The organism is Mycobacterium liflandii (assembly GCF_022354805.1).
GTDB lineage: Bacteria > Actinomycetota > Actinomycetes > Mycobacteriales > Mycobacteriaceae > Mycobacterium > Mycobacterium marinum.
In genome coordinates this window covers 1,498,392-1,729,077 of sequence record NZ_CP023138.1, presented here as the reverse complement: position 1 = coordinate 1,729,077, position 230,686 = coordinate 1,498,392, and the positions used below count along the sequence as shown (strand labels likewise).

General features: G+C 65.1%; 179 protein-coding genes, 4 tRNA genes and 28 pseudogenes (2 of these 211 only partly in view). 106 read left to right on the top strand and 105 right to left on the bottom strand.

What is annotated here, in order from left to right; genetic code table 11:
• The 4 genes from CKW46_RS07830 to CKW46_RS07815 all read right to left on the bottom strand — a co-directional run.
• Nucleotides 1–309 carry the start of an acyl-CoA dehydrogenase family protein gene (locus tag CKW46_RS07830; protein ID WP_482053036.1) on the bottom strand. The gene continues 1,320 nt to the left of window position 1, outside the view, so 309 of the gene's 1,629 nt are visible here — the first part of the coding sequence; the start codon lies at nt 307–309; its stop codon lies beyond the left edge, outside the window.
• A 61-nt stretch (nt 310–370) separates the two neighbouring features.
• Nucleotides 371–1,219 carry a CE1 family esterase gene (locus tag CKW46_RS07825; protein ID WP_015354662.1) on the bottom strand — a complete coding sequence of 283 codons (849 nt, stop codon included), beginning with the start codon at nt 1,217–1,219 and terminating at the stop codon, nt 371–373.
• A 64-nt stretch (nt 1,220–1,283) separates the two neighbouring features.
• Nucleotides 1,284–2,042, bottom strand: a complete 759-nt coding sequence (locus CKW46_RS07820; RefSeq protein WP_482053035.1) for a deoxyribonuclease IV — start codon at nt 2,040–2,042, stop codon at nt 1,284–1,286.
• A gap of 80 nt (nt 2,043–2,122) precedes the next feature.
• The gene (locus CKW46_RS07815) at nt 2,123–2,989 is read right to left on the bottom strand and encodes an alpha/beta fold hydrolase (RefSeq protein ID WP_117435733.1); all 867 of its coding nucleotides are present in this window, start codon (nt 2,987–2,989) and stop codon (nt 2,123–2,125) included.
• A 197-nt stretch (nt 2,990–3,186) separates the two neighbouring features.
• Between CKW46_RS07815 and CKW46_RS07810 the strand changes: the two genes are divergently transcribed.
• Nucleotides 3,187–5,100 (top strand): neutral ceramidase, encoded by a 1,914-nt coding sequence (locus CKW46_RS07810; protein WP_015354659.1) that lies wholly within the window; start codon nt 3,187–3,189, stop codon nt 5,098–5,100.
• Between the two features lie 49 nt (nt 5,101–5,149).
• On the opposite strand, the pseudogene CKW46_RS07805 reads toward CKW46_RS07810, so the two are convergent.
• The 7 genes and pseudogenes from CKW46_RS07805 to CKW46_RS07775 all read right to left on the bottom strand — a co-directional run.
• A pseudogene (locus CKW46_RS07805) lies at nt 5,150–5,237 on the bottom strand (PE family protein); the annotation flags it as partial.
• Nucleotides 5,238–5,415: 178 nt separating this feature from the next.
• Nucleotides 5,416–6,490: pseudogene (locus CKW46_RS07800) on the bottom strand (ISAs1-like element IS2404/ISMul1 family transposase); the annotation flags it as partial.
• A gap of 19 nt (nt 6,491–6,509) precedes the next feature.
• Nucleotides 6,510–7,712: pseudogene (locus tag CKW46_RS07795) on the bottom strand (ISAs1-like element IS2404/ISMul1 family transposase).
• Nucleotides 7,713–8,455: 743 nt separating this feature from the next.
• A complete protein-coding gene (locus CKW46_RS07790; RefSeq protein ID WP_012392907.1) occupies nt 8,456–12,406 on the bottom strand; it encodes a DNA-directed RNA polymerase subunit beta' in 3,951 nt (1,316 codons plus the stop codon).
• A gap of 52 nt (nt 12,407–12,458) precedes the next feature.
• On the bottom strand, nt 12,459–15,971 hold the full coding sequence (gene rpoB, locus CKW46_RS07785) for a DNA-directed RNA polymerase subunit beta (protein ID WP_420891806.1): 3,513 nt from the start codon (nt 15,969–15,971) through the stop codon (nt 12,459–12,461).
• Nucleotides 15,972–16,581: 610 nt separating this feature from the next.
• Nucleotides 16,582–17,568, bottom strand: a complete 987-nt coding sequence (locus CKW46_RS07780; protein ID WP_012392905.1) for an ABC transporter ATP-binding protein — start codon at nt 17,566–17,568, stop codon at nt 16,582–16,584.
• Between the two features lie 178 nt (nt 17,569–17,746).
• Nucleotides 17,747–19,240: a carotenoid oxygenase family protein gene (locus tag CKW46_RS07775; RefSeq protein WP_482053379.1), complete on the bottom strand. Its 1,494-nt coding sequence runs from the start codon at nt 19,238–19,240 to the stop codon at nt 17,747–17,749.
• 95 nt (nt 19,241–19,335) lie between these two features.
• On the opposite strand from CKW46_RS07775, the gene CKW46_RS07770 reads away from it, so the two are divergent.
• On the top strand, nt 19,336–20,076 hold the full coding sequence (locus CKW46_RS07770; protein ID WP_015354656.1) for a TetR/AcrR family transcriptional regulator: 741 nt from the start codon (nt 19,336–19,338) through the stop codon (nt 20,074–20,076).
• Nucleotides 20,077–20,139: 63 nt separating this feature from the next.
• Here CKW46_RS07770 and rplL read toward each other — a convergent pair whose 3' ends face one another.
• The 6 genes from rplL to CKW46_RS07740 form a co-directional block, all read right to left on the bottom strand.
• Entirely contained in the window at nt 20,140–20,532 is a 393-nt protein-coding gene (gene rplL, locus CKW46_RS07765; RefSeq protein WP_012392902.1) for a 50S ribosomal protein L7/L12, read from the bottom strand.
• A gap of 67 nt (nt 20,533–20,599) precedes the next feature.
• A complete protein-coding gene (rplJ, locus tag CKW46_RS07760; RefSeq protein ID WP_011739013.1) occupies nt 20,600–21,220 on the bottom strand; it encodes a 50S ribosomal protein L10 in 621 nt (206 codons plus the stop codon).
• A 374-nt stretch (nt 21,221–21,594) separates the two neighbouring features.
• Nucleotides 21,595–23,502, bottom strand: coding sequence for a PE family protein (locus CKW46_RS07755; protein ID WP_482053034.1), 1,908 nt, complete (start codon nt 23,500–23,502; stop codon nt 21,595–21,597).
• A gap of 419 nt (nt 23,503–23,921) precedes the next feature.
• Entirely contained in the window at nt 23,922–24,830 is a 909-nt protein-coding gene (locus tag CKW46_RS07750; protein WP_015354652.1) for an ROK family protein, read from the bottom strand.
• 6 nt (nt 24,831–24,836) lie between these two features.
• Nucleotides 24,837–25,454, bottom strand: coding sequence for a DUF7158 domain-containing protein (locus CKW46_RS07745; RefSeq protein WP_012392900.1), 618 nt, complete (start codon nt 25,452–25,454; stop codon nt 24,837–24,839).
• On the bottom strand, nt 25,451–29,650 hold the full coding sequence (locus tag CKW46_RS07740) for a glycoside hydrolase family 38 N-terminal domain-containing protein (protein ID WP_482053033.1): 4,200 nt from the start codon (nt 29,648–29,650) through the stop codon (nt 25,451–25,453). The genes CKW46_RS07745 and CKW46_RS07740 overlap by 4 nt, the downstream gene beginning before the upstream one ends.
• 126 nt (nt 29,651–29,776) lie before the next feature.
• Between CKW46_RS07740 and CKW46_RS07735 the strand changes: the two genes are divergently transcribed.
• The 11 genes and pseudogenes from CKW46_RS07735 to CKW46_RS07685 all read left to right on the top strand — a co-directional run bounded on the left by CKW46_RS07735 (nt 29,777) and on the right by CKW46_RS07685 (nt 42,065).
• A complete protein-coding gene (locus CKW46_RS07735; RefSeq protein WP_482053032.1) occupies nt 29,777–31,177 on the top strand; it encodes an amidase in 1,401 nt (466 codons plus the stop codon).
• A 50-nt stretch (nt 31,178–31,227) separates the two neighbouring features.
• Nucleotides 31,228–32,157, top strand: coding sequence for an alpha/beta fold hydrolase (locus tag CKW46_RS07730; protein WP_015354649.1), 930 nt, complete (start codon nt 31,228–31,230; stop codon nt 32,155–32,157).
• Nucleotides 32,158–32,276: 119 nt separating this feature from the next.
• Nucleotides 32,277–33,662: an ABC1 kinase family protein gene (locus CKW46_RS07725; protein ID WP_482053031.1), complete on the top strand. Its 1,386-nt coding sequence runs from the start codon at nt 32,277–32,279 to the stop codon at nt 33,660–33,662.
• Nucleotides 33,663–33,671: 9 nt separating this feature from the next.
• Complete coding sequence (locus CKW46_RS07720) at nt 33,672–34,616, top strand: alpha/beta fold hydrolase (RefSeq protein ID WP_015354648.1); 945 nt, start codon at nt 33,672–33,674, stop codon at nt 34,614–34,616.
• A gap of 230 nt (nt 34,617–34,846) precedes the next feature.
• Entirely contained in the window at nt 34,847–36,049 is a 1,203-nt protein-coding gene (locus CKW46_RS07715; RefSeq protein ID WP_420891833.1) for an ISAs1-like element IS2404/ISMul1 family transposase, read from the top strand.
• Between the two features lie 39 nt (nt 36,050–36,088).
• Nucleotides 36,089–36,949 carry a mycolic acid methyltransferase MmaA1 gene (gene mmaA1, locus CKW46_RS07710; RefSeq protein ID WP_015354647.1) on the top strand — a complete coding sequence of 287 codons (861 nt, stop codon included), beginning with the start codon at nt 36,089–36,091 and terminating at the stop codon, nt 36,947–36,949.
• Between the two features lie 146 nt (nt 36,950–37,095).
• Complete coding sequence (mmaA2, locus tag CKW46_RS07705; protein ID WP_117437920.1) at nt 37,096–37,962, top strand: cyclopropane mycolic acid synthase MmaA2; 867 nt, start codon at nt 37,096–37,098, stop codon at nt 37,960–37,962.
• A 133-nt stretch (nt 37,963–38,095) separates the two neighbouring features.
• Nucleotides 38,096–38,977, top strand: coding sequence for a methoxy mycolic acid synthase MmaA3 (mmaA3, locus tag CKW46_RS07700; RefSeq protein WP_012392892.1), 882 nt, complete (start codon nt 38,096–38,098; stop codon nt 38,975–38,977).
• Between the two features lie 142 nt (nt 38,978–39,119).
• On the top strand, nt 39,120–40,019 hold the full coding sequence (gene mmaA4 / locus CKW46_RS07695) for a hydroxymycolate synthase MmaA4 (protein WP_015354646.1): 900 nt from the start codon (nt 39,120–39,122) through the stop codon (nt 40,017–40,019).
• A gap of 104 nt (nt 40,020–40,123) precedes the next feature.
• Nucleotides 40,124–40,823 (top strand): annotated as a pseudogene (locus CKW46_RS07690) (YciI family protein).
• A 15-nt stretch (nt 40,824–40,838) separates the two neighbouring features.
• Nucleotides 40,839–42,065 carry an RNA polymerase sigma factor gene (locus CKW46_RS07685; protein WP_117437918.1) on the top strand — a complete coding sequence of 409 codons (1,227 nt, stop codon included), beginning with the start codon at nt 40,839–40,841 and terminating at the stop codon, nt 42,063–42,065.
• Between the two features lie 86 nt (nt 42,066–42,151).
• Here CKW46_RS07685 and rplA read toward each other — a convergent pair.
• The 12 genes and pseudogenes from rplA to CKW46_RS07625 form a co-directional block, all read right to left on the bottom strand.
• Nucleotides 42,152–42,858, bottom strand: a pseudogene (gene rplA / locus CKW46_RS07680) (50S ribosomal protein L1).
• 87 nt (nt 42,859–42,945) lie between these two features.
• A complete protein-coding gene (gene rplK / locus CKW46_RS07675; protein ID WP_011739001.1) occupies nt 42,946–43,374 on the bottom strand; it encodes a 50S ribosomal protein L11 in 429 nt (142 codons plus the stop codon).
• 46 nt (nt 43,375–43,420) lie between these two features.
• Complete coding sequence (nusG, locus tag CKW46_RS07670; protein WP_161964909.1) at nt 43,421–44,134, bottom strand: transcription termination/antitermination protein NusG; 714 nt, start codon at nt 44,132–44,134, stop codon at nt 43,421–43,423.
• Between the two features lie 31 nt (nt 44,135–44,165).
• Nucleotides 44,166–44,642 carry a preprotein translocase subunit SecE gene (gene secE / locus CKW46_RS07665; protein ID WP_117437917.1) on the bottom strand — a complete coding sequence of 159 codons (477 nt, stop codon included), beginning with the start codon at nt 44,640–44,642 and terminating at the stop codon, nt 44,166–44,168.
• A 148-nt stretch (nt 44,643–44,790) separates the two neighbouring features.
• Nucleotides 44,791–44,863 (bottom strand) — tRNA-Trp (locus CKW46_RS07660).
• Between the two features lie 146 nt (nt 44,864–45,009).
• Entirely contained in the window at nt 45,010–45,510 is a 501-nt protein-coding gene (gene hadC, locus CKW46_RS07655; protein WP_011738998.1) for a (3R)-hydroxyacyl-ACP dehydratase subunit HadC, read from the bottom strand.
• 10 nt (nt 45,511–45,520) lie between these two features.
• Nucleotides 45,521–45,949 (bottom strand): (3R)-hydroxyacyl-ACP dehydratase subunit HadB, encoded by a 429-nt coding sequence (gene hadB, locus CKW46_RS07650; RefSeq protein ID WP_011738997.1) that lies wholly within the window; start codon nt 45,947–45,949, stop codon nt 45,521–45,523.
• Entirely contained in the window at nt 45,936–46,415 is a 480-nt protein-coding gene (gene hadA, locus CKW46_RS07645) for a (3R)-hydroxyacyl-ACP dehydratase subunit HadA (protein ID WP_015354643.1), read from the bottom strand. The genes hadB and hadA overlap by 14 nt, the downstream gene beginning before the upstream one ends.
• A 50-nt stretch (nt 46,416–46,465) precedes the next feature.
• On the bottom strand, nt 46,466–46,633 hold the full coding sequence (rpmG, locus tag CKW46_RS07640) for a 50S ribosomal protein L33 (protein WP_011738995.1): 168 nt from the start codon (nt 46,631–46,633) through the stop codon (nt 46,466–46,468).
• Between the two features lie 47 nt (nt 46,634–46,680).
• Nucleotides 46,681–46,754, bottom strand: a tRNA-Met gene (locus tag CKW46_RS07635).
• A gap of 52 nt (nt 46,755–46,806) precedes the next feature.
• A tRNA-Thr gene (locus tag CKW46_RS07630) sits at nt 46,807–46,879 on the bottom strand.
• Nucleotides 46,880–47,020: 141 nt separating this feature from the next.
• Nucleotides 47,021–47,230 carry a type II toxin-antitoxin system VapB family antitoxin gene (locus CKW46_RS07625; RefSeq protein ID WP_012392884.1) on the bottom strand — a complete coding sequence of 70 codons (210 nt, stop codon included), beginning with the start codon at nt 47,228–47,230 and terminating at the stop codon, nt 47,021–47,023.
• A 123-nt stretch (nt 47,231–47,353) separates the two neighbouring features.
• Here CKW46_RS07625 and CKW46_RS07620 point away from each other — a divergent pair, with 123 nt between their 5' ends.
• The 3 genes from CKW46_RS07620 to CKW46_RS07610 all read left to right on the top strand — a co-directional run bounded on the left by CKW46_RS07620 (nt 47,354) and on the right by CKW46_RS07610 (nt 49,891).
• Nucleotides 47,354–48,070, top strand: coding sequence for an MBL fold metallo-hydrolase (locus CKW46_RS07620; protein ID WP_015354642.1), 717 nt, complete (start codon nt 47,354–47,356; stop codon nt 48,068–48,070).
• Between the two features lie 180 nt (nt 48,071–48,250).
• The gene (locus CKW46_RS07615; RefSeq protein ID WP_482053030.1) at nt 48,251–49,114 is read left to right on the top strand and encodes a DUF8453 domain-containing protein; all 864 of its coding nucleotides are present in this window, start codon (nt 48,251–48,253) and stop codon (nt 49,112–49,114) included.
• 81 nt (nt 49,115–49,195) lie between these two features.
• Entirely contained in the window at nt 49,196–49,891 is a 696-nt protein-coding gene (locus CKW46_RS07610; protein ID WP_015354640.1) for a crotonase/enoyl-CoA hydratase family protein, read from the top strand.
• 28 nt (nt 49,892–49,919) lie between these two features.
• On the opposite strand, the gene CKW46_RS07605 is transcribed toward CKW46_RS07610, so the two are convergent.
• The 3 genes from CKW46_RS07605 to CKW46_RS07595 form a co-directional block, all read right to left on the bottom strand.
• On the bottom strand, nt 49,920–50,924 hold the full coding sequence (locus tag CKW46_RS07605; protein ID WP_015354639.1) for a patatin-like phospholipase family protein: 1,005 nt from the start codon (nt 50,922–50,924) through the stop codon (nt 49,920–49,922).
• Nucleotides 50,925–50,946: 22 nt separating this feature from the next.
• Nucleotides 50,947–51,411 carry a cyanase gene (cynS, locus tag CKW46_RS07600; protein WP_443677301.1) on the bottom strand — a complete coding sequence of 155 codons (465 nt, stop codon included), beginning with the start codon at nt 51,409–51,411 and terminating at the stop codon, nt 50,947–50,949.
• Between the two features lie 85 nt (nt 51,412–51,496).
• The gene (locus CKW46_RS07595) at nt 51,497–52,012 is read right to left on the bottom strand and encodes a nitroreductase family protein (RefSeq protein WP_117437914.1); all 516 of its coding nucleotides are present in this window, start codon (nt 52,010–52,012) and stop codon (nt 51,497–51,499) included.
• A 50-nt stretch (nt 52,013–52,062) separates the two neighbouring features.
• On the opposite strand from CKW46_RS07595, the gene recC reads away from it, so the two are divergent.
• Genes recC through recD form a run of 3 tightly spaced genes read left to right on the top strand, consistent with a single transcriptional unit; the run spans nt 52,063 to nt 60,454 of the window.
• Nucleotides 52,063–55,362, top strand: a complete 3,300-nt coding sequence (gene recC / locus CKW46_RS07590; protein ID WP_117437913.1) for an exodeoxyribonuclease V subunit gamma — start codon at nt 52,063–52,065, stop codon at nt 55,360–55,362.
• Nucleotides 55,362–58,694 carry an exodeoxyribonuclease V subunit beta gene (gene recB / locus CKW46_RS07585; protein ID WP_117437912.1) on the top strand — a complete coding sequence of 1,111 codons (3,333 nt, stop codon included), beginning with the start codon at nt 55,362–55,364 and terminating at the stop codon, nt 58,692–58,694. The genes recC and recB overlap by 1 nt, the downstream gene beginning before the upstream one ends.
• Nucleotides 58,691–60,454: an exodeoxyribonuclease V subunit alpha gene (gene recD / locus CKW46_RS07580; RefSeq protein ID WP_015354635.1), complete on the top strand. Its 1,764-nt coding sequence runs from the start codon at nt 58,691–58,693 to the stop codon at nt 60,452–60,454. The genes recB and recD overlap by 4 nt, the downstream gene beginning before the upstream one ends.
• A 20-nt stretch (nt 60,455–60,474) precedes the next feature.
• Here recD and CKW46_RS07575 read toward each other — a convergent pair whose 3' ends face one another.
• A complete protein-coding gene (locus tag CKW46_RS07575) occupies nt 60,475–61,416 on the bottom strand; it encodes a class I SAM-dependent methyltransferase (protein ID WP_117437911.1) in 942 nt (313 codons plus the stop codon).
• A gap of 131 nt (nt 61,417–61,547) precedes the next feature.
• Between CKW46_RS07575 and CKW46_RS07570 the strand changes: the two genes are divergently transcribed.
• Both CKW46_RS07570 and CKW46_RS07565 read left to right on the top strand, forming a co-directional pair.
• Nucleotides 61,548–62,810 carry a metal-dependent hydrolase family protein gene (locus CKW46_RS07570; protein ID WP_011738984.1) on the top strand — a complete coding sequence of 421 codons (1,263 nt, stop codon included), beginning with the start codon at nt 61,548–61,550 and terminating at the stop codon, nt 62,808–62,810.
• Between the two features lie 496 nt (nt 62,811–63,306).
• Nucleotides 63,307–65,682 (top strand): lysylphosphatidylglycerol synthase transmembrane domain-containing protein, encoded by a 2,376-nt coding sequence (locus CKW46_RS07565; RefSeq protein ID WP_015354633.1) that lies wholly within the window; start codon nt 63,307–63,309, stop codon nt 65,680–65,682.
• A gap of 22 nt (nt 65,683–65,704) precedes the next feature.
• On the opposite strand, the pseudogene CKW46_RS07560 reads toward CKW46_RS07565, so the two are convergent.
• A pseudogene (locus CKW46_RS07560) lies at nt 65,705–68,352 on the bottom strand (GH92 family glycosyl hydrolase).
• 10 nt (nt 68,353–68,362) lie between these two features.
• On the bottom strand, nt 68,363–68,512 hold the full coding sequence (locus CKW46_RS07555) for a hypothetical protein (protein WP_012392871.1): 150 nt from the start codon (nt 68,510–68,512) through the stop codon (nt 68,363–68,365).
• 90 nt (nt 68,513–68,602) lie between these two features.
• Here CKW46_RS07555 and lpqN point away from each other — a divergent pair, with 90 nt between their 5' ends.
• The 4 genes from lpqN (at nt 68,603) to CKW46_RS07535 (ending at nt 72,975) form a co-directional block, all read left to right on the top strand.
• Entirely contained in the window at nt 68,603–69,295 is a 693-nt protein-coding gene (gene lpqN, locus CKW46_RS07550; protein ID WP_015354630.1) for an envelope biogenesis lipoprotein LpqN, read from the top strand.
• 203 nt (nt 69,296–69,498) lie between these two features.
• A complete protein-coding gene (locus CKW46_RS07545; protein ID WP_015354629.1) occupies nt 69,499–70,794 on the top strand; it encodes a haloacid dehalogenase-like hydrolase in 1,296 nt (431 codons plus the stop codon).
• 113 nt (nt 70,795–70,907) lie between these two features.
• A complete protein-coding gene (locus tag CKW46_RS07540) occupies nt 70,908–71,393 on the top strand; it encodes a hypothetical protein (RefSeq protein ID WP_117437910.1) in 486 nt (161 codons plus the stop codon).
• 91 nt (nt 71,394–71,484) lie between these two features.
• On the top strand, nt 71,485–72,975 hold the full coding sequence (locus CKW46_RS07535; RefSeq protein WP_252872701.1) for an alpha/beta fold hydrolase: 1,491 nt from the start codon (nt 71,485–71,487) through the stop codon (nt 72,973–72,975).
• On the opposite strand, the gene CKW46_RS07530 is transcribed toward CKW46_RS07535, so the two are convergent.
• A complete protein-coding gene (locus CKW46_RS07530) occupies nt 72,950–73,720 on the bottom strand; it encodes a Mut7-C RNAse domain-containing protein (protein WP_015354627.1) in 771 nt (256 codons plus the stop codon). The genes CKW46_RS07535 and CKW46_RS07530 overlap by 26 nt on opposite strands.
• Nucleotides 73,721–73,957: 237 nt before the next feature.
• Between CKW46_RS07530 and CKW46_RS07525 the strand changes: the two genes are divergently transcribed.
• Nucleotides 73,958–75,037 (top strand): hypothetical protein, encoded by a 1,080-nt coding sequence (locus CKW46_RS07525; RefSeq protein WP_482053029.1) that lies wholly within the window; start codon nt 73,958–73,960, stop codon nt 75,035–75,037.
• A 31-nt stretch (nt 75,038–75,068) separates the two neighbouring features.
• A complete protein-coding gene (locus tag CKW46_RS07520) occupies nt 75,069–76,028 on the top strand; it encodes an FUSC family protein (RefSeq protein WP_252872702.1) in 960 nt (319 codons plus the stop codon).
• A 42-nt stretch (nt 76,029–76,070) separates the two neighbouring features.
• On the opposite strand, the gene CKW46_RS07515 is transcribed toward CKW46_RS07520, so the two are convergent.
• Nucleotides 76,071–76,874, bottom strand: coding sequence for a sigma 54 modulation/S30EA ribosomal C-terminal domain-containing protein (locus CKW46_RS07515; protein ID WP_117437908.1), 804 nt, complete (start codon nt 76,872–76,874; stop codon nt 76,071–76,073).
• A 289-nt stretch (nt 76,875–77,163) separates the two neighbouring features.
• Here CKW46_RS07515 and CKW46_RS07510 point away from each other — a divergent pair, with 289 nt between their 5' ends.
• The 3 genes and pseudogenes from CKW46_RS07510 to CKW46_RS07500 all read left to right on the top strand — a co-directional run.
• Nucleotides 77,164–79,185, top strand: coding sequence for a PE family protein (locus CKW46_RS07510; protein ID WP_499018994.1), 2,022 nt, complete (start codon nt 77,164–77,166; stop codon nt 79,183–79,185).
• 93 nt (nt 79,186–79,278) lie between these two features.
• A complete protein-coding gene (locus CKW46_RS07505; protein WP_499019367.1) occupies nt 79,279–79,842 on the top strand; it encodes a hypothetical protein in 564 nt (187 codons plus the stop codon).
• Between the two features lie 206 nt (nt 79,843–80,048).
• A pseudogene (locus tag CKW46_RS07500) lies at nt 80,049–81,373 on the top strand (PE family protein); the annotation flags it as partial.
• Here the strand turns inward: CKW46_RS07500 and CKW46_RS07495 are convergent.
• The 3 genes from CKW46_RS07495 to galT are packed head-to-tail and all read right to left on the bottom strand — an operon-like array spanning nt 81,370 to nt 84,658.
• Complete coding sequence (locus tag CKW46_RS07495) at nt 81,370–82,476, bottom strand: TIGR03086 family metal-binding protein (RefSeq protein WP_482053027.1); 1,107 nt, start codon at nt 82,474–82,476, stop codon at nt 81,370–81,372. The pseudogene CKW46_RS07500 and the gene CKW46_RS07495 sit on opposite strands and share 4 nt — an antisense overlap.
• On the bottom strand, nt 82,473–83,573 hold the full coding sequence (locus tag CKW46_RS07490; RefSeq protein ID WP_482053026.1) for a galactokinase: 1,101 nt from the start codon (nt 83,571–83,573) through the stop codon (nt 82,473–82,475). Before CKW46_RS07490 ends, CKW46_RS07495 begins: the two co-directional genes overlap by 4 nt.
• On the bottom strand, nt 83,570–84,658 hold the full coding sequence (galT, locus tag CKW46_RS07485) for a galactose-1-phosphate uridylyltransferase (RefSeq protein WP_499018992.1): 1,089 nt from the start codon (nt 84,656–84,658) through the stop codon (nt 83,570–83,572). The genes CKW46_RS07490 and galT overlap by 4 nt, the downstream gene beginning before the upstream one ends.
• Before the next feature lie 100 nt (nt 84,659–84,758).
• Here galT and CKW46_RS07480 point away from each other — a divergent pair, with 100 nt between their 5' ends.
• Nucleotides 84,759–85,928, top strand: coding sequence for an FAD-binding domain (locus CKW46_RS07480; protein WP_117435600.1), 1,170 nt, complete (start codon nt 84,759–84,761; stop codon nt 85,926–85,928).
• Here the strand turns inward: CKW46_RS07480 and CKW46_RS07475 are convergent.
• The 7 genes and pseudogenes from CKW46_RS07475 to CKW46_RS07445 all read right to left on the bottom strand — a co-directional run.
• Nucleotides 85,913–87,308 (bottom strand): annotated as a pseudogene (locus CKW46_RS07475) (cytochrome P450). The gene CKW46_RS07480 and the pseudogene CKW46_RS07475 overlap by 16 nt on opposite strands.
• Before the next feature lie 198 nt (nt 87,309–87,506).
• Nucleotides 87,507–89,009 carry an amidase gene (locus CKW46_RS07470; RefSeq protein ID WP_015354619.1) on the bottom strand — a complete coding sequence of 501 codons (1,503 nt, stop codon included), beginning with the start codon at nt 89,007–89,009 and terminating at the stop codon, nt 87,507–87,509.
• Nucleotides 89,010–89,078: 69 nt separating this feature from the next.
• Nucleotides 89,079–91,421: an arylsulfatase gene (locus tag CKW46_RS07465; protein WP_482053024.1), complete on the bottom strand. Its 2,343-nt coding sequence runs from the start codon at nt 91,419–91,421 to the stop codon at nt 89,079–89,081.
• A gap of 124 nt (nt 91,422–91,545) precedes the next feature.
• Nucleotides 91,546–92,370: an adenylate/guanylate cyclase domain-containing protein gene (locus CKW46_RS07460; RefSeq protein WP_015354617.1), complete on the bottom strand. Its 825-nt coding sequence runs from the start codon at nt 92,368–92,370 to the stop codon at nt 91,546–91,548.
• A 47-nt stretch (nt 92,371–92,417) separates the two neighbouring features.
• Nucleotides 92,418–93,440 carry a methyltransferase gene (locus tag CKW46_RS07455; protein ID WP_015354616.1) on the bottom strand — a complete coding sequence of 341 codons (1,023 nt, stop codon included), beginning with the start codon at nt 93,438–93,440 and terminating at the stop codon, nt 92,418–92,420.
• A gap of 104 nt (nt 93,441–93,544) precedes the next feature.
• Entirely contained in the window at nt 93,545–93,724 is a 180-nt protein-coding gene (locus tag CKW46_RS07450) for a hypothetical protein (protein WP_020727472.1), read from the bottom strand.
• 213 nt (nt 93,725–93,937) lie between these two features.
• Nucleotides 93,938–94,471, bottom strand: a pseudogene (locus CKW46_RS07445) (PPE family protein); the annotation flags it as partial.
• Nucleotides 94,472–94,615: 144 nt separating this feature from the next.
• On the opposite strand from CKW46_RS07445, the pseudogene CKW46_RS07440 reads away from it, so the two are divergent.
• The 5 genes and pseudogenes from CKW46_RS07440 to CKW46_RS07420 all read left to right on the top strand — a co-directional run bounded on the left by CKW46_RS07440 (nt 94,616) and on the right by CKW46_RS07420 (nt 99,533).
• Nucleotides 94,616–95,819, top strand: a pseudogene (locus CKW46_RS07440) (ISAs1-like element IS2404/ISMul1 family transposase).
• Nucleotides 95,820–96,160: 341 nt separating this feature from the next.
• Nucleotides 96,161–97,165 (top strand): Rieske (2Fe-2S) protein, encoded by a 1,005-nt coding sequence (locus tag CKW46_RS07435; protein WP_482053023.1) that lies wholly within the window; start codon nt 96,161–96,163, stop codon nt 97,163–97,165.
• Entirely contained in the window at nt 97,162–97,689 is a 528-nt protein-coding gene (locus CKW46_RS07430; RefSeq protein WP_117435715.1) for a hemerythrin domain-containing protein, read from the top strand. Before CKW46_RS07435 ends, CKW46_RS07430 begins: the two co-directional genes overlap by 4 nt.
• A 351-nt stretch (nt 97,690–98,040) precedes the next feature.
• Entirely contained in the window at nt 98,041–99,144 is a 1,104-nt protein-coding gene (locus CKW46_RS07425; RefSeq protein WP_117435716.1) for a 3-keto-5-aminohexanoate cleavage protein, read from the top strand.
• A 134-nt stretch (nt 99,145–99,278) separates the two neighbouring features.
• Nucleotides 99,279–99,533 (top strand): hypothetical protein, encoded by a 255-nt coding sequence (locus CKW46_RS07420; RefSeq protein ID WP_482053022.1) that lies wholly within the window; start codon nt 99,279–99,281, stop codon nt 99,531–99,533.
• On the opposite strand, the pseudogene CKW46_RS07415 reads toward CKW46_RS07420, so the two are convergent.
• Nucleotides 99,511–99,809 (bottom strand): annotated as a pseudogene (locus CKW46_RS07415) (ATP-binding protein); the annotation flags it as partial. The gene CKW46_RS07420 and the pseudogene CKW46_RS07415 sit on opposite strands and share 23 nt — an antisense overlap.
• A 163-nt stretch (nt 99,810–99,972) precedes the next feature.
• On the opposite strand from CKW46_RS07415, the pseudogene CKW46_RS07410 reads away from it, so the two are divergent.
• Nucleotides 99,973–100,845, top strand: a pseudogene (locus CKW46_RS07410) (ISAs1 family transposase); the annotation flags it as partial.
• A gap of 19 nt (nt 100,846–100,864) precedes the next feature.
• Here the strand turns inward: CKW46_RS07410 and CKW46_RS07405 are convergent.
• The 4 genes and pseudogenes from CKW46_RS07405 to CKW46_RS07390 form a co-directional block, all read right to left on the bottom strand.
• A pseudogene (locus tag CKW46_RS07405) lies at nt 100,865–102,068 on the bottom strand (ISAs1-like element IS2404/ISMul1 family transposase).
• Nucleotides 102,069–102,273: 205 nt separating this feature from the next.
• The gene (locus CKW46_RS07400) at nt 102,274–102,474 is read right to left on the bottom strand and encodes a hypothetical protein (protein ID WP_482053021.1); all 201 of its coding nucleotides are present in this window, start codon (nt 102,472–102,474) and stop codon (nt 102,274–102,276) included.
• 28 nt (nt 102,475–102,502) lie between these two features.
• Nucleotides 102,503–102,940 (bottom strand): group III truncated hemoglobin, encoded by a 438-nt coding sequence (locus tag CKW46_RS07395; RefSeq protein ID WP_482053020.1) that lies wholly within the window; start codon nt 102,938–102,940, stop codon nt 102,503–102,505.
• The gene (locus CKW46_RS07390) at nt 102,933–103,679 is read right to left on the bottom strand and encodes a helix-turn-helix transcriptional regulator (protein WP_482053019.1); all 747 of its coding nucleotides are present in this window, start codon (nt 103,677–103,679) and stop codon (nt 102,933–102,935) included. Before CKW46_RS07390 ends, CKW46_RS07395 begins: the two co-directional genes overlap by 8 nt.
• Nucleotides 103,680–103,811: 132 nt before the next feature.
• On the opposite strand from CKW46_RS07390, the gene CKW46_RS07385 reads away from it, so the two are divergent.
• Together CKW46_RS07385 and CKW46_RS07380 are read left to right on the top strand one after the other, a co-directional pair.
• Entirely contained in the window at nt 103,812–104,852 is a 1,041-nt protein-coding gene (locus tag CKW46_RS07385; RefSeq protein ID WP_482053018.1) for an Acg family FMN-binding oxidoreductase, read from the top strand.
• Between the two features lie 217 nt (nt 104,853–105,069).
• Nucleotides 105,070–105,906: an alpha/beta fold hydrolase gene (locus CKW46_RS07380; protein WP_482053017.1), complete on the top strand. Its 837-nt coding sequence runs from the start codon at nt 105,070–105,072 to the stop codon at nt 105,904–105,906.
• 98 nt (nt 105,907–106,004) lie between these two features.
• Here the strand turns inward: CKW46_RS07380 and CKW46_RS07375 are convergent.
• Together CKW46_RS07375 and CKW46_RS07370 are read right to left on the bottom strand one after the other, a co-directional pair.
• A pseudogene (locus CKW46_RS07375) lies at nt 106,005–106,254 on the bottom strand (aminotransferase); the annotation flags it as partial.
• Nucleotides 106,255–106,539: 285 nt separating this feature from the next.
• Nucleotides 106,540–109,151: pseudogene (locus tag CKW46_RS07370) on the bottom strand ((Fe-S)-binding protein); the annotation flags it as partial.
• Between the two features lie 259 nt (nt 109,152–109,410).
• Here CKW46_RS07370 and CKW46_RS07365 point away from each other — a divergent pair.
• The 3 genes from CKW46_RS07365 to CKW46_RS07355 are packed head-to-tail and all read left to right on the top strand — an operon-like array spanning nt 109,411 to nt 113,167.
• Nucleotides 109,411–111,735, top strand: a complete 2,325-nt coding sequence (locus CKW46_RS07365) for a nitric-oxide reductase large subunit (protein ID WP_482053016.1) — start codon at nt 109,411–109,413, stop codon at nt 111,733–111,735.
• A 2-nt stretch (nt 111,736–111,737) separates the two neighbouring features.
• Nucleotides 111,738–112,364: a hypothetical protein gene (locus tag CKW46_RS07360; RefSeq protein ID WP_117438039.1), complete on the top strand. Its 627-nt coding sequence runs from the start codon at nt 111,738–111,740 to the stop codon at nt 112,362–112,364.
• Nucleotides 112,361–113,167: a slipin family protein gene (locus CKW46_RS07355; RefSeq protein ID WP_015354604.1), complete on the top strand. Its 807-nt coding sequence runs from the start codon at nt 112,361–112,363 to the stop codon at nt 113,165–113,167. Before CKW46_RS07360 ends, CKW46_RS07355 begins: the two co-directional genes overlap by 4 nt.
• A gap of 126 nt (nt 113,168–113,293) precedes the next feature.
• Here the strand turns inward: CKW46_RS07355 and CKW46_RS07350 are convergent, their stop codons facing one another.
• A complete protein-coding gene (locus CKW46_RS07350) occupies nt 113,294–113,626 on the bottom strand; it encodes a hypothetical protein (protein ID WP_083866405.1) in 333 nt (110 codons plus the stop codon).
• Nucleotides 113,627–114,701: 1,075 nt separating this feature from the next.
• Here CKW46_RS07350 and CKW46_RS07345 point away from each other — a divergent pair.
• The 3 genes from CKW46_RS07345 to CKW46_RS07335 all read left to right on the top strand — a co-directional run bounded on the left by CKW46_RS07345 (nt 114,702) and on the right by CKW46_RS07335 (nt 115,913).
• Nucleotides 114,702–115,148, top strand: a complete 447-nt coding sequence (locus tag CKW46_RS07345; protein ID WP_015354603.1) for an OsmC family peroxiredoxin — start codon at nt 114,702–114,704, stop codon at nt 115,146–115,148.
• Nucleotides 115,149–115,186: 38 nt separating this feature from the next.
• Nucleotides 115,187–115,660, top strand: coding sequence for a hemerythrin domain-containing protein (locus CKW46_RS07340; protein ID WP_117438046.1), 474 nt, complete (start codon nt 115,187–115,189; stop codon nt 115,658–115,660).
• Between the two features lie 61 nt (nt 115,661–115,721).
• On the top strand, nt 115,722–115,913 hold the full coding sequence (locus CKW46_RS07335) for a ferredoxin (protein WP_015354601.1): 192 nt from the start codon (nt 115,722–115,724) through the stop codon (nt 115,911–115,913).
• Between the two features lie 215 nt (nt 115,914–116,128).
• Here the strand turns inward: CKW46_RS07335 and CKW46_RS07330 are convergent, their stop codons facing one another.
• The gene (locus CKW46_RS07330) at nt 116,129–116,893 is read right to left on the bottom strand and encodes a DUF2249 domain-containing protein (protein WP_015354600.1); all 765 of its coding nucleotides are present in this window, start codon (nt 116,891–116,893) and stop codon (nt 116,129–116,131) included.
• 94 nt (nt 116,894–116,987) lie between these two features.
• On the opposite strand from CKW46_RS07330, the gene CKW46_RS07325 reads away from it, so the two are divergent.
• On the top strand, nt 116,988–117,707 hold the full coding sequence (locus tag CKW46_RS07325; RefSeq protein ID WP_015354599.1) for a helix-turn-helix transcriptional regulator: 720 nt from the start codon (nt 116,988–116,990) through the stop codon (nt 117,705–117,707).
• A 547-nt stretch (nt 117,708–118,254) separates the two neighbouring features.
• On the opposite strand, the gene CKW46_RS07320 is transcribed toward CKW46_RS07325, so the two are convergent.
• The 3 genes from CKW46_RS07320 to CKW46_RS07310 form a co-directional block, all read right to left on the bottom strand.
• Nucleotides 118,255–118,629 carry a DUF488 domain-containing protein gene (locus tag CKW46_RS07320; RefSeq protein ID WP_015354598.1) on the bottom strand — a complete coding sequence of 125 codons (375 nt, stop codon included), beginning with the start codon at nt 118,627–118,629 and terminating at the stop codon, nt 118,255–118,257.
• A complete protein-coding gene (locus tag CKW46_RS07315; RefSeq protein ID WP_015354597.1) occupies nt 118,626–118,790 on the bottom strand; it encodes a hypothetical protein in 165 nt (54 codons plus the stop codon). The genes CKW46_RS07320 and CKW46_RS07315 overlap by 4 nt, the downstream gene beginning before the upstream one ends.
• Nucleotides 118,791–119,158: 368 nt before the next feature.
• Entirely contained in the window at nt 119,159–119,662 is a 504-nt protein-coding gene (locus CKW46_RS07310; protein WP_499019246.1) for a MarR family winged helix-turn-helix transcriptional regulator, read from the bottom strand.
• A gap of 703 nt (nt 119,663–120,365) precedes the next feature.
• Here CKW46_RS07310 and CKW46_RS07305 point away from each other — a divergent pair.
• A pseudogene (locus CKW46_RS07305) lies at nt 120,366–121,579 on the top strand (sodium-dependent bicarbonate transport family permease).
• A gap of 453 nt (nt 121,580–122,032) precedes the next feature.
• Nucleotides 122,033–122,416, top strand: coding sequence for a DinB family protein (locus tag CKW46_RS07300; RefSeq protein WP_117438042.1), 384 nt, complete (start codon nt 122,033–122,035; stop codon nt 122,414–122,416).
• A gap of 524 nt (nt 122,417–122,940) precedes the next feature.
• On the opposite strand, the gene CKW46_RS07295 is transcribed toward CKW46_RS07300, so the two are convergent.
• The 3 genes and pseudogenes from CKW46_RS07295 to fdxA all read right to left on the bottom strand — a co-directional run bounded on the left by CKW46_RS07295 (nt 122,941) and on the right by fdxA (nt 124,398).
• Nucleotides 122,941–123,378, bottom strand: coding sequence for a hypothetical protein (locus tag CKW46_RS07295; protein WP_015354593.1), 438 nt, complete (start codon nt 123,376–123,378; stop codon nt 122,941–122,943).
• Nucleotides 123,375–124,040 (bottom strand): helix-turn-helix transcriptional regulator, encoded by a 666-nt coding sequence (locus tag CKW46_RS07290; protein ID WP_117438048.1) that lies wholly within the window; start codon nt 124,038–124,040, stop codon nt 123,375–123,377. The genes CKW46_RS07295 and CKW46_RS07290 overlap by 4 nt, the downstream gene beginning before the upstream one ends.
• Nucleotides 124,041–124,045: 5 nt before the next feature.
• Nucleotides 124,046–124,398, bottom strand: a pseudogene (gene fdxA / locus CKW46_RS07285) (ferredoxin).
• A 250-nt stretch (nt 124,399–124,648) separates the two neighbouring features.
• Between fdxA and CKW46_RS07280 the strand changes: the two are divergent.
• From CKW46_RS07280 to CKW46_RS07270, 3 genes and pseudogenes are all read left to right on the top strand, one after another.
• Nucleotides 124,649–125,251, top strand: coding sequence for a DUF2249 domain-containing protein (locus CKW46_RS07280; RefSeq protein ID WP_482053014.1), 603 nt, complete (start codon nt 124,649–124,651; stop codon nt 125,249–125,251).
• Nucleotides 125,251–126,075: a class I SAM-dependent methyltransferase gene (locus CKW46_RS07275; protein ID WP_015354590.1), complete on the top strand. Its 825-nt coding sequence runs from the start codon at nt 125,251–125,253 to the stop codon at nt 126,073–126,075. The genes CKW46_RS07280 and CKW46_RS07275 overlap by 1 nt, the downstream gene beginning before the upstream one ends.
• A 38-nt stretch (nt 126,076–126,113) precedes the next feature.
• Nucleotides 126,114–127,517, top strand: a pseudogene (locus CKW46_RS07270) (cbb3-type cytochrome c oxidase subunit I); the annotation flags it as partial.
• A 14-nt stretch (nt 127,518–127,531) separates the two neighbouring features.
• Here CKW46_RS07270 and CKW46_RS07265 read toward each other — a convergent pair.
• Nucleotides 127,532–128,735 (bottom strand): annotated as a pseudogene (locus CKW46_RS07265) (ISAs1-like element IS2404/ISMul1 family transposase).
• Between the two features lie 144 nt (nt 128,736–128,879).
• On the opposite strand from CKW46_RS07265, the pseudogene CKW46_RS07260 reads away from it, so the two are divergent.
• Nucleotides 128,880–129,221: pseudogene (locus tag CKW46_RS07260) on the top strand (cytochrome ubiquinol oxidase subunit I); the annotation flags it as partial.
• 456 nt (nt 129,222–129,677) lie between these two features.
• Here the strand turns inward: CKW46_RS07260 and CKW46_RS07255 are convergent.
• Nucleotides 129,678–130,660 (bottom strand): annotated as a pseudogene (locus tag CKW46_RS07255) (NAD(P)H-dependent flavin oxidoreductase).
• A 336-nt stretch (nt 130,661–130,996) separates the two neighbouring features.
• On the opposite strand from CKW46_RS07255, the gene CKW46_RS07250 reads away from it, so the two are divergent.
• Nucleotides 130,997–131,743 carry a helix-turn-helix transcriptional regulator gene (locus CKW46_RS07250; protein WP_499018982.1) on the top strand — a complete coding sequence of 249 codons (747 nt, stop codon included), beginning with the start codon at nt 130,997–130,999 and terminating at the stop codon, nt 131,741–131,743.
• A gap of 1 nt (nt 131,744) precedes the next feature.
• Nucleotides 131,745–132,248 carry a DUF309 domain-containing protein gene (locus tag CKW46_RS07245; protein ID WP_240274272.1) on the top strand — a complete coding sequence of 168 codons (504 nt, stop codon included), beginning with the start codon at nt 131,745–131,747 and terminating at the stop codon, nt 132,246–132,248.
• A 134-nt stretch (nt 132,249–132,382) separates the two neighbouring features.
• Here the strand turns inward: CKW46_RS07245 and CKW46_RS07240 are convergent, their stop codons facing one another.
• From CKW46_RS07240 to CKW46_RS07195, 10 genes and pseudogenes are all read right to left on the bottom strand, one after another.
• Nucleotides 132,383–133,639 carry an L-lactate permease gene (locus tag CKW46_RS07240; RefSeq protein ID WP_499018980.1) on the bottom strand — a complete coding sequence of 419 codons (1,257 nt, stop codon included), beginning with the start codon at nt 133,637–133,639 and terminating at the stop codon, nt 132,383–132,385.
• A 183-nt stretch (nt 133,640–133,822) separates the two neighbouring features.
• The gene (locus CKW46_RS07235) at nt 133,823–134,209 is read right to left on the bottom strand and encodes a VOC family protein (protein WP_117438165.1); all 387 of its coding nucleotides are present in this window, start codon (nt 134,207–134,209) and stop codon (nt 133,823–133,825) included.
• A gap of 610 nt (nt 134,210–134,819) precedes the next feature.
• Nucleotides 134,820–135,407 (bottom strand): peroxiredoxin, encoded by a 588-nt coding sequence (locus tag CKW46_RS07230; RefSeq protein WP_015354582.1) that lies wholly within the window; start codon nt 135,405–135,407, stop codon nt 134,820–134,822.
• 134 nt (nt 135,408–135,541) lie between these two features.
• Nucleotides 135,542–135,844 (bottom strand): cbb3-type cytochrome c oxidase subunit I, encoded by a 303-nt coding sequence (locus CKW46_RS07225; RefSeq protein WP_240274273.1) that lies wholly within the window; start codon nt 135,842–135,844, stop codon nt 135,542–135,544.
• Between the two features lie 1,218 nt (nt 135,845–137,062).
• Complete coding sequence (locus CKW46_RS07220) at nt 137,063–137,323, bottom strand: hypothetical protein (protein WP_499018979.1); 261 nt, start codon at nt 137,321–137,323, stop codon at nt 137,063–137,065.
• A 329-nt stretch (nt 137,324–137,652) separates the two neighbouring features.
• Nucleotides 137,653–139,370, bottom strand: a pseudogene (locus tag CKW46_RS07215) (nitrite/sulfite reductase).
• Between the two features lie 350 nt (nt 139,371–139,720).
• On the bottom strand, nt 139,721–140,923 hold the full coding sequence (locus tag CKW46_RS07210; RefSeq protein WP_482053377.1) for an ISAs1-like element IS2404/ISMul1 family transposase: 1,203 nt from the start codon (nt 140,921–140,923) through the stop codon (nt 139,721–139,723).
• Between the two features lie 119 nt (nt 140,924–141,042).
• Nucleotides 141,043–141,204: a hypothetical protein gene (locus CKW46_RS07205; protein WP_482053011.1), complete on the bottom strand. Its 162-nt coding sequence runs from the start codon at nt 141,202–141,204 to the stop codon at nt 141,043–141,045.
• Nucleotides 141,205–141,639: 435 nt separating this feature from the next.
• Nucleotides 141,640–142,518, bottom strand: a complete 879-nt coding sequence (locus tag CKW46_RS07200) for a dihydrodipicolinate synthase family protein (RefSeq protein ID WP_015354578.1) — start codon at nt 142,516–142,518, stop codon at nt 141,640–141,642.
• Between the two features lie 26 nt (nt 142,519–142,544).
• Nucleotides 142,545–143,330 carry an aldolase gene (locus CKW46_RS07195; RefSeq protein WP_015354577.1) on the bottom strand — a complete coding sequence of 262 codons (786 nt, stop codon included), beginning with the start codon at nt 143,328–143,330 and terminating at the stop codon, nt 142,545–142,547.
• Nucleotides 143,331–143,420: 90 nt separating this feature from the next.
• On the opposite strand from CKW46_RS07195, the gene CKW46_RS07190 reads away from it, so the two are divergent.
• The 3 genes and pseudogenes from CKW46_RS07190 to CKW46_RS07180 all read left to right on the top strand — a co-directional run bounded on the left by CKW46_RS07190 (nt 143,421) and on the right by CKW46_RS07180 (nt 146,049).
• Nucleotides 143,421–144,011, top strand: coding sequence for a helix-turn-helix domain-containing protein (locus CKW46_RS07190; protein ID WP_015354576.1), 591 nt, complete (start codon nt 143,421–143,423; stop codon nt 144,009–144,011).
• 175 nt (nt 144,012–144,186) lie between these two features.
• A pseudogene (locus CKW46_RS07185) lies at nt 144,187–145,100 on the top strand (transposase family protein); the annotation flags it as partial.
• 430 nt (nt 145,101–145,530) lie between these two features.
• The gene (locus tag CKW46_RS07180; RefSeq protein WP_252872580.1) at nt 145,531–146,049 is read left to right on the top strand and encodes a helix-turn-helix domain-containing protein; all 519 of its coding nucleotides are present in this window, start codon (nt 145,531–145,533) and stop codon (nt 146,047–146,049) included.
• On the opposite strand, the gene CKW46_RS07175 is transcribed toward CKW46_RS07180, so the two are convergent.
• The 3 genes from CKW46_RS07175 to CKW46_RS07165 form a co-directional block, all read right to left on the bottom strand.
• Nucleotides 146,028–146,687, bottom strand: coding sequence for a class I SAM-dependent methyltransferase (locus CKW46_RS07175; protein WP_117437207.1), 660 nt, complete (start codon nt 146,685–146,687; stop codon nt 146,028–146,030). The two genes, CKW46_RS07180 and CKW46_RS07175, sit on opposite strands and share 22 nt — an antisense overlap.
• Before the next feature lie 285 nt (nt 146,688–146,972).
• Entirely contained in the window at nt 146,973–148,448 is a 1,476-nt protein-coding gene (locus tag CKW46_RS07170; RefSeq protein ID WP_117437208.1) for a catalase, read from the bottom strand.
• Nucleotides 148,449–149,443: 995 nt separating this feature from the next.
• A complete protein-coding gene (locus CKW46_RS07165; protein WP_499018976.1) occupies nt 149,444–150,058 on the bottom strand; it encodes a cupin domain-containing protein in 615 nt (204 codons plus the stop codon).
• Nucleotides 150,059–150,613: 555 nt separating this feature from the next.
• Here CKW46_RS07165 and CKW46_RS07160 point away from each other — a divergent pair.
• Nucleotides 150,614–151,603, top strand: a complete 990-nt coding sequence (locus tag CKW46_RS07160; RefSeq protein WP_252872587.1) for a carbon-nitrogen hydrolase family protein — start codon at nt 150,614–150,616, stop codon at nt 151,601–151,603.
• Nucleotides 151,600–152,031 (top strand): hypothetical protein, encoded by a 432-nt coding sequence (locus CKW46_RS07155; protein ID WP_015354567.1) that lies wholly within the window; start codon nt 151,600–151,602, stop codon nt 152,029–152,031. The genes CKW46_RS07160 and CKW46_RS07155 overlap by 4 nt, the downstream gene beginning before the upstream one ends.
• Nucleotides 152,032–152,268: 237 nt before the next feature.
• Here CKW46_RS07155 and CKW46_RS07150 read toward each other — a convergent pair whose 3' ends face one another.
• A complete protein-coding gene (locus CKW46_RS07150; protein ID WP_252872582.1) occupies nt 152,269–153,123 on the bottom strand; it encodes a TrmB family transcriptional regulator in 855 nt (284 codons plus the stop codon).
• Between the two features lie 107 nt (nt 153,124–153,230).
• On the opposite strand from CKW46_RS07150, the gene CKW46_RS07145 reads away from it, so the two are divergent.
• The 8 genes from CKW46_RS07145 (at nt 153,231) to CKW46_RS07110 (ending at nt 162,223) form a co-directional block, all read left to right on the top strand.
• The gene (locus tag CKW46_RS07145) at nt 153,231–154,289 is read left to right on the top strand and encodes a carbon-nitrogen hydrolase family protein (protein ID WP_015354565.1); all 1,059 of its coding nucleotides are present in this window, start codon (nt 153,231–153,233) and stop codon (nt 154,287–154,289) included.
• Complete coding sequence (locus tag CKW46_RS07140) at nt 154,279–155,649, top strand: MFS transporter (RefSeq protein WP_117437212.1); 1,371 nt, start codon at nt 154,279–154,281, stop codon at nt 155,647–155,649. Before CKW46_RS07145 ends, CKW46_RS07140 begins: the two co-directional genes overlap by 11 nt.
• 83 nt (nt 155,650–155,732) lie before the next feature.
• On the top strand, nt 155,733–156,992 hold the full coding sequence (locus tag CKW46_RS07135) for a malonyl-CoA decarboxylase domain-containing protein (RefSeq protein WP_499018973.1): 1,260 nt from the start codon (nt 155,733–155,735) through the stop codon (nt 156,990–156,992).
• Nucleotides 156,989–158,506, top strand: coding sequence for an AMP-binding protein (locus tag CKW46_RS07130; RefSeq protein WP_015354562.1), 1,518 nt, complete (start codon nt 156,989–156,991; stop codon nt 158,504–158,506). The genes CKW46_RS07135 and CKW46_RS07130 overlap by 4 nt, the downstream gene beginning before the upstream one ends.
• A 229-nt stretch (nt 158,507–158,735) precedes the next feature.
• On the top strand, nt 158,736–159,770 hold the full coding sequence (locus tag CKW46_RS07125; protein WP_117437214.1) for a tyrosine-type recombinase/integrase: 1,035 nt from the start codon (nt 158,736–158,738) through the stop codon (nt 159,768–159,770).
• 490 nt (nt 159,771–160,260) lie between these two features.
• On the top strand, nt 160,261–161,280 hold the full coding sequence (locus CKW46_RS07120) for a helix-turn-helix domain-containing protein (protein WP_499018971.1): 1,020 nt from the start codon (nt 160,261–160,263) through the stop codon (nt 161,278–161,280).
• Nucleotides 161,281–161,353: 73 nt separating this feature from the next.
• Nucleotides 161,354–161,884: a hypothetical protein gene (locus tag CKW46_RS07115; protein WP_240274280.1), complete on the top strand. Its 531-nt coding sequence runs from the start codon at nt 161,354–161,356 to the stop codon at nt 161,882–161,884.
• A 180-nt stretch (nt 161,885–162,064) separates the two neighbouring features.
• Nucleotides 162,065–162,223 (top strand): hypothetical protein, encoded by a 159-nt coding sequence (locus tag CKW46_RS07110; protein ID WP_482053007.1) that lies wholly within the window; start codon nt 162,065–162,067, stop codon nt 162,221–162,223.
• A 396-nt stretch (nt 162,224–162,619) separates the two neighbouring features.
• Here CKW46_RS07110 and CKW46_RS07105 read toward each other — a convergent pair whose 3' ends face one another.
• The gene (locus CKW46_RS07105; RefSeq protein WP_142925513.1) at nt 162,620–162,802 is read right to left on the bottom strand and encodes a hypothetical protein; all 183 of its coding nucleotides are present in this window, start codon (nt 162,800–162,802) and stop codon (nt 162,620–162,622) included.
• Nucleotides 162,803–163,105: 303 nt separating this feature from the next.
• On the opposite strand from CKW46_RS07105, the gene CKW46_RS07100 reads away from it, so the two are divergent.
• The 5 genes from CKW46_RS07100 (at nt 163,106) to CKW46_RS07080 (ending at nt 165,809) form a co-directional block, all read left to right on the top strand.
• A complete protein-coding gene (locus CKW46_RS07100) occupies nt 163,106–164,131 on the top strand; it encodes a hypothetical protein (protein WP_015354556.1) in 1,026 nt (341 codons plus the stop codon).
• A gap of 242 nt (nt 164,132–164,373) precedes the next feature.
• Nucleotides 164,374–164,604, top strand: coding sequence for a FitA-like ribbon-helix-helix domain-containing protein (locus tag CKW46_RS07095; protein WP_015354555.1), 231 nt, complete (start codon nt 164,374–164,376; stop codon nt 164,602–164,604).
• Complete coding sequence (locus CKW46_RS07090; protein ID WP_015354554.1) at nt 164,601–165,014, top strand: type II toxin-antitoxin system VapC family toxin; 414 nt, start codon at nt 164,601–164,603, stop codon at nt 165,012–165,014. Before CKW46_RS07095 ends, CKW46_RS07090 begins: the two co-directional genes overlap by 4 nt.
• A gap of 300 nt (nt 165,015–165,314) precedes the next feature.
• Entirely contained in the window at nt 165,315–165,437 is a 123-nt protein-coding gene (locus CKW46_RS07085; RefSeq protein ID WP_265339423.1) for a hypothetical protein, read from the top strand.
• A 249-nt stretch (nt 165,438–165,686) separates the two neighbouring features.
• Nucleotides 165,687–165,809, top strand: coding sequence for a PIN domain-containing protein (locus tag CKW46_RS07080; RefSeq protein WP_265339403.1), 123 nt, complete (start codon nt 165,687–165,689; stop codon nt 165,807–165,809).
• A 544-nt stretch (nt 165,810–166,353) separates the two neighbouring features.
• On the opposite strand, the gene CKW46_RS07075 is transcribed toward CKW46_RS07080, so the two are convergent.
• The 5 genes and pseudogenes from CKW46_RS07075 to CKW46_RS07055 form a co-directional block, all read right to left on the bottom strand.
• Entirely contained in the window at nt 166,354–166,749 is a 396-nt protein-coding gene (locus CKW46_RS07075) for a hypothetical protein (protein ID WP_499018968.1), read from the bottom strand.
• Nucleotides 166,653–167,267 carry a helicase associated domain-containing protein gene (locus CKW46_RS07070; protein ID WP_265339404.1) on the bottom strand — a complete coding sequence of 205 codons (615 nt, stop codon included), beginning with the start codon at nt 167,265–167,267 and terminating at the stop codon, nt 166,653–166,655. Before CKW46_RS07070 ends, CKW46_RS07075 begins: the two co-directional genes overlap by 97 nt.
• 18 nt (nt 167,268–167,285) lie before the next feature.
• Complete coding sequence (locus CKW46_RS07065) at nt 167,286–167,471, bottom strand: helicase associated domain-containing protein (RefSeq protein ID WP_499019244.1); 186 nt, start codon at nt 167,469–167,471, stop codon at nt 167,286–167,288.
• Nucleotides 167,472–167,573: 102 nt separating this feature from the next.
• Nucleotides 167,574–167,708: pseudogene (locus CKW46_RS07060) on the bottom strand (hypothetical protein); the annotation flags it as partial.
• 173 nt (nt 167,709–167,881) lie between these two features.
• Nucleotides 167,882–169,597, bottom strand: a pseudogene (locus CKW46_RS07055) (helicase associated domain-containing protein); the annotation flags it as partial.
• A gap of 600 nt (nt 169,598–170,197) precedes the next feature.
• Here CKW46_RS07055 and CKW46_RS07050 point away from each other — a divergent pair.
• The 4 genes and pseudogenes from CKW46_RS07050 to CKW46_RS07035 all read left to right on the top strand — a co-directional run bounded on the left by CKW46_RS07050 (nt 170,198) and on the right by CKW46_RS07035 (nt 175,201).
• Nucleotides 170,198–170,446: a hypothetical protein gene (locus CKW46_RS07050; RefSeq protein ID WP_015354549.1), complete on the top strand. Its 249-nt coding sequence runs from the start codon at nt 170,198–170,200 to the stop codon at nt 170,444–170,446.
• Nucleotides 170,447–171,464: 1,018 nt separating this feature from the next.
• Nucleotides 171,465–171,911: a hypothetical protein gene (locus tag CKW46_RS07045; RefSeq protein WP_482053003.1), complete on the top strand. Its 447-nt coding sequence runs from the start codon at nt 171,465–171,467 to the stop codon at nt 171,909–171,911.
• Between the two features lie 344 nt (nt 171,912–172,255).
• Nucleotides 172,256–173,458 (top strand): annotated as a pseudogene (locus tag CKW46_RS07040) (ISAs1-like element IS2404/ISMul1 family transposase).
• 762 nt (nt 173,459–174,220) lie between these two features.
• Nucleotides 174,221–175,201: an AfsR/SARP family transcriptional regulator gene (locus CKW46_RS07035; protein WP_273573822.1), complete on the top strand. Its 981-nt coding sequence runs from the start codon at nt 174,221–174,223 to the stop codon at nt 175,199–175,201.
• Nucleotides 175,202–175,271: 70 nt separating this feature from the next.
• Here CKW46_RS07035 and CKW46_RS07030 read toward each other — a convergent pair whose 3' ends face one another.
• On the bottom strand, nt 175,272–175,895 hold the full coding sequence (locus CKW46_RS07030) for a TetR/AcrR family transcriptional regulator (RefSeq protein WP_117436523.1): 624 nt from the start codon (nt 175,893–175,895) through the stop codon (nt 175,272–175,274).
• A gap of 116 nt (nt 175,896–176,011) precedes the next feature.
• Here CKW46_RS07030 and CKW46_RS07025 point away from each other — a divergent pair.
• Nucleotides 176,012–177,231, top strand: a pseudogene (locus tag CKW46_RS07025) (cytochrome P450).
• Between the two features lie 16 nt (nt 177,232–177,247).
• Here CKW46_RS07025 and CKW46_RS07020 read toward each other — a convergent pair.
• Nucleotides 177,248–177,445, bottom strand: a complete 198-nt coding sequence (locus tag CKW46_RS07020; protein WP_117436524.1) for a hypothetical protein — start codon at nt 177,443–177,445, stop codon at nt 177,248–177,250.
• 368 nt (nt 177,446–177,813) lie between these two features.
• Here CKW46_RS07020 and CKW46_RS07015 point away from each other — a divergent pair, with 368 nt between their 5' ends.
• From CKW46_RS07015 to CKW46_RS06990, 6 genes are all read left to right on the top strand, one after another.
• Nucleotides 177,814–179,850 carry a PPE family protein gene (locus CKW46_RS07015; RefSeq protein WP_482053001.1) on the top strand — a complete coding sequence of 679 codons (2,037 nt, stop codon included), beginning with the start codon at nt 177,814–177,816 and terminating at the stop codon, nt 179,848–179,850.
• Between the two features lie 157 nt (nt 179,851–180,007).
• Nucleotides 180,008–181,228 carry a cation:proton antiporter gene (locus CKW46_RS07010; RefSeq protein WP_012392846.1) on the top strand — a complete coding sequence of 407 codons (1,221 nt, stop codon included), beginning with the start codon at nt 180,008–180,010 and terminating at the stop codon, nt 181,226–181,228.
• 121 nt (nt 181,229–181,349) lie between these two features.
• Nucleotides 181,350–182,162: a mycofactocin-coupled SDR family oxidoreductase gene (locus CKW46_RS07005; protein WP_482053000.1), complete on the top strand. Its 813-nt coding sequence runs from the start codon at nt 181,350–181,352 to the stop codon at nt 182,160–182,162.
• Nucleotides 182,163–182,423: 261 nt separating this feature from the next.
• A complete protein-coding gene (locus CKW46_RS07000) occupies nt 182,424–182,891 on the top strand; it encodes a TetR/AcrR family transcriptional regulator (protein ID WP_499018964.1) in 468 nt (155 codons plus the stop codon).
• Nucleotides 182,888–183,622: an ABC transporter ATP-binding protein gene (locus CKW46_RS06995; RefSeq protein WP_482052998.1), complete on the top strand. Its 735-nt coding sequence runs from the start codon at nt 182,888–182,890 to the stop codon at nt 183,620–183,622. The genes CKW46_RS07000 and CKW46_RS06995 overlap by 4 nt, the downstream gene beginning before the upstream one ends.
• Nucleotides 183,616–186,003 carry an ABC transporter permease gene (locus CKW46_RS06990; protein ID WP_482052997.1) on the top strand — a complete coding sequence of 796 codons (2,388 nt, stop codon included), beginning with the start codon at nt 183,616–183,618 and terminating at the stop codon, nt 186,001–186,003. Before CKW46_RS06995 ends, CKW46_RS06990 begins: the two co-directional genes overlap by 7 nt.
• A gap of 40 nt (nt 186,004–186,043) precedes the next feature.
• Here the strand turns inward: CKW46_RS06990 and CKW46_RS06985 are convergent.
• Nucleotides 186,044–186,129, bottom strand: a tRNA-Tyr gene (locus CKW46_RS06985).
• A gap of 67 nt (nt 186,130–186,196) precedes the next feature.
• Here CKW46_RS06985 and CKW46_RS06980 point away from each other — a divergent pair.
• The 3 genes from CKW46_RS06980 to CKW46_RS06970 all read left to right on the top strand — a co-directional run bounded on the left by CKW46_RS06980 (nt 186,197) and on the right by CKW46_RS06970 (nt 190,765).
• On the top strand, nt 186,197–186,688 hold the full coding sequence (locus CKW46_RS06980) for a YajQ family cyclic di-GMP-binding protein (RefSeq protein WP_011738960.1): 492 nt from the start codon (nt 186,197–186,199) through the stop codon (nt 186,686–186,688).
• 101 nt (nt 186,689–186,789) lie between these two features.
• On the top strand, nt 186,790–187,326 hold the full coding sequence (locus tag CKW46_RS06975; protein ID WP_015354533.1) for a GNAT family N-acetyltransferase: 537 nt from the start codon (nt 186,790–186,792) through the stop codon (nt 187,324–187,326).
• Between the two features lie 148 nt (nt 187,327–187,474).
• Nucleotides 187,475–190,765, top strand: coding sequence for a type 2 lanthipeptide synthetase LanM family protein (locus tag CKW46_RS06970; protein ID WP_482052996.1), 3,291 nt, complete (start codon nt 187,475–187,477; stop codon nt 190,763–190,765).
• Nucleotides 190,766–190,848: 83 nt separating this feature from the next.
• Here the strand turns inward: CKW46_RS06970 and CKW46_RS06965 are convergent, their stop codons facing one another.
• On the bottom strand, nt 190,849–191,007 hold the full coding sequence (locus CKW46_RS06965; protein WP_162143252.1) for a hypothetical protein: 159 nt from the start codon (nt 191,005–191,007) through the stop codon (nt 190,849–190,851).
• A gap of 207 nt (nt 191,008–191,214) precedes the next feature.
• On the opposite strand from CKW46_RS06965, the gene CKW46_RS06960 reads away from it, so the two are divergent.
• Nucleotides 191,215–192,723 (top strand): flavin-containing monooxygenase, encoded by a 1,509-nt coding sequence (locus CKW46_RS06960; RefSeq protein ID WP_041300010.1) that lies wholly within the window; start codon nt 191,215–191,217, stop codon nt 192,721–192,723.
• A gap of 28 nt (nt 192,724–192,751) precedes the next feature.
• On the opposite strand, the gene CKW46_RS06955 is transcribed toward CKW46_RS06960, so the two are convergent.
• Complete coding sequence (locus tag CKW46_RS06955; RefSeq protein WP_499018960.1) at nt 192,752–194,176, bottom strand: trypsin-like peptidase domain-containing protein; 1,425 nt, start codon at nt 194,174–194,176, stop codon at nt 192,752–192,754.
• A gap of 231 nt (nt 194,177–194,407) precedes the next feature.
• Between CKW46_RS06955 and CKW46_RS06950 the strand changes: the two genes are divergently transcribed.
• The 3 genes and pseudogenes from CKW46_RS06950 to CKW46_RS06940 all read left to right on the top strand — a co-directional run bounded on the left by CKW46_RS06950 (nt 194,408) and on the right by CKW46_RS06940 (nt 199,112).
• Nucleotides 194,408–195,433 (top strand): NAD(P)H-dependent glycerol-3-phosphate dehydrogenase, encoded by a 1,026-nt coding sequence (locus CKW46_RS06950; protein WP_012392837.1) that lies wholly within the window; start codon nt 194,408–194,410, stop codon nt 195,431–195,433.
• A 232-nt stretch (nt 195,434–195,665) separates the two neighbouring features.
• Nucleotides 195,666–197,218 (top strand): annotated as a pseudogene (locus CKW46_RS06945) (SulP family inorganic anion transporter).
• Nucleotides 197,219–197,510: 292 nt separating this feature from the next.
• Nucleotides 197,511–199,112, top strand: coding sequence for a SulP family inorganic anion transporter (locus CKW46_RS06940; protein ID WP_117436532.1), 1,602 nt, complete (start codon nt 197,511–197,513; stop codon nt 199,110–199,112).
• 20 nt (nt 199,113–199,132) lie between these two features.
• On the opposite strand, the gene htpX is transcribed toward CKW46_RS06940, so the two are convergent.
• Entirely contained in the window at nt 199,133–199,993 is an 861-nt protein-coding gene (gene htpX / locus CKW46_RS06935; protein ID WP_015354526.1) for a zinc metalloprotease HtpX, read from the bottom strand.
• A 90-nt stretch (nt 199,994–200,083) separates the two neighbouring features.
• Nucleotides 200,084–201,091, bottom strand: a complete 1,008-nt coding sequence (gene grcC1 / locus CKW46_RS06930) for a nonaprenyl/(2E,6E)-farnesyl/geranylgeranyl diphosphat synthase (RefSeq protein WP_015354525.1) — start codon at nt 201,089–201,091, stop codon at nt 200,084–200,086.
• Between the two features lie 21 nt (nt 201,092–201,112).
• On the opposite strand from grcC1, the gene menJ reads away from it, so the two are divergent.
• The 3 genes from menJ to CKW46_RS06915 are packed head-to-tail and all read left to right on the top strand — an operon-like array spanning nt 201,113 to nt 203,462.
• Complete coding sequence (menJ, locus tag CKW46_RS06925) at nt 201,113–202,351, top strand: menaquinone reductase MenJ (protein ID WP_015354524.1); 1,239 nt, start codon at nt 201,113–201,115, stop codon at nt 202,349–202,351.
• A gap of 53 nt (nt 202,352–202,404) precedes the next feature.
• On the top strand, nt 202,405–203,094 hold the full coding sequence (locus CKW46_RS06920; RefSeq protein ID WP_020788657.1) for a class I SAM-dependent methyltransferase: 690 nt from the start codon (nt 202,405–202,407) through the stop codon (nt 203,092–203,094).
• A 32-nt stretch (nt 203,095–203,126) separates the two neighbouring features.
• Nucleotides 203,127–203,462 carry a DUF732 domain-containing protein gene (locus CKW46_RS06915; protein ID WP_011738950.1) on the top strand — a complete coding sequence of 112 codons (336 nt, stop codon included), beginning with the start codon at nt 203,127–203,129 and terminating at the stop codon, nt 203,460–203,462.
• 18 nt (nt 203,463–203,480) lie between these two features.
• On the opposite strand, the gene CKW46_RS06910 is transcribed toward CKW46_RS06915, so the two are convergent.
• The 3 genes from CKW46_RS06910 to CKW46_RS06900 are packed head-to-tail and all read right to left on the bottom strand — an operon-like array spanning nt 203,481 to nt 206,677.
• Nucleotides 203,481–204,176 carry a demethylmenaquinone methyltransferase gene (locus CKW46_RS06910; protein WP_012392831.1) on the bottom strand — a complete coding sequence of 232 codons (696 nt, stop codon included), beginning with the start codon at nt 204,174–204,176 and terminating at the stop codon, nt 203,481–203,483.
• 28 nt (nt 204,177–204,204) lie between these two features.
• On the bottom strand, nt 204,205–205,512 hold the full coding sequence (locus CKW46_RS06905) for a hypothetical protein (RefSeq protein WP_482052994.1): 1,308 nt from the start codon (nt 205,510–205,512) through the stop codon (nt 204,205–204,207).
• Nucleotides 205,502–206,677, bottom strand: a complete 1,176-nt coding sequence (locus tag CKW46_RS06900; protein ID WP_117436578.1) for a sulfotransferase family protein — start codon at nt 206,675–206,677, stop codon at nt 205,502–205,504. The genes CKW46_RS06905 and CKW46_RS06900 overlap by 11 nt, the downstream gene beginning before the upstream one ends.
• Nucleotides 206,678–206,828: 151 nt before the next feature.
• Between CKW46_RS06900 and CKW46_RS06895 the strand changes: the two genes are divergently transcribed.
• A complete protein-coding gene (locus CKW46_RS06895; protein WP_117436537.1) occupies nt 206,829–207,308 on the top strand; it encodes a MarR family winged helix-turn-helix transcriptional regulator in 480 nt (159 codons plus the stop codon).
• Here CKW46_RS06895 and CKW46_RS06890 read toward each other — a convergent pair.
• From CKW46_RS06890 to CKW46_RS06865, 6 genes are all read right to left on the bottom strand, one after another.
• Entirely contained in the window at nt 207,305–208,456 is a 1,152-nt protein-coding gene (locus CKW46_RS06890) for a glycosyltransferase family 4 protein (protein WP_482052992.1), read from the bottom strand. The genes CKW46_RS06895 and CKW46_RS06890 overlap by 4 nt on opposite strands.
• A gap of 75 nt (nt 208,457–208,531) precedes the next feature.
• On the bottom strand, nt 208,532–209,056 hold the full coding sequence (locus tag CKW46_RS06885) for a DUF3592 domain-containing protein (RefSeq protein WP_117436539.1): 525 nt from the start codon (nt 209,054–209,056) through the stop codon (nt 208,532–208,534).
• Nucleotides 209,053–210,699, bottom strand: a complete 1,647-nt coding sequence (gene menD / locus CKW46_RS06880; RefSeq protein WP_482052991.1) for a 2-succinyl-5-enolpyruvyl-6-hydroxy-3-cyclohexene-1-carboxylic-acid synthase — start codon at nt 210,697–210,699, stop codon at nt 209,053–209,055. The genes CKW46_RS06885 and menD overlap by 4 nt, the downstream gene beginning before the upstream one ends.
• Before the next feature lie 63 nt (nt 210,700–210,762).
• Complete coding sequence (locus CKW46_RS06875) at nt 210,763–211,551, bottom strand: alpha/beta fold hydrolase (RefSeq protein WP_012392824.1); 789 nt, start codon at nt 211,549–211,551, stop codon at nt 210,763–210,765.
• Nucleotides 211,544–212,464, bottom strand: coding sequence for an o-succinylbenzoate synthase (locus tag CKW46_RS06870; protein WP_231395759.1), 921 nt, complete (start codon nt 212,462–212,464; stop codon nt 211,544–211,546). The genes CKW46_RS06875 and CKW46_RS06870 overlap by 8 nt, the downstream gene beginning before the upstream one ends.
• 59 nt (nt 212,465–212,523) lie before the next feature.
• Nucleotides 212,524–214,128 (bottom strand): amidohydrolase, encoded by a 1,605-nt coding sequence (locus tag CKW46_RS06865; RefSeq protein ID WP_482052990.1) that lies wholly within the window; start codon nt 214,126–214,128, stop codon nt 212,524–212,526.
• Between the two features lie 88 nt (nt 214,129–214,216).
• Here CKW46_RS06865 and fadD8 point away from each other — a divergent pair, with 88 nt between their 5' ends.
• The 11 genes from fadD8 to CKW46_RS06810 all read left to right on the top strand — a co-directional run bounded on the left by fadD8 (nt 214,217) and on the right by CKW46_RS06810 (nt 224,044).
• The gene (fadD8, locus tag CKW46_RS06860; protein ID WP_015354515.1) at nt 214,217–215,818 is read left to right on the top strand and encodes a fatty-acid--CoA ligase FadD8; all 1,602 of its coding nucleotides are present in this window, start codon (nt 214,217–214,219) and stop codon (nt 215,816–215,818) included.
• A 109-nt stretch (nt 215,819–215,927) separates the two neighbouring features.
• Nucleotides 215,928–216,614 (top strand): hypothetical protein, encoded by a 687-nt coding sequence (locus CKW46_RS06855; protein WP_482052989.1) that lies wholly within the window; start codon nt 215,928–215,930, stop codon nt 216,612–216,614.
• Nucleotides 216,611–217,513: a 1,4-dihydroxy-2-naphthoyl-CoA synthase gene (locus CKW46_RS06850; protein ID WP_015354513.1), complete on the top strand. Its 903-nt coding sequence runs from the start codon at nt 216,611–216,613 to the stop codon at nt 217,511–217,513. Before CKW46_RS06855 ends, CKW46_RS06850 begins: the two co-directional genes overlap by 4 nt.
• A gap of 43 nt (nt 217,514–217,556) precedes the next feature.
• Entirely contained in the window at nt 217,557–218,444 is an 888-nt protein-coding gene (locus tag CKW46_RS06845) for an SDR family oxidoreductase (RefSeq protein WP_011738936.1), read from the top strand.
• Nucleotides 218,445–218,462: 18 nt separating this feature from the next.
• The gene (locus CKW46_RS06840) at nt 218,463–218,882 is read left to right on the top strand and encodes a maleylpyruvate isomerase family mycothiol-dependent enzyme (protein ID WP_015354512.1); all 420 of its coding nucleotides are present in this window, start codon (nt 218,463–218,465) and stop codon (nt 218,880–218,882) included.
• 223 nt (nt 218,883–219,105) lie between these two features.
• On the top strand, nt 219,106–219,513 hold the full coding sequence (locus tag CKW46_RS06835) for a VOC family protein (RefSeq protein ID WP_117436547.1): 408 nt from the start codon (nt 219,106–219,108) through the stop codon (nt 219,511–219,513).
• 97 nt (nt 219,514–219,610) lie between these two features.
• On the top strand, nt 219,611–220,888 hold the full coding sequence (locus CKW46_RS06830; RefSeq protein WP_015354510.1) for an inorganic phosphate transporter: 1,278 nt from the start codon (nt 219,611–219,613) through the stop codon (nt 220,886–220,888).
• Nucleotides 220,885–221,169 (top strand): hypothetical protein, encoded by a 285-nt coding sequence (locus CKW46_RS06825; protein ID WP_117436549.1) that lies wholly within the window; start codon nt 220,885–220,887, stop codon nt 221,167–221,169. Before CKW46_RS06830 ends, CKW46_RS06825 begins: the two co-directional genes overlap by 4 nt.
• Nucleotides 221,170–221,229: 60 nt before the next feature.
• A complete protein-coding gene (locus tag CKW46_RS06820; protein WP_011738932.1) occupies nt 221,230–221,526 on the top strand; it encodes a DUF3349 domain-containing protein in 297 nt (98 codons plus the stop codon).
• A 68-nt stretch (nt 221,527–221,594) separates the two neighbouring features.
• Entirely contained in the window at nt 221,595–222,680 is a 1,086-nt protein-coding gene (menE, locus tag CKW46_RS06815; protein WP_482053376.1) for an o-succinylbenzoate--CoA ligase, read from the top strand.
• Nucleotides 222,681–222,691: 11 nt separating this feature from the next.
• On the top strand, nt 222,692–224,044 hold the full coding sequence (locus tag CKW46_RS06810) for a hypothetical protein (protein ID WP_482052988.1): 1,353 nt from the start codon (nt 222,692–222,694) through the stop codon (nt 224,042–224,044).
• Between the two features lie 31 nt (nt 224,045–224,075).
• Here the strand turns inward: CKW46_RS06810 and CKW46_RS06805 are convergent, their stop codons facing one another.
• Genes CKW46_RS06805 through CKW46_RS06795 form a run of 3 tightly spaced genes read right to left on the bottom strand, consistent with a single transcriptional unit; the run spans nt 224,076 to nt 227,298 of the window.
• On the bottom strand, nt 224,076–224,738 hold the full coding sequence (locus CKW46_RS06805) for a TIGR04282 family arsenosugar biosynthesis glycosyltransferase (RefSeq protein ID WP_041298794.1): 663 nt from the start codon (nt 224,736–224,738) through the stop codon (nt 224,076–224,078).
• Nucleotides 224,735–225,391, bottom strand: coding sequence for a glycosyltransferase family 2 protein (locus CKW46_RS06800; protein WP_036451420.1), 657 nt, complete (start codon nt 225,389–225,391; stop codon nt 224,735–224,737). The genes CKW46_RS06805 and CKW46_RS06800 overlap by 4 nt, the downstream gene beginning before the upstream one ends.
• Before the next feature lie 29 nt (nt 225,392–225,420).
• The gene (locus CKW46_RS06795; RefSeq protein WP_482052987.1) at nt 225,421–227,298 is read right to left on the bottom strand and encodes a DUF7159 family protein; all 1,878 of its coding nucleotides are present in this window, start codon (nt 227,296–227,298) and stop codon (nt 225,421–225,423) included.
• Between the two features lie 312 nt (nt 227,299–227,610).
• Here CKW46_RS06795 and CKW46_RS06790 point away from each other — a divergent pair, with 312 nt between their 5' ends.
• Entirely contained in the window at nt 227,611–229,278 is a 1,668-nt protein-coding gene (locus CKW46_RS06790) for a DUF7937 domain-containing protein (protein WP_015354505.1), read from the top strand.
• A gap of 7 nt (nt 229,279–229,285) precedes the next feature.
• On the opposite strand, the gene CKW46_RS06785 is transcribed toward CKW46_RS06790, so the two are convergent.
• Together CKW46_RS06785 and CKW46_RS06780 are read right to left on the bottom strand one after the other, a co-directional pair.
• Nucleotides 229,286–230,326, bottom strand: coding sequence for an NAD-dependent epimerase/dehydratase family protein (locus tag CKW46_RS06785; protein WP_012392810.1), 1,041 nt, complete (start codon nt 230,324–230,326; stop codon nt 229,286–229,288).
• A protein-coding gene (locus CKW46_RS06780) for an S-methyl-5'-thioadenosine phosphorylase (RefSeq protein ID WP_231395752.1) crosses the window boundary here: on the bottom strand, nt 230,323–230,686 show its 3' portion. Its footprint extends 413 nt past the window's final position; 364 of the gene's 777 nt are visible here — the last part of the coding sequence; its start codon lies beyond the right edge, outside the window; it ends in the stop codon at nt 230,323–230,325. The genes CKW46_RS06785 and CKW46_RS06780 overlap by 4 nt, the downstream gene beginning before the upstream one ends.

Genomic DNA, 230,686 nt, shown 5'->3' with positions numbered 1-230,686 from the left:
CCACGGCGCCGCGTGCAAGCCATGGCCGATCGCGGTGCGCATCAGCTCGTGGTACGCCGGATCGAACTCCACCTCGTCGATGCGATGACCGACTCGATCGTGGGTATGCAGGATCGGCCGGTTGCGGTCGGCCAGCTCACTCCAGCGCTGCGCTTGGGCGCTTCCCGAGATCGCACCGAGTTCACTCACCTCTTCCAGGCCCCACTGTCCGCCCTCCCGGATCAGCGCTTCGACCAGCATCGGCGACGTCGCGGGGTTGTGGTTCTCCAGCAGCGGAACCTGGTTGGTGACGACATGGGTATCTGACATGCGATCAATGTTACATTTTTCCAACAACCGCACAAGAGGTGTAATGCTGGTGATGGTCCGGCTACCGGGGATGCAGGGCGAAGAACTCCCACAGCATCTCGATGGCCGCCAGCGGCCACTGATGGCCGCCATCATCGATGCTGACCAGCACCACACTGCGGTTGTTCGCACAGCTTGCGACGGAGGTGGCAACCAGACCGCTGACCGTGGCGACCGGCGCGTCACACCGATCCACGTGGCGCCAGAACGCATTCAGGTCCGGCACCGGCGGCCCCGCAATATGGGAGGCGGCGCCGGCCCCGGCGCCCCCCGCGTAGCGAACCAGCGGATCTCCGGTGCCGTGGATGTGCATCACCGACACCGGATGTGGAGACCGGCACGGGTCTAGCTGCGTCCCCGAGACCGGGCCGATCGCCGCGAAAATGCCGGTGTTACAGGCCATGGTGTAGGCCATCATGGCGCCGTTGCTCATCCCCGCGGCATAGACCCGGTTCGCGTCGATGCCGACGTTGTGGGCGACGTCGGCCACCGCCGCACCGATGAATGCGACGTCGTCCACGCCATCGCGCGCGGACCGGCCGCAGCAGCCTCCGCCGTTGACGTTCCAGGCCCTGTTGAGTCCATCCGGATAGACGACCACGAACTTCTCCGAGTCGGCCAACTCATCCCAGTCGTAGGAGCGTTCGGCCTGGCGAGCATTGCCGAACCCGCCGTGCAGCATCACCACCAGCGCAGCACCCGCGGGCAATCCCTCGGGCTGGTAGAGCCGATAGGTGCGATCGACACCGCCAACATCGATCGTGTGGAAACTGGTGCCCTCGGCAAAGCCGGCGGGCGGCGGTGCTCCCCGGTGCCCACAGCCGGCCAGCGCCACCAGAACGGCCAGTAACGTGAACAAATGGCGGCGCACAGATTAACCGTAGGCGCCATTAGCCGTGGTTACGCGCCAACGAAGCCGAAAAAATTGCTGAAAATCAGCTGTTGAGTTTTTCCCGCAGGAACGCGATGTCATCCTTGCGGCCTTCTTCGGCGGTTTCGCAGATGATTGGGGCATCCGCGGCGCGTACCGCCGCCACGAGCAGTTCCGGATCGATTTGCCCGGCGCCCAGATTGGCGTGGCGGTCCCGACCCGATCCCGCGGCATCCCTGGAGTCGTTGCAGTGCACCAGGTCTATCCGGCCGGTGACGGCCTTGATCCGGTCCACACCATGAACCAGCTGCTCACCGGCCGCCCACGCGTGACAGGTGTCCAGGCAGAATCCGATGCCGGTGTCGCCGATGACGTCCCAGAGCCGGGCGATGGTGTCGAAATGACGCGCCATGGCGTGCTCCCCGCCGGCCGTGTTCTCCAGATACACCGGAACATCGGTCTGCAGTTGGTCAAGCGCCTTGCGCCAGCGCTGGAAACCCTCGTCGAGGTCGTTGTCGTCGGCGACGTGGCCGCCGTGCACGATCACCGCCGCCGCGCCGATGTCCGCGGCCGCATCACAGGTCTGCTGCAGGATCTTGCGCGAAGGGATGCGCACCTTGTTGTTCGCCGATGCCAGGTTGATCAGGTAGGGCGCGTGCACGTAGATCGGCAGCGCGGCGGCCTTGAGTTGTGCGGCGTCTTCACGGAGTTTGGGCGCTTTCCAGCTCTGCGGATTGCCCAGGAATATCTGCACTACCTCAGCGCCCTCGGCCTGAGCCGCGGCCAACGGATCCTGCGGACTGACATGCGAACCGATAAGCACGACGTCAGTCTAGCTAGGCACTGCGGTCGCCCAACTCGATGACATCGCTGTGGGCGACGGCCCGAGTTGCCATGGCGGACTTACCGTGCCCGATCGGTAAGCGCGTCCAGGTACTCCGACCAGCGGGTGCGGTCGACAAAACCGTAGTGGCCGGCTCCAGGCCAAACGCCCGCGGTGGCGTCGGGCAGCCGTTCGGCGACGCGTCTTGGCATGTCCGGCGAGATGATGTCGTCCGCGTCTCCGTAGAAGACGTCGAAATGCGCACGCACGTCCTCGAGCTCGAAGCCCCAATCCCACAGGGCCAGCGTCATCTCGTAGAGCCCTTCGCCGCCCTGCTGCGTCCCGGCGATGAAGTTGGCCTCAAACATTGCCCGCTGCGCCGGGTCGCACAGCAACGTCGGCGCGTCCGAGGCGTCCCTATGGGCCATGTTGTCCAGGTGGCCGCCGATGTCGCGCTGGGCCTTCCTGCTTTCGATGTGGTAGATCCACTTCAGCAGGCGCCGCAGGCGGCGAAGCCTGACAACGTATCTGAGGTCCCGCATGGCCAGCAGCTTGGCGAACCCGTCCTGGTCCAACGGCCCGACCGGTGCGGCCAGGACGCCGTGGGTGACTCGATCTGGCAGCCGCACCGCGATCGAAAGCGCGTGCGGGCTGCCACCCGAGTGGCCGGCGACCGCAAAGGCGCCAAGACCCAGGTGATCAGCGAGTTGCTCCATGTCCGCACCCCAATCCACCATCCTGCGGCCGAGCCGGGGCGTGGATCCTCCGGCACCAGGCTGGTCGGCGGCAATCATCCACACACCCAGTGATGCGGTCAGATCGTCGTCGGGGTTTCGGATCACCGCCGAATCCGCGAAACCATGGCTGAAGATGACGGGCAGACCGCCGGGATCGCCGTAGGTCAGATACGTCAGTGTCCGGCCATCGGCCAGCGTGAGAGATTCCATCGGTCCTTCCCAGAATCACACCCGGCGTTTCCCATGACGCTACGCCTACTGCCAACGTCTGGTCACGGGGTCTGCGGCCGGCCAGCACCGGCACACGCTCGGCGCGGGGCGCGTTGTGGTGGGGATAGGATGGCCGCGGGCCGCACTTTGCCAGTGCCCGTGAATTCGCCGGCGTCGTGGAGGATGAGGATTTGGCAATGCTTTCAGTCGGACGCGGCATCGCTGACATCACCGGTGAGGCGGCCGATTGCGGCATGCTCGGATACGGCAAGTCCGACCAGCGCACCGCCGGCATCCATCTTCGGCTCCGGTCACGGGCGTTTGTCTTCCGCGATGATTCCCAAGACGAGAACCCACGATTGCTGTTGGTGGTGGCCGAGCTGCCGATGCCCATGCAAAACGTGAATGACGAAGTGTTGCGCCGCTTGGCGGAGTCCTATGGCGACACCTACACCGAGCAGAACACCCTGATCACCACGACGCACACGCACGCCGGGCCCGGCGGGTACTGCGGATACCTGATGTACAACTTGACGACGAACGGTTTCCGGCCGGCGACCTTTGCCGCGATCGTCGACGGAATCGTCGAGTCGGTGACCCACGCCCATGACGACGTGGCCCCCGCCGAGGTGATGCTGTCGCATGGCGAGTTGCACAGCGCGAGCATCAACCGGTCCCCATCGGCGTTCGACCGCAACCCGGAGGCCGACAAGGCTTTCTTCCCCAACCGCATCGACCCCCAAACCACGCTCGTGCGTATCGATCGGGGCGAGCACACCGTGGGCGCCATCCATTTCTTCGCCACCCACGGCACCAGCATGACCAACCGCAACCGCATGATCTCCGGCGACAACAAGGGCTTCGCGGCCTACCACTGGGAACGCACCGTCCGCGGCGCCGATTACCTCGCCGGGCAGCCCGATTTCATCGCCGCTTTCGCGCAGACCAACCCCGGCGACATGAGCCCGAACGTCGACGGGCCGCTGCCGCCCGGCGCCGCGCCGCAATGTGCTCTGGAGAACACCCGCCAGATTGGGTTGCGCCAGTTCGAGGATGCCTCCACCCAATTGGGCGCCACCACATCCATCGGCACCGGCATCGATGCCCGGTTGACCTATGTCGATCTCAGCTCGGTACGGGTGCGCGGCGAATTCACACCGGATGGTCAGGAGCATCGCACCGGGTCTCCGACCGTCGGCGCCGGTGGCATGGCCGGAACCGAAGAAGGCAAGGGCTTCCAGGGCTTTCACCAGGGCCAAAACCTGTTCTGGGACAAGCTGTCCGGGGCCATGTTCCGATTGGCCGGGGCCCTCGGCGCGACGCAGGCCCCCAAAGGCATCGTGGTACCCGCGGGCCTGCCGAACCGGGTACATCCGTTCGTCCAGGAAATTGCGCCTGTGCAGTTGGTGCGCATCGGGCGGCTCTATCTCATCGGCATCCCAGGCGAGCCGACCGTGGTCGCGGGGCTTCGGCTACGGCGCACCGTGGCCTCGATCGTCGGCGCCGAGCTGGCCGACGTCCTGTGCGTCGGCTACTGCAATGCCTACATCCATTACCTGACCACGCCCGAGGAGTACCTGGAGCAGCGCTATGAGGGCGGCAGCACGCTCTTTGGCCGATGGGAACTGCCCGCCTTCATGCAGATCGTGGCCGGCCTTGCCGAGGCGATGCGAGACGGTCGGCCGATCGCGCCCGGTCCCCGTCCGCGGCTTGCCCGGCCACTGAGCTGGGGGCGTGCCGCCCCCGCCGATACCGGTTCGTTCGGAGCCGTCATCGCCGAACCCGCCGCCAGCTACCGCCCCGGTGAGGCGGTGCAAGCCGCATTCGTCAGCGCGCTGCCCTCCAATGATCTGCGCCGCGGCGACACCTACCTCGAGGTGCAGCGCCGCGAGGGCCAGGACTGGGCGCGAGTCGCCGACGATGGCGACTGGTCGACCAGCTTCCACTGGGAACGGCAAGGGCGAGCCGGCTCACGGGTCAGCATTCGCTGGGAGATCCCCTGCGACACCGCCCCTGGGCAGTACCGCATCGTCCACCACGGGGCCGCGCGCAATGGGGTCGGCGCGCTGACACCGTTCACCGCGACGACTCGCGAGTTCACCGTCGGGTAGCTAGTCACTGCTGAGGTGGCCGCGCGGCAAGGTCAGCCACCCGCCCCACCGATCCCGGCGCCCCGTCGGTGCCGTTGCCGATCAACGGACGGCCCCAGCAACGCCTGGGTGGGTGCGTTGATCACATCCAGCGCTTCGTCGCGCGCAGTCCGCAGGATCGAGTGATTGGCGGCCTCGGCGTCTGCGTCGGCCAATATCTCCGGAACCGCCACGGCGTAAGACACCGATGTTCCCCCCTGCAGGTTATTCGGCGACTATTCGCGTCAATCGATACGCATTGGCGTCCGGAGCCCCCCAGGGCTCCGGCGTTGTTGATTAGCAGGCTTGTGAGCTGGGGAATTGTGGATTGAGGAGGTCTAGGCGGCGGTTGGCGGTCAAAGCGGTGATCCGGCAGGCTTCGGCGATGTTGTCGGCGCCGTTGAGGCGGTGCAGATTGATCGCGGTGTTGCGTAGCGTTGCTAGGACCTGTGCGCCGTTTCCGGTATGTGCCCTTTGACGGTCTTCGTCGAAGGTGACGTCGCGTATCCAGTGCAGGCTGTTCTCGATTCCCCAGTGTTGACGCATCCAGGTCATGATCGCGGTAGGGCGGGCGTGCTCGAACGGCAGGCTGCAGATGGCATAGACCACCTCCACGCTGCGCTGGTCGGTGGCGGTGATCAAGCGTTCACGAGTGATCCGGATGATTTGTTTTGCGTAGGGGAAGCCGATTCCTCGTACAGCGGTGATGATTTGCAAGGTGCGGGTCTCGACACGGCCGTGGCCGCGGGAGTCGTCGGTAGCGGCTGCGGGCACCTCGGCCCAGGGCAGCGCGGTGATACGCGCAAGTATTTTGGCTTGGTTGGACTTGACGATCATCAGGTAGTGCGACTTCAAGGTGGCGCAGATCAACTTCGCGGTGACGACCTGGGTATGCATCGCATCCACGGTGACCAGCCACCGCAAGCTACCCGGCAGCAGCGTGAGCAGGGCACGTACGCAGGGAATTTCATTGCTTTTCTCGGCGACAGCGAGTTGACCGAGCACCAATCGGGCACGGTGGGTGAACACCGACACGAGATGCGTGGCTGTCGCTTTGGCGCGTAAAGGCACCACGCAGCATCTTGCCGTCCAACGCGATCGGCACCAATCCACTGGGGTCGCTGCTGGCCACGTGTGCAGTGAAGTAACTGCCCATCCTGGCGTTGAGGTCGGCGGGGTCTAGCCGAGACAAAACAGCGCGGAAGGTCTTCTCACTGGGCCGCCGGAACCGGACCCCTAATTGGGCCAACACATCATCGGGAGCGGTGGCCGCCCATGTGGCAAAACCAGCATAGCCGCGCATCCCCGCGGCAGTGGCCAGAACCGCGATCGCCAACAAAGCCATCAGCGAATACCTCCGACCGCGTGGGTCAGGGCTCCGGCGTTGTTGATTAGCAGGCTTGTGAGCTGGGGAATTGCGGATTGAGGAGGTCTAGGCGGCGGTTGGCGGTCAAAGCGGTGATCCGGCAGGCTTCGGCGATGTTGTCGGCGCCGTTGAGGCGGTGCAGATTGATCGCGGTGTTGCGTAGCGTTGCTAGGACCTGTGCGCCGTTTCCGGTATGTGCCCTTTGACGGTCTTCGTCGAAGGTGACGTCGCGTATCCAGTGCAGGCTGTTCTCGATTCCCCAGTGTTGACGCATCCAGGTCATGATCGCGGTAGGGCGGGCGTGCTCGAACGGCAGGCTGCAGATGGCATAGACCACCTCCACGCTGCGCTGGTCGGTGGCGGTGATCAAGCGTTCACGAGTGATCCGGATGATTTGTTTTGCGTAGGGGAAGCCGATTCCTCGTGCAGCGGTGATGATTTGCAGGGTGCGGGTCTCGACACGGCCGTGGCCGCGGGAGTCGTCGGTAGCGGCTGCGGGCACCTCGGCCCAGGGCAGCGCGGTGATACGCGCAAGTATTTTGGCTTGGTTGGACTTGACGATCATCAGGTAGTGCGACTTCAAGGTGGCGCAGATCAACTTCGCGGTGACGACCTGGGTATGCATCGCATCCACGGTGACCAGCCACCGCAAGCTACCCGGCAGCAGCGTGAGCAGGGCACGTACGCAGGGAATTTCATTGCTTTTCTCGGCGACAGCGAGTTGACCGAGCACCAATCGGGCACGGTGGGCGAACACCGACACGAAATGCGTGGCTGTCGCTTTGGCGCGTAAAGCACCACGCAGCATCTTGCCGTCCAACGCGATCGGCACCAATCCACTGGGGTCGCTGCTGGCCACGTGTGCAGTGAAGTAACTGCCCATCCTGGCGTTGAGGTCGGCGGGGTCTAGCCGAGACAAAACAGCGCGGAAGGTCTTCTCACTGGGCCGCCGGAACCGGACCCCTAATTAGGCCAACACATCATCGGGAGCGGTGGCCGCCCATGTAGCAAAACCAGCATAGCCGCGCATCCCCGCGGCAGTGGCCAGAACCGCGATCGCCAACAAAGCCATCAGCGAATACCTCCGACCGCGTGGGTCCCTCGGGTCTGGCACCGAGACCAACACACCGAGAAACTCCGATCCGATGAGCTCGCTGCGCTCACCAGGACTCCAGCGGTCGAACACCTCTGGAACCGACGACACAGGCAATACTGAAACGGTAGGCACGGGCAACTCCAGACCAACGACGAACAGTAACCAACTCGATCGTTCTCCAGATAGCCCGTGCCTACACTCCGGCCCCAATAGCGCGGCACCAAAGATCATCAACCCAGCTCACAAGCCTGCTAATCAACAACGCCGGAGCCCTGCGGAGCCCCCGAAGATCCATTTGCGCATTATCGTTAGCAGGCAGGAAAATTCGCTTTCAAGTCGCATTCTCCACCTTTGTTGCGCCCCAAAAGCCGCTGCTTGGAAAGCAATTGAATGGCGCGTTGTGACTTCCACTCGTATCACCGTCGCGCGAAATTCCATTGGCCGAAACGCGCCATTGTCCGCGGCCCCGAAAACGATCGCCGCCAGGCTGCGAGCAGGGGCGCGACGGGTGGCCGGACCTGCACACCCGGCAGTGCCACCTTGGCCCCCAGATCGTTCCGGGGCCCGAAGCCATCGAAATATGTTGTGGTGGAATTCTTTTCGAGCAATGCATGAGGAACTGCAGGGCCGCGTACCTGGATAGGGCGCGCCCCGGGGCGGATGAGACGGCTCTGCCCATCTCACATCGCTGCAGGCCTCGTACGGGCACGGCCGCAACGTCCACAGCGGTGCGCCGTCGGCTCTGGGCCGAGCGCGGCAAAGGGTGCCACTGCGACGGTGGTGTTACCGAGGCGAGTACTCATCCGCCCTCGGCAACCGACATAAGCAAGGCGACCCGAGGCCTAGGGCCTCGGGTCGCCTTCCCTGACGTCTAGCTACCGGTAGTCGCTGTAGCCGTAGTCGTCCAACGGAACCGCAGCACCGGTGGCCTGGCCGAAGTCCGGGCTGTAGTACTGGTCCTCGTAGGACGGGATCGTGTACGCCGCGGCACGGGCCTCTTCGGTCGGCTGCACCGCGATGTTGCGGTAGCGGTTGATACCGGTACCAGCCGGGATCAGCTTTCCGATGATCACGTTCTCCTTCAGACCGTTGAGCTTGTCGCTGCGGCAGTTGATCGCCGCATCGGTCAGCACTCGCGTGGTCTCCTGGAACGACGCCGCCGACAGCCACGAGTCGGTGGCCAGCGATGCCTTGGTGATACCCATCAGCACCGGACGACCGGCCGCGGGCTCGCCGCTTTCGGCCACCACCCGGCGGTTCTCCGCCTCGAACTCCGCACGGTCGATCAGCGAGCCGGGCAGGAACTCCGTCGCGCCCGAGTCGATGATGGTGACCCGGCGCAGCATCTGGCGCACGATCACCTCGATGTGCTTGTCGTGGATCGACACACCCTGCGCCCGGTAGACCTCCTGGACCTCGCGGACCAAGTGGATCTGCACCTCACGCGGGCCCTGCACACGCAGCACCTCGTGCGGGTCGGCAGAGCCTTCCATCAGCTGCTGGCCCACCTCGACGTGGTCGCCGTCGGAAAGCACCCGCTCCGAGCCGTCCTCGTGCTTGAACACCCGCAGCCGCTGCCGCTTGGACAGCTTGTCGTAGACGACTTCCTCGCCGCCATCGTCGGGGACGATGGTGATCTTGTAGAAGCGCTCACCGTCCTCGAGCCGGACCCGACCGGTGACATCGGCGATAGGCGCCTTACCACGCGGCACCCGAGCCTCGAAGAGCTCCTGGACACGCGGCAGACCGCCGGTGATGTCCTCACCCACACCACCCTGGTGGAAGGTACGCATCGTCAGCTGCGTGCCGGGTTCACCGATGGATTGGGCGGCGACGATGCCGACTGCCTCACCGATGTCGACCAGCTTGCCGGTCGCCATCGAACGTCCGTAGCAGGTCGCGCACACACCGGTGCCCGTGGTGCAGGTCAACACCGAGCGAACCTTGACCTGGGTGATACCCGCCGCCAGGCAGGCCTCGATCTCCGGGTCGCCCAAGTCCTCACCACGCGCCACAACGACATTGCCGGCCTCATCGACCGCGTCGGCGCCCAGGGTCCGCGCGTACGCCGAGGTCTCGATGTACGGGTCGCGGATCAGCGTGCCGTCGCCCTGACGCTCGGCCAGCTCGACCATGATGCCGCGCTCGGTCTGGCAGTCGTGCTCGCGCACGATCACGTCCTGGCTGACGTCCACCAGACGACGGGTCAGGTAGCCGGAGTCGGCGGTACGCAGTGCGGTGTCCGCCAAGCCCTTTCGGGCACCGTGGGTGTTGATGAAGTACTCCAACACGGTCAGGCCCTCACGGAACGAGGACTTGATCGGGCGTGGGATGAACTCACCCTTGGGGTTGGTCACCAGACCCTTCATGCCGGCCAGCGTTCGAGTCTGGGTGAAGTTACCCGTGGCGCCCGAGTCGACGATCGTGATGATCGGGTTGTCGGCCGGGTAGTGCTCGCGCAGCGCCTGGCCGACCTCGTCGGTGGCTTCCTTCCAGATCTCCACCAGTGCCTCGTTGCGCTCGTCATGGTTCAGAGCACCACGCTGGAACTGCTTCTCGACCTTCTCCGCCCGCTCCTCGTAGGAGTCGAGGATCTCCTTCTTGCGCGGCGGCACCAGCACGTCGGCCATCGAGACCGTGACACCACTGCGGGTCGCCCAGTAGAAACCGGAGTCCTTGAGCTTGTCGACGGTCTGCGCGACCACGATCATCGGGTAGCGCTCGGCCAGGTCGTTGATGATCGCGGCCTGCACCTTCTTGTGCATCTGCTTGTTCACGAAGGCGTAGCCCAGCGGCAGCAGCTCGTTGAACAACACACGACCCAAGGTGGTCTCGGCCGTCCACGCATCGCCCGGCTGCCAGCCGTTGTGGCCGAACAGCGCGTCCTCGATCTCGGCCGGGGGACGCAGTTGCGTCAGCCGCACCTTGATCTTGGCGCGGACCGAGAGCACGCCCCGGTCGGCCGCCATGATGGCTTCCGCCGGTGACGAGTACACACCCGTCTCCGGGCTGTCCTGCCCAGCGGGCTGGTAGGCACCCTTGTCACCCTCGACCTCGGTGGTCAGGTAGTACAACCCGGTCACCATGTCCAGTCGCGGCATGGCCAGCGGGCGACCCGAGGCCGGCGACAGGATGTTGTTACTCGACAGCATCAGAATGCGGGCCTCGGCCTGAGCCTCGGCGCTCAGCGGCAGGTGCACGGCCATCTGGTCACCGTCGAAGTCGGCGTTGAACGCCTCACACACCAACGGGTGCAGCTGAATGGCCTTGCCTTCCACCAGCATCGGTTCGAAGGCCTGGATGCCGAGGCGGTGCAGGGTGGGCGCGCGGTTGAGCAGCACCGGGTGCTCTGCAATGACTTCCTCGAGCACGTCCCACACCTGCGGACGCTGGCGCTCCACCATCCGCTTGGCGCTCTTGATGTTCTGCGCGTGGTTGAGGTCGACCAGTCGCTTCATCACGAACGGCTTGAACAGTTCCAGCGCCATCAGCTTGGGCAGACCACACTGGTGCAGCTTGAGCTGCGGACCGACCACGATCACCGAACGGCCCGAGTAGTCAACACGCTTACCGAGCAGGTTCTGGCGGAACCGGCCCTGCTTGCCCTTGAGCAGATCGGACAGCGACTTGAGCGGGCGGTTACCCGGACCGGTAACCGGCCGGCCGCGACGGCCGTTGTCGAACAGCGCGTCCACCGACTCCTGCAGCATCCGCTTCTCGTTGTTGACGATGATCTCGGGTGCGCCGAGGTCGATCAGCCTCTTGAGACGGTTGTTGCGGTTGATCACGCGGCGGTACAGGTCGTTGAGGTCGCTGGTGGCGAAGCGGCCACCGTCGAGCTGCACCATCGGGCGCAGCTCCGGCGGAATCACCGGCACCGCATCGAGCACCATGCCCATCGGGGAGTTGCCCGACTGCTGGAAGGCGGCGACCACCTTCAGGCGCTTGAGGGCACGAAGCTTCTTCTGCCCCTTGCCATTGCGAATGACGTCCCGCAGGATCTCGGCTTCGGCGTCGATGTCGAAGGTCTCGATCAGCTTCTGGATCGACTCCGCGCCCATGGCACCGGTGAAGTACTCGCCGTAGCGGTCCTGCAGTTCCCGGTAGAGGTTCTCGTCGACGATCAGCTGCTTGGGGGCCAGCTTGGTGAAGGTGCTCCAGATGTCCTCGAGCCGGTCCAGCTCACGCTGGGCCCGGTCGCGCAGCTGACGCATCTCGCGCTCACCGCTGTCACGAACCTTGCGCCGTGCGTCGGCTTTCGCGCCCTCGGCCTCCAGCTCGGCCAGGTCGGCCTCCAGCTTCTGGGCACGGGCTTCCAGATCGGCATCGCGCTGGTCCTCGACGGCCTTGCGCTCCACCATCATTTCGGCCTCGAGCGTGGACAGCTCGTTGTGGCGCATTTCGTTGTCGACCGAGGTGATCACGTATGCGGCGAAGTAAATGATCTTCTCGAGATCCTTCGGCGCCAGGTCCAACAGGTACCCCAACCGCGACGGGACGCCCTTGAAGTACCAGATGTGGGTGACGGGCGCGGCCAACTCGATGTGGCCCATCCGCTCACGACGCACCTTGGCCCGAGTCACCTCGACGCCACAGCGCTCACAGATGATGCCCTTGAAGCGAACGCGCTTGTACTTGCCGCAGTAGCACTCCCAGTCGCGAGTCGGTCCGAAGATCTTCTCGCAGAACAGGCCGTCCTTCTCGGGCTTCAAGGTCCGGTAGTTGATGGTCTCCGGCTTCTTGACCTCGCCGTAGGACCACTGACGGATGTCCTCCGCGGTAGCCAGGCCGATCCGGAGCTCATCGAAGAAGTTGACGTCTAGCACGTAACTCCCTTTCCCCTTGCGGGTTTAGTAACTACTAGCTGGTTCCAAAAGATCAAGCGAGATCTTCGACAGACGCAGATTCGTTGCGAGACAGGTTGATTCCGAGGTTGGCCGCGGCCCGTTCGAGGTCTTCGTCCTCACCTTCGCGCAGCTCGATCGCTGCACCATCGGACGAGAGCACCTCGACGTTGAGGCACAGCGATTGCAGCTCCTTGAGCAGCACCTTGAACGACTCGGGAATACCCGGCTCGGGGATGTTCTCGCCCTTGACGATCGCCTCGTAGACCTTGACGCGTCCGACGGTGTCGTCGGATTTGATGGTCAACAGCTCCTGCAGCGTGTACGCCGCGCCGTAGGCCTGCATGGCCCAACACTCCATCTCACCGAACCGCTGGCCACCGAACTGCGCCTTACCACCCAACGGCTGCTGGGTGATCATCGAGTACGGGCCGGTGGAACGGGCGTGGATCTTGTCGTCCACCAGGTGGTGCAGCTTCATGATGTACATGTAGCCAACCGTCACCGGGTACGGGAACGGCTCGCCGCTGCGGCCATCGAACAGCTTGGCCTTGCCGTCACCGTCGACGAGCACCTCGCCGTCACGGTTGGGCAGCGTGGCCGACAGCAGGCCTTGGAGCTCGGCCTCCTGCGCGCCGTCGAACACCGGGGTGGACACGATGCTGTCCGGTTGAGCCGAGAGCAGGTTTTCGGGCAGCTTGCCCGCCCACTCCGGCACTCCGTTGGCGACGTCGATGTTCCAGCCGGACTTGGCGACCCAACCAAGGTGGGTTTCCAGAATCTGACCGATGTTCATCCGTCGCGGCACACCGTGGGTGTTCAGGATGATGTCGACCGGCGTGCCATCCGGCAGGAACGGCATGTCCTCGGCGGGCAGGATCTTGCCGATGACGCCCTTGTTGCCGTGACGACCGGCCAGCTTGTCACCGTCGGAGATCTTGCGCTTCTGGGCCACGTAGACGCGGACCAGTTCGTTGACACCGGCCGGCAGCTCGTCGTCGTCCTCGCGGGAGAACACCCGAATGCCGATCACCTTGCCGGACTCACCGTGCGGCACCTTCAGCGAGGTGTCGCGGACCTCGCGGGCCTTCTCACCGAAGATCGCCCGCAGCAGCCGCTCCTCCGGGGTCAGCTCGGTCTCACCCTTGGGGGTGACCTTGCCGACCAGGATGTCGCCGTCGCGGACCTCGGCACCGATGCGCACGATGCCGCGCTCGTCCAGGTCGGCGAGCACCTCATCGGAGACGTTCGGGATGTCCCGGGTGATCTCCTCGGCGCCCAGCTTCATGTCGCGCGCGTCGATCTCGTGTTCCTCGATGTGGATCGAGGTCAGCACGTCCTCTTCGACCAGGCGGTTGGACAGGATGATGGCGTCCTCGTAGTTGTGTCCCTCCCACGGCATGATCGCCACCAGCAGGTTCTTACCCAGCGCCATCTCACCGTTTTGAGTACACGGACCGTCCGCGATCACCTGGCCGGCCTCGACGCGCTCACCAGCGTCCACGATGGGGCTCTGGTTGGCGCAGGTGCCGTGGTTGGAGCGGGCGAACTTGCGCATCCGGTAGGTGTGCCGGGTGCCGTCGTCGGCCATCACGGTGATGTAGTCGGCGGACACCTCCTCGATCACCCCGGCCTTGTCGGCAACGACGACGTCGCCGGCGTCGATCGCCGCGCGCAACTCCATACCGGTACCGACCAGCGGTGCCTCGCTGCGCACCAACGGGACCGCCTGGCGCTGCATGTTGGCACCCATCAGGGCGCGGTTGGCGTCATCGTGCTCGAGGAACGGAATCATCGCGGTGGCCACCGACACCATCTGGCGCGGCGACACGTCCATGTAGTCCACCTCTGACGAGGGCACGTACTCGACCTCGCCCGCCTTCCGGCGGACCAGCACGCGCGGCTCGACGAAGCGGCCCTGCGCGTCGATCGGCGAGTTGGCCTGCGCCACGACGTGGCGGTCCTCCTCGTCGGCGGTCAGGTAGTGGATCTCGTCGGAAACGACCCCGTCGACCACCTTGCGGTAGGGCGTCTCGATGAACCCGAACGGGTTGACCCGGGCGTACACCGACAGTGAACCGATCAGACCGATGTTCGGCCCTTCCGGCGTCTCGATCGGGCACATCCGGCCGTAGTGCGACGGGTGCACGTCACGAACTTCCAGACCGGCGCGCTCACGGGACAGACCGCCCGGCCCCAGCGCCGAGAGGCGGCGCTTGTGGGTGAGACCGGAGAGCGGGTTGTTCTGGTCCATGAACTGCGACAGCTGGCTGGTTCCGAAGAACTCCTTGATCGCGGCAACGACCGGACGGATGTTGATCAGCGTCTGCGGCGTGATCGCCTCGACGTCCTGGGTGGTCATCCGCTCCCGGACCACCCGCTCCATCCGCGACATGCCGACCCGGATCTGGTTCTGGATCAGCTCACCCACCGTGCGCAGCCGGCGGTTGCCGAAGTGGTCGATGTCGTCGGTCTCGACCGGCACCTCGACACCGCCCGGAGCGGTCATCGCGGTCTGGCCCTCGTGCAAGCGGACCAGGTATTCGATGGTGGCGACGACGTCTTCCTCGGTCAGCGTCGAGCTGGTGATGGGCTGGCCGGCGTTCAGGCCGAGCTTCTTGTTGACCTTGTACCGACCCACGCGAGCCAGGTCGTAGCGCTTCTCCTTGAAGAACAGGTTCTCCAGCAGGGTCTGCGCGGACTCCTTGGTCGGCGGCTCGCCCGGACGCAGCTTGCGGTAGATGTCCAGCAGCGCCTCATCGGTGCCGGCGGTGTTGTCCTTCTCCAGCGTCCCCATCATGATCTCGGAGAAACCGAACCGCTCGTGGATCTGCTCGTTGGACCAACCCAGGGCCTTGAGCAGCACGGTAACCGGCTGGCGACGCTTGCGGTCGATACGCACGCCCACGGTGTCGCGCTTGTCGACGTCGAATTCCAGCCAAGCACCACGGCTGGGAATCACCTTGACGCTGTGCAGCAGCTTGTCGGTGGACTTGTCGATGGTCTCGTCGAAGTAGACACCCGGCGACCGGACGAGCTGGCTGACCACCACACGCTCGGTCCCGTTGATGATGAAGGTGCCCTTCTCGGTCATCATCGGGAAGTCACCCATGAACACCGTCTGGCTCTTGATCTCACCGGTGTTGTTGTTGATAAACTCGGCCGTGACGAACAGCGGGGCCGCGTACGTCATGTCCTTGTCTTTGCACTCATCGACCGGTGCCTTGACTTCGTCGAAGCGGGGGTCGGAGAACGACAGCGACATCGATCCGGAGAAGTCCTCGATCGGCGAGAGCTCGTAGAGCACCTCTTCAAGCCCACCTACCGGGGTGGCGTCACCGCGCTGGGCAGCCGATTCGCGCCAGCGCTGCGAGCCGATCAGCCACTCGAACGAATCGGTCTGAACGTCCAGCAACCCGGGCACTTCAAGCGGTTCGCGAAGCTTGGCAAACGAAACCCGGTTGGGCGCCCCCGGTACGGAGCTGTTTGAAGAACTTTGCGGGCGACCCTGATGGAGACTAGCGTCTGTCTGGCGGAAATCAGCCAAGATGCGTCCTTCCAGCACCTCGTGCGACTAACGAGGACCAAGAAGAGTCCGGTGCGAGCCGGTGCCCACCAAGCCTGTTCGCCGCAGATAATTGTGTCGGTTTTGGCCGGCGAACGAACTACCCGGATCTCACGCACGCAACCGAACGGCTGAGCCGCAAGCGGCTCAGGCTAGGACCACAGCGTCAAGTGGCGGGTGAGGTGGGCAGGAAGTAGCCAGCGCAACGTCCAACAATAGCGCAGGACGGCGCATTCCTCAAATGCCCATGACAATTACCTATCCGCGGGCATCGGCGCTGGCTGGCGATCTCGACTTCCCTCGGACACATAGGACACATGCTGACCAACAGATTGACCCGTTTGCGCCCCGCCGTCAAGGGGGACGGGCCGCAAGTTACGCCGAGTTATCCGGAATTTCGGCAACCTCGACTCGCTGAACCGGTTCAGCCCACATGCGCCGGACGACACGCCGGGCAGCGTCTGCCAACACGGGCTTGCGCCGCCCCGGATACCGACGATTTGGCCCACCCAAACCCTGACGTAGGTTCCCCGGAAACGCAATTCGGATTTGCCGCCCGCGGCCGCGCGACGCGCTAGACCCTGGACGGCGGTCAGCGGTGGGTGCCCTCGAGGTCCTCGAGGATTGCCGCCTGGGCGTCCTTGGGCAGCGTGTGCAGCATCTCGCGAACCCGTGCCTGGCGGCGGGCGACGGCCTTACGTTCCGGCATGCCCGGAGTCGCTTGGATCTGCGGTGGCACACCCTCGATGTCCTCGGTGCCGCCGGCGTGCTGTCCGGCGTCGATCATGGCCTGCTCTTCGGCCATGGTGGCCTCGTCCTTTTCCTCGGACATGCCGATCGGGCCGATGCGGCGGCCGTTGAGGAACTGCCGAACCACGGGCTCATCGCTGGTGAGCAGCACCTCGCGGGGGCCGAACATGACCAGGTGCTTACGGAACAACATGCCCATGTTGTCCGGCACAGTGCGCGCGATGTTGATGTTGTGCGTCACGATCAGGATGGTGGCATCGATCTGGGCGTTGATGTCCATGATCAACTGGCTCAGATAGGCGGTACGGACGGGGTCCAGACCCGAGTCGGGCTCGTCGCAGAGAATGATCTGCGGGTCGAGAACCAGCGCCCTGGCCAGGCCGGCGCGCTTGCGCATACCACCGGAGATCTCACCGGGGAACTTCTTCTCATCACCGGTGAGACCGACCATGGCCAGCTTCTCCATGACGATGTCACGGATTTCGCTTTCCTTCTTCTTGGTGTGCTCACGCAGCGGGAAGGCGGTGTTGTCATAGAGGTTCATCGACCCGAACAGCGCACCGTCCTGGAACAACACACCGAACAACGTCCGGATCTCGTAGAGCTCCTTGGCCGAACATTCGATGATGTCGGTGCCATCGATGAGGATCGAGCCGCGCTCTGGGCGCAGCAGACCGATGAGGGACTTCAGGAACACCGACTTGCCAGTACCGGAGGGACCAAGCAACACGCTGACCTCCCCGGCCGGGATCGTCAGCGTGACGTCTTCCCAAATCCTCGAGGATCCGAAGGACTTTGTCAGTCCGTTGACCTCGATAGCGACGCCCATGGGAAATCCTTCCAATGCCGATGCCCGTGACCTGCACCGTTGATGTGGCTTGAGTCACTGTAGCGCACGTCATTGGCGGGATATCAGGGTTGGATAGATAACAAATCTCCCGCAGGCCACGCCAGCCACCCGCAGGCACCGGTCACACGCCCGTTACGCGCCCGTCATTGGGCGCCGGTCATGTCGAGGCCGACCAATTGCCATGGAAGCCTAGCGGCACCCGCTGCGGAAGATGCACGCACGCCGCCAGCTCCAGCGTCTGGGCGTCCAGCAACACCAGCTGCCCCTCGTCGGAGCCACGGTGATAGCCGTATCCCATCAGGACCCCGTGATCCTCGGCGGCGGCCGTCGGGCTCGGCACGAAGGCCATCTCACCAAGCAGCAGGTCCGGATCGAGCGGGGCGACTTGGCTGGACCCGGTCGCATAGTCCTGCTTGTACAGCGAGGTCGACATGTCCGACGTGCCACCCGTGAGGTAACCGCCGTCCACGCCCAGGGTGTAGCCAAACCGGTGCCGCTTGCCCAACAACGTCTCGTTGATCCGGGGAAACTCCTGGGACCGGTCGTCACGGCACTCGGTGCTGACCGCGCCGGTGGTCAAGTTGATCACCCAGCGATCCAGCGAGGGACTGGTATCTCCGGGGCCACGACGGTCACGGTCGAACATCCGCCGGTAGCGGACCACGTCGAGTATCAACACCTCGGCCCCATCGCGGTGCTCCGAATACGCGTTGAGCGGGTGGTAGACGTAGCAGGGCTCGATATCAAACCATCTGACATCCCGGTTACCACCCTCCCGGGGCATGACCCCGATCCGGGCCGGGTAGGCGGGGTTCCATGCGTAGGGCAGCTGGTTGGACGGCCTGGGATTGCGGTTCAGCATTGCCGCGATCGGGCTGGGCACCCGGACATTTCCGATCAACGAGGCCATCACCAGCCGGGCCGGCACCCCGAGCCAGCTGGGCATTTTCACCGGCATCACCTGTGCCGAGTCGAAGGTGACCGGCAGGTCGTAGATCACGACGTACTTATCGATCAGCGAGAAGTCGTGCATCATCGGCGACCCGGTGACCTCGATGTCAACGGTGCGACGCGCCCGCCCCTGGGTGTCGATCACCGAGTACTGCACCGTGTGCCCGCGGGTAAACGAGTAGGACACCGCGTGCAGCTCGCCGGTCTGGGGGTCGCGGTGCGGATGGGCGGTGTAACCGCCGGGCAGGGTGCCGTCGAAGTCGCAGGTGCCCACGGTGTCGAGGTCGTCGGTGAGCTCATAGTTTGCGACGCCCCCCTCCACCAGGGCGAGGGTGCGCCCAGCGTGGCTGAGCACGTTGGTGTTGGCCCCCAGCCCCAGCATGCCCGCCCGGGGGTCAAGCCTGGCGGGCGGCGACTCCCCCAGCGCAGCACATACCGGCATGCTGCGCACCCAACGGTTGCGGTACCAACTGGCCCGCCCGTCGCGCAGCGCGACCCCGTGCACCATCCCGTCGCCGGTGAACCAGTGGTAGGTGGCGGGGTTGACCTCCGCCACCGGGTTGGGCCCATTGCGCAGATAGCGCCCGTCGAGGTAGTCGGGGATGCGCCCGGTGACCTCCAGGTCGGTTGCGGTCACTTCGGCGCGCACGGGGGCCAGAAAGCCCTCGAGATAGGGATTCCGGGGTTGGGCGCTGCGCATGGTCGTCACGTCTGAGCTACTATAATATTGTTATTTCGCTGTTATTGAGACCGTACGCTCCCAATGAGAAGATGGCAATGATGATTGGAGAAACAATGATGATTGGAGAAACAACGTCACCGACCCAACGCAGCGGCGTTCGCGACGAGATGCTGCATGCCGCCGTCGCGCTGCTCGACGCGCACGGACCCGATGCGCTGCAAACCCGCAAGGTGGCGGGGGCCGCCGGCACCTCCACGATGGCGGTCTACACCCATTTCGGCGGAATGCCCGAACTGATCGCCGAAGTCGCCGATGAGGGCTTGCGACAGTTCGACACCGCGCTCGCGGTGCCACCATCCGATGACCCAGTGGCCGATCTGGTGGCCACCGGCGCCGCCTATCGCCGGTACGCCATCGAGCGCCCGCACATGTATCGGCTGATGTTCGGCAGCACCAGCGCGCACGGCATCAACGCGCCCGCACAAAACGTCCTGACCCTGACGATCTCGCAGATCGAGCAGCGCCATCCCAGCTTTGCGCACGTGGTGCGGGGTGTCCGGCGGTCGATGCTGGCCGGGCGAATCACCGTGAACGGCGGGGACGACCGCAATCGGGCGGCGGCACCCGATGGTCTGGCCACGGACGTTCCCGACGCGGAGATCGTCGCGACCGCTGCCCAGTTCTGGGCACTGATCCATGGGTTCGTGATGCTCGAACTAGCCGGCTTCTTCGGCGATGAGGGAGCGGCCATCGAGCCGGTACTCGCGTCGATGACAACGAACTTGCTTGTCGCGTTGGGAGATTCGCCCGAGCTGGCAAAGCGGTCGCAGCGCCTGGCGACCGGCGCGGGCTGAATACAGCAAACCCCCGGAAACCAGGAACGGCTCCGGGGGTTTGCGTGGGTTCTGCGTGCAGACCTACTTGACGCTGACGCTGGCGCCAGCGGCCTCGAGCTTGGCCTTGGCCTCCTCGGCGGCCTCCTTGGCGACCTTCTCCAGCAACGGCTTGGGTGCGCCGTCGACCAGGTCCTTGGCTTCCTTGAGGCCCAGGCCGGAGACGATCTCACGGACCACCTTGATGACGCCGATCTTCTTGTCACCGGCGGCCTCGAGGATGACGTCGAATTCGGACTGCTCCTCGGCGGCCTCAGCGGCACCGCCGGCCGGGGCGGCACCAGCGGCCGCGACGGCGACCGGGGCGGCCGCGGTGACCTCGAAGGTGTCCTCGAACTTCTTCACGAAGTCGGAGAGCTCCAGCAGGGTCATTTCCTTGAACGCGTCGAGCAGCTCGTCGGTCGAGAGCTTTGACATGGTTTGGGTCCCTTCCTAGTTTCTTGGGGGTTTCTTGGGTTATTTGGTGGTTTCTCGATACAGGTGGCTATTCGGCGTCGGTCGCCGTGTCAGTCGCCTCGGGGGCTTCGGAGGCTTCAGCGGCCCCCGCGGCTTCAGGAGTCTCGGTAGCTGCGGCCGGCGCCGAGCCGGGCTCCGCTGCCTTCTTCTCCTGCAGCGCCGCCGCCAACCGGGCGAACTGCGAGGCCGGCGCATTGAACAGCCCGGCAGCCTTGGCGAGGTTGCCCTTCATCGCGCCGGCCAGCTTGGCCAGCAACACCTCGCGGGTCTCCAGGTCGGCGATCCGCTCAACTTCGGCGACGGTCAACGCGTGACCGTCCATGTAGCCGCCCTTGATGACCAGCGCCTTGTGTTCCTTGGCGAAGGTCTTGAGGGCCTTGGCCGCGTCGACCGGCTCGCCCTTGACGAACGCGATCGCGGTGGGGCCCGCGAACAGCTCGTCGAGGCCTTCGACACCGGCCTCCGAAGCTGCGCGCTTGATAAGGGTGTTCTTGGCTACGGCGTAGGTGGCCGACTCGCCCAACGACCGGCGCAATTCGGCCAGGTTGGAGACCGTCAAACCACGGTATTCGGTAATGACAGTTGCGGTCGACGCCTTGAAGTGCTCTGCGATGTCCGCAACGGCAGTGGCCTTGTCAGCCCTGGCCATGCATGCCTCCTGAAGTCGAAGTCCGGTGGAAGTTTCCGGTATTAGCTGGTGCGACGTGTCGTCTGTGATCGCCGCAAAACGTCGAACGCCCCGGCGCAGGATGCGGCCGGGGCGTGAATGCGCGCCAGCACACGGGCCGGCGATACTTGCCTCGTCCTCCTGCGTGGGCCGCCGGGATTACTCCCGGACCTTCAACCGATTTCTCGGTGACCGACGGTCTTCGGTGGATCGGACACCACAATAGCGCGGCCCGCCCGATCAGCCAAAACGGGCGAGTATGCCCCCCGCAGCGCCGCACGGGAAGTTGGGCCCGAACCGCCACGCGAGGCCGCCCAAGCCACTTCAGCTACTCCAGCCACTTGAGTAACGCGGATCTATGGGGCGTGGCCGCCGGCCCCGCCGGTGCCTCCACCACCGCCGGTGCCGTCCTGGTAACCCACATCGCCGGGCAGGCCGGGCCAGCCGGGATAGTCCGAACCGTCGATATGTGCCACACCACCGTGACCGCCTTGACCGCCGTGACCACCCGGCTGCCCATGCAGGGCGTGGCCGCCGTCGCCGCCGTTACCCGACACCCCGCCAAAACTGTTACCACCGGTGCCGCCGAAACCGCCGTTGCCGCCGTTGCCGGCGTTGAAACCGGATCCGCCGTTGCCGCCGTAGCCACCGTCGCCGGGGTGGCCGCCGCCGTCGGGATTGTCTCTACTGCCATCGCCGCCATGGCCGCCATGACCGCCATGACCGCCATTGCCCATGATTCCGTCGTCGCCCGGGGCGGCGTGGGTGGAGCCGTCACCACTGATTCCGCCGGTGCCACCGACACCGCCCGCCGCGCCGTAACCACCGTTGCCACCGTTGTGCCCGTTCTCGAACCCGATGGGATTCGGACCGGAACCGCCGTTACCACCGTTGGCGCCGTTACCGCCATTACCGCCGGCGCCCCCCGAACCGCCGGCACCGTCGGCGCCGTCGAGGAATCCGGGTGCGTGGGACACACCGCCCGCGCCGCCGTCACCGCCGTTGCCACCATTACCCGCGTGACCGCCTCTGCCGCCCGATTCGCCGTCCGTGCCGGTACCGGCCTTCCCCGACAACCCCGTGGCGCCATCACCGCCGGTGCCGCCCTGACCGCCGACGCCACCTGACCCGCCGGCACCGCCGACACCACCCTTTGCACCACCGCCGCCGCCGGCACCGCCAGCACCACCGCCGCCGCCGGCACCGCCAGCACCACCGGTGCCCCCGACACCGCCGAGCCCCCCGACGCCCCCGTTGCCGACCAACCAGCCACCGCGACCACCGGCACCGCCGTTGCCCGCCTGGCCGCCCGCACCACCGGCGTCACCAGCCCCGCCGGAAAGGCCAGCACCACCATCGCCGCCGGCACCACCGGCGCCACCGAGGCCGTACAACCCCGCGGCTCCCCCGGCACCACCATCACCACCGTTGGTACCGTTCGCGCCGCCGGGGCCACCGGCACCACCGGCGCCACCGGCACCACCGGGGCCGAACAGCGCTCCGGCGTTTCCGCCGATTCCGCCGATTCCGCCGGTGTCGCCCAGTCCCAGCCCACCAGCTCCGCCGGTCCCGCCAGCACCGAAGAATCTCGCGGCCCCACCAGCCCCGCCATTGCCCCCGGTGAGCACGCCTTGGCCGCCAAGGCCACCGGCGCCTCCATTGCCGTACAGCCATCCGCCGTTGCCGCCCGCACCGCCGGTCGCACCCACGGCCGAGACTCCACTGACTCCGCCGGCGCCGCCGGCACCGCCATGGCCGAGTAGACCCGCGGACCCGCCGGCCCCGCCGGCCTGACCTACTCCACCTGAGCCACCGTTACCACCGTTGCCCCACAACAACCCCCCGTTGCCGCCCGCCTGCCCGCTACCGGGCGCGCCGTCGGTGCCGTTGCCGATCAACGACCACCCGAACAACGCTTGAGTGGGCGTATTGATCACGTCCAAGACGCACTGCTCGACGGTCTCCAAACCGGCTAACGCCGATATGTTGGCAGCTTCAGCTTCCGCATAGCCCCCCGAGGCGGCGGCCAGCATCTGCACAAACCGCCGGTGAAACAGCGCCACCTGAGCGCTGAGCGACTCGTACTCGCGCCCATGAGCGACGAACAATGCCGCCAGCGCCACCGAGACCTCATCCACCCCGGGAGGCAGCACGGCCGTCGTCGCACCAGCCGCCGCATTGGCCTCATCGATCGATGACCCAATCTGTGTCAAGGCCGCCGCACCATCGATCACTAGCTCCGGCGAAACACTCACAAACGACATGACCCCACCCCCATCAGCCCAGCCAAGAATGCCGCCCCAAGCGACTGCCAACACGCTATACACGCAGGTAAACGGCGTACAACGCGAATCGACGGCACCGCCAAAAACTGAACAATGCCCGGCGCAGCGCCCGGCCGACACGCGTCTCACCGCGGCAACTCAACCGGCAACAACGACGGCCAAAGCGCGGGGTTGCGTCTCACCGCTAAGACGCATCAATGAGCTCGAGCGCGGGAACCGCGTCTAGCCAGGGGCCACTAATTGCCGGCTCGTCGCCCAAGAAAAACCGCCGTCGGGATTGCGCGACACCGGCGTGAAATCAGCACGACACGAGGACGAGAAACCCCCGTAACATCGGGGACCCCAACTCGTCTGTGCGAGGGGTCGGCCGGGACGCGGACGTCGTTCGCCACAGCCGGCTAGCCGAGCCCGGCAAGGCGGGCGGCACCGACCAGACCGGCCTGTCCGCCTAGCTCGGCGGGCACAACGCGCAGGCCGGCCAAGAAGTCCAGCCCGAGGTAGTCGGCCAATGCCGCGCGCAGCGGGTCGAATAACAGGCGCCCGGCTTTGGCGACCCCTCCCCCGATGACAACCCGGTCGAGGTCGCACACCGCGCCCACCGAGGCGATCATGGCGGCCAGGCCACGGGTGCCCCGGCGAAAGGCCGCCAGCGCCACGGCATCTCCGGCGGCTGCCGCGGCCGCCAATTCCCGGGCGCCCGCTTCGGGCCGCGCCGACCAACCGTTGGCCCGAGCCCATCGAACCATCGACGGGCCAGCGGCGATCGTCTCGACACAGCCACGGCCACCGCAGGAACACCGCAGGCCATCCTGATCGACCACGACATGCCCCACGTGTCCCGCGTTGCCGGTGCGGCCCGGATACGGGACGCCGCCGAGCACCAGCCCCCCGCCGACACCGGTGGACACCACCATGCCCAACAGGAAACGTGCTCCCCGTCCCGCACCCAGCCAGTGCTCGCCGAGCGCCATGCAGACCCCATCGCCGCCCAGCCGCACCGGCACATCGGGCACCATGGTCGCAACCCGGTCTCGCAGCGGGAAGCCGCGCCAGGAGCCGATATTGATCGGGCTGACCGTCCCGCTATCCAGGTCGACCGGCCCGGCCGAGGCGATGCCCACCGCAGCCACCGTGGCGTCGGCCACCCGCAATGCCTCGGCGATCGCCTCGGCGACCGCGGCCCAGACCTGCTCGGCCGCGCATCGCGCCGGGGTCGGCACCTGGGCGGTGTGCACCAGCGCGCCGTCGGCGTCGGCCAGCCCGACGGCGACCTTGGTGCCGCCGATGTCCAGACAGAGGGTCAACATGAGCGCTCAGTGCCGGTGGGTGTTGTCGGGTTGGCGCGGATCGCCGGGATGCTCATAACCCGGGGCCAGTTGGACCAGCGCGGCACGGCGCCCGTCCAGCCACACCCGGAACGCGCGTCGGCGCGCGGCCCCCAACAGGTGCTCGGCGATCGCGTCGCGCACCCGCTCCAGCGGCGGGGCGGCCACCGGCGGGACATGCCAACCGTGCCGCCCCGGCACCGGAGCCGCAAACCGCAGCGGGTTCCGGGCGTGGTAGGCGGCCACCTCGTCGTCACCGACCCGGACGTCCGCCGTGACCTCGGCGAACAGCGCCCGCACCCGCGGATCGGCAAGCACCGCAGCGGCCACACTGCCGATCTCCAGGCGCGCGGTGACATCGGGCAGCAGTTCGGCCTCCGACGGCGCCGGATGCCCGGTGACGCCGCGCGCTGTGGCTTCGTCGGCAAGCACCCGCTCGGTCGCGATCAATTGCGCCAGCCAGCGCCGCAGCTGCCGCCCCTCGCTGGTGCCGCTGACCGGCAGCGCGGCCGCCCGCGGGCCGTTGCGCAGCCGCGCTTCGCGCGCGTCGACCTCACCGACGGCAATGGGTGCGCCCGCGACGGTCGCGACCAGGGAACCGGTCATGTCACCGTCACCCGTACCGCTGGGGAGTAGACCAGTCGGCCGGCGCAGCCGACCCGCACCAGCGCCCACCACTGTCCCGGGGCCAGCCAGCCCGGCGGGGCCACATCGAAGACGAGTTCGGCACTGCCGCAGGCAGGCAGCACGGCCCCGGCCGCGGCCGGGGCCATCCACTCCCAGGTACCCCAGGGGCTGATGAGGTGCGCCTCGAGCGTCAGGTCGGTTTGGGCGCGGCTGCCGACGGTCACCGCAAGCCGGGCCGAACTTCCGGCGGCCAGCTCCAGGTCGGCCGGTTCCTCGGCGAGATAGACGAGCTGGCTGAGATCGGTCCCGACGGCCACCACACAGACATCCTCGACCATCTGCCGCCACGCCGCCGGGACTTCCGGCTCGGTAATGCTCAACTGGGCGCGCACCGGATACAGCCCGGGTCCGGCGGTGGCCGGAATCCTCACCATGACGTTGGTCTCCACATACTCACCGGCGCCCAAGTCGAACGGCAACCGGCGGGGTGCGACCGACCAGCCATCTGGAAACCGCACCTCGATCAGGCCACACAGCGAGGAATCGGTGCAGTCGCTGGCGGTGGTCAAACGCAACGTCACCTGGCTTCCCGGCTCGGCCGTCACCTGCTCGGGGTGCAGGTAGGCGACGGCGGGTAGCCCGCCCAGTGGTGCGGGGCCCCGATTGTGCAGCCAATACCGCGCGTAGAGCGGTTGAGCCGCCTCGTGCTGCGGCGCAAGCGCGTCAGAACACGACAGCACCGCGGGCATCTCGAGCCGGGCCAGCGTGGTAGCGACATGAAAGCCATGCAGATTAACCCCTGGGGTAGCTCGCTGCGGATGCTCGAGCAGGTCAGCCATCCGAAGCTCGCTCAGCTCGCCCAATTCGCAGCGCAGCGTCACCGGCGCCGCCGCCCCGGTGGTTTCCACCAGGCGCAGCGTCACCGCGGCGGGGTCGACGGACCGGGCACTGCCGGCGGTCAGCGGGTTACCCGCCGCCTTGAGCGCGCCCAGCTGCACCGAGCCGGCCGGCTCGATCTCTAGCAGCGATCCGACCTGCGCCAGCTTGCCCGCGCGGTCGCGCGCAGTCACGGCCAGCAATGGTTGGGAGAACTCAGCGCTGCGGGCCGGGATGTCGGCGCGCCGCCAATCGCCGTCGGCGCAGACCAGGGCGTAGTCGAAATCGTGGGTCCAGTGTTGCAGCTGGAAGTTGGAGCCGTCGGGCGCGGTGCGGCGGGGCTCGTCGATCCAGACCCTGGACGGCCAGCCGGTGCAGGACCGCATCAGCGCGGTATGCAGGGTGCCCTCGGAGTCGACGGCAAAGCTGGGCATTCCGCGGTTGAACAACGCGATCGTGCGGGCCTCGAACGGGTCCATGTCTGCCGGCGCCTGCTGCCGGACGGAGATCTCGGCATCGGCCAGATCGTCGACCAGCGCGGCGATCGCCGCGGCGAGATCCGTGTCGTCGCGACCGTCGATCACCAGCACCGGCAGCGCACGTGGCGCGCGCAGGTCCGCCCCGGGCACCCAGACCGACGCCAACGAGGTCGCGGCCGGCACCCACACCCGGGCCCGCCCGCCGCTGGCCAACTGGCGCTCCAACTCGGCGGTGTAGCCCGGATCCGCGTCCGCCAGCACGGCCTTGGTGAACACGTTGCGCGCGGGCCCGCCCAGCGCGATCCGGACGTCGGGCAAATTGGAGTCCACGTCGAGGTTTCCGTAGCGCGGTTTGTCGGCGCCACTGCAGGTGGCCGTCACACCGGCGCGCACCAGCGCGACCATCAGCTCGCGCGCCAGCGGGCCCGATGTCGCCTCCGAGGGGGACACCACCTCGGCCACCGATACCGCGCGCACCGCGTCGCTGCCGGCGCGGACCCACACCGCCGAGGACAATCGGAACCAGCCGTAGGCCGGGTTGTCCAATGTCCACAGGTGTTGGGCCGTGTCCACCGACCGAGCTCCCGATTCACCGACCGGGTGCAGCAGCGCGAAACCTCGCCCGACGACGGCATCGCCCACCTCGCTGACCGCCATCGCGCCCGGCACCGGGCAGGGCCACCGCAAGCGCACCAGCTGGTCGTTGCCGCTGAAGTCATCGATGGTGGTGCGACAGTCCACCCGGGCCACGCCCCGCCACAAGGTCAGGGTCTGGGTATAACGCAGCAGCGTGCCGATCCGGCCTCGCACCACCAGCCGCTGCCCAATCAGGCAGCGGTAGCCGCGCACTTCGGCGGCCGATTCCGACGAGCACACCACCGGCCCGTTGGGCAACAGATGCCACGGGCCCTCGCCCTGCGTCGGGTGCGATGGATATTCCTGGTAAACCGCAAGCTCGTTGCCCACCCGCCCGTCCGCGATGAGCTGGCGGTGGTCCCGCACCAGCGATTCCACGCCGCCACCGCGTTCGGGATCCACGCGCAGGCGGTAGTGCTCGTTGGCGATCTCGGTCCCGGTTACCGGTTCCCAGCCCGTAGCCGCGTCGGTCGGGATCAACTGGTAGGTCTTCCAGCCCAGCGAAGGGACATCGCTGGCCAGCCAGCTGACGGTCCGCCCGTCGGCATCGACGTGCGCCGGGGTGTGTGCACCGTCGGGTCCGCGCACCGCCACGCCGGCGCCCAACGGCCGCTGCAGCTCAATCGTGACGATGTCGGTGCGCCGCCGGGTCAACGGGTTCCACACCACGACCGCCTCCCCCGGGCCGGCCACCGCGCGCGAGAGCAGCTGCAGCGAGTTGTCCCGGACGGTGCGGCCGATCTCCCACGCGTCGCGCCATCCGGTGAGTAGATCCAGATAGACCTGGTCGGACTCGGAGCCGGTGATGGCGTCGTGATGTGCCCCGTAGGCCAGTTGCACCCACGCTTTGGCCAACGCCGCCTGCGGATACGGGGCACCGCAGAGGACCCCGGCGAACACGGCGAAGCGCTCGGCCTGCAGGACCGCGTTCTCGGCGGCCCGGTTGGCTTGTTTGGTGTCGATGTAGGACACGTCTTTGCCCGTATAGATCGGGTTCATGTCGCGCGTCTGCGGCGACGCGACCGCACCACGGTCGGCCAGTTCGGCACGCACCGCGGCAAAAAACTCCCTCGGCAGGCCGCAGACAAATCGCGGCCAGGTGTAACGGGCGGCCCAGTCGCGGTGGATTTCGCTAACCCACTTGTTCGGCGGGGTGTAGTCGGTTCCGACCGGCAGCAGCACGTTACGGGTCAAGGCGACCCTTTTGAGCGCGTCGAAAAGCGCGTAGGTGGCCGCCGCGGCCTCAGCCAGCGAGCTCGACGAGTCCATCCACCAGCCCGCCGAATAGTGCGCCGGCATGTAGTGGGTGAGCAGGCCCCGACCCGATGGCGAAATCCACTCGAACTCGCTGCAAAACTGCATCCGTTCGACACCCTCGCCCCGGCCGCCCTGCGCGGGACCCCATTGGTGGTGCGGTCCACGCGCCCACGAGCTCGACGTCAAGCCGGCGTCGGCGGCCATCCCCGGGAACTGTGGGTCGTGGCCGAACACGTCGAGCTGCCATGCGGTGGCCGGGTCGGCGCCCAGCACGTCACGCTGAAAACCGATGCCGTGCACCAAATTACGAATGGTCGTCTCTGGGCTGGTGAGGTTTGTGTTGGGTTCGTTATAGGTTCCGCCCATCACTTCCACCCGGCCCTGCGCCAGAAACCGGCGCAGGTCGGCACGGTCCTGCGGATGGGTGTCCCAGTACGGCTTGAGGTAGTCGACTTCGGCCAGCACGAACTTGTAGTCGGGATCGCGGCGCGCCATCTCGAGATGGGCGTGTACCAGCTCGAACCCGTTGGTCTGACGGGCGCGCCCGGGCGGGTCTTCGTGCCACTGGCTGGTGTAGGCCCCCTGGGTGTTCCACCACACCGGGTCGTAGTGGAAGTGGCTGACCATGAACATCGTCCAGCCCGGCTTGGCCACGGTGAACGTGAATGTGAATGTGCAGGCTGCGCCGGCGGAACCCGCCCAGACCCGCGCATCCCGCCGTTGTCCCACGACGGGGTCCTCGAGCACAACCGGCACCTCGAGGATTTCGGCCCCCACCGCGGCGAGGGCCTGTCCGCTCAGGCCGGCACCGTCGACACGGATTGATGTCGGCTCGGTGCACTCGGCGATCCTCACCCGGACCAGCTGCAGTGGGGCATCCGGCGGGCCCACGAAAAGTTCGGTCGATTCCGCCGAAACCACCTGCATGACCGCACCCTACGGCGCCGTGGCGACTCGACAAAGCTATTGGGCAACCCTTTGGCGGCCCTTTGGCACAGCATGTCGACCATCGAATGCTGCCCGTGTTCGCTACGTTGATCAACCGTGGCGGATGTGAGCGACATCGATCCGTGCTACGCAACGATCGCTGAGCTTTCGCACGCGTTCGCGACTCGGGCGCTCTCTCCGGTGGAGGTCACCAGAGCGCACCTGCAACGCATCGACCGGCTCAATCCCGTGCTGCACCCATATATGACGGTGCTGGCCGACAGCGCACTCGATGAGGCGAGACAAGCCGAGGAACAGATCGCACGCGGTAACCACCGCGGCCGGCTGCATGGTGTTCCGATTGCCGTGAAGGATCTCTGTTTTACCCAGGGGATCCCAACCACCGCGGGCATGGCGATCCATCGGGATTTCAGACCCAGCTACGACGCAACGGTGGTTTCCCGTTTGCGGCGGGCCGGAGCGGTGCTGCTGGGGAAGCTGCATATGTGCGAGGCCGCCGGCGCCGAGTACCACCCGGATTTCCCGGCGGTGGTGAACCCGTGGAGCGCCGAGCGCTGGGCCGGAGCGTCGTCCAGCGGCTCGGCCGTGGCCACCGTCACCGGGTTGTGCACGGCCAGCCTCGGCAGCGACACCGGCGGGTCGATTCGCACTCCGTGCACGATGACCGGAGCCACCGGCCTCAAGCCGACCTGGGGACGCGTCAGCGTCCACGGTGTGTTCGCGATGGCGCCGTCACTGGACACCATCGGACCGATGGCGCGAAACGCCGAGGACACCGGCCATGTGTTGCGGGCGATCGCCGGTGCCGACCCCCAGGATCCAACCGCCACCAGAGTTGGGGTACCCGAGTACGTGACGGGTTCACCCGAGATTCGCACCGTGCGGATCGGGTTCGATCCGGAGTACGCGCTCGGCGGGGTCGAGCCCGATGTGGCGCGGGTGGTCCGCACCGCGCTGCGCGTGCTGGCGGACCTCGGCGCGGACATTCGCGCGGTGTCGCTGCCGTCGACCGCGGCGCTGGCGGCCGGGTGGGGGGCTTATGTGGGAGCCCAAATCGCCGTCGTGCACGAGCGGACCTATCCGTCCCGATCCGCGGAGTACGGCCCATTCGCAAGCCAGCTCCTGGACGCCGGTCACGCGGTGTCCGGCATGGAGATCGCCCGCATCCAGCGCGAGCGAAACCTGTTCGCCGGGAGACTGGCGGCGCTGTTCGAGGATGTCGACTTGCTCGTCGCGCCCGTCTTGCCGCTGGCGAACCTGACCCTCGATCGGTTCAGGGAGTTGCTGTTCAATCCCGAGACTCTGCCGGACTTGCTGCGCTTCACCGGACCGTTCAACTTCTCCGGCAGCCCGACGATCATCCTGCCGGGCGGCTTCGATTCCCACGGCGGACCGATCGGTTTCCAATTCGTGGCTCGACACTTCGATGAACCGCTGCTGATCCGGGCCGGGCGAGCCTTTCAAAGCGCCACCGACTGGCATCTTCGCCGCCCACCCGTGCAATGAGCCTCGTGCCGCCGCGACGCGGGCGTCGCGGCGGTAGGTAGAAATGAGGCGTGCGCACCAGCAGCGGCGTTGCGCGCCGCGAGACGACTACGGGCGACGTCGAACTGTTCTACGAAGAACTGGGCGACCCGAGCGGTCAGCCGGTGCTGCTCATCATGGGTTTGGGCGCCCAGCTGCCGATGTGGCCGGACGAATTCTGCGCCCGCCTGGTCGCGGCCGGCTACCGCGTCATCCGATTCGATCATCGCGACACCGGTCTGTCGGCCAAGATGCGCGGGATGCGCGCACCGGGCTCGGTCTACCGACGGATAGGGCGCTACCTGCTGGGCCGGCCCAGCCCGGTGCCCTACACCCTGCTCGACATGACCGAGGACGTTGCGGCCCTGCTGGACCACTTGTCCATCGCCCGGGCACACGTGGTGGGGGCGTCACTGGGCGGCATGATCGCCCAGATCCTGGCCGCCGATCAGCCCCAGCGAGTGGCGTCGTTGGGAATCATCATGTCGACCACCGGAAAGGCGTTCTCGGCGCCACCGGCGTGGCGGGTCATCAAGCTGGCGTTCGGCCAGCCCGGCCCGAACGCGTCTGCCGAAGAGAAGCTGGCATTCGAGGTGCGCAACGTCGCCGTGTTCAACGGGCCCAACTTTTTGCCGCCTCAAAGCGACCTGCGCCAGCGCGTGCGGCTACTCGCCGACCGCTGCAACTACCCGCCAGGCATGCTGCGCCAGTTTGATGCCGTGCTGGGCACCGGCAGCCTGCTCGGGTACAGCAAGGCGATCACTGCGCCGACGGTGGTGCTGCATGGTTCGGCAGACCCGATGGTGCGGCTGCGCAACGGGCGGGCGGTCGCCGCGGCGATCCCGGACGCACGCTTCGTCGTTGTCGACGGAATGGGCCATGATCTCCCCCAGCCGGTATGGCGCCCAATATTGGAAACCCTTACCGAAAACTTCTCGCGAGCCGCGCCGCCGCACGTGTAATCATTGCGAAATTCCGGCCTGATTTTCGCAATGGAGGCACGCTCGGCGAGCATTACCCAGCGCGTGAATGGGCTCACAACAATTGTGACTTGACACTGTCGATTTGGCACACTGCTCAAATGACTACTACCAAACACCGCGAGGTGGCCAAGCTGGACCGGGTGCCGTTGCCGGTCGAAGCGGCCCGGGTAGCCGTCACTGGTTGGCAGGTCACCCGCACCGCGGCTCGCTTCGTCACGAAGCTGCCGGGCAAAGGATTCGCCTCGTCCTGGCAGCAGAAGATCATCAAGGAGATCCCGCAGACGTTCGCCGACCTGGGCCCGACCTACGTCAAGTTCGGTCAGATCATCGCGTCCAGCCCGGGAGCGTTCGGCGAGTCACTGTCGCGGGAATTCCGCGGACTGCTGGACCGGGTGCCGCCTGCCGACACCGACCAGGTGCACAAGCTGTTCGTCGAGGAGCTCGGCGCCGAACCGGCCGAACTGTTCGCCGCTTTCGAAGAAGAGCCCTTCGCATCGGCCTCCATCGCGCAGGTCCACTACGCGACGCTCAAGACCGGCGAGGAGGTGGTGGTCAAGATCCAGCGCCCGGGCATCCGCCGCCGGGTGGCCGCCGATCTGCAAATCCTGCAGCGCTTTGCTCAGGCCGTCGAACTGGCGAAATTGGGCCGTCGACTCTCGGCTCAAGACGTTGTCGCCGACTTCTCCGACAACCTCGCCGCGGAGCTGGATTTTCGTCTCGAGGCGCAGTCGATGGATGCCTGGGTCGCACACCTGCACGCGTCCCCGCTGGGCCGCAACATCCGGGTGCCACAGGTGCACTGGAACTTCACCAGCGAACGGGTGCTGACGATGGAGCGGGTGCACGGCGTCCGCATCGACAATGTCGCCGCCATCCGCAAGGCCGGCTTCGACGGCACCGAGCTGGTCAAAGCGCTGCTGTTCAGCGTGTTCGAGGGCGGGCTGCGGCACGGGCTGTTCCACGGCGACCTGCACGCGGGCAACCTCTACGTGGACGAGGAAGGCCGCATCGTCTTCTTCGATTTCGGCATCATGGGCCGCATCGATCCGCGCACCCGATGGCTGCTGCGTGAGCTGGTGTACGCGCTGCTGGTGAAGAAGGACCACGCCGCGGCCGGCAAGATCGTGGTGCTGATGGGCGCCGTCGGGACGATGAAGCCCGAGGCGCAGGCCGCCAAGGACCTGGAGAAATTCGCCACGCCGCTGACGATGCAGTCGCTGGGCGACATGTCCTACGCCGACATCGGTCGTCAGCTCTCGGCGCTGGCCGACGCCTACGACGTCAAGCTGCCTCGCGAGCTGGTGCTGATCGGCAAACAGTTCCTCTACGTCGAGCGGTACATGAAGCTGCTGGCTCCGAAGTGGCAGATGATGTCCGATCCGCAGCTGACCGGTTACTTCGCCAATTTCATGGTCGAGGTGAGCCGCGAGCATCAGGGCGACTCCAGCGACGCCAGCGGCGATGCCAGCGACGTCGAGGCGTAGCGAATCGCGATGGAAATCCGCACCGGCTATGCCCAATCAGGGGTCGGATCGGGGGCCACGTCCGAGCGGCAGCCCGCCGGTGATCTGAAGCTGTACTACGAGGACATGGGCGACATCAACGCCCCGCCCGTCCTGCTGATCATGGGCCTCGGCGCCCAGCTGTTGCTGTGGCGCACCGGGTTTTGCCAGAAGCTGGTCGACCAGGGCCTGCGTGTCATCCGCTACGACAACCGCGATGTCGGCCTGTCCACCAAGATGGAGCAGCCCAGCGCCAGGCAACCCCTGATGCCGCAGTTGATCCGCTCCTGGCTGGGCCGGCGCAGCCAAACGCCATACACGCTGGAAGACATGGCCGACGATGCGGCGGCGCTACTGGACCACCTCGATATCGAGCGGGCCCACATTGTCGGGGCCTCGATGGGCGGCATGATCGCCCAGATCTTCGCCGCACGCTTTGCCGAGCGGACCAACTCGCTGGCGGTCATCTTCTCCAGCAACAATCGCCCGTTTCTGCCGCCGCCGGCACCCCGGGCCTTGCTCGCGGTGCTCAACGGCCCGCCCCCGGGCTCGCCGCGCGAAGTGATCATCGACAACGTCGTGCGGGTCACCAGGATCACCGGCAGTCCGGGTTACCAACCGACCGAGGAGTGGATTCGCGCTGACGCCGCGGAGAACTACGACCGCAGCTACTACCCGTGGGGCATCCGCCGACAGTTCAGCGCGGTCCTGGGCAGTGGCAGCCTGTTGGGCTACAACCGCCGGACCGTGGCACCCACCGTGGTGATCCACGGACGCGCCGACAAGCTGATGCGCCCCTTCGGCGGGCGGGCCGTCGCCAAAGCCATCAACGGCGCCCGGATGGTGGAATTCGACGGGATGGGCCATGACCTACCACGGCAACTCTGGGACCAGGTGATCGGCGTCCTCACGAGCAACTTCGAGCAGGCCGAATAGCCCGTAATAGGGCGCCCGGTATCTGATACGGCTTTCTCACGACCAGTTTCGGTGATTGCCGCCGAGCGGTACCGTTGGCGCAGGAGGCAGGGCTCCGGCGTTGTTGATTAGCAGGCTTGTGAGCTGGGTTGATGATCTTTGGTGCCGCGCTATTGGGGCCGGAGTGTAGGCACGGGCTATCTGGAGAACGATCGAGTTGGTTACTGTTCGTCGTTGGTCTGGAGTTGCCCGTGCCTACCGTTTCAGTATTGCCTGTGTCGTCGGTTCCAGAGGTGTTCGACCGCTGGAGTCCTGGTGAGCGCAGCGAGCTCATCGGATCGGAGTTTCTCGATGTGTTGGCCTCGGTGCCAGACCCGAGGGACCCACGCGGTCGGAGGTATTCGCTGATGGCTTTGTTGGCGATCGCGGTTCTGGCCACTGCCGCGGGGATGCGCGGCTATGCTGGTTTTGCCACATGGGCGGCCACCGCTCCCGATGATGTGTTGGCCCAATTAGGGGTCCGGTTCCGGCGGCCCAGTGAGAAGACCTTCCGCGATGTTTTGTCTCGGCTAGACCCCGCCGACCTCAACGCCAGGATGGGCAGTTACTTCACTGCACACGTGGCCAGCAGCGACCCCAGTGGATTGGTGCCGATCGCGTTGGACGGCAAGATGCTGCGTGGTGCTTTACGCGCCAAAGCGACAGCCACGCATCTCGTGTCGGTGTTCGCCCACCGTGCCCGATTGGTGCTCGGTCAACTCGCTGTCGCCGAGAAAAGCAATGAAATTCCCTGCGTACGTGCCCTGCTCACGCTGCTGCCGGGTAGCTTGCGGTGGCTGGTCACCGTGGATGCGATGCATACCCAGGTCGTCACCGCGAAGTTGATCTGCGCCACCTTGAAGTCGCACTACCTGATGATCGTCAAGTCCAACCAAGCCAAAATACTTGCGCGTATCACCGCGCTGCCCTGGGCCGAGGTGCCCACAGCCGCTACCGACGACTCCCGCGGCCACGGCCGTGTCGAGACCCGCACCCTGCAAATCATCACCGCTGCACGAGGAATCGGCTTCCCCTACGCAAAACAAATCATCCGGATCACTCGTGAACGTTTGATCACCGCCACCGACCAGCGCAGCGTGGAGGTGGTCTATGCCATCTGCAGCCTGCCGTTCGAGCACGCCCGCCCTACCGCGATCATGACCTGGATGCGTCAACACTGGGGAATCGAGAACAGCCTGCACTGGATACGCGACGTCACCTTCGACGAAGACCGTCAAAGGGCACATACCGGAAACGGCGCACAGGTCCTAGCAACGCTACGCAACACCGCGATCAATCTGCACCGCCTCAACGGCGCCGACAACATCGCCGAAGCCTGCCGGATCACCGCTTTGACCGCCAACCGCCGCCTAGACCTCCTCAATCCACAATTCCCCAGCTCACAAGCCTGCTAATCAACAACGCCGGAGCCCTGGCGCAGGAGGTTGCGCCAAATGGCCGAACTGAAACCGTATTTTGAAGACTCCCAAGCAACATACGACATTTCAGACGAATTCTTCGGCCTGTTCTTGGACCCCACCTGGGTATATACCTGCGCCTACTTCGAGCGCGACGACATGACCCTCGAAGAAGCTCAATTGGCGAAACTCGATTTGGCGTTGGACAAGCTGCACCTCGAGCCCGGGATGACCCTGCTCGACGTCGGCTGCGGCTGGGGCGGTGCGCTGGTCCGGGCGGTCGAGAAATATGACGTCAACGTCATCGGTCTGACCCTCAGCCGCAACCACTGCCAGCGCAGCCAGGACCTGCTGGCCGCGCTCGGCACCAAGCGGCGGGCCGAGGCGCGGCTGCAGGGCTGGGAAGAGTTCGACGAGCAGGTGGACCGGATCGTCTCATTCGAGGCGTTCGATGCCTTCCGCAAAGAACGCTATGGCGCATTTTTCCAGCGTTCCTACGACATCCTCCCTGCTGGCGGCAGCCTGTTGTTGCACAGCCTGTTCACCTACGACCGCAGGTGGCTACACGAACAGGGCATAGCCCTGACCATGAGCGATCTGCGGTTCCTCAAGTTCCTGCGGGAGTCGATTTTCCCGGGCGGCGAGGTGCCGTCCGAATCCGACATCGTCGACAATGCCCAGGCCGCCGGTTTCGCCGTCGAACAGATCCAACTCATGCAGCAGCACTACGCGCACACCCTGGACATCTGGGCCGCCAATCTGGCGGCCGCCCGGGATCGGGCCATCACCGTGCAGTCCGAACAGGTCTATGACAACTTCATGCACTACCTCACCGGATGCGCCGAGCGATTCCGCCGAGGCCTGGTCAACGTGGGCCAGTTCACCCTCACCAAATAGCGGCGAAGGAGGCGCTCACCACACTGGTTCGCGGTTTCGTGTGTCACCCCCGAATCGGATAACATCCCCCCAGAACGCTAGGGGGACGTTCCGGTGCCAATGCGCGCACCGCAGGGTCGGTTTCGGCCCGGAAAGGCATCAGGTTCATGGCCAAAGAGCTAAAGCCGCATTTCGACGACGTACAGGCGCATTACGACCTATCCGACGATTTCTTCCGGCTTTTTCTGGACCCCACCCAGACCTACAGCTGCGCCTACTTCGAGCGCGATGACATGACGCTGGAAGAGGCGCAGATCGCCAAGATCGACCTGGCGCTGGGCAAGCTGGGCTTGGAGCCCGGCATGACACTGCTCGACGTCGGCTGCGGCTGGGGCGCCACCATGCGCCGCGCGATCGAGAAATACGACGTCAACGTCGTCGGCCTCACCCTGTCCAAGAACCAGGCCGCCCACGTGCAGAAATCGTTCGACCAGCTGGACACCGCACGCACCCGGCGGGTGCTGCTGGAGGGCTGGGAGCAGTTCGATGAGCCCGTCGACCGCATCGTCTCGATCGGCGCGTTCGAGCACTTCGGTCACGACCGTTACGACGACTTCTTCACCCTGGCCCACAACATCTTGCCCAGCGACGGGGTGATGCTGCTGCACACGATCACGGGGCTGACCTTCCAGCAAGCCACCGACCGCGGCATGCCGTTGACGTTCGAGATAGCCCGGTTCATCAAGTTCATCGTGACCGAGATCTTCCCGGGCGGGCGGTTGCCGTCGATCGAGAAGGTGGCCGACCATTCGTCGAAGGCGGGCTTCACGCTGACGCGCCGCCAGTCGCTGCAGCCGCACTACGCCAGGACCCTGGACCTGTGGGCCCAAGCCCTGCAAGCCCGCCGGGACGAGGCCATCGAGGTTCAGTCCGAAGAAGTCTATGAGCGCTACATGCAATACCTGACCGGCTGCGCCGACGGCTTCCGCGTCGGTTACATCGACGTCAACCAGTTCACCCTGGAGAAGTCGTGATATCGCGGCGGTCCGATTCGGATCGACGCGGACCAGCGGGAACGCCGTCAAATGCATAGGAAACGCTTCGCCGCGTGTAGGGTGCCGATGAATGGTCACCTCGTGAGGGTGTCGGTCCCGATCGGGAGGGCAAATGTCCGGTAAAGCAGTAGCCGCTTCGCGCAAGCGGTCCAATCTCGACGATGTTCAGGCTCATTACGACCTGTCCAACGAGTTTTTTGCGCTGTTCGTGGACCCGACCAGGACCTACAGCTGCGCCTACTTCCCGCGCGAGGACATGACCTTGCAGGAAGCGCAGATCGCCAAGATCGATCTGACGCTGGACAAGCTGGGACTGACACCCGGGATGACGTTGCTCGACATCGGTTGCGGCTGGGGTTCGGTGCTCAAGCGGGCCGTCGAGAAGTACGACGTCAACGTCGTCGGGCTGACCCTGTCCAAGAACCAGCACGCGTACTGCCAGCAGGTACTCGACGAGGTCGACACCAATCGCTCCCACCGGGTCCTGCTGCGCGACTGGGCGGAATTCGATGAGCCGGTTGACCGTATCGTCACCATCGAAGCGTTGGAGCACTTCGGCTTTCACCGTTACGACGACTTCTTCAAGTTCACCTACGAGGCCCTGCCCGCCGACGGTGTGATGCTGCTGCACGCGATCACCGGGTTGCACCCCAAGCAGGTCATGGAGCGCGGCATCCCGTTGACCATGGAGATGGCCAAGTTCATCCGGTTCATCGTGACGGACATCTTCCCGGGTGGGCGGTTGCCGATGATCGAGACCGTCGAAGAGCACGCGGACAAGGTGGGGTTCAAGGTGGCCCGGCGGCAGTCGCTGCAACTCGACTTCGCCAAGACACTGGACTTCTGGGCCGAGGCCTTGGAGGAGCGCAGGGACGAAGCGATCAAGATCCAGTCAGAAGAGGTCTACGAGAGGTACATGAAGTACCTGACCGGCTGCGCCCGCGCATTCCGGATCGGCTACATCGACTGCAATCAGTTCACTCTGGCCAAGTAGACTTTCCTGCCACAGTAAGGGGTACGGGCGCGGGCTAACCTTCCGCTCCGCCAGTTAATGCGAGAATCCCGTACGGGCGCATAGTCAGGGCGAGGCTTCGCGGGTGCGTCGGAGCTGCGAACATCAGGAGAACAGGACGACAATGGCTGAAATTCCGCCGACACCAACGAAGATGCGGACGCGCTCGGAAGACATCCAGGCGCACTACGACGTCTCCGACGATTTCTTCGCCCTGTTCCAGGACCCCACCCGGATCTACAGCTGCGCGTACTTCGAGCCGCCGGAGCTCACCCTCGAAGAAGCCCAGTACGCCAAGATCGACCTCAACCTTGACAAGCTGGACCTCAAGCCGGGCATGACCCTGCTGGACATCGGCTGCGGCTGGGGCACCACCATGAAGCGCGCGGTCGAGCGGTTCGATGTCAACGTGATCGGCCTGACGTTGTCCAAGAATCAGCACGCCCGCTGCGAGAGTGTGCTGGGCGAGATCGACACCAACCGCTCACGGCAGGTGCGGCTGCACGGCTGGGAAGACTTCAACGAGCCAGTCGACCGGATCGTCTCGATCGAGGCCTTCGAGCACTTCGGGCACGAGAACTACGACGACTTCTTCAAACGATGCTTCGACATCATGCCCGAGGACGGCCGGATGACCGTCCAGAGCAGCGTCAGCTACCACCCCTTCGAAATGGCCGCCCGCGGCAAGAAGCTGACCTTCGAGACGGCGCGCTTCATCAAGTTCATCGTGACCGAGATCTTCCCGGGCGGGCGGTTGCCGTCGACGGGGATGATGGTCGAACACGGCGAGAAGGCCGGTTTCGTCGTCCCCGAGCCGCTTTCGCTGCGCCCCCACTACATCAAGACGCTGCGGATCTGGGGCGACAACCTCGAGGCCAACAAGGAAAAGGCCATCGAGGTCACCTCCGAAGAGGTTTACAACCGCTACATCAAGTATCTGCGCGGCTGCGAACACTACTTCACCGACGAGATGCTGGACTGCAGCCTGGTGACCTACCTCAAACCAGGTGCGGTTAGCGCCTGATTTCCGCGTATCCGGGCGCGGGTGTCGGATTGCCGCCACCTTGTTCGTCAAAAGGGTAGAGAGTGAGACAACGGGTTTCGCTCGCTATCCGGAGGTGACCGCAAATGCACTACTTCGCCTTGTTGATCAGCAAGGAGCGCGACCGCACACCCAGCGAGGGGGGCAGCCGAGATGGCGGCCTACGAAGCGTTCCATGCCCAGGCCGCCTCGGCGATCCGCGGCGGCGACGCGCTACTATCCGCCGCTGACGCCGCGCAGATCACCGGGGGCCCGAATGCGCCGGTCATTACCGACGGCCCGTTCGCCGAAGGCGCCGAGGTCGCGGGCGGATACTACGTATTCGAAACCGAGAACCTCGATGAGGTACTCGAACTGGCCCGTGCTATTCCGGCCGCCAAGTACGGTGCGGTTGAGGTGTGGCCGATGGCCGGGCCGGGTCTGCCCACACAGCCACTGCAGGGCAGCAATTGGATTGCGCTGTTGCTCGAGCCGCCCGAGCGAGCGGTCGCGCCCGGCACCCCGGAGTGGGAGGCAATGGCCGCACAGCACCAGCAGTTCGGCGCGGCGGCCAGCGAGCACATCAAGGCCGGCGCCGGCCTGCATCAGCCGTCCACGGCCACCACGGTGCGGGTGCGCGATGGCCAGGTTCTCATCACCGACGGCCCGTATGTCGAAGGCGCCGAGGTCGCCAATGGCTACTACGTGCTCAGCGCCGCAGACCGGGACGAGGCCGTCAAGTTGGCATCGATGATCCCCGCCTCGACCGTGCTGGTGCGAGGACTGGCCGGCGTTTCGGGCCTCTAGCCTCAGACGTCACCAATGGCCAACCTGGACGGCGTCTTCCGCCGGGAGTGGGGATCTGCCGTCGCCGCGCTGGCGCGGTGGTCCGGCGACCTCACCATCGCCGAGGACGCCGTCCAGGAAGCCTGTGCCGAGGCGCTGCGCGCCTGGCCCCGGGACGGCCTACCCGACAGTCCCGGCGGCTGGCTGGTCACGGTGGCGCGCAACCGCGCGCGAGACCGGCTCAGACGCGAATCCGCTCGTCCCGCGAAAGAATTGGCCTACGTCGTGAACGACATCGGTGCTATCCGGGCGCGAACCGAACACAGCGACCCACATCCGGTTCGCGACGATGAGCTGCGCATGATGTTCACCTGCGCGCACCCGGCACTGGACCGCCAATCGCAACTGGCACTGACGCTGCGGTTGGTGTCCGGGTTGACCGTCACCGAGATCGCCCGGGCACTATTGCAGACCGATGCGGCCATCGGTCAGCGCATCACCCGCGCCAAGAACAAGATCCGCCATGCCAACATCCCGCTGCGGGTGCCGCCCGCGGAACTGTTGCCCGAACGCACGCCTCACGTACTGGGCTGCATCTACTCGGTGTTCACCGAGGGGTATTGGGCGACGGGAGGCCCGTCGGCGATTCGCGACGAGCTCTGCGATGAGGGGGTCCGGCTGGCGCAAGAGCTGTGCGCGCTGATGCCGCAGGAGCCGGAGACGCATGCCCTGGCGGCGCTGGTGTTGCTGCATGATTCACGACGGGCGACGCGGGTGGACGAGGCCGGGGCCCTGGTGCCCCTCGACGAGCAAGACCGGTCCCGATGGGATCACGGCCGCATCGCCCGTGGGCTGGACCGGCTGCGGCGGGCCAGCGGATCCAGGGGCCCCTATCTACCGCAAGCGGTGATCGCCGCATTGCATGCGAGCGCGCCGTCCTGGGAGCACACCGACTGGACCACCATCTGCGCGGCATATGACCGGCTGTTGCAGCTGACGGACTCGCCGGTGGTGGTAGCCAACCGCGCGCTGGCGGTGGGTTTCCGCGATGGTCCCGACGCCGGCCTGGCCGCGCTGGAAGAAGTGGCCCACGACCCGCGGCTGAGCCACTCGAACCTGGTTGCGTCGGCGCGGGCCGACCTGTTGCGACGCGCCGGACGAGGCGCCGACGCGCTCCGGTGGTATCGAGTTGCGCTGGACTCCAACGGCTCCGAACCGAGCCGCGGGTTCCTGCAACGGCGCATCGCCGAATGCCAGGGGTAGACCTACCCGCCGAGCAGACACATAATCGCATCGCCTCGGCGATTTGGGTGCGATTTTGTGTCTGCTCGCGAGGGGGTCGCGAGGGGTTAGGCCTCGGTGAAGTTCCGGGTGACCGACGGGTCGACCGGGATGCCCGGCCCCGTGGTCGTCGACACGGTGATCTTCTTGAGGTAGCGGCCCTTGGACGCCGACGGCTTGAGCCGCAGCACCTCATCGATAGCGGCGCCATAGTTCTCCGCCAGCTTGTTCTCTTCGAAGGACGCCTTGCCGATGACGAAGTGCAGGTTGGCCTGCTTGTCCACCCGGAAGTTGATCTTGCCGCCCTTGATGTCGGCGACGGCCTTGGCGACGTCGGGAGTGACGGTGCCGGTCTTGGGGTTGGGCATCAGACCGCGCGGGCCCAGCACGCGGGCAATGCGCCCAACTTTCGCCATCTGGTCAGGCGTCGCGATCGCGGCGTCGAAGTCCAGGAAGCCGCCCTGGATCTTCTCGATCAGGTCGTCGCTGCCGACGATGTCGGCTCCGGCGGCGACGGCAGCGTCAGCCTTCTCACCCACTGCGAACACCGCGACACGGGCCGTCTTACCGGTGCCGTGCGGCAGGTTGACGGTGCCACGCACCATCTGGTCGGCCTTACGCGGGTCGACACCAAGCCGGATGGCCACCTCGACGGTCGCATCCTGCTTGGTCGATGAGGTCTCCTTGGCCAGCTTGGCGGCCTGCAGGGGGTGTAGAGGTTGCTGCGGTCCACCTTCTCGGCCGCGGCGCGGTATGCCTTGCTGTTCTTGCTCATGTGTTATCCAATCCGATGTTGGGTCGTGGTTATCAAGCAGGCCGAAGCTGGCCCTCCCACGGGTCTTGATTTGTCGGTGCTGCAAACCTATTCGACGGTGATGCCCATCGACCGGGCGGTGCCGGCGATGATCTTGGCAGCGGCGTCGATGTCGTTGGCGTTGAGGTCCGTCTTCTTGGTCTCGGCGATTTCGCGAACCTGATCCCAGGTGACCTTGGCGACCTTGGTCTTGTGCGGCTCCGCGGAGCCCTTGGCCACGCCCGCGGCCTTGAGCAGCAGCTTGGCGGCCGGCGGCGTCTTCAGCGCGAACGTGAAGCTACGGTCCTCATAGACCGTGATCTCCACCGGAATAACGGTGCCACGCTGGCTTTCCGTCGCGGCGTTGTACGCCTTGCAGAACTCCATGATGTTGACGCCGTGCTGGCCCAACGCGGGGCCGACTGGCGGTGCCGGGTTGGCCTGCCCAGCTACGATCTGCAGCTTGATCAGACCGGCGACTTTCTTCTTCGGGGCCATGACGTCTCGATTGTTCCTTCCCTGATTAAAGACCTGGTTTGCCCAGTTAGATCTTGGAGACCTGGTTAAAGGTCAATTCCACCGGTGTTTCCCGGCCGAAGATGGAGACCAGCACCTTGAGCTTCTGCTGCTCCGCGTTGACCTCGTTGATTGTCGCCGGCAGGGTGGCAAACGGTCCGTCCATGACGGTGACCGATTCGCCGACTTCGTAGTCGACCTCGAGCACCGGGCGTTCCAAGCCGCCCGCTTCGGCGACGGCGGCGGTGCTGGCGGCCTTGGCGGTCTTCTTCGCGGCACCCCGCGGCAAGAGGAACTTCACCACGTCGTCAAGGGTGAGCGCCGACGGACGCGAGGTCGCACCGACGAACCCGGTGACTCCGGGCGTGTTGCGTACCGCGGCCCAGGAATCATCGGTCAGGTCCATCCGCACCAGGATGTAGCCGGGCAGCACCTTGCGGTTGACCTGCTTGCGCTGGCCGTTCTTGATCTCGGTCACCTCTTCGGTGGGCACTTCCACCTGGAAGATGTAGTCGCCGACGTCAAGGTTCTGCACACGGGTTTCGAGGTTGGCTTTGACCTTGTTCTCGTAGCCCGCGTAGGAGTGCACGACGTACCACTCGCCGGGCTTACTGCGCAGCTCCGCTTTGAGCGCAACGGCCGGGTCGACCTCTTCAGCCGGGACCTCTACGTCCGCAGGGATACCGGGCTCTTGCAGGTCGACCGCCTCACCCGCGGCCGTGTCACCGTCGAAGGTAGTCACGGTCTTCAGTCCTCTCTATCACTTCGAAGTCTCAGCCGAACACCAACAGCATGAGCTTGCTCAAGCCCAAATCGGCGCTGCCGACCAGCGCCACCATGAAGGCCAGAAACACCAGCACCACTGACGTGTAGGTGAGCATCTGCTTGCGGTTGGGCCAGATCACCTTCCGCATCTCCGCTACAACCTGCTTCAGGTAGTTGTAGACGAATACGAACGGGCTGGCGGCCCGCGCCGCCGGCTTGCTGGCCGTCTTCGGCTTCTTGTCCTTGGCAGCCTTCGACGTTTCCTTTTTGGCGCCTTCCTCGGACGCCTGGGGCTCGGTCGATGACTGCTCGTCGTCGGCGTCTTCGGCTGCCGTCGCGCGCTGCCTGGACCGCTTGCCGGTCGGGCGTTGGGGACGCGCCGCCGATTTGGTTACCAGGGCAGTCCGGCCACCGCTGGCGCGGTCGTCCTCAGTTGCGCCGCCGTCACTCGTGGCGTCGTTGGCAGCGTCGCCCTCGTCGCTCACCGCGTGCTCCTTTGTTCGCTAACTGTCCCGCTGGCCGTCCCGCCGGCACCGGGGGACCCTCCCAGTGTCCAGCATGGCACGTTACCTATGGTCCGTCTCCTCCTCAGGCCATCGGGACCTGCATCGTCGTCGGACGTCTTGCCTTCAGCAGGGGCGACAGGACTTGAACCTGCAACCTGCGGTTTTGGAGACCGCTGCTCTGCCAGTTGAGCTACGCCCCTTCGCGGTTGGCGAGCCAACCAGCTTGTGCTCGGGCTTACATGACACGCGCGCCCTCCGGTCGGTGATCGCGAACCGACGGACAGCGCGCTGATGTTGGGAAAACCCCGAGGTCCGAGTGTACATCGGCACAGGAGTCAGATACTAATTACGCGGTTCTGATGACCTGCCCGGTCTCTTTGTCCCATTTGAGCTTGGCGGAGCCGTCACCCTGCTGGCCCATCAAGGTGGTGTAGGCCTCCAGCACAACCTCCCCGTCGTCGTTGTGACAGACGTTCTTGGTGACAACGATGTCGGCACCGAAACGCTCATCCACCGAGTGCACTTCCATCCGGGCCCATAGCTTGTCCCCGGCCAACACCGGCTTGTAGAACACGAAGCGCTGGTCGACCTGGACGATCTGCATGGTCTCCATGCCGACGTCAACGTTGCGGAAGAAATCGGACTGAACCAGCTTGGCCAGGATCGACACAAAGGTCATCGGCGCGACGATGCCGCCATAGCCCAGTTTGGCGGCCGCGTCCTCCTCGTAGCAGGCGGCATCGTCGCACTGGACCGACCGCGCGAACCCGCGAACCTGCTCGCGACCGACCACAAAGCAGTCTGGATATTTCCAGCTCATCCCGCGGATATCGGTCTTGAGAGCCATAGCTGCCCTCCTAAGCTAGCTTGGCCGAAGCGATCGCCCGACCGAAGATTTTCTTGCCACCGGTGGTGGCCGTCAGCGCGATAGTCACCGACTTGCTGTCCGGATCCACCGACTTGACCCGGCCGTTGAAAACGAGTTCAGCGCCCTTGCCGTCGTTAGGCACCGGCACCACCGCCGTGAAACGCACGTTGTATTCGGTCACCGCGCCCGGGTCACCGACCCAGGACGTGACATAACCGCCGCCGATACCCATCGTCAGCATGCCGTGGGCGATCGCGGTGTCCAACCCGACCAACTTGGCGATCTCGTCGTCCCAGTGAATCGGGTTCAGGTCGCCCGAAACACCGGCGTAGTTCACCAGATCCTGGCGGGTCAGCGGGTAGGTCCGTTCGGGGAGCTGGTCTCCGACGTTGACCGAACTGAACTCACGCAGTGCCATCAGAAAATCCTTCTCCCCCGTCCTCGCCTACCCGACCCGCCAGGGTCGTCAAGGTCTCTTGGACGATCTCGCCTGCTTCGTTGGTGACAATGTTCCTGGTCACGATGATCTGCGTGTCGTGCGCCTCACGTACCGAATCCACATGGACATCGCAATGGAGGATGTCGCCCGCGACGATCGGCTTGGAGAATTTCAGGACCTGGTCCACCTGGACGATCTGCTGATCGCTGACCCCGATATTCGCGTGCTTGAAAAAGGCAGACTGGGCCTTGTACCCAAACACGCTGATGAACGTCAACGGAGCCAACAAACCCTTGTGTCCGAGGTCCGCGGCCGCCCCTTCCTCAAAGAACGACGCGTCGTCGTTCAGGACAGCCACGGCATACTCGCGGATTTTTTCCCGCTCCACCACATAATGATCGGGATACCGGAAATGCATCCCGACGATGTCTTCGGTCAAGGCCACGGTTCTAAAACCTACCTAATCACCGCAAACGACTCGTCGAGCACGGCCGGTTAACGCGTTTCGCGGTGAGCCTGGTGCGAACCGCAGTTGCGGCAGAACTTCTTCAGTTCCAGCCGGTCCGGGTCGTTACGACGGTTCTTCTTGGTGATGTAGTTGCGGTGCTTGCACACCTCGCATGCCAAGGTGATCTTCGGCCGGACATCGGTACTTGAAGCCATGGCGCTTTCTCTCTCAAATCTCTGTCAAAAATCTCGTTGTTGTGTTGTAGCGATGGCCGGACTCGAACCGGCGACCTAACGATTATGAGTCGTTCGCTCTAACCGACTGAGCTACATCGCCTCTGACCCAACCCGACTTGGGTCGGGGCCGCCCGCCTGCTCGGCGTCCGCCGAGCCCCCTAACGGAATCGAACCGTTGACCTTTTCCTTACCATGGAAACGCTCTACCGACTGAGCTAAGGGGGCCGTGCACCCGCGGCGACCGGTCGTGCCACGGGCAAAAAAGAGGGTACAACCTGCCCCGTGGCCTAACCAAACCACGAGCAAGATCGTGTGCGTCGCCCACCGATCTTCCCATCACCGCCGGAGGGTCGCGCACCACTGGGATCAGCCGCTACGACCGCCTTTGTGCGGATCCCAGACGCTGAGATCGCTGAACTCGTCGTACTCGTCGTCGCCACCACCGTTCTCGCCGGCCTCGGCGAGAAGGGTTCGTAGTGCGAGGTGGACGACCTCTCGCGGACCCGCCAGACGGTAGCGACGGATCGCTTCTTGGACCAGATCGTCGTCAATCTCGATCTCGACCTTCTTCAGCATGGGCCAACAATACCCACAGGGATGCCATGAGGAGCGACCAGGAGAACCCAGAGATCCCGCAGAAGTCACTGCGTCCGCCCCACCGGAATTGGACCTGTAACCGCGCGGATCTAGGCTGAAGGCGTGTCAGATTCGGATCGGTTGTACTTCCGGCAGCTGCTTTCCGGCCGCGACTTCGCCGTCAACGACATGATCGCCGCGCAAATGCGCAACTTCGCCTACCTGATCGGCGACCGCGAGACCGGGGACTGCGTCGTGGTCGACCCCGCCTACGCCGCCGGAGATCTCGTCAACGCGCTGGAAGCCGATGACATGCATTTATCCGGGGTTTTGGTGACCCACCATCATCCCGACCACGTCGGCGGCTCGATGATGGGTTTCGAGCTCAAGGGACTGGCCGAGCTGCTGGAGCGGGTTAGCGTGCCGGTGCACGTGAACACCCATGAAGCGGTGTGGGTTTCGCGCGTCACCGGCATCCCGATGAGCGACCTGACCACCCACGAGCACCGCGACAAGGTCAGCGTCGGCGATATCAAAATTGAGCTCCTGCACACGCCGGGCCACACCCCGGGCAGTCAGTGTTTCTTGCTCGATGGACGGTTGGTGGCCGGCGACACGCTATTCCTGGAAGGCTGTGGACGGACCGATTTTCCGGGCGGCGACTCCGATGAGATATTCCGCAGCCTGCAACAGCTTGCCGCGCTTCCGGGCGATCCGACGGTGTTCCCCGGGCATTGGTATTCGGCGGAACCGAGCGCGTCGCTGTCGGAGGTCAAGCGTTCCAATTTCGTCTACCGCGCCGCCGATCTGGCCCAGTGGCGCATGCTGATGGGTGGCTGACGGGCCCGCTCGCGTCCGGTTGCCGGGTACCCGCGAGGCGGCCATCGCTCACGTCGCCGCCGATTACACCCACGACAAGCCGATTACACCCACGACAATGCGTGGGACGGCCGTCTACGATCAGGTCAGTTGGAGTTCGCCGCGTAATCGCTGTGGTGGTACAAGCGAAAGGTGCAGCCCATGGGGTGGGGGCAAAGCAATAGCTGGCAAGTGATGGCTGGGAAAGCCGGGACGGCCGGGTTAGGCAACGTCGAGTCCAGCACCTGGTTGGCCATTGCCGCCTGGGCAGCGCTGGCGGTTGTCGCCGTGGCGCTGATCGTGATGTATCGCCAGATCCAGCGCAACCAGCAGCTGACCTCCGAGCAGGCCAGACCCTACGTATCGATGCTGATGGAGCCGCACATCACGGACTGGCATGTGATCGAGCTGGTGGTCAGGAACTTCGGCCGCACCGCCGCCTACAACGTTCAGTTCTCCTTTCCCCGTCCTCCCACAGTGGCCGAATACGAGAATGCGTCCGACGGCTACGCCGATGTCGTGGAACTGCAGTTGCCCCGCGAGTTGCCGACGCTGGCACCCGGTCAGGAATGGCGGATGGTGTGGGACTCCGCGCTGGACCGCGCCGAAATCGGTCAGGGGGTTGAATCCCGCTTCGAGGGGACCGTGACCTACTACGACCGTCCCGACCAGCCGCGCGGGCGGCGATTCTGGCATCGGCCGCGGCGCCAACTGCAAACGCAGGTGGTGCTGGACTGGGAGGCGCTGCCGCCCGTCCAGCGGATCGAGCTGATGACCACCCACGATCTGGCAAAGCGGGAGAAGCAGAAGCTGGAGCTGCTGCGCAGCGTGCTGACCTATTTCCACTACGCCAGCAAGGAGACGCGCCCCGACGTCTTCCGCAGCGAGATCGAGCGGATCAATCGCGCCGTGGCGGAAACCCAGGACCGGTGGCGCACCCGGCAGGTCGACCAGCCCACCGACGTCAGCCTGCGCTGGGGCGATGTCGAAAACGAGCTGGGCAAACACCGCAACCAACAGGTCTGACGGTCCATAACATCCGGTCGCGCGGCACGCCGCCATGGTGATCTGATTCAATCGACGGGCTGCCGTATCGAAGGAGTAACCATGAGCGGGCCGGTCACCTACACCCACGACGACGCCATCGGCGTCATCCGAATGGATGACGGCAAAGTCAACGTGCTGGGCCCGACCATGCAGCAGGCACTCAACGAAGCGATTGACGCCGCCGACCGCGACAACGTCGGTGCGCTGGTGATCGCGGGCAACCATCGAGTGTTCAGCGGCGGCTTCGACCTCAAGGTGCTGACTTCGGGCGAGGCAAAGCCCGCGATCGACATGCTCCGCGGCGGATTCGAGCTGTCCTACCGGCTGTTGTCCTACCCCAAGCCGGTGGTGATCGCCTGCACCGGCCACGCGATCGCGATGGGCGCATTCCTGTTGTGCTCCGGCGACCACCGGGTGGCCGCCCACGCCTACAACATCCAGGCCAACGAGGTCGCGATCGGTATGACGATCCCCTACGCGGCGATGGAAGTGTTGAAGCTGCGGCTGACCCCGTCGGCATACCAGCAAGCCGCCGGACTAGCCAAGACCTTCTTCGGCGAAACCGCGCTGGCGGCCGGATTCATCGATGAGATCTCGCTTCCCGAGGTGGTGCTCAGCCGCGCCGAAGAGGCCGCGCGCGAATTCGCCGGACTCAATCAGCAGGCCCACAACGCCACCAAGTTGCGGGCCCGCGCTGAGGCACTCAAGGCCATCCGCGCCGCCATCGACGGGATCGAAGCAGAGTTCGGACTGTAGAAGTCCCCGTCGCCGGCCACCGCGCCGGCTAGCCGAACCGCCGGAACCGGTGCAGGTAGTCGGCCCAGTCCCAGGTCGACAGAAACGCCTCCGCCGCCGCATAGCCCCGCTGGTATAGCTCTTCCAGGCGGGCTCTGCCGATACCGAAATCGAGCACGCCGACGTCGGTCGATGCCACCGCGATCGTGCGGGCTCTGACCCACGGCTGGCTGAGATGGGCTTGATCGTGACCGACCAGCATGGTGGTGAACAGGCTTTCCAGCAGTGCCGACTGCTGCAGGAAACGCAGCGGCCGCAACGCGGGAAACGCCTGTTCGATGCCCTCCGCCAGTTTGGGTATCACCGTGATCCCGAAGGTGGGCCAGCGCGGCGGCTTGGTGTCGGTGCGGTCCAGTGAGTCGACCGGAAAGTTCGACAGCACACCGCCGTCGACGAGGGTGGAGCGCAGCCCATCGCTGCTGGTCAGCGTGACCGGTGGATAGATGAACGGAATCGCCATCGATGCGCGAACTGCCGATGCCACCGATTGTTCGGCCGGGTCCACCCCGTAGACCCGGCGATAGTCCCACGGCAGCCGCACCAGCTGCGCCCTGGTCACATCCGCGACCGTGATCGCCACCCGGTAGCGCTCTTCGGCCGGCAGCTCGTCGTCATCGAGGGCTAGATCACCAAATGTCGTCACGCCGAGGTTCTCGAGTTCGCTACGGATCCAGTCATATGCGGCGTCGCCGCGGTACATTGCCGAATCTCGCACCAACCCCCACGCGGAACCGAGGATCGGAACCGGTGCCGCGTCACGCCATGTGCTCAGCGGCACCGACAATGCGAGTTCGCGGATCTGGTCGCTGGAGAGCTGGTTACCCTGCGTCCCGGCGGCCGCGATCACCGCCACCACCGATCCGGCCGAAACGCCCGACACCCGATAGGGCTGATAGCCGTCGTCCATGAGCCGGGCGATCGCTCCGACCAAGCCCATGAACTTGACGCCGCCCCCGGACAAGACCAGGTCCACGGGCTTGGAACCGTGCTTCATCGACTGACCGCCCGCAATACCGTTACCCGCGGTTGTCTTCTGCCGAAACCCACTGGTAGGGAAGGAACTTTCCGTCCAGGGTCAGCACCACCCGGTCCCCCGTCGGATGGGATTTCTTGTGCATGTCAACGCTGAAGTTGATCGCGCTCATGATGCCGTCGCCGAACTGCTCGTGGATCAGCTCCTTGATGGCTCCGCCGTAGACCTGAAGCGCCTCGTACAAGCGGTAGATGGTGGGGTCGGTCGGAACCGCGTCGGGCAGCCCGCCACGCATCGGCGGCGCCGCGAGCACCGCAACCACGGACTCGTCCAGGGCCAGCATCTCGACCAGAACCTTGCCCAGCTCGACGGGAATGGGGTGCTGGCCGAGTAACGCCGAGGTGGTCCACAGCACCGGCCGGTCGATGGCATCGGCAAGTTGTTGCCACGTCAACCCGCGCACCAACCGGGCGACGACGATCTCTTCGGTGATCTGGTTTCTGTTCATGGCCCCCAGCATGCCGGTCGGCGACGACGCCGCCTGCCTCAGGTGCTACCGGCAGGACCGGCCGCCGCCGGCCCGCCCGGGTGGATCACCAGCGTCCGTAGTGCACGACCTCGGCGAAGGCCCGCCGATTCGGCTTACGGATAGGAACGAGCGGGCGGTCAGCGGGATATCCGACGCCAAGCAGGTAGGCGACCAGGTGGTCGTCGGGGACACCGAGGATCGCGCGCGCCTTGTCCTGGTCGCCCACCGAAGAATGACCGGTGCCGATCCCCAAGTCGGTGGCCGCGATCATCATCGCCATCGTCGCCTGACCGACGTCGTACTGGTCTATCACCTTCCTGCGCTCATCCGGCGGGACCGGAATCACCAGGGCGATCGCGGCCGCGGCCGCGGCAATATGGCCGGCGCCCATCCAGACCGTCGAGAGTTCCTGCAGCGCAGACCGTTCGGTGACGAGGACAAAGTCCCACGGTTGGCGGTTCTTGGCCGATGGGGCCCGCCACCCGGCCTCGGCGATCCGGTTCAGGTCGTCCTCTGACACCGGCTCCGGCAGGTACTGACGCACATTGCACCGCGCGCAGATCGCATCCCAAGCTTGCATGCAACCCATGCTGCCATCGCCGTGGTCGGGCCGGTCTATCGTGGCGGCCGATGCCCCTTCACCTCCACCGCGCCGAGCGCACCGATCTACTTGCCGATGGCCTCGGCGCGCTCCTGGCTCAACCGCTGGCGGATCCGTTCGCCGAAGAGTTGGTATTGGTTCCGGCACGCGGCGTGGAACGCTGGCTCAGTCAGCGTCTCTCGCACCTGTTGGGACATGCACCCGGCGGCGGCGACGGGGTGTGTGCGGGTGTGTCCTTCCGTAATCCGCGATCGTTGATCGCCGAGATCACCGGCACCGCCGCCGACGATCCCTGGTCAGCGGAAGCGATGACCTGGCCCCTGCTGGAAGTCATCGACGGTTCACTGGAAGAACCCTGGTGCGCGACGCTGGCAAGACATCTGGGCCACTTCGACGTCGGGCCTGAGGCCGAGTTGCGTCGGGGACGCCGGTATTCGGTGGCGCGCCGCCTGGCCGGACTGTTCGCCTCCTACGCCCGGCAGCGTCCCCGGGTGCTGTCCGATTGGCTCGATGGCGGGCGGGGCGACCTGGATCCCGATCTGAGCTGGCAGCCCGAACTGTGGTGCGCGCTGGTCGCGGTCGTGGGCGCCGATCCCCCACACCTCCGCCACGAAAAGACCCTCACCGCGCTGCGTGCCCGACCGGCCGGCCTGCCGCCGCGGCTGTCGCTATTCGGTCACACCCGGATGGCGGTCACCGACATCGAGCTGCTGGGCGCGCTGGCCACCCATCACGAACTGCACCTGTGGCTGCCCCACCCCAGTGCGGCCTTGTGGCGCTCGCTGGCCGACCTGCACGGTGTGGTGCCGCGGCGCGCCGACGCCAGCCATCGCCGCGTCGTCCATCCGCTGCTGGCGACCCTCGGGCGGAACCTGCGCGAGCTGCAACGCGGCCTCCCCGCCGATCCGGCGACCGACGAGGCACTCGGCGCCACTACCCGACCGGACACCCTGCTCGGCTGGCTGCAGTCCGACTTGGCCGCCAACCAGGTCCGGCCGGAAAACCGAACGTTGGTCGCCGGCGACCGGTCCATCCAGGTGCACAGCTGCCACGGGCCCGCCCGTCAGATCGACGTGCTGCGTGAGGTCCTGCTCGGCCTGCTCGCCGATGACCCGACGCTGGAACCTCGCGACATCCTGGTGATGTGCCCCGACATCGAAACGTATGCGCCGTTGATCGTCGCGGATTTCGGGCTCGGTGACGTGATGCACGGCGTGCACCCCGCGCATCGGCTTCGGGTACGGCTCGCCGACCGCTCACTGCTGCAAACCAATCCGCTGCTCGGCGTGGCGTCGCAGCTGCTGATGCTGGCCGGTAGCAGGGTCACCGCCAGCGAGGTGCTCAACCTCGCCCAGGCCGCCCCGGTGCGGGCCCGGTTCGGCTTCGCCGACGACCACCTCGAGGACATCACCAGATGGGTCCGGCAGTCGAATATCCGGTGGGGTTTCGACCAGGAGCACCGCAAGCCCTACGGGGTCGACTTCGTGCACAACACTTGGCGTTTCGGCATCGACCGGGTGCTGGCCGGCGTCGCCATGTCGGAAGCGTCGCACGCCTGGATCGACGCGACGCTGCCGCTCGACGATGTCGGCAGCAACCGGGTGGAATTGGCCGGTCGATTCGCCGAATACATCGACCGGCTGCGACAGGTGGTCGATTCGCTCACCGGCACCCGACCGCTGCGGGAGTGGCTGGCCGCGTTGACCGACGGCATCGCCCTGCTGACCCGCGTCGACGAGGGCGAAGCCTGGCAGTCCGATCAGATGCAACGCGAGTTCGCCGAGGTATCGCGCACGGCCGGACGGTGGGTCGAGACGATGTTGCGGGTGCCCGACATCCGCGCGCTGCTGCAACGGCACCTCGCCGGACGGCCCACCCGCGCCAACTTCCGCACCGGTACCTTGACCGTCTGCACCATGGTTCCGATGCGCTCGGTCCCCCACCGGGTGGTCTGCCTGGTCGGCCTCGACGACGGCGTGTTTCCACGCCAAGGTGTCGTCGACGGCGACGACGTGCTGGCCCGCAGCCCGATGACCGGTGAGCGTGACATCCGTTCGGAGGATCGCCAATTGCTGCTCGACGCGATCGGTGCGGCCACCGAGAACCTGGTCATCACCTATACCGGCGCCAATGAGTATTCGGGTCAGCGCAAGCCACCGGCGGTACCGCTGGCCGAGCTACTCGACACCCTGGACATGACCACAACAGAGCAGGTCCGCGGCCGCGTCGTGGTCGAGCACCCGTTGCAGCCGTTCGACGTTCGCAACGTGACGCGCGGGGCGCTGATGCCCGGCGTGCCGTTCAGCTTCGATCCGACCGTGCTGCGGGCGGCGCGGGCGGCCGCCGGCGAACGCGCACAGCAGCCGAGGTTCATCGGCGCACCCTTGGCACCCCCACCCGCCGATGACGTGGCGCTCGCCGACCTGGTCGCCTTCTTCAAGGACCCGGTGAAGGGTTTCTTCCGGGCCCTCGATTACACGCTGCCGTGGGATGTCGACGGTGTCGAAGACGCCATGCCGGTCGACATCAACGCGCTCGAGGAGTGGACGGTCGGCGATCGGATGCTGGCCGACATCCTCAGCGGCATGGCACCGGATGAGGCCCGACAGGCGGAATGGCGGCGCGGCACGTTGCCACCCGGCCAGCTCGGCTGGCGCAAAGTGACCGAAATCCGTGACCAAGCGGCCTTGCTGGCCGCCGCGGCGCTGCGGCACCGCCGAGACGACGCGGCGGCATATGACGTTGACATCGACCTGGGTTCGCGAAGGTTGACCGGCACGGTGGCGCAAGTGTTCGGCGATCGTCTGGTGTCGGTGACCTATTCCAAGCTCGACGGCAAACATCTACTCGAATCCTGGATACCGTTGTTGGCGTTGTTCGCTCACGCTGGGGCCCACGACTGGTCGGCCGTCTGCATCGGCCGGCAGAAACGGGGTACCGTGCCCCGCCAGGCGGGGCTGGGGCGCCCCCGCGAACAGCCGGTGGAGCTGCTTCGAGATTTGGTGGCGATCTATGACGCTGGACGCCGTGAGCCAATTCCGTTGCCGATCAAGACATCCTATGCCTGGGCGGCCGCCCGGCACTGCGGCGACGATCCGGTGCGGGAGGCGTCATTTCGGTGGAAGTCCAGCGACCGCTACCCGGCTGAGGACCAGGCACCGGCTCACGTTCGGACCTGGGGAAGGAACGCGAGACTGACCGATCTGATGCAACCGGTGCATGCCGAATCCGAGCGTGCGGCCTGCCCCAACGGTGAAGACAACCGGCTGGGGGCCTTCGCCGAGCGGCTCTGGCTGCCGATGCTGCGCGCCGAGCGGGACCCCGGCTGATGCGCCCCTTCGATCTGCTCGGCCCACTGCCCGCCGAGAATTCCACCACGGTGCTCGAAGCCAGCGCCGGAACGGGCAAGACATTCGCGTTGGCCGCGCTGGTGACCCGCTACGTCGCGGAGGGACGGGCCCGGCTCGACGAGATGCTGCTCATCACCTTCGGGCGGGCGGCCAGTCAGGAACTTCGTGAGCGGGTCCGATGCCAAATGGTCGATGCGGTGCGGGTTTTCCACGACTCCCGCAACGGCTCCGATGACGCGGACCCCGCCGGCGACAACCAACTGCTGGCTCACCTGCTCGACGGCACCGCCGCCGAGCGCGACGCGCGTCAGCAGCGCCTGCGCGACGCGCTGGCCGGATTCGATGCGGCAACCATTGCCACCACACACCAGTTCTGCCAGCTGGTGCTCAAGTCTTTGGGCGTCGCGGGTGACACCGACGCGGGTGTGACGCTGGTCGAAGACCTCGACGAGCTGGTCACCGAGATTGTCGACGATCTCTACCTGGTGCACTTCGGCCGTGACCGCGATGATCCCCCGCTGACCTACCGCGACGCACTGCGGATCGCCAGGGCGGTGGTCGCCAACCCGTCCACCCAGCTGCGGCCGCTGGATGCGCCGCCCAGATCCCGGGCCGCGGCCTGTGTCGGTTTCGCCCATCACGTTCTCGAAGAGCTGGAAACCCGCAAGCGGCGTCGGGGCATCCTCGGCTACGACGACCTGCTGCTGCGGCTGGCCGATGCCCTCGCTAGCGAGGACTCTGCGGCCCGGGCGCGAATGCAGCAGCGCTGGCCGGTGGTCATGGTCGATGAGTTCCAGGACACCGACGCGGTGCAGTGGCAGGTGATCGACAGCGCGTTCAGTGGGCGCTGCACACTGATTCTCATCGGCGACCCCAAGCAGGCCATCTACGCATTCCGCGGTGGCGACATCGTCACCTACCTGCACGCGGCGCAAACCGCCGGGGACAAGCGGACACTGGCCACCAACTGGCGCAGCGACAGCGCGCTGGTCGATCGGTTGCAGGTGGTGTTGCGTGGCGCTGAACTCGGCGATCCCGCAATCGTGGTGCGCGATGTCAAGGCCCACCACCAGGGCCACCGGCTCGCGGGCGCGCCGTACAACGACGCCCTGCGGCTGCGGGTGGTGCGCCGGGCCACGTTGGGCCGCAGGGGAATCCAGAACCTGCCCATCGATATTCTGCGCGATCACATCGGCCGTGATCTCGCCTCCGACATCGGTGCGTTGCTGGCCTCCGGGGCAACATTTGCCGGCAGAGCACTGCAGGCCAATGACATCGCCGTGATTGTCGAGAAGCACAAGGACGCGCGGGCCTGCCATCGCGCGCTCACCGACGCCGGGATTCACGCGGTCTACACCGGCGACACCGATGTGTTCAGCTCCGAAGCCGCCGACGACTGGCTAGCGCTGCTGGAGGCGTTCGACCAGCCGCATCGCCCCGGGATCGTGCGCGCCGCCGCCGCGACGATGTTCTTCGGCAAGACCGCCAACGATCTTGCCCGCGGCGGCGATGCGCTCACCGATCGCGTCGCAGAGACCCTGCGGGAGTGGGCGGACTACGCCCGCGAGCGGGGGGTGGCCGCCATCTTCGAGGCCGCGCAGTTGGGCGGTATGAGCGACCGCGTGCTGTCGTGGCAGGAGGGCCAGCGGCACATGACCGACCTGGCCCACGTGACGCAGCTGCTGCAGAAGGTCTCCCACCGGGAGCGCTATACCCTTCCGGCGCTGCGAGACTGGCTGCGCGGCCAGCGCAAGGATCGCGGTGGCGCTACCGAGCGCAACCGCCGGATCGATAGCGACGCCGCGGCCGTCCAGATCATGACGGTGTGGGTGAGCAAGGGTCTGCAGTATCCGGTGGTGTACCTGCCATTCGCCTTCAACCGCAACATTCAGGAACGCGAACTGGTGCTGTTTCACGACCGGGGCACGCGCTGCCTGCATATCGGCGGCAAGGACTCCCCTGATTTCGGCACGGTCGAGAGGCTGGGCGCCAAAGAGACTGCCAACGACGACAGCCGATTGACCTACGTTGCGATGACGCGGGCGCAGTCGCAAGTGGTGGCCTGGTGGTCACCGGCCTATGACGAACCCAACGGCGGGCTGTCACGGCTGCTGCGGGGCCGGCGTCCCGGCGACTCGGTGGTACCTGACCGCGCCACCCCTGCCAAGATCACCGACGAGGATGCCTGGGACCGGTTTCAGCAATGGCAGGCCGCCGGAGGGCCGACGGTGGAAGAGTCCGTCATCGCCGCGGCACCGGCGATTGCCGGCCAGCCGGCGCCGTCCGAGCTGGCCACCCGCCGGTTTGACCGCGGCATCGACATCAGGTGGCGGCGCACGTCGTATTCGGGATTGATCAGGATGGCCGAGGCGACCGGCGTCAGCAGTGAGCCGGAGGTGACCGAACGCGATGATGAAGTCGCCGAGGTTCCGTTGACCGAGGTGGTGATGTCCGGGCCCGAGCAGCCTTCTCCCATGGCGGATCTCCCATCCGGCGCGAAGTTCGGCTCGCTGGTGCACGCCGTGCTGGAGACCAGCGATCCCTTCGCCATCGATCTCGCCGCCGAGCTGGAATCCCAGATCCGGGTGCAATCCGCGTGGTGGCCGGTGCAGGTGCCCGCGGCCCAGCTTGCCGCGGCGTTGGTCCCGATGCACGACACCCCGCTGGGCCCGCTGGCCGGCGGATTGACGCTGCGCCAAATCGGGCTACCGGACCGATTGCGGGAGATGGACTTCGAGTTTCCGTTGGCCGGAGGCGATGAGGCTGATGCCGGGGGCCACGCACCCGATCTCCGGCTGGCCGACGTCGGGGCGCTGTTGCGGGCGCACCTGGACGCATCCGACCCGCTGGCGCCATATGCCGATCGGTTGAGCGGGGACGCGCTTGGTGGTCAGACGCTGCGCGGATATCTCAGCGGTTCGGTCGACGTGGTGTTACGGATTCCCGACGGGCCGGGCCAGCGGTATCTGGTCGTCGACTACAAGACCAACTGGCTGGGTGACCCCGACCGCCCGTTGACCGCCGCCGACTACCACCGTCCCCGGCTGATCGAGGCGATGCTGCACTCCGACTATCCGTTGCAGGCGTTGCTGTACACCGTTGTGCTGCACCGTTTTCTGCGCTGGCGCCAGCCAGGATACGATCCGGCCCGACACCTGGGCGGCGTGCTGTACCTGTTCGTCCGCGGGATGTGCGGTCCCGACACTCCCATGCTCGACAGTCACCCCGCCGGGGTGTTCAGCTGGTCGCCTCCGGCCGCACTGGTGACGGCGTTGTCCGATCTGCTTGATGCGGGCAGGGCGGTCGCATGACCATCGAGGTTGTCGACCCGGCGGACTGGCGGCAGGCGGCGAGCGCGTCCGGACCGCTGCGGACGTTCAACGAAGCCGGTGTCATCGATGCGGCCGATGTCCATGTCGCGCAACGCCTTGCGGCCATGTCTGGCGAGTCCGACCCGGTGGTGTTGCTGGCCATCGCGTTCGTGGTGCGCGCGCTGCGGGGCGGTTCTGTGTGTGTCGACCTGTCCACCATCGAGGCACAAGTCGGGATCGCCGACCTCCCCTGGCCGGCGGCCGGCGAATGGCTGGCCGCGGTTCGGGCCAGCCCACTGGTCGGGTCACCGGCGGTGCTGCGCCTGTACGAGGACAATCTGGTCTATCTGGACCGGTACTGGCGCGAAGAACAGCAGGTCGCCGACGACATCCTGGCCCTGCTGGCCGCCCGGGCCAGCGCATCGGGCCCGGCTATCGAGGTCAACCGGCTGTTTCCACCCGGCTACGAAGAGCAGCGCGCGGCCGCCAAGATTGCGCTGGCGCAGGGCTTGACGGTGCTGACCGGTGGACCGGGGACCGGCAAAACCACCACGGTGGCGCGGCTGTTGGCCCTATTCGCCGAGCAGGCACAGCTCGCCGGCAAGGCGCGACTGCGCATTGCACTGGCCGCACCGACCGGCAAGGCCGCGGCCAGACTGCACGAGGCGGTGCAGTCGCAGATCGACAAACTCGATGCCATCGATCAGCAAAGGGTTCGTGGGCTACAGGCGACCACATTGCACCGGCTGCTGGGCAGCCGGCCCGACACCTCATCACGGTTTCGCCATCATCGCGGCAACCGGCTGCCGCATGACGTGATCGTCATCGATGAGACGTCGATGGTGTCGCTGACCATGATGGCTCGCCTGCTCGAAGCGGTGCGTCCGCAGACGCGGCTGCTTCTTGTCGGCGATCCCGACCAACTGGCGTCGGTGGAGGCGGGCGCGGTGTTGGCCGACCTGGTGGACGGGCTGGGCGCGCGCCACGACACCCACGTCGCGGCACTGCGCAGACTGCATCGGTTCGGCGAGTCGATCGGCCAGTTGGCGGCGGCCATCCGCGGCGGCGACGCCGACCGGGTTGTCGAGATCTTGCGGGCGGGCGACGACCACATCGAGTGGATCAACGCCGCCGACCCGACCCCGCAGCTGCGCAATGTGCTGCTTCCACACGCCCTTGAGCTTCGACGCGCCGGCGCGCTCGGTGATACCGCGGCCGCGTTGGCAACACTCGACGAGCAACGGCTGCTGTGCGCACACCGGCGTGGACCGTATGGAATCGCGCACTGGAACCACCAAGTGCAGAGATGGCTCACCGAAGCAACGGGCGAGCCGATCTGGTCGAGCTGGTATGCCGGACGGCCGGTGTTGGTGACCGCCAACGACTATGGGCTCGGCGTGTACAACGGCGACACCGGGGTGGCCGTCCTGGATGGCACGAACCGCGCCGCGGCTCCGGGCGCGCTGCGGGTCGTCATCGCCGGCGCGCAGGAGCCGCTGAAGTTCGCGACCAGCCGACTATCTGATGTGGAAACCATGCATGCCATGACGATCCACAAGAGCCAGGGCAGTCAAGCCGACGACGTGACCGTGCTGCTGCCGCCGGCGGATTCCCGGTTGCTGACCCGGGAACTGTTCTACACGGCGGTCACCCGGGCCGCCCGCAAGGTGCGCATCGTCGGGCCGGAGTGCGACGTACGGGCCGCGATCGCGCGCCGGGCGATCCGGGCGACCGGGTTGCGTTCCCGATTGCAGCCGTGACGGCGCCCGCCTAGTCGCGACTAGTTGCGCTGCGCGGCCACAAACAGGTTCGTGGGCACCCGGTCCTCGACCTGAGCTGCGGCCGCGCGGCCGTAGCCGGCCATCAGCTCGCCCGACGGCGTCACCGTAACGTCCCAGTCGTGACGCCGGAACCAGTCGCCGACGTCTTCGCGTTCCTCGAAGTACCACAGTTCGTCGGTGCGGGGGATCTCCCGCTGCGGCTCCACGTGCGCCATCACCGCCCGGATCCGCTCCATCCGGGCACTTCGGTTGGCCCGAACCTGCGGGTCGAGGAACTTCGGCCCCAGCGCCTCGACGGCGATGCGGCTTGCGCGCACGGTCAGTCCCTGAACCCGCTCGAACAGCAGGTCCTGGGCCACCGCGGGCAAGTACGGCATCAGCCCTTCGGCGGACCAGACGCTGGGCACCGAAGGGTCAAAACCGGCCTGGCGCAGCGCGGTCGGCCAGTCCTGACGAAGGTCCACCGCGACCGCGACCCGGCCGCAGGCGAGTTCGGCCCCGTGCTCGGCCAACGTCGCAGCCTTGAACTCCAGCACCCTGGGCTGGTCGAGTTCGAACACCGTCGTGCCGGCTGGCCAGGGCAGCCGCCAGGCGCGCGAGTCCAGTCCGGCCGCCAGGATCACCGCCTGACCGATCCCCGCGCGCGTCGCGTCCAGGAAGAACTCGTCGAAAAACGCCGTCCGCGAGGCCATGTAGCTGACCATCGCCTCCATCTGCAGCGGCAGATCCGGTTCGATTTCGAGCAGTTCGGCCGGCAGTTGCGGCGCCGAGTGCCAGTTCCACACGCCGTCGCCGACCGCGTCGAGGAATACCTGTGCGAATGGATCGCTGATCAACGGATGCTGGCTTCGAGTCTCGGCCGCCCGCGCCGAAGCCACACCCAGCGCCGTCGCCCCGACGCTCTCGGTGATTTCCCAGCTGTCGTCCTCGGTCCGCGCCATGCCCGGCTCCTCCCGTCGATCAACGCCTCCCTGGCGAACATACGTCAGCAGCACGCGCACCGACGTGAGCCGCCGGCGGTTCAGGCGCGGGGATACACGTAACCTACAAGCACACTCGACGAGGAGCCCGGATGGAACCAAACGAGCTGCATATCTCAAACGTCAAGGTCTTCGACAGCGTCGACGGCCGGATCACCGGGCCGGTCGACGTGACCGTCCGCGGCCCCGTGATCGCCAGCATCGCACCGGCGGGCGCCGCGGCATTGTCCGGCCCAGCCATCGACGGCACCGGCAAGACACTGTTACCCGGGCTGATCGATGCGCACTGGCATGCGATGTTCACCACCATCCCGGCAGCGCTGGCCCAGGTCAGCGAGTTCGGCTACGTGGTCGCCAGGGCCGTGGTCAGTGCCCGCGAGACACTGTTGCGCGGCTTCACCACCGTCCGCGACCTCGGTGGTCCGGTGTTCGGCGTCAAGCAGGCGATCGACGAGGGCTCGATTCCGGGCCCGCGGATCTACCCGGCGGGCGGCTTCATTTCCCAGTCGGGCGGGCACGGGGATTTCCGGCTGCCCAACGAGGTGCCGCGTGGGGTGTGCGGCCACCTGAGCTACACCGAGATCATCGGCGCGGCCGTGATCGCCGACGGCGAGGCCGAGGTATTGCGCGGGGCGCGGGAGATGCTGCGCCGCGGCGCGTCACAACTGAAGCTGATGGCCGGCGGTGGCGTCACCTCCGCATACGACCCGCTCGATGTTGCCCAGTTCACCGAGACCGAAATGCGCGCGGCGGTGGAGGCCGCCGAAAACTGGGGCACCTACGTCACCGTGCACGCCTACACCCCTCGCGCCATCCGGGCCGCGATCGCCGCCGGTGTCCGCTGCGTCGAACACGGTCAACTGATCGATGAACCGACCGCCGCGCTGCTCGCCGAAAAGGACATCTGGTGGTGCCTGCAACCGTTCCTGGATGACGAGGACGCGGTGGCGGTGCCTCCCCCGAGCGTGCCCAAGTTCAAGCAGATGGTCGCGGGCACCGACACCGCGTATCAGCTGGCGATCAAGCACGGCGTCAAGATCGCGTTCGGTACCGACACGTTGTTCGACGCCAAGCTCGCCAGCCGCCAGGGTGCTCAGCTAGCAAAGCTCACGCGCTGGTTCACGCCCGCCGAGGTGTTGCAGCAGGCGACGATCCGCAACGCCGAGTTGCTGGCGATGTCGGGGCCGCGCAACCCGTACCCGGGGCGGCTGGGCGTGGTTGCCGAAGGCGCGCTGGCCGACCTGATCCTGGTCGACGGGGATCCGATTGCCGACATCTCGCTGATCGCCCGACCCGACGAGACGTTCACCACCATCATCAAGAACGGCCGGGTGGTCAAGGGTGCGGCGAGTTAGTCCAGCAACGGCACCGGAAAACGGTGTCCGTTAGGTCATTTCCCAAGCATCAGGTGCCCAGTCACGCGGGTCTTCACCGCCAGACGTTGACCCGGCCCGTATCACACCCGCCACATTGCCTCGCGCTGGCATCGAATTGTGCTACACGCCAAGCACCGTGGCTACTTGTTCGCCGGCTGGACCTGCCGGTCGCCTCACCGAAGTGCATCAGGTGAGCGACTGGGCCGAGTGTGGGCGAACCGAAAGCTCAACAACCCCACCACCGAATGGATTCCTGCGGCGCACCTCGACGCGGTTGTGTGTAACCGGGCCCGCACCAACGCCTTTTTCATCCGCAGCGGTTCTGACGCAGCGACAAGGAAGGTCCATGAACATCGCGGGCGCCGATTCGCGTGCGGCGGTTTGGATTGCCTAGGCCCACCTGTAATCCTGTTCCCACAGGTAAGTTGTCGGCGAGCCATGGAGAGGGGAATCGGTCCACCGGACCGTTGGGCATATGCGAGTTGACGGACGCGAGATCACCGTTTCCGGTAGCTTGCTGCCTCCGATAACCAGACGCACCAACGACATCATCTGGCTGGTCGTAGCGGTGGTCTTCCTCGTGGTCGTGGTGACGAGTTCGGTGATCACCCGCCCGCGGTGGGTGGCATTGGAGAAATCGATCTCCGAAATTGTCGGCGTTCTTACCCCCACCCAATCCGATCTGGTTTACCTGGCTTACGGTGCGGCGATTCTGGCGTTGCCATTCGTGATTCTGATCGGGCTGATCGTGAGCCGACAATGGAAACTGCTCGGCGCCTACGCGGTCGCGGCAATCATGGCCGTTCTGCCGTTGTCGATCAGCAGCAACCGAATTTCGGCCCCCCGGTGGCATTTCAACCTGTCCGAGAAGCTCACCACCCTGCCGGCCCAGTTTCTGGATGACCCGCGGTGGATAGCGATGGTCGCGGCGGTACTCACCGTGTCAGGCCCCTGGCTGCCCGCCCGCTGGCGACATTGGTGGTGGGGCTTGTTGTTGGCCTTCGTGCCGATCCACCTGGTCATCAGCGCCATCGTGCCGGCCCGTTCGTTGCTGGGACTGGCCGTGGGGTGGTTCGTCGGCGCGCTGGTGGTCCTAGTCGTTGGCACGCCCGCTCTCGAGGTGCCCTTGGAAGGTGCGGTCCGCGCCATGGCCAAGCGTGGATTCGCGGTATCGATGCTCACGGTGGTGCGGCCGGGCGGCGCCGGTCCACTAGTGCTGGCGGCCACCTCCCCCGACCCCGAATGCCGGGCGGCTATCGAGTTGTACGGCCCGCATCAGCGCAGCGGCGGCGCGCTGCGGCAACTCTGGTGGAAGCTGCGACTGCGCGGCTCCGAAACCGCGCCGCTGCAGGCCTCCATGCGCCGCGCGGTCGAGCACCGCGCCCTGATGGCCATCGCGATCGGGGAAGCGGGTGTCGCCAATACCTCGACCATCGCGCTGGCCGCGCTCGACCGCGAATGGACGCTGTACGCGCACAACCCGGTACGCGGGACACCGCTGGATGAATGCACCGCCCAGACACCGGTTGGCCGGGTGTGGGAATCGTTGCGAACGCTCAACGACTACCAGATCTCGCACGGGGACTTGCGCTGCCACGAGATCACAGTCGATGAGGACAAGGTCCTGTTCGGGGGGTTCGGCAACGCCGAATATGGGGCCACCGACGCCCAACTCCAGTCGGATATCGCCCAACTCCTGGTGACCACCTCGGCACTGTACGGCGCGCAGCCCGCGGTGAGCGCCGCGATCGAAGCATTCGGCAAAGACACCATCCTGATGGCCTCGCGCCGGCTCACCAAATCCGCCGTGCCCAAGCGCATCCGCGAATCTGTGGCCAACGCCAAGACCGTCATCGCCGGCGCCCGCACCGAGGTCAAGCGCCAGACCGGTGCCGATCAGATCGAGAGCCAGACGATCACCCGGTTCAGTCGCAGCCAGTTCATCCAACTGGTGCTGATCGGCGCGCTGGTGTACGTCGCGTATCCGTTCATCAGCACCGTGCCGACCTTCTTCTCCCAGCTCAGAACCGCCAACTGGACGTGGGCACTGCTCGGGTTGGCGGTGTCGGCACTGACCTATGTCGGTGCTGCGGCGGCATTGTGGACCTGCGCCGACGGGCAGGTCAGCTTCTGGAAGCTCTCGATCGTGCAGGTGGCCAATACCTTTGCGGCAACAACCACCCCGGCCGGCGTCGGTGGCCTCGCGCTGAGCACCCGTTTCCTGCAGAAGAGCGGTCTGAGCGCCTTACGGGCCACCGCAGCCGTAGCGCTGCAGCAGTCGGTCCAGGTGATTGTTCACCTGGCGTTGCTGATCCTGTTCAGCACCGTCGCGGGAACCTCAACCGATCTATCGCATTTCGTGCCCACCGGCACCGTGGTGTACCTGATCGCGGGTGTGGCGCTGGGCATCATCGGAACGTTCTTGTTCGTGCCCAACTTGCGGCGCTGGCTGTCGACGGAGGTGCGGCCCAAGCTCAAAGAGGTCACCAGCGACCTGATTGTGCTGGGCCGGGAGCCCAAGCGATTGGCCATCATCCTGCTGGGTTGTGCGGGAACCACTCTCGGTGCCGCGCTGGCGCTGTGGGCCAGCATCGAAGCCTTCGGCGGCGGAACCACATTTGTCACCGTCACGGTGGTGACGATGGTCGGCGGGACGCTGGCGTCGGCCGCGCCGACACCCGGCGGTGTCGGCGCCGTCGAGGCGGCACTGATCGGTGGGCTGGCCGCGTTCGGGGTGCCCGCGGCGATCGGCGTTCCCTCGGTACTGCTGTACCGCGTGCTCACCTGCTGGTTACCGGTGTTTCTGGGCTGGCCGATAATGCGGTGGCTGACCAAGAGCGAAATGATCTAGCGCTGGCCGCGGCGCGCGCGGGTCACTCGTCATAGCCGAGGACCACAACCAGCACGGTCGATGTCCGGCTGGTTGCACCGGCGGTGGTGGTCAGATACGTCAGGTAGTACTCGTTGTCGACCGACTTGTCCACCGTAATTCCGACCCGGGTCGTGGCCGATCCATTCTCGGCGAATCGTCCCGAGGTGGGTACCACCGTGATCCCGCCGGTCGAGGACTCTCCGGTGATGGTGAACTCGTCTATGCCGGTGATCATCCGTTGTAGGTCGACCCTGACGGTTCGTGTCGTTCCGGGCGCAATCCTGATGATGGGTTGCGGGACATTGACCGTCACCGCCGAGCCGCCCGCGCCGAACGACGGTGGCGCCGATGACGGTCCGCTACCCCACTGCTTGTTGGGAACGGCGGCAAGCTCGAAGGCGACGTCGCCGCCTGTCGTGATGATCGACTCCGGAAGATAGGTCTGGTCAGTGGCCGCACCGTTGATGCGCAGCCCACTGATGTACCTCATGTGGCTGGGCGCGGACGCGCCGGGCGCGGAAAGCCGGATGAATTTGTCTGCGGGGAGGCTGATTACGGCCCGGTCAAACAATGGGGTATTCACCGTCAGGATCGGAGTCCCCGCCGTGATCGGATACAGACCGAGGGCCGCCCAGACATACCAGCTGGACAGCGCGCCCAGATCGTCGTTGCCGGGCGCGCCGTCGGGCGTGGCCGCGAACAGGCCGCGCACTCGGTTGACCGTCCGCTGCGTCTTCCACGGCGCTCCCAGGTAGTTGTAGATCCACGGCACCCCGAAACCCGGCTCATTGCCGGCCCACAGGTAGGGCTGGTTTGGGCCCACGTTGAGCTTCTTGGTGAAGCGATCCAGCCGGTTTTCCGCCGCCGCACGGCCGCCCAGCGCTGTCACCAGGCCGGCGATGTTTTGCGGCACCATCCACAGATATTGCTCGGCGTTGCCCTCGTCGAATCCGTCCTGACCAAACCCCTCCGGGATCTCGGTGAATCCCGGGCCGTCGGGGAAGAATCCCATCCGATCCCGTGGCGAGATGAAACCGGTGCTGGGGTTGAACAGGTTCTGCCAGTACTGCGACCGGTGCTGGAATTCGGCGGCGGTCTTGTCGTCGCCCAACGCCTGCGCGAATCGGGAGATGGTGAAGTCGTCGATGGCCCATTCCAGGGTGATCGATGCGCCCGCGATGCGCCCGCCGGTAGCGAATTCGCTCACCTGCGGCCCGAAACCCAACTCTTGGTAGGTGGTGATTCCCGGCCGCTCGACATAACCGTTGAGGCCGACGCCGCCCCGCGTCGCCGCGTTCACCATGTAACGCAGCGCGGTGTGAACGTCGAAGTCCTTGGCGCCGAAGGTATAGAGATTTACGATCAGCGGCACCGCATTGTCCCCGGTCATCATGCCCGTCGACGAATTCGCAAGGGGCCAGCGCGGAAACGCACCGCTCTGCTCTGCGTCGTTGACCAGTGACTGGGCCATGTCGCTGGCCTGGCTGGGGAAGAGCAGCCCTTGCAGAGCGGCCAGGCTGCGATAGGTGTCCCAGTCGGAGAAATTGGCATATTGGGTATGGCCCTGGGGCACCGTGTGAATGGCACCGTCAAACCCGAGGTATCGACCGTCGGCATCGTTGAAGGTGTTGGGGTGCAACAGTGAACGGTAGAGGCAGCTGTAGAAGGTCACCAGTTCGTCGGGGTCACGGCCGGCCACCGCGATGCGCAGCAGCGCCGCGTTCCACTCCCTCGCGGCGGCGGTGCGAACATCGTCGAAACTCGCCGCCCCCTCGGCCGCGAGGTTCGCTCGTGCGCCGTCGATGCCCACGTAGGAGATCACGGTTTGCACCTCGAGTGCGGCGCCGGACGGAAACTCCACATAAGCCCCGCTGCGCCGGGAATGCGCGCCGCGGACCCCGGCGTAGACGGCGTAGCCGTCCCACGCGCCGTAGGAGATGAACGGCTGGTTGAACTTCATCGCGAAGTACACGGTGTAGGTGTTGTTCTTGCCGCAGAATCCGCCGCTGGTCGCCCAACCGGTGATCGTGGTGTTGTCCGCCCCGAGCTGGATTGTCGAGCGCGAGTTGCCCGCCAGCGACGCCCCGGACTGCACCCGCAGCAAGGCCGGCCGGCCGGCCGGCCATCAAGAGGGTAGCTGAACCGGCCGAAGCCGGTGCGGGTGGTGGCAGTGAGCTCCGCGGTCACCCCGGTGGCCGGAAAGTGCACCGAGTAATAGCCGGGGACCCCCACTTCGCTGTCATCGTGGGCAATCCGCTCGGCCCCGCGCCAAGGTTGCACACTGATCGCGGTGGTGGTGGGCAACACCGAAATGTCGCCGAAGGCAGCGCAGCCCACCGAGGCGTGCGTCATGCTGAACCCGGTGGAACGGGGATTCTGGTAGTCGTAGCCGGCATAGTTGTCGGTGGTGTCCGGCGAGTACTGCACCATGCCGAACGGCACCGCTGCGCCGGGGAAATTGTTGATCTCCCCGACGATCTCGCCCCCGGTCCCGGTGCCGACCAGCGTGTCGAAGTAGTCGACGGGGTTAGCCACCAACGACGGTTCCCCGTCGTAGGCACGCGGCGGCGCGGCCGCAATCAACGGCAGCAACAGGCCCAGCACCGCGAGGAGCGCAGCAAGGCCCCGCAGCAACCTCGGTGACCGCATACGTGTCTCATTACTGCACGCCGAGCCTTCCCGTGGGGATTTCGGCATTAATCCAGGCCGATGACAGGACAATGCGCGCCATCACATTTTCGGCGATCGGTTCCAGGGCAACCGCCGGCATCCGCCGGCTCGACACCGTTAGCACCGGTAGTTGGGGCATTGCCGCAACGCTGCGCACCGGTTGGGCTAATGTCGGTCCGGATGTCGCCGGAGCAGATACCGGGGCCCCAAAATTCAGGAGATGCAAGACATGAAGGACCTCACCGCGGTGCTGGCAACTGCGGCGCTAAGCCTGACGCTGGTTGCCTGCGGGTCTGGCACGACGAGTGACAACAAGACCTCCACATCGACGTCCACGTCCACGTCCACGTCCACGTCGACGTCCACCACGACGTCGGCGACCAGCCCAACACCGGGCGCCCAAGCCAACTACACGATCGCTGACTACATCCGGGACAACGACATCCAGGAAACCCCCGTGCACCACGGCGACCCCGGATCCCCGAACATCGATCTGCCGGTACCCGACGGCTGGCAACTGCTGCCCGAAGGCTCGGGCGCACCCTACGGTGGCATCGCCTACACCCAACCCGCTGATCCCAGCGACCCGCCCACCATCGTGGCGATCTTGTCCAAACTCACCGGCAACGTCGAGGCCGCCAAGATTCTCGAATTCGCCCCGGGCGAGCTGAAAAACCTGCCCGGGTACGAGGGCAGCAACAACGGCAGTGCCTCCACACTCAGCGGCTTCCAGGCATGGCAGCTCGGCGGTTCCTACACCAAGAACGGCAAGCAGCGGGCGGTCGCGCAGAAGACGGTGGTGATCCCCAGCCAGGACGGCCTGTTCGTGCTTCAGCTCGACGCCGATGCCCTCGACAGCGAGCAAGACGTGTTGATGGATGCCACCGGCGTGATCGACGACCAGACCAAGATCACCCCCTAGCCGGGCGCGCCAACCAAAACGCACCGCGGAGCTGCACGCACTCCGCGGTGCGTTTTTCCTATCCCGTCCGCCAGGCCGGCGTGGCGCCGTCGCCTTGCGGGGCAGGCCGACCCGCAATCAGTCACAATCGTCAGGTCGGACAAGCGACTCAGCTTCCGATCAAGCCGCTGGCCGGTGTTCGTTGACATGACGAAGGGCGCCCATTGATACCACCGACCCGGCTCATCGTTGCGCTGTTGGCAGTGGCGACTCTGCTTGGCGGCGTCAGCGGTTGCTCGACCGATCGACCCACCAGCCCAGCATCCGGCGATCACGGGTCCGGCTGTCGTGAACTCGACGCGTCCCTTGAATGGCATGACGGCGTACGCGAGTTTCTGCAATCCGCCATCAATGCCAACAGCAAGTGCACCGGCACCGCCGACGGCGCTGCACACAAGGTCGCGATCTTCGACTGGGACAACACCGTCGTCAAGAACGACATCGGTTATGCGACCAATTACTACATGCTGACGCACGATTTGGTGCTGCAGCCCGCCAACCAGGATTGGCACAACACGGGGCGCTACCTGACCGATGCGGCCGCCGACGCGCTGAGTGCGGCTTGCGGCAAGGATGCGCCCGCCGGCGAGCCGCTTCCGACCAGCAGCAATGCGTTGTGCGCGGACGAGATCCTGTCGCTTCTTGGGGGCCAAACGACGACGGGACGGCCCGCTTTTGCCGGCAGTGACGCGCGTCGCCTGGAGGGTTCCTACGCCTGGGGCAACGCGCTGTCGGCCGGCTACAGCGCCGAGGAACTCGCCCAATTCGCCGCCGCGGCAAAGCAACAGAACCTCGCCGCCGATGTCGGCGCCACCCAGAAGGTGGGCACTGAGGATGTCGACGGCTACATTCGCGTCTATCCGCAGATCAAAGACCTCATCGCGACTCTGCAGGCCCATGGCATCGACGCCTGGGTGGTGTCGGCATCTCCCGAACCGGTCATCAAGGTGTGGGCGGGCGAAGTGGGCATCGATGACCAGCACGTCGTGGGTGTCCGCAGCGTTGCCGACCGATCCGGGAAACTGACCGCTCATCTCCTCGGCTGCGGCGGGGTTCGCGACGGCGAGGATTCGGTGATGCCGTTTGCCGACGGCAAGCGTTGTTGGGCCAATCAAGTCATCTTCGGCGTTGACGGCCCGCAAGCCTTCGACCAACTCCCGCAGGACCGTCGCCAGGTGCTTGCTGCGGGTGACTCGAACAGCGACGCCACCTTCGTGGGCGACGCGACCGCGGTGTCACTGGCCATCAACCGCAACAAAGCCGAGCTCATGTGCCGGGCCTACGACGGCCTGTACGCCAAAGGCGGCAAGTGGGCCGTCAACCCGATGTTCATGGACCCGCTCCCCCAGCACCCGCCGTATCCGTGTGGGCAGGCGTTCGTCAACTCCGACGGGTCGAAAGGACCGGTCCGCGACGCCGCCGGCAACCCCATCGCGGACCAGGTCGACTCGATCTTCTGATCGGTGGGTGCCTGCCACTGCGACGCTGCTGGGCGGGGCCGGCGTGATCGCCGAACAGAGCTGCACTCGCGGCGGCACTACCGCGCACCATCGTGTTGTCCTACGGTGTTTGCATGACAGAGCAGTCGTATCCGGTGGAGGTGGGGCATCCACCGTCAGCACTACTTCGTGCCATCAACCCGGTGCTCGGTTTTCTCTTGCGCACACCGCTCGCCGGCTCACTGGGCAACCAGCTGATGGTGCTCGACTTCACCGGCCGCAAGTCGGGACGGCACTTCTCACTTCCGTTGAGCGCCCATGTCATCGACAACGTGCTGTACGCCCTGACCGGCGCCGCATGGAAGTACAACTTCAGCGGTGGCGCCACCGCCCAGGTAGTGCACAACGGGAAGACGACCGCCATGCGCGGCGACCTCATCCGGGACCCGGACGCGGTCGCCGACCTGTGTCTGCGATGTGCCCGGTCTTACGGCCCGCGCCGCGCGCAGCGGATGATGGGTTTGAAGTTTCGCGACCGGCGGATCCCCACGCTCGAGGAGTTCACCGAGGCCGTCGACCGGCTGCAGTTTGCCGCGATCAAGTTGACTCCGGCCGGGTGACACTTCAGAAACCGTGCGAAATACATTGCGAAATAACGCTTCCCATGTTCTACGCGGGACCATGGCCTGGCTATTGTGTGTGGTGATAGCGGTGAGCCTGGTCGCGTGTGGCGGTGGGCGCCAAAAGACTCACTACGACGCGGCGCCATGTCCGGAGCCGAATTTTCCCGGCGTGCCCCAGGCGGAGCTGGGAGCCAACTACAGCTGCGGTTATCTCACCGTCCCGGGAAATCGCCTCGATCCACAGAGTCGCACCATCCGACTCCTGGTGGCACGGGTAAAAGCGGTCAGCGACAAGCCCAAGGCCGACCCCATCGTCTACCTCGCGGGTGGACCCGGGGGCGCCGCAACACTGAGCGCACCCCGGGTTGTCGCCGGCGGTTTGAACGCCGACCGCGACGTCATCTTCGTCAACCAGCGCGGCACCCTACACAGCGATCCACACCTGAGCTGTCCGGAAATGGATGACTTCGCGGTGCGGGCCCTCGATTTGGACTTCGAGGCCCCGGCTACCGCGGATCTGGACGCGGCGGCCGTCACCGCATGCCGAAACAGGCTGGTGGCTGAGGGCTTTCATCTGGCGTCCTACAGCTCACGGGAGAACGCGGCGGACATCGCTGCGCTACGCAAGCAACTGGGCATCGAGAAGTGGAACATCTACGGGGTCTCATACGGCAGCGACCTGGCGCAGCAGCTGCTGCGTACCCACCGCGAAGGCATCCGGTCGATGGTGTTGGACTCGGTGGTCCCGACGTCGTTCAACCTGATCGACCGCTGGTGGCAAGCCCCCGCAAGCGGCCTGGCCGCGATCATTGGAGCGTGCAATGACCAACCCGGGTGCGCGCAAGCCTATCCGGATCTGGCAACGGTGTTCGTCAACGTGGTCAGCACGCTGAGCCGGAAACCCTTGAAGGTCAGCACCTCTGATGCCAACGGCGACCCGGTGCAGGTCACTATCGATGGGTTCAAGGTGGTGCCCCTGGTGCTCAGCTGGAGCGCCGACCCAGCCAAGGTGACCGACATTCCGCGGATGATATTCGCGCTGGCCAGGGGTGAGGGCAGGCTGGCCGCCGCCGGGATTGCCGAGACTGTCCCGCCACCCGAGCAACGCGGCCTGCTGGGCGCCGGTCTGGCGCTGGGCACCTACTGCCAGGAGATGGCCAACTGGACCACGCCGGAGCAGGCGCTGTCGCGGGCACGAACAGCGATCCCCGGCCTGCCCGATTCGGTGCTGCGCATCACCCCGACCGGCAGTTGGATCTTCCGCGAGTGCGCCGCCTGGGGGTTGGGTAGATCCGACACTGCCGATCGTCTGTCGGTGTCCAGCGGGGTGCCCACCCTCATCCTGTCGGGCACGTTCGACTCCAGCACCGCGCCACAGTGGGCCGAGGAGATCACCCCCGGGCTGGGCAACTCGCAGCTGGTGCGGTTTCCCGGGGTGGGCCATGGTGTCCTGCCGAATTCGGCGTGCGCCCAGTCGATCGTGACGGCATTCGTCGACGATCCGAGCCGCGACATCGACAAATCCTGTCTCTGGAAAATGACGATGCCCACCTTCAGTCTGCCCGAGCCGGCCCGCTAGCCAGCTGGCCGAGGATTGCCTGCACCAGCCCGGCCAGCCGGGCATGATGGGAGCCGGCCCAGTAGATCCGTCCGCAGTCCGAGCAACGGCTGAAATCGTCGTAGTGCTGGCGAGTCAGCGGCTCCAGGCGATCGATGACCTCTTCCTTGGCAACCGGGACCAAGCGGCCGTTGCACCGCACGCAGCGCGACAGGGGCGCCAACCGCTGCCGCAGGTCCAATCGCCGTATCACTTCGAGCAGCTGTTCCTGGGGTTGCTGGGAGTGCACGAACAGGCCATGGGTGACCGCACGACGCTTCAGCAGCCCGCGGTCGCGGGTGAGCAGGATCCGCTGCTCGGCCAGGCTGATGTCGACCAGCGCCGGGTCGTCGGCCACGCTGGACCACCAAACATCGAGTCCGAGTAGTCGCATCAGCCGGGCGAGCCGACCGAGATTGACGTCGACCACAAACCGTGGATGACGCAGCGGCACCGGCCGCAGCCTGCTGGTCAGCCCGATGTCGAGCGCCTCGAACATCGGGTACACGGCGATCCGGTCGCCGGCCGCCGGCCGGTGGCCGAACTCTGCGGGTTCTCCGTTCACCAGGATGAGATCGATCTCGGTGTGCGGGATGCCCATCGCCTCCAGCACATCCTTGACCGTCTGATGGCTGCGGAACGGCCGGCGCACGGTCGCGCCGCGTGCCTGGGGCTCCAGGAAGTCGCCGAGTTCGGCGTAGGCCCGGACGTCCAGATAGCCGTCCATCATTCATATGTACCGCGCGGGACGCCCGGCGAGCCCATCCACCCGATCCGCGGCATGCTTTCCGTAACGTCGTGAGCAGCGACTAGACCACAAGAAGGATGGTTCGGGGTGTCCCGTCGAGATGACGTGCAGGGCCGGCCGGCCGTTGACACCCGGATACCGGAGTCGATGGCGGCACGTTTGCAGCGGGCACAGAGCTGGGCAATTGGCTCCGACCCCGGACTGCTGCGGCTACGGATGGCCACTCGGACCACCGCGGCGCTGGGCTGTTCGCTGCTGGTGTTGTACCTGCTGACGATGGCGACCGGGCAGCCGTTGACCGTCGCTCTGATCGGTGTCGTCATCACCATGATCGCGGCCCGTTCCGTCGACGATCCCGACTCCCGACAACAGCAGATCACCATGGCGCTGCTGCCGGTACCCGCGGCGCTGTCGATCAGCGTGGCCGCGCTGCTCGCGCCGCACCTGATCACCGCCGAGGTGGCGTTCGTGGTGATCGTGTTCGCCGCGGTCTATGTCCGCCGCTTCGGGCCGCGTGGACGGGCGCTGGGCATGGTCGCATTCATGGCCTACTTCTTCAGCCTGTATCTGCGGGCCGGGGTGGCCCAGTTGCCCTGGATGATCGGCGCCGTGCTGGTGGGCACCCTGTGCACGTTTGTGATGAGCACCTATGTGCTGCCCGACCGCCCAGAAAGTGTGCTGCGCGCCACGATTCGCTCGCTGCGAGCGCGGATGGCGATCGTGGTGGACACCGCCGCCGACACCGTGCGAGCGGGTCGGCTCGATGAGCGGCGGCGCCGCCGCATGCGGGCCCGGATTGCCCGGCTCAACGAGACCGCTTTGCTGGTGCAGAGCCAGATCGAGGACAAGACCCATCCCGCCACGCTGTGGCCGGGGATCAGCGCAGAGCAACTCGCACCGTGGCTGTTCGACGCCGAACTCTCGGTCGAATGGGTCGCCATCGCGGGCCACCGTGCCATGGCCATCGCCGAGGAGATACCGGCCGCCACCCGTATCGAGCTGGCTGACACGCTTACCCAACTCGCGTGGGCCATCCGGGGGCCGCGAACCGAGGGCCTGCACCAGGCCGCCAGCCGGGCTCAGCGGCTCCTGGACGGTCAGCCCGCCCCGGCCCCGACCGACGACCCGAGCCAGGGCGCCGTGCGCCCCGCCCGATCCGGACAACAACGCCGTGGTGCAGCCGGTACCCGAGGACACTGCGGCAGATGGTGGGCCCGGCGAAGCCGGGCTGGCGCCCACCACACGACAAGCCATCCAGGTCAGCATCGCGGCGTCACTGGCCATCGTCACCGGTGAGTTGGTTTCGCCGCTGCACTGGTATTGGGCGGTGATTGCGGCATTCGTGGTCTTTGCCGGCACCAATTCGTGGGGCGAAACCCTCACCAAGGGTTGGCAGCGGTTACTGGGCACCGTGCTCGGCGTGCCCTGCGGCGTGCTGGTCGCCACGGTGGTCGCCGGCGACAAGGTCTTCTCGGTCGTCATGATCTTCGCGTGCCTGTTCTTCGCCGTCTATTTCATGCAGGTCACCTACAGCCTGATGACGTTCTGGATCACCACGATGCTGGCGCTGCTCTACGGGCTGCTCGGCAAGTTCACCTTCGGTGTGCTGATGCTGCGGATCGAGGAGACCGCGATCGGCGCCGTCATTGGCGTTGCCGTCGCAATCCTGTTGCTGCCGAACACCATTGGCACGGTGGTACGCCGCGATACCCGGGCCTTCTTGACGACGCTGTCCGAATTGATCGAGATCTCCATCGCGACCATGTTCGACGACGACGTGACCGACAGCCCCACCGAGCGGGCGCGTGAACTCGACCGAGACCTGCAGCAGTTCCGGGTCACGGCCAAACCGATGCTCGCTGGTGTCGCCGGATTCGCCGGCCGAAGAAGCATCCAGCACTCGGTGCGGTTGCTCACCATCTGTGACCGCTACGCACGGATTCTGGCCCGCCGAAGCGAGCAATACCTGGATCCGGGATGTCCCCACGGACTTTCCGATGCCATCACGACCGCGGCGGCCCAGATCCGGCGCAACATCGACGCGCTGGTCACTGCCCTCGACGGGACCCAGGACGTGGCCATCACGCCCGCCGCCGACTCCCTCGATGCGGCCGAGGCGGTGGTCAGGCAGCACGCCGATGGCCTCGATCGGGCCGACCCCGGGTCCAATCCGCGTCACCTGCTGGCCGCGGTGAACTCGCTGCGCCGGATCGAAGGTGCTGTCGTCAACGCGGCCGTCCATTTCGGCGCCGACGCAGACCTGATGGCGCACGATCAGCCAGGGTGAATCGCGCCGGCGCGGCTGCCGAGTCGGTCCGCAATTCCGCGGCTAACCGGCCGGCGTAATCAACCCGTAGTGCCCGTCATAGCGGTGGTATAGCACCCCGGCGCGGCCCTGGGCGGCATCGATGAAGAACAAAAACGGTAGACCAAGGACGCCAAGTCGCTCGGCCGCCTCCGCCTCGGTCAGAGTGGGCGCCGGATGCGGGCTGATGGACAGCGGCAGCTCGAACGGGCTGAGCTGATCGGCGGTAGCGGGTGCAACCAGCGCCAACCGATAGCCGGTCGGACCGCCGCGGTAGAGGACGCCGGCCATGCCCGTGCCCTGCTCGGTGAAAAGGTGGAAATCGTAGTCGAGCAAACCCATTTCGGTGGCGGCGTCATCGACCGTGAAGGGCGCCATGGTGAACGACTTGCGGCGGATGACCTCGCGTTCCTCGGGCGGACGCGGAAAGTAGGTGTCGCGTTGCCGGGGCTCGGATTCGTGCCGCCATTCGGCGCGACCGGCGTCGGGCTGCTGACCGCGTCGCGCCTCCCAGTGCTCGGCCACCCGCTCCAGCCGGCGCCGCAGTCGCGCATCGAGCCGATCGATCGCCTCCTGCGCGGTAGCGCCATGAACCTGGGCGCGGACCAACCGCCCGTCGACGTTGAAATTGGCCTGCGCGACCACCGGTCGCGACACCGCCGGATCGGGATGCTGGGAGATTCGAACGCGGGCAGAAAGCACCGGCCGGTGCGCCAAGCGGCCGAGTTGGCCGATCTTGGTGCGCGCGTATTCGGCCGCACCGGGCAAGTCGCCGCGGGCGCTCACCTCGACATCGATAACGGGTGGCAAATCTGCTTTGTGTCGCATGACTCATTCCTACGCGGCGAATCTGGATGCGGGGCAGGGCCAAAGGTCCTCGCGCCAGGGACGGAAAGTCACCCCCGGCAAGTCCGGGCCTTGACGATCGGCCCATCCACCGCACGTCCGAGCACTGTGCAATTTGCCCTTTCGCCGCCTACCTGTGAGTGGGACTCTTCGAGCAGAAACATCGCGACCGGGATGCATTCGGCTGCAGCGTCGCATCTGACTGCAATACGCCTTGCTGGCATTGAACCTAAGCCGATAAGCGGGTTACCAGGATCTCTCGGAGGGGCACATGTCGTTCACGGTCGTGGAGCCGCAGATGTTGACGGCGGCCGCCGCGGATCTAGCGAAGATTGGTGCGGCGATCGATACGGTGAGCACCGCGGCAGCCGCCTCGACCACCAACTTGCTGCCCGCGGCCGCTGACGAGGTGTCGGCGGCCATCGCCTCGCTGTTCGGCACCCACGCCCTGGCGTATCAAGCCATTGGCGCGCAGGCTGCGACGTTTCATGACGGGTTTGTGCAAGCGCTGTCGCGGGCGGCGAGTCGGTATGCGGCCAGCGAAGTGGCCAACGTCGAGCAGCACCTGCTGGGGCTGATCAACGCGCCGACGCAGGCGCTGTTCGGTCGCCCACTGATCGGCAACGGCGCCGATGGCGCACCCGGTGCCGATGGCGCACCCGGTACCGGACAGACCGGACAGGCGGGCGGGCTCTTGTGGGGCAATGGCGGCGCCGGCGGATCTGGAGCGCCCGGCCAGTCCGGCGGCAACGGCGGGGCCGCCGGATTCATTGGCTCCGGCGGCAGCGGTGGAACCGGCGGCGCCGGCGGCTCGGCGTGGCTGCTCGGGACCGGCGGAACCGGCGGGGCAGGCGGTTGGGCCGCCGCGGGAGCAACCGGTGGCATCGGCGGGCAGGGCGGCGCCGGCGGATGGCTTTACGGAAACGGTGGAATCGGTGGGCAGGGTGGAGCCGGTGCGCTGGGCGGGGCGGGCGGTAGCGGCGGGGCCGCCCGGCTCTTCGGCATCGGCGGGGCCGGCGGCGCCGGCGGCCACGGAGTGGCCGGCACCGCGGGAACCACGGCCAGCAGCGCGGGTGTTTCCGGCACCGATGGCGGGGCCGGCGGCATCGGCGGTGATGGCGGAGCCGGCGGCGCCGGCGGGCTGTTGATCGGTAATGGCGGGGCCGGCGGGGCCGGCGGCCTCGGCGGATTGGGTGGGGTCGGCGGGGATGGCGGCAACGGTGGGGCCGGCGGGGCCGGCGGGGATGGTGGCGGCGGGGGCAAGAGCGGCTGGCTCGGCCTCGCGGGTGCGCACGGCGGCGGTGGGACGGGCGGATCCGGCGGCGCGGGTGGGGCTGCCGGTGACGGCGGCGACGGCGCTACCGGCGTCAGCGGGGGGGACGGGAGTTCCGGCGGCAACGGGGGCAATCCGGGCATCGGCGGGGCCGGCGGAGCCGGCGGCACCGGTGCCGGCGGAGCGCGCGCCGCAGACGGCGCCACCGGCAACAGTCCCACCAGCGGCGGCAACGGCGGCAACGGCGGGGCCGGCGCGGACGCCATCGGATCGGGCCAGTCCGGTGGCGCGGGCGGCGCCGGCGGCAACGGGGGCCGAGTCGGCAACGGCGGCAACGGTGGGGCCGGCGGTAATGGCTTCCTGGGGGCACCCGCATTTTCCAGCAATCCCGGCGGCAACGGCGGCAACGGTGGGGCCGGCGGAGCCGGCGGAAACGGTGGCATCCAGGCCGGTAACGGCGGTGATGGTGGCGCGGGCGGACACGGTGGTGCCGGGGCGACCGGCGGCAGCGGCACCAACGGTTTTGACGGGGCTTTCTCAGGCGCCGACGGCTCGCCCGGCGGTAACGGGGGCAAGGGCGGCACGGGTGGAGCCGGCGGCAACGGCGGGACCGCCGGTCTGGCGCTGGCGGCCACGGGTCACGACGGCGGCCACGGTACGGGTGGGGCCGGGGGCAACGGCGGGGCGGGCGGCTCCGCGGGTAACGGGGGCAACGGCGCCAAGGGAGTCAGCGGCGTCAACAACGGCACCGGCGGCAATGGCGGCGACGGCGGTACCCCTGGCATCGGCGGGACCGGTGGGGCCGGCGGCGACAGCGGCGGCGGCAGCCACGGGGCCACCGGCTCCGACGGCGCCACCCCCACAGCGGCGGCAACGGCGGAAAGGGTGGCGACGGCGCTGATGACACCGGCTTTGGCCAAACCGGCGGTAATGGCGGTCGTGGTGGCAATGGTGGCCTGGTCGGCAACGGCGGCGACCGCGGGACGGGCGGGGCCGGCGGGACCGGCCTGGGGGGCCTGACCAACAGCTTCCCCGGCTCGTCGGGCACCGGCGGCGATCCCGGTGGCACCGGCGGCAACGGTGGCGCTGGCGGCTCCGGCGGCTTTTTTGCCGGTGACGGCGGCAACGGCGGCGCCGGTGGGGTCGGGGGCACCGGCGGTGACGGCGGCAACGGCGCTACCGGCGGCACCGGCGCCACCGCGGGTGCCAACGGTCAAGACGGCGGCAACGGCGGGACCGGAGGAACCGGTGGGCAGGGCGGGGCGGGCGGGGCCGGCGGGGCCACCTTCACCGGCAAGGCGGGGACCCAAGGCGCGGGTGGGGCCGGCGGGGCCGGCGGCAACGCGGGCAACGGCGGCAGCGGCGCTACCGGTGCCGACGGCGCCACCGTCGGCACCGGCGTGGACGGTCAAGACGGCGGCAACGGCGGTGCAGGCGGGACTGGCGGGCAGGGCGGCGCTGGCGGCGACGGCGGAGCGGGCAGCACCACCGGCAACCAAGGCGGCGGCGGCGCGGGCGGTAACGGCGGAGGCGGCGGTGCGGGCGGTAACGGCGGCAGTGGCGCCAACGGCGCGGACGGCAGCATTTCGGGCCTCGGCGGCCAGGCCGGCGGCAACGGCGGCGATGGTGGCGACGCGGGGGTCGGCGGTTCCGGCGGGGATGGTGGCGCCGGGCTGACCGTGGGCGCACACGGTGCCACCGGCAACGTCGTCGCAAACGGTGGCAATGGCGGCCAGGGCGGCAACGGCGGCAACGCCCTGATCGGAACCAGCGACGGCGGAGCGGGCGGGGCCGGCGGGGCCGGCGGTAAGGCTTGGCTGATGGGCGACGGCGGTTCCGGCGGCCACGGCGGCAACGGCGGCGCGGGCGGCTCCAGCCCGCAGGGCAGCGGCGGAGGCGGCGGCAACGGCGGCGCCAGCGGTACCGGAGGCGACGCCGGGCTGCAGGAGGGTGGGGGCGGAACCGGCGGTGACGGCGGCAACGGCGGCGCCGGCGGCACCGGCAAGGCCAGCAGCGCCACCGGCGGCATCGGCGGGGCGGCAGCAACGGCGGCGCGGCCGGGCAGGTCGGCGACGGCGGGGGCGGCGGAACCGGCGGCAACGGCGGCAACGGCGGCGCCGGTCGCGACGGGGCCATGGGCGGAACCGGCGGCACCGGCGGCGACGCGGGGATGGTCGGCAACGGCGGGGGCGGCGGAACCGGCGGCAACGGCGGCAACGGCGGCAACGGCAATGCGGGCGGCGGGCCCGGGATCGGCGGCAACGGCGCCGAGGGCGGCGCCGGCGGCAGCGGGGGCAGTAGCTCGGGCAACGGCGGCGCCGGCGGCAAGGGTGGGTCCGGTGGCACTGGAGGTGCGGGGCAGTTCGGCAACACCGGCGGCACCGGCGCCAACGGCACTTTCGACAATGGCGGGGATGGTCGCGGCGGCGCTGGCGGCACCGGCGGTACCGGCGGCACCGGCGGCAACGGGGGCGTAGGCGGAAATGGCGGGGCGGGCGGCAAGGCGATCTCGCCAACGGGCCAGGATGGCGCCCAGGGCGCCGGCGGAAATGGCGGAGCCGGGGGCACCGGTGGAAACGGCGGCTTCGGCGGTAGCGGAGGCAGCGACGCGGACGGCACGCTGTTCAGCAGCCTGGCCGGGACGGGCGGCACCGGTGGTAACGGCGGCACCGGCGGCGACGGTGGAGCCGGTGGTGCGGGCGGCGCTCCCGGCACCGGTTTGATCCCGGGTAGCACTGGCGCGGCGGGTGCAACCGGCCGCGCCGGAACGGGCGGATTCGGCGGGAACGGGGGTTTGGGCTCGGCCTTCGGTCCCGGCGGCACCGGCGGCGACGGCGGCAGCGGCGGCTCCAGCAGCACCAGCGCCGACGGTGGCGGCGGGACCGGCGGCGCCGGCGGGACCGGGTTCGACGGCAGTGCTGGTGGGGCCGGCGGGAACGGGGGCCAGGGTGGCGACGGCCTCGGGACGGCCGGAGACGGCGGCAACGGCGGCACGGGCGGCAAGGGCTCCAACGCCCCCATCGGCTTCTCGTTCGGCGGCGCGGGCGGCAAGGGCGGAACCGGTGGCACCGGCGGAACCGCGCACCTGGGCCCGTTGGCCATCCACGGCCAATCCGGCGATCCCGGTCAGTCGGGGCCCCCCGTGGTTGACGGCAACGGCGGAGCCGGCGGCCAAGGTGGGCCTGGCGGCGCTGGCGGCAGCTTCTAGCTCCCCGGGTCTGCCCGTATCGGGCTGGTCAAGCCCGTTGGGTGCACCGGCCGGCGGCCGGTGAAGGCGATCAGCCGATCAAGCACCGAGGCAAAGGCGCCGACCGCCACCGGCGCGGCGAAGCCCGCGGAATTGCGTGCTGCCGGGGTGATCACCTTGCCGGCGACCGTGAGCACATACTCGGTCACCGTGTCGGACACCACCACCCGCCGATCGGTTGCGAACGCGAAATCCCAAGCATGAACCAGCAATTCCAGACAGAGAATGCCCACCGGCACCGCGGCAGGAACTTGGTTAGCGTTCAGTTCGACGGTGCCGTCCACGCCCCGTCGCCGCCACGCTTCCAGCACGGCCTGGCCCGCATCCGCCACTTGGGTTTCCAGGGGCGCATCCAGATCGCGCGGTGGCAGCTGTGCACCGGCAGCGCTGCCGATGATCGTCAGAGAACGCATCAGGTGGTCGGCAAACTGCACGACATCGTATTGGCTGCACGGCGTTTGGCGCGCCAGGTCGGCGGGCTCGAGCGCACGCAGCACGTGCTGAACCACTGCCGATGTCGCTTCCGCACAGGATAATTCGTCAAGCGGATCGGGAACCGCCGCCCATTCATCGGGGCCGGCGTCCCCCTGCAGGGCGGCGGCGACCAGCCGACCCAGATAGTGGCTCCAGCCCTCGGCGTGAGGAGCGGCCTGTTGCTCGGTCAGCCCCTCGTGGACCAACCGGATCTCGGTGCCGTCGGGGGCCGGCGCCAGCGTAACGGTCACCGTCGACTCCCCCGGCGCTGGATCGCCGTGGCCTTCCCAGCCCCAGGACAAGACCAGCCGCTGACCCGGGTCCGCTTCGACAACGGCTCCCACCGCGGTGTGTCCCGGAGTCACCGTCCAGCGGTACACACCCGCGTCGTAAGGCTCGATGCGAGCCGTGATGGCCATCCAGCGCCGCAGGCCTTCGGGTCGGGTGAACAGCGCGAAGCTCTGGGCTGGATCCACCGGCAGAACGACTGCATTTTCCAACGGCATGGCGCGCTCTCCTGAGACGATTTCCGCCGGTAGACCAGGCGGGGCTGGCTCATAGCCCGAGTCTAGGCTCTCTGGCGAGTTCAACTTCGCGCGTTGCCGCGCAGCGGGCCGGCTCCCGCCGCGGCATGGGCTCGGGAGATCGCCGGCGGTGGGTAACCGGCGCCACGCACCTCGCGGTGCACCGCTGCGATCACGGCTTCCACTCCGGCTTCGACCACCAAGGCGATCACGCAGCCGCCGACCCCCCCGCCGGTCATTCGGGCGCCCAGGGCACCCGCGCGGACCGCGGCATCGGCGATCAGGTCGATGTGTTCGGTGGTGATTTCGAAGTCGTCGCGCATCGACGCGTGCGAGGCGGTGAAGATGCGCCCGGCGGCGGTGAAGTCGCAATCACGCAGCGCGGCAACGAATTCATGCACGCGCCGGTTTTCGGTCAGCACGTGGCGGGCGCGACGAGCATCGATGGGGTCGCCGATCGCGGTCAGCGACGAGAGCTCCGCGACGTCGCGCAAGGACGGCGCGTGCAGCGCCTTGGCCGCCCGCTCACACGAGGCGCGCCGTGCCGCGTATTCGCCGCCGGCGTGCCGATGCCGGGCCCGGGAATCGATGAGCAGTAGGGCAACCCCGTGGGCATCCGGATCAAACTGGACCGCCTGCACGCTCAGATCCCGGAAGTCGATCAGCAGCGCGGTCGCCGGCGCCCCGAAAAGCGCGGCCAGTTGGTCGAGTAAACCCGTTGGGGCCCCGACGTATTCGTTTTCGGCCCGCTGCGCGAGCCGGGCCTGCTCGATCCGGTCGATCTCGACACCGGCCGCCGACGTGATCGCCCCCAGCACCGCACACTCGAGCGCGGCCGAGGATGAGAGCCCCGAGCCGATCTCGACGTCGCTGCTGATCGATATCGCGCCACCGGACACCGGATGACCCGCGCAGCGTAGCGCCCAGATCACCCCGGCCACGTATCCGGCCCAGCCGCTCACCCCACCGGGCACGGTGTCCAGCGGAATCCGCACCGCGCCGTCCATCAGGTCGCTGCTGGCGGTGAGCGCATCGCCGTGGTCGGGCACAAGCGTCGCCACCGCGCGCTGCGGCAGCGCGATCGGCAGCGCCCAGCCCAGGTTGTAGTCGGTGTGCTCCCCGATCAGATTGATCCGCCCCGGTGCGGCGTAGCGGATGGTCACCCGAGTTCCCGCAGCCGCTCGGCCACCGTTTCCGGTGTCACGTCACTGATGAACGCGCCCATCGCCGACTCGGAGGCGGCGAGGTATTTCAGCGCCGTCGCGCTGCGACGGATAGACATCAGCTCCACATGAAAATAGCCCTCGCGCTGGGCTTCGGTGTCGCGGTATTGATGCAGCGCGGAAATGTAGGGCAGCGGGCCCGAATACATCCGGTCGAACCGGCGCAACACGTCGAGATAGATCTCGGTGAACTCGTTGCACTCAGCGGCATCGAGATCAACAAGGTTGCGCACGAACCTATTCGGGTAGATGTGCACCTCGACCGGCCAGCGCGCGGCGAACGGCACGAACGCGGTGAACCGGTCACCGCGGGCGACGATGCGGCTACCGTCGGCAACCTCGCGTGCCAGCAGATCTTCGAACAGATTGCAGCCGTGCCGCATTCGATGCCGGCCGGCTTGCTCGAGCATGACCGAGGTGCGGGGGGTGAGGAACGGGTAGCCGTAGATCTGACCGTGCGGATGGGTGAGAGTCACGCCGATTTCCTCACCACGGTTCTCGAAGCAGAACACCTGCTCGATACCCGGCTGACCGATCAGGTCGCCGGTGCGATGCCGCCACGCCTCGATGACCAGGCGGGCATGCGGAGCCGGCAGATCGGCGAACGAGCCGCCGTGGTCGCTGGAGAAGCAGATCACCTCGCAGCGGCCATCGCCCGGCGCCGACACAAAGCCGTCGCCACCCGGTGGCGGCCCACCATTGCCCGACAGGCTCGGAAATCGGTTCTCGAAGACCACGACGTCATAGTCGCGCGCCGGCACCTCGCTGGTCAGCCCGGTCGGGCTCGGACACAGCGGACACTGATCCGGCGGCGGTTTGTAGGTGCGGTCCTGACGCAGGGCCGCGACGATCACCCACTGCCCCGTTGATCGGTCGAACCGCAGCTCCGATTGATGCGGATGCCGTGGCGGCAGCGGGCGGCGGTCGGCCACCGGCGCCGGAACGTTCCCGGGCAACGCGAAAAAGAGCACCTCACGGCCATCGGCCAGCTTCGCCCGGGTCGGCGCCGTCACGATATCGAACACTAACCGAACCGAGGCGAGGGCAGCGGCCATCCCCGCCGTTGCTGGCGTGCGGTGTGATCCCCGCCGCACACAGAATCATGCCGCGGGGCACAATTGCAGTGTGAAAGTAGCGATCAGCGGCGCCGGCGTAGCGGGAGCGGCACTTGCCCACTGGCTGCATCGAACCGGCCACACCCCGACATTGATCGAGCGGGCACCGAAATTCCGTACCGGCGGCTACATGATCGACTTTTGGGGCGTTGGCTATCAGGCGGCCAAACGAATGGGCATCGAGGACCCGGTCCGCGCCGCGGGATACCAGATTGAGCGATTGCGTTCGGTCGGCTCCCGCGGCGAAGTCAAGGCCGACCTGAACGTGGACGTCTTTCGCCGGATGATCGGCGAGGATTTCACCAGCCTGCCCCGCGGTGACCTGGCCGCCGCGATCTATGCCACGGTCGAGGACAAGGTCGAAACGTTTTTCGGCGACTCCATCACCGCCATCGACCAGCACAGCGACGGCGTCCATCTCACCTTCGAGAAAAATGCGCCGCGCGATTTCGATCTACTCATCGGCGCCGACGGATTGCACTCCAACGTGCGCCGTCTGGTTTTCGGACCGGAGCACGACTATGAGCACTACCTTGGCTGCAAGGTCGCGGCCTGCGTGGTTGACGATTACTGGCCGCGCGACGAGCTGACGTACGTCCTCTACAACATTCCCGGAAAGCAAGTGGGGCGCGTTGCGCTGCGCGGCGCGCGCATCATGTTTCTGTTCATCTTTCGCGATGAGCACGACGGCGCCGACCTCACACCAAAAAAGCAGTCGCGCAACCAATTCGGTGATGCCGGCTGGGAGTGTAATGAAATCTTGGCCGCACTGGACAACGTTGATGACCTCTACTTCGATGTGGTGAGCCAGATCAAGATGGACCGCTGGTCACGCGATCGGGTGCTGCTGATCGGAGACGCGGCCGGGTGCATCTCACTGCTCGGCGGCGAGGGCACCGGTCTGGCCATGACCGAGGCGTATGTGCTGGCCGGGGAACTGGAGCGCGCCGGCGGCGACCACCGCCGCGCTTTCGATGCCTACGAGGCGCAGTTGCGCCCCTTCATCGCGGACAAGCAGGCCGGGGCGGCCAGGTTCATCGGGTTTTTCGCCACGCGCACCCGATTTGGTTTGTGGTTCCGCAACATTGCGATGCGCACGATGAACATCGGCCCGTTGGCAACGCTTTTCGCCGGTAGCGTGCGCGACGACTTCGAACTGCCCGACTACGACTTGGCGTGAGCGACCGGGCAGCCCGGCGCCTCCGGCACCGCCGGTGACACCGCGGTGATCGCGCGGACACGGATGCGCGCGTCGTCCCGGTGCGGCACCAAGATGACGTGTTTGAGCTTGTAGCGCTCGTCGGGTGCTGTGGTGGTGGCCAAGTCAACCCGGCGCAGAATCTCGCGCAGCACGACCCGCATCTCGACCATGGCGAAGGTCGCCCCGAGGCAGCGTCGATTTCCGCCGCCGAACGGCAGCCACGTGGTCGGGGTCAGGGTCGCGTCGATCATCCGATCGGGGTCGAACCGGTCCGGGTCCGGATACACCTCGGCATTGGCGTGCACCAGACCGATACCGGCCACCACCATGGTTCCGGCCGGCAGTTGATAGCCGGCCAACTCGGTGGGTTCGGTCAGGATGCGGCCCACGTCGAACACCACCGGGCGGATGCGCAGCGTCTCTTTTGCCAGGGCGTCGAGATACTCGTCGCCGGATGGATCACCCGCCGCGCTGGCCTCGGCCGCCCGCACCGCCTTGGCCAGTATCGCCGGGTGGCGGGTCAGCCGCTCCAGCGCCCAGGCCAAGCCGGTGGCCGTGGTGTCGTGCCCGGCTACCAGCAGAGTCATCAGTTGGTCGCGTAGTTCCTCGTCGGTCATCCGGCCCGACGGTTTGGCGGTGTCCCCGTCGACCGCCCGGACCAGCGTGGCCAGCACGTCGGTGCGTTCGGCGAGATTCGGGTCGGCGCGCCGCTCGGCAATCTCGGCGTAAAGCAGCTCGTTGGCCTCGTCGATAGCGCGGCGCAACCGGCGCCAGGCACGGCGACTCAGCAGGTCCGGCTTGGCAAGCGCCAGCGTCTCCCACGGCCCCACGTTGAGTAGCCGCGGCATGACCTTGCGCAGGGCGGCCAGCCGGTCCGGGTCGGTGGCACCGATCACGGTGCGCAGGATCACCTCGAGGGTGATCTCAGCCATCTTGGGAGCGACCGCAAAAGGAACGGCCCACCGGCCACCCGGCGATGTTCTCCGCTGCGATCTCGGACATCAGCTGAGCCTGGTGCGCAACGGCTTCACGTTGGAAGGGCGGCAGCATCATGCGACGCCGGTCGCGGTGCACATCGTCGTCGACCACCAGCAACGAGCTCTCTCCGAGCAGTCCGGCCAGCATCGTGTTGGCTTCGCCGGCATGAAAGACGCGCGGATCTCCGGCGAACACCTTCTTGATCACCACCGGATCGGTCACATTGACCATGGTGCCCAGCCCCGCCACGCGCAGCGTGAAAACGCTGCCGTAGCGGCGTTTGCAGGCGGTGAGGAATCTCGGGGCGTGCCGCAACATGAGCGCAGCCTGCACCGCGCGGGGAAGACGAGGTCCGGGTGGCAGCGTGGCGGTTTTCGTCATGACGGTGATTTTACGGGCTTTGTCGAGAACAAAGATCGGGTTTCACAGAGAGCAAAATTGTTGCGCTAGCGGCAACTACTTGCTACCCGGTCCAAATATAAATTACACCAACATATTTCACGCTGTTCAATTTCCGGATTCGGTGAATGATCTTGAAAGACAGTCGCTACCGCTTAGCTCTTTGCCATTTAGGTTGACTTAGGTTGACAGCGTCGGCACAAACCGAGGCGGCCGCCGAACCCCGGTGGCCTGTTCGAAGGCGTAGGCATACCCGATGAGTTTGGGTTCCTGGAATGCGCCGGCGAACAACGACAGGCCGACCGGCAGACCACAGAAATAACCGGCGGGAACGCAGATGTGGGGGTAGCCGGCGACCGCCGGTGGCGTCGAGCAACCGCCGGGCAGGATGTTGTCACCGACGACCGGGTCGATGGCAAACGCCGGTGAACCCTCGGTGGGCGCGACGATCGCATCCAGCCGGTGCTCGCGCAGCGCCTTGTCGATGCCGTCGGCACCTGCGAGGCGGCGCAGTTCGGCCCGCACCCGCAGGTACTGCGAGTCGGTGAGGTCGCCCTTGGCTTGCGACTGCTCGAGAAACTCCTGCCCGAAGTACGGCATCACCTGGCCGGCGTGGGCTCTGTTGAACGCGATGAGTTCGTCGAGGCTGCCGACCGCGGCGCGCGGATGGGCGCCGAGATAGCCATTCAAACTCGCCTTGAGCCCATAGCGGAACAGTTCGAGTTCGAGATCGCCGAAGAAGGGCAGCGAACTGGCCTGGATCGGATCGACGATCTCGGCGCCCAGCGCCGCCAGCTGACCGAGCGCACCCTCGATCAGTGCATCCGTCGCCTCGTGCGCACCGAAGCGCTCCCGGGCCACACCGAGTCGGGCCCCCTGCAGGGCTGCCGGGTCAAGAATTCGGCGATAATCGGTTGCCGTGTGCGCGCCGCCCGCTCGCGTTGTCGGGTCACTGTCATCGACACCCGTCATCACCGTCAACAGCGTCGCAACGTCGGTGACGGTGCGCGCCATCGGGCCCACCATGTCCTGTGGCGATGCCACACCGATGACTCCGGATCGGCTTAGCAGGCCCACCGTTGGCTTCAGACCGACGATCGAGTTGCTCGATGCCGGCCGCACGATGGAACCGTCGACCTCTGCGCCGAGGGCGGCCACACACAGGTTGGCCGCCACCGCGACCGCCGAACCCGAGCTGGAGCCCAGCGGACTTCGGTCCAGCACGTAGGGGTTTCGCACCTGTCCGCCGCGACTGCTCCAGCCACTGCACGGCCGCGTGGAGCGCATATATCCCCACTCGCTCATGTTCGCTTTTCCGAGGATCACTGCGCCAGCATCGCGTAATTGCTTGACCACAAATGCATCTCGAGTTGCGATGTTACCCTCTAGGGCCAGCGAACCGGCCGTTGTGGCCATCTTGTCACCGGTGTCGATGCTGTCCTTGATGACGACGGGGACACCGTGCAACGCCCCACGAATCCGTCCCCCGCTTCGCTCGGCATCGAGCGCCTCGGCGATCGCGAGGGCGTCGGGGTTAACCTCGATGATCGACCGCAGCATCGGACCGGATTGGTCGATCTCGCGGATCCGTCTCAAGTAGCAGTCAGTCAGGCCGGCGGCGGTCCACTCCCCCCGCTCGAAGGCCGTCTGGGTTTCGGCGATGGTGAACTCGGGCAACTCCATGAGATCCCTCCGGAAGCGGTGCCACGCCGGCGGCGGGTCCAGTTCGGTTCAGATCGGCCCGCTGCCGCCTCAGTCGCGGGCGATATAGGCGAGGACTTGCTTCTCGTGGTCGACGTAGTGATCACCGCTGACATCGACAATGACCCGATCAATGGTGCCGCCGACGAACGGGAATGGTGCCGGGTAGTCAGCGACCGCCGAGCCGCTGTCGCGCCCGACGCACAGTCCATCTCCGGTCAGCGAAAACGTGCCCGGCTGGGTGGCGATTTGGGCATCGCCCACGGCTTCGGTGTCGATGTAGAGCGTCAGTGTGCCGAGGGCGCTGAATGTGTCCGGGTCATCGGCGGTCTTGCGGAACTCGGCGGTGAGCACATGCGTCCCGGTGGCAACGGGCTCGGGTGCGCTGATGGTCTGGATTCGCTCGCCGAGCCAGTTGTAGACGTAGTGCAGCCGACCGTCCTTGAGGAACAGGCTGTGCCCGCCGGCCACCCCGCCCTGGGCAAACAGCACGCCCTCGGCCTCCGGGGTGTCGATGGTGACGGCGGCGGCGATGGTGAAGGAGCGGCGCCGGACATTCACCGCGACCGCGTCGGGAACATCGGCGGAGTCCGGGTAGTAGACGTAGTGGGACCGCGGCTCGCCGGGCTCCGGCCGCGGTGAGGCCATGATCTCGAGCGCCGTGCGGTCATCGAGCGGCAGACCCTTGTACACACCCGCGTAGTAGAACCACAGCCCCTTGAGTTCTTCGAGCAGCTCCGGCTTTTCGTCGGCCAGGTCGTGCAATTGGGTGCGGTCGGTACGCAGGTCGTAGAGCTCCCAGCGGTCCTTGTCGAAATTGCTCCAGCCCGACAGCGGCGGGTGCAGGGTGGTGGCCAGCCAGCCCTGGTGATATAGCGCCCGCATGCCCAGCATGGAGTAGAACTGGGTGGCCCGGCCGGGCAGCTGCGGATCGCTGATCGAAGCGGCGAAGCTGTGGCCCTCGATCTGACTTTGGGTCCAGCCGTTGAGAACCGCGGGCGGGTCGACGTCAAGCAGTTCATAAAGCGTCGGCACGATGTCGACGGCGTGCACGTATTGGTCGCGAACCTCGCCGCGCGCGGCGATGCCGGCCGGCCACGAGACAATGAGCGGATCGGCCACCCCGCCCTCGTAGCCGGCGAACCGCTTCCAGTACGGAAACGGTGTGTCGAACGCCCACGCCCACCCGGTGTTGTAGTGGTTATAGGCGGACGGGCCACCCAGGTCGTCGATCCGGGGCAGATTCGCCTCGATGGTGTCGGGGACGTTGTTGAAGAACTTGTTCTCGTTGAACGAACCGTTGGGCCCGCCCTCACCGCTGGCGCCGTTGTCGGAGACGACCACGATGATGGTGTTGTCCAACTGCCCGGATTCGGCCAGGTAGTCCAGGAGCCTGCCGATCTGCTCGTCGGTGTAGGACACGAAGCCCGCGTACACTTCGGCCATTCGCACGAACAGCCGTCGTTCGTCGTCGGTCAATGAGTCCCACGGCCGCACGAAATCGAGTGCGGGCCAGGCCCGGCCGTCTGGACCGGTGATATCGGGTTCACCGTGTGGGTTGATCGGCGACAGTTCGAGGTCCTGGGGTAGCAATCCCATTCGCTTCTGGTTGGCCAGGATCCCCACCCGAATCGCCTGGTAGCCTTCGTCGAACCGGCCGCGGTAGCGATCTGCCCAGTCCTTGAACACGTGGTGGGGCGCGTGGCCGCAGCCCGGACAGAAGTACATGAACCACGGCTTCTGGGGGGCAACGGCCTTGGCGTCGCGGACGAACCGGATCGCCTTGTCCGCCAGATCGGCCGACAGGTGATACCCCTGCTCCGGCGTCGCCGGGGGTTCGACGGTGTGGTTGTCATAGACCAGGTCCGGATACCACTGGTTGGTCTCACCACCCAGGAATCCGTAGAAGCGCTCGAATCCGCGTCCCAGCGGCCACCGGCCCTTCCATGACGACGCATCGCTCTCGTCGCTGGGCGTCAGATGCCACTTGCCCACCGCGTAGGTATTCCAGCCGCGCGCGTTGAGCACCTCCGAGATCATCCCGTTCTCGAACGGAACCCGACCCGAGAATCCTGGGAACCCCGCCGAGGCCTCGGTGATGCAGGCCATGTTGTTCGATGTCGCATTGCGCCCGTTGAGCAGGCTCGAGCGCGTCGGCGAGCACAACGCGGTGGTGTGGAAGTTGGAGTAGCGCACGCCGCTGTCGGCGATTCGGCGCATCGCCGGGGTTTCGATCGGCCCGCCGAACGGTTCCAGCGCGCCGTAGCCGACGTCATCCCAGACGATCATCAGCACGTTGGGAGCGCCGGCGGGTGCGGCCGGCGCCAAGAACGGCCCCCAGTCCGGCTCGGAATCGCGGATATCGGTCGCCACTCGCCCAGACCACTGCGCCACTTCGCGTCACCACCCGTCCAGAAATCGCGTCAACAGCAGCTTAGGTCGGTTGGGACTCTCGGAGGCCAAGTTGACGACAGTGGCTTCGGGCGGCCGCGCCGCACAACAACGCCCGATGGCTGTATCACGGCGTCGGCGGGGCCGCGCCGTCGACCGTAATCCGGCGCGCCACAACGGGTTCTGCCTTGCCCTTGAGGGTCAGCGTGACGACCTCGCCGTCCTGCACGCCCGCAAGACCAGCCACCCGCTCAGACATCACGATCTCCCCGCCCGCGGCCACGGCCTGTAGTCGCGCCGCCGTATTGACGACATCCCCGATCGCGGTGAAGTCGCGGATCTCGCCCTCACCCACGATGCCGACGTATGCCGGGCCGACGTCCAGACCGATGCCGACCTTCAACTGCGGCCCCTCGGCAGTGCCGTAGCCCTGCGCCCGCAGGATGGCGCGGGCGTCACTCACCATGGAATTGACGTAGCGGCCGTCCCGGGTGAGCGGTGCAAAGTAAAGACCCATGACTTCGTCACCGATGAGCTTGTCGACAATCCCGTGCCGAACAATCACCTGCGTCAGTTTCGAGTAGAAGCGATTGAGGGCGGCGACCATTTCATCCGGCGGCACAGTCTCCGCCAGCGCGGTGGAGCCGCGGACGTCGGCGAATAGAACCCCGATCGGCAGCGTGACCCCACCGCCGGGCGCCTTCTCAAAACAGAGTTGGCACCAGCGCGGGTTTTTTCGCGATGGGCTCTTGCCCACGCGACGCATCAGCCAGCCGCCGAATCCCGCGAACGGATTGCCGCAGGCTTCGCACCGCGGGGCCGCGGGAAGGCTGGAGATGAGTCGAATTCCCCGACGCACCGAGGCGTGGCCAAAGTACTCGAAGAAACGCTCCCATTCCTCCGCGTTGGCCTGCGCCCCGTCCGGGCGCGGTGGGGTGCGTCCGCGCGCCATCAGTCGATTCTTACACCACTAGCCCTGTCGACGCAGCCATCGGACATCTACTTGTAGGCAACGGCGGCGCTCGAGCCGGCGGCCAGTGCGATCACCTCGAAGGAACGGAATCCGGCTGCACCGCACCATTTTCGGAAGTCGGCGCCCGTGTAGTCGAATGCGTCACCGAACTCGATCAGCATATTCAGCGACATCATCAGCCCTGCGGTGTTTTTCCGGCGGGCGTCGTCGATCAGCGTCTCGATCGCGATGAACGCCCCGCCCTCGGGCAGGGCCTCGTAGGCTTTCGCGATCAACCGTTGCTTGCCGTCGAGGTTCCAGTCATGCAGGATCTGGCCCATCGTGATGACATCGGCGCTCGGCAGCGGATCGGCAAAGAAGTCGCCGGACACCGAACGCACCCGGTCACCGAGTCCCTGCTCACTGAGCTTGCGCCGCGTGATGTCGGTTACCGCGGGCAGATCAAAGCTGATGCATTGCAGGTGGGGATGGGCGGCGGCGGCCGTCCGTGACAGCAGCCCGTTGGCGCCGCCGACATCGCAGAGGCTGCCGTAGCGCTGGAACGGAAAGCGTTTCACCAGCAGCTCGCAGTTGCGCCGCGATGCGGAATCCATGGCACCCAGGAAGACCTCGAGACGTCGCGGATCGGCATAGACCGTCTCGAAGAACGGCCGGCCCGTCTGCTTGATCTCGTTCTGCGGCTTGCCCGTCTGCAGCGCGTCGGTGAGGTCCGCCCAGAACCGATAGTTGCGTTGGTCCCAAATCTTGAGCAGACCGCCCTGGTACTCGGGGCTGGCTTCATCCAGGTACCGCGCGGTCTCCGCTGTGTTGCGGTAGCGAGCGTCTGGTCCGTCGCCGTCGCGCGCCAGCAGGTCCAGCGATACCAAGGCATCGAGGAAGTCCGTCGCCGGCCGCGGCACCAGCCCGAGAAGTTCGGCAAGGGCCTGCGCCGTCATCGCCCGGTCGCCCAGTTCGGTGAACAACCCAAGTCCGACCGCGGTGAGCAGCACTTTCGACGGGCCGTATCCGGCGCCGATTGCCATGATCCGATCGGGGCTCGACTGATCCATTACGCGCCCCGCCGAGCCCAGTCCATCAACCTCATCAAGCAAGCAGTCTATGGCCGTCACCGAGCTGTGCCGGGCCGGTCCGCGTCACAACGGTCGGGAACGGACTATCCAGCGCCGGAGTCGACGGCGGCCGCCGGCGCTTGCGGAGCCACACCGTGAGCTGGCGCCGCGTTGTCTTGCCAGGTGTCAACCGTGCAGCCGGCGAGCCCGAATGCCCCGAACACGGCGGCCAGCACCACCAACCCGCGCGCCACCGGCCGACGGTTCTTGCTGATACCAATCATCGTTGTTTTCTCCCTGATCGTTGGAACCGAACTGAACGGCCTTGATACCCAAGGCTTGATGCCGCTAACGCTGTTCGCCATGTCTTTTTCGCGAAGGACTCTGGCGCACCACACGCTCAAGTACGCAACGCGGGCCCGAGTCGCCGCCACCCTGAGCACATCCGGTTGGGTGCAATCCCACGTCACTGACCTGAGTGCCGATGCGACCAGCCATTACCAGATGCCTCGGAAGAAGCCCGAGAGATTGTTGCCGATGTTGGAAACGCCCGACACGAGGCTGGTGACGGAGAAGGGCAGGACGCCTGTGTTGGCGATCCCCGACACGCCGCTGCCCAGGTTGTAGAAGCCCGAGGACAGGCCACCGTAGTTCTGGTAGCCCGAGCCGCCCAGCAGCCCCGCCGGGTTGGTGTTGAACCAACCCGACAAACCCGAGCCGTTGTTGGCGTAACCCAAGTTCCCGCCGGCGCCGGTGTTGAAGAACCCCGACGAAGGTGTGGCGCTTGTGTTGAGGTAGCCCGGTCCACCCGGGATGGCGAATTCGGCAAGAGTGGTGCTGGGCAGGTGGATGCTGGGGATGGTGATCGGGGGCGTCGTGAACCCACCGATTCCGATTGGCGCAATGGTGAACTCGTTCGTGGTGAATGCCGGGATGTTGATTTGCGGCAGGGTGAACCCGGCAACCGCGATTGGATCAATCGTGAACGGATCCGTACTGATCGGCGGAGTCGAAATCTGCGGCAACGTGAACCAGGGCTCCGGCGTTGTTGATTAGCAGGCTTGTGAGCTGGGTTGATGATCTTTGGTGCCGCGCTATTGGGGCCGGAGTGTAGGCACGGGCTCTCTGGAGAACGATCGAGTTGGTTACTGTTCGTCGTTGGTCTGGAGTTGCCCGTGCCTACCGTTTCAGTATTGCCTGTGTCGTCGGTTCCAGAGGTGTTCGACCGCTGGAGTCCTGGTGAGCGCAGCGAGCTCATCGGATCGGAGTTTCTCGATGTGTTGGTCTCGGTGCCAGACCCGAGGGACCCACGCGGTCGGAGGTATTCGCTGATGGCTTTGTTGGCGATCGCGGTTCTGGCCACTGCCGCGGGGATGCGCGGCTATGCTGGTTTTGCCACATGGGCGGCCACCGCTCCCGATGATGTGTTGGCCTAATTAGGGGTCCGGTTCCGGCGGCCCAGTGAGAAGACCTTCCGCGCTGTTTTGTCTCGGCTAGACCCCTCCGACCTCAACGCCAGGATGGGCAGTTACTTCACTGCACACGTGGCCAGCAGCGACCCCAGTGGATTGGTGCCGATCGCGTTGGACGGCAAGATGCTGCGTGGTGCCTTTACGCGCCAAAGCGACAGCCACGCATCTCGTGTCGGTGTTCGCCCACCGTGCCCGATTGGTGCTCGGTCAACTCGCTGTCGCCGAGAAAAGCAATGAAATTCCCTGCGTACGTGCCCTGCTCACGCTGCTGCCGGGTAGCTTGCGGTGGCTGGTCACCGTGGATGCGATGCATACCCAGGTCGTCACCGCGAAGTTGATCTGCGCCACCTTGAAGTCGCACTACCTGATGATCGTCAAGTCCAACCAAGCCAAAATACTTGCGCGTATCACCGCGCTGCCCTGGGCCGAGGTGCCCACAGCCGCTACCGACGACTCCCGCGGCCACGGCCGTGTCGAGACCCGCACCCTGCAAATCATCACCGCTGCACGAGGAATCGGCTTCCCCTACGCAAAACAAATCATCCGGATCACTCGTGAACGCTTGATCACCGCCACCGACCAGCGCAGCGTGGAGGTGGTCTATGCCATCTACAGCCTGCCGTTCGAGCACGCCCGCCCTACCGCGATCATGACCTGGATGCGTCAACACTGGGGAATCGAGAACAGCCTGCACTGGATACGCGACGTCACCTTCGACGAAGACCATCAAAGGGCACATACCGGAAACGGCGCACAGGTCCTAGCAACGCTACGCAACACCGCGATCAATCTGCACCGCCTCAACGGCGCCGACAACATCACCGAAGCCTGCCGGATCACCGCTTTGACCGCCAACCGCCACCTAGACCTCCTCAATCCACAATTCCCCAGCTCACAAGCCTGCTAATCAACAACGCCGGAGCCCTGGCCTCACCCCAGGGCCGCGTAATTGTTGAATCAACGTCAAACGCGGATCGTCTAGGTTTGGGCAAACCGGTGGAGCGCTGCCTGGCCATCGTCACTAACGCCGGCCATGTAACAAACGTAACAACAAAAATCCTTGACCCGAGTCGATAGTATAGAGACTATTGACTATAGAAACTATTGATATATGCAAGCCTATGGTTCGCCGCCTGTTCCGCCGTCTGTGGTTGATAGGACGTTCGCTTCACGAGAGGAGGGTTAAGTCGGCCCCGAGGCCAGCGAGGATGCGAATGGATGTGCGACGGGGAAGGGCAAGGTTCATAGATGTTCAGGCTCACGTTCGATGAAGTAGGAACCCACGCCAAGGGAGATCTACGGTGCCCGGAGAACCAGTTCAACAAGCTGGGTTCACGGACATTTGCCTTTCTAGGCCGCCAGAGTTGGCTGGATCGGCCGAGCTACCGGCTCGAACACCTGCTGAGCGTCTTGTTCTACACGCTAGGCGGTGCTCGAGAGCGCATCACGAACGCACTGCACGGCGTGTGGCTTGGCCATCCGCTGCACCCGCCGTTGGCATCTTTGACCAGCGGCGCCATCGGGACCACGGTGGCCCTTGATCTGATCAGCGTTCTACCTGGCCTGCCGCGCACAGAGGTTGTCGACGCTTCACGTTTTGCCAAACGTTCGCTTGGGCTTGGGATTCTGACCAGCGTCGCAGCAACGGTCACCGACGCAACCGACTGGCAGCACACCCACGAGCGGGAACGTCGCATCGGCCTCATTCATCGGGTGTTAAACCTGGTTGCGACAGCGCTTTACGCCACGTCATGGTGGCACCGACGTCGGGGCTGCCATTGGCATGGAATCACGATCAGTGCACTCGGCTACGGCATGACCGCGGCCACGAGCTATCTCGGTGGTGCGTTGGTGTTCGAGTCGGGTATCGGAATCGACCAGTCCGGTCAGCGGCTGGAAACCGATGAGTGGATACCGGTGCTGCCGGAAGGCTCGCTGCAGAAGGGAAAACCGCAACGCGTCGAGGCCGGCGGGCTCGGACTGGTCGTCTGCCGGACCGACGACGCGACGGTAGCCGCATTCGGCGAGTTCTGCCCGCACCTGGCGGCACCGATGGCAGACGGGTGGATCGACAAGGGCTCAATCGTTTGTCCCTGGCATGGATCACGCTTCGACGTGGATTCGGGTGAGGTGGTGCGCGGACCCGCAACCGCACCTTTGCCCTGCTACCTGACGCGATTCGCGAACGGGATGATCGAAGTCCGCAACGGATCGCCGGCCTCCCTCGTCGCTGGTGAAGGAGTGGCCAAGTGAACGTCTACCAAGTGCTACAGGAGCACCACCGGATACTCAAGGGATTATGCCAGAAAATCACGATCGCACGACCGGGCAGCGCACATCGTGGACGTTATCTGGATGAACTGCTGCTTGAGCTCGACATCCACTTCCGCATCGAAGACGACATCTATTATCCCGCGCTGTCAGCCGCCAGCACCCTGCTCGCGATCGCCCACGCAGAACACCGCCAGGTGTTTGACCAACTTGCGACGTTCTTGCGGACCTCACCGTTATCGTCAGCGTATGAGGACGAATGGTGTTCGTTCACAACTGTTTTGGAGGCCCACGCCGACGAAGAGGAACGCGACATGATTCCGGTGCCCCCATCGGTAAAACTGAGTGACGAAGATCTTGATGTGTTGGGCAGTCAGATGCAGTGTCGCATCGAGGAACTGCGCAACTCTAAAGTCCAACGGCTACGCGTGCGGGGTAGGACGGCTGTGTTTCGAGCGATGCACCGACCGCACCTGAGTCGAGATGGCCATCACCCAATTAGGTGACATTGAAGCAACCATCACACCACCGCGACCCGGGCTTAATGAGGGCCGTCTTATCCGTCATACCGTACGACATACGGTATGACCTTTTCACTAGGCCACTTGTAAAAACGTCGGTGCCCTCCTAGTGTGGGAGTCGATGAGCAGGAATGGGGCACGAACTCCACGCGGCGAGGCCGGCTGGTGTCCCCGGGTAAAGGCAAGTGTCAGAGGTAGGGGCGAGGACACGGGGTTGCCCGCGGTTGAACTAGGTCCGCTGTATGCCGCGATAGCCAGCACGCCGCGCCTGGCCGTCGGCCGATTGCTTTGGGCCGGAGGCCGATCATGGGACGCCCAAGAAGGGGCATCAACCCGATGAGTTTTTGCGATGCCGGCAAGGTTTACCTCGAAATCGGAGTGAACGGTGAGGCCGCCAAGGACGAAAACCTGAACGTGCCCTACGGCGCCGAAGAGACGGCACGCGATGTGGTGGAGTGCACTCAACACGGGGCAACCGTGGTCCACTACCATGCACGCTACGACGATGGTCGGCAAGCCTGGGCCAACGACGACGTCTCGCGCACCATCTTGGGTACCGCAGCCCGCGAGGTCGACGCGCTAGGCTACCCCGCCTACGCCGGAACCCTCGACCACATCTGGGCGCTAGCCGAGCGCCCGCCGGTCGGCACAGGGTTGTTGCTTGCTCCGTTCGAGCCGGCTCAGCACGTCAAGCGCGTCCTGTGGCTCGAAGACGAAAACCAATTCCATACGGTCGATTCCGGCGCTCGCGAGCCAAACAACTCTCATCCGCCGTACCCGCCCGAGCTTGATGGCTTCACCAAGCTGGGCCTGGTGCCCAGCATCGCAGTGTTCAACGCCGTGGACCTACGGTGGGTCATCTTGGCCGCCCGCATCGGGATCTTGCGGCAACCCCTCAACATCAAGCTGTTCTTTTCCGATCGTTGGGTGTCGTATAACGACCCGGACCCCGACGTCATCGATTTCCTGGTCTCACGCATCCCTAAGTGGATCGACCACGAAATCGTCGTCGTACCGTATGCGATGAACTCCGCCGAGCGGTGTCAAGAGCTCTGGGAGCATGCCCTAAACCGTGGACTGGGCATTCGGGTCGGAATCGGGGACTGCCCGTTGGCGTTTCGGACTCCTACAAACTCCCAAATGGTGGATCGCGCAGTCGATCTGATCACCAAACGAGGACTCAACCCGGCCACACAGGCGGATATGCGCGCGCGCTTCGCTTCGGCCGAGGTCGACGACAGCGAGTTGGTAAGAGTGGTCGTCAACCGTAACCGCTGTCTGGGTTGGGGGGTGTGCTACGCGCAGGCGCCAGAGGTGTACCAACCCGATTCCGAAGGCTACTGCGTCGTCATCAAGCCCCGTGTCGATACGAGCCTGCTGGAGAAGGCGCTCGAGGATGCCGCCAGCTGCCCGGAACGAGCCATCCGCGTCGAACTGTGAGAACTTGTGATAATCGGGTCGTCTGACCCGAATTGCTACGCAACACAACCACTTTCGTTCCCGCACAGTCACATCGCAGCATAGGTGTGCGCGAAGAATAACCCCGCAAATACCAAATAATCCGAACCACGGGTGTGCTCGAGGACCTGGGGCAGTATCGCGACCCGTGGGCGCGGACTTTGGCCGGCGATTTGAGCTTTCCGTTGCATGCTCGCGTCGATGCGGCGGGCAGGGTTGTTATCTTGGATGGCGTGCACCGGTTACTGAAAGCCACGGTGCTTGGCGAGCAGCTTGTGAAGGTCCGCTTATTCGGCGACGAGGATCTCTACGCTACATGGCGTAACTATCGGCTGCTGGCGGTGGGTGTTATTCGCTCATGCGGTGTTTAGCAAGAAGATCGCAGCGCGATCGGCTCCGGTGGTTATCTCCTGTCAGGGTGGGGACTTCGGCGTGGTGGACCAGTCTGTCGATCATCGCGGCGGCTGCGACATCGTCAGAGGGGGTTTCTCCCCAGCGCCCGAACGCCCGATTCGAGGTGACTTTGATAGAGCCGAGCTCAAAGCTGGAGGTGATCGCTGGAAGAACAGGTTGGTGGCGTCCTGATCGAACGGGAGGTACCTAACTTCGTCGATGATGAGTTCGTATCTGCGAATGTTCTCCGACTCGGCTTCCGGCCGGTTGCCATCAGGGCTCCGGCGTTGTTGATTAGCAGGCTTGTGAGCTGGGTTGATGATCTTTGGTGCCGCGCTATTGGGGCCGGAGTGTAGGCACGGGCTATCTGGAGAACGATCGAGTTGGTTACTGTTCGTCGTTGGTCTGGAGTTGCCCGTGCCTACCGTTTCAGTATTGCCTGTGTCGTCGGTTCCAGAGGTGTTCGACCGCTGGAGTCCTGGTGAGCGTAGCGAGCTCATCGGATCGGAGTTTCTCGATGTGTTGGTCTCGGTGCCAGACCCGAGGGACCCACGCGGTCGGAGGTATTCGCTGATGGCTTTGTTGGCGATCGCGGTTCTGGCCACTGCCGCGGGGATGCGCGGCTATGCTGGTTTTGCCACATGGGCGGCCACCGCTCCCGATGATGTGTTGGCCTAATTAGGGGTCCGGTTCCGGCGGCCCAGTGAGAAGACCTTCCGCGATGTTTTGTCTCGGCTAGACCCCGCCGACCTCAACGCCAGGATGGGCAGTTACTTCACTGCACACGTGGCCAGCAGCGGCCCCAGTGGATTGGTGCCGATCGCGTTGGACGGCAAGATGCTGCGTGGTGCTTTACGCGCCAAAGCGACAGCCACGCATCTCGTGTCGGTGTTCGCCCACCGTGCCCGATTGGTGCTCGGTCAACTCGCTGTCGCCGAGAAAAGCAATGAAATTCCCTGCGTACGTGCCCTGCTCACGCTGCTGCCGGGTAGCTTGCGGTGGCTGGTCACCGTGGATGCGATGCATACCCAGGTCGTCACCGCGAAGTTGATCTGCGCCACCTTGAAGTCGCACTACCTGATGATCGTCAAGTCCAACCAAGCCAAAATACTTGCGCGTATCACCGCGCTGCCCTGGGCCGAGGTGCCCGCAGCCGCTACCGACGACTCCCGCGGCCACGGCCGTGTCGAGACCCGCACCCTGCAAATCATCACCGCTGCACGAGGAATCGGCTTCCCCTACGCAAAACAAATCATCCGGATCACTCGTGAACGCTTGATCACCGCCACCAGGGCTCCGGCGTTGTTGATTAGCAGGCTTGTGAGCTGGGGAATTGTGGATTGAGGAGGTCTAGGCGGCGGTTGGCGGTCAAAGCGGTGATCCGGCAGGCTTCGGCGATGTTGTCGGCGCCGTTGAGGCGGTGCAGATTGATCGCGGTGTTGCGTAGCGTTGCTAGGACCTGTGCGCCGTTTCCGGTATGTGCCCTTTGACGGTCTTCGTCGAAGGTGACGTCGCGTATCCAGTGCAGGCTGTTCTCGATTCCCCAGTGTTGACGCATCCAGGTCATGATCGCGGTAGGGCGGACGTGCTCGAACGGCAGGCTGCAGATGGCATAGACCACCTCCACGCTGCGCTGGTCGGTGGCGGTGATCAAACGTTCACGAGTGATCCGGATGATTTGTTTTGCGTAGGGGAAGCCGATTCCTCGTGCAGCGGTGATGATTTGCAGGGTGCGGGTCTCGACACGGCCGTGGCCGCGGGAGTCGTCGGTAGCGGCTGCGGGCACCTCGGCCCAGGGCAGCGCGGTGATACGCGCAAGTATTTTGGCTTGGTTGGACTTGACGATCATCAGGTAGTGCGACTTCAAGGTGGCGCAGATCAACTTCGCGGTGACGACCTGGGTATGCATCGCATCCACGGTGACCAGCCACCGCAAGCTACCCGGCAGCAGCGTGAGCAGGGCACGTACGCAGGGAATTTCATTGCTTTTCTCGGCGACAGCGAGTTGACCGAGCACCAATCGGGCACGGTGGGCGAACACCGACACGAGATGCGTGGCTGTCGCTTTGGCGCGTAAAGGCACCACGCAGCATCTTGCCGTCCAACGCGATCGGCACCAATCCACTGGGGTCGCTGCTGGCCACGTGTGCAGTGAAGTAACTGCCCATCCTGGCGTTGAGGTCGGCGGGGTCTAGCCGAGACAAAACAGCGCGGAAGGTCTTCTCACTGGGCCGCCGGAACCGGACCCCTAATTAGGCCAACACATCATCGGGAGCGGTGGCCGCCCATGTGGCAAAACCAGCATAGCCGCGCATCCCCGCGGCAGTGGCCAGAACCGCGATCGCCAACAAAGCCATCAGCGAATACCTCCGACCGCGTGGGTCCCTCGGGTCTGGCACCGAGACCAACACACCGAGAAACTCCGATCCGATGAGCTCGCTGCGCTCACCAGGACTCCAGCGGTCGAACACCTCTGGAACCGACGACACAGGCAATACTGAAACGGTAGGCACGGGCAACTCCAGACCAACGACGAACAGTAACCAACTCGATCGTTCTCCAGATAGCCCGTGCCTACACTCCGGCCCCAATAGCGCGGCACCAAAGATCATCAACCCAGCTCACAAGCCTGCTAATCAACAACGCCGGAGCCCTGGGTGATGGGGTGCCGCAACTCGGGCTCGATTACTTTCGCGAGAACGGCGCGGATCGCTGCGCTCAAGTCGGCGCAGTCTGAACGAGGGCACAAGTCTGCGATTGCGGCGGGGTGTCGGGTTTCATCAACGGGAACGTCGGTGCCTGACTGGGCCACCGGACCACCTGTCCCAGGTCGATCAGCGGTATTCCCGCGAGCGGTCCGGTTGTCGGCAGCAGGTCGACCGAGGACATCGAGTTGTTGTAGCGCAGGATCACCGCCATCACCCGCGCGAGGTCACGTTCGTTCGGTCTAGCGAGCGACCAGGGCGTCGAGTTCTGGCGTGTCAGTGCCGGTCAAGCGTCGGTGCATGGCCCAAGCGATCCGGGCACCCTGGATCTTCGCGCGTTCTGCGATGGGTCCGTGGAACATCTCATCGACGGTGTTGTTCCAGACGGTCAGCCAGCAGACAAAGTGACGGCCACTCAACGGCATTCGTTGATGAACCCGCCGGTGAGCGTGCAAGGCGCTGCCACGGTAAAGTCCGGTGCGAAACAACACCGTCTCCCAGAAGTCAGCCATCACCGGGATATGTGAATCCAGGCCTGTCGACCGCAACTCCGCGAAGGGCTCGGCGAGGACATCGTGGACCATCACCCGGCCGTAGAACCGGCGCAACAGTGCCTCAATGTCCGTGCGCGCTGCCAGATCTGCAATCGCTTGGCCGCCCGGGGCACGCAACTCAGCCACGCGTAGTCACCTTGGCAAGGCACAACTCGGATTCGACGAACGGCTCCAGCTCGGCCTGTATCCACGGCACCGAAACAGCTGGACTCCCTTTCCCCGCGGGCTCCGCGGCCAAGCCCTGCAACAGCCCCAGGTGCAAAGCGCACGCCACCTCTGGGTGATGACGGGCCAGATCCCGCACCGGGCAGCTATGCAGGCGAATGGTGTGCTGGTTACCAGCGGTCGGCTTATCGGCCATGATCGGCTCGGGACCGAATCCCATCCGGTCGAACACCCTCGCGATCATTGCCGATTGGTCTTCAACTGCCCCTCTCGGTCCAATGCCGCCAGGAACAAGGTGCCCCGCAGCATTTTCGCGCGGAACCTCGCCTGCGATCCGCTGAGCCCAGCGCCGGCCGGCGGCTTGAGCACGGCGTCGCCGCTTCTCGGCGGTATCACCGAGCTCCAGTGCCAATATCTCGGCCAGAATTCGATAGTCCAGCCGCTCCCGCACCGTACGGTAGCCGGTGCGGGGGCGGCCAACACCGGCCCGCGTGATCCGGCTGCGCTCGATGACTCCCTCGCCGCACAGCGCATCAAGGTGAAAGCGCACCGTCGTCGTGTGCAATCCCAGGTGCGCGGCCAACTCGCCCGCGTCGATCGGGTCGTCATACTCGCGCACCAATTCCAGAACGCGTTGGCGTTGTCGGTTGCGACCCTCACGGTGGGGTCGTTCGTTCTTGTCGTCGTTTCGCCTGCCCACCCCACATGCCTCTCGTCCGGTGTTGCCTTCCCATCTATTTAAAGGATATTATTCATTAATAATAGCACTCGCTGCGCCGAGGTGTCGCCATGTCGAACGACGTTGGGGCAGCACAGAAGCCGGAGGTTCGCCATGGTGGAAACCAAGGTTATTGACAACGCCGTGCGGCTGGCCTGCCGTGCTCCGTCGCTTCACAACACCCAACCGTGGCAGTGGGTGGCCGGCAGCGATCTCGTGGACCTGTTCCTTGATCCGGGCCGTGTCGTGTGCACGGATCGATCGATGCGGGAGGCCTACATCAGCTGTGGTGGGGCACTCGATCATCTTCGGGTGGCGCTGGTGGCCATGGGCTGGATCACCTATGTCGACCGATTCCCCGATCAACACAATCCTGCGCACCTCGCGCGGGTCGAACTCTCCCCCGCCGACGCGGTGACGGATCTTCAGCGTCGCCGCGCCGACGCCATCTTGAAACGTCGCACCGATCGGCTCCCGTTCCTGGCACCGATAGACTGGGAATCTTTTGAGCCCGTCCTACGCGCTAGGATCGGCACCGACGCGGTGTGTTTGGACGTGTTATCCAAGAATACGCGTCCGCGGCTGGCTGAAGCGGCCGAACTCACTGAATCGCTGCGTCTATACGACTCCGCCTATCATTCTGAACTCCATTGGTGGACAGCGCCATTCGAAATGTCGGAAGGTATCCCGTACAGCTCTTTGGTGTCGGCCGCCGAGTCGGAGCGGGTGGGCGTCAATCGCCACTTTCCCCTCACCCGCAACCCGGAAAGGCGTACCGGAGTTACGCGGGACTGCTCGACGATCCTGATGCTGTCCACCGATGGCGACGGTCCTTCCAAGGCGTTGGCAACTGGCGAGGCGCTGTCGACCGTGCTATTGGAATGCACGATGACCGGCCTGGCCACCTGCCCGGTGTCTCATTTGACGGAACTGTCGGTCAGCCGTGAACTGCTCGCAGCAATCACGGACCACACTGATCTGCCTCAAATCCTGATCCGGGTCGGTGTTGTACCGTCACTAGACGCGCCACCACCGCCCACGCCGCGCCGTGCTCTGTCCGACGTGCTGCGGACACGTTCCACATCGTGTATATCCCCAATCCGCAGGTCGGATGTGGATGCGGCGGTGAGCATCACGGCATCGACGCTCGCCTAGCCAGGCTGACGATCGACGTCATGTTCATCACGGTTGCCGGCCATATACTAAGTCTGGCAACGGTTTCCGCACCCGGATGGCTACGGTTGGGGTGGCTCAACGTCATCACGCACTGGCAGGTCGACTGTCACGGTGTCGGCTGATGCGGGAACTGACCACCCATCACAACGGTATCCGCCTCTGTTATGAACACACCGGTGGTGCCGGGGATCCGCTGTTGCTGATCACCGGTCTTGGGGCCGACAAGCACTTCTGGCCCGACGATTTCTGCACCGCTCTGGTAGTGAAGGGATTCCACGTCGCACGGTTCGACAACCGGGATTCGGGTTGGTCCAGTCATCTGGACGGTTTCAGCGCGCCGTCGCGACGGGCCGCGCGACGCGATCCGGCGACCGCCCCCTACAGCCTTGAGGACATGGCCAAGGACGTGGTCGCGGTTCTCGATGCGCTGGGCTGGGTCTCGGCTCACCTCGTGGGGCACTCGATGGGCGCCATGATCGCCCAGAGGGTTGCCATCGGCTACCCCGCCCGCGTCCGATCGCTGACCTGCATCAGCACGACGCCATCCCCGGACATCGGCCGCTTAAGCGTGAGGACGATGTTGCGCCTGTCGTGGGCCGCGCCCGGCGTGCTGGCCCGAAAGCCACCGCGCGGGCCTGCCGAGGCCGGCGAGTTGTTGGTGCGCCAGCACCGTGTCATCGGCTCGCCCGGCTATCGTCGCGACGAAAGTCGGCTACGCCAGCTCGGCGAATTATGTTATGCCCGAGGAGTATTCGATCCGGCCGCGCGGGCACGCCAAATTGCCGCGATGATGGCCGGCGCCGACCACCGAGCCGATCTGGTGCGGTTGCACATCCCGACGGTCGTCCTGCACGGTCAGCGAGATCGGCTGATCCGCCCCGACGGGGGACGCGCGATAGCTACTGCAATCCCTGACGCGGAGCTCGTTCTGCTGCCGGGAATGGGTCATGACCTACCAGAGCCGCTGTGGCCCTACATGATCGATCAGATCGCAACCGTTGCGGATCGGGCGCCAACCGCTGACCCGTCCTGACAGGCCGGTCTGCCTGCGCTAAGCGGCCACGTCGACTGAACGGGCGATGCCGTGCAGTACTTCTGGGTGTTGCAGAAACGGGGTGATGATGTCGACCGGACGTCCTCTGAGTCCGAATACCCCTGAGCACGCGGTCCGGGCCCGAATCCTCTGGTGGAAAACGAAGTCGGGCGGCCTCGAAGCCGACCGGCGGCGGGTTGCCGATGGTGAGCTTGAGGATGCGGGGCTCCTCGGCTTCCACCCTGGCGGTGTGTATATGTATCCGGCTACGCGGATCTCGTAGGGGACGTCCTCAAGCTTGGACGACTGCGCGAAGGCACGCTGCCGATGTTGGGCGGAGGCGTGCAGGGACTGCTGGTGAGTTGGTCACGCCGCCCATGGCGTCACCGCTGTCCACTGAAATTTGCTGACAGCGTCCAAATCGTTAGGTCAGCGCTTGCCCGGTGGACGCGCACCGCGCGCGATGCCGAGCCCCTTGACTGGCGGTGCCGAGGCCGCGCCGTCACCGCCGCTTTCCTTTGCCGGCGCCGGCTCCAGGTTCGACTCCGGTTCCGTATTCGTCTCCGGTTGCTGCTCGGCGGGCGCCAACAGCGCGGGGGTTTCAGTTGCCGGAGCCTGAGCCGGTGCCGCTTTCTTGGCACCCGGCCGCTTGGCGCCCGCGGCTATACCCAGGCCTTTTACCGGCGCAGCCGGACCCTTGGCCTCGGCCAGGGCTTCTGGGGCTGGTTCGGCCTTCGGTGCAGCCTCGGCCGCCGCTTTCTTCGGGCCGGGCCGCTTGGCGCCGGCAGCGATCCCGAGCCCTTTCGCGAGCGTGGCGGAAGCCGCGAGGGCCTCGGCTTTGGCTTCCTCCTGGGTGGGTGCCGCTTTCTTGGCACCCGGTCGCGTGGCACCTCCGGCGGTGCCGAGGCCTTGATCCGATGCCTGAGACTGCGGAACCTCGGTCTTGGCTCGAATCTTCTCTTCGGCCGCCGCCTCGGCCTTCGCCGCCCGCTTCTCGGCTTCCTTTGCCGCCGTACCTTTTTCGGGCAGCGTCGCCTTGTCGTACTCGAGGGAAGCGAGCAGGATCTGGGCGACGTCGAGCACCTTGACGCCGCTGCGGCCGGCCTCTTCCTGTCGGTCGTTGACGCCGTCGGTGACCATCACGCGGCAGAACGGACACGCGGTGGCGATGGTGGCGGCGCCGGTGGCCAGCGCTTCGTCGACGCGTTCGTGGTTGATGCGCTTGCCGATGTGCTCTTCCATCCACATGCGGGCACCGCCGGCCCCGCAGCAGAAGCTGCGCTCGGCGTGGCGCGGCATTTCGGTGAGATTCGCGCCGGCGAAGCCGATCAGCTCGCGCGGTGCCTCGTAGACCTTGTTGTGCCGGCCCAGGTAGCAGGGGTCGTGATACGTGATGTCTTGCGAGACGGGCGTTACCGGAACCAGCTTCTTGTCGCGCACCAGCCGGTTGAGTAGCTGGGTGTGGTGCAGCACGCTGTAGTTGGCGCCCAGCTGGCGGTATTCCTTGCCGATCGTGTTGAAGCAGTGCGGGCAGGTGACGACGATCTTGCGGTCGACGGTCTCCACGCCTTCGAAGACGCCGTCCAGGGTTTCGACGGCCTGGGCGGCCAGTTGTTGGAACAGGAACTCGTTTCCGGACCGGCGTGCCGAGTCACCGTTGCAGCTCTCGCCCGTGCCCAGCACGAGGTACTTGACGCCGGCAATGGCCAGCAGCTCGGCGACGGCCTTGGTGGTCTTCTTGGCCTTGTCGTCGTTGGCGCCGGCGCAGCCGACCCAGAACAGGTACTCGTAGCCGTCGAAGCTGTCGACGTCCTCGCCGTAGACCGGGACGTCGAAGTCGACCTCGTCGATCCAGGAGGTCCGGTCGGAGGCGTTCTGGCCCCACGGGTTGCCCTTGGTCTCCAGGTTCTTGAACAGCACCGACAGTTCCGAGGGGAACTCGGACTCCATCATCACCTGGTAGCGCCGCATGTCGATGATGTGGTCGATGTGCTCGATGTCCACCGGGCACTGCTCGACGCAGGCGCCACAGGAGACGCAGGACCACAGCACGTCGGGGTCGATGACGCCGCCCTGCTCCTCGGTTCCGACCAGCGGGCGGGTGGCCTGCTCCGGCCCGGACCCGACGACGCGGCCGAAGCCCGACTCGGGCACGTGGTGCTCCTCGGCGTGCTTCTCGCCGGACAGGTCCTCGCCGATGCCGCCTTCCGGCGTGTTCTCGAGGGGGTCTCCTTGTCACCCAGGATGTAGGGCGCCTTGGCCATCCAGTGGTCGCGCAGGTCCATGATGACGAGCTTGGGCGACAGCGGCTTGCCCGTGTTCCACGCCGGGCACTGCGACTGGCAGCGCCCACACTCGGTACAGGTGGCGAAGTCCAGCATGGCTTTCCAGCTGAAGTCCTCGATCTTGCCGCGGCCGAATTCGGCGTCGTCCGGCGGGTTTTCGAAGTCGATCGGCTTGCCGTCGTATTCCAGCGGCAGCAGCGGGCCGAGCCCGTTCGGCAGTCGCTTGAAGATGACGTTGATCGGCGCGGTGAAGATGTGCATGTGCTTGGAGTGCAGCACGATGATCAGGAACGCCAGCATGACCGCGATGTGCAGCAGCAGCGCCGTCGTTTCGATGATCTCGTTGGCGGGCTGGCCCAGCGGTCGCAGGATGACGCCGAACAGTTGCGACAGGAAAGCCCCGTTGCCGTAGGGCAGCGTGCCGTTGTTGACCGCGGCCCCGCGGACGAACACATAGGTCAAGATGACGTTGAAGATCATGAACAGCACCAGCCAGGCGCCGCCGGTGTGCGAGCCGTAGAACCGCGACGAGCGCCCGATCTCCCTCGGGCTGCGCGTCACACGGATGATGGCGAACGTGGTGATGCCGAGGAAGACGGCGGTCGCGAAGAAGTCCTGCAGGAAACCCAGCGCGTCCCAGCGGCCGATGAACGGGATGTGGAAGTTGTCCTGGAACAGCAGGCCGTACGCCTCGATGTAGACCGTCAGCAGGATGAAGAAGCCCCACATGGTGAAGAAGTGCGCCAGGCCGGGGATCGACCATTTGAGCAGGCGGCGCTGCCCGAACACCTCGGAGACCTCAGCCCAGACTCGCTGGCCGGGATCGTCGGTGTGCCCCGGCGCCGGCCGCCCGGACGTGATCAGTTTGAACAACCACAGAACACGCCGTGCGGCGAGAGCGGCCACGACCAGCGTCATGCCCAAGCCCACGACCAGTCTGATGAACATCTGCGTTGTCACAGAAAGTCTCCCCAATACATTGCTTGCCCACGCCCGCGGCCGCTACGCCGCGACGTGATCGTTACGCGCCTGCGCGGTTGACCTGGCAGCCGATATCCGGCACCGGGACCTGAAGTCGCGGCTTTCAAGTCGGCTATACACCGTTGCCGAAGCATGGTGCAAGCGTGAGGTAACTCATAGTGAGTTTCTACAACTGCCATTGTGTAATTACTCGGACACTATAACTGGTGATCTTTCAGCCCGAGGAGCACACCGGCACATGGCAATTCGAGTAGCACTACCACGTCCCGCAAAGCGGGCGACGTCCACACCGCTGGTCGGTCGAGGCTGGGCTCAGGGGGTGGCCTTAGTGATGATCTTTGGGTTTTTGGTGATGGGCATCCTCGTGTACCGCACCTACACCGCATCGATGCCGTTGCCGGTCGCGGTAGTTGGTGAATCCGGCGAGACGCTGTTCACCGGCGCCCAGATCACCCGCGGCCAAGAGGTCTATCAGGCACGCGGACTGATGCAATACGGATCAGTGCTCGGGCATGGCGCTTACCTCGGGCCGGATTACACCGCCGAGTATCTGCGTATGGCGGCCGAGGATGTCGCGGCGCAGTGGCGCCAGGAGGGGGTGCCTGATCCAAAAGAACGGGTGGTGGCCGAATTTCGTAGCAACCGCTACGACCCCAACACCACGGTATTGGTCTTCACACGCAAGCAGGCGGCCGCGTTTGACCATATCCAGCGGCATTATGCGGATTACTTCGGCGAGAAATCCACGAAGTACGGGCTGTTGCCACACCTGATCACCAGCAACGCCGACATCCATGACCTGACCGCATTCTTCGCATGGACGGCTTGGGCAGCGGCAGCTGAGCGGCCCGGTCACAGCTACAGCTACACCAACAACTGGCCGGCTGAGCCGCGAGTTGATAACGGTCCGACTGCCCCCATCGTGGTGTGGTCGGTGTTGTCACTGGTCCTGCTACTAGGCGGGACTGGGATCATGTTCGCTGTTTACGGACGGTGGAGCCAAAAGATCGGGTGGCACAGCGCCGAAGCGCCCACGCTGTCTTTTCGCCAGCCGGGCGAGGTAGGCCTGACCGGGTCGCAACGCGCCGCAATCTGGATTTTCGCGGTGGTGTCGGTGCTGTTTTTGGCGCAAACCCTGATGGGTGGCGCTGTTGAGCACTACCGCGCTGACCTGTCGGCGTTTTACGGGCTGGATCTGGCCCGGGTATTGCCCTACAACCTTGCTCGCACTTGGCATGTGCAGCTGTCGCTCTTTTGGACTGCGGCGGCGTTTTTGGCGGGTGGGATTTTTTTGGTGCCCTTCATCAGTCGCCGGGAACCACGGCGGCAGAGTTGGCTGGTTTACGGTCTGCTCGGCGCGCTCGTCGTGGTGGTGGGTGGCTCCCTGATTTGCGAGGCGCTTTCGATTTACGGCGTGATCCCCGAGGGGGGTTTGTTCTCCCAGCAGTGGGAATATCTCGACCTGCCGCAGTTGTGGCAGATCCTGTTGACGGTTGGTCTGTTTCTGTGGATTGCGATCATCTGGCGCGGTATTCGGGGACGCCTCAAGTACGAATCGAAGATGAACCTGCCGTGGTTGTTTTTCTTTACCGGACTGGCGATCCCAGCGTTTTACGCCGTGGGTCTGTTGGCTAACCACGACACTCACTACTCGGTCGCCGATTTCTGGCGCTTTTGGGTGGTCCATCTGTGGGTGGAAGATTTTTTGGAACTGTTTACCACCGTGATGGTGGCTTACATCTTCGTTCTGCTCGGGGTGGTGCGCGAACGCATCGCGCTCGGAGTGATATTCCTCGACATCATCTTGTACTCTGCCGGCGGCGTCATCGGCACGATGCATCACCTGTACTTCTCCGGCACCCCGGTGGAACATATGGCGCTGGGCGCGTTCTTCTCGGCCGCCGAAGTCATCCCACTGACCTTCCTGACCGTCGAGGCATGGGCATTCCTTCAGCTGGGCTCTCGCCAGCAAAGCCACGACACCCCGTTTCCGCACCGCTGGGCCGTCATGTTTCTCGTGGCCGTCGGATTCTGGAACTTCCTGGGGGCAGGCATCTTTGGGTTTTTGATCAACTTGCCAATTGTGTCCTACTACCAAATCGGCACCGCGCTCACGGCCAATCATGCCCACGGAGCGATGATGGGTGTCTACGGCATGCTTGCCATTGGTCTGGCGATGTTTGCCTTCCGCTACGCCATCCCCGCCGAGAAGTGGCCAGAAAAGTGGGCGCGGCTGTCCTTTTGGTGCGCGAACGTCGGGCTGGCATGGATGGTATTCGCCACGCTGCTCCCCCTCGGGGTTTTGCAGTTGTACCACTCAGTCAGCACCGGCTATTTCGAGGCGCGTTCGCTGGGCTACATCACCCGCCCCGGGAACTCACTGATCGAATGGCTGCGATTACCCGGTGATGTGGTCTTTATCCTCGGCGGTGTGCTGCCATTCGTCTGGATCGGGTGGACAGCGATACGCAACGTCCGCCGCGCACCGGGCAGTGACGAACTGCCCGAGCACCCGCTCTACACCGAACTCGGCCCCACAACCACGGAATCGCGGCAGGGATAACCGTGACACCCCCTACCGCCGCGGCATGGCTGGTTGCCGGGTACGCACTGGCCCTGGTTGCCACCGCCTGGAGTGTCGACATGATGGCGCAGCGCGTGTCGGAACGCGCGGCGCGGTGGCGCAGCGGCCAATTCCGCTACCACGCCGATCATGATGCGTGGGAGTGTCCCCAGGACCATTGGCTGTGGCCGACTTCTTTCGACCCGAAACATCGGGTCATGCGCTATCGCGCGAAACCCAGCGTCTGCAATAGCTGCCCAGTCAAATCAACCTGCACGACCTCCGATCAGGGGCGCGAGATCAGCTGGCAGATCGACCCCTGGCCACACTCCGAAGCCGGCCGTTTTCACCGTGGTATCGCCTGCTGCGTCGCCGCCCTGGGGGTGGTGATGCCCGTGGTGATGCTGATCAGTGCGCATTCCTGTGCCGACTTGCTGGTGTTGGTCGGCGCCGTGGCTATCGTGCTCGTGGTGGGGCTGCCGCTGGCCCGTCATCTGTGGAACACCCCTTCCAACGCCCCTGAACACATACCCCACCGAACCAGTACGCAAGATCAGATGGCCGTCGCGATCGACCGCTATTTGACGCGCTGGGGTGCAAGCCGAGCGCAGAAGGACACATCACCGTGAACGCGCTGCTACTTATCGTTGGGGTGACGATAGCGGTACTGCTGGTTGTGTTGGCACTGTTTTCGGTGGCTGTGCTGCGCGAGTACGAGCGTGGCGTGGTGTTCCGGATGGGCCATACGCGTCCGCTGTACCAGCCTGGCCTGCGATGTTTGATTCCGCTGGTGGATAAAATGATCCGGGTGGACCAGCGGGTGGTGACGTTGACCATCCCACCGCAAGAGGTGATCACCCGTGACAACGTCCCCGCTCGCGTCAACGCCGTGGTGATGTTCAAGGTTGTCGATCCGCTCAAAGCGATTCTCGCGGTGGAGAATTACGCGGTAGCCACCTCACAGATCGCACAAACCACCCTGCGCTCGCTGCTGGGCCGCGCCGATCTGGACACCTTGCTCGCCCATCGCGAAGACCTCAACAGCGACCTGCAGGCCATCATTGAATCCCAAACGAAGCCCTGGGGTATCGAGGTCCGAATCGTGGAAATCAAGGACGTCGAGATCCCCGAATCGATGCAGCGCGCGATGGCACGGGAAGCCGAAGCCGAACGCGAACGCCGCGCCAAAGTCATCAACGCCCACGGCGAACTACAAGCATCCGACGAACTACGCCAAGCCGCCGAGACGCTGTCCAAGAACCCAGCCTCTCTTCAACTACGCTATCTGCAAACATTATTGGAGTTGGGCGCCGATCAAAACTCGACCGTGGTGTTCCCACTGCCCGTCGATATACTCACACCATTCCTTCAGCACTCGCGAATCACCGCGCCGACGATCCCCAATAAAGCTAGTCCTGAATCACCGGTGTGACCGGTACCTCGGCGCACGGGTCGCGGCCCGGGCGACGTTCGCCCAGACATGCCTCTCATCTCCCTCAACGGCGCCAATCTCTTTGTGCTCAAGGGAGAATGCATAACGCCTGTTCGAGCAACAGCGTCATCGGGTCCTGCAGAAAGTCGGCGCCGATGGCCCGTCGCGGACGCGGTGATCGATGAACAAAATCAGCTTCATTCTGGTTGCGGCGGTGCTTGATCGGCCTCGGGCGCCGGCCTCTTGCCTTCGGACGCCGACGACGAGGATCACGCCCTTCGGGTGGGTTGATGCCAGCCGTGAAGCGGTCGATGCCGCAGGTCCCCGAGGGGGCACTGATCGTGTCTGTGCCACCGGTCGTTGTGTCGAATACGAGGTTTCCCGCCGATGCCCGCTCGAATGAAGGCATACGCTCTGAACACTAATCTTGTTGTAGCTCTTGTGGTCCGCATCCCGCACGACGGCCTCAAAGAGTCCGCAGTCGACTCTGACGGCACAACCAAAGCCTACCTGGCATGGGGGGTTTCAGGTGATCACCACCCCATACGAAATCGACGTAGCGGCGCGTACGCAGGAGCCACGGCACGCGCCGGACGGTCAGGTCGGCAACGCTGGCTCCGCCATGGCGTGGGAGAAGTGCACGTTGAGATCGCCGCGTACTCTCTGCAGCGCGCCGGGGTCAGCAACAACAGTGAAGTAAAATTGTTGTGCGACAGCACTTTCGGTAGGCTACTGCGCCGCGATTCAGCTTGTCGACGGCAGCGGCATCCAGCCATCACCATCGCCGACAATTGCCGTTGCGACGACGGTCGCCCAAGGGCTGTCTAACGCTGGCGGTAAGGTCGATGTCGACGTCGACATCTTTACACACGATGCGTTCACCACCGCGTCACCCTGCCGGCGATAGGCGGGCCGATGGGGACCACGCTGCCCGGCCATTCCCGCAACTCGACTTGCGGTGCTGCCCGCGTGACACATGTGACACACTTATTCGGCCGCCGTCACCGCCAGCGGGCCATAGCGGCTGACGATCTCACCAGGCCCGTGCCGGAACCCCCGGGAATAGGTCCGTCGATCAGTAAGGTGCCAGATATCGTTTGGTGGCGCTGATCTCCACTGTGGTCACCTAGTCGCTAGCCACGGCGACGCTGTCCCGCAGGTCGGGCTCGCTTTAAAGTTCCACAGGCCTGCCTAGTCGACGATAGGTACCTCCGCTGATTGCTCGGCGAGGCCAAGGTGTCGCAAGCTGTTTGGTGTGGCCGCCAAACAGCATCGGTGTCTGTGGATCCACTTTCGCCAGGCGTGGCCGATGGGCGCCGATTAGGCGTTGTGCGTCAACGGTCGACTATCTTGGCCAAGTTTCGGCCGCTTCGCTCACGCTTTAGACCATCACTGAGGTCACCGGAGGAAGGCGGCTTTCGATTGCGTGCTCGCTCCCAATGATCGCTCTGGTCAATGCATGCGACGCGGTCTAGAGTTTACACAAGTCATACCTGTACAAACCTAACGCGGCCCAGGAAGGGGTACGAGGAGCATGAGCATTGCGGAACGGGTTACACAGACCACGTGGGTAGGCCCGCTACCCTCTGGCCAAGGCAACCTGTCGCGGGGTAGCAGTGGGGCTCTAGATGGCCTACCGCTGACCTGGGCTTCCCGGGCCCAGCAGCCCGGGGGCAAGACCAGCCCCGAAGAGCTGGCGGCGGCGGCGCATTCGTCGTGTTTCGCGATGGCGTTGGCGTTGAAATTGGACGAGAACGGCACGCCTGCACAGCGACTCGAGGTCACAGCCACGGTGACGCTGGATACGGTCGACCTAGTTCCGACCATCACCACATCGCGGTTGGAAGTCAAGGCGCGGGTCGCGGACCTGGCCGATGAGGCGTTCGCGGCAGTGGTGGGCCAGGCTGCTGCCTTATGTCCGATTTCGCGGTTGTTCGCTGGTGCCAGGATCAGCGTGGACGCCGAACTCAACAAGAGCTGATCTGCCGCGTTCCACGGGTTGGCGCAAAGGAGCACATGATGTCCAGGGTGACCTTGTCTGATGATCTGAATCGAGAGCACCATGAAATCGACAGTGCAATAGAGACTTTCATCGACGAACTCGATCGCGGCGGCGTACAACACGAGCTACTGGCCAACACATTGGAAGCGCTGCGCCGGCACATCTACCTCGAGGAGGTGATTCTGTTCCCGCCGCTACGAGACGCCGGGATTGTGATGCCGATCTTCGTAATGATGCGAGAGCATGGCCAGCTGTGGCGCACCATGGATACAGTGGCGGGCCTGCTCGCTGACGGAAACGACAGCTCGCGCCTGCGGGACATCTGCACTGAGCTATTGGATCAACTCCTTGACCACAACTCGAAAGAGGAGCCGGTCATCTATCCGAACGCCGACACCGCACTGCCACTGCAAGCGAGCACGGAACTGAGCCGGTTCATCGGCACCGGACGCACCCCCGACGGATGGGTATGCCAACACGCAGTTGAGTGACGCGCGAGGGGTGCGTCTCCATGCCGTCCCACACCCCAGGCCGGACTAAAGGAGAATTCTCATGCGCGCCGTGGTAGACCGTGATCGCTGTGAGGGCAACGCCTTCTGCGTCAACATCGCCCCGAGGGTGTTCCAACTCGACCACGACGAGTACGCCGTAGTCATGACCGACCCCGTCCCCGTCGAGCAGGAGACGCTTGTCGAACAGGCCATCGAAGCATGCCCTCGCGCGGCCTTATCCCGCGAAGACTAGGAGCCTTCAGCTGATGCTGAATTGTCAAGTCGCCCGTCTCGCAACCGATGTCGGGCCGGGCCGCTTGATGACAGTGGCGACCTCTTGCTCCTGTCCCACCACCGATCTGGGCACACCGCTGAGCGATCAAAGATGTAGCGCAGGCCCGCATTGATAAAAGGCATCGACTATGCGGCCATCGTGGTGGCCGATCCGGCGGTTCCCGCCGCGGCCTCTTATCGCTTGGTCAGGCGCAGCCGCCACACCTCAGGTCCGCGCTGCTCGTAGCTGACCTCGAGTCGGCCCTCAACGCGTTGATTGAGTTGGTGCAGCAAAGGAATCGGGTCATGATGGGCCACCAGTACCAGTGTGCCGCCGTCCGGAACGGCGTCGAACGCGCCGAACACGGTGGCGTGCCGGATCGAGTGCGGCACCTCGCGCACGTCGAGCACGGGATCGTCGGTATCGGATTCACCGCACCCGCACGCGTGCGGCTCGGCGCCATTGGTGGCGTGGGCATGGCCTAGAAGTTCGTGCATGCCGGAGGTCACCTCGACGAGGGAGACCTCGGAGTCAGCAGCTACGACCGGCAGTATCCGCTGGTTCTCATCGTCGAGGTGTGCGTCGAACAGCACCCGCAGAGCTCGACCGGATCCGGCCGCGCGCACCGGCGGTTCCGTGCGGATGCTGTCGACGAGGGAGCCGATGATGCGGTGCGCCGCGATCATCGATTCGACCAGGGGCCGGGCGTGCGCGGTGCGGGTGGCGGCCGGGTATAGGCGCTGCTCTTCGGCCGCTGCATGCGGTAGCAGCTCGCCGGTCAGGAAGACCAGGGCGGCGGCGCGCAGCGGCTCGAAGTCCGCACCGCGCTCGATAGCCGACAGCATTCCATCGCTCAGCATCGCAAGTTGCCCGGCGAGCTGCGCGTGGTGGGTCATGATGGCTTCGACCGCCTCGGCGTCCGCAGGTGTGGACGCGACGATCAGATCGTTGGCTGGCATATGGTTCCCTCTCCGGTGAATCCGAAAGCTCCGCTGGGCAAATGCGGCTCGTTGCTGTTCGTGTATCACCCGATAATTTACTACACTAAATTCCGTGAAAAAAGACTTGGCCGTCCTGGGTCCCGAACCGGCGCCGCTGGTCGATGTCCCAGTGGCGCTGTCCGGGCAGCGGCTGCGGGTGCTCGAGTACGTGCGGGCGCACTCCCCCCTCCGGATCGCCGACGCGGCCGCCGCGCTCGACCTGCACCCCAACACCGTTCGCGAACACCTCGACGCGATTGCCCGGCTCGGGCTCGTCGAGCGCTCTACCGCAACCGCAGTCCGGCGCGGACGTCCGGCCACGATGTATCGCGTGTCGGCCGCCGACCCCACCGTCGTGGTGCGCGATTATGCGGGTCTGGCGACCGCACTAGCCGGTCATCTGGCTCGCACCAGCGCTCACCCCGAGCGCGATGCGCGCGACGCCGGCATCGAGTGGGGCCGCGAACTCATCGATGAGGGCAGCCGACCCGGCCGCGATGTGCGACAGTCTGTGCTCGAGGAACTAGCACGGCTCGGCTTCGCACCGGGCGAGGAAGACGACATCCCCGGTACCCGCAGAAGTATCGCGGGCGTCGCGCTGCGTCGCTGTCCGCTGCTGGATGCGGCCCGCCGCTACCCCACCGTCGTCTGCCAGGTCCATCTGGGCATCATCGACGGAATGCTGGAGCGGCTCGGTGCCCCCAGCGCACGGGGACTCGATCTCATTCCGTTCGCCGAACCCGGTGCCTGTCGGCTGTTGCTGCCCGATCCTGTTGTGCTGCAGCATGACTAACTGAAAAGCCCCCGCCCCGAGCGCTGCGGTTGGCGTCCGGCGGCTGCGCGCTGTTGGTTGGACTTGACCGGCGTTGCTGTTGTGCGGTCTCCTCGCGTCGATCAACAACACCCGCCTGACCGCGGTGCCCGCCACCCTGAGCGCGATGGCACCAAAACGGGTTCGCGGCAGCCCATCGCCGGCGTGCCTCGACAATACATTCGTCGCGGCGCAGCGCGAATGGCATGTTCGGGCAGCTGATGATCGAACCGGGGACCGACCGCGCGTCGACCGCGACTGCCTGATCGTGCACGCGCAGATGCATCTGGACGCTTCCGACGTTGCGGGACAGTTCGAACATCGTGTCGCGCGAGGGCGATTAGCGACCCGTGGGCCCGGGCGCAGATGGCACCCAGATGTCCGGTTTGTCCGCAGCTCAAAGCGGATTCGTCGAACTGACGATCGCGTAGGTTGGTCGGTACGGCACCTGTCGAACGTGGTGATCTGCGCCGAGCGTGCAGCCACGGCATCATCGAGGCGGTGTCACGATTACGCATGGCGAGGTAGGTTAGCGACCGCGGCTGGATGCTTCGCCGAGCCATTGTGCGAGAACCGCAGCCTGACTGCGATCAACGTCGCGGGTAGCCGTTAGCAGTACCACGTCCCCCTGATGGGCGATTTCTCTTAGATGTTCGACAGCGGTTCGCCGGTCCGGCGATTTCAACTCCTCCAGATACCGGCATCGGAACTCGGCGAATTTTTCCGAGTCATGTGAATACCACTGACGCAGCTCGGTCGACGGCGCGATGTCGCGCAACCACTCGGTGAGATCGAGCGCTTCTTTTCCGATGCCACGTGGCCAGACACGGTCAACCAATACGCGGGCACCGTCAGACGTTGAAACCTCGTCATAAACCCTGCGATAGGAGACTCGCCCGCTCATGAATCACCCCACTCGATCTCGTCGGCGATTGTATCTCCGCCGTCCCGCGGGAGCTGACGATTCGACTGGAGCAGGTGGCGAGACCAGTGCATCCAGCGGCCAGCGGAATAGCGGAAGACCTCGGCCAGCACGTCAAGGGCGTCGACGATCTTGGAGAGCATCGTGGATACTCGGCGCCGTAGTCAGCTCCAAGATCGTGACTGCCACCTCAACGGTGTTGATGTCCTCGATTCCGTCGGTGTCCTGGGCGTTGTAAATGTCCTAGAGCACCGCCAACGCGTCGCGTCGGGAAGATGTGGGAATTCTCGGTGACAACAAAGGCGGGTTTCTCACGCTGCAGTCGCAGCCTTATTGTTGGCCACTCTGATCGGCCTGCGCCCGTCGATTCGTTCGTTTGGTCAACAGCCAGGTTTGGGGCCGTCCGGCAGGCGCATCGTTTCGCACACGCCGCTGTTACCCCACACCGAATACGTCCCTTGGTTGCCGGATAGTGGGTGCCGCCTCGGTGGCAACACAATCCGGCCTGCTGTCACAGCGGCATTAGCCCATGCCTTCCGACGGTGTATTTGTCGCCGATCTTCGTGTGCAGTTCCTGCAGACCATAAGCGCATGCGGCTCTGACATCGGGGGCGAGCAGAGACAGCAGTTTGGCGAGTTCACGACGCCGACGACGAATGACCTTCTTTACCAGGGCTTTACCGGGATCAGTGAGATTTAGGGTAACGACGCAGCGATTGGTGGGGTCGGTGCCGCGAATCAGATATCCCGATGCGGTTAGGCGATCGGCTAGCCGGGTAACTGAGGACGCGACTAGGCCCATCGCGCGCGCAGCTTCATTGGATGAGCACGGCCCCTGTTCGTAGAGAACCAACAGTAGCCGGAATTGAGGCAGCGATATGTCGTCACCCACATGATCGATACTACGCAGCGCCAGACCTGCCAGATCGCGAGTGGCAACTTCGAAGGCCCGCAACTCGTTTCGACTCGCCATACCCTGGTTGGTGCTAGCCACGTTGGTGTGTGCCGCCCGCATGTGTTGCATATGACAAGTTGTACACCACAACCCTGGCGCTCGTCTGGAACCGTGGCCGCACCGCCATGCCAAAGAACAATCCACCGGCGCTGCGCTCCCGACGCCGGATCACCCCGGCTCGATCGGACTGGGATGCCCGTATCAATCAAAAAGACCAGCGCACCGATTCACTCGCACTGACACATCCGAAAGGACGATCCACAGCCTGGGATCGTCGTGCCACAACTCACATAAGATTGCTTTAGACAAGTATTGCACTACGCAAGACATTAGTGCAGAGTGAAGCGTGGTTGATTCCCAAACCTAGGTTGGCGAGGCGGCGATGGCGAGGTGGCACGACAGGTTGCGGGTGCCCGTGCTTCTCGGATGCAGGTTCCGCGCGCAATGCTCCTGGGCCGGGTGAACACCCGCATGCCACCGGACACGGCGACAACCAGAAGCCGACCTTCGATCAGCTGCGACCATGACAAGCTCCGCGGTCTGCGCCTAACCGAAGTCGGCACGCTATGCCAGGTCAAGCCATCTGAACCACGCTGATTCCGGGTTGCTTACCCCGCCTGCGCGGCTGACCACCCAGAGCACAGCACCGGCTGCACGGTGAGCGCGACACACGCAGAGCATATCTGGGCCGGCAATCCGTTGGGCAGCAACTCTATTGGCGCGTAGCAGCCCCTCTCCGCCATACCAATAACGGGAGAACCCGATGCTGCTGGATTTCTGGAATACCCTCAGCCACAAACTTTTCAAGCCCCTGCTGCTGTTTTTCTACCTTGGACTCTTCATCTCGCTCCTGAAGGTCCGATTCGAGTTCCCCCCGTCATCTACCAGGGCCTGACCATGTACCTGCTGCTAGCCATCGGCTGGCACGGAGGTGAAGAGCTCGCAGCGATTGAGCCTTCGAGCATCGCCAATATCGTTAGCTTCATGATCCTGGGGTTCGTCTTGAATTTCATCATCGGCATCTTTGCTTACGCCCTTTTAATCCCTCTGACCGCCATGCCGCGAATCGACAAGGCAACGGTCGCCGGCTATTACGGGTCAGACTCGGCAGGAACTTTCGCCACCTGCGTGGCAGTCCTGACCACTGTCGGCATCGCTTTCAACGCGTATATGCCGGTCATGCTGGCCGTCATGGAGATTCCGGGCTGCCTGGTCGCGTTATACCTCGTAGCACGGCTGCGCCACCACGGGATGGATGCTGCGGGCCTCATGCCCGGCGAAACCGGCTATACCTCACCAGGTATCGTGAAAACCGGGCCTGGAACGACCGCCCGTCCCGTCCGGGGCCAGAGTCTGCAGTCCCGGGACGGACCCAGCAACGTGCACTCTTTCCAGAGGCTGCCGGAACGCTTCGAGCATCCCGAGCGCGACACCTCACCTACCGATAACCTTGAGCAGCGCACTTCCAAACTCGTCGTGCTGAAGGAGGTTTGGCTCAATCCGGGGCTCTGCTTGCTTGTCGGCGCCATCGTCGTCGGCCTGATTAGTGGCCTGCAGGGCCAGAAGGTTACTCACGACGACGACACCTTCTTCGTGTCGGCGTTCCAAGGCGCGCTGTGCCTGTTCCTGCTCGAGATGGGGATGACGGCAGCACGCAAGCTCAAGGACCTGAAATCGGCGGGCCCTGGTTTCATCTTCTTCGGCCTGTTCGCACCGAACCTCTTTGCGACCCTGGGAATCGTCATCGCCCACCTGTACGCTCACGTCACCCACATAAAATTCGAGCCCGACACCTACGTCCTGTTCGCGGTACTGTGCGGCGCCGCCTCCTACATCGCCGTCCCCGCAGTCCAGCGCATGGCCATCCCCGAGGCCAGCCCGACGTTGCCCCTGCCGGCCTCATTGGGTTTGACGTTTTCCTACAACGTCACCATCGGGATCCCCCTGTACATCGAGATCGCTCGCGTGCTCGGTTGACCCTGGCACGGCTCGGGATGCTCTCGCGGACGTGCACCCCACACAGGTGATGACCGTGATGGTTACCGCCCGGGCCGGGCGCCGGCAGGCTGATTGCGCCACAGACCCTCACGAGGCATCCGCGCTGTCTCCGCTGCGAGGGAGATGCCGCCAGTCGCGCATGCGTTCCGTCACCGGATCGGTTTGGTGTCAACCAAGTTCCAGGCTGCCTACAACACGTCGACCGACCGATCTTGACCGTTTTCTATCCGGACAAAAAGACACGAGCCGAGCGCACCACTACGCTCAGACTTTATGAGCGTCACTGGTCCCGAGGAGTTCGGTGAACCCTGTCGAGAATGCGGTTATCGATGGACGCAACCGGCGGCGCAACTCGCGCAGTGTCATATCCAAGTGCATGATCGGCTCGTTGCGGTCGTGGGTCCGTCCGAGTTCGGCTAGACCGCATCCTGTCTGCAATGGTCGGTCGGCGAGTACATCTGCCACATTGCTGATCACGAGCGCATCTGGGCCGAACGATTCGCCGGCGCCGGCTCCGACCCATCGGTCACCCCGGTAGCACCCTTTGATCAAGACCGTCTCGCCGCCGCTCGCAACTATTCGCGGATCCCCTACGCGAGCGCCATGTGGTCACTGCATCGTTCCTACCAAGAGTGCAACGCGACCTCGGACGACGCGCTACGTAACTCTGCGATCTTCGGACACCCGGAACGCGGCGAACTGACCGCTGTGGACGCGATTCGCAACGTGGTGCACGAATGTCATCACCACCTTTGGGATATCCACCGCATCATCGATGCCACACGCACGAAAACGTCTCTGCCAAAACAGAGTTGATCAACGGTGTCCGTCCGATTCCTCGATCGAGTGGCGCCTTGGCCATCCTCGGGTGAGGTCGAACAACTGGTCGGCGCATGTTACTGCCTAAGCGGACAGGGTGGGTCCGCAGCGAATCGGCCAACACCATTGCCGGCCGGTCTTTTCGGGTCAGGTGCGCGGATCAACAGGCGCGGACACTTGAGTGTGGCGGCCTTCGTGGGAATGTGGCGAGGGATGTGATCCCGCGCAGAGACCGCGTCTTGCATGCCCGAATTATGTTTGTGCTCCGAAGAACCCATTCAATCCGGGTCGTAGCCGAGGAATAGACCGAACTCGTCCCATCACGACCGAAAAAGACGGGGCACTCGACAGCGAGCACGCCGAGCCGTGTGGTTGTTGAGGCGGCCTCGCCAGCCGTTGCGGTCGCGACAAATATGTTAGCCAACAGGTCAGCACTCGTCGTGAGGTTCCGACCAGTAGCGCTGGATAAAGGCGTGGTCCGGTGCTAGCACCGTTTCCTGCTACTCTGAATGCCTTTGCGGTCAGGAGACAGGGTGACTGAGGGCCAAAAGACTTCCCCCAACCGCTAACGCGATGACTTTGGCCACTTCCAGTCCGACATAAGCGTAGTGGCTGCGAGAGCGGGATGCGTTGACCCCGGCGAGCACTTTGTCGGATCGACGGTTCAAGAACGGTCGCACCGCGCTCAACTGAGCGACGAGCGTCGCGTCAGCGATCACGAATGCCGCGACGGTGCCTACCGACGTCGGGCTGGCCAGCACCACCGCTGCGATAACGACGGCAAACACGATCTCCACTGTGTTGAGCGCACGAAAAACTAGGCGGCCAATCCCCAGACCGATCGGCAACGTCACATTGGGTGCGCGGAACTTCAAGGGTGCTTCCAGAAACGAGATAGCGAGCACCATTCCCAGCCACACGAACGTGACCGCAACGGCGATCGCCGCTTTCGCGGTCACCTGGGTGTTCTGTCGATGGTGAGGTGAGCCAGGCATAGATCCGGTTCGGCGAATGCGTCGAGCCGGTCGACGGTGACCGGCGCAGCCTGGCTTTCCAGGACGCCCTGCATGAGCCCGAGGTGGATGGGACACACGATGGTGGCTCGGGCCTCGGCGAGCTCCAGAAATGGGCAATGCCGCAGGCCAATCTGCTGTGCCCCATCGGATTTGCGGCGTTCTGGTGCAAAGCCCAATTCGTCGAGTGCATTGACGAGGTGGTCGATCGCTTCCGTGGTGCTCGCGCGTTTCCTTTGTGGCGCAGGGATTCTCATCTGCTGACCCCAGGCGCGGCCCGCAGCTAGCGCCTTGCCACGGGGGTCGCGGCCGGCGGCCAGACTCATGGCCAGGATCTCGGCGAGCAGCCGGTAATGGCGCGGTCCGCTGCGGTCCATCTGGCGAACCGCGGCAAACATCAGCGGCGGGCGTCCCGGTCGCTTGCGGTCGGACTCGACGCGCTCGACGCGGCCGTCACCGACCAACGTGTCTAGATGGAACCGCACGGTGTTGGGATGCACACCCAGCACCTCGGCGACCGCGGTAATGCTCATTGGGCGGCGCGCCGCCTTTAACACCTGCAGCACATCGCGACGGCGACCGGGTAACTCCTCACGTGTCAGCACCATCACGCTCACCCGTGCTGGCGATCTCGCTGGGGCAGGCTGGCCACCAGGGGTGCGTCAACACCCAACGCACCTACTTTGGCGGCTCCCCCCGGTGACCCCAGCGGCTGGTCGCGACCTGGCAGCGTTTCGCAGAAAAACGCCGCATTGTCCGCCTGATACGGCCGCAACTCGTGGGGCAGATCGTCCTCGTAGTAGATCGCCTCGACTGGGCAAACGGGTCACACGCTCCGCAATCCACACATTCGTCGGGATGGATGTAGAGCGCGCGACCACCCTCATAGATGCATTCCACCGGGCACTCCTCTACACATGCCCGATCCATCACATCCACACACGGCTCACCGATCACATACGTCATACCCCTAGTTTACACAAGATTGGTTGTACAAAACAGAGCGCGGGCGTGTGGCGCGTGAACTTGCGAAGCGGCGAGCGACCACGGCGCGGCGGCTGTCACTCCCCACTCCACCAGTCCCCACTGCCACGGTGTTCATCACACTACTTTCCTCGCAATCCACCCAGCAATGACGGTCTTCCCAACGGCGACCACATGAGGTAGCTTGTTTACACAAGTAGTATTGTAGAAATAGAGGGAGGCGCGAAACCCGTTGGCCGACAGGGAACTCGACGTGCGACAGCTACGCAAAACCGACAAGCACCCGCTGATCTTCGCCTCCTACGCCGACCTGCCGGTGGGCGATTCTTTTGTGTTGGTCAACAATCACGACCCCCAACACCTCCATGCCGAATTCGAGGCCGATTACGCCGGCAGCTATGGATGGGAGTACATCGAAGCCGGCCCCACGGTCTGGAGGATCCGGATCCAAAAACGCACCACCATCGCGCTGCCGCGGACGCTGATCAACACCGCCGATATCGCCGGCGCCGGTGCACAACCCGATACCGCCGGGGTGGCGTGGAAGTTAGAAGTGCGCGAGCGGGATCTGGACTCCAATGTCATCGCGCTGGCACCCCACGGGAGGATCGACACCCACACCGGAGCCGATGTCGACGTCTTGATCCACGTCGTGTCTGGCAGCGGTCGGCTCACCACCGAAGTGGGCACTGTCGAGCTGGCCCCCGGTGCGCTGCTGTGGCTACAGCGCCGCTCACGCCGGGAGTTCACCGCCGGCCCTGACGGACTGCGTTACCTGACCGTGCACCAAAAACGGGAAATCCTGCCCCTGAGTCCCACCGTGGGGCAGACCTGATGAGCGGCGAGACGCGCGACCGTCAGGCGAAGCTTCCGGGGTCGGGCCGCGGCGATAACAACCTGCAGGGCCATTGGCTGCTCGCGCGTCTCGGCAAACGAGTGTTACGCCCCGGCGGGATCGGGCTTACCCGCGCGATGCTGGCCGGCGCCGATGTCGCCGACGCGGACGTTCTGGAACTGGCTCCAGGCTTGGGCCGCACCGCAACCGAGATCCTCGACCGAAATCCTCGGTCCTATTTCGGTGTAGAACAAGACCCCGACGCCGCTGAATCGGTTCGCAACATTATTTCCGGGCGAGGGATGGTTCGGATCGCCGACGCGGCTCAGACCGGCCTGCCCGACGCCAGCCGCGACGTGGTGGTCGGTGAGGCGATGCTGACCATGCAGAATGATCCGGCCAAGCACACCATCATTGCCGAAGCATCGCGGGTGTTGCGACCGGGCGGACGCTACGCCATCCACGAACTCGCCTTGACCCCCGACACGATCGGCGATGAGGTCAAAACCGATGTCCGGCAATCACTTGCCCGAGCGATCAAAGTCAACGCCCGCCCCCTAACCGTTGCCGAGTGGACACGACTGCTCGCCCAGCATGATCTGGTCGTCGATCACGTCGCCACCGCGCCGATGGCCTTGCTGCAACCGCGACGGCTGATCACCGACGAAGGCCTCCTACGAGCACTGCGGTTTGTCATCAACGTGGTGATCCACCGCAACGCCCGCCGGCGTGTGGCTCAGATGCGTCGGGTTTTCCGCCGACACCGCCACCGGCTAATCGCTGTCGCGATCGTGGCCCACAAACCCACAGCCGACCCTGGCTGACGGCCAACCCGCAACGACATGTAGTAACGGAGGGGTTGATGGCTATCGAAGTGGCGCCGCGAGAATTGGTGGCGCGTCGCCCATTTCCGGCGCGGCTGCAGCCAAAAGGCGCGTTGATCTACCGGCTGTTGACGACCACCGACCACAAGCTGATCGGCATCATGTATTGCGTCGCGTGCTTTGTGTTCTTTTTTGTGGGCGGGTTGCTGGCGTTGCTGATGCGCGCTGAGCTCGCCGCGCCCGGATTGCAGTTTTTGTCCAACGAGCAATTCAACCAGCTGTTCACCATGCACGGCACGATCATGCTGCTGTTTTACGCCACACCCATCGTGTTCGGGTTCGCTAATCTGGTGCTGCCGCTGCAAATCGGCGCACCCGATGTAGCGTTCCCGCGGCTTAATGCGTTGTCGTTTTGGTTGTTCGTGTTCGGCGCGCTGATCGCCATAGCGGGGTTCATCACCCCCGGTGGTGCCGCGGATTTCGGCTGGACCGCCTACACCCCGCTGTCCAACGCGGTGCAAAGTCCCGGCGCGGGAGCCGATCTGTGGATCCTGGGTTTGGCGGTCGGCGGGTTGGGCACCATCTTGGGTGCGGTCAACATGATCACCACGGTGGTGTGTCTGCGCGCGCCGGGGATGACGATGTTTCGGATGCCGATCTTTACCTGGAACATCTTGATCACCTCGATCATGGTGCTGATCATATTTCCCCTGCTGACCGCGGCGTTGTTCGGCCTAGCCGCCGATCGGCACCTGGGCGCTCACGTCTACGACCCGGCCAACGGCGGCGTAATTCTGTGGCAGCACCTGTTCTGGTTCTTCGGGCATCCCGAGGTCTATGTTGTCGCACTGCCGTTTTTCGGCATCATCAGCGAGGTGGTACCGGTGTTTGCCCGTAAACCGGTGTTCGACTACACCACGTTGGTCTATGCCACGATGAGCATCGCCGCACTGTCGACCGCGGTGTGGGCGCACCACATGTTCGCCACCGGCGCGGTGCTGCTGCCGTTCTTCTCCTTCATGAGCTATCTCATCGCGGTGCCGACCGGGATCAAATTCTTCAACTGGATCGGCACCATGTGGAAGGGGCAGCTGACTTTTGAAACCCCGATGCTGTTTGCGGTGGGCTTCTTGGTGACCTTCCTCCTCGGCGGCTTGTCGGGGGTGCTGCTGGCCAGCCCACCAATCGACTTCCACGTCACCGACACCTATTTCGTGGTCGCACACTTCCACTATGTGCTGTTCGGCACCATCGTGTTTTCCACCTTCGCCGGGGTCTACTTCTGGTTCCCAAAGATGACCGGCCGGCTCCTCGACGAGCGGTGGGGCAAGCTGCACTTCTGGCTGACCCTCATCGGCTTTCACACCACCTTTTTGGTACAACACTGGCTGGGCAACATGGGCATGCCCCGCCGCTACGCCGACTACCTGCCCACCCAGGGCTCCGGCGTTGTTGATTAGCAGGCTTGTGAGCTGGGGAATTGTGGATTGAGGAGGTCTAGGCGGCGGTTGGCGGTCAAAGCGGTGATCCGGCAGGCTTCGGCGATGTTGTCGGCGCCGTTGAGGCGGTGCAGATTGATCGCGGTGTTGCGTAGCGTTGCTAGGACCTGTGCGCCGTTTCCGGTATGTGCCCTTTGACGGTCTTCGTCGAAGGTGACGTCGCGTATCCAGTGCAGGCTGTTCTCGATTCCCCAGTGTTGACGCATCCAGGTCATGATCGCGGTAGGGCGGGCGTGCTCGAACGGCAGGCTGCAGATGGCATAGACCACCTCCACGCTGCGCTGGTCGGTGGCGGTGATCAAGCGTTCACGAGTGATCCGGATGATTTGTTTTGCGTAGGGGAAGCCGATTCCTCGTGCAGCGGTGATGATTTGCAGGGTGCGGGTCTCGACACGGCCGTGGTCGCGGGAGTCGTCGGTAGCGGCTGTGGGCACCTCGGCCCAGGGCAGCGCGGTGATACGCGCAAGTATTTTGGCTTGGTTGGACTTGACGATCATCAGGTAGTGCGACTTCAAGGTGGCGCAGATCAACTTCGCGGTGACGACCTGGGTATGCATCGCATCCACGGTGACCAGCCACCGCAAGCTACCCGGCAGCAGCGTGAGCAGGGCACGTACGCAGGGAATTTCATTGCTTTTCTCGGCGACAGCGAGTTGACCGAGCACCAATCGGGCACGGTGGGCGAACACCGACACGAGATGCGTGGCTGTCGCTTTGGCGCGTAAAGGCACCACGCAGCATCTTGCCGTCCAACGCGATCGGCACCAATCCACTGGGGTCGCTGCTGGCCACGTGTGCAGTGAAGTAACTGCCCATCCTGGCGTTGAGGTCGGAGGGGTCTAGCCGAGACAAAACATCGCGGAAGGTCTTCTCACTGGGCCGCCGGAACCGGACCCCTAATTAGGCCAACACATCATCGGGAGCGGTGGCCGCCCATGTGGCAAAACCAGCATAGCCGCGCATCCCCGCGGCAGTGGCCAGAACCGCGATCGCCAACAAAGCCATCAGCGAATACCTCCGACCGCGTGGGTCCCTCGGGTCCGGCACCGAGGCCAACACATCGAGAAACTCCGATCCGATGAGCTCGCTACGCTCACCAGGACTCCAGCGGTCGAACACCTCTGGAACCGACGACACAGGCAATACTGAAACGGTAGGCACGGGCAACTCCAGACCAACGACGAACAGTAACCAACTCGATCGTTCTCCAGAGAGCCCGTGCCTACACTCCGGCCCCAATAGCGCGGCACCAAAGATCATCAACCCAGCTCACAAGCCTGCTAATCAACAACGCCGGAGCCCTGCCTGCCCACCGACGGCTTCACCACATTCAATGTCGTGTCCACCATCGGGGCTTTCATTCTGGGTGCCTCGATGCTGCCGTTCGTGTGGAACGTGTTCAAAAGCTGGCGTTACGGCCAACCCGTGACCGTCGATGATCCCTGGGGACACGGCAACTCGTTGGAGTGGGCCACCAGCTGCCAACCGCCCCGACACAACTTCACCGAATTGCCCCGCATCCGTTCCGAGCGGCCCGCCTTCGAACTGCACTACCCCCACATGATCGACCGCATGCGCAGCGAATCGCACGTCCGACGACACACCGCCAACACCGACCAGAAAAGGGCGACGATCCCGACAACCTAGCGGCAGGATGCGCCGACCCGGCGATCAGCGTCAGGCACGTCGAGCCTGACGCTTCGCGACGTACGCCACAGGCGAGCCCTTCACGCCGCTGGCATGAACCCAATCTGGATCGCGAACTCTTGCCGAACAATTGGTCGAGTCTGGTGATTCAGCTCGCCCTATCGGTGCGGGAAATCTCTAAAGAGTAACGGCGACCCGCCGAGCGACGGTAGGTCTGTTCCGTGTTCCCGAGCCCCGAAGCTATTCGTTACTGCGATGAATCAGGTTGCAGCACAATGCTATTAGGTCAGCAGGTGGAGGAGCCCGGCGTGGTTGCATGCACAGCACCCAGCAGTTGCGGCCGGCACGTCGGCCTCATCGCGTCCCGAAGTATCGGAATGACTGCAACTAGCCGGGCCGATGGCCGCTGGATTCGATGCAGTCACGCTACGCCGCTGACCGTGACGGTCTGTGCCCTCAGGGCGGCGTCGGCGCGCCCCACCGGCTAAGGAGACTGGCCGCCTGCGTGGCCAGCTCATTGATCACCTCGCCGGCGGGGCGGATGGTCTCGAGCGTGCCAACGCCCTGCCCAGCGTTGATCGGCGCCTGCTGATAGTCCTCAGCGGCGACAGCCACACTCAATGCGGCACAAGCATTTTGATCGGCGCTAAGCGTGTCCTCGGCGCCGTCCCAACGATCGGTGAAACTGTTCTGCAATACTCGTTCGGGGACAGATGGTGGCCACGGGTAGCGCTGCGCGATGTCGTAGACGCGAGTCGTGACGGTGTCGGTGTCACCGGCTGCGAGCAGGGCGCGGCGGGCCTTGTCGGACAACAACGTTTCGGTGCAGGCGCAAAACGCGGTGCCCACCCAGGCTGCGGCGGCTCCTGCCGCGAGCACAGCGGCCACACCCCCCCGGTCGAAACCCCGCCAGCGGCCAGCACCGGAACGGGCAATTGATCGAGCAGGGCGGTGAGCAGCGGCAGCGCGCCGACGTGTGGCTGCCCATGGCCGCCGCCTTCGGCGCCGCGTGCGACGACGACATCGACTCCGGCCAGGACGGCACGATCGGCGCCGCGCAGATCGCTCACCTGCGTCGCCACCACCAGACCCGCGTCATGCGCACGCCGCACCCACTCCCAGGTGTCACCGAAGCTGACCGAGAGCAGAGTCGGCCTGACCGCGATCGCGGCATCGAGCAGCTCTGGCTGGCTCGATGCCATCCAGTCCACCAGGCCGATACCGAATGGTCGGCCCAATTCCGAGAGATAGCGAAGCTCCACCTCAAGCCGTTGTACAGAACCCGCACTGCCGATCCCGATCATGCCCAGCCCGCCCGCGCGCGACACCGCGGCGGCCAGTGCGCCGCCAGCCACACCGCCCATCGGGGCATTAACGATCGGCACATCGAGACCCATCGCGTGCGACCACTCAGTCGACAGCGCCCACCGCGCACTCATCGGACGCATCGATCAGTGACTTGCTGCTCAGGAATACGGTGGGTGATCGTCATCACAAGCGACGGGATGGTGCCGTGCCACTTTCGGTGGGACTGAGTGGCCTGCAGGTGGCACCAGTCACAGGCGACATGGTAGTGCAACTGCAGCAAGACGGCCAATGCCGGCGTCAGCAAACGACTCCCCGGGCGCCAGGAGGTCACTCCGATGTGAACCCTCCGGGTGCTGTCGCGTTGGGCATCTCTCACACGATCGACACCCTCCGCGGACGCCGCCGTATCCGGAAGACTCACACATTGATGCTATTCCTCCAAGTGGTATTAGAGTAATACTGACCGAGTGCCCTCCATCAGCGCTACCCGCACATTACGCCCGCCATTGGGGCGACGCGATCCCACCCTTCGGATGCCGCGCCGCTCAGCACAATTCCGCAATATCACCGGCCCGGACGACGACGCGGGCGTGCCGGCCAACGCGGTGCGATTCCGTGTCGACGCACTGGCGCGTATCGGACGTGTTGAGCAGCTGGTCGATAAAACCGTCGACCACGGCTGCCCTCCAGGGCTGTACCGGGCGATCCGCCGCAGGGATCCAAACGGCCCGATGCACGACTGGCTACTCACCCATATCCCCACCACCTCACTAAACACCGCCGCCGACGACCCGTCATCTGTTGCGAATAAGCTCGGTCACTTAGGGGGACCGGTGATGGTCGAGCATCATTGTCCATCAGCGCCGTCTACGACGCGCTCCATCGGCAAGCTGACAGACGTTCGTCATGACCGCGGTCTCACCCCTGAACTGTCCGCCTGCCGAATTGCTCTAATCCGCTTGCGCCACTGTGCATTCTACGATCCGGTCGAGACGTACGGCGCGCCGATCGGGGCCTTATGCCATGGACCGATGCGGGGCGTGCTCGCGGCGCTGCGCGCACCGGTGACTGTCAGCCGACTCGACGCATTCCTTGAGCCTGACCTGCGCGTCGCGCGTCTGTCATCCGTACCCGCGCCTGCTGTCCGGGGGCGCCGATACCGGCGCAGCGCCGGAGGACGGCACATGACGCCCAACCCGGCTACACGAGCGTGAGATGGTCGCCACGCCTGAACGTGACCGTGATGAATTCGGCCGCCCCCGCAACGCCCGCCCCCGAGACGCACTTGGGCGACCGCTGCCGCGCGGCAGTCAAGGGGTGGCGCGCACCCCAGATCACCTAGAGCTCCGGCCGACCGAAACCCTCGCCTATGGGCAGGATCTGCTCAACCGTGGCCTGGCATTCAATGCCCACGAGGTATTCGAGGCGGCGTGGAAGAACGGCCCAGACGACGAGCGGATACTCTGGCAAGGACTGGCCCAACTGGCCGTTGGCATCACCCACGTTCAGCGAGGCAACCGCAAGGGCGCCGCTGCCCTGCTGCGGCGCGCAGCGGCTCGCCTCGCCAACATCGCCCAGCCAGCACCGTACGCGGTCGACACCGCCGGTCTGATCGCCGCCGCAATCACGCTCGCCGACGACCTTGCCGAGGGTGCAACGATCACACCGACACGACTACGACTCCGGTTAGTTAACCCGGGATTATCGTCGACACACTGACCGAAACTACCCACACCCCAGATACCGCAGTGCTGTCCGGCGGGTGAGGTAAACCAAATCCGCCGGGCCCAACGAAGTCGCCGCGCGCCGTCCTCAGCCATGCTGGTCTCTACCGACATCGGGGCGGTCGGCTGTCAGGTGGCAAGGCTTAGCACGATCGCCCCCAGGACCAAGGCGACGACGCTCACCACGAGGTATAGCGCTTGTTTTGCCGTACGCGGTAACTGCTCGCCGGGCTCAAGTGCAACGACCGTGGCGAGGGCGATGCGGGGTGGCGAAGCGATGATGGCGATGGAGCCGGCGACGTTCTGGCCTGCAAGGGCGATCAAAGGATTTGCTCCGAGACTGGTGGCGGCGCTGGCGGTGCCTGCCGAGAACATCGCTGCGGCACCAGTGTTGGATCCGGTGAGGTAGCCGCCCAAGGCTCCGATCGCGGGGATCGCGGCCACGAAGCCGAGCCCGGAATGTGCGGCGGTGTCGGCGAGGTGCTGAGCCATGCCGGTGGCTGCCATGACGATGCCGAGCAGCATGAAGATCAGCGTGTTGCCCGCAACCGGCACCCACTTGCGGACGATCGTGCCGATCGCAGTCAGTTTCCGACGGTGGGGGGCTCTGAGTATGGACAGGCCGGCGAGGACTGCCATGTTGACCCACAGCGCGGGACTACTGACCCAGCTTGGCTGCTCGCTGGTGTCGGCGAGCTCGAGGCCGGCGGTGGCGAGCAAGATTCCGCAGCCGAGCACGAGGTAGGGAACCATGGCCACGGCCAGTTCAGGGCTCACGCGTGGCAGTGGGCCGTTCACAGACCAGGTCCGGATTAGCAGTACCGCGATGACAGCTGTACCCGCGATCACACCTGCCAGAGGCGGCCCGAGGGCGAGGTTGGCGGCCACCAACGTCGTTTCTTGTGTGAGGATGACGACTCCTGCTAGGCCAAGTTGGCGCACATTCGGGCGCCCGATGGTCAAGGCCAAGACTGCTGTCATACCCACCACCAATACAGGCAGTGTGAAGATTGCCGACCATACTCCCAGGTCGTTGAAGTTCTGGCCGCCGAGGTCGGCCGCTATTAACGTTCCGGGGGCAAGTGAGCCCCAGGGGACGAGAACCAGGCCAAGCAGTCCGACCATCACCGCCTTGATCGGCGCCAAACCGTGCCGGATTAGCAGGGGCGCGGTGATCACCACGCCCAGACCGAATCCGGTGACTGACTCCATCAGGGGAGTCATGCCATAGACCAGAAGAAGAAGAGTGGTGGTTCTGTCTGCGCCGGACTCGACCTGCTCTAGCCACGCGGAGATCCGTTCTTGGGCTCCGCTGAGGTTCATCGTCTCGGCCAGGCCCACCCCTCCGAGCAAAATGAACGCGACCATGGCGACCGTGGGCGCCATCGTCGAAACGGTGGTACCGACTTCGGTGTCGCTGATTCGATAGCAGGTGGTTGCCGCGATGAGGGCCGTGACGAATCCCCCCCACCCCGGCCCACAGTGAGGGAATCCGGAACATGAGCAGGACGAGCACAACTGCGATCGGGGCGACCGCGGCGAGTTCTTGGACAAAGGGGATCGTCCGCCTCAATAGTTCGGGAGCTGCGCCTCGAGAGCGATGTTGTCGGGGTCCCGAAACGGCAGGATCCATCCGTACTCGAATTCCTGTGCGGGTGTGAAGGTGGCCCCGACGTCGGTCAGTGTTTTGGTGAGCTGGCTCAGATCGTCGGTCGAGGCGACCTGGAAGCTCAGGTGGTCCAGTCCGGGGCGGGACTCCTCGAAGGATTCGGCTCGAGTGATGTCGTGGCGGCGCAGCACGATCAGCAGCCCACCCGGGAGGAGCCCGACGGCGACGTCGGTGGCGTCGCGACCTCGATTTATCTCCGTCCAGCCCAGTACCTGGGCATACCAAGCGGCACTGCGGTCGAGGTCGGTCACGGTAAGTGCGACGTGGGAGATTCCAGTAATAGCCATTGGTACTTTTTCCTGTTCTGTTTATCGAGTTGACGTGACGGAAGGTCGCGGTCTACAGGGTGGTGCCGATCGAGGCGGCGACGGTAGTCCCGGCTGATATGGCAGTGGCGAGATAGCGCCCGCGATTCGGTCAGCGAGGTTCTGCGGCCACGATTCACGGAAGGCTAACGGGAGGAATAAGGGCTGGTTCACCGTCGCTCCGACCACGAGGAGAACTTGAATCCAGAATGGGCAGAGTCGATCGCCGTACCCACCGCGACCAGGATGATAACCATCATGATGAAGTCGATATGCGCCTGAAGGATGGATCTGGGATTCACGCTCCCGAGCTTGCGTAGCGTGTGAGGTCGGAGATCGCCCAGGCCGATCGGCCACCCGAGCGGCGCACCCAATGCCAACAGCCACAGTCCAATTCGAGCCGGTCCTCTCACCAGCGTCCTCTGGTATGTCCACAACCCCGAAATGACAACACTGAGCCCGCTGATGCCGGAAGCGGGAGGGTCTGCGTGACGTCCTTGCGACAATCGCTACCAGCCATAGCAACTCGAAAATTGTTCAACGCGACGCGCCGGCGTTTGCGGAGGCGGGTAGCTACCGCCGCTGCTCATCGCTACACCGCTTCCCCGAGGAGCCGACCCGCGTCGAGGGTCGGATCTCCCTTGCGCCAGTTGCAAGCGCACAGTTCATCGGATTGCAGTGCGTCGAGGACCCGAAGAACCTCATCGACGTTGCGGCCGACCGATCCCGCGGTGACGGATACGAATTCAACAATGTTGTCGGGGTCGACGATGAATGTTGCGCGGTCAGCGACACCGTCAGCGTTGAGAACACCTGCGGCGGTGCTCAACTCGCGCTTCAGGTCGCTGGCCATCGGAAACGGCACTGTTCGAAGATCCTCGTTTTGTGCGCGCCACTGGAAGTGGACAAACTCGTTATCGACCGAGACACCAAGAATCTTGGTGTCTCGGTCCTCGAATTCGTCGTTCAGCTTCCCGAACGCCGCAATCTCGGTAGGACAGACGAATGTGAAGTCCTTGGGCCAGAAGAAAACAACGCGCCATAGACCTGGATGGTCGGTGCTGGATATTTGCGTGAAGTAGTCTGCGGGCGACTGTGCATTCACTGCCTTCAGATCGCCGCCGACGACCGCGGTCAAGGAATACTGCGGAAATTCATCACCGATGGTCAGAAGGGTCATGATCCTCAATCCTGTCCTGTCGTGGGTAATTGGGTTATCGGATGCACAAACCGACGTGCTGCGAGCGCGTCTCTCAGCTCAACCACACATGGCGCACCTTTGTCGCCCAGCCGCCGGAACGAGTTCCTCACCCGCTAATGGTGGACCCCAATGGCGTTGTGACTGAGATGAGTTGGGAGGACGGCCTCGCGAGACCACAGCCCGAATCCTGGCTTCGGGTGGGCAATTTGCCATATCGTGAGCCGGAGCGAGATGGCGTTGAGCCGCGGGAGCGCCATGTTCGGCGCGACGATCCCCAGCGGCAGCACCAGGTTGGCGAAACCGGACAAGGCCGAAGTGGCGTAGAGCGCCAGCATCACCAATCCGTGCATGGTGAGCAGCGGGTTGCACTGCTCGCCGCTCAGGAACTGCAGGCCCGGAATCGCCAGCTCGGCCAACGTCGACGGTGCCGTCAAGCGACCGATGAAGAGGAAGCATGCAGGCGGCGCAATCCATGGCACCGATCAACTTGTGATCGGTCGTTGTCGCCAACTTGCAGATCAGATTGCCCCGCAGCGCCGTCTGCTCCGGGAACGGACTCCCTGCTTGGCGTTTTCCGATTCGGGGCGCTTCGACAGCCATTAGATTCTCCCGGGTCCCATCCCAAGCGGTGTGACTTCCTCCTTCGCGATGACTACCGCACTCGGCCCGGACGCACCGCTGGATGCTACCGAGTGCAGTAGACAAAGTGTGATTCAGGCAACCGTGTATCCTATAGGAAATAACGATTTGAGGTAACAAGTAGCCGCGTACTCACGCTATACCGCGACCTTCGGTTCGCTGCACTCGGAGCATATTCGTGAAATCGTCTGATGAAACTACAATTTAACACTAGTACCACGTCGGCGACGATCCGATAACACCTAGTAAACTATAGTGAATAAGGTGTCCGTCGTGATGCGTTACCGGCTCATCTAAGCAAACCCTCCGCCATCGCACATGCTATGCAACGAGGAGTCTCGACTGATCCTGCCGACCCTCGGCGGCGGGGGTGGGCAGAGGCCCGTCGTAGGCCTTGGATGCCGGCCCTAAGAGATCGATGCCCGTCTTGATAGTGATCGGCTGCCGGAGGCTGACAACGAACCACAACACAGGCGCGAGGTGATCGTAGACGTGTTGTGCCAGTCGCCGATAGCCCGCGGTCATGGTCGCATAAGGATCGAGACCGAGCACTGGTGTCGGGAGGCGGTGGCGCGGCACAACGTGCGTCCGGTGTCGGTGGATGCCAGTGGTCGCCGAAGCACACGGCGGTCAGAGCGTCCCGTTTGTGGTCTGTCTCAGCTCACCCAGTGAACGATCGATCATGGTGTTTCGCGTTGGCATCGTCCAACTTCTTGATCGTTTAACGGGGGCGTCCCGGAAACGTGCGGCCAAGCCGACTATGTTGTGCTCGTGGTCTTCTCGTAGTTAATCAGACTCTCCTACAGCTCAGAGTGCGGTACGAACGGTGGCAGTGGCTGTCCGTCGGGCACCGCCCCGCGCCGTCTGGGCGGCGGCGTACAAACCGGACCTGTAGGCGCCGGTCCGGTTGACACCCGCACCCACCCCGAGCTCGCTGAGGTCATCGAGCGTCAGTCCCTACACGGGCAGCGTGCTAGGGGCGCGGGATACTGCGGCTAAGTTCGCGAACTCGGCACGGCCGAGGGCCGAGGGCCGTGGGCCGTGGGCGCGAAAATGCTGTCGGCGCTGACCTCGACGTAACGGAACGCGCGTTCGATCGTGATGGCGGTATCGGCACTCTGGTGAGGCCAATACGTGTCCACGCTGGCAGCGATGAACACCTTGAAGTTGCGCGATTTGATCGCAGCGACTTTGGCCAGCACAAATGAAAAGGTCATCGATCTAGACCATGCCGCGCTACGCGCATGCGCCGCCACGTGCGCAAGTCCGGCCGCGGAGGTGATCGTGATCCCGGCCAGCGCGCCACATTTCGGAGGAGGCCAAAGACAGGCATCGTCTTCCTCCCCGCCTATTGGAAGCGGTGACTCGGTCTCGTGTCGTACCGCAGATGCAGCTCTCTAAGAGTCATGCGTCGGGTAGCCAACCGCTTGCAGGGTGACAGCGAAAATCCTTATGCACGAGCGGCATTCCCAACAGTGTTCGTCAATGGGAAACAGTGCCTGTCCGCCGCAGTACGGGCAGTAGAAGAACTCCATATCCGTCTGGCTCGGTGAACCTCGACGGCGTGACACGCTCGCCCATCGAATCACTCAACGCCCTTGAGGAGTTCGGCGTCGTCGACCCTGCGGACCCAATCGGTGAACGTCTCGCCGGGTCGGCGATCGATGTCGAAACTACGCAGAAGCGTTTCAAGTAGTCGGGCAGATGGTCGGCAGCCACTCTGAGTCCGCGTACTTTACGGCCGAAGCCCACCGCGGCAGAGAGACCACCACCGAATTGGACGGTGAAACCCTCGACCTGTTCCCCCGCGGCGGTGGTGACGATCTATCCGCGTAACCCGATGTCCGCAGTTTGGATGCGCGCACACGAATTCGGGCACCCGTTGACGTTGATTGTGACCGGCTGCGCGTACTCCTGTAGGCGCTGTTCCAGTTCGGCGATGAGGGCGCGGGCGCGATCTTTAGTGTTGACGATCGCCAGCTTGCAAAACTCAATCCCGGTGCAGGCCATCGTCTGACGTCGAAACACGCTGGGATGGACTGGTAATTCCAGGCGGTCCAGAGCCGCGACGAGCGACGCGACACGTTTGTGAGGAATGTCGAGAACGATCAATTTCTGCTCAATCGTGGTGCGCACCTGTGCGGACCCGTGTTGTTCAGCCAGCTCAGCCAAATTCGTGAGCACGCTGCCCGACAGACGCCCAACGGTGGGCGCGACGCCAAGGTAGTAGCGGCCGTCCTTCTGGCGATGAATGCCGACGTGGTCGCGGCGGGTGGCGGTCATCGCTGCTGGCGGCGGTCCGTCGGGCAGGGGCCGTCCCAGATATTCGGTTTCGAGGACTTCGCGGAAGCGTTGCGCCCGCCAGTCGGCGACGAGAAACTTCAGGCGTGCCTTGGCCCGAGAGCGGCGATATCCATAGTCGCGGAACAACCCGGTAACCGCGGCCCACACTGTATCAACCTCGTCGGCCGCTACGAATGCTCCCAGTCGGGTGCCGAACATCGGGTTGGTCGACAATCCCCCGCCGCCCCAGAGGTCGAAGCCCACTGAATTGTCGGGACCCACAACACCGACAAAGGCGACGTCGTTGATCTCGTGCAGTGTGCACTGCTGAGCACAGCCAGAAATAGCGGTCTTGTACTTTCTGGGCAGGTTGGAGTAGGCGGGATCGCCGACAAACCGACCCAGTGAAGCCAACGCAGGGCTCGCATCGATGATCTCGTCGGCCGCGATGCCCGCTAGTGGGCAGCCCAGCATGTTGCGTGGGGTGTCTCCGCACGCCTCCGTGGTTGATAAACCGACAGCCTCGAGTGCTTCCCAGATCGCCGGAACGTCTTCAATGCTCACCCAATGCAGTTGAATATTCTACCGGTTTGTGATGTCGGCGCTGCCGCGAGCGTATTGGGTTGAGATAGTGCCGATTGTCCGCAACTGCGTGGTGCTCAGCCGACCTCCGGGTATACGGATACGCAGCATGAAGTATCGGTCCTCGAGGTCCTGTGGCGCGATGGTCGCTGTGGCCCCGCCGTCGATGCCGGGGCGACGCTGGGTGTACAGGCCATACCAGCGAAATCGTCCGCGCAGGTCCGATGGATCGATCGAGTCGAAACCGCGCCGCGCGTAGACATTGATGATCCGCTCACGCACCTGGAGGCCGTCATCGTCGCGCTTGAATCGTTCGGTGGCGTTGAGCGGCTCGCGGTAGCCACGCGCCCATTGGCCTTCACTTCGAGGACTCAGCTGCTGTGTGCGGTCCTTGCGCGCCGTGATCGTCTGCGCTCTGGCGCCGGGACCGGCCACCATCAGTGCATCCCAGCGATTAGTCGCGGGTCGAAGCGACAGACGATGTCCAAGGTCACGCTCGCCGGGATATGGTGTTGCATAGTGCAAGTATTGCATAACGCAATACGGCAAGATGGGATAGTGTTGGCTCAGAATCAGTGCGCTCGATGAACACTCGTGTTGGGGCTGTTCGTGGGTTGTCGAAGCAGGTCCTCGGCCAACGACCGTCAGCGGCCCCATAGTGGCCGTCAACTGGGACCCCTACCGGCGCGTTATGTGCTCACCTGGGTCTGTAGGGTCGCGTCCGAATACCGACGAGCAATGTTCAGATCTTTACCGCGGTTCATTGCCCAGGGCTCCGGCGTTGTTGATTAGCAGGCTTGTGAGCTGGGGAATTGTGGATTGAGGAGGTCTAGGCGGCGGTTGGCGGTCAAAGCGGTGATCCGGCAGGCTTCGGCGATGTTGTCGGCGCCGTTGAGGCGGTGCAGATTGATCGCGGTGTTGCGTAGCGTTGCTAGGACCTGTGCGCCGTTTCCGGTATGTGCCCTTTGATGGTCTTCGTCGAAGGTGACGTCGCGTATCCAGTGCAGGCTGTTCTCGATTCCCCAGTGTTGACGCATCCAGGTCATGATCGCGGTAGGGCGGGCGTGCTCGAACGGCAGGCTGCAGATGGCATAGACCACCTCCACGCTGCGCTGGTCGGTGGCGGTGATCAAGCGTTCACGAGTGATCCGGATGATTTGTTTTGCGTAGGGGAAGCCGATTCCTCGTGCAGCGGTGATGATTTGCAGGGTGCGGGTCTCGACACGGCCGTGGCCGCGGGAGTCGTCGGTAGCGGCTGCGGGCACCTCGGCCCAGGGCAGCGCGGTGATACGCGCAAGTATTTTGGCTTGGTTGGACTTGACGATCATCAGGTAGTGCGACTTCAAGGTGGCGCAGATCAACTTCGCGGTGACGACCTGGGTATGCATCGCATCCACGGTGACCAGCCACCGCAAGCTACCCGGCAGCAGCGTGAGCAGGGCACGTACGCAGGGAATTTCATTGCTTTTCTCGGCGACAGCGAGTTGACCGAGCACCAATCGGGCACGGTGGGCGAACACCGACACGAGATGCGTGGCTGTCGCTTTGGCGCGTAAAGCACCACGCAGCATCTTGCCGTCCAACGCGATCGGCACCAATCCACTGGGGTCGCTGCTGGCCACGTGTGCAGTGAAGTAACTGCCCATCCTGGCGTTGAGGTCGGCGGGGTCTAGCCGAGACAAAACAGCGCGGAAGGTCTTCTCACTGGGCCGCCGGAACCGGACCCCTAATTGGGCCAACACATCATCGGGAGCGGTGGCCGCCCATGTGGCAAAACCAGCATAGCCGCGCATCCCCGCGGCAGTGGCCAGAACCGCGATCGCCAACAAAGCCATCAGCGAATACCTCCGACCGCGTGGGTCCCTCGGGTCTGGCACCGAGGCCAACACATCGAGAAACTCCGATCCGATGAGCTCGCTGCGCTCACCAGGACTCCAGCGGTCGAACACCTCTGGAACCGACGACACAGGCAATACTGAAACGGTAGGCACGGGCAACTCCAGACCAACGACGAACAGTAACCAACTCGATCGTTCTCCAGATAGCCCGTGCCTACACTCCGGCCCCAATAGCGCGGCACCAAAGATCATCAACCCAGCTCACAAGCCTGCTAATCAACAACGCCGGAGCCCTGGTTCATTGCCGAGCCCACTGGCGCAGATTCGCGAAAACACCGAGATCGATCCAACAATGTGTAAATATCGCCGAGTTCGCGAACCTCGACCACATCACACAACAAACGACGCGCGATCTTGCCGCTTTCGCGAGTCATCCTGGCATTGACGCGTGGAATTGGAATTACCAACGCCGGCACCGTCAGCGTTGGTATCAGCGCCGCGAGCCGAAGGTGGCCTTGGCAATCTCGCCATCCCCACCCATATGTAGTGCACCACACCGCGTTGCTCTACGCTGGCGCCACGCTACGGACCGCCCGCGTTCGTTCAGTTGAGCGCCTAGCCACAGTGGGTAGCAAGCAATGATCGAAACCTGTTGGTGAGCCTCAATGAGGTGGCCTGGGCGCTACTTATTGTTGGAGAAATTGGCGATTGTTGGAGGGAATTCGTGGGTTCGCGGTGCTGTTCACCCATCCACGGCCAGCAGTGCTGAGCGCCCCAACGTCGTCTGGCTTGTCGAACGCTGACGCGGCCAACGCGTGGTCGTTTCCTTATGTCAACGACCTGCGATGTTAAGGCCAGTCGTCATACGGCTAGTCAATCGCCAGTATTTTTCTGAGCTCCGCTCGGCGGGTGTCGTCAAGGGGCAGCAACGGGCGGCGGGGATGCCCGACACCGTGGCCAAGCAGATCCAAGCCGGCTTTAATGGTCGTGGGTAGTCCGCCGTCAACGATGAAGCGCAGCAGCGGTGCGAGGTCGTCATAGATCTGTCGGGCATGTTCCTGTTCACCGTTGCGTACTGCGTCGTAGAGATCCAGACAGGGCTGCGGCCGGAGGCAAGGTGCAGCAGTGCACCACCCGGCGGCTCCTGCCGTCAATGCCTCAAGGACCAATGGGTTGCTGCCGTTGTAGAAGGGCAGCTCGCCGCCAGACAGTTGCTTGATGCGCTGCATCCGGGTGATGTCACCAGTGGACTCCTTGACCATGGTGACATTGTCGATGTCGCTGAACAGCTGCACCAACAATTCAGGTCGCATGTCGATGCCGCTGGTTGCAGGGTTGTTGTAGACCATGATTGGAAGACCGACCGCGGCGGCCACGCTCGCATAGTGCTGGGCGATCTCACCAAGGTTGAGTTTCCAGTAGGAGATGGGCAAGATCATCACGGCGTCGGCGCCGGCACGTTCGGCGTGCCGGGCTCGGCGGATGGTGTTGGCCGTGGTCAGATCTGAGGCTCCGACGATAACGGGCACCCGACCGTTAACGGTGCTTACGGTGGTGTCGACTACGGTGTCGAATTCTGCCTCGGTGAGATACGCCGACTCGCCAGTGCTGCCCAGGGGGGCGATGGCGTGGACGCCGGCGCTCACCAGTCGGTCAACGAGTCCGGCGAGCGTGCCGGTGTCGACATCTTCACCGTCAGTGGTAAAAGGAGTGATGGGATAAGCGATGATGCCGTGAATTTCGGTCATGACGTCGTAGTTCCTGTCGCAGTGGGTCAGTGGGTGAGCGCGTCTGGGTGGTGAATCAGAGCTCGCCGTGCGTAGTAGGCGAAGTTGGCCTGGCTCCTTTTGGGGGTCAGCGTCCAGTCATGCGCTTCGCGTGCCAGCCGATCGGGCAGCGGGGCGATGGTGCCGGCGGCCATGGCGGCCAGCTGCAGCTTGGCGCCCCGCTCGATCAGCATGGCCAGCGAGCAGGCTTCCTCGATACTGGCACCTGCCACCACATGGCCGTGATGTGCTAACAAGATGGCCTTCTTGTCGCCCAAGGCGCTTGAAATGATCTCGCCTTCTTCGTTGCCCACGGGCACACCCGGCCAGTCCGGTAAAAATGCGCAGTCGTCATACAGCGGCGCAATGTCCATCTGCGACACCACCAACGGCACCTCGAGCATGGACAGCGCCGCGACGTGGAAGGGGTGGGTATGCACGATGCAGTTGACATCGGGTCGGGCACGATAAATCCAGGAGTGGAACCGATTGGCAGGATTGGCCATTCCGTCCCCCTCGAGGACGTTGAGGTCTTCATCCACGACAAGCAGGTTGCCTGCGGTGATCTCATCGAACCCCAGGCCCAGGCGCTGGGTGTAGTAGGTGCCCGGCCGTTCGGCGCGCGCGGTGATCTGCCCGGCCAGGCCCGAATCGTGACCGGCGTCAAACAAGGACCGGCACGTCAGCGCCAGTTTCTCCTGAGTAGTCCACTCGGACTCGCCGACGTGGCGTGTCAAATTGTCCTGAGCGCGCTGCATCAAATCGCTCTTCGTGTCGTGCATAGTGCTGGTCATCTCACTACTCCCATCTTCCGCCTCGGACGATGACACTAAATCTAGCATACGACACATTGTGTCCTACCGTCAATGCGGTAGGGTCGTCGTGTGGCCGGTGTGTTACGTACGGTGCGCCAACAGCGCGGGATGACCTTGGACGAGCTGGCGACTGGCACGGGGTTGACCAAGAGTTACCTATCCAAGGTCGAGCGTGGACACAGCGTCCCGTCCATCGCGGCCGCACTCAAAATCTCGCGGGCCCTCGACGTCGATGTCGCACAACTCTTCTCCGAAGATCCCGAGGTCACTACACTATCCGTTGAGCGGGTAGCCGACCGCGGCGGCGAACGCCAACACGCGATTGCAGCCAACATGCTCGGCAAGACGATGGCACCGTTCGTCGTACACCCCGGCCGCCAGTTCACCTCCCATCCACATCCCACACACCCGGGCCAAGAGTTTGTGTTCGTCCACTCCGGTACGGTGGAACTCAACCACGACGCCCACATCATCCTGCTGGAGACCGGAGACTGCGCCTACTTCGATGCCTCCGCGCCCCACAAACTCCGTCAGGTGGGTGATCAGCCCGCGGCGGTGATCGTGGTGGCTCACCACACCCCCGCCTTACGCCGCGGATCAACACGCAACGGTTCTGCGACAACAGCGCTGCGAACCAAAAGAATCGACCCCACCTCCTGACCACACGGAGATTCGACTCAGAAAGTCCGCGGTATCCAAACCTCGGGCGCGCGCTGTGTGAATCCGTCCCAGCACGTGGCGGGCGCGGCGGCGCTTCGTGCGCTGAAGGGGCGCGATACGACGATGGGCCCCGCATTACACAGCTTTTGCGCAGTGGTCCCGTAGTTGTGCGACTCTGCTGCCCAACCGTTCGGGCGCTAAACAGATCATTCGCAAGCTCACTGGGGGCACAAACTCGATGGAGCCGGCCAGGAACTGGCCGAGGAGTGCCAACATCTAGAGATCACCGAGTCGACGCGGCATCGTGGCTTGCCCAGTATGGCGGCAAAGACCGACAACGCCAAATGGCTCAAAGAACTCAAGGCTGAGAACGCCAGGGTCGAGAAGTTGGCCGCCAACTCGGCCCTCGGCATCGACATACTCACGGAGATTTGAGCGGATAGCTTTTCTGACCCGAACCGCAAGCGTAGTGCGGTTGCGATGCTGCGTGAGCGGTTCGGGGTGTCCGAGCGACCACGCCCGCACGGTCGTGAGTCTGCGCCGTTCCACGATGCGTCCTGACGCGATCCCCGATCACTACTGAGAATGGTCGAGCTGGGGGCCTGGCTGCGCCGCTTCTCCACCGATCCGCCTCGATGGGGGTACCGACGAGCCGGCCAAGATGGCCCGTCGGCCGCTGGCAAGTCAACGACAAGCCGATCGGCTGGCTGTGGCGTGCGGAAAGCCTGCGGGTCCCGCAGCGCCGCAAGGAAAAGGGTTGACCGGTGTCGGTATCGCGGCGGGCGCGATCTCACCGATTCGTCCGAAAGCGATTTTGGCGATGGACTTTCAGTTCGACACGACCGTCGATGGCCACACCAAATAAGACGTTGAACGTCATCGACCAGGTCACTCGCCGAGATCCTCGCGATCGAGTCGATCGGTCCAACGATGCCGACGGTGTCGATGGCGTCTTGGATTCTGTGGTCCTCACGCACGGGCTCCGCACTATGTGCGCTTCGACAACGGTCTCGAATTCGCAGCGCACGCCGTGAAGCGATGGGTGCCGATTCAACAGTGGTCGGTCCACTGTTCATCGATCCCAGCTCGCTGGAGATGACCAACTAACTCCACACGAGTTCGTCAGCAGTGGACTGCTGCCCGACAATCTCAAGCCGCACAGCGACGCGCCGACAAACGGGCCGCAACTTTTGGCTGCAGTGCGCCACCGGTTCGGATTGGTGCGTCTCGCTGGCCGAACGCTCAGCCTGACCCGGATGACGCAGCTCAACTGCCTGAAGAGCCGTTGGCCGGCTTCGCATGGTTTCGCATCGAACAAACGCCGAGTGACAATAGTGAGGTGGGCGTGGATCGGCGGGCTGCACCGTGGTTTGAGATTGGGACTGGGTTAGCGGTGCATCGAGGGCCGATCGGCGCGGGTTGCGCCCATCGGCATGCCGCCTTTTAGATTGCGATCGGAAACGGGCACAACGTTGCCGTTCTCGACGGTCGCGGTTACCGGCATCGATCATCGCTGCTGGTGATCGCGCCGATGGTCGAGCATTGCTTGCAGGCGTCGGTCGACGTGACGACGTACTTCGTGGACCCGCACTGCACGCTCGCCGACGAGTTGCGTCACCATCACGGCGCTGGGATCAGCGCAGCACCAGAACTGCGTGAGTTGCTTGTTGGCGGCATTTCAGACCCATGGCGGAGGCCGTCGACCGAACTGGCCCCCCGCTTGGTCGAGGCGCTCTCAGCGCTGAGCGAGAACAGCGTGCCGCTGCTGGCGGTTGCTGCGCAGGTGGGCCTGTCGGCCCAGAGGTTGCGCGCGTTGGCGCGGCGCGATCTCGGCATGCCGCTCACGCGCTGGCGCGTGTGGACGCGTCTTCGCCGCGCTGCGCAAGCGGTGCAGGCGGGTCAGTCGCTCGCCGACGCCGCGGTCACCGCAGGTTTCTCCGACCAAGCGCACCTCACCCGCCAGATGCGCGAAATGATGGGCCTGACACCGGCGACTGTTTTGCCACTGCTGCGGCATCACTTCTTGGATGCGACGTAGATCGATATCGATCCGCTAATAGTGGAGACCACGTCGGCCTCGCGCATGTCCTGGAAGTTCGCTTCGGACAATAAATCCGGCAGGATCGCGTCGGCGTTGGGTTGGGTGTCGGTCTTGCCGTCGGCAAGTTGCACGATGCGGAAGGCGGTGCGCATGAGCCAGGTGCGCTGCCAACCGTAGTCCGCGATGACCAGCCGGCCACCAGGCCGCAACGCCGCGAACATGGCGGCGATGATCGCCTGTTTTGTCGGCATCGGGCACTGATGCAGCACCAGACTAGACACCATGGCGTCGGCTGATTCGGCGGACACAACCGCGCCTAGGTCATCGCCCATCGCAGTGCGCCAATCCACCTGAACACCAACGGCATCTGCCTTACGCGCAGCGATTGCCAGCACGGCGGCGTCCGGGTCGACACCGATGACGCGGGCCTGCGGTTGGATGCGGCCGATCAGCACCGCAAGAGAACCGGTGCCACACCCGACGTCGACGATGACATCGCCCCGCCGAGGCGCTAAGTGCGCGACGGCAATTGTGCGCCAAAGACGTTCGCGCGTAAGTGTGATCAGGGGATCGTAAATAAAGGTAGGCGCGAATCGGCCCGCGGCCGGCGTGAAGGAGCTCATGTCCTCGAGCATCGATAGGGGCACGGTGCCCGTCTAGAACGAACCGCTCTCACACCGCGGCCGACCACCTCGCACAGTGAATCATCGAATCGGGTCCGCTCGATAGTGGACCACGACCACCAACCTCAACCTGCATAGTGACTGGACCACCAAAATGGGTCCCCCTCAATAAGATCCGTCGCGCCGAGTTAATGGAATACACCCAGCTGGTCGGCAGCTGACTGCAAGTGTTCAGGGTTGCTAGAATGCAAGGCTCATGTTGCCGTGGTTTGACCAGCGACGGCGATGCCGTCTGTGTCAGGGGCATTGTCGTCTCTCGGCTGCTAGTGCGTTAATCGCGGCGGTTACTCCGGCTCCGTAGACGCGATCCGCTTGTGTGCAGTTATCGATGTGACGTTGCTTGATTTCGTCCGACGCGCCGCTGATGGCGCGGGCGGTGTTGTCGAAGAGGGCTTGCTGCTGTTGTTTATTCATCCGCCGGAACAGGTTGCCAGGTTGCTCGAAGTAGTTGTCGTCGTCTTTGCGGAAGTTCCAGTGATCGACGCTTCCCGCGATACCCAGACTGGGCTCACCGAAGTCGGGCTGTTCGGTCCACGCGCCAACACTGTTAGGTTCGTAGCCGATGGTGGAGCCGGCGTTGGCATCAACCCGCATGGCGCCGTCGCGGTGGTAGTTGGCAACTGGACAGCGGGCGGCATTGACAGGGATTAAATGGTGGTTGACACCGAGTCGGTAGCGCTGGGTGTCGCCGTAGGAGAACAGTCTGCCCTGCAGCATTTTGTCTGGCGAGAAGCCGATACCGGGAACGATGTTGGCGGGGTTGAAGGCGGCTTGCTCGACTTCGGCGTAGTAGTTCTGTGGGTTGCAATTCAGTTCAAGCTGACCGACCTCGATGAGCGGGTAATCGGCTTTCGGCCACACCTTCGTCAGATCGAAGGGGTGATAGGGCACGGTGGTGGCATCGGCTTCGGGCATCGCCTGGATGTAAAGGGTCCAACGGGGATAGTCTCCGTCCTCTATCGCCGTAAAGAGATCGCGTTGGTGGCTTTCCCGGTCGCGTCCGATGAGATCTTCGGCCTCGTCGTCGGTGAGGTTCTTGATGCCCTGGTGGGTGCGCCAGTGAAATTTCACCCAGTGTCGTTCGTTGTCGACGTTGAGCATGCTGAAGGTGTGTGAGCCGAAGCCGTGCATATGCCGGTAGCTGGCCGGGATTCCGCGGTCGCTCATCACGATGGTGACCTGATGCAGCGCCTCGGGTAGCAACGTCCAGAAGTCCCAGTTGTTCTGTGGGCTGCGAAGATTGGTGCGTGGATCGCGCTTGACTGCGTGATTGAGGTCGGGAAACTTCAGCGGATCACGCAGAAAGAACACTGGGGTGTTGTTACCGACCAGATCCCAGTTGCCCTGATCGGTGTAGAGGCGCACCGCGAATCCGCGGATGTCGCGTTCAGCGTCGGCGGCCCCGCGTTCTCCAGCCACAGTGGAGAACCGAACGAAGGACTCCGTTGTCTTGCCGACAGCGGCAAAGACTGAGGCTCGCGTATAACGGGTGATGTCCTTGGTGACGGTAAACGTTCCGTAGGCTCCAGAACCTTTGGCGTGCATGCGGCGCTCCGGGATGACTTCGCGATCGAAGTGCGCCATCTTCTCCAGGAACCACACGTCCTGCAACAGCACGGGACCGCGAGGCCCAGCGGTCAGAGTGTTCTGGTTATCGATGACCGGGCTGCCCGCGGCAGTGGTCAACGTGGCATATCGGTTGTCTTTCGTCATCGGGATCTCCTTGAATGTTGGCTATGGCCAGGAAGGCTTTTAGTAACCGACTCTCCACGTCCAGCGAATGCGCCAGTGAGGGTGGACACCAACGTTGTGCCCCCTTTACGTCTGGCTTTGGCGGTGGTGGGCCGACCGCCTACAACGTTGAACTGCGGGGGAAGATGTCAGACACGTTTCCGATCACCAGCCCGCGTCGGATCAGCCTGCGGCGCGACGAGCGCATCAAATGATGCTTGATATCGTCACTTCTCTCAGTTCCGTACTGACACACCACCCATGGTGACGTAGTTTACACAGTAGGACACAAGTGTCCTACTGGCAATAGTCGCGACGACATTAGCGCTGCAACACCTCGCCTTGGAGGACTGCGGAGTCCACGATCCCATACTTGAAGATCCCGGCTACCGAGTTCAATATGTCGCACGGCATCGAGGAAATCGCCACCCAACAGCCACTGGCTCCAGATCTGGTAGTGATCTTGGGTGGCCCGATCGGCCTCGGTGACATCCCGCGATATTTTTGGTCCGGGAAGTCGTAGTGATTCACCGCCGTGTCAACGACTTTGGGAATCCTGCTCGCTGAGCGCTCGTTCGGCGACCTCGCGGGGTAACCTTGAGTCTTCGGTCGTCGATCTTGTTGCCCTCGACGTCGATGACAGCGCGTTCACGGGTCGGCTCGGCGGCTAGTCGCACCCAATGGTGGCCCTCCCGGGCCGGCGCACCGACCCAGCGTGCCCGCAGCTGCTCTTTATCGGCGAAGTTAGTCAGTCGATGATCGTTCACAGGCCTCCGGCGAAAGACCACATCGTGCAGCTGAGGAAGTGCTATTGAGGCCGGACGAAACCGATACCCGGTTGCGCGCATTCGAACGTCGCACTAACGACACGACGGTCGAAGCGGCGAATGATCAGTGGTCAGTAAACCCCAGACGGGCCGCAACCGCGCCCCAGTCCACAGCCAACTGGGTTGCGGGGCTGCTCGTTTCGAGGCACATCAGAGTGGTTCAGCGAAGAAATCCCTCTCAAGTCGCCGTGTTGGTCGATCCGCGACTTTCCAATCCTTGACATTGTCCTGGACGGTCTTCACCACTCTTTCCCAGTAGGCCTGGCTATTCGAGCGAATCAAGAAGTTGTGTTTCGCGTCGTGTCTGATCTCAAGGATTTCGGCGCCCTCCGGGCCGGTCGTGTATGTGTATGGCGTGTTTGCTGGAATGAAGAAGCTGTCGCACGGGCCCAGTTCTGTTTTGCCGAGGCTGATTGAACCAGCGACGACGTAGTAGAGGCAGTCGGTGTCATGGGTGTGCTGCATCAGTGGGAAGTTCTTTTTGAACCAGTTATGCGAGAGGCAAAAACCCGGGATATCAACAATGATGTGCGCTTGCTGGCCGTCGAGGTAGCCCGCCTCGATCGCTTTCATCATACCGTTCGTCTGAATGTCAGTCATGGGCTCAATCTTCATACAGCCGACCTTGGCTATCGGGGGCGCGTCTTTACCCCGGAATATCCTGAAACCACTGGCGTGGGGATCCGTCTCCATATTCTGCCTCCATCTCTGAGCACCCTCGGTGTGGCGCCTGCCGCCCACTCCCCAGTCGGGGGTGTAAACCAATTCTTTGGCTCACGTCTATGAACCGATATCCCGACATTCAGCAACACCCCGGCCTGCCTCTCGATATCTGTTGGCGGCCTCTCTGCATCGGAAGTGGGGTCGATCGTGAGTACAACCCTCCAATGAGACAACGGCTTTCGGTAAATGGTGCACACCTGACCTCGGCACCCTGCGGCACGCATTGGTGACGTAAAGGCGACGTTCTTAGCGCCGACGGTACGGGTTACGCCCGTCATATTGGACCAACGATTTGGTTGCATTACTGCGAGTTACCCCATCAATGCGGGCAGAGAATCTTCACCAACAGTCGGCGCACCGCACCGCGACATCATCGACCGCCAGCGACCAGACCCAGGCAACAAAGTTGTATTTAGGACACTTGGGATCATATACTCCGGGTCAATCGAACAGAAGGGGCCGAGTGCACACACCGCGACACCTAACACCTGTAGTAGGACCATGCGCCGAGGAGCCATCTATCGTGTCGCAACCGCACTTGGACTTGCGGCGCGTCACTACGACTACAACGGCATCCGACACACCGTCTGCGATGACGTGGCGCTAATAGCAGCAGTGCAACTCGAGGCGGTACTCGGCGACGTCGACGCCAATCTGGCCGCCTGCGAAAGACTGGCCGATGAAGCCGGACAGGCCGGCGCATCCTTCATAGCGTTGCCCGAGTTCTTCTCCACCGGAATCGGTTTCGACACCTCGTTGATCGATGCGGCCCTTCCCCCCGATGGCCCAGCCACCCGGTTGCTGACGACCCTTGCCCGTCGACACCGCGCGGTGGTCGGTGGCTCGTATCTGTGTCGCGACGCTGACGGACACGTCCGGAACGCCTATGTGCTAGCCGACGCCGACGGCGGTGTGGGCCGCCACGACAAAGATTTGCCCACCATGTGGGAAAACGCGTTCTACGTCGAAGGCAATGACGACGGCGTGATAGAAACGACGACCCACACGATCGGCGCCGCAGTGTGCTGGGAGTTGATGCGCACCCGAACGGCACGACGACTACAGGGCCGCGTCGACCTCGTGATGTCAGGATCGGGCTGGTGGTCGATTCCATCCTGGCGACCACACGCGATCTTCGACCGATTAGAAGAACGCAACGCGGAAACCGCTCGTACGGCGGCGGCCACGTTCTCCCGCTATGTCGGCGCACCGATCGCGCACGCCGCCCACGCTGGTGTACTGACCTGTTCCATGCCGTGGCTGCCGGGCAAGTACCGCGGCCACTTCGAAGGCTCCACCCTGATCACCGACGCAGTGGGTAACGTGCTGGCCGAACGTCGCCCCGAGCAAGGCCAAGGAGTCGTCCTAGCCGAGGTCACACTGGGACGCCAACCACCGGTGCTGCCCACGCCCTCCGGCTATTGGCTTCATTCACGTGGCCTACTACCCGCGGCCGCCTGGCATTACCAGAGGTGGCATGGAAGACGCTGGTATCGGCGCCATATCGGGCCAGAGTCGACGCGACATCGCGATAGGTGCACGCCGATGCCCTCTTCGCTCGTCGATCCACCCGGAAGGACCCCATGACCGGCCAGGCCTTGACGACTGCCACCTCAATCACACTTCTCGCCGCGGGCCTGATTTTCCTGCTGGCCCTCGGGCTGGGGGTGTGGAAATACCAGCAAATGAGTACCAGCAGCGATCACCTCGCCCACCCCTACGTCGATATCGCTCACCGCGCCGCACTGCTCTACGCGTTCGCTACCTTGCTCATCGCCGTGTTCGTGCAGTTAAGCGCCTGGCCGCAATGGATCAATCTCTCGGCGTCGCTGGTGCTCGTGTTTTTCTTCCTGGCCGCGATCCTCAGCTACATCGCCCACGGCGCCAAACGTGACACCACCAACCAATTCAGCCACCCCAACCTTGGCCTGCACATCGCGATGGTGGCACTCATCGTCGGCGAAATGGGCGGCTTCACAGTGCTTCTCGCAGGCTTCATCGACGCCCAACTGTGACACCGGCCGCGGCGGCGGAGCGCTGAGCTAGCATGCTCACGTCGAAAGCACGGGTTTGTCGGGGAATGCAGCCCTGTTAATCCGTGCGGGCAGTACAGCCCAAGTCAGCACGAGCAGCTGAGTCAGAGCCGCAACCGAATGAACATCTTTTCCAGGTGAAGTCGAGGCCGCATGATCGTGCGAGCAATCGGTGTGGGGGGCGCCGCGATGAGGCTACGCCCGGGCGGAAACCACGGTTCAAGAGCCTGAGTAGCGTGCGCGGCGGTTCTTTTCAGGGCTCCCAGAGTCGTCGCTGTCGGCCGGGGTGCTCAGTCCCCACAACGCCTCGAACAAGTTTGTTTGCATCTCGGCGTATTCTTCGCTCTCGATCATCATGGCGAATGTCTCGCGGGCCGACGACAGAGCCACAACCTCTCGTGAGCCAATGACCGCCGTCATCGTGAACTCGTACTCGACGGGTGTATGCCTGACCACGCGGTAGTCGCGCGCGCTGGTCAACCAGCCACCCGGCCAGTCGTGATCGCGGGTGCGGATGACACGTAAGACGAGTTCGCGCTCGCGGCGCCCGGCGATGTAGTCGTCCATCGCGGCCTCGCCGGGCACCGTCATGAGGTCCTGCATCGACAGGATTCCTCGGATGGGCGACTGCCATTCCAGGGTCTCAAACAGGGCCGTACGGATACCCGACGGACCTTCCAGGTAGCGGACTTTCGGGCGCGCGCGGTTGCCTGAATGCAGGGCTCGCAGCTGAGGCACGACGTCGTCGAGGACCTGCTTCCGCACGGCCCATTCGTCCAATAACAGCGCAGGGTCATTCGCCATCAGATGACTGTGGGTGCGCAGGTCCTTCTGATCCAACGGCGAGTCGGACTCGACCCGGGTCAGCAGCCCCCGCGCCTGCAACCGACGGGCGATGTCGTAGCCGCTCGTGCGGCTGACGTTGGCGTGCCGGGCCGCCTCGGCAACCGTCATGCGCCCACCGCGCAGGACGGCCAAATAGAAATGCGCGTCCTTGGGGTCTAGGCCCGCAGCGACCAACTGCCGCCAAATTTCCAGCACGTTAAAACTCCTGTTGTCGAATTCCGTCGACATTGGTGGCATTGACGTTCACGCAGTACAACGTAAGCATCGAAGCTGTCCCGCATCTCGTTGTCCAAGCGTGTCGACGTTCATTGATGCGCTACCGAAGGAGCCTGGCCATGCCCAACGATCGTCTTCCTGTCGTCCGCGTCGCGGCAGTGCAGGCCGCGCCCGTGTTCCTCGATCGGGACGCGACCCTGGACAAGCTCGAATCGCTGGTCACCGATGCGGCTACACAGGGTGCCGAGTTGGTGGTGTTCGGCGAGTCTTTCGTCGCCGGCTTCCCGATCTGGGGATCGGTCTTGCCTCCGGTGGACCAGCACGAGTTTCACCTCGGGCTTTTCGAATCCTCAATCACGGTGCCGGGCCCGCACGCGCAACGCCTGGGCAGCATTGCCGCGCGCAACGGTGTCGTCTTGTCCGTTGGTGTCAACGAACGCGCCTCACACTCTCTTGGCCAGGTGTTCAACTCCAACCTGATCTTCGATCAGCACGGCAACCTGGTAAATCATCGGCGCAAGCTGGTGGGCACCTGGCACGAGCGGATGACGTGGTCGCACGGCGACGCTCACGGTCTCGAACCCGTCGAACTCGACGGCTGGTTCCTGGGCGCTCTCATCTGCGGTGAGAACACCAACACCCTTGCCAAGTACACACTGTTGGCCCAGGGCGAGCGCCTGCATATCGCGACCTATCCCCCGGCCTGGCCTTTCGATCAGCGCGCCGGCGTCCCCGAGTATGACCTGGCCGAGAGCATCCGCCTGCGCAGCGCGGCCCACAGCTTCGAGGGCAAGGTGTTCACCATCGTCGCGGCGACCGTTCTCGATGCGCAGGCGGTCGACGCGGTGGCCCGCGGCGACGAGCGCATCGAGCGGCAACTGCGTTCCACACCAACGGTTTCCATGGTTGTCGGGCCCCGCGGGGAGATCGTCGCCGGCCCGCCTGAGACCGCGGAAGGCATCGTACTCACGACTGTTGACCTGCACGAGGAGATCGTGCTCAAGCGCGCCCAGGACATCGTGGGCACCTACAACCGGTTCGACATCTTCGACTTGCGCGTGGACAAGCGCCGCCACCCGGCGATCACGACGCGCGAAGACCCCATCGTGTTGGATTCCGCGGCCCTGGAAGCCGAGTCCGTTCAGAACGGTGAGGCGGTCGCCCACGATGGCCGCTGACATCACCACACGAACCGGCCTTACCAGATCCGCGACGCACGAACCCCAACATGATGAGCCGCCCCTGAACCGACACTGCGATGCCGCTTACCGGGCCAACGGACGAAAAACGCTGCGCGCAGCCATCATTGGGTTCTTCTTCGACATGTACGACGTCTACCTGCCCGTCATCGCGCTGGCTCCGGCGATCTCCTACTTCACCCCGGTGCACGCGTCGAAGACTCAAGCGGCCACACTGACCGCTTTCGTCTTCGCGGTCTCGCTGATCGGGCGTCCTATCGGATCAATCATCTTCGGCGTCATCGGAGACCGACACGGGCGTCGGAGAACGACCGTGTGGGCCGCTGCCGGACTGACGGTGTGCACCGGACTCATTGCGCTGCTGCCCGGCTACGCCACCGTCGGTTGGTGGTCGGCAGGAACACTCGTCTTCCTGCGCCTCGGCGACGGGATCTTCCTCGGCGGCCAGTACACCGCCGCCAATCCGTTGGCCATGGAGTATGCGCCCCGCGACCGACGCGGCGTCTACGGCGCACTGCTTAACGTCGGCTACCCGGCAGCTCTGGGATCCCTCACCGTGCTCACCATCGTGCTGCTGAAGAGCATGCCCGCCGGGGGCGCCCACACCGCGTACAGTCTGTGGGGTTGGCGCATTCCCTTCGTCGTCGGCTTCGTCATCTCGGCAATGGTTTTCGCCCACTACCTGCGTTCGGTGCCAGAATCCGAGCTCTGGACCAAAGCCCCCAACGCCGGCAATCCCCTTCGAGAACTGATGCGCGACCGCAATCTGCGCAACTTCGCCGTCGCGTTCATCACCTCCACCGGCGCCTGGCTCATCCTCGACGGCACGATCGGCGTCTTCCCGGGCCACTTCAAAAAACTCGGCACCAGTTCCGCCACCGTCAACGTGAGCGTGCTCGTGGCAGCGATTGTCGGGGTCGCGATCTTCCCGGCGATCGGCACAGCGGGACAACGCTACGGGCGCCGCCGCGTCATCATGGCGATCGCGTTGTTCAATCTCGTCCCGGGAACACTCGCCTTCACTCTCGCCATCGCCAACTTCGACCACCCCGTCGCGGTCATCGTGGGCGCGGCGATCGCCATCATCGGCGGCCTCGCCGTTTTCGCCATGATCACCAGTTACATCATCGAGATGTTTCCCACCAACGTGCGCTCCTCCGGGTATGGCATCGCCTACAGCCTGCCCAGTGTGCTCCCCGCCTTCTACCCTTACTACATGCTCGGACTTAGCCGCGCAGTCAACTACGACCTCACGCCGCTAGTCCTCCTCGCCGCTGGGGCACTGTTCTTGTTCACGGGTACATACTTGAGCGCAGACCTGCGTCATGTCGACCTCTGACGGCAAACAACTGCAGCAATTCCGCGGGCACTTTGAGCGCAAACGCGCTATCGCCAGACATCGGTGAAAAACGCGTGGACACATTGGCCACGCTGATCTGCGAGTGCCGCACCCTGATGAGCGACATCGGGGAAGCCTCGCGACGTTCAGTCGCCGCCCGCGCACTCAGCGCCTACTCCCGGCTCGACGACGCCGAACGTCTCGCGTTCTACCAACATCTCGTGCGGCACTACGACGTGGATGAGGAACGCGTGCGCGCCGCATACCAGAGCTGGGAGACGGCTAAGTCTGGCGGCGGCGGGGAAACTGAGGCCACGGCCTTGTCCGACGCGACGGAACCCGCCCGACAGCAACTCCTGCGTCGTCTCAACCACGCCCCCGGCGGGACCTTCGCACTGACCTCGCTACGCGCGGATCTGCGACGACAGCTCGGTGCGCGCCCCGAACTGCGGCCCCTTGACCACGACCTGCATCACCTGCTCGCTTCGTGGTTCAACCGCGGATTCCTCCGGATGGAACAAGTCAGCGCCGACCCGCCGGCCACACTCCGTGCACAATTACGGCGCTACGAGCGTGTCCACCCGATGACGACCTCCGCCGATATCGGGCGCCGTCTCGAGCCGCCCGACCGCCGCATCTACGCTTTCCTGCATCCCGCGACCGGCGACGTACCCCTGATCTTCGTGGAAATAGCACTAGTACGAGGCATCCCGGCGCAAGTCGAACCACTGCTGGCACCCGGTCCAGCCCTCGATCCGGAAAACGCCGACACCGCCTGCCTCTATTCGATCAACAACGCGCTCGACGGACTGGCCGGCATCCACTTCGGCAGCCTGCTCATCAAGCAGGTCATCGAGCAGGTGTCCCAAGAGCTTCCCCATCTCACCGCGTTTGTCACCCTGTCCCCAATCCCCGGTTTCCGAAAGTGGTTGGCACACCAGGACAGTGACGACGCCCGCAACTTGCGCGCCACGCTGGAACACGCCGCCGACTACGAGGCGCTCGACGATCCCGAAGCCCTGCATCCCGCGCTGTCGACAGCCTTGGCAAGCTACATCGCCGACGAGCGCGACACCGACGGACGGCCCATCGACCCAGTGGCCCGATTCCATCTCAGCAATGGCGCCGCGGCGTGGCGGGTGAACTGGCCCGCCGACCCGTCTGCCCTCGGCTGGCGGCAATCCTACGGCGCAATGATCAACTACCACTACGATCCGGCCGCCCTCGAACGCCGTCACGAGACGTTCATCCGCCACCGCATCGTGGCCGTCGACGGGCCCATGCGAAAACAGCTCGATCACAGAAAACCCGGCGAACCCGCCCAGAAAGCGCCGCGCGGATGACATTCCAGCCGATTCACCGCTCGTTTCACGACCGCGCAAGCGAGCGACCAGATGCCACCCTGTTTCACCTGCCCGACGGACGAGAGATCACATACGCAACCACGGCAGAAACCGCGCAGCGCATCGCCGCGCGCCTGCTCACCCACGGCGTGACACCTGGTGATCGCGTCGCGATGCAAGTCGACAAATCCTGGGAAGCGATCGCCCTATACCTCGCGGTCCTGCAGATCGGCGCCGTGTTCCTGCCCCTCAACACCGCCTACACCAGCCATGAGATGGACCACTTCCTCTCCGACGCCCAGCCCCGTGTGCTCGTGTGCTCACCCCGCCGATTCGGCGAATACCGCAGTAGCGCAGGTGATTCCCTCGTGCTGGAATCCCTGGGCGCCAACGGCGACGGCACCCTGCTCCGGGAGGCCGGTGGTACCGCGCCGCGTACGACCGGCCACGATGTGAGACCACCCGACGCCGCCGCGATGCTCTACACCTCCGGCACGACGGGACGGCCCAAGGGGGCGGTGCTCACACATGGCAACCTTGCCTCCAACTGCGCGGCACTCACCGCGGCCTGGCGCTTCACCGCCGACGACCGACTGATCCATGCACTGCCGATCTTCCACATACACGGCCTATTCGTCGCGATGAACCTGACGCTCACCAGCGGAGCTTGCGTGCACTACCTATCAAAGTTCGACCTCGACACCATCATCGAATTACTGCCGTACGCAACAGTTCTCATGGGAGTTCCCACGTTCTACACCCGCCTACTCGCAGACGACCGCCTTGACTCCAACCGTGTGCGATCAATGCGGCTGTTCGTGTCGGGGTCCGCACCGCTCCTGGCGAGCGATCACGAGGCCTTCTACGCGCGCACCGGGCGGGCGATCCTGGAGCGCTACGGGATGACCGAGACGTGCATGACCACGTCCAACCCCTACGAGGGCACGCGCAAGCCCGGGACCGTAGGCCGCCCGCTGCCGGGCATCCAGGTGCGCGTCGTCAACCGCGAAACCGGCGCGCCGCTGCCCGACGGTGAAGTCGGCGGCATCGAGGTCCGCGGACCCAACGTCTTCGCCGGATACTGGAAACTCCCTAAAATGACCGATACCGAGTTCCGCGAGGACGGCTACTTCATCACCGGCGACGTCGGGCGCATCGACGAGGACGGCTATCTCGTGATCATCGGTCGTGACAAAGACCTGATCATCTCCGGCGGGTTCAACGTGTACCCCAAGGAGATCGAAGAACTGATCGACGCCCATCCAGATGTGCTCGAGTCAGCTGTCATCGGCGTGCCACACCCCGATTTAGGGGAAACAGTGGTCGCCGTCGTCGTCCCGCAGCCCACGTCAGCTCCCGACGGCGAATCCATCCTCGCCTTCATTGCGCCCGACCTCGCTCGCTTCAAGCAGCCGCGCGCGATAAAGATCGTCGCGGCGCTGCCGCGCAATGCTATGGGCAAGGTGCAAAAGGCGGCCCTACGCAACAAGCACCAGGGGCTATTTGCGACCTAACCGCAGGACCTCGCACGAGGCGGCCCACCACAACGCCTCTCGCGCTCACCTTGCCCAGCGCTCACGCGCAGCCCGCCCCAACGGGCCTCGCAAAGCCGATTCACGAGCCCACAGCCACCTAATGCAATAACCTGCCGGCCGGCGATGGCCTCGACGAGTCGTCGCGACACGACCGATGGAGTTCATGGATATCCTCCGTTATCCACGAAAATGCTGTCATGCTGGAGCCATGCCCAGAACCGACCCGCAAAAGCGGCTCACCCCGAACCACCCGGATTGGTTCATCGACTTCTTAGCGAATTACGCGGTTCGCAAACCTTCACCACACACGGCGAAGGCCTATCGTCAAGACTTCGAAGCCATAGCCGCATTCATCGCCGGTAGCAGCGAGTGTCTCCCGGCGCTTCGGACGACCGAGCTAAACGTAGACAATCTGCGTACTGCGTTCGCAAACTACGCAGAAACCCACTCGGCCGCCTCAATTCGGCGATGCTGGTCGACCTGGAATACTCTGTGTACTTACCTCTACACAGCAGGCCTCCTGGATGCCAATCCCATGCCGCTCATCGGTCGTCCGAAAGTGCCCAAATCCCTTCCTAAAAGCTATCCTTCGCAAGCCATCACAGAATTGGTTGCTGCCATCGACGCCGACCAAGGATCCGCGCACCGCAACAACTGGCCGGAGCGCGACCGCGCGATCGTCTTCACCGCCCTGCTGGCCGGTCTGAGGAGCGACGAGCTCATCAGCGTCGACATAGGTGATATCCGCCGAACCGACGACGGCGGCGTGCTACATGTTCACGGCAAGGGCAACAAAGACCGCCGGATACCTTTTGGCAAAGAGCTTCTCGATGTGATCGAGCACTACCTACGAACCCGTGTCGCCCGATTTCCACAGTCGCGCAGGCGATCCGCGGGCACTGACATACTCAGTTGCTTCTCACCCAAGACTCCGCTGTTTCTCGGGGCAGACGGAGAGCGGATCACGCGGGGAACTCTCCAGTATCGAATCCTGCGGGCTTTCAAGAAGGCCGGAATCGACAGCGAGCGGTCATCCGGTGCGCTTGTGCACGGGTTGCGCCACACCTTCGCCACCGAACTCGCCAATGCAAACGTCAGCGTCTACACACTGATGAAGCTACTCGGTCACGAGTCCATGGTCACCTCACAGCGCTACGTCGACGGTGCTGGCACCGACACGCGTTCCGCCGCCGAGCTAAACCCTCTCTATCGCCTCGTCGCTACCCGACCACGAGACCCATAGTCTCCGCGAACCTCGGACGCCGACGCAAAAGAGGTTCCATGAGCGACCAGGGGATTCCAGTACGAGCGTGATCCTCGCGAAACGATGAACCAGCGTGGCCCGATCGATATTCCCTGCAGTCGGGCGAGCGAGGATCAAGGCGCGCCCTCTCCGTCACAGTGACGGAAGCTTTCCGGCCGGCAAGGAAGAGGCTGTGACTGACCAACAGCCGTTGACTCCCGCCGCCGAGGCGCCAACAACTCGTACATAATAGAGATTATGTAAGGTGATGGCTTACAGAATAAGGGAGTAAGCAGTTACAGTTTCGTATGACATGGCTTGACACTACGTTGAACGTTACGCGACACTGGGACCCGTGGCAACGAGACCTGCCAGCCAATTGGGCCGGCTGATTGAGGACTACAAACGTGTCCACAGTGCCAGCGACACCGGCTTAGCGGATCGGATCGGTATCACCCGCCAGACGCTCGTCCAATGGCGTAAAGGCGAATTGCGCACGCTACCAACGCAGGCCAACCTGCGGTCAGCCGCCGCCGAACTCGGCCGTCCCTACCGCACGGTCCTCGACGCGGCGTTGCACGACACCGGTTACCTCACACGAGCGGTCGTATTGGAGCCGCGTGCATACGATGACGTGCTCGCCGAGGCCACCGCGATCCTCACCGAGGCGACCCGCCTCACCAATCAGCGTGTCCGGCGGACCGCCAACGGCGGGTGGGAGCCCGACCCGGATGCGCCGCCGGATCGGATCGACTGGGCCGCCTTTGTCACCGAAGCATTGGCCGGGGCAACCGCCAACGCTGGCGGCATCGACAACATCTTGGCCGGCCGCCCCGGGTCCTGGGAAGCCGCCGTAGTTCGCGACGTCCTGAACGCTGCTGTCGGCCAGGACGAGTGGGACCTATGGCGCTACCGCACCGAGCCCGTCGACATCATCCTCAAACCCGAACAAATCCTCTACGACCTAGGCGACCTGGAGCACATGGCCGCCTACGACGATGCCGAACAAGAACTCTCGCGCCGCGAGGACGCGATTTCGCCGTCAGTGCCGATCAAGCCGGGAGGGTTAGACTGGGTCAACGACCCCGTGCAAGTCGCGGAGTTTCACGCCGCCGTACGGGCCGAAGCTGAAAACCCCACTCCCCCAACCCCGGAAGAACACGCGATCGACGACGCCCTGGCCGCTGTTCAGGCACTCAGGGACCGCCTGCAAGCGCACCAACGGGCCGAGCTCGCCGCCTACGGTCAGGCGCTGGCCGCCGCCGTCACCGAGCACCTAGCTGGCCTCAATCTGCCTGTCCCCGTTTCGATTAAGGTCGACATCGACGCCGAGCTCGACGCCTTGCACGGCGGCACGCCCCTAGTCGGGGAGGTAACCGGCGCCATCGACGTGGCGATCGCCGACGCCATCATGACCACACCCACACCCAGTACCCTGCCTGGCACACCTCTTGAACGTGCCGAAGCCGCACTTTCCCGCGACCAGAATCCCTCGGCCGCCGATGAATGAGCGCCCACCCCGCCAATCCGCACGGCCCATACCCCATTGGCTACACGAATCCGCGGCCGACTTGGTAACACGCGTGCGAGAACGCGGCATGACCCTCACACTCGATTCCGCCGAAACCTTTCTCGCAGAACGCCATTACACCGCGGCCAAACAACTCGGCATCACCGAGCACACCGCGCGACCCTACCTTGACGACACGGCCCTCGACGCCATCGCTGATCGCCTCGTGGCGACGTTTGCCACGGAGGAACCCGGCGGAAACCTATTCACGCTCCCGCGCACCGCGCACATCAGCGTGGCCAGCTTCGGCCTGCTCATCGCCGGACTCGCCGAAACCCTCTTATTCTTCGAGACCTATCCGGCCATCGACGAGGACGATCGCCGCGCCCGACTTCACGAGACCACCCAGCTGCTGTCACTGGCCGGCCTCATCCAATCCGCCCACGCCGACGGTGCTATTGCTGCTCCCCCAGCGATGTTCTCTCGGATCGCGCGCACCCTGACCAACGCGGCCGACCTCACCGACAACGCCGACCTCGCCGTGGCTTTGCGCCGCGATGCCATGCGCGCCAGGACTGCGGTCACAACCGCAGACAAATCCTGAACCAATCCCGCACGCCGCTACACCGTTGGTCGATCACGCTTCATGTTGCCGCCGAGCGGACGATCCAACGATTCCGTGGTCGCACACTACCCAACACCCAGGGCGCAACGACGACTAGACTTCGCACACATGTTCGATAAATGGCAGGATGCGCTGTGTGGCTACCGCACGCTGCATCGGATGAACCGCCCTGTCTTTGTGGACGTATCCCGGGCGTTCCCCGCGGTCGGTGCGGCCCCCAGGCGGCACGAACTACCCATGTGGGTCAAAAACGGCGGCATGCTGCTCACGCCGCCCTGGATGCCGGCACGCCAAATCGCCTTGGATCCGCCGGGCTAACGACGGCGCCTGGATGGCTGTGGTCCTGATGCCCGTGGCGAGCGCTCACCGCGATTCGCACCTCGTGATGCAGCTATGGCTTGAGGCCGACATGCTGACCACCGCTCGGCTCGACGCAACTTGAACGCCCTCGGCGACATGTGGTTGTCGCGAGAATTCCTCCGCGTAATGAACTCGGCGATGTGCGCCCCTCCCGCCTGCTTGCGGGGCTTTGTCGAACCTGCAGGCACGCCGCTGCCGTCGTCGCTCATTGCCTCATTTGCCGCCGCGGCCACCGACAGGATCACGATGTTGAGTCGTCGATGTCGGGCGGCGTGTCAGGAGAATCCGGGTCGGTCGGCGTAGCCCGCGCGAAGGGAGGCCGTGGGTACGCCGACCGAGCCAGGATCGAGCCTGCTAAGCGATGATCCGGTGCAGAGCGCTGGCCACCGCGCACGCGGTGACGATGCCTGCCGAGAGGTAGCCGACCCCTGCGGCGGCGAGCGAGAGTAGCGCGATCACCACCCAGCGCAGGGGCAGGCGTTCGGCCGGCGGCTGGTTACGGTGCTGAGAAGCCCGCCGGGACGGTACCGTTGACACTGTGTTGTTCCTCCATTTCTCGTGGGATGACGCACCCCGGCCTTCGGGGAATACGCCCCCGAGGGCCGCTTCATTGGTTCCGGTTCCCCGCTCTGTAGCGGTAGTCCCGCAAGCCGCTGACGTGCGTCTATAGCCGTTGTACGCGACTTTAGCGGGGGGCGTGCTACCCTGCGTACAACGGCTTAACCCGCCGAAAAGAACACCGTCAATGTCAGCACGCCGTATTATTGGGAGGGTTAAGGCGTTGCGGTCAGAGCGCCGAGGGTAAGCCGTTTTGTGGTGTAAATCACTTGGAGGTGGGTGGTGCAGTTTCTTTTTGAGCTGAGCATCGCTCGGCCACCGAATGTGCGGGAGTGCGCGATCCTCAAGGCGCGGCTGGACAGACTTACCCAGATGGAACAGTCGGTGGCGCATGCGGGAGCCCGACTACAGGAACTGTTTTCGGGTCGCGTGACGCCGCCTGGGGACTTTCGAATTCGGCACGGCTTCGTGCGTCTGTTCAATCCCGACGCGGCGGCAGACACCACAAATCGCAATGCGACCAAGCGCGACCAGCGGCCGCCGGCCACCCGGTTGATGTCACCGCGTGGCCGATCCTTGTCGTTTCTGTTGATCGCGCTATTCGAAGCACAGCTGCGTCTGGCACCAGGGCAGCCTGCCACGCGTAACGAGCTGCCGCTGAAAGCCGAGAATGACCGCACGGGGTGGACGGACTACGTTGCCACCGACGCCCGCGACGCGACCGAAGGTCGGATCTTCGTCGACGTGCCCACCAAGAAGGCCCGTCAGATCCACTCCAGTCTGGTCAGGCTGCACAACGAGAACTTGATCAGCGTCCCGCCGGCCAAAGGCCGCCGCCGCTACCAGGATTTCGTCCTCAAGCGTGAAGACGCCCGACCCGGTGGCGACAACAGCGTCTACCGGGTGCCCGAGCATGACGGCGAGTTCTTTTTCGTCCCAGCATCGCTGTTCACCAATGGTTGGATCCATGTCCTCGAGGACAGCGAGTTGGCGCTGCTGCTCATCGCCGCGCGCATGCGTAGCAAACACGGCGACGTACCCCGGCCCCTCCCCGCTGGGCCACGGAAGTTGCACTACGGATTGAGCCGCGATTCCTTCGAGGCCGGCCACCGTGTACTCGACTACCTCGACATCCTCGACGTCATCTCCGACTACCGACGAAACGAAGACGGCAAAGTCGATGGCTTCGCCGATCGTGGCGCTCAACCCCACCTCCTGAAGTTCCACCCCGAGGCACTTGACCGCCCGGCCTTCCCCACGATCATCGACACCATCACCGAACAGATCGCCAAGTCCAAGGCCTCCTAGCCGTACCGGCAAGCGAATCCGGCTCCAACTGTCCGCTTAGAACGCCCAAGCTGTTTGCAGGACAACCGATTAGGCGAAAGTGCCCATCCTGCCGAATGGACGAGCACGCTCTTGCTGGAAGCCGAATCCCGCGCCGGCGTGCTACCGAAACTGAGGCATTTTCGTTGAAACTGGAGCAGATTCAATGAGGCGCCCAATTTGTTCCCGCTGCTGATATCATCAGCGTGATATCGGAGGTGACTATGGAACAGATTCTGATTCGAAACCTACCCTCAGGCACCAAGGCCGCGTTGCAGGCGCGTGCCAAACGGCACCGCCACTCCGTCGAGGCCGAAGCCCGTGCGATCCTCACCGCAGGGGTATCAGGAGAAGAGGTCACGATCGTCGACCTGCTAGCCGACGACAGCCCCAACAGCGACTTCGACTTTGAACCGGAGCGCCTCCCCTTAACCGTCCGCACCCCGGAGCTGTGACCTACCTTCTCGACACCAACGTGGTGTCGGCCCTGCGAAAACCTCAGCGGAATCCGGAGGTGCGCGCGTGGGCGGTGGCGGTCCCACCGGCCGAGCTGTTTGTCGCAGCGCTCACCATCGCCGAGATCGAGCGTGGCGTCATCGCCAAGGAACGGACGGATCCCCCTCAGGGGCAGGTGCTGCGCGGATGGTTTGAGGACCGGCTACTGCCCACCTTCGACGGCCGAGTGCTGTCCTTCGACCTCCCAGCCGCTCGAATTTTGGCCACTTATCGAGTGCCTGAACATGCCCCCTACGGCGACGCCATCATCGCCGCGGTCGCTGAGTCCGCGCACAAGGTGGTCGTGAGCCGCAATACTCGGCACTTCGAGCCTCTCGGCGTGCGGTGCCTGGATCCGTGGGACCGGTGAGACCGCAACCCGCGATCGAAACAAGGTCAGACATTTGCCTTGCGCGAGGTCTGACGGATGCACAGCAGTTGGCATCGGGCATCGATAACGTCGCCGCGCCCGTTCTGCTTACGGCGAATGTACGAGAGAAAGAGATTGCGACGGTTTTACGCGCAGATTCTGGCCGATTGCTTGGATGCGTTCGGTGTACCCGATGCTCTGAGGAGACAGCTGGATGGCGGTCCGGCTTACCCTGCGGGGCAACAGCTGTGGCCGCCGAGGCCGGGTTGCAGTGCAAGTCCAGATGGCGCTCGTGTGCGGATGTGGGCGCGCATCGATCTGGCGAAATGGATCGAGGAGGCTTCGAATGTCTTTGGCCCGTACCAGAAGGGTGAGCTTGATGGTCTGGTGGCCGAGGGTGCACGCCTGCGCAGCGCGGGGTGAAGGCGCCCACGTGTTGTGGGGCATCGATGTTGTGCCCGTCGAGCAGTGGGTCGCGCACCCGTCTGCCGGATTAGCCGTGGCCGAGTTGATCTGCTGTGGACCCGCCTCGCCGATGACCTCGTGAACAGATGGACGCGCAGTTCACCCGAATAGGCTGGTGGTACAACGGCGACCAGGCCAACCAGCAGTGCGTCGTCATCGACCACCGTGCTTCGAAACGTCCTGGCACGAAGGCAATACCCGATCTTCATGGCCCACAAAGATCCGTTCGATCGCGTCATCGTGGCCCAGGCGCTACGCAACAATCTCACCATCTCGACCCGAGACGAGAAGATCCTCACCGCCGCCCTCACCCCTGCCCTGCAAGCCTGACTCCATCCCCGAGCAAAGGAGAACGAATGGATAATCGGTTGTCGCGCGGATGGTCTGATGCCCTGGACGCGTACGAGGAATACTGCTGGCTACGTAACATGTTGACGCAGATAGGCGATGCCGAAGCATGGAGACGTCGTCAACGTCGGAAAGCGGTCCATCCCTATTTCATCGAGGCGGGATTCCCAGAGCTCCGCGCGAGGGTTTGGTATATCGAAGTATCGCAGCGACGTATCTTGGAAGCGGTTAAAGCGGTCGACGACGCCGCGGCTAACTACCGAGACAAATTCGATGCGGTCGCTGGACTAGATGAGGGTCTCTTTGCTAGAAGGGCGTTACCGGATCCGTCGCGCATCGCAGACGGGGCGTCTGTCCGCCGACGATGGTGGCGGCGCATCACCCGCCAATCCAGCAACATGGGACTCGTTGGCAAACGCCCCGAAGGACCGAACGTGTATCCGCTCAATGTGCCGGACCCCCTTGCGGCGATCCGCTTCTGGCGCGGGTCCTCACAATCTGGGAACACCGCGCAATCTGGGCGTGATTAGCGAATCACCAGTCGGGGCAGCATGATTGAGCCCGGCTCGATGCGACAGTAAGACAGTCTTGTAGATCGTTCCCCGGTCGTGGTCACCGAGTCGTCCACGGTGCCCAGCTGGCCCAGGCCGTAGCGTAGTTCCTTGCCAGCGACGGAGACGACGAGCTGTGCTTCGGCGCCGGCCACCGTGCACTCGACTACCTCGACACCCTCGACGTCATCCCCGACTACCCACGAAACGAAGACGGCAAAGTCGATGGCTTCGCCGATCGTGGCGGCCGCCCTGGGCCAGCCGAGGCGCTGACTTAGTTCCAGCGCCAGCCGGGCAGCGCTTCTAAGCGGCGGATCCGGCGCTCGTCGAGCTGGCCACGCCGGTATTTGCGCCGCTGATCTTGGGTCCATTGTCCCAAGCCGTGGCCGGACTCCGACACGTATTTTGTGGCGGGGGTGGCAGATCCGTGCGTAGTGCAGTAGTAGTGCTGCAATTCGTGGAAACCGTTCTCCCACAGTGCCTCGAAAGCGTTCCAGCACCACCCGGGCAGGGTTTCGAGGCGGGCAGTACGCCCGGGATGTCGGCGCTTCATTGACCCGTCCCGGTAGGCTCTGCGCTGGTTCGACACCCAGCTTCCTAGGGAGGTGCCAGCTGAAGTGCGGTGATACTGCGGCGGGCAGGCGTGGCCGTGCTCGGCGGCGTAGGCGAGCAGTTCGTCGAATGTTCGGTCCCAAGTCGGATCAGTGCGCCGCGACGTCGGGGACCACCCTGGCAGCGCTTCGAGCCGAGCAAGCCTGCCGGGGTCTAAGTCCCCAGCACGGGCAGCTCGGCGCACTCCGCTCAGCCACTTCAAAACAGCGTTCCCGCTTTCTGATTGATAGGTTGGGGGCGGGTCGGTGTGGCCGTGTTGCGCGGCGTAGGCGGCCAGCGCAGCGAAATTTTGTTCCTACCGGGCGTCGGCCCGCGTCCACACCCAGCCCGGTAGTGTGGCCAGCCGCGCGGCGCGCTTGGCGGTGAGGCGTCCTTTGCTGTGCGCGTGGCGCTGCTCAGCGACCCATGTGGCCAATGCGCGATCGTCCTCGCGATCGGTGTGCGCGGGGGCGGCGTGACCGTGGTGGGCGGCGAACGTCACGAGCGCCGTGTAGCTTTCCTCCCAGGTGCGGCGGCGTTCGATGGTCCATGACCACCCCGGCAACGCCTCGAGGCGGTCTTGGCGGGCGTCAGCCAGCTTGGCACGCCTGGTGGGTCGGCGCAGCTCACGGGCCCATTCACCGAGGGCGATCCCGTCGTTGGTGACATAGTCGGAGGGGGATCGGCGTGGCCATGCTCGGCGGCGTAGGCCGCCAACGCGTCGAAGTTCCTGTCCCACACTGGGATTTGGCGATGCGCCCAGCTCCAGCCGGGCAGGTCTTCAAGACGTTTGCGGCGCTCCTCGCTCAAATGCTCGCGCTGGCGCGGTCGCCGCTGGGTGATGACCCATTGATTGAGGAAGCTGTCGGTGGTGCGCGGTGGGTAGGAATGGCCGTGTGTCTCGGCATAGGCGGCGAGCTCGGCGAAGCCCGCCTCCCATAGGGCGTCGTGGGCGTTCCAGGCCCATCCTGGTAGTTGCTCGAAACGAGCAACCCGCGCCGATGGCAGGCGGTTGCGCTGATAGGCCTGTCTTTGACCGGAAACCCACTGTCCCAACGCGAGTCCGTCTGGTGTGCGGTATTGCTGCAGGGGGCTGGCATGGCCGTGTTGGTCGCTGTAGGCGACGAGTGCGACGAAATTCTCCTCGAATTGTTGGGTGAGCGTATCGACGGAGTGGATGCTAAACGCGCGCAGGAATTGCTCCACCAGGGGGCCGGGGAGGTCGGTGGGGACGATGACGTCGATGAGGTCGGTTGACACGTCGAGGGGGTCGGCGAGGATCTCGCGTAGGCGGGTGAGGTCGGTGGCGATGGTGGGGTCGTGGCTTTGCAGCGCCGCCAACACCTGGCGCGCCTTCTTGAATTGACTGATAGTGATGACGCTTTCGGCGTCGAGGCTGTCGTCGATCGTCAACGCCAGCACGACCAAGGCGGGCCGGTCATGGTGGGGATTTTTGCGGATCGCCCGCCCCACGGCTTGGGCGACGTCGACATCGGAGGACCGCGGTTCAGCGAAAAACACCGCATCGAGGGCGGGAATGTCGATGCCTTCTGTGATGCACCGAGCGTTGGTGACGATGTTCCAGCGGTCGGGGTTGCGCCGCCCGAGAATGTCTTCGGCGGCGGCCTTGCGCTCGCGTAGCGGGGAGGTGCCATCGATGTGGGTGACGGTTGCCGTCCGGTGATCGCCGGTGAGGCCGCGCGCGCTGAGCAGTGCGTGGGTGCGGGTGAACGTGGTGGCGAAGTCTTGGCTTGCGGCGATTGTGTTGTGGAAGGCCAGCACACTGCACAGTTGGTAGTCGTGGGCGGCCTGGGTTAAGGCGATGGCCGCTGCGACGTGGTCCGCCCGGGCGCTGTCTTGCTCGGCGGCGGCCAATCGGATGAGCCGCAGATCTTTCATCGCCGAGGCCACCGCGGAATCGGCGACCGCGATGACGGCCACCTTGAATGGGGAAAGGATGCCGCGGTCGATGGCTTCACGCGTGGGTAGGGAGAATACTCGCCGGCCGTACAGATCGTGGTTGTCCATTGAGGACACCGTGCGCCGGTGTGCCCGGCTATCGCGGCTTGCGTTGACTTTTGGGGTGGCGGTGAAAAACAAGCGATGTTGCGCTGGGATCTTGCGGTCGTCGAGCACCGCGGCGAACGGCTTTCCGCGGCGGCCGGCGGTGCGGTGCGCCTCGTCGCAGACCATCACCGTGAACGGCCCCGTCCTGAACTTTGCGTGCGCGGCGACCAGTACACCGGCGGACTGATAGGTGGTGAACACCACCCGGACCCCGGCTGTGGTAACCAGCCACTGCGCGAGTTGCTCGGCGCAGGTGGTGCTGTGCACCGACAGCTCGTCGCTGTGAATGTCTTCGGTGTTGGCAATGTGCTGGGAGCACACTGCCAGCGCGGAGAACTTGAACGGTGCTTCAGCTCGCCACACCTGGTAGGTCTGTTCCAGCAGGCCCAGCGTTGGAAACGTCAGCACGACCGAACCTGGTGCATCGGCGAGCAGCTTGGCCACCCCGTGGATGGCCATCAGCGTTTTCCCGGTGCCGCACCCCGAAATGACTTGCGCGCGCGCATCGAGACGGTCAACGGCGGCGACGGCGGCGGCCTGGTAGTCGCGCAGGATGAGCATGGGTAGAAGGCGGCAATCTCTCGCAGTGGTCCCATCGCGCGTCGCCGTGCCCGGAGCCCGATGACGCACACCCAGCATATCCGTCTCACTTCGATCCCGACCGCGCCGAGGCGAGCATCGCGTGCGAGCTCGCGGACACCGCTGGGATGCGATGCCCCTATGGACGAGGGCATCAGCGGGACGTCGAACCGGAGACCGCAGCTTCGCGTCATAGCGAGGGTGCGGGCTCAATTCGTAGCACGTAGATCTTCCCGTCTGGGACGGTTGTCCAGATAATGAGCCAGTCGGCCCCTGCCGGTGGTGATATGAGTTGCCCCCAGGTCGTGGGGGATGTTTGGAACTGTGTGGCTCCCACGCGATGGCGTTGCGGTGTCTGGTCAAGCCGGTCGAGAACCGCGCGCACACGGTCGCGCACGGAGCGCTCATAGGTGCTGTCGCTTCGGTTCAGCGCGACCCATCGATCTCGCGCGACGGCGCTGAAGACCAAGTTCGACACGAGCTGACGATAACCGAACACCACCCGATACACTGGTACATATGACACACTGCACCACTAGGCTCAGTGTTACACGGCTTCACGAGAACGGAAAGACTTGCCCCATGACGACCTTGATCGAGCTCGACAGCCGCCGACGAGCGGCGCTGGCAAAGATCGCTCTCCATGACACCTATCTGGTTGACCGGGCCCCGGACGGCACCATCACACTGACTCCGGCGGTCGTCCGGTCCATGCTCGAGGACAAACTGCGTCAAACCCCCGGCTACATCGAGCAGTTGGAACACGACGCCGCCCACCCCGAATCCGCGACGGCGTTTACCGACTGGACCAAACCAGACCCGTCCGAGTGAGGCCGGCCGCCAAACTCCACGGGCTAATGCAGCGAACCTGCGAAATGTCGTACCCGCCGAGAAGAATATGGCCAGGGAGGCAATGGATATGGCGCTGTCGTTGACGGTCCGAGATGGGACAGAGGTAGATCGCTTCGATTTGGTGCTGTTGGTGTCGCCGGAGGGCCTGATCGAATGGTCGGCACACCGATCATGCGAGCAAGTTGTGTCGATGCTCCGCAGTGTCGCCGAGGGTATCGAGGCCGGGACGCTTTAGGCCACCGGCATAGGTACCTCATAAACGAACGGAGTTGCAGCCGTGGGACATTCCGAGTTCAACGGCAGCGAGCTTTTACGCACGCACGGGATTAAGGCGCCAGCGGACGGGGCCCTTCGTCTGTGCACCCCGTGTGAATGGGCGTTGTACGGCCTTGGTGGCAATCCGCATCAAGACCACGACATCCGCGGCGCGGGCGATGAATGCGCCGCGTGCGGCTACAGCCCCGGGATGCGCACCAGATGGCGCAGAGCGCAATCTTCGACATCGTTGGGCGGGCGCGGGCGGCAGGTGCCAGCGGCACCGAAATCCGCCAGCTGTTCGATTCAGTACTTAATGATCTGGACCACGCGCACGCCGTAGCGCTCGACTCACGGCCGCCCCTCGACGGCGACACGTGGCCGACAGCGTGGTGACCCCCCGCCCTGAATAGATACACGATCGGCGAAAGGACCGAATCATGGGCTACACAACGGAACTCGAAGCGCGTGAGGCTGGAGAGATCGTCTTTCGAGCCCTCAATGGAATGCAAGCATGGTGCTTGTGCCCTGATTGCACCGCCAGGCATTCGAGCAAGAACAAACGGCGCACCAAACACGATCGCTGGGCAATTGATGGCCACGACTGCCGCATTCGCGCCGACTTGGCCGGCCGCACAGTCTGACCGTTGCTTCACGTCTATCCGACAAAGCTGCGAGATGTAATACCCGAAGAGAGGAACAAACATGGCGTTACAGGCCAAGATCGGGGTCGCGCTGGAGGATGGCAAGTCCGCTCAACGCGGTCAAAACCCGGCAGCGCGATGGCGCAAACGCCAGCTCGGCCACAAGGGCCACAGCTCTCCTTAGCGTTCAACAGCGTCCAGCAATCTTTGATTTACGAATACAACGGCCACGGCTGGCAGGAATCAACGAGGTGTCGGCAGCTGGCGGTACAGTCCCGAACATGAGTACGGAGCTCGAACGACCCGCCGTCGAATTACCCACCGTCGAACAGCGCCTCGAGGCTGCAGAGAAACGAATCGCCGAACTGAAAAAAGACGTGAAAGAGACTACGTGGCTACTATTGGGATTTGTTGCCGCCGCCGTCCTGTGTTGGATTCTCTATGACGGATTTGGTGGCAAATCGGAACCTCCGCCTTCGAATCGTGATGCGAGAGTCGAGGATCTATTGAGTGCCGATCATCCGCACTGCTACGACTCTGCCTAGGAGCGGGCCGCGGCTCGACAACGGGCCCTAGCCGCGATCGACGAAATCCATTGGCAGCGTGACCATTCGGACATCACCAATCCAACCGAAAACTACTCGATGGTCCCGCCGCCTAGTCCCCCGAGTCTTAAGCTTCCGTCAGTGATTGACACCCCACCGCCAGGCGCCTCATGGGACGCCAACAGGTGTTTCGCAATCAGCCAGGGCTCCGGCGTTGTTGATTAGCAGGCTTGTGAGCTGGGTTGATGATCTTTGGTGCCGCGCTATTGGGGCCGGAGTGTAGGCACGGGCTATCTGGAGAACGATCGAGTTGGTTACTGTTCGTCGTTGGTCTGGAGTTGCCCGTGCCTACCGTTTCAGTATTGCCTGTGTCGTCGGTTCCAGAGGTGTTCGACCGCTGGAGTCCTGGTGAGCGCAGTGAGCTCATCGGATCGGAGTTTCTCGATGTGTTGGCCTCGGTGCCAGACCCGAGGGACCCACGCGGTCGGAGGTATTCGCTGATGGCTTTGTTGGCGATCGCGGTTCTGGCCACTGCCGCGGGGATGCGCGGCTATGCTGGTTTTGCCACATGGGCGGCCACCGCTCCCGATGATGTGTTGGCCTAATTAGGGGTCCGGTTCCGGCGGCCCAGTGAGAAGACCTTCCGCGCTGTTTTGTCTCGGCTAGACCCCGCCGACCTCAACGCCAGGATGGGCAGTTACTTCACTGCACACGTGGCCAGCAGCGACCCCAGTGGATTGGTGCCGATCGCGTTGGACGGCAAGATGCTGCGTGGTGCTTTACGCGCCAAAGCGACAGCCACGCATCTCGTGTCGGTGTTCGCCCACCGTGCCCGATTGGTGCTCGGTCAACTCGCTGTCGCCGAGAAAAGCAATGAAATTCCCTGCGTACGTGCCCTGCTCACGCTGCTGCCGGGCAGCTTGCGGTGGCTGGTCACCGTGGATGCGATGCATACCCAGGTCGTCACCGCGAAGTTGATCTGCGCCACCTTGAAGTCGCACTACCTGATGATCGTCAAGTCCAACCAAGCCAAAATACTTGCGCGTATCACCGCGCTGCCCTGGGCCGAGGTGCCCACAGCCGCTACCGACGACTCCCGCGGCCACGGCCGTGTCGAGACCCGCACCCTGCAAATCATCACCGCTGCACGAGGAATCGGCTTCCCCTACGCAAAACAAATCATCCGGATCACTCGTGAACGCTTGATCACCGCCACCGACCAGCGCACCGTGGAGGTGGTCTATGCCATCTGCAGCCTGCCGTTCGAGCACGCCCGCCCTACCGCGATCATGACCTGGATGCGTCAACACTGGGGAATCGAGAACAGCCTGCACTGGATACGCGACGTCACCTTCGACGAAGACCGTCAAAGGGCACATACCGGAAACGGCGCACAGGTCCTAGCAACGCTACGCAACACCGCGATCAATCTGCACCGCCTCAACGGCGCCGACAACATCGCCGAAGCCTGCCGGATCACCGCTTTGACCGCCAACCGCCGCCTAGACCTCCTCAATCCACAATTCCCCAGCTCACAAGCCTGCTAATCAACAACGCCGGAGCCCTGGACCGCCGACCAACCAATTGGTCGAGGCCGTCGGCATTATCCGGTCGCGGAACATTTGAAGCTCGGAAATTGCCGCTTAGCCATTTGCCTGACCACGGATCAGGCCGGGATGAATAGGTACATCGTGAGCCCAGATCGTCCAGGTCCGCGGGAAACGGGGGCGCGAGGAAAAGCAATGCTTTCGGGACCAGGACCATGAGCAATCGATATCCAGCACGAATACAAAGCGCTGATAGCACTCGCTCTCGAATCAACCGGCCGTAGGTCAGCTGGCCATACGACGCGATGCCAACGTGGCCGTTAGCGGAGCCGTTTGTCAAAAGATTGGACATGCCGGGATCGATCCACGACCGCGGCGCCAATAACAGCCCAGCCATGCCATCTACCTCACATATAGCTGGTTGAGACACGTTCGTCCGCAATGAAACCCGGGCGTCTCTAGTAACGCCGCTAGCCCCCGCCCGGCGCGAATGGGCGCCTACACTGGCCATCGCCAGAGGCTGGAACCGATTCCGTGAACAGGGCGTGGTTGACAACAAGCAGGCTTGACACGCAGCGATTATTTTCGTTGATCGAAGTTCCAAATAAAGGAATATTCAGGACTCTCGATCATGAGAGCATTCACTTCTGATCACTTGTTGGGGTTGAAGTTGAGAAGACTTCGGGGCTGTGGTTCACTGACGATTCGCTTTAGCTGGTCACTAGCAGCAAGCCCTGAGCGAGGGTGCGAAAACGGGGAATGGTGACGGAGGACACCGGCATGCTAAGTACCAGGGGCCGAAGCTCAGTTATTCACGCACGGCAGCAGGCAAATGAAAGCCCTGAGCCGTCTAATTCTGCCCGCCGCGGGAAACACCGCTGTTCCGAGAATGCCAATGATGGGGGGAATACGATGCCGGAGGGCTGTCTGCAATTCGGCATTCTGGGACCTCTCGAGCTGTATTCCGCCGACATCGTTATGCCGTTGGGCACACCGAAACAGCGTGCCGTTCTAGCAATGCTGGTGATTCATCGCAATCGCACCGTCGGGGTCGATAGATTGATCGACGCAGCGTGGGAGAAGCGCCCACCCGAGCGAGCCCGCGCCACTTTGCACACCTACGTATCGAACCTGCGCCGTCTGATCGATACTTGTCTTTGCATAGACGCACGCGCCGTCTTGAGTAGTGCGCCGCCCGGGTATCGACTGTCCGTGGCCGATAACGACTGCGATCTGGGACGTTTCACCGTCGAGCGGTCCAATGGATTTCGAGCCGCTACCCTCGGCCGCTTTGAGCAGGCCAGCGACCACTTTTCAGCGGCCCTGGCACAGTGGCGTGGCCCCATCCTCGAAGATCTTCCCGAATTCACCTTCTTCGATGAGTCCGCGACCAGGCTCGAAGAAGACAAGCTGTTGACTCAGATCGCCTATGCCACAACGGAGATAGCCTGTGGACGACCGTACTCGGCCATCAACGAACTCGAGGAGCTGGCAACCGAACATCCTTATCACGAGCCGTTGTGGGTGCCGCTGATCACGGCCTACTACGTCGCCGAACGCCAATTCGACGCGCTCAACGCCTGCCGTCAACTGACCAGGTCGCTGGCCGAGGATCTCGGCATCGCTCCGGGCCCGACCATCCGCGCGCTGCAAGAGCAGATCCTGCGCCAAGAGCCACCCAACGTCACCGAAGCCGCGCAGCTGCACGCTCACCGAACGATCGCCGCCCTGCAGAAGCTGTGACCAGATGGCCGCTCGACCGCGCCCAACAAGCCGACGATGAGGCACGCGATGATCCTCGGGTTTGTCTGCCCTAGCCAGCGCGGCGGGAGGCCTCGTATCCGCGGATCAGCCAGAAGACGGTGCGATCGATGCTGGGCAGGATCTCGGTGATCGCAATTTCGCCGGCGGTGAAGCGCCCCAGCAGCCCATAGACCAGGCTGGAGATGACGGTGTCCAAGTCGTGGATGAAATCCTCGTCGACCCCGGCGAGCACTTCCATGACCGCCGGAACAACCATGTCCAAGCCGCGATGGACCAGCCGCTGCCCACCGGGTGCGGCCCTGGCCCGAAAGTAGGCCTTCACGATGTCGGGATGGGTCTCCCAGGGTTGGAAAATCGTCCGGAGCACCCGCATCATGCCGGCGTACAAGCACTCCCCCGGGGCCGGGGTCTGCTCTGCCAGACCGGCGTAGTGGTGCTCGTCCATCCAGAATTCGAGGGCAGCCAGGATCAACTCGTCCCGGTTCGCGTAGCGCTTGTAGATGGTTGCCAGCGAGGTGCGGGCACGCCGAGCGACCTCGCGTAGCTGAACCGCGTCGTAGCCTTCGGTCTGCAGTAGGTGCACCACGATGTCGAGGATCCGGTCGTCGCGGCGTACCGCCGGGGCGGTCACGGTCTCGGGACTGGCCAATTGCGTACCCACCCTTGCCGTCATCGAGTAACGAGGTTACAGTGCCAAACTGTAACACAGTTACTCATCGGCTCAACATCGAGCGGACCCGATGAGGGGGCGAGCAGTAGCGCGGCGCCACACGAAAGGTGCACCACGGCATGGCAACTCACATCGAAGCCGCGCAAGCACACGACACCGATGTCTACTACGACCCCTACGACGTCAACATCACGGCCAACCCCTACCCGACCTATGCGCGGTTGCGCGAACAAGCGCCGCTCTACTACAACCAGCGCTACGACTTCTGGGCCATCTCACGGCACGCCGACGTCGAAAAGGCGCTGGCGGACTGGCAGACCTTCTCCAACAGCCGAAGCGACATCCTGGAACTGATCAAGTCGAAATACGACATGCCACCGGGCGTGATGATGTTCGAAGACCCGCCGGTGCACACCATGTTGCGCGGCGTGATGTCGCGGGTGTTCACCCCGCGCCGGATGGCGCAGCTCGAAGACCAGATTCGGCGCTTTTGCGTTCGTTGCCTGGACCCGTTGGTCGGCCGCGACAGCTTCGACATTATCGCCGAGTTGGCCTCGATGATGCCGATGCGGGTGATCGGCATGCTGCTCGGCATCCCCGAGAGCGACCAGATCGGGGTTCGCGACGCCAACGACGCCAACCTGCGCACCCAGCCCGGCACACCGATGAAAGTGGCCAGGCCGGACAAGATCGCCGACGGCAGCATTTACGCCGACTACATCGACTGGCGCGCCAAGAACCCATCCGACGACCTGATGACCGCGTTGCTCAACGTCGAGTTCGACGATGAGCACGCGGTGCGCAGAAAACTCACCCGCACCGAGGTGCTGCACTACACCCAGGTCGTGGCGGGGCCGGAAACGAGATCACCGGCCGGCTCATCGGCTGGCTGGCAAAAGTGCTCGCCGAGCACCCCGACCAGCGCCGGCAAGTCCACCAGGACCGGTCACTGCTCACCCGCACCGTCGACGAGACGCTGCGCTTCGAACCGACGGGACCCCATGTCGCGCGCTTCACGTTGCGCGACTACCACTGTTACGACACCACGGTCCCCGCCGGCAGCGCCATCCTGATGTTGTTCGGAGCCGCCAACCGCGACCCCCGGCGCTACCACGACCCCGATACGTTCGACATCCGGCGCGACAACATCTCCCACCTCACCTTCGGCAAGGGCGTGCACTATTGCCTGGGCGCCAACCTGGCCCGGCTGGAGGGCCGCGTCGCACTCGACGAACTGCTCAACCGCTGGCCGCAGTGGGACATCGACTACGACAGCCTGCAACTCGCACCGACCTCAACCGTGCGCGGCTGGGAGCGACTACGCGTCCTGGTTTCGTGAGCAACGCGATCGGCAGCTACTTGTCTTCGCCCGCGGCGGTGAGCGCCAACGCGATCATCACGTCGGCGTAGGTGATGAAAAACCCGACCCAAAATCCCCATTTGGCGTTCGGATCAGACGGTGAGGCAAAGAACACGATCAAAAAGATCGGGCCGACGATGCCGATCACGAACACCATCAACTGAATAACGATGTAGCGGCGCAAGGTCGCCAAGACAATCTCCTCTCACCCAGCCAGGTCGACCAGCACCACCGCCACGGTCATCGGCGGCCCCCACCGGCGTCCGTACCAATGCCACGCGTTCATTTAACGAGTTCGAGTTCGGCTCCGGCAAGGGGTGGCTTCTCCCCTTAGCCGACAACACGATTCGGGGTGGCCGGTGCGCGTGTGGTCAACCCTGGCCGGCGCACCGGGACGGGTAGCGCGCCCGCGCCGGGTTACCGGCTGTCGATCGGTCTCAAGACGTTGCGTCAGAAGCCAGATGCGCGCCGGGCCGCCGCTGTACATTCAGTTTTCCCGTCGGCACATGGGCTCAGATCGTGCCCCGGCTCGAAACATGCAGCTAGGAAGGGCGCTCGGCGATGATTTTTTCGGTGTTGGCACCAGAAATCAATTCCGCGCGGATGTATTCGGGTGCTGGGTCCGGACCGCTGCTGGCCGCCGCGGCGGCCTGGGATGCGTTGGCCGGCGAGCTGGGTTCGGCAGTGGCCTCGTTTGGATCGGTGACCTCGAGCCTGGCCGAGGGGGCGTGGCAGGGCGCGGCGTCGCAGGCTATGGCGAGCGCGGCGGCACCGTATGCGGGCTGGTTGGGCTTGGCCGCGGCCCGCGCCACCACGGCGGCGGCCCAAGCCAAGGTAGCGGCCGGTGCATTTGAAGCGGCGCGGGCGGCCACGGTGCACCCGGCGCTGGTGGCGATCAACCGGACCCGGCTGGTGTCGCTGGTGACCTCGAACCTGTTGGGGCTCAACGCGCCGGCGATTGTGGCCGTCGAGGCCGACTATGAGCAGATGTGGGCCCAAGACGTGACCGCGATGTCAGGCTATCACGGCGGGGTGTCGGCGGCGGCCGCACAACTGACGTCATGGCAGCAGGCGCTGCAAAGTCTGCCGGGTCTGTCCGGATTCAACTTGGGCATCGGAAACATCGGCACCGGAAACATTGGCAGCGGCAACACCGGTAACGACAACTTGGGCGGCGGCAACAACGGTCCGAGCTCCGCGGGCGGCGGCAACGGCAACGTGGGTTTGGGCAACTACGGCTCCTTCAACATCGGTGCCGGCAACGGAAGCGCCGCGCTGGACACCGCCGGTCTGCAATATCCCGGCGCCTCATACCACAACGTGGGCACCGGCAACATCGGCATCGGGAACATCGGCCTGGGCAACATCGGCTTCGGCAACGGCGATCTGGCCAACGCCGTGCTCGACGGCACCCAGTCGACGTACAACGTGGGCGGCGCAAATGTCGGCAATCACAACGTCGGACTTGGAAACGTCGGCAACAACAACGTGGGCATCGGCAACCTCGGCAACAACAACATCGGCATCGGGCTCACCGGCGACAACCAGATCGGTATCGGCGGGCTCAATGCCAACGGCGCCGGCTGGAACTTCGGCTTTGGCAACTCCGGCAGCTTCAACCTCGGCTTCGGCAATACCGGCGACGGCAACATCGGGTTGGCCAACACCGGCAACGGAAACATCGGAATCGGACTTACCGGCGCCGATCAAATCGGTTTCGGCGGGTGGAACTCGGGTAGCGGAAACAGCGGCCTGTTCAACTCGGGCAATGACAACTCCGGATTCTTCAACTCGGGCATGAACAACGTCGGTTTGGGGAACTCGGGCGTCGCTGACCTCGGCGCATTCAACTCTGGCGGCAACACCAAGCATTCCCATGACATCGGCATTTTCAATGCGGGCCAGCACAACGTCGGCATGTTCAATGCCGGGTCGGGAAACCTGGGCCTGTCCAACGCGGGAATCGACAACACGGGGGCCTTCAACTCCGGCGGTAACGGCGTCAGTCCCATCTTCCCGGGGGCACCCGGGCAGGCCGGCAACACGGGCTTCTTCAACTCCGGCTTCACGAATACCGGTTTGTTCAATTCGGGCAACACCAATACCGGTTTGTGGAATGCCGGCAACGTCAACACCGGCTTCGGTGGCATCGGCACCTACAGCGGCAACTCGGGCTTCTTCAACTCCGGCACCGGCAACTCCGGATTCTTCAATTCCAGCGATGACAATTCGGGCTTCGGCAACTCGTCAAGCGGCGGCCACAACTCCGGCGCCGCCAATTCCGGTAGTGGCGGATACAACGCGGGCTTCGGCAACTCCAACACCGGCGGCGGAAGCACCGGCTATTTCAACTACGGCGACGGCTCCTTGAGCGCGGGCATCTTCAACACCGGCACCCACAACGCCGGCTTGTTGAATTCCGGCCTGGAAAATATCGGATTCTTCAACTCGGGTGCCTACGACAGCGGCTGGGACAACTCGGGCAACTCGGGCCAGGTGAAAGGCTTGGGCAACTCGGGCTTCGGAAACTCCGGCACCTCGAGTTCGGGTGGATTCAACGCTGGCAGCGGGCAATCGGGGTTCTTCAACCCGGCGTGAACGGCGGCGCCACTCACAAACTCACCCTGGGTCGCCTTGCCCGCGCTCACGCCCGCTGACCGGAGTGGCTGACACTCGGGTGATCGAGGAAGCTGTTAGCGGCTGCGTTTTCGCGCAGCAGCCACAGCCGGCTACCGACGACCGAAGCGGAGTAACTGTGAGCCTTGTCCTGGCGTTCGGCGTGGTACTGCTCATCAGCGTGTCCCTGTCCGGGGTCGCCGCCCGGACGGTGCTGTCCAGCGCGCTGTTGTTCCTGGTCGCCGGCGCCCTGCTGGGACCCGGGATTCTCGGGTTGGACAACATCGGCCCAAACGACCCGATCGTCGTCGCGCTCGCAGACGTGGCGCTGTTTACCGTGCTGTTCACCGACGGCCAGCGGGCCAATGTCCGCGAATTGCGTGAGACCTGGACGCTGTCCGGGCGCGCCCTGGGCGTCGGGATGCCGTTGACCATGATCGGGATCGCGGTGCCGGCCCACTTCCTCACCGGCCTGAATTGGCCGACCGCATTCCTGGTGGGCGCCATCCTGTCCCCCACCGATCCGGTCTTTGCGGCAGCCATCGTCGGGCGCTCGGACATCCCGGAACGGTTGCGCCGACTGCTAAATGTCGAGTCCGGCCTCAATGACGGATTGGCGCTGCCGTTCGTGATGATCTTCCTGGCCACCGCCCAGGGCGCCGGCTCCGACGTGCTGTGGGTCGGGGTGGAGCTCGTTCTCGGGCTGGCGCTCGGGGTCGGGGTGGCCGCGGCCGTGGCGTTCGCGTGGCGGGCAAAGATCCTGACGGCCGAAACGCACCTGCAGCCGTTGGGCCCACTGGCGATCGCGGTGGTGGTGTACTCGGCCTGTCACCTCACCCACGCCAACCCATACCTGGCCGCCTTTGCCGCCGGCTCCACGCTGGCCACCTTGGACCATGTCGCCGCCGAGCAGTTTCAACCGTTCGGTGATCTTCTCTCCGAAGTCACCAAGTTCGCCGCGCTGATCGTGTTCGGCGCGTTGATCACCCCCGATCGGTTGTCCGGGCTCAGTTGGCGCGATTGGCTGTTGGCCGTGGTCGTGATCGCGGTGATCCGGCCGGCCGCGATGTTGCTGTCGCTGGTGCGGACCCAGCTCAGCCGACAGGAGCGGTTGACTGCCGCATGGTTCGGGCCAAAGGGTTTTGCCTCGGTGGTCTACGGCCTGCTGGCATTGCAGTCGGGATTGGCCAGCAAGGAGCTGGTGTTCGATATCGTCGCCGTCACCATTGCGCTCTCGATCGTGCTGCATTCGTCAACCGACGTACCGATAGCCAAGGTGCTGCAGGTCGAACCCCCCGACGACCTGCCGGGCTGCCGCGAGCCCGCCGATGCCGACGAAGAGGCGACCGCAGAAGTCTGATCCCGCCGGCAATGTTGGCCGCAGCGACACTAAATCGACTCCCCCACAGCATATTTCGCAGCCACAATTGGTCGGCGTGGGCCGCCGTCGCCGGCCCGCCAGGCTGCTAACCTAACCCGCTATGGGTGCCTTGGACGGACGTGTCGCCTTGATCACCGGCGGAGCCCGCGGGCAGGGCCGCGCGCACGCGCTGGCCCTGGCGGGCCAGGGGGCCGATATCGCCCTCGCCGACGCGCCGGGCCCGATGGCGGAGCTGACCTACCCGCTGGGCAGCGAGGAAGACCTGCTCGCCACCGCCGAACTCGTCGGCCAGCTGGGCCGGCGTTGCCTGCCGATGGTGGTCGACGTGCGCGACCCGGCCCAGGTGAACACCGCGGTTGAGCGGACGGTGCGCGAGCTGGGCAGCCTCGATATCGTGCTGGCCAATGCCGGCATCGTCAGCACCGGGCGCCTCGAAGAGGTAAGTGACCAGGTTTGGCAGCAGCTGATGGACACCAACCTGACCGGCGTGTTCCACACCCTGCGCGCGGCCATTCCGGTGACGCGCCAACAACGCTTCGGCAGGATCGTGGCGACATCGTCGATGGGCGGCCGAATGGGCATCCCGGAATTGGCGGCCTACAACGCCACCAAGTGGGGGATCATCGGCCTGATCAAGTCCGTCGCCCTCGAGGTCGCCAAGGAAGGCATCACGGCCAACGTCATCTGTCCGACCACGACGCAGACACCGATGGTGCAGCCCGCCGGGATCGGAGATGCTCAGGAAGTTCCCGACGATCTGGTGCGGCGCATGATGAAGGCCAACCCCATCCCTCAACCGTGGCTGCAACCGGAGGACGTCAGCCGCGGGGTGGTCTATCTGGTCACCGACCCGGGTGTCATCACCGGCAGCGTGCTGGAAGTCGGGCTCGGCGGCAGCGCTCGCATGCACTGACTCGGCGGCGCCCGAAGCGGCGCCGATCGACGTTCAAGCCACTTTGACCCTCGCGACCCGCTTCCACGCGGCGTACAATTTGGTCAAACGCCCAATGTGATCGTCCAAATTGAGGTAGTCGCATGCCAACAGCTGCCGAGCGAGGCGCACAAACCCGGGCCGCGCTGATGGCCGCCGCGGTAGCGGTGATCGCCGAACGAGGCTGGGGGGGCGGCCACCACCCGGATGGTGGCCGAACGGGCCGGACTTCCGCCGGGGTTGGTGCACTATCACTTCGCATCGTTGAACGACCTGCTGATCGATGCGGCCCTGCAGGCAGCGCGCGAGGAAGCCGCTCAGGTGCTGGACGGACTGGCCGGCGATTCACCGTCGCAGGGAATAGACCGATTGATCGACGCGGTCTCGTCCTACGACGTCGATGATCGAAACCAAAACCCGGCGATCCTGGTGTTTGGCGAAATGCTCTTGGCAGCAACACGATACGAGCGGCTGCGAATGGGCTTGGCGGAAATCCTCGGCGACTACCGATCCACACTGCGTCAGTGGCTCGCAGATCAGGGCGGCGCCATCGATCCCGAGGCGACCGCGGCATTGATGTTCGCGGCCATCGACGGATTGGTGCTGCATCGGGTGATCGACCCGCGATTGCGCACCCTGGCCATCCGGCCGGCGTTGCACCGGCTGGCGGGACTGCCGACGGCCCAGACCGACGAGAGGACGCCGCCATGACACGAGCGCAAGCGCCTACCTCACCGCGCGGTGGGGTTTCTCTGCACGGTGTCGACAAGACCTTCGGAACCGCAGCAGCGTCGGTACATGCGCTGCGCGGCATCGACCTGGACATCGAACCCGGTGAACTGGTGGCGATCGTCGGGGAAAGCGGGTCGGGCAAAACCACCCTGCTCAACGTCATCGACGGCATCGAGGAGGCCAACAGCGGTTCTATTAACGTTGCCGGACAAGATATTTCGGGGTGCCGGCCGCGCGCACTGAGCAAGTTCCGCCGCGACCACGTGGGGTTCATCTTCCAGTTCTTCAATCTGATCCCGACGCTGACCGCCAAGGAAAACGTCGAAGTGATCGTCGAGCTGACCGGCCGAGGTGATCGGCGCCGCGCGACCGAATTGCTGGATGCGGTCGGGCTGGCCGATCGGGCCGGCAGTTTCCCCGGCCAGCTCTCCGGCGGCCAGCAACAGCGGGTGGCCATCGCGCGTGCGCTGATCACCGACCCGGACCTGCTGCTGGCCGACGAGCCGATGGGGGCGCTCGACGTGGCCACCGGCCGACGCGTGCTCGAACTGCTGCAGCAGACCAACCGGTCGGGTCTGGGCGTCATCATGGTGACCCACAACCGGGCGGCCGCCGATGTCGCCGACCGCATCATTCAGATGCGCGACGGAGCGATCGTCGAGCAGCGTCGCAACTCAGCCCCGGCCGAGGCAAGCAGCGTGCGGTGGTGACTGAGGTGCCAACCGAACCGCCCCGCGCCCGGCCGAACTGGACCGTGCTCCGCAAGACCGTCCGTGATCTGCGGCGACGCCCCGCTCAATCGGTGGCCATCGCGGTCATCGTGATGCTCGGGGTGCTGCTCTTCATCGCCAGTTATGACTCGTTCCGCAACCTCACGGCGTCCTACAACCGCACCTATGACCGGCTGCATTTCGCCGACCTCACCGCCTCCGGAGGCGACCCCACCCAGCTGGCCTCCGCCGCGCGGGAGCTCGCCGGCGTCGAGAACGTCGCGACCCGCGTGGTGCGGGACCGACCGGTGAACATCGACGGCACCCAACTGATCGGTCGGGTGGTCGGGTTGACCGGCGGCGGCCACGGGGTCGACGACGTGGAGATCGTCGACGGACGCGCACCCGATCCCGATGCCCCCGCACAGGTCGCGATCGAAAAACACGCAGCCGAGTCATTTCAGCTGAGCCCGGGCGATCGCGTCGATGTCTACAACGGCTCCGGTTGGCGCACCGCCGAGATCATCGGGGTGGCCCGCTCGCCCGAGTACTTGTGGCCGGCGCGTAGTCGTCAAGACATCCTGCCCGACCCACATTCCTTCGCCGTACTGTTCGCGCCACCGCGGCTCGCCGCACAGCTCACCGGGCAGCCAGGGCCCAATCAGACCCTGGTCCAGATGGCCGCCGGAGCGACCACGGCCGATCGGGACCGGGTGGCCGGGCTACTGCTGTCCCGCGGCGCCTTGGACGTGCAGACCCGCGACGAGCAACCTTCCAACGCAGCGCTGCACGAAGACCTCAATGGCTTCTCCGAACTCGCGGTGGGATTCCCGGTGCTCTTCCTGACCGCCGCCGCGATCGCCGAGTACGTCGTCGTCACCAGGGTCGTGCAGGCCGAGCGGCGGATCATGGGCGCGATGCTGGCCATGGGCGCCCGGCCGGCCACGGTCATCCGGCACTACCTGGGATACGGCGTCGCGGTGGCCACCATGGGCGCGCTGCTCGGCGTCGTTCTCGGTGCGGGCGCCACCTCGCTGGTCACCGGCCTGTACACCGCGGCCATCGGGGTCCCCGACACGGTGGTCCGACACCACGTGTCCACCGCGGTCCTGGGCTTCGCCCTCGGCCTGGCAACCGGCCTGGTCGCCGTGCTGGTGCCGGCCATCACCGCGGCACGCACCGCGCCGGCTGACGCCATGCGCGGCCAACCAGTGCTCGCCACCGCGATGGGGCCACTTACCCGGCTGACCGCGCGGTGGCGGCTGCCCGCGGTGATCCAACTCGCCGTGCGGTCGTTGACCCGCAGCCGCGGGCGCACCGTCGCGACCATGGTGGGCGGGGTGCTGGCGTTGATCCTGGTGTTGGCCTCGGTCGGGATGATGACCAGCATGCGCGCCATGCTCGACGTCCAGTTCGGTGAGGTGCAACGGCAGGACGCTTCGGCGCTCGTTGCGCCCAGCGCGGCGGGCCCCGGCGGCTTGGCGAGCCAATTGGCGGCCCTACCCGGGGTGTCGGCGGTCGAACCCAGCACCACCGTCGCGGTGACCGTACGCGCCGGCGGACGCACCTATGCGACGACGCTGACCGGTTTCGTGCCACACAACTCCATGCACGGATTCCGGGGCACCGACGGGCGCACGCTGGCCCTGTCCGAAAACGGTGTGCTGGCCGGGGCAGCACTGGCCGACAAACTCGACGTGCGGGTCGGCTCCGATCTGATCGTCATCCCCGCGGGGGGATCGCCACAGCATGCCAAGTTGGCCGGCCTGGTCGACGAACCGCTGGGAACGGTGCTCTATGCCACCAACTCGACGGTTGCCGCGATCACCGGCAGCGTGGTCAACGGGTACCTGTTGCGCTTCGGCGCCGATGCCGACCGCGCCGGGTTGCGCGCGGACATCACCTCGCTGCCCGGTGTGCTCGCCTACACCGACACCCACGCACTCGAGAACACGGTCAACCGCTACCTCGGGTTGTTTTGGGCGTTCGTCGGGGTCATGCTGGCGCTGGGCGGGGCACTGGCCTTCGTGGTGATCTACGTAACGATGACGGTGAACATGGCCGAACGCACCACGGAGTTGGCCACCCTACGCGCGGCCGGCGTGTCAACACCGCGGCTCACCGCGACGCTGACCCTGGAGAACCTGCTTGCCACCGCGGCAGCACTTCCCTTCGGGCTGGCCGCGGGCGCGGGGGCGGCGTGGCTGTTCCTGCAGTCCTTCAAGAGTGATCTGTTCAACATGCAGCTGGCCCTCGGGTGGTCGACGTTGGCGCTGGCGGCGGTCGCCGTGCTCGCCGCCGCCGCGATTTCGCAGCTACCCGCCATGCGGATGGTGCGCGATGTCGACATCGCGCGCGTGGTGCGCGAACGGGCCCAATAACATCCACCGGGGTCAGCGGGCACGCGCGCAGTGCTCAAGTTGGTGGCAGGTACAGGATTCGAACCTGTGTAGGCGTAAGCCGACGGATTTACAGTCCGCTCCCATTGGCCGCTCGGGCAACCTGCCGCATAGCAGGGTACAACGACCGGGTAGACAGAGCACAAACGGCTCTCCAAAGAAGGAGACTTATCGCATGGCCGACTCATCGTTCGACATCGTCAGCAAGGTCGACCACCAGGAAGTCGACAACGCGCTCAACCAGGCCGCCAAGGAGCTGGCCACGCGATTCGACTTCCGCGGCACCGACACCAAGATCGCGTGGAAGGGCGACGAAGCAGTGGAACTGACCTCGTCCACCGAGGAGCGGGTCAAGGCCGCGGTGGACGTCTTCAAGGAAAAGCTCATCCGCCGCGACATCTCGATGAAGGCCTTTGACGCCGGCGAGCCCCAGGCGTCCGGCAAGACCTACAAGGTCACCGGCGACATCAAGCAGGGCATCAGCGGTGACGACGCCAAGAAGATCACCAAGCTCGTCCGCGACGAGGGCCCCAAGGGCGTCAAGACCCAGATCCAGGGCGAGGAGATTCGCGTCACCAGCAAGAAGCGCGACGACCTACAGACCGTCATCGCCATGCTCAAGCAGGCCGACCTGGACGTCGCGCTGCAGTTCGTCAACTACCGATAGAACTCCCTGCGGGCGCCCGAAGCGATCATGGTCGTCCGGGTCGTAGAAGTGCTGGACACGCTGGCCACGTAGGCTATGAAGGTCCGCATTAGGGGGCCCCTATGGCGACTGCCGACGATGAAATCCTCACCGGCCCGCGGCTGATCCTGCGCCCCCTGCGGCCCACCGACGCCGATGTCGTGTTCTTCGAGGTCACCTCGGATGACGAAGTGATGCGCTACCTTTCGTGCAACACGCATTCCGACGTCGAGCAGACCAGGCACTTCATCACCGAGCTGTGCATGGACGACAACAATCGCGGTTGGATCATCAACTGGCGCAGCACCGGCGATCCGGTCGGGTTCTGCACCTGGATCCGGCCGGAGGGCCCCGAGGTTCAACTGGGCATCTCCCTCGGCCGCCGTTGGTGGGGGCAACATGTCACGTCCGAGGCGCTGGACTTGCTCATCGAACAGGCACAGCGGGATCCGAGCGTGCATCGCGTGTGGGCCGCATGCCACGTTGACAACATCGGAGCCGCACGAGCGCTGGAGCGCAACGGTTTGTCCATGCAGGACCGGCTGGAGCGCTACTGCGTGTTCCCCAACCTCGGCGCGGAGCCGCAGGACGCCTTTCGGTTCGCAAGGACGCTCAGATAGCTTCATCGCCGCATCGCAAGCCTTGGCCACCGCGCGAAAGCGGCTTGCCCGCAACAGGTTGCGCGATTCGGCATTACCACGGGCAGCGAAGTCGTAGCTTGGGTACTGCGAATGCCGGGCGCGGGTCCGATGGTTGGACAGATGGGCGATGGGTGACGGTGTCGGGGATGAGTGGGTCGACGGCTCGGTAGCCGCGCGACATGATCGCCATGCGCTGCGCGAGTGGCTGGTTGTCCATGCCGCGACGATCGATGAACTGTTGTCTACCCGTTTCGAGGCGCTGCCCGGCCGGAAGGCCGACACCGATGCCGCCGCGCGCCGACTTGCCGCGTGGTGTCGTTCCAGCGCAAGCCGTGACTGGGCGCAGTTCGAGTCGCGATTGGCTCGCGACGGTTGGGACTTCGCAAGCGTGCTGGCGCGTTTCGCCAATGCCCGGCACACTCGGTCCTTGCCGCTGCCGGCGTGGGTGGCTGACGCGATGTGGTCCCGAGCGTCGTTGTGCGGCTCACCCGGCCGAGCCACCACCACCGGTTCGCCCGAGCCCGAGCCCACGCCCCCCAGCCAATTCGACGCCCTGCTGTTGCCACTGGTCGACGAGGCGCAGGCCCGACTCTGGTCGACCACGGACGCCGCCGCCACGGCGATACTGAGCGATTCGGCACGCGCAGGCATTCGGCGATCGTTGTTGCAACAACTGTCCGACCTGTGCGCGCCGGCGCTGTATGCGCTCTTTGACTCGGTGCGCGAGCTCGCGGCCCCAGACGATGCTCACGCGCAGCCCAGACCGGACTCGGGAGTCGCGCTCTATCAGCGGTTTGTCGCAGAGATGAAAGCGGCGGGCCTGTCCCGGCTGCTGGAAGCCAAACCGGTGCTGTGGCGGCTGATCGCCACGATCACCCGCCAATGGATTGACACCACGCGCGAGCTGATCGAACGTCTGGCCGCCGATCTGCCGTCCATCCGCGCTGGCCTGCTCGCGGGCGCCCCCGAAACGAAGGTGGCCGGAATCGATGGCGGGCTCTCCGATCCACACAATGGCGGCCGCTCGGTACGGATCGTCGTGTTCGAAAACGGCGCGCAGGTGGTCTACAAGCCGAAGGACTTGCGGGTGGATGCCGCCCTGCACGCCCTGGTCGGCAGGCTCAACCGGGCCGCTCCCCCGCTGGCGTTGCGTGCGGTCCGCACGATCGGACGCGAAGGCTACGGCTGGTGCGAGTTCATCGAGCATGCATCGTGCGCGGACGAAGAAGGCCTCGAGTTGTACTTCCGGCGCGCCGGCGCCTGGCTGGCACTGCTGCACTGCCTGGCCGCCACCGACATGCACCACGAAAACTTCATCGCACACGGCGACTACCCGATGCCGCTGGACATCGAGACGATCCTGCAGGCGAGCACGCAGGACCCCGACGACCGTGATCGGGAAGGCCGTGCCCACCAAGCCGCATGCAACCTCATCGCCGATTCGGTGATGGCGGTGGGCTTGATCCCGTCCTATCGGAGCTCCGGCGTCAACGGGCGTTCCGCGGTCGGTGGGTTGATCGCGAATGACAACACCACGCCGACGATCCGTTGGGAGCACGTCAACACTGACGCGATGCGGCCGAAAAAAGCGGCGCGGCCCGCCACGAGCATGCCGAACCTACCCCACGTCAACGGGCACTACGCCAAGTTCAGCGACTACGTCGACGCCTTCATTGCCGGTTTCGTGGCCTACGCCAAGTTCCTGGTTCGACAAGGCGCCGATGCTGGGGCCGGCGGTTTGTTCCAGGAGTTTGCCGGCTTGCCGGTGCGCAGGGTGTGGCGCCCGACCACCTTCTACACCATGGTGCTGCAGCAGCTCACCGATCATCGCACCATGCATGATGGTGTTGCTTGGTCGGCGCAAGCGGACTTCGTTGCCAGACTGGCTGATTGGAACCAAGACAGCGATCCGCATTGGCCGCTCCTACAGGCGGAGAGATCGGCCCTGTTGTCGTTGAACGTCCCCTACTTTTTTATGGCCAGCGACGGTGTCGAAGCCCATGATTTCGCTGGAGTCTCGTTCCGGTGCGCGGGCATGTCAGGCCTGGAACGCGCGTCTGCGCGCGTTCAAGACCTCGATGATCGACAGATCGACTGGCAAGTCACGGTCATCCGGCACAATACGGAAACCTATGCGGGACAAGCGCGGTCACCGGGCACAGCGGGTCCAGCACCGCAGCCGCCCCAGCCCGACGGTGGCGCCTGGCGACCGGCCGAAGCGGACTTTTCCGCCGAGGCCGACAGAATCGCCGGGGAACTGGCTCTTCACGCGATTCGCCGAGATGCGGGCGCCGCCTGGATCGGGTTGGACTGGTCAGGCGATTCGGATGCCGCCCAGCTCGTCTGCCTGGGCGCCGGCCTCTATAACGGCGTGTCCGGCATCGGCCTCTTCTTGGCCGCGCACGCGGCCGGCTCGGGCTGCCAGCGGTCGGCCGAGCTGGCCCGGGCCGGGGTCGCACACGTGTGCACCGAACTGACCGGCCGCAACGCGCCGCGCGTGGCCCGCTCGCTGGGAATCAGCGGCGGCTCCGGTTTGGGGTCGATCGCCTACGCATTGGCGGTCATGGCGAAGTGCCTCGAGGACGACGAATTGCTCGCCCACGCGCATAGGGCGGCGCTGCTGGTCACCGACGATCTGATCGAGACCGACCGGCAACTCGATGTCGTCGGGGGTAGCGCCGGCGCGATCCTTGGGCTGCTCCGGGTCTATCGAGACACCGGCTCCGGCGACGTGCTCGCGCGTGCGATTCGGTGTGGCGAGCACCTGTTGCGCCAACCCCGCGTCGGCCCGCACGGAAGGCGCACCTGGCACCGACAGGTGCCCGGCTCTTGCGATCTGAACGGCATGGCGCACGGTGCAGCGGGCTATGCGTACGCCCTGGGGTCATTGACCACAGCAACCGGTCACGAGGAGTTCGCACAATACGCGGCGGAGTGCCTGGCCTTTGAAAACGCCAGCTACGACCGGCAGCGCGGCGGCTGGCCCGCACTGGATGTGGACGGGGGGAAAGGCTGGCCCGCGCAGTGGTGCCACGGCGCACCCGGAATCGGTTTGGGGCGCATCGGCTTGGCACGACGCGGCTGGGCGCAGCCACTGTCGGCCGACATTGCCAACGCCGTGACTTCGGTCCGTCAAGGCTGGGCTGAGCAACAATTGGACACGCTTTGTTGTGGTGCTCTGGGCAGCATCGAATTGCTCAGCGAAGCCGCGACGACGTTGGACCAGCCTGATCTTCAGGGTCTTGCGGCACGCTGCCTGAGCGACATCGTGTCCGCGGCGACCCAACGCGGCGACTATCGATGGAACAGCGGCGATCAAGCATTCAACCCTGGATTGTTTCGCGGAATCGCCGGCATAGGCTATACCGCCCTGCGTCGCATCAACCGGCCCCTGCCCAATGTGCTGCTCTGGGAATAGACACCGGCAACCGGGATTGAGACGGGCCATTCATCAAGGCCCTCAACAAAATTCAGGCGATCGCTACCAGAGCGCCCGAACTCTCAGGAGAGGCGTGCAAAACCCAGGCAGGGAGCGGTCAAAGCTTGATCCACACAAGGCCCCAGGCCGTTCATTCCCGCGGCGGCCTCGATCATGTCGTCGGTGAGGCGGCAGTCGAGGATGCTGTCAACGGCCGGCAGTTCCATGGCAAGAGTGGTCATCATGGTTTCGCATTGTTTCCCGATCTAAACGTTTTTGTCAAGCCTGGTTGCGCAATGCGTCAAACCGCGGCGCCCTGGCCGGATGCCACGCTCGGCGCCGGTTCACCGTCCAACAACCGCCGCAGCACTAGTGCCGAACTGCCCTGGCTCGACCAACCGGTGGGTGTCTACTCTGATGACGCAACCCAGAAACAAGCGAGGTCCACGATGAGCGTGACCCCCCAAGAAGCCCAACGCACTCCGGTCGAGCGGAGCTTGCTCGACGTCGTCATCGTCGGCGCCGGCATCTCCGGCCTCGGAGCGGCCTACCGGCTGCTCGAGAGCGACCCCGAACTGACCTACACCATCCTGGAACGCCGTGAGCGAATCGGCGGCACCTGGGACCTGTTTCGCTATCCGGGCGTGCGCTCCGACAGCAGCATCTTCACGTTGAGCTTTCCGTTCGAACCATGGACCCGCAGGGAGGGCGTGGCCGACGGCGAGCACATCCGGGAGTACCTGGCCAACACCGCTCACAAGTACGGCATCGACGGCCATATCCAGTTCAACAGCTATGTCCGGGCGGCCGACTGGGATTCGGGCACCGACAGCTGGACGGTCACCTTCGAGCAGGACGGCGTGCAGAGGCAATGCCGCAGCAGGTTCGTGTTCTTCGCCAGCGGCTACTACAACTACGACCAGGGCTACACGCCCGATTTCCCCGGCATCGAGGGGTTCACCGGCACCGTGGTGCACCCACAGCACTGGCCGGCCGACCTGGATTACACCGGCAAGAAGGTCGTGGTGATCGGCAGCGGCGCTACCGCGGTCACGCTGATCCCGTCAATGGCGGAGCAGGCCGCCAAGGTGACCATGCTGCAGCGCTCGCCGACCTACCTCATCTCGTCTTCCAAGTACAGCAAATTCGCTGCCATCGCGCGTAAAGTATTACCCCGCAAGGCATCTCATTTGACGATCCGAACATACAACGCCCTGCTGGAAGCGGTGCTCTGGTTCTTGGCCCGCAAGCTGCCGGGCTTCATCAAATGGCTGCTGCGGCGCATTGCGATCAAGAACCTGCCCGCCGGCTATGACGTCGACACCCACTTCAAGCCGAACTACAACCCGTGGGATCAGCGCCTGTGCCTGATCCCCGATGCCGATCTGTACAACGCCGTGGCCGGCGGGCGCGCCGAAGTGGTCACCGACCACATCGACCATTTCGACGCCACCGGCATCGCACTCGAGTCCGGCCGACATCTTGATGCCGACATCATCGTCACCGCCACCGGCCTGCAGTTGCAGGCACTTGGCGGGGTGCAGATCAGTCTGGACGGCACCGAGATCAACCCCTGTGACCGGTTCGTCTACAAAGCGCACATGCTCGAAGGGGTGCCCAACCTGTTCTGGTGTGTGGGCTACACCAATGCATCGTGGACGCTGCGCGCCGACATGACCGCGCGGGCCACGGCGAAGTTGCTGGCGCACATGGCCGCCAACGGCTATACGCACGCCTACCCGGACCGGGGCAACGAGGCGATGCCGGAAAAACCGTCCTGGGACATTCAGGCCGGCTATGTGTTGCGGTCGCTGCACGCACTGCCCAAATCGGGGACCAAGCGGCCCTGGAACGTGCGGCAAAACTATTTCGCCGACGCCATCGACTACCGGTTCGACCGCATCGACGAGGCCATGGTGTTCGGCCGCGCCGCCGACCGCGCGCCCCTGGCGGGCTGAACACCGGTAGCCGATAGTCGCGGCGGCGTCAGGGCTTCTCGTGCTTTCCGTGCGCGGACGCGTCAATGACGATCGGCTCACCGCAGTTGGGGCAGAACTTTTCGGTGTGATGATGCTGCGCCCCGCAGTTCGCACAGAAGTGGGGTTCACCGGCCGTCAGATGCTCCGCGTCCGCGGGAGCCGCGGCATCGGCCGCGTGCTCACCGGCACCTTCGGCGCCGCCGCCAACCGGTGCCCACCCATCCGGAATCGGCTGAAAGTCGGGCACCGGAGAGGCCGCCGAGCGCTGCCGGCGACTTCTCAACACCGTGAAGGTCACGCCACCGCCGACCGCCAGCACCACGACAAGGCCGATGTACCACATCAGATTCGAGCCACGTAGCACCGAAACGTCGCCGTACTGCTGACGCAGGTTGACAGCGCTGGTGCGCAGATCGACCAACCCGGGAAAATCCGGTGACATCGACAACGCCGTGTCGAATTCTTTGATCGCCGCGCTGTAGTGGCCCGAGTAGTACAGGTCGAGCCCCTTTTGATAGGACAGATCGGCCGGGCCCAGGGTGGGCACGACCCCCTTGGCGGCCAGCAATGCGGCCAGGCCGGCCACCGGCGCGACAAAGTTGAACGGCTGCGATTCGCTGGCCGGGCGGAAGCTGTTCAGCCCGATCACCTTGCCGTTGAGTTCGATGGTCGGCCCGCCGCTCATGCCGTCGGAGATCGGCGCATCGATCTCGTATTCGGGAATGGTCTGGCGAAGTGATTTCTTGCTGACCGTGCCGCTCTTGTAGGTGGGGTCAAGCGAGGGATCGGTGATGTCCTGGGTGCTCTTCGGATATCCCACCGCCAGAATCCGGGTGCCGATGCTGACGTCGGCGTCGGTGGTCAGCTCCGAGGAGGGCATGTTGCGCCGGTCCACCCGCAGCAGCACGACGTCACCCTTGTCGATCGGCCGGAAGTCCACGACGTCGGCGTTCATCGTCGCGGCCACCTTTGCCCCGCTTCCGTACAACACCGTGATGCTGACTTCTGGCCCCTGCTCGGCGGTTTCACCCTCGACCCTGGCGTTCTTGCGAAGCCACTGCACCGCGCCAACCGGATTCAGCGCCTCGGGCGAGTCCGGGAATTGCTTCACGTAGTCGCTCGCCGCATGCTCGAAAATCAGGTCCCTGGCGCTTTGCGGATCAACGCAGTGCCCAGCGGTCGCCAGCCAGCCGTCGGGGTTCACGGTGAACGCGGTGCAACCCCAGCCCGCGGTGAACGGCTTGGTCGGGTTGTCGCCGTAGTGGGAGAGCCGCTGGCCGGTGGGCAGCCGCACCCAGCCATAGGCTCCGATCACGATGTACATGACCGCCGGCCGGATCAGCGCCGCAGCCCTTTCCTCCGGGTTGGCCTGTGGCCGACCGTCATCGGCGTACGCGATGCCCGGCGAGCCGGCCATGAGCAGCGCGGCCACCGCCAGCAGCGCAAATATCCGGCCGCCAACAGGCCCGGACCCAAACCTTGCCGGGCGCGCGCGGCTGACCATGACTCCTCCTGGTAGGCATCCTTTGATCTCCACCATCGGGCCTCGACGGTGTCAGACGGTAGGGACCGAAGTCCCATGCTGGGTGGTCATTGGTTTCGACTTTGGCGACCTGACACTGGCTGCTTCTCAATGTCGAGCCTCGGCAATACGCTGGGTGCCATGGCACCTGCTACGCGCGAACCCAACGTCGTTGTCCTCGGTGGCGGTTCCTGGGGAACCACGGTTGCATCGATCTGCGCACGGCGGGGGCCGACGCTGCAATGGGTGCGTTCGGAAGCGACCGCAAAGGACATCAACGACAACCACCGCAACAGCCGCTACCTCGGAAACGACGTCGTACTCAGCGAAACGCTGCGCGCGACCACCGACTTCTCCGAGGCCGCCAACTGTGCCGACGTCGTCGTCATGGGCGTGCCCTCGCACGGCTTCCGGGGTGTACTGACCGAGCTGAGCAAGGAATTGCGCCCGTGGGTGCCGGTGGTATCGCTGGTCAAAGGGCTCGAACAGGGCACCAACAAGCGGATGTCGCAGATTATCGAGGAGATCTTGCCCGGCCATCCGGCAGGCATCCTGGCCGGGCCGAACATCGCACGCGAGGTGGCCGAAGGGTACGCGGCCGCCGCGGTGCTGGCCATGCCCGACCAGCATCTGGCCACCCAACTGTCCGCGCTGTTTCGCACCCGACGGTTCCGCGTCTACACCACCGATGACGTCATCGGAGTCGAGATGGCGGGTGCGCTCAAGAACGTGTTCGCCATCGCCGTCGGCATGGGCTACTCGCTGGGCATCGGCGAGAACACCCGCGCCCTGGTCATCGCCCGCTCACTGCGCGAGATGACCAAGCTCGGTGTGGCGATGGGCGGTGACACCGAAACCTTCCCCGGACTGGCCGGCCTGGGTGACCTCATCGTCACCTGCACCAGCCAGCGCAGCCGCAACCGCCACGTTGGTGAACAATTGGGCGCCGGCAAACCCATCGATGAGATCATCGCCTCGATGAACCAGGTCGCCGAGGGGGTCAAGGCGGCCAGCGTCATCATGGAATTCGCCAATGAGTTCGGGCTGCCCATGCCGATCGCCCGCGAGGTCGACGCCGTGATCAATCACGGATCGACCGTCGAACAGGCCTACCACGGGCTGGCCGCCGAAGTACCCGGCCATGAGGTGTACGGGGCCGGGTTCTAGCCCGGTTGGGGTTTCTGCACAGCTGGCAAGCCGGTGCGCCGGGAGATCTGCGTTTGGTATGCGCGCCGCATGTGAGGTTGACCCCGGTTTGGCCGCTTGTATACTGTCGATACGACAGCAGTGCCAACTAACGACGCTCCCGTTTCGTCGGAGGCCCTACGGGTGGGTGACCCGGGTGATACGGAGCTGACTGTCCAACCGTCCCCCGCACTGACCGACGAGGGAATGATTGATGCCGTCCATCAAACGACTTGGCAAGCAAGCCCAAGACGACGGCGCGCCGGTGTCGCGAACTCAGCAACTGCGCTCGGTCCTCCGGTACGACGTGCCCGCGTCGATTGTGGTTTTTCTGATCGCGCTACCGCTATCGGTGGGAATCGCCATCGCTTCGGGCGCACCGGTGCTCTCCGGCCTGATCTCGGCGGTGATCGGGGGATCGTGGTTGGACTCATCGGCGGAGCACCACTGGCGGTCAGCGGTCCCGCGAATGGGATGATGGTGGTCACGGTCGGCCTCGTCGCCCAATTTGGTTGGCGGGAAACGTGTTTCATCACGGTCGTCGCAGGTGTCCTGCAGCTCGCTTTCGGACTCATCCGCATTGCGCGAGCGGTACTGGCGATCTCGCCTGTCGTCGTACACGCGATGCTGGCCGGCATCGGAATCACGATCGCACTTCAGCAAACGCACGTGTTGCTGGGCGGGGAGTCCCACACCACATCCTGGGAAAACGTTGTTGAGCTATCCGAATAAATCGTCGAGGCGCATAAACCGGGAGTGTTCCTGGGCGTGTTGGTAATCGGCATCATGGTCGCCTGGCGCTGGGCCCCGGCCAAAGTGGCTGCCGTTCCGGGGCCGCTGGTGGCCATCGTGACCGCAACCGTCATCTCGTTGGTGTTCCCGTTCGACCTGACCCGGATCACGCTCACGGGATCGCCCCTGGATGCGTTGCAGCTGCCGGCCCTACCCGATGGCAAGTGGAGCGCTATCGCGATGAGCGTGGTCACCGTCGCTTTCATTGCCAGCGTCGAGAGCCTGCTGGCAGCCGTGTCGATCGACAGAATGCACCCCGGCACACCCACCAACTTCAACCGCGAACTGGCCGGACAAGGTGTGGCAAACATGACATCCGGTATGGTCGGTGGTCTCCCCATCGCCGCCGCAATCGTCCGTAGTTCGGCCAATGTCCAGGCGGGCGCCAAGAGCCGCGCCTCGACAATCATGCACAGTGTGTGGATCCTCGTCTTCACGCTGTTTTTCGCGGGGTTGATCCAGCAGATCCCCACCGCCGCACTTGCCGGCATGCTGGTTTTCGTCGGCATCAGGCTGCTGCAGCCTGCCCATATCGAAACCGCCATGCGCAATGGTGATCTGGCCGTCTATGTGGTGACCATCGTCGGCGTCGTGTTCCTCAATCTCATGCAGGGCGTGCTGATCGGACTCGCCTTGGCCATCGCGCTGACCGCGTGGCGGGTGATGTGGTTCAGGATCCACGCCGAGCCCTCGGGCGACGAATGGCACCTGATCGTCGCTGGGACATGCACCTTCCTGTCCGTGCCCCGGCTGACCCACGTACTCGCGTCCATCCCCGCGGGCAAAGCGGTTACCGTGACGATGTCGGTCATCTACCTCGATCATGCCGCGCATCAAGCGATTGCCGACTGGCAGCAGCGACAACTTTCGACTGGCGGGTCGGTTCACATCCACGGTGGCGTCCATACCGGACACCGCGCTCGCCGGGCGATGGACGACCTGGTCGAGAATGCAGGCACTGAGACTCCCGCTTAGCGAAGGATTCGCCGGACCATCGCCGGCCGGTCTGGTTCGCATCACACTTGGACTTGCGCGCCTGGTCACGCCTAACATTTGCATTCGCTATGCAGCGGGCGAACCAGGTTGCCGTCGCTTGGCCCGCTCAATAGCCTCGGATGATCGGACGCATAGCAGACTGACACAATGAAGTTCGGCGGAGTTCGGCCATTCGTATTTGCTAGTGCGCGAACACGTTACGAGTCCGTTACAGCACGTGGGGCGGGATATCGCAACATCCCCCGCTAAGGCCCAACGAGGGGATCGGCCGATGCCACACATCGAACAGCTCGATAAACAAGGTCTTGATCACGCCCAGCACCCGGGCACCCCGGAACCCCCAACAACATCGCGGTTGTCGCGGGTATCGCAGATATCGCGACCCGACCGGGTGCGATCAGTCATCAGGCACGACTTGCCAGCCTCGCTGGTTGTTTTCCTGGTAGCACTGCCGTTGTCATTGGGCATCGCCATTGCCTCGGATGCTCCGGTGCTCGCCGGGTTGATCGCGGCCGTGGTGGGCGGGATCATCGGTGGCGCACTGGGGGGATCTCCGCTGCAGGTCAGCGGGCCCGCCGCCGGCCTGACGGTCGTGGTCGCCGACCTCATCGCCGAATTCGGATGGGGAATCACTTGTTTCATCACGGCGGTCGCCGGGCTGATGCAGATCCTATTGGGGTTCAGCCGGGTCGCGCGAGCCGCCCTTGCGATCTCGCCAGTGGTGGTGCACGCCATGCTGGCCGGTATCGGGATCACCATCGCGCTGCAACAGACGCACGTGTTGCTCGGTGGCGAATCACATAGCACGGCCTGGGCCAACGTGGTCGAGCTGCCCGCACAGATTGTCGGCGCGCACCGGCCCGGAGTGATCCTGGGGCTGCTGGTCATCGCGATCATGGTCGCTTGGCGCTGGGCTCCGGCCAAGGTGGCTCCCGTTCCCGGCCCGCTGGTCGCCATCGTGGTGGTAACCGTTGTCTCGGTGGTGTTTCCGTTCCATGTGTCCCGCATCACTCTCGAGGGCTCGGTCGTGGATGCACTGCAGCTGCCCGCAATTCCGCTCGGAAACTGGGGCGCCATCGTGATCGGCATCATCACCGTCACGCTCATCACCAGCGTCCAGAGCCTGTTGACAGCGGTGGCAACCGACAGAATGCACAGCGGCCCAACCACCGAACTCAACCGTGAATTGATCGGCCAGGGCGCATCCAACGTCGTGTCGGGGGCAATCGGCGGCCTCCCCATCGCCGGTGTCATCGTCCGCAGCGCGGCAAACATCAAGGCGGGTGCCAAAACTCGGGCGTCGACAATCCTGCACGGTTTCTGGGTCCTGCTGTTCGCACTCCCCTTTGCGGGTTTGATCGAACAAATCCCCAGCGCTGCGCTCGCGGGACTGCTGATCGTCATCGGTATTCAGCTACTGCAGCCCGCACACATCGAAACCGCGGTCAAGACCGGCGACTTCGCCATCTACCTGGTGACGATTGTCGCGGTGGTCTTCCTGAATCTGCTGCACGGCGTGATGATCGGGCTGGCCCTGGCCATCGCGATGACGGGGTGGCGAGTGCTGCGGGCCAAGGTCGAAGCACACCAAATCGACGGCGAATGGCGGGTGGTCGTCGAGGGCGCCTGCACCTTCCTGTCCCTACCCCGACTGACCCGGGTGCTGGCCTCGGTGCCTGACAGCGCGACGGTCACTCTTCATATCGCGGTCAACTACCTCGACCACGCCGCGCACCAGGCGATCACCGACTGGCAGCGACGCCATCACGCCACCGGCGGGAAGGTTCGCATCGATGGCGCCCTGCGCAGAGGTCATTTCGCCAACGACGGCACACAGTTGGTCCACGACGAAAAGTCCGAAGCCGCCGCCTGACGGCGGCCGGCCGAACCCCGCTATCCGCGGGCCATTTGCTCCAAACGCCGGATCCGGTCCTCGATCGGCGGATGCGTCGAGAACAGCGATCCGATCCGCTCACCGGCACGGAACGGATTGGCGATCATCAAGTGCGCCTGGCTGGCCAGCTGCGGCTCGGGCGGCAGTGGAGCCAGTTGCACGCCACCGGAGATCTTGCGCAGTGCCGACGCCAACGCCAACGGGTCACCGGTCAAGACCGCACCCGATTCGTCGGCCTGATATTCGCGCGAACGCGACACCGCCATCCGCACCACCGTCGCCGCGATCGGGCCCAGCAACGAAACCAGCAGCAGGGCGAACGGGTTCTGGCCGTCTCGGTTACCACCGAACATGCCGGCCCACATGGCCATGTTGGCCAGCGCGGTGATCACCGACGCCAGCGCTCCGGCGATACAGGAAATCAGGATGTCGCGGTTGTAGACGTGTGACAGCTCGTGGCCCAGCACGGCACGCAATTCCCGCTCGTTGAGCAGCGCCAGGATGCCCGTGGTGCAGCACACCGCGGCGTTGCGCGGGTTGCGCCCGGTGGCGAAGGCGTTGGGTGCGGCGGTGTCACTGATGTACAGCCGCGACATCGGCTGGTGGGCGCTGGCGGCCAGCTCACGCACTATCCGGTACATGGCCGGAGCCTGCAGCTCCGAAACCGGCTGCGCATGCATGGCCCGCAGGGCCAGCTTGTCGCTGTTGAAGTAGACATAGACGTTCATCCCGACGGCGAACAGCACCGCCAGGATCAGGGCCGTCCTGCCGAACAGCGCACCAAAGAACACGATCATGGCGGACATGCCGACCAGCAGCAGGAAAGTCTTCAGCCTGTTGGCATGCGGATGCCAGGTCATCGGTGTGTGTCCTCCCACGAACACGGCAACTTGGTTATTACAGCTGATTTAACGCCCGAAACGGCCCTCGGGGTTCCGAAACGCCGCGCTCTACCCGTGCCGGTTGACCGTGTAGTCGACCAACGCGGCCAGCGCCTGGCGGCCCGGGACGTCGGGCAGCAAATCCAACTCGTGACGTGCCCGAGCGGCATATTGCTCCAGGACCTCTTTGGCCTGGTCCATACCCGGCGACGCCCGCAACAGCGCGAGGGCCTCGAACACCTCGGCATCGTCGCGGATCGGACCCGCCAGCAATGTGCGCAGCCGGGCGCCGTCGGAGCCGGTCTGGCGCAGGGCGTAGAGCATGGGCAGCGTGCGCACCCCCTCACGCAGGTCGGTGCCCGGTAGCTTCCCCGACTGTTCGGTATCGCTGTCGATGTCGATGATGTCGTCGGCGATCTGGAACGCGGTGCCGACGATGCCGCCGAGACGGTTCAGTCGCTCCACTTGTTCGCCGTCGGCGCCAGAAAACATGCCACCGAACCGGCCGGCGGCCCCGATCAGGCAGCCGGTCTTTTCGTGAACCACCTTCAGGTATTGCTCGATCATGTCCACGCCCTCGGGCGCGCCCCGGGTCTCACGCATCTGACCGGTCACCAGCTGGGCGAACGTATCGGCGACGATCCGCACGGCATCCGGCCCCAGCCGCGACACCAACCGCGACGCCGTCGCCAGCAGATAGTCACCGGCCAGGATGGCGACGTTGTTGCCCCAGCGCGCATTGGCGCTGGGCGCTCCGCGACGTACTTGCGCCTCGTCCATCACATCGTCGTGGTAGAGCGTCGCGAGATGAATCATCTCGATGACGGCTCCGGCGATCACGACTTCGTCGGCACCCGGGTTCGGCCCGACCTGAGCCGACAAGACGGTAAACAGTGGACGGAACCGCTTACCACCGGCCAGGAACAAGTGTAGCAGCGAATCGGTCATCACCTCGTCGGCACCGCGCAACTCAGCGTCCATCAGCCGCTCGATGCTGGCGACACCATCTCGCACCGTCGTGGCGAATTCAGCATCGCCGACGTCAACGCCCGCCACCACCGTCGCCGAGGTTCTCATCCGACCAACATACTGGGGAGCGTGGAAACCAGAGTTCCCAGAGCCCTTGGCGCCGACCTGGTGGTCGTGGGCGCCGGACCGGCCGGGTCGGCGGCGGCCGCCTGGGCCGCCCGAGCGGGCCGGGATGTACTTGTCATCGACTCCGCCGGTTTCCCCCGCGACAAGGCCTGCGGCGACGGGCTGACCCCGCGCGCGATCGCCGAGCTGCAGCAGCTGGGCCTCGGCGAATGGCTGGCCGGCCGTATTCAGCACCGGGGTCTGCGCATGAGCGGATTCGGCGGCGAGGTGGAAATCGGCTGGCCCGGCCCGTCTTTTCCGGCGTACAGCAGCGCGGTGGCCCGGCTCGAACTCGACGATCGGATCCGCAAGGTCGCCGAGGAGTCCGGGGCCCGCATGCTGCTCGGCACAAAAGCCGTCGCGGCCCATCATGACTCGTCAAGGCGAGTGGTATCGCTGACGCTGGCCGATCGGACCGAGGTAGCCTGCCGACAATTGATCGTCGCCGACGGCGCACGGTCGTCCCTGGGGCGCAAGCTGGGCCGCCGCTGGCATCAGGAGACCGTCTACGGCGTCGCCGCACGGGGATACCTGACCACTGCCCGCAGCGAGGATCCGTGGCTGACCTCCCATCTGGAACTGCGCTCGCCAGACGGAGCGGTGCTGCCCGGCTACGGCTGGATCTTCCCGCTGGGCAACGGCGAGGTGAACATCGGGGTGGGAGCGCTGTCGACCACCAAACGGCCGGCGGACCTGGCGTTACGACCGCTGATGTCGTACTACACCGACCTGCGCCGGGACGAATGGGGCTTTACCGGCCAGCCCCGTGCGGTCGCCTCGGCGTTGCTGCCCATGGGCGGCGCGGTGTCGGGGGTGGCCGGGCCGAACTGGATGCTCATCGGTGACGCCGCAGCGTGCGTCAACCCACTCAACGGGGAGGGCATCGACTACGGCCTCGAGACCGGGCGGCTTGCCGCCGAACTCCGGGATTCCCCCGACCTGTCGCAGCTGTGGCCGTCGCTACTGCAGGCGCACTACGGTCGTGGGTTCTCGGTCGCACGCAGGCTGGCGCTGCTGCTGACCTACCAACGGTTCCTGCCCACCACCGGACCGGTGGCGATGCGCTCGACGGCACTGATGAAGGTCGCCGTGCGGGTGATGGCCAACCTGGTCACCGAGGAGGACAGCGATTGGGTGGCACGGCTGTGGCGCGGCGGCGGACGGGCATCACGGCTGATCGATCGTCGCCCGCCGTTCCACTGAGGCCCTATATCAATTTCATTGACATGTATCAGGCTCGTTGATATACAAGAGGCATGACTGAATCATTGGATTTGCAATTCGAAACCGCCTATCGCGGCGAATCCGCAGAGTTCGGCGCGGGCATCAGGCCCCCGTGGAGCCTGGGCGAACCCCAGCCCGAACTCGCCACCCTGATCGAGCAGGGCAAGGTCCATGGCGAGGTGCTCGACGCGGGTTGCGGGGAGGCCGCCCTCGCATTGGCGCTGGCAGGACGGGGCCACCCGGTGGTCGGCTTGGACATGTCCCCCACCGCCGTCGAGCTGGCCGGGCGCGAGGCCGCGCGCCGCGGCCTGACCAACGCCAGCTTCGCGGTGGCCGACATCACCGATTTCGCCAGCTATCCGCCGGAGTCGGCGGGGCGGTTCAACACCATCATGGACAGCACGCTGTTTCACTCCATGCCGGTCGAACTCCGCGAGGGTTACCAGCGTTCGATCGTACGGGCGGCCGCCCCGGGCGCGTCCTACTTTGTGCTGGTCTTCGACAAGGCCGCGCTTTCCGGCGACGGCCCGATCAATGGCGTCACCGAAGAAGAGTTGCGTAACGCGGTGTCCAAGCACTGGGTGATCGACGAGATCCGGCCGGCCCGCATTCACGCCAATCTCCCGCCGGAAGTATCCGGGATGCCCGCCTTCGACGCTCGCGACGAACCCGAGGGCCGCAAGTCCGTCGGTGCGTGGTTGCTCTCAGCCCATTTGGGCTGATGGCACACCCCATGCGGTGTATAGTCCAGCTAATGAAGGGTAGAAGGCTGGCCACAATCGCCGCGACTGCGGTAGCTGCCGTCGGACTGGCGGCGCCGGCGCAGGCTGACGACTACGACGCCCCTTTCAACAACACGCTGCACAGCTTCGGGATTTACGGCCCGCAGGACTACAACGCCTGGCTGGCCAAGATCAGCTGCGAGCGAATGGACCGGGGCGTTGACGGCGACGCGTACAAGTCGGCGACTTTCTTGCAGCGCAACCTGCCCCGTGGCACCACCCAGGGCCAGGCGTTTCAGTTCCTGGGCGCGGCGATCGACCACTACTGCCCCGCGCATGTCGGGGTCCTGCAGCGGGTCGGCGCTTAGGTCTATTGGCCGGGTCGTTTAGACCGGCTGGGGCTTGTACCCGGCGTGCAATGCCACGATTCCGCCGGTGAGGTTGCGCCAGCGCACCGCCGACCAGCCGGCCCGCGACATCTGCTGGGCCAACGCCGCCTGGTCCGGCCACGCCCGGATCGACTCGGCCAGGTATACGTAGGCCTCGGGATTGCTGGACACCGCGCGCGCCACCCGCGGCAGCGCCCGCATCAGATACTCCTTGTAGACCGTGGCGAACAACGCACTGACGGGCGTGGAGAATTCACACACCACCAGCCGTCCCCCGGGCCGGGTCACGCGCGCCATCTCGCGCAGTGCGGCGGAGAAATCGACCACGTTGCGCAGCCCGAAGCTGATGGTCACCGCGTCGAAGACATCGTCGGCAAACGGCAGCCGGGTGGCATCACCGGCAACCTTGCACACCTTGCGTTCATGGCCCGCGGCGAGCATCCCAACCGAGAAGTCAGCCGCCACGCACCAGGCCCCGGACTTCGCCAGCTCCACCGTGGATACCGCAGTCCCCGCGGCCAGATCCAGCACCTTGTCACCCGGACCGATGCGCAACGCCGATCGGGTGGCCCGCCGCCAATATCGGTCCTGCCCCAGCGACAGCACGGTGTTGGTCAGGTCGTAACGACGAGCGACGCCGTCGAACATCGACGCGACGTCTCGGGGGTCTTTGTCCAGGGCCGCGCGACTCACCTCGGAGACGCTACCCGACAGCGTCGCGTCAATACTGGCGGTATCGGCGCTGGACGTGCTCCTGGCGGACGCTGATCTGCCGGCGCCTTTCCTCGACGGACACGGTGCGGGTGTCCGCGGGCAGGTGCTGACGCACGCTGGCCAGGGGCACCTTTACGGCGCTGGCCTTGGGCAATTTGGACGGCGGGTCGCAGTACGTCCACCGCAGGGTCAGGAATCCGCCCAGGCGCCCGGCGGTGTCGAGCCAGTTGGGCACGCCGGGGTCGGTGTCGGCGATGACGTAGCGGATCCTCGCGTCGGCATCGGGTTCGGACTGAAATCCGTTGAGACTGCACGCGTGGTTGGCGTAATCCAGGGATTCGCCCCACAGGTTGGACAGATGAAATCCCATGTAGGCCGGCGGTACCGGAACGACGACCTCGACCAGCAGCGCTTCGTCGGCGCGCAGGTCATAGACCCCGCCGCAGTAGACGTTGGTGCTCTGGCCGCCACCCATGGCAAGGTTGGCCAGCGCAGGCTCATTGAGTGAGTTACGGGGCATCAGCATGAACCCATCGCCGTTCTTGTCACCGTGCGCCTCGAGGACCACGTCGCAAAACTCGTTCCAGAACCGCATCTGGTTCTCGACGATCGTGCCGAGGCGACGCATGTTCTGGGCCACGACGGCGGGATCGGCCGGCTCGGGCTGGGCTCCCTGCTTGCCGATCTGGACGATGTGCAGATCGGGCGACATCTCGTGTTCCCAGTCGTGAAACAGTATGCGGGCGATCAGAAAACGCGCGGTGGCGGTCCCGTCTGGGGTGCGGGTGGCAATGAAGTTGCCGGTGTGCTCGCCGGGCCGGCGCGGGCCCAGCAGGATCTCGAATCGGCCATCCTCGCCGACGGCGAGATCGGCGGTGTCCAGCGCCCCGGTTACCACGCGTCCGCCCGGCATGAGCTCGGCAAGGCCGCCGGTGTCTCCGGCATAGTCGGTGTGTGCCTCAAAGATGAGGTATTGCGGAGGCTTTGGGCCGACGAACCGGCCGGTTACCCGATAACTCTGCGCGCCGTCGATCGGCGCCGACAGGTATAAGGCGTCGGCGTTGTCGATGGTCGCCTTGTCCAGCGGTTGGATGGCACGCCGAAAATACGGAAAGTCGGGATTCTCGCCGAAGGCGCGTTCGATGCCACTGAAAACAAATCCCAGCAGGTATCCGTATCCGTCCGCGAGGCCGGCGGCGGTGACCGGAGGAGCATGCAATTCGGCGGAGTCCACGGCATCGCGCGCCCGGGTCAGCGCGTCGATCATGTCGGTCCAGGCCGCGTGCAGGCTGGCTTGGCTTGTTTCAGCGGACATGCGCGTCTGTTCCTTCTGTTCTTGCCGCTGCCTCTGTGTCCCAGTGGTATTCATCGAACAAGTCGGCCAGCCGGGTGTGAATCTCGCGGGAGTCCAGTCCGAATTCCTCCAAGCTGTAGCGGTGGGTTGATTCGTGCCCGCTGCCCGAGGCGGCCGCCGCGAACGCCTCGGCGGCCGCCGGCCCCATGTCGAGTTCCAACTGCCGGTAGATCCGGCGCATGGTGACCTCCGGTTGGGCGATCAGTTCGCGGTAATCCACCAGGACCGAACGAACCTCGCGATGTCGGGCCAAGACGTCGAGTGGATGCTGGTAGGAATCCAACGATTGCTCGGCCAGCACCCGCAGCGACTTCTCGACCAAGCGCTGATCGCGGCCGCGCAGGCCCCATTCGGTCTGCAACAACTTCAGCAGGCTCGGAATCGTCTCATCCGGATTGCGCAGGGGCACAATAAACCTGGCGTCCGGAAAGGTCTCGATCAGCGCTTCGACCCGACCGCAGAAGGTGGGGTTCTTACTCAAGTGCGTACCGCCACCATTGACCGCGATCTGGCGCCGGACGCACCCCTTGTAGAAGGCCATCGCCCGTCGCCGCTTGCGTTGCGGCCAGCGATCGACATGGTAGAAATCGAGTTCGCCCATGAACGGGAACATCAGGATCCAGAACCCTGAGCACAGTGACCAAGTCAAAAACGCGTCGTCCTCTTCCGGAACGAAGAACCCGGTCTTGTGCATGTCGTCGGTCGGGGCGAATCGACGCTTTTCGATCTCGTCGAGCCGGTGCCGCAGACGCTTTCCGAATACCGCGGCATCGACCCGAAAAAGCAGGCGCAGCAAGCGTTTCTCCAACAACGACGGAAAGAACAGCTCGTACATCATCGCGTAGCTGAACTGGGGGTCATTGGCCATCAGCCGATGCAGATAGGTGGTGCCGCTGCGGGCGTGCCCGATACAGAACACCGGTGCCACCACTTGGGTGCGGCGCAATGACCCGAACAGGATGGAATCGAGCGCGAAGCACACCGCGTGGATCGCGGCGATGGCCGGCACCGCGACCGCGAACCCGAAGAAGCGCCGCCAACGCGCCGCGGCGGGCGGGTCGCGGCGCAACAGCCGCAGCATCGTGCGGTAGTTGGGCCAGTCGAAATAGAAACCCGTTCCCAGCATGAACACTCCTGCGCGCAAGCCAATTTCGGTGGCCGGATGTCGCGGTCCAGCTATCTATACTTTATTGACTATGTCAAGTAGTTGCCGATACTGTCGCGTTCATGCGGGTCTTCACTACCGGCGGGTGCGCGCTGGCCAGACCGGGGCGAATGTGGCGTCTGCACGCAAGCTGACGGCGGTTGCCGCCATCAGTGCCACCCTCGCCCAAATCGTCCGGCTCAGCATCAGTCGATCGGCGTTCGCCGGTCAGGCATCGGCGGCCAACACCGAGCTGTCGCAGCCTTCCTATGTTCTGCTTCGCGTCCTGATCGACGAGGGCCCATTGCCGTTGAGTCGACTGGCCAGGTTGGCGCACATGGATGCCGGGATGGCCACCCGCCGGGTGCGAGCCCTGGTCGAGGCCGGGCTGGTCACCCGGCACACCGATCCCAACGACGGGCGGGTGTCGGTGATCGAGGCGACGCCGCAGGGCCGGCGTGCCGCGGGGGCACTGCACGAGGTGCGAAAGGATCACTTGGCGCGAGCGCTCTCGGGCTGGTCGGCGGCCGAACTCCACGAGTTCAACCGACTCCTGTCGAAGTTCCTCACCGACATCAAGAAGACGCCGATCGTCGATACCGCAACGCGCTAGGCGCGCCGCCTTCGCCACAACCAGTCTTGGGCCCGCCCGGTCGGTGCGAGCACCTCCGCATAGTGGTCGAGCAACTCGTCACAGATCACCGACCAGCTGCAGCCCAACACGCTGCGCCGGGCCACCTGCGAATAGCGCTGGCGTTCGTGGACCAGGTGCGCGACCGCGGCCGGCAACTGCGTCTCGAACCCGTCGACGGGAAGCAGCAGGCCGGTCCGTTGTGGGGTAACCAGGTCGCGGGGTCCGCCGGCGTCGGGGGCGATCACCGGCAGCCCCGACGCCAGCGCTTCCTGCACGACCTGACAGAACGTCTCGTGTTCACCGGCGTGCACAAAGATGTCCATGCTGGCGTACGCCGCAGCGAGCTCGTCACCGTACAGGGCGCCGGTGAAAACCGCTGTGGGTATAGCCAATTCGAGTTTGCGCCGGTCGACTCCGGCGCCGACGATCACGAGCGTGACCGCGCCCGATGCCGCCAGCCCAGCGAGCCGTTCGGCATGCTTCTCGGGCGCCAGCCGACCCACGAATCCGACGATCGGCCGCCCGTCCGGCGACCATCGCCGGCGCAGCGACTCGTCTCGCGCCGACGGCGCGAACCTGATCAGATCGACGCCCCGCGCCCATCGGTGCACCCGCGGGAAGCCCTGGTCGAGCAGGGTTTGCATGGTCGGAGTGGACGGCGCCAGGGTGCGGTCGGCAAGGCCATGCAGGTGGCGAAACCAGGCCCAGGCCGCCCGTGAGGTTGCCGCGATGCCGTAGCTGGCCGCGAAGCCCGGCACATCGGTTTGGTACACCGCCACGGTGGGCACGCCAAGACGTCGCGCCGCCCGCAGCGCGCCGTAGCCGAGCAGCGCCGGTGAGGCCAGGTGCACCACGTCAGGTTCGAATCCCCGCAAGACCCGCAGGATTCGCGGGGTTGGCACCCCCAGCGGCAGGGTGGTCACTTTCGGGAACATCCGCGCCGGCGTCCGGTGCACTCGGACGCCGTCATGCAGCCGGTCGGCCCTGGGCTCACCGGGAGGATTGTCGGGCGCGATGACCAAGGCTTCGTGACCGGTCCGGCGCAGATGCTCGAGTACCCGAACCACCGAGTTGCTGACACCATTGACGTTGGGCAAGAACGACTCGGCGACGATCGCAACGCGCACGCCACCACCGTGTCAGCGTCGACTGTCGGCAAGGTTGCCGCCGGGCATACGGGGCGCGAAATCTGCCGGCACGCCCTATGGCGTGGACATCGTGTCCGCCCGCTGGTCCGGCCGTTTGTCCAGCCGCCTATCCAGCAGGGCCAGACCGACGAGCGCAACAGTCGCCACCAACCAGGCCACCACCGCGATGGAGCCGGCGGGGATGATCGCCAGCCCGGCGTTGCGGTGCTGCACGCGCACCAGATTGGGATCCCTCTTGTTGTACTCGACGTAGATGCGCATACCGGTGGCCAGCTCAGACGGGTACAGCACACCTAATTCGGGCCGGTAGGTCACGCGGTCGGGGGTGACGAATTCGATGGTTGAGCGCCGTGGCCCGGCGCTGAGCACCTCGGCCTGTGCGACCCCCATGTTGCGATCGATGGTCAGGTCATTGCGCCACGCGCCGGCCACCAGCAATATCGACTGCAGCGTGACCAACCCGGTGAGGATCAACACCGAGATCCGGATCCAGCGCACCACTGTCCTGGCCGGCGTGTCCGGCATCTCTTCGGTGGTGCCGTGGATCAGGATGCGCAGCAGCTTCTTGGGCGAGGTCATAGCGCGGCCTTGATGGCGGCGTGCAGTTGCCGCAGCGAGGAGCGGTCCGCCTTGACCTCGAGCACCCGCAGGCCGCTGCCCGGCTCGTCCAGCGCGGCCGGCAACTGGTCCACTTCGATCTGCCTGTTCTCCACGTGGTAGGCCCGGCACAGTGCGCCCACGTCGACGTCGTGGGGGGTGCCGAAGATCCGCGACGAGACATCGGAGAACCGCGGATCCCCCTGCTCGAGCAGCTCAAAAATGCCGCCGCCATTGTCGTTGGACACCACGATCGTCAGCTGCCGCGGTGTCGGTTCGGTAGGGCCGATCAACAAGCCGGAGCTGTCGTGGACGAACGTCAAATCACCGATCAGCGCGACGGTGCGCCCGTGATGATCGCGTTCGTAGCCCAGCGCGGCCCCGATGGCCGTGGACACGGTGCCGTCGATACCGGCGACCCCTCGATTGGATCGCACCCGCAGGCCCGCAGTGTCCAGGCCGACCAGGGCCGCATCGCGCACCGGGTTGGACGCGCCCAGCACCAGCTGATCGCCGGGGCGAAGCGCGCCGGCAACGGCCGCCGCGACGTGCAGGCCGGTGGTCAGCGGGTGCGCGGCAAGCTGCTCGCGTACCGCCGCAACCGCGTGGCGGTTCATCTGCGCGCAGCGGTCCAGCCACGACGGGTTCGGGGTGCCGGTGACGATCGCCCGGGTTCCGGTGGCCTGCGAGTTTCCCGACACATCCGGCCAGCGGGGCCCGGTCGTCAACGCAAAGACCGGCGCTTCGGGATCGGCCAGCAAGGCCGATACCGGCCGGTGCAGCGTCGGGCGCCCCAGCATGATCACCTGCCGGGGCCGCAGCAGCGGCAGTGCCAACGGGTGCAGAGGGTTGCCACCGGACGGCGCAGCCGGTGCTGTCGGCTCGGCGATGGTGGGTAGCTGCACCAGGTTGGGGTGCACACCGGCGCCGTGCCCGGCGATGACGACGGTGTCGGCGGACAGGTCGATTTCCAGCGGTTGGTCGAAGGTGACCGGTGGGGTGTAGGTCCACGGCCGGCCCTCCGGGCGTCCCGGCGGGGTCACCGCACCGTGGGGATCCGGGTCGGGCACCAGCGGTTCCCGCAACGGAATGTCAAAGTGCACCGGGCCGGCGTTGGCGGTACGCGACCCCATGGCGGCCGCCAGCACCCGGCACGTGGCCGATCGCCACGACGCGTTGAGGGAGTCCAGGCGTTCGTGCGCATCCTCGGCCAGACCCAGGCTGATCGTGGCACGCACTTGAGTGCCGAAGTAGCCCAGTTGCTCCATGGTCTGGTTGGCCCCGGTGCCCAGCAGTTCGTAGGGCCGGTTCGCCGAGAGCACGATCAGCGGCACCCGGGCGTAATTGGTCTCCACCACCGCCGGGCCGAGATTGGCCACCGCGGTACCGGAGGTCATCGCCACACACGCCGGCGCACCCGCCCCGACGGCCAGCCCGATGGCCAAGAAGCCGGCGGTGCGTTCGTCGATGCGAACGTGCAGCCGAATGCGACCGGACCGGTCGGCGTCCTGCAACGCGAAGGCCAGCGGCGCGTTGCGCGAGCCGGGGCACAGCACCACATCGCGAACCCCACCGCGGATCAACTCGTCAACGACAACGCGGGCCTGTGTCGTCGAAGGGTTCACCAGTACAGGGTGTCACAGCCGAACGCTGCGCCGGCTATCGAGCCGCACCGGCTACCGCGGCGCTCAGCCCCTGGTGCCGGCAAAGAATTTCAGCGCGGCCGTGTTGACGGCTTCGGGGCGTTCGAAGAACCCGAGATGCCCGGCGTCGGGTATCTGCAGATAGCGACCGTTCGGCAGGCTGTCGGCGACCTCGCGCCCCAGGTACGGCGGGGTGACGATGTCGTCGGAAAAGCCGATTACCAGCACCGGCGCGGCGATGTTGCGGTAGGCGGGCAACCGGTTGGTCAGCGGCGCGGCGTCGAGTTGGCAGCGCAAGCCCGGGGTCTGCTTGATCGGCCACATGGAGAACATCGCGAGCCAGTCGCCAACGGCCGCATCGTCATTGAGCGTCTTGCGGGAAAAGTTCTCCAGCAGGCGATCTTTCACATCGTAGGTCGACGGCATCCTGGCACCGGAGTCGTACAACTCCGCCTCGGCGTCGTGGAAGAACTTGCGGGCACGGTCCAGGCGGCCGCGGGTGGCCATCAATACGGCGGAGTTGACCAGCTCGGGACGCACCACCATCAGCTCCTGGGCGATGAATGAGCCCATCGACACCGCGACGATGCGCACCGGGCCGATGCCCAGGGATTCGATCAACGCTGCGGTGTCGTTGACCATCGTCTGCGTGGTAAAGCCCTCGGCGTTCTCGGTAGCACCGATGCCACGGTTGTCGAAGGTGATGCATCGGTATCCCGCCGCCAGGAACGCCGGAACTTGGTGGGGCTGCCAGGTGCGTCCGGCACCGCCGCGACCGGCGATAAAAAGGACCGGCTCACCGGTCCCTTTGTCGTCGTAAGCGAGGTTAATCACCCGATCGACGGTACAGCAGCGGGTAGCAGGCCTTGATCCGGTCGATCCACCACTGCCGCCGATCCGGCGCGGCGCCCAACGCCCGCAGCCGGGCCGGGTCCGGCGCCACCCGCTGCGGGGCCAGCGCGCCGTCGACCGGGATGGCGGGCTCGGCCACGTCCTCGACGAAAAGCCCGCCCGTGCCCAATCCGCAGGCGTGCTGCAGTTGCGGTAGGGCCGCGGCGGCGCTCAACCCGGCCGCTATTCCGACGGCCGAGTCCAGCGCGCTGGAGATCACCACCGGGATGTCGATTTGCGCGGCGATGTCCAGCAGCGCCCAGACCCCGCCCAGTGGGGCGACCTTGAGCACCGCGACATCAGCAGCCCCCGCGCGCACCACCGCCAGCGGGTCCTCGGCCTTGCGGATGGCCTCATCGGCGGCGATGGGCACTTCGATGCGCCGGCGCAGCTCGGCGAGTTCACCGACGGTGGCGCAGGGTTGTTCGAGGTACTCGAGCGGGCCGTCGGCCGTCAGGGCAACGGCGGCCTGCGCCGCTTGGTCGACGCTCCAGCCACCGTTGGCGTCCACCCGAACGGTCGGGACCAGAGCGCGCACGGCGTTGACCCGCTCGACATCGCTGGCGAGCGTCTGTCCGGGCTCGGCGACCTTCACCTTGGCGGTGCGGGCGCCGGGGAACCGGGCCAAAAGCTCGGGGACTTGGGCGGGGGGCACCGCCGGCACCGTCGCGTTGATGGGGATGCGCCCGCGTCGCACCGGTGGCGGCTGGCCGTAGGCGGCGTCGATGGCCGATGCCAGCCACGCGGCCGCTTCCGGGGGCTGGTATTCGAGGAACGCCCCGAATTCGCCCCACCCCGAGGGCCCCTCGATCAATGCCACTTCCCGGGTGGTGATGCCGCGAAAACGAACCCGCATCGGTAGGGCCACGACCTGCAGTCGGTCCAGTAGATCCGGCAGGGTGGCCGGCCCGGGTATCACTTCCGATAGACCTGGCGGCCCGCCAGGAAGGTGGCTCGCACCTCCAAGTCGGCGATCTCCTCCGGCGGCACCGTCCGCGGATCCGCCGAGAGCACCACCATGTCCGCGTACTTGCCGACTTCCAGCGAGCCGATGATGTCGTCGGCGAACATCTGCCAGGCGGCATCGATGGTCTGCGCCCGGATCGCCTGCTCCACCGTCAAACGCTCCTCGGGAGCCAGCACCCTGCCGCTGGGTGCGACCCGGGTGGCGGCCACGCTGATGTTGCGCAGCGGCTCCTCGGGTGTCACCGGCGGGTCGTTGTGCAAGGAGATGCGCATGCCGGTGGCCACCGCGGAACCCGCGGGCATCCACCGCGACCCCCGTTCGGGGCCGAACAACCCATCGACGATGACGTCACCCCAGTAGTGGATCTGGTCGACGAAAATGCTGCAGGTGACGCCGAGGTCGGCGGCCCGGCGGAGTTGTTCGGGCCGGATGGCACCGACATGCTCTAGCCGCAATCGGTGGTCCGGACGCGGGTTGCTCCGCAGCGCCTCTTCATAGACATCCAGGATGGTGTCGACCCCGGCGTCGCCCTGCACGTGGCAGGCGATCGGCCAACCGAGGGGAAAGTAGGCACCCACGATTTCGGCCAGCTGTTCGCGGGTGTAGTTGGCGCATCCGCAGGAACCAGGTGTCACACCGATGGTGCGGGTGGCGGCGGTGTCCAGGTAGGGAAAGCTCAGATCGATGTTGCCGATCCAGGGCGAGCCATCCACCCAGATCTTGATACCCACCTGCCGGAGCATGTCGTCGCCGTCTCCCGGCGAGGCCTCGGTGGACAGCTGCGCGTTGGAAATCTCGTAAGTGCGCAGCCGGACCGTCAACTCATCGCGGAGCTGCTCGACCAGCGGCCGAAACCCTGGATCGAACGCCATCTCCGAACACGTGGTCAGCCCGGCCCGGTTGAGCCGGGCGCACTCGGCGCGCAGCATCGCCGGATAGTTGCTGGGATCGGTCACACCGGCCAGCAGCGGCAGCACCGCACCGGTTTCCTCGGCGGTGCCGTCGAGTTCGCCGTTGGCGTCGCGGCCGTATTTCGCTCCCTTGGGATCGGGGGTGTCGCGAGTCAGGCCGTTGAGCCAGGCAGCGTGCCTATTGAAGTAGGCCTTGTGACCCGAGTTGTGGATGATCACCAGCGGCCCGTTCGGCGCGATGTCGTCGAGCCAGGCCAGCGTCGGTTCCGGCAGCCCCGGCTGCAGCAACGGATCCCAGCCGATCAGGTAGGCACCGGCCGACCCGCGCTCACCGGCTTCGCGGCAGATCTCGGCCACCACGCGTTCGGAGTCGCGGACGGTGACCGGCCGGATATCGACGATCCGGCCCGAGAGCACAATCGCTTCCATCAGCGGATGGCCGTGTGCCTCGACGAACCCCGGCATGAGACAACCCGAACCCAAGTCGATGGTGCGGGTGCCCTCCCCGATCAGGCCCGCGACCTCGGATCGGTCCCCGACGGCGACGATCCTGCCGTCGGTGACGGCGATCGCCTCGGCGGTGGGCCTGGTGTCGTCGACGGTGAGCACGGTTCCGGTAATGACGACATCTGCATCGGCCATGAACAGCGATCCTAGTGATTCGGGCCCGGAAAAGGTCAGGCCCGAGGGCGCAGCTGAGCAGAATTGCAACACGTTCTAGTCTGGCCATATGAGTGACGATCTGTTGCGCAATCCAACTCACAACGGCCACCTGCTGGTGGGCGCGCTCAAGCGACACAAGAACCGGCCGGTGCTGTTCCTGGGCGACACCACGCTCACCGGTGGACAGCTGGCCGAGCGGATCAGCCAGTACATCCAGGCGTTCGAGGCACTGGGCGCCGGCACCGGGGTCACCGTCGGCCTGTTGTCACTCAACCGCCCCGAGGTGCTGATGATCCTCGGCGCCAGCCAGGCTCGCGGCTATCGCCGTACCGCGCTGCATCCGCTGGGTTCGCTCGACGATCACGCCTACGTGCTCTCCGACGCGGGGGCCAGCGCGCTGATCATCGACCCCAACCCGATGTTCGTCGAGCGGGCGCTGGGACTGCTGGAAAAGGTGGACTCGCTCGAGCAGGTCCTGACCATCGGACCGGTACCCGAAGCCCTCGAGGACCGAGCGGTCGACCTGTCCGCGGAAGCGGCCAAATACCAGCCGAAGCCGCTGGTCGTCGCCGACCTGCCGCCGAACCACATCGGCGGCCTGACCTACACCGGCGGCACCACCGGCAAGCCCAAGGGAGTGATTGGCACTGCCGGCAACATCACCGCCATGACCTCGATCCAGCTCGCCGAATGGGAATGGCCCGAGCACCCGTGGTTCCTGATGTGCACACCTCTGTCGCATGCCGGGGCCGCTTTTTTCACCCCCACCGTTGTCAAGGGCGGCGAGATGATCGTGCTGGCCAAGTTCGACCCGGGTGAAGTGTTGAGGGTCATCGAAGAACAGCGCATCACCGCAACCATGCTGGTGCCGTCGATGCTGTACGCGTTGATGGACCACCCGGATTCACACACCCGCGATCTGTCCTCGCTGGAGACCGTCTACTACGGCGCTTCGGCCATCAACCCGGTGCGGCTGGCCGAGGCGATCGACCGGTTCGGCCCCATCTTTGCGCAGTACTACGGGCAATCCGAGGCGCCAATGGTGATCACCTACCTGCCCAAGGCCGATCACGACGAGAAGCGGCTGACCTCCTGTGGACGCCCGACGCTGTTCGCCCGGGTGGCATTGCTGGGTGAGGACGGCAAGCCGGTACCGCAGGGTGAGCCGGGTGAGATCTGTGTCAGCGGGCCGCTACTGGCCGGCGGTTACTGGAACAAACCGGACGACACCGCGCAGACTTTCCGAGACGGCTGGCTGCACACCGGCGACATGGCCCGCGAAGACGAGGACGGCTTCTATTTCATCGTCGACCGGGTCAAGGACATGATCGTCACCGGCGGCTTCAATGTGTTTCCCCGTGAGGTCGAGGACGTCGTGGCCGAGCACTCGGCGGTCGCGCAGGTCTGCGTGGTCGGGGCACCGGATGAGAAGTGGGGCGAGGCCGTCACCGCGGTGGTGGTGTTGCGTGCCGACGCGGCCCGCGATGACGCCGCGATCGAGACCATGACCGCCGAGATCCAGGCCGCGGTCAAGCAGCGCAAGGGCTCGGTGCAATCGCCCAAGCAGGTGGTGGTCGTCGACTCGTTGCCATTGACCGGGCTGGGCAAGCCGGACAAGAAGGCCGTCCGGGCACGGTTCTGGGAGGGCGCCGGCCGCGCTGTGGGCTGAATGGCCGGCTCGGACCGATTCGGGCCTGGCTACTGTGGCTTGCATGAGCGAGCGAATCAAGCCGCCGTGGTGGTCGACGCCGTGGCACTGACGGTGCCGGTGTAGGCCGATGGGTCGCGCGTTACTGCTGGCGGCGATGCTGCTGGCGGCCAGCCCGATCGGGTTGTCCGCACCGCGGGCGGTGGCCGCACCGGGATGCCCGCCGGGCGGCACCCCCGCCCCGGCCGACGTGAACGAACGGCGGGTCGGTGACCTGGACGGCGACGGTCGGCCGGATACGTTGTGGGTCGGGGATTTTCAAAGCGGAACCGGAGACACCATCCGAATCGTTGGCATCACCACCGCCGGCGGTGCCAGCACCGATGTCCACATCGCCTCGGCCAGCCCGATCCCCCTGCGCGCGTTGGCCATCGATGCGCAGGAAAACGGCAGTCACCAGGTGATCGTCAGCGACGGCCGGGCCGCGCACCTGTATGTGTACGCCGCCTGCCGGCTACAAGCCGCCGTCGACAGCCGGGGCCACCCCTTCCTTTTCGATCTGCAGAATCTGCGCGGCCACGGCACCGGTGTCGGCTGCAGCAACATGGGCGACGGTCGCCGGCTGGTCGGACTGCAGGCACTGCCGGACCCGGACACGGTGCGGCGCACCGAGGTCGATCTGGACGGGACGCTGGCCACCATCGGACCCTCGGACACGCTGACGGCCGACTCCGCTAGAGACTCGATAGTCACATCGGCACAGACGATCAGCTACGGCAACCTCACGATTGACCAGGATGGAGTGCAAGAGCCTTGAGCGACAACCCCTTTGATGCTGGCGTGTGGAGACTCGTCAACGGTTTCGACGAGCTGACCGACATCACCTATCACCGCTACGTCCAAGACGCCACCGTCCGGGTGGCGTTCAATCGTCCCGAAGTGCGCAACGCGTTCCGGCCGCACACCGTCGACGAGCTATATCGCGTGCTGGACCACGCGCGAATGTCTCCCGACGTCGGCGTGGTGCTGTTGACCGGCAACGGGCCGTCCCCCAAAGACGGTGGCTGGGCCTTCTGCTCCGGTGGGGACCAACGCATCCGGGGACGCAGTGGCTATCAGTACGCAAGCGGAGACACCGCAGACACCGTTGACATCGCGCGGGCGGGCCGGCTGCACATCCTCGAGGTGCAACGGCTGATCAGGTTCATGCCCAAGGTCGTTATCTGTCTGGTCAACGGCTGGGCGGCCGGCGGCGGGCACAGCCTGCACGTGGTCTGCGACCTCACCCTGGCCAGCCGCCAGCATGCCCGTTTCAAGCAGACCGACGCCGACGTGGGCAGCTTCGACGGCGGCTACGGCAGCGCGTATCTGGCCCGCCAGGTCGGCCAGAAATTCGCCCGGGAGATCTTCTTTCTGGGCCGGCCGTACACGGCGGAGCAGATGCATCACATGGGCGCGGTGAACGAGGTCGTCGACCATGCCGAGCTGGAGCGGGTGGGGCTGCAATGGGCGGCGGACATCAACGCGAAGTCGCCGCAGGCGCAACGAATGCTCAAGTACGCGTTCAACCTGCTCGATGACGGGCTGGTGGGTCAGCAGCTGTTCGCCGGGGAGGCCACCCGGCTGGCATACATGACCGACGAGGCCGTGGAGGGCCGCGACGCCTTCCTGGAAAAGCGCGCACCGGATTGGAGCGGCTTTCCACGGTATTTCTAGTGCCCGCCGCGGCGCATAGGTCTTCGTCCTAGACTCCCCACCCGTGAGCAAGAGCCCGTTGCGCCGGTTGACCGAGCAGATCACGCTGGCCGGCATGCGGCCGCCGATCGCACCACAACTGCTGGTCAACCGGCCACCGATCAAACCGGTTGCCCTCGACGGCAAGCGCGTCATGATCACCGGCGCCTCCTCGGGTATCGGCGAAGCCGCCGCCGAGCAGTTCGCCCGCCAGGGCGCCACCGTGATCGCCGTCGCCCGCCGCAAGGACTTGCTGGACGCGGTGGCCGACCGCATCACCACCTCGGGTGGGGTGGCGATGTCGGCGCCCTGCGACATCTCCGACCTCGACGCCGTCGACGCATTGGTCGCCGACGTCGAAAACCGTCTAGGCGGGGTCGACATCCTGATCAACAACGCCGGCCGCTCCATCCGCCGGCCGCTGGCCGAATCGCTGCAGCGCTGGCACGACGTGGAGCGGACCATGGTGCTCAACTATTACGGCCCGCTGCGGCTGATCCGCGGGCTGGCACCGGGGATGCTCGAACGCGGCGACGGGCACATCATCAACGTCACGACCTGGGGCGTGCTGTCGGAGGCCTCGCCGCTGTTCTCGGTATACAACGCGTCCAAGGCCGCACTGTCGGCGGTCAGCCGGACGATCGAAACGGAGTGGGGCCGCGGGGGCGTCCATTCCACCACGCTCTACTACCCGCTGGTGGCCACACCGATGATCGCGCCGACCAAGGCCTACTCCGGGATGCCCGCACTGACCCCACAGGAGGCCGCGGAGTGGATGATCACCGCCGCGCGCACCCGTCCGGTGCGGATCGCGCCCAGGATCGCCCTGATGGCCAAGGCGCTGAACACCCTGGGCCCCCGGTGGGTCAATACACTTATGCAACAGCGTGACGACCAGCTCAACGATCGCTGACTGACTCGGGAGTTCGCCATGGCTGACATCTGGACCACGATCGCGGCCGAGCGCGGCGCACTCGCCGACGACCTGGCCACGCTGCCGGCAGATCGATGGGAAACCCCGTCGCTGTGCGCCGGGTGGAGGGTGCGCGACGTGGTGGCGCACCTCTGCGCGACCGCATCGCTGAATCCGGCCCGGTTCTTTCTCGGGATGGCAGCCGCCGGATTCAGCTTCGACAGGTTCACCAACGGACAACTGGCCAAGCACCTCGGCCCCGATCCGGCCGCCACCCTCGACGAATTCCGCGGCCTGCAGCACGCGACGTCGGCGCCACCGGGCCCCAAGGTGTCGTGGCTGGGCGAGATCGTGTTGCATGGCGCCGACATCCGGCAGCCGCTGGGCATCCCGCATACCTACTCGCCGGGGGCGCTTCGCCAGACCATCGACTTCTAGCGGGGCTCCAACCTGCTCAGCGGCGCCAAGAAGCGAATTTCAGGACTCCAGCTATGCGCCACCGATGACGATTGGCGACACGGCCAGGGCGAGCGCGTCGAGGGACCACTGTTGTCGCTGCTGCTCGCCATGACCGGGCGGGCCGCGGGCTGCGTCGATCTCACCGGCCCGGGAGCCCAACTCCTGCGCAGCAGGTGCTCCGGAACGTGATAGACACGACAGCATGGAGATTCTGGCCAGCCGGATGCTGCTCCGGCCGGTGGATTATCGGGCCTCACTAACCTTCTACCGCGATCAGATCGGTCTGGCGATCGCACGCGAATACCCCTCCGGAACAGTCTTTTTCGCCGGGCAGTCGCTGCTCGAGCTGGCCGGGTACGGCGAGCCGGAGCACGGTCTGGGACCATTTCCCGGTGCATTGTGGCTGCAGGTGCGTGACATCGCGGCAACCCAGGCCGAGTTGGAGAGCCGCCAGGTGCCGATCGCCCGTGAGGCGCGTCGCGAGCCATGGGGTCTGCGTGAGATGCACGTCACAGATCCGGATGGAATCACGCTGATTTTTGTGGAGATACCCGGCGACCACCCGTTGCGCAGGGACACCCGAAGTGAACGACAACGAACGCAAGGTTAACTGCTAGGTAACATCTGGCGACGAGTCGCAGCCCACCTGGGTTTCACACATTTCCCCGTTCGACAATGGATTACCCCGACCCGCAGAATCAGGCACTGTGAACATCGATTTGTTCCTCTTGATCATCGTCGTTATCACGGCGTTGGCATTCGACTTCACCAACGGCTTTCACGACACCGGCAACGCCATGGCGACCTCCATCGCCAGCGGCGCCCTGGCGCCCAGAACAGCCGTCATACTTTCGGCCGCGTTGAACCTGCTAGGCGCCTTTTTGTCCACCGCTGTCGCGGCGACCATCGCCAAAGGTCTGATCGATGCAAACCTGGTGACCTTGGAGTTGGTATTCGCCGGCCTGGTCGGTGGCATCGTGTGGAACCTGCTGACCTGGCTGCTGGGCATCCCCTCGAGCTCGTCGCACGCGTTGATCGGGGGCATCGTCGGAGCGACGATCGCCGCCGTCGGCGGCCGCGGCGTCATCTGGAGCGGGGTGGTGTCCAAGGTCATCGTGCCCGCGGTGGTGGCCGCGCTGCTGGCCACCCTGGTCGGGGCGATCGGCACCTGGCTGGTTTACCGGATCACCGCGACCGTCTCGGAGAAGGACACCGAGCGCGGGTTCCGTCGCGGTCAGATCGGCTCCGCGTCCCTGGTCTCCCTGGCGCACGGCACCAACGACGCGCAGAAGACGATGGGCGTGATTTTCCTGGCCCTGATGTCCTACGGCGCGGTCAGCACCTCTGCCACCATGCCTCCGTTGTGGGTGATTGTGTCCTGCGCCTTGGCGATGGCGGGCGGCACCTACCTCGGTGGCTGGCGCATCATCCGGACGCTGGGCAAGGGCCTGGTCGAAATCAAGCCGCCCCAGGGCATGGCCGCCGAGGCGTCATCGGCGGCGGTCATCCTGTTGTCGGCGCACTTCGGCTACGCGCTGTCGACCACCCAGGTCGCCACCGGGTCGGTGCTGGGCAGTGGCGTCGGCAAGCCCGGCGCCGAGGTCCGCTGGGGCGTGGCCACCCGGATGGTGGCAGCGTGGGTGATCACGCTTCCGCTGGCCGGCCTGGTCGGAGCGATCACCTACTGGCTGGTCCACATGATCGGCGGGTACCCCGGCGCCATCATCGGTTTCGCCCTGCTGTGTCTGGTCGCCGCCACCATCTGGCTCCGCTCGCGCAAGGCGCGGGTCGACCACACCAACGTGAACGCGGAGTGGGAAGGCAGCCTCACTGCCGGGCTGGACGGGGCGCCGGGACCGACCGCGCCATCGCCGTCGGATCGGCAGCGACCGCCGCCGCCACCACCACCGCCGAGTCCTCACTCCAACGGTCACACGCCGAGATATGGCGGTGACGACGCGCTCACGGCTGGTAACCCCTCATGAATCACTGGTTCAACTACGAGGCCACCAGCAAGATCCTGATTTTCAGCGTGCTGGCCGGGGCCGGGCTACCCGCACTGTTTGCAGTCGGTGTACGGCTGCAGGCCGACAGCGGCCAGATCACCGGCACACATGCCCCGCTGCGGCGTACCGTGCTGACCGCTCTCGGTTGGATGATCTTTACGATCATCCTGGCTGTGGTGGTCATCGGTGTGCTCTATATCGCCCGCGACTTCATCGCACATCACATCGGTTGGCACATCCTGGGGGCGAAAACCAAGTAACGTCAAGGGGGGGCCTTGACACAGTGTTTGTCCACTGACTCAACGGGAAGTTCTGGCGGCGTGAATCGATTTCTTACCTCGATCGTGTCGTGGCTGCGTGCGGGCTATCCCGACGGAGTTCCACCGACCGACTCCTTTGCGTTACTTGCACTACTTTGCCGGCGGCTGTCCAACGAGGACGTCACAACCGTCGCCACCGAACTGATGCGACGCGGTGAGTTCGACCAGATCGACATCGGGGTGGCGATCACCCAGATCACCGACGATTTGCCGTCTCCGGAGGACATCGAGCGAGTCCGGGCCCGGCTGGCCGCCACGGGCTGGCCATTGGACGACGCCCGCGAGGACCGCGCATAACCGTCCTGCGGGCGCTGACCGTCCCCGACGGCAGCGCGGTCCCGGTGCTGTTGCCCGCCCTGGAGCGGATTCTTGCCGGCCGGGCTCCGGCAACGGTCGCGGTGGGGTCAAGACCTGACCCCACGGTGGTGAGCGCGTTGCGGGTCGGCGACCAGATCGATGACGATGTGGCGCTGGTCGTCACGACGTCGGGAACCACCGGGGCGCCCAAGGGGGCGCTCCTGACCGCGGCCGCGTTGATCGCCAGCGCGTCGGCGACCCATCTCCGCCTCGGCGGAGCCGGCAACTGGCTACTGGCCGTGCCCGCGATTCACATCGCCGGCCTGCAAGTCCTGGTGCGCAGCGCGCTCGCCGGTACCGTCCCGGTCGAACTCGATGTGTCCGCCGGGTTCGACATCACCGAACTGCCCCGCGCTGTCGACAAGTTGGGTTCCGGCCGGCGATACACCTCGCTGGTCGCCGCTCAGCTGGCCAAGGTGCTGGGCGACCCCGCCGCCACCGCCGCCCTGGCCGAACTGGACGCGGTGCTGATCGGGGGTGGACCGGCTCCGCGTCCGGTGCTCGACGCCGCTGCCGCCGCCGGCATCCGGATCGTTCGCACCTACGGGATGAGCGAAACCTGCGGAGGCTGCGTGTACGACGGTGTTGCCCTCGACGGCGTGCAACTGCGCGTGGCCGCGGACGGCCGCATCATGATCGGCGGCGCAACGCTGGCCAAGGGGTACCGCAACCCGGTACAACCCGACCCGTTCGCCGAGCCCGGCTGGTTTCGTACCGACGACCTCGGGGCGCTCGATGATTCGGGCGTGCTCAGCGTGCTGGGCCGCGCCGACGACGCGATCAGCACGGGCGGGCTCACCGTGCTGCCGCAGCTGGTGGAATCCGCGCTGGCCACCCACGCCGCTGTGAGCGACTGCGCGGTGTTCGGACTCGACGATGACCGGCTGGGTCAGCGGGTCGCCGCGGCGATCGTGGTCCGCGCCCACTGCCCCACCCCAACGCTGGATCAACTTCGGGCACACGTCGCCGGCACGCTGGCCATCACCGCCGCACCCCGAGAACTGCACGTCGTCGACGAGCTGCCGCGGCGCGGCATCGGCAAGATCGATCGGCGGGCGTTGGTGCGTCGATTCGCCGCCGCAACCGACCAATAGGCTGAGCGATCGTGAGGATCGCCCGCCGGGAAACAGCAGCCGTCACCGTGGGTGTCGTCCTGGTTGCCGCCGCGTTCGTGCTGCCGCGGTTGGACTTGGGCGTCAAACCACGCCGTGACATCGGCCTGGAGCGCTTCGCGTCGCGAGCCGGCGCGGCACCGATCTTCGGTTACTGGGACATCCACGCCAGTTGGGGCACCATTGCCGCGATCCTGCTGGCGCTGGCCGTCCTGGTTTGGGGTCCGCGGGTGGCACGAAAGCTCTCCTGGCGGGTGCTACCGCTGGCCACCTGGGCGACCGCGTGCGGATGGGCTTTTTCGCTGGCCATGATCGACGGGTTTGAGCGCGGTTTCGCCGGCCGGCTGACCACCAAGGACGAGTACCTCTCGGAGGTCGGCGGCGTCACCGACATCCCCGTCATGCTGCGCACGTTCGCCAGCCGGATTGTTGACTACCAGCCGAACTCCTGGACCACCCATGTTTCCGGACATCCGCCGGGCGCGCTATTGACGTTCGTCTGGCTGGATCGGATCGGTCTGGGCGGCGGCGCCTGGGCCGGATTTCTGTGCCTGCTGGTCGGCTCCAGCGCGGCGGCGGCGATGGTGATCGCCGTGGGCGCATTGGCCGGCAAGCACGTCGCGCGCCGGGCCGCACCGTTTGTGGCGATCGCGCCGACGGCGATCTGGATCGCGGTCTCGGCCGACGGATACTTCGCCGGGGTCACGGCGTGGGGTATCACGCTGCTGGCCATTGCGGTGCACGGCGGATCCCGGTTCAGGGCGCTGTGGGCCGCCGGAGCGGGTCTGGTGCTGGGCTGGGCCATCTTCCTCAGCTATGGCCTGGCGCTGATGGGACTGCCCGCCTTGGCGGTGCTGGCGTCCGCGAACCACTGGCGCACCGCCCTGAAGGCGTTGTGGCCGGCCGTGTTGGCGGCGTTGGGGGTGGCGCTGGCCTTCGCCGTCGCGGGGTTCTGGTGGTTCGACGGGTACACGCTGGTGCAGCAGCGCTACTGGCAGGGCATCGCCCATGACCGGCCGTTTCAGTATTGGTCCTGGGCCAATCTCGCGTGCGTGGTCTGCGCCATCGGATTGGGCAGCGTCGCCGGGATCAGCCGGGTGGTCGATGCCGCCGCGATCCGCCGCCGCTCCGGTTTGCACCTGCTGCTGCTGGGCATGGTGGCCGCCATCCTCGTTGCCGATTTGAGCATGCTCAGCAAGGCCGAGACCGAGCGAATCTGGCTGCCGTTCACCGTTTGCCTGACCACCGCCCCGGCGTTGCTCAGGCCCCGGTCCGATCGGCTGTGGCTGGCGGTCAACGCGGCCGGGGCGTTGGCGGTGAACAGCATCATCTTCACCAACTGGTAGGGGTCGCTCGCCGATCGATTCGTGGGCGAGCTCAGATTCCGGCCAGGCGGGTGACGCGTGCGAAACGGCTGTCCGGACCGCAGGCGCCACGCACCACCGCGACGTCGGCAACGACGTCGACGTCAGCCAGTGGCTGCACGGTAGCCACGTCAATGCCGCCCTCACGCAGGGCCTTCAACGTGAGCTCACCGGTGTTGGGCTGGGACATGGGCACACCGCGCAAGCATTCGGCCGCGGCCGGGGTGTGCACCCCCAGCACCCACCAACCACCGTCGACGGCAAACCCGAGGACCGCCGAAGTCTCGAGCAGCCGGCGCGCGCACTCGGCGAGCAGGGCGGCGCTGATCTGTGGGGTGTCCATGCCTACCTGCAGCACCGGGTATCCGTCGGCCGCATCGGCGTGCGCATTGGCGAGGCGGTCGGCGAAGTCGTCACCGCGCTGGCCGATCACGGTGAACGATTCGAGCCGTCGGCGAATCTCGGCGCCGCGGGCCGCATTCGCCAAATCGCCGGTGAGCGCCACCACGCGGCTGGCCGCTGGCGTGGCGGCCACCGCATCCAGCGTGTCCAGCAGCGCGGCCGCGGCGATGTCGGCGGCGGTCTGATCACCGACAGTCGCGGCGAGGCGGGTCTTTGCGAGGCCGGGCTCCGGAGCCTTGGCGACCACCAGCAGGGTCACCGGTACGTGGCTCACGAGATGACCTTCCAGAAGTCCAGGATCGCGATCATGCTGCCCCGCAACGAACCGCTGACCTTGGACTTCCCGCCGGTACGGGGACCGTAGGAGACGTCGAACTCCGCCACGCGCCAGCCCGCCGCCGCGGCGCGCACCAGCAGTTCCAACGGATAGCCGGACCGCCGGTCGACCACCCCCAGGGCGAGCAGGGCATCCCGGCGCGCCACCCGCATCGGCGCGATGTCATGCACCGGCAGCCCGTGGCGGGTACGCAGCCGCCAGCTCATCACCACCGTGCCGATGCGGGCGACCCACGGCCAGTGCAGGCCGGGTATCGGACGCCGGCGACCGGTCACCAGGTCCGCGCCCCGGTCGAGTTCGGCGACCAACCGGGGAAGGTCGGCGGGATCCATCGAGCCGTCCGCGTCGATCACCGCCACAATCGGGGTCTTCGCCGCCACCACGCCCGCGTGCACCGCCGCGCCGTAGCCCGGCTGCGACTCGGCGACCACCTCCGCGCCATGCCGGGCAGCCACCGCGGCGGTGTCGTCGGTGCTGTTGTTGTCGACCACCAACGCTCGGTAGGAACCCGGGATGGCGGCCAGCACCCCGGGTAGCGACTCTGCCTCGTTGAGGCAGGGCAAGACCACTGTCACCGTTTCGCCTGGCATGCCCCGACCTTAGGGGTTGATCAGCGCCGCTAGGAGCCCCCACCTGAGGAGTGCCCGCCCGAGGAACTACCACCGGAGGACGAGCCCCTACCGGAGGACGAGCCACCACCAGACGACGAACCCCCACCAGACGACGAACCCCCACCAGACGACGAACCCCCACCAGACGACGAACCCCCACCAGACGACGAACCCCCACCAGAGGACGAGCCCCCACCGGAGGAGCCACCACTGCTGCCCCCGGACGGCGGCTCGGGAGCCTGCTGCGTGGGCTGCGGCGCGATGGTCGGCTGCGGGGCGACGGTCTGCTGCGTCGGCAGCGGGGCGACCGTCTCCTGGGTCGGCTGCGGGACCACGGTCTGCTGCGTCGTCGGCGCGACGGTCGTCGGGGCGACGGTCGTCGGGTTAACCGTCGTCGGGGCGACCGTTGTCGGCGTGATCGGCGCGGTCGTCGTCGGGGTGATCACCGTCGACGGCACCGCGGTGGTCGGCGTGGTCGGGGTCAGAGTCGACGGCGCGGTGGTGGTCGGGGTGGTCGGGGTCAGAGTCGACGGCGCGGTAGTAGTCGGAGTGGTCGGGGTCACCGTCGACGGCGCGGTGGTAGTCGGCGTGGTCGGAGTCACCGTCACGGTCGACGGGGTAGGCATCCCCGGCGACCAATTCGGCCAGGGCGGAATGATGATCGGGATCGGCAGCGGGATCGGAGCGGGCACCACACCCGGGGCCGCGGCCGGGGCCGGCGCAACCGGCCCCGGCACCGTCGGTGTCGCCTGCCTGGGAACTACGCCCTGCACGGTCGGAATCGTGCCGCCCTGGAACCCGGCGGTGGGCGCGTCTGGCGGTGGCGGCGGGACCGGCGCCTGCTGTTGAGTCGGCAACAGCGGCATGAACTTGCCCGGCTGCGCGTTTTGATGCCCCTCGACCGGCTCTGACGCCGCGGTCGGCCGAATCGCGACCGCCACCGCAACCGCCAGCGACGCGAACCCGATCACAGCGAACGCCACCACAGCGTTGCTGATCAGCAAAGACCGTGAACTGAGCCGCGTACCCGCCGGCGCTTCGTCTTCGTAGTCATCGGCAAATTCGTCATCGTCGAGGCCATAGTCGCCGTACTCATCCGCGCCCGTGACCGGCAGCAACTCGTTCTCGCCGGCTTGCGAATAGGCCAGCTGTTCGTCCTCGTCCTGGCCCGACGCCGTCGCGGCCAGCTCCGGGGGCAGATAGGTGGTTGCTTCGCCGGCATCGCCGCCCAAGACCTGCTGAGCCATCGTCGAACCTGCCCCGGCGGCAGCCATCGCCGCGCCGCGGGCTAGCGCGAACGTCGGGTCCTCGGGAACCTCCACACGCATGGTCGAGGCGTCACGAAACTGGTCGGCAATCACCGTGGTGTGCTCCGAAGAGCCCACCAGCAGCACCTCACCGGGCGCACCGCCCTGGTCATCGAGGTGGGTCATCAGCGTGTCGAAAGTGGACGTCGCGTCGCCTTCAACCGGCGCGGCGGCCAGCATCATCGGCGGCGCGTCCCCTCCCCCCAGCACCGACAGGCTGGCGGTCTCCTCGCCGACCAGCAACACGGCGGAGCCGGCGTGCGCCGGGCCGAGCAGCGCGGTGACGGCCTCGGACTCCGACAGCACGGCGACATCGAGGACGCCGGAATCGTCGAGCGCCCGGCGCAGGTCCTCAGCCCTGTCCTGATCCGACCAGCACAACCGAGTGGCGACCAGGTGGTGTCCCTCGTCGGCCAGCAACTGGTTCGTGCCGACTATGGTTTCGGTCAGCACCGCGACAGGGCCTTCGGCCAGATCTACCGAGGATTGGTCGATCACGGCACTGCCTTCGGCGGCCGCCCCGACGAGCGCCAAGCGTGCGATCGGACCTGCGATCGCAACCCCCAACACGACGTCCATTTGCGGTTCTCCTTCGGCTGGCCACCCCGCAACCAGCAATGTCCGGCATCATTACACTGCGATACCGTCGGCTGTACTCGTCATGCGAGCGACAAGGTTGCCCCTGAGCGCAGCGTAACCGGATTCCCGAACGGTTAGGGAACGCTCACCACGGAACCCGTCCGCGGATCACTCGATCTCAGCCACTGCCGCGTCGTCCGAATGGAGAATATGTTCGCAATCGAACAACGCAGCGGGTCCGTCAGGGGGTTCCCCCCACCGCCGGACCAAGCCGGAGCAATACGTAACCTACCTCGATCCCTGGGGGACACCGTGAGTCTGGGCAGCGACGACACGCCTACCGGCCCCATTGCGGGTGCGCAACCGCAACAAGGGCAGTCCGGACAGTTGACACTCGACCTGGCACACCGGCGAAACATGGTCCGGGACCTGACCGGCGGAGCACTGCTGGTACTGGCGGTGTTCTTCCCGTGGAACCTCTACTTCGGCTTTCGCATCCCGGGCAGCAGCAACTACGTGCTGGCGGTGCTGCTGGCGGTGACGCTGCTGTCCCTGATCGCTATCGCGGTGCCCTATGTGGGGCCCTGGCGGCTGTCTGGCACCCGATTTGCTCCCACCGCGACCAACCGGCTGCGTCTCGGGCTCAACATCCCCTATCTGCTGCTGCTGTTGGCGTTCGTCGTCTACGACATCTTCCAGACGATCCGATCCGGTGGCACCGTCAACGTGCCCGGCGGTGTCGGGCCGGGCGGCTGGCTGGGAATCGCCGGCGCGATGCTGTGCGCACAGCCGGTGAGCACCGGGCAGCCCGGCGACAACGAGAACTACGACAACTGGCTGTTCACCGCCCGAATTCTGGGCTACGCATCGATGTTCGGTGCGGCGCTCAGCTCCGGCTTCAACCTGGCCTGGCGGGTGCGGTACGCGCTGCAACCGACGAACTCGGCATCGGGCTTCGGCAGGCAGAACATCGCGGTGATCGACACGGCGCTGGTCTACGGAGTGGTCGCGCTCGTCGCGGTCCTCGTCGCATCCCGGTGGCTGCTCAAGGGCACCAGGGAATACCAGCTGCCCACCATCGCGCTCGGCGCTTCGGCCATGGTCGCGGGAATCATCGTGTGGGTCCTTCCCGTCGGCCGCGAGATCGACGCATTTCACGGCATCGCGCAGAACACGTCGACGGCCGGGGTCGGATACGAGGGCTACCTGGTCTGGGCGGCGGGCGCAGCGATCTTTGCGCCAATGGCGCTGGTGCGCTCCCACACTCATCCGATCGGTAGGGACATTTGGCGGGCAGCGGCCCGAAACGGGCTGCTGCTCATCGCCGTATGGTGCCTGGGGTCGGTGGTGATGAGGCTCACCGATCTGAGCACCGCGGTGATGTTGAACTTCCCCTACTCGCGATACGACACCATGACGTTGGCCGCGTTCGATCTGGTTACCGCGGCGCTGGCGTTCTGGCTTCGGATCAACCTGGTCAATCAGGCACTACCGGCCCGACTGATCTCGTCGCTATGCGGATTTCTGCTCACCCTGACCGTTTCTCGCGTCATCGTGGGCGTAGTGCTCGCCCCCCGGTTCGCGGCGTCACCGGACGCGCGGCCCAACCCGGTCTACGGAAACAATCTCGCCCAGCAGATCACCAGCACCTTCGACGTGACCCTGTGCGGCCTGGCGCTGGGCATCGTCGTTGCGGTCATCATCAGCGGGCGACGCTCAGCAACGCAGACCAAACAACCGGGGCGCCCGCGGCGGCGCCAGCGCCGTACCGGCCAACCCGGGCCGGCCCGCGGCGGGGCCGCCGTCCCATCGGAGGCCGAGACAACCCAATTTCGCAGCCCGGCCGCGCTCGATGCCCACGACGACGCGCCCACCACCGTTTTGTCCGGGCCGGGTCGGGCGCCGCGGATCTTCCGCTCCGGGGAATCCACCGGACCCCTGCCGCCAAAGATCTACCGGCGACCCGACGACCCGTCCTAAACGGCCGCTAACGAAGCGGCGCGAACGCGAAGCCGCGCAAACCCTCGAGTGGCTCCACGGCGGCACGGAAACCCAGCACCTCGGCGGCTCGCGACGGATCGGCCACGATGTGTCGCACGTCGCCGCTGCGGTACTGCCCGGTGATGACCGGCGACAGTGCGTCGCCGCGCGCCTGGCACAGCGCGCTGGCCACCTGCAGGATCGAGATGGGGCGCCCGGAACAGACGTTCGCCGCCACAAAGCCGTGTCGATCCACCTCACCCAGCTGCGCCGCGGCCAGGTTCGCGGCGGCGATATCGTCGACGTGCACGAAGTCACGCATCTGACCGCCGTCCTCGAAGACCTTCGGTGGTTCGCCCTTTTCCAGCGACGAACGAAATATCGCCGCCACCCCCGAATAGGGGGTGTCGCGCGGCATCCCGGGGCCGTAGACGTTGTGATAGCGCAGCGCCACCACCGAACCCCCGGTCGACTCCGACCACGCCAGCGCGTAGTGCTCTTGTGCCGTCTTGCTGGCCGCATAGAGGCTGCGCGGCCGCAGCTCGGCCTCCTCACCCACCAGCCGCCACCTGACCGGCTCCGCACACAGTGGGCAGCGGTGCTCAAACACGCCGGCATCAAGATCGCTGTGCCGCCGTGGCAACGGGTCGATCCGGCCGTGCTCGGGACAGTCGTAACGTCCCTGTCCGTACACCACCATCGAGGATGCGAGGACCAGACGACGTACGCCGGCGGCGAACATCTGTGCCAGCAATACCGTGGTGGCCAGGTCGTTGTGGCCACCGTATGCGGGCGCGTCGGCCGCATCGACCCCCGCGCCCACCATCGCCGCCTGATGACACACCAGGTCCACACCGGCCAGCAAGGGTGCCATCGCATCGGCATCCCGGACATCGACCCGATGACACCCGGGCGGTAACACCGGATTCGGTCCGTGGGCGGCGGGCAACAATACGTCGACGCCGACAACCTCGTGGCCCGCGGCGCTGAGTGCGGCGCCGACCCGGGATCCGATGAAACCGGCCGCGCCGGTCAGCAGCACCTTCATGGCAACTCGAACGGCAGCGTGACACCGGCGTGCATCAGACAGTGCGTGCACGCGCGTTCGGCGGCCACCCGCCCGATCCCGGCACGGACCAGCTTTTTGAGCATCTCGATGTTCTCCCCGAATTCGGCGAAGACGTCGGCGGCCTTGACACCCTCACCGACCGCAACGCCGGCATCCACGTCAGTCACCAAAGCGACTGCCGCGTAGCACAGTTCAAGTTCACGGGCGAGCACCGCCTCCGGGTAGCCGGTCATATTGACCAGGCTGAACCCGGCCCCGGCAAACCATCGGCTTTCCGCGCGGGTGGAAAACCGGGGGCCCTGGATCACCACCATGGTGGCGCCGTCGACCACGTCGGGC

Bases quoted from the DNA above. Each gene is read 5' to 3' on its own strand.
- mmaA2 (WP_117437920.1), top strand. From the start codon at position 37,096: ATGGCCAAAGAGCTAAAGCCGCATTTCGACGACGTACAGGCGCATTAC.
- CKW46_RS07125 (WP_117437214.1), top strand. From the start codon at position 158,736: ATGCCCAGAACCGACCCGCAAAAGCGGCTCACCCCGAACCACCCGGAT.
- CKW46_RS07815 (WP_117435733.1), bottom strand. From the start codon at position 2,989: ATGGAATCTCTCACGCTGGCCGATGGCCGGACACTGACGTATCTGACC.
- mmaA1 (WP_015354647.1), top strand. From the start codon at position 36,089: ATGGCCGAACTGAAACCGTATTTTGAAGACTCCCAAGCAACATACGAC.
- CKW46_RS06970 (WP_482052996.1), top strand. From the start codon at position 187,475: ATGGGTGACGGTGTCGGGGATGAGTGGGTCGACGGCTCGGTAGCCGCG.
- rplK (WP_011739001.1), bottom strand. From the start codon at position 43,374: ATGGCCCCGAAGAAGAAAGTCGCCGGTCTGATCAAGCTGCAGATCGTA.
- CKW46_RS07015 (WP_482053001.1), top strand. From the start codon at position 177,814: ATGATTTTTTCGGTGTTGGCACCAGAAATCAATTCCGCGCGGATGTAT.
- CKW46_RS06885 (WP_117436539.1), bottom strand. From the start codon at position 209,056: ATGACCTCGCCCAAGAAGCTGCTGCGCATCCTGATCCACGGCACCACC.
- CKW46_RS07085 (WP_265339423.1), top strand. From the start codon at position 165,315: ATGTGGGCGCGCATCGATCTGGCGAAATGGATCGAGGAGGCTTCGAAT.
- CKW46_RS07075 (WP_499018968.1), bottom strand. From the start codon at position 166,749: ATGGACCCAAGATCAGCGGCGCAAATACCGGCGTGGCCAGCTCGACGA.
- CKW46_RS06795 (WP_482052987.1), bottom strand. From the start codon at position 227,298: ATGGACGTCGTGTTGGGGGTTGCGATCGCAGGTCCGATCGCACGCTTG.
- mmaA4 (WP_015354646.1), top strand. From the start codon at position 39,120: ATGGCTGAAATTCCGCCGACACCAACGAAGATGCGGACGCGCTCGGAA.
- htpX (WP_015354526.1), bottom strand. From the start codon at position 199,993: ATGACCTGGCATCCGCATGCCAACAGGCTGAAGACTTTCCTGCTGCTG.
- CKW46_RS07310 (WP_499019246.1), bottom strand. From the start codon at position 119,662: ATGCGGGCGGCACACACCAACGTGGCTAGCACCAACCAGGGTATGGCG.
- lpqN (WP_015354630.1), top strand. From the start codon at position 68,603: ATGAAGGACCTCACCGCGGTGCTGGCAACTGCGGCGCTAAGCCTGACG.
- CKW46_RS07045 (WP_482053003.1), top strand. From the start codon at position 171,465: ATGGCAAGTCCGCTCAACGCGGTCAAAACCCGGCAGCGCGATGGCGCA.
- CKW46_RS06800 (WP_036451420.1), bottom strand. From the start codon at position 225,391: ATGCCAGGCGAAACGGTGACAGTGGTCTTGCCCTGCCTCAACGAGGCA.
- recC (WP_117437913.1), top strand. From the start codon at position 52,063: ATGCCCCTTCACCTCCACCGCGCCGAGCGCACCGATCTACTTGCCGAT.
- CKW46_RS07570 (WP_011738984.1), top strand. From the start codon at position 61,548: ATGGAACCAAACGAGCTGCATATCTCAAACGTCAAGGTCTTCGACAGC.
- CKW46_RS06920 (WP_020788657.1), top strand. From the start codon at position 202,405: ATGACTGAATCATTGGATTTGCAATTCGAAACCGCCTATCGCGGCGAA.
- CKW46_RS07145 (WP_015354565.1), top strand. From the start codon at position 153,231: ATGCCCAACGATCGTCTTCCTGTCGTCCGCGTCGCGGCAGTGCAGGCC.
- CKW46_RS07460 (WP_015354617.1), bottom strand. From the start codon at position 92,370: ATGGCGCGCGGACGCACCCCACCGCGCCCGGACGGGGCGCAGGCCAAC.
- recD (WP_015354635.1), top strand. From the start codon at position 58,691: ATGACCATCGAGGTTGTCGACCCGGCGGACTGGCGGCAGGCGGCGAGC.
- CKW46_RS07450 (WP_020727472.1), bottom strand. From the start codon at position 93,724: ATGATTGGTATCAGCAAGAACCGTCGGCCGGTGGCGCGCGGGTTGGTG.
- recB (WP_117437912.1), top strand. From the start codon at position 55,362: ATGCGCCCCTTCGATCTGCTCGGCCCACTGCCCGCCGAGAATTCCACC.
- CKW46_RS07345 (WP_015354603.1), top strand. From the start codon at position 114,702: ATGAGCATTGCGGAACGGGTTACACAGACCACGTGGGTAGGCCCGCTA.
- hadB (WP_011738997.1), bottom strand. From the start codon at position 45,949: ATGGCACTGCGTGAGTTCAGTTCGGTCAACGTCGGAGACCAGCTCCCC.
- CKW46_RS07170 (WP_117437208.1), bottom strand. From the start codon at position 148,448: ATGACGAAAGACAACCGATATGCCACGTTGACCACTGCCGCGGGCAGC.
- CKW46_RS07565 (WP_015354633.1), top strand. From the start codon at position 63,307: ATGCGAGTTGACGGACGCGAGATCACCGTTTCCGGTAGCTTGCTGCCT.
- CKW46_RS06865 (WP_482052990.1), bottom strand. From the start codon at position 214,128: ATGGCCGATGCAGATGTCGTCATTACCGGAACCGTGCTCACCGTCGAC.
- CKW46_RS07770 (WP_015354656.1), top strand. From the start codon at position 19,336: ATGATGATTGGAGAAACAACGTCACCGACCCAACGCAGCGGCGTTCGC.
- CKW46_RS06960 (WP_041300010.1), top strand. From the start codon at position 191,215: ATGAGCGTGACCCCCCAAGAAGCCCAACGCACTCCGGTCGAGCGGAGC.
- CKW46_RS07315 (WP_015354597.1), bottom strand. From the start codon at position 118,790: ATGCTCTCCAAGATCGTCGACGCCCTTGACGTGCTGGCCGAGGTCTTC.
- CKW46_RS06835 (WP_117436547.1), top strand. From the start codon at position 219,106: ATGGAGATTCTGGCCAGCCGGATGCTGCTCCGGCCGGTGGATTATCGG.
- rplL (WP_012392902.1), bottom strand. From the start codon at position 20,532: ATGTCAAAGCTCTCGACCGACGAGCTGCTCGACGCGTTCAAGGAAATG.
- CKW46_RS07425 (WP_117435716.1), top strand. From the start codon at position 98,041: ATGAGTTTTTGCGATGCCGGCAAGGTTTACCTCGAAATCGGAGTGAAC.
- cynS (WP_443677301.1), bottom strand. From the start codon at position 51,411: ATGAACAGAAACCAGATCACCGAAGAGATCGTCGTCGCCCGGTTGGTG.
- CKW46_RS07470 (WP_015354619.1), bottom strand. From the start codon at position 89,009: ATGGAGTTGCCCGAGTTCACCATCGCCGAAACCCAGACGGCCTTCGAG.
- CKW46_RS07455 (WP_015354616.1), bottom strand. From the start codon at position 93,440: ATGGATCAGTCGAGCCCCGATCGGATCATGGCAATCGGCGCCGGATAC.
- CKW46_RS07195 (WP_015354577.1), bottom strand. From the start codon at position 143,330: ATGACCAGCACTATGCACGACACGAAGAGCGATTTGATGCAGCGCGCT.
- grcC1 (WP_015354525.1), bottom strand. From the start codon at position 201,091: ATGAGAACCTCGGCGACGGTGGTGGCGGGCGTTGACGTCGGCGATGCT.
- CKW46_RS07275 (WP_015354590.1), top strand. From the start codon at position 125,251: ATGAGCGGCGAGACGCGCGACCGTCAGGCGAAGCTTCCGGGGTCGGGC.
- CKW46_RS07205 (WP_482053011.1), bottom strand. From the start codon at position 141,204: ATGACTCGCGAAAGCGGCAAGATCGCGCGTCGTTTGTTGTGTGATGTG.
- mmaA3 (WP_012392892.1), top strand. From the start codon at position 38,096: ATGTCCGGTAAAGCAGTAGCCGCTTCGCGCAAGCGGTCCAATCTCGAC.
- CKW46_RS07525 (WP_482053029.1), top strand. From the start codon at position 73,958: ATGGCCACTCGGACCACCGCGGCGCTGGGCTGTTCGCTGCTGGTGTTG.
- CKW46_RS07725 (WP_482053031.1), top strand. From the start codon at position 32,277: ATGACTACTACCAAACACCGCGAGGTGGCCAAGCTGGACCGGGTGCCG.
- CKW46_RS07335 (WP_015354601.1), top strand. From the start codon at position 115,722: ATGCGCGCCGTGGTAGACCGTGATCGCTGTGAGGGCAACGCCTTCTGC.
- CKW46_RS06905 (WP_482052994.1), bottom strand. From the start codon at position 205,512: ATGTCCGCTGAAACAAGCCAAGCCAGCCTGCACGCGGCCTGGACCGAC.
- CKW46_RS07515 (WP_117437908.1), bottom strand. From the start codon at position 76,874: ATGCGACACAAAGCAGATTTGCCACCCGTTATCGATGTCGAGGTGAGC.
- CKW46_RS07130 (WP_015354562.1), top strand. From the start codon at position 156,989: ATGACATTCCAGCCGATTCACCGCTCGTTTCACGACCGCGCAAGCGAG.
- rpmG (WP_011738995.1), bottom strand. From the start codon at position 46,633: ATGGCTTCAAGTACCGATGTCCGGCCGAAGATCACCTTGGCATGCGAG.
- CKW46_RS06855 (WP_482052989.1), top strand. From the start codon at position 215,928: ATGGGTCGCGCGTTACTGCTGGCGGCGATGCTGCTGGCGGCCAGCCCG.
- CKW46_RS07745 (WP_012392900.1), bottom strand. From the start codon at position 25,454: ATGACCGGTTCCCTGGTCGCGACCGTCGCGGGCGCACCCATTGCCGTC.
- CKW46_RS07290 (WP_117438048.1), bottom strand. From the start codon at position 124,040: ATGGTGCTGACACGTGAGGAGTTACCCGGTCGCCGTCGCGATGTGCTG.
- CKW46_RS07140 (WP_117437212.1), top strand. From the start codon at position 154,279: ATGGCCGCTGACATCACCACACGAACCGGCCTTACCAGATCCGCGACG.
- CKW46_RS07775 (WP_482053379.1), bottom strand. From the start codon at position 19,240: ATGCGCAGCGCCCAACCCCGGAATCCCTATCTCGAGGGCTTTCTGGCC.
- CKW46_RS07175 (WP_117437207.1), bottom strand. From the start codon at position 146,687: ATGCTCGAGGACATGAGCTCCTTCACGCCGGCCGCGGGCCGATTCGCG.
- CKW46_RS07615 (WP_482053030.1), top strand. From the start codon at position 48,251: ATGGGGTGGGGGCAAAGCAATAGCTGGCAAGTGATGGCTGGGAAAGCC.
- CKW46_RS06965 (WP_162143252.1), bottom strand. From the start codon at position 191,007: ATGACCACTCTTGCCATGGAACTGCCGGCCGTTGACAGCATCCTCGAC.
- CKW46_RS07755 (WP_482053034.1), bottom strand. From the start codon at position 23,502: ATGTCGTTTGTGAGTGTTTCGCCGGAGCTAGTGATCGATGGTGCGGCG.
- CKW46_RS06975 (WP_015354533.1), top strand. From the start codon at position 186,790: ATGGCGACTGCCGACGATGAAATCCTCACCGGCCCGCGGCTGATCCTG.
- CKW46_RS07235 (WP_117438165.1), bottom strand. From the start codon at position 134,209: ATGGCTATTACTGGAATCTCCCACGTCGCACTTACCGTGACCGACCTC.
- CKW46_RS06915 (WP_011738950.1), top strand. From the start codon at position 203,127: ATGAAGGGTAGAAGGCTGGCCACAATCGCCGCGACTGCGGTAGCTGCC.
- CKW46_RS07810 (WP_015354659.1), top strand. From the start codon at position 3,187: ATGCTTTCAGTCGGACGCGGCATCGCTGACATCACCGGTGAGGCGGCC.
- CKW46_RS06940 (WP_117436532.1), top strand. From the start codon at position 197,511: ATGCCACACATCGAACAGCTCGATAAACAAGGTCTTGATCACGCCCAG.
- CKW46_RS07110 (WP_482053007.1), top strand. From the start codon at position 162,065: ATGAACCGCCCTGTCTTTGTGGACGTATCCCGGGCGTTCCCCGCGGTC.
- CKW46_RS07320 (WP_015354598.1), bottom strand. From the start codon at position 118,629: ATGAGCGGGCGAGTCTCCTATCGCAGGGTTTATGACGAGGTTTCAACG.
- CKW46_RS07155 (WP_015354567.1), top strand. From the start codon at position 151,600: ATGACCGGCCAGGCCTTGACGACTGCCACCTCAATCACACTTCTCGCC.
- rplJ (WP_011739013.1), bottom strand. From the start codon at position 21,220: ATGGCCAGGGCTGACAAGGCCACTGCCGTTGCGGACATCGCAGAGCAC.
- CKW46_RS07720 (WP_015354648.1), top strand. From the start codon at position 33,672: ATGGAAATCCGCACCGGCTATGCCCAATCAGGGGTCGGATCGGGGGCC.
- CKW46_RS07435 (WP_482053023.1), top strand. From the start codon at position 96,161: ATGTTCAGGCTCACGTTCGATGAAGTAGGAACCCACGCCAAGGGAGAT.
- CKW46_RS07385 (WP_482053018.1), top strand. From the start codon at position 103,812: ATGGTGGAAACCAAGGTTATTGACAACGCCGTGCGGCTGGCCTGCCGT.
- CKW46_RS07595 (WP_117437914.1), bottom strand. From the start codon at position 52,012: ATGCAAGCTTGGGATGCGATCTGCGCGCGGTGCAATGTGCGTCAGTAC.
- CKW46_RS06900 (WP_117436578.1), bottom strand. From the start codon at position 206,677: ATGCTGGGAACGGGTTTCTATTTCGACTGGCCCAACTACCGCACGATG.
- CKW46_RS07510 (WP_499018994.1), top strand. From the start codon at position 77,164: ATGTCGTTCACGGTCGTGGAGCCGCAGATGTTGACGGCGGCCGCCGCG.
- CKW46_RS07095 (WP_015354555.1), top strand. From the start codon at position 164,374: ATGGAACAGATTCTGATTCGAAACCTACCCTCAGGCACCAAGGCCGCG.
- CKW46_RS07750 (WP_015354652.1), bottom strand. From the start codon at position 24,830: ATGTTGACCCTCTGTCTGGACATCGGCGGCACCAAGGTCGCCGTCGGG.
- CKW46_RS07005 (WP_482053000.1), top strand. From the start codon at position 181,350: ATGGGTGCCTTGGACGGACGTGTCGCCTTGATCACCGGCGGAGCCCGC.
- hadC (WP_011738998.1), bottom strand. From the start codon at position 45,510: ATGGCTCTCAAGACCGATATCCGCGGGATGAGCTGGAAATATCCAGAC.
- CKW46_RS07605 (WP_015354639.1), bottom strand. From the start codon at position 50,924: ATGAAGCACGGTTCCAAGCCCGTGGACCTGGTCTTGTCCGGGGGCGGC.
- CKW46_RS07240 (WP_499018980.1), bottom strand. From the start codon at position 133,639: ATGGCGCCCACGGTCGCCATGGTCGCGTTCATTTTGCTCGGAGGGGTG.
- CKW46_RS07330 (WP_015354600.1), bottom strand. From the start codon at position 116,893: ATGCCAGCCAACGATCTGATCGTCGCGTCCACACCTGCGGACGCCGAG.
- CKW46_RS07365 (WP_482053016.1), top strand. From the start codon at position 109,411: ATGGCAATTCGAGTAGCACTACCACGTCCCGCAAAGCGGGCGACGTCC.
- CKW46_RS06825 (WP_117436549.1), top strand. From the start codon at position 220,885: ATGAATCACTGGTTCAACTACGAGGCCACCAGCAAGATCCTGATTTTC.
- CKW46_RS07400 (WP_482053021.1), bottom strand. From the start codon at position 102,474: ATGGCGGTGATCCTGCGCTACAACAACTCGATGTCCTCGGTCGACCTG.
- CKW46_RS07245 (WP_240274272.1), top strand. From the start codon at position 131,745: ATGGTCGCCACGCCTGAACGTGACCGTGATGAATTCGGCCGCCCCCGC.
- CKW46_RS07150 (WP_252872582.1), bottom strand. From the start codon at position 153,123: ATGTCGACGGAATTCGACAACAGGAGTTTTAACGTGCTGGAAATTTGG.
- CKW46_RS07530 (WP_015354627.1), bottom strand. From the start codon at position 73,720: ATGGACGGCTATCTGGACGTCCGGGCCTACGCCGAACTCGGCGACTTC.
- CKW46_RS07540 (WP_117437910.1), top strand. From the start codon at position 70,908: ATGACAGAGCAGTCGTATCCGGTGGAGGTGGGGCATCCACCGTCAGCA.
- CKW46_RS06870 (WP_231395759.1), bottom strand. From the start codon at position 212,464: ATGCGGGTTCGTTTTCGCGGCATCACCACCCGGGAAGTGGCATTGATC.
- CKW46_RS06995 (WP_482052998.1), top strand. From the start codon at position 182,888: ATGACACGAGCGCAAGCGCCTACCTCACCGCGCGGTGGGGTTTCTCTG.
- CKW46_RS07230 (WP_015354582.1), bottom strand. From the start codon at position 135,407: ATGACCCTTCTGACCATCGGTGATGAATTTCCGCAGTATTCCTTGACC.
- CKW46_RS07030 (WP_117436523.1), bottom strand. From the start codon at position 175,895: ATGACGGCAAGGGTGGGTACGCAATTGGCCAGTCCCGAGACCGTGACC.
- CKW46_RS06950 (WP_012392837.1), top strand. From the start codon at position 194,408: ATGGCACCTGCTACGCGCGAACCCAACGTCGTTGTCCTCGGTGGCGGT.
- CKW46_RS07740 (WP_482053033.1), bottom strand. From the start codon at position 29,650: ATGCAGGTGGTTTCGGCGGAATCGACCGAACTTTTCGTGGGCCCGCCG.
- CKW46_RS06840 (WP_015354512.1), top strand. From the start codon at position 218,463: ATGGCTGACATCTGGACCACGATCGCGGCCGAGCGCGGCGCACTCGCC.
- CKW46_RS07625 (WP_012392884.1), bottom strand. From the start codon at position 47,230: ATGCTGAAGAAGGTCGAGATCGAGATTGACGACGATCTGGTCCAAGAA.
- CKW46_RS07555 (WP_012392871.1), bottom strand. From the start codon at position 68,512: ATGCCCCAACTACCGGTGCTAACGGTGTCGAGCCGGCGGATGCCGGCG.
- CKW46_RS07080 (WP_265339403.1), top strand. From the start codon at position 165,687: ATGGCCCACAAAGATCCGTTCGATCGCGTCATCGTGGCCCAGGCGCTA.
- fadD8 (WP_015354515.1), top strand. From the start codon at position 214,217: ATGAGTGACGATCTGTTGCGCAATCCAACTCACAACGGCCACCTGCTG.
- CKW46_RS06785 (WP_012392810.1), bottom strand. From the start codon at position 230,326: ATGAAGGTGCTGCTGACCGGCGCGGCCGGTTTCATCGGATCCCGGGTC.
- CKW46_RS07780 (WP_012392905.1), bottom strand. From the start codon at position 17,568: ATGGGCGTCGCTATCGAGGTCAACGGACTGACAAAGTCCTTCGGATCC.
- CKW46_RS07685 (WP_117437918.1), top strand. From the start codon at position 40,839: ATGGCCAACCTGGACGGCGTCTTCCGCCGGGAGTGGGGATCTGCCGTC.
- CKW46_RS07200 (WP_015354578.1), bottom strand. From the start codon at position 142,518: ATGACCGAAATTCACGGCATCATCGCTTATCCCATCACTCCTTTTACC.
- CKW46_RS07575 (WP_117437911.1), bottom strand. From the start codon at position 61,416: ATGGCGCGGACCGAGGACGACAGCTGGGAAATCACCGAGAGCGTCGGG.
- CKW46_RS07340 (WP_117438046.1), top strand. From the start codon at position 115,187: ATGTCCAGGGTGACCTTGTCTGATGATCTGAATCGAGAGCACCATGAA.
- CKW46_RS06980 (WP_011738960.1), top strand. From the start codon at position 186,197: ATGGCCGACTCATCGTTCGACATCGTCAGCAAGGTCGACCACCAGGAA.
- CKW46_RS07610 (WP_015354640.1), top strand. From the start codon at position 49,196: ATGAGCGGGCCGGTCACCTACACCCACGACGACGCCATCGGCGTCATC.
- CKW46_RS07050 (WP_015354549.1), top strand. From the start codon at position 170,198: ATGACGACCTTGATCGAGCTCGACAGCCGCCGACGAGCGGCGCTGGCA.